The sequence below is a fragment of the Nonomuraea sp. NPDC049269 genome (genome assembly GCF_043197155.1).
Classification (GTDB): domain Bacteria; phylum Actinomycetota; class Actinomycetes; order Streptosporangiales; family Streptosporangiaceae; genus Nonomuraea.
In genome coordinates this window covers 113,647-339,247 of sequence record NZ_JBICSO010000009.1, presented here as the reverse complement: position 1 = coordinate 339,247, position 225,601 = coordinate 113,647, and the positions used below count along the sequence as shown (strand labels likewise).

Genomic DNA, 225,601 nt, shown 5'->3' with positions numbered 1-225,601 from the left:
GCGCGCACGCTAGTGCGCGCCACCATGATGCGGGCCACCCTGCACCTGGTGACCGCGGCGGACTTCGCCGCGTTCCGTCCCCTCTTGCACCCCCTGCTCGCCGGCGCGGCGCGCCGCTTCCCCGAGCTCGACTTCGACGCCGTCGCGGCGGTGGCGGAGCGGCTGCTGGCCGAAGGGCCGCACACGTTCAACGAGCTGCGGCCGCGGCTGGAGAACGAGTTCCCCGGCGCCTACGATCGGGCGCTCGGCTACGCGGTTCGCATGCTCGTCCCGCTGATCATGGTGCCGACCGAGGACCCGTGGAGCTTCCCGCGCGAGTCCGCCTTCGCCCTGCCGGGCATCGAGCTCGCCGCCGAGCCGGACCTCGGGACGTTCGTCGAGCGGTACCTGGCCGCGTTCGGGCCGGCCTCCGCCGCCGACATGCAGACGTGGTCGGGGCTGACCGGGCTCAAGAGCGTGCTGAACGGCATGCGCGACCGGCTGGAGGTGCTGGTGGACGAGCACGGCAGGGAACTGTTCGACCTGCCCGAGGCACCCAGGCCGGAGGGGGACATGCCGGCGCCGGTCAGGTTCCTGCCCGACTTCGACAACCTGCTGCTCGGCCACGCCGACCGCACCCGCGTGCTGCCCGAGGCGTACCGCGGCCAGGTCGTCACCAAGAACCTGCGCGTCCGCGCCACCTACCTGGTCGACGGCTTCGTGGCCGGGACCTGGCAGATCAAGCGCACGGGCAGGAAGGCCAAGCTGCTCATCACACCTTTCACCCCGGTCTCACCCGAGGTGCTGGAGGAAGAGGGGATGGCCCTGCTGGCCTTCGCCGAGCCCGGCGCGGAGGCGCGCTCACTTGAAGTAATGAGCTGATTCTGGTTTGTTCGGGGCGGAGGTGTGAGCCATGCCGCAGCTGACCGCCCTGGATGCCCAATTCCTCCATTTCGAGACGGCCACGAACATCGCCAACATCGCCGGACTGGCCATCCTGGACGGCGACCTCAACCGCGCCGACCTCCAGGCCCTGCTGGAACGGCGGCTGCCGTACGTGCCCGCGTTGCGCCGCAAGCTGGCGCACGTGCCCCTCGGACTGGATCACCCCTACTGGGTGCAGGAGGACGACCTCGACCTCGACTATCACGTACGGGAGATCGGGCTGCCGCCGCCCGGTGACGACAGGCAACTGGCCGACCAGGTGTCCCGGCTGCACGCCCGCCGCCTGGACCGCCGCCGGCCCCTGTGGGAGATCTACCTGATCCACGGCCTGTCCGGTGGCCGCATGGGGCTCTACACCAAGATCCACCACGCGGCCGTGGACGGCATCGGCGGCGCCGACGTGCTGGCCGCGCTCCTCGACCTGGGCCCCGTACCCGCGCCGACGCCCGCGGTCGCGCCCGAGCGCGACTCGCCGCCGCCGGGATCGGCCGAGATGATCCTGCGCGGGCTCGCCAGGCTGGCGGGCAATCCGGCTCAGGCGGTACGGTTCGCCGCCCGGGCGATGCCGCACCTGGACGAGATCCCCGTCGTGTCGTCGCTTCCGGGCAGCCGGATGTTGTCCGGGCTGGCCCGCAAGGTCGCCGGCTCCGGGCAGGCCCCCGAGCTGCCGTCGCTGCCCGCGCCCAAGACGCCGTTCAGCGGGCCGGTCTCCGAGCACCGGCGCTTCGCGTTCGTCTCGCTGCCGCTGGAGGAGATCAAGCAGGTGCGCAAGGCGTTCGGGGTGACGGTGAACGACGTGGTGATGGCCGTGTGCGCGGGCGCGCTGCGCCGGTGGCTGGCCGCGCACGGCGGCGTCCCGCGCCAGCCGCTGGTGGCCGGGGTGCCGTTCTCGCTGCGGGAGCCGGGGGCGGGGGGCAACCAGGTGACGTTCATGACGGCGCCGCTGGCCGTCCACCTCGACGACCCCGTCGCGCGGCTGCAGCAGGTGCGGCTGGCCATGCAGCGGATCAAGGACAGGTTCTCGCTGGCGCCCGCGCGATGGCTGCGCGAGCTGAGCGAGTCGATGCCCGCCGCCCTCATGGGGCTGGCCTCCAGATCGGCGTTCGGCCTGGTCGGACAGACGGTCCCGCCCATCAACGTGGCCATCTCGAACGTACCGGGCCCGCAGTTCCCCCTGTACGTGTGCGGGGCGCGGCTGCTCACCCACTACCCGGTCTCGGTGATCACCGACGTGAGCGGCGGGGTGAACATCACCGCCTTCTCCTACGACGGCTCGCTGGACATCGGGGTGATCACCGACAGGGAGATGGTGCCCGACGCCTGGGAGCTCGCCGACGATCTACGCGCGGCACTCGACGAACTGCTCAACGCGGAAAGGGAGTTGCCGCAATAGCTCGATGGTCTTCCCGGCCTTCCTGATCGGCGGAACTGTCGGTGGCATGTGGGAGCTTGGGTGCCGAGGAGGGGAGCATCGCATGGCAGCGTGCCTTTGCCGACGGCTGAGCCGGGCCGAGCATGGCCGGGCAGCGGGTAGCTTGGATATCGATGACGGGATCGAGCAGGCCGGACACGCGTCTCGTCGCCTTTTCCACAACGGCGGCGAGCACGGTCCCGCGTTGCCCCGCACCACCACCGCCAACCTCTTACGCCGGACAGGTGCTGAATCCCCCGCGCGCGGGAAGTAACCGATGATGGCCGTCTTCGCCCCCCGGGCCGCGGTCGTTCAGCCGGACCCGCGCATCAGGAGCAGATGGGCAGCGTGGTCCGCGACGACCTGCCCGGTCTCCCGCTCCCTTACCCCCGAGGGACTTCCAGGTCCGACATCGATATTCGCCAGTCGAACGACCCGAGCGAGGAGAGTGTCTTGTCCCAGGCAGCAGAGGTTCTCGAGCTAGACGAAAACATCGCCGACGGCGCCGCCGTCGTCGGCGCTGACTCAGTCAAGGCGTACCTGAAGGAGATCGGCCGGGTGCCGCTGCTGACCGCCGAGCAGGAGATCGACCTCGCCAAGCGGATCGAGGCGGGCCTGTTCGCCACCGAGCGCCTCAGCACCGAGACCGACCTGCCCAGTCAGCTGCGCGCCGACCTCGAATGGATCGCCGACGACGGCACGCGGGCCAAAGAACGCATGCTGGAGGCCAACCTGCGCCTGGTGGTCTCGATCGCCAAGCGCTACACCGGCCGCGGCATGCTCTTTCTCGACCTGATCCAGGAGGGCAACCTGGGGCTGATCCGGACGATCGAGAAGTTCGACTACCGGCTCGGCTTCAAGTTCTCCACCTACGCCACGTGGTGGATCAAGCAGGCCATCACCCGGGCGATGGCCGACCAGGCGCGGACGATCCGCATCCCGGTCCACATGGTCGAGATGATCAACAAGGTGGCGCGGACGCAGCGGCGGCTGGCCGGCGAGCTCGGTCGCGAGCCCACGCCCGAGGAGATCGCCGCCGAGACCGAGCTGCCCATCGACCGGGTCGCCGAGGTGCAGGGCTACGGTCGCGAGCCGATCTCCCTGCACACGCCGCTCGGTGAGGAGGGCGACAGCGAGTTCGGCGACCTCATCGAGGACACCGAGGCCGTCTCCCCGGCCGACGCGGTCTCGTTCACCCTGCTCCAGCAGCAACTGCGGGCCCTGCTCGACGAGCTGTCCGAGCGGGAGGCGGGCGTCATCTCCATGCGCTACGGCCTCACCAACGGCAAGCCGATGACCCTCGACGAGATCGGCAGGATCTACGGGGTGACGCGCGAGCGGATCCGGCAGATCGAGGCCAAGACCATGTCCAAGCTCCGCCACCCGTCCAGGGCCCTGGCGCTGCGCGAATACCTCAGCTAGGACGGGCGGTCGGCCGGGTCCGATCGTGGGGTCACGATGAGCGGTCGGCCGCGTCCGGTCGGGGGGTCACGAGGCGGGTCGCGTCCGATCGGGGTTAGGCCGGGCGGTTGGCGCGTCCGGTCGGGGGTCGGGGCGGGCGGCCAGCCACGTTCGGTCGGGGGTCAGGAAGTGGTCCACGACCAGCCCGGCGTCGGCCAGAGCGGCGGTGAGCTGGTCGTCGCTCAGCGGACGCTCGACGATCGACTGCGTCCAGCGGCGGCCGTCGATCTCGTACCTCAGGGTGAGGTCCACCAGCTCCGGCCCCGACGGGGCGAACTCGGTGATCGTGGTGGTGAACCCGGACCGCGCGAAGGTCGTGCCCACCGACCAGGTGGCGCGCACGTCCAGCGGAATCCACTGGATCACCACCACGCCGTCGTCGCGCACATGTCGGCGGCAGCAGTCGAGGAAGCGCTGCCTGGTCGACTCCTCTGGCACGTGCACCAGCAGCGAGGCCAGCAGCACGGCGTCGAAGCGGCGGCCGAGCGCGAGGTCCTCGATCCGCGCGTGGACCCGCTCCGCGCCCTCGACCTTGGCCAGCATCTCGGCCGACTCGTCGACGGCCACGACGTCGTAGCCGAGCGCGGCGAGGGCGCGCGTCACCCGGCCCGCACCCGAGCCCAGTTCGAGAATCGACCCTCCGGCCGGCACCGCGCTCTGGATGATCTCCGGTTCGCCCGCGGCGGCGATCGCCGCGTAGAACTCCACCGGTGAGCCGTCGGAGGTGAACACCCCCGGTCCAGTGCCCGTGTTCATATAGGTCACTGTAGATCGAAAAGGCGGCGTGCCGGGGTAATTCACATTTCCGCTTCCCGCGGAATTCAAGTGAACCCGGTGACGCCGGGTGCAATTGACGAACAACTTCGGTTGGTTCATGCTGGTCGTTGTTGGCGGCCCCTGGGTCCCGGGGTTTCACGGTCGACCAGCCGATCCGTGACGAAGATGCCACGCCCACCTCATTCTGCGGCTACCTGCCGTGCTGTTCTCTTTACCATGCGCTTTGTCCGGAGGTGTAATGGAAATCGAGGGCACCATAAAGAAGATTCTGGCGACCGAATTGTTCGTGGAGACGCCGGCCGAGGAAATCAGCGACCACGAGAGCCTGCGCGACATCTACGGGCTCGATTCTCTGGGATTCACCGAACTACGGGTGCAATGTGAGGACATCTTCGACGTCCGCATCTCCGACGAGGACTTCGTACCCGAGAACTTCCGTACCATCGCCGCCCTGACCGCGCTCATCCGGCGGCTGCAGGGCGGCGGGACGTGAGCCACGCGGGACCGACCGCCGTGTCGCCGTCCCACGGCCTCGACGGAGATCTGCACCTGGACCACTACGGCGGCGGCAAGCTGCCGTTCGTCTCGCTCGGCGGCCGAGGTGTGCGGCTGCGGCTGGCCGAGCGCGGCGGCGCCGCGGGCGAGCCGTTCGAGGTCATCGACGCTTCCGGCGGCTACGCCAGCGCCTGCCTCGGGGCCGGTCACCCGGCCGTGCTGCGCGCCCTGACCCGCGCGGCGACGGATCTCGGGTACGCCACCGACGAGATCGAGTCCGCGGAGCGCACCCGCCTCCTCGCCGGGACGCTCGGCTCCGGCGGGCTGTGGTGCGACCATTTCACGCCGGGCGACTACCACGCGGCCGGCCGCAACTCCGGCTCCGAAGGCATGGAACTGGCCATGCGGCTGGTCCTGGAGTCCAGGTACGACCACCGCCGGCTGCGGCCCGACCCCGAGCGGGGCGGCCGCGATCTCGTCCTCGCCTTCCAGGGCGCGTGGCACGGCTGGACGGGCGCGCTCACGCCGCTGCTGAACCGGCGCCACTTCCGCGTCGGGCTTCCCCAGATCGCCGCAGGCGGTCCCTATGGGCTGGCGGTGGAGCACCTTCCGTTCGGTGCGCTGGAGCCGTTGCTGGAGTTCTTCGCCCGCGACGGCGGGCGCCTGCTGGCCGTCGTCGTCGAGCCGGTCCAGGGCGACGCGGGCCTGCTGGTCCCGCCGCCCGGCTACCTGCGGACACTGGCCGCGCTCGCCGCCGAGCACGGGGCGCTGCTGGTGGCCGACGAGGTCCTCACGTTCGCCAAGACCGGCCGGTTCTTCGCCATGGCGGACGAGCACGGTCCGATCCCCACGGACGTCACCGTCATCGGCAAGAGCCTGGGCATGGGCGTGCTGTCCACCTCGATGGTGATCGCCAGGCGGTCGCTGGCCGTGCGGCCGTCCGGGGCCGTGGCCACCTCCGACCTGCGCCCGCTGACCTGCGCGGTGATCCACGACGGGCTGCGGCTGATCGAGGAGGAGAAGCTGCTCGAACGGTCGGCCGAGCTCGGCGCCCAGTTGGCCGAGCTTCTCGGCAGGGAGGTGCTCGACCGGTTCCCCGGCACCTATCGCGGGCTGCGCGGCACGGGGCTGCTCCAAGGGCTGGAACTCACGGAGGACGCCGCTGACCGGCTGCGCGACCTGCGGTCGCACATCATCAGGGCGGGCTGCTACGTCGAGTTCATGGCCGGCGCGGGCCGTCGCTCCCACGGCCTGCCGTACGTCTTCCCCACCATGCGCGTGGCCCCGCCCCTCGTCACCAGCCCCGCTGACCTGGAGGAACTGGTCGCCGCGATCCAGCGGGGGACCGCGAGGTTCCTCGGGGACGGCCGGTGAGCGGGCCGCGGCCGCTGCGCCGCCGTGTCGAGCACGTGGACACCGACGCCGCGGGGGTGGTCCACTTCACCCGCTACGCCTCCCTCATCGAGACCGCGCTCCTGGAGGACCTGGAGGCGATGGGCGTCGGCACCCGGCTGATGAGCGAGCACCAGCTGCAGCCGGCCGTGACCGAGCTGCGCATGCGGTACGGGGCGGCCGCCCGTTTCCCCGACCGGATCGAGGTACGCGCCGGCATCGACCACGTGGGCGGCGCTTCCTGGCGGGTCTCCGGCACCGTGTGCCGCCTGCCCGATCACGCGGACACCGGGCCTGATCATGCGGGCGTCGGGCGTGATGACGCGGACGTCTGGCGCGATCGCGCGGACGTCTGGCCCGATCGTACGGACGCCGGGGTTGATCGTGCGGGCGCCCGGGCGGGGATGCTGCTCGCCACGGGGACGCTCGTGATGTGCCTGGTCAACGCGGCCGACGGCACGCCGGCCCCGCTGCCCGCCGCCTTGCGTGCCGCGCTGCGCGCCCAGCTGAGCGAAGGGAGGACCGATGGCCGAGACCGGTGAGTCGACCCTGGGGTTCACAGAGATCAAGCAGTGGCTGCGGCACCGGCATCCCATGATCTACATCGACCGGGTGCTCGACTACGTGCCGGGAGAGTACCTGCGCAGCATGCTGTCGGTGTCCGGCACCATGGACGCCATCGCCGGGCACTTCCCCGAGCGGGCCATCTTCCCCGGTAGCCATCTGGTCCAGGCCATCGCCCAGTCGGGCATCATCCTCTACCAGATGAGCACGTCGAAGCTGGCCGACGACGAGATCACGCTCATCGGCTCGGCGCACAGCCGGTTCCATCGCATCGTGGTGGTCGGCGACCAGGTGATCTTCGACGTGCGCAGTGACCGGATCATCGGCAACACCTTCCACTTCTCCTGCCGGGCGACGGTGGAGGGCGAACGGGCGGCGGCCTTCCGCGGCTCCCTCATCCGGGTCCCGGTCGAGCAGCTCGGGCGGCGGCTGTGGTGAACGTCTGGGTCACCGGGATGGCCTGGTCCACGGCGCTGGGCGACGGCCTGGCCGGCGTGTGGCAGCGGCTGCTCGACGGGGACGACGGGTTCCGGGAGGTGCCGTCGGAGCATCGCCTGCGCAACCTGCTCGCCGCGACCCTGCCCGACCCGCCGCCGGAGCTGAAACCGTCGGTACGACAGCGGGCCCTGGCGGAGGGCGTCCTGTCCCGCGCCCTCACCGACGCCGGGCTCACCCCCGGACAGGCGCGCGGGTCCTGGGGAGATGGCGGGCCGTCCGGGCTCGCTCTTGGTGGGGCGTCCGACTCGCTGGACGGACTCACCCCTGGCGGGGCGCCCGACCCGTCGGCCCAGTCGTCCGGGGTCGCGCCTGGCGCCGGGGTGGAGCCGTACCCCGTGCTGGGTACCAGCTTTGGGGCGCAGTTGGACGATGAGGACGCGGATCTGTACCAGTGGGCGGCAGACGTCGCTGCCGGTGCGGGGCTGCGGTTGCCGCCCGTCGCCGTCAGCACGGCGTGTTCGTCCGGGTCCGACGCGCTCGCGGTCGGTGCCGAGGTGATTCGGTCGGGAGTCGCCGAGGTGAGTGTGTGCGGCGCGGCCGATGTGGTCACCCCGGCCAAACGGCTGGCGCACACCGTGCTGGGGACGATGTCGCCCACCAGGCTGCGCGCGTTCGACCGCCGGGCCGACGGCACGCTCCTGGGCGAGGCCGCGGGGTTCGTCGTGCTCGAACGCGAGGAGTCGGCCCGCGCCCGCGGGGCCGAACCGTACGCGGTGCTGGCCGGAACGGGGGCGGCCAACGACGGGGCGGGCATGACGGCGCCCGACCCGGCCGGGACCGGCGTCGACCTCGCGGTACGACGCTGCCTGGCCGCCTCCGGGCTCGGCCTGGACGACATCGCCGTGATCAACGCCCACGGCTCCGGTACGCCCGTCAACGACGCCGCCGAGTCGGGCGCCCTGAGCAGGCTGTTCGGCGGGTGCGGTGCGCCGCCCGTGGTGTTCGCCACCAAGGGCGCGCTGGGGCACACCCTCGGCGCCACCGGGGTGCTGGAGGCCATCGCCGTCGTGCTGGCACTGCACTCCGGCACGGTGCCGCCGGTCGTGGGCCTGGAGGACGTGCCGGCGGGCTTTCCCCTTCCCGTCCCCGCTGGCCGGCCGGGCGGACTGCGGCCGGGGGCGGGGCTCAGCCTGACGCTCGGCTTCGGTGGGTTCATCACGAGCCTGGCCTTCACTCCGGGAGTGCGGCATGTACGGTGAGCGCGCCGGTCTGACCACCCTGGCCCGCGGGCTCCGCGAGACCGGCGACCTGGCCGCGGAGGGACGCCGGACCGCCTCCTTCTACGCCGACCCGGCGGCCTGGCTCGTGGTGTCCGCAGTGGAGGCGGCGCTGGCCGAGGCGCCGGAGGCGGTACGACGGGAGCCGGCCGAGATCGGCGCGCTGGCCGTCAGCGACCACGGCAGCCGCCACACCATGCGCTCGGTCGCCGACTCGGCCGCCCGCGGCCGCGTCTCCCCGCTCCGCTTCGCCGGCGCGAACCCCGGCTCGCTCGCCGGCCTGCTCTGCATCACCCTCGGCTTCCGCGGCCCCAGCCTGCTGGTGTGCATGCCACCGGAGCGCGCGGCGCCCGTCGTGGCGCTGATCGCGGCCGGCTGGCTGGCGACCGGCCAGTGCCGGTACGTCGCCGTCGCCGAGCACACCGTGAACGGCGCCCACCACACCGCCGTCGGCCGAATCCTGGGCGCGCGCCCCGGCCACCACACCGCCGTCGGCCTGGACTTGATAGCCGGCCACGCCACCGCCCCCGACCAGGACCTAATACCCGGCCACCACATCACCACCGGCTGGACGCCAGGCCCGTCACCCGGCCATGACGCTGCCACCGGCTGGACGCCAGGCCCGTCACCCGGCCATGACGCTGTCACCGGCTGGACGCCAGGCCCATTGCCCGGCCGCCACATCACCGGCCCGGTATCGGACCCCATACCCGGCCACCACGCCGCCGACGGCCGGACAGCGGGTCCGGAAGATGAGCGCTGAGGATCTCGGCCCGCCGTCCGACGAGGTGGAGAGCTATCTCCGTGAGCGGGCCGTCGACGTCGACGCGGAGCCCCGCCCGCCCGTGCCCGTCGCGGCCGCCGCCGATCTGTTCGCCGGGCTGGTCGATGGGCTGGGGAACGTGGTGGTGCTCGCCCTGCCGAGTGGGACGGCGCTGCTGCGGTACCTGTTCGGCGCGCTGCACGGCGGGGCGGTGCCCGTCGCCGTTCCACCCGCCATGCCCGCGAGCCGCCTCAGGGAGGTCGCCCGCCGGCTCGGCGCCCGGCTGCTGGTCACCCCGTACGGCAGGGTCGTCCCCGGTACGGCGGTCAGGCGTTTCGACCGCGCCGCCGTCGCGACGTTGCCCGGCCCCTGGCAGCACCACGGCCCCGGCCACGTGATCATCCTGACCTCCGGGACCTCCGGTATCTTCAGCGGCTGCCTGCATCGGGCCTCGTCCCTGTTCCGGAACGCCGCCAGGCACGCCGGGGCGGTCGGGCTGCGGGCCGACGACACGATGCTCATCACGCTGCCGCTGAACTTCTCCTACGCCCTGGTGGCCCAGGCGCTGGCGGGCCTGGTCACCGGCGCCCGTCTGGTGGTCACCGGCCCGCCGTTCAGCCCGCGGGGCTATGCCGACGCCGTGCGGCGCCACGGTGTGACGAGTTCCTCGCTGACGCCTTTCCTCCTGCGCGGCCTGGTGCCCGGCGAGCCGCCCAAGGGCCTGCGCATGCTCACCGTGGGCGGTGACGCCCTGCCGTCCAGGGAGGTGACCGCGCTGCTGCAGGGGCGGGATGACCTGGAGGTGTACATCACCTACGGCCTGACGGAGGCGGGGCCACGGGTCAGCACGCTGGCCGCGCACCTCGAACCCGTCCACCGGCACGAATCGGTCGGCCGCCCGCTGCCCGGGGTCGGGGTGTCCCTGCGTGACGTGCGCGACGGCGTGGGAGAGCTGCTCGTGACCTCCGACACCGTGCTCGTGCGGCGGGTCGGCGCCACCGACGGCCGCGCCACGGAGGGCCGCGTCATGGACGGGCGCCCCACACCGGGGCAGATCGCCACCGGGGACCTCTTCCGCATCGACGCGGACGGCTATCTCCACTTCGCCGGACGCATGGGGGACTCCTGCGTCGTGGACGGGGTCAAGGTGTCGCTGCCGTCGGTACGCCGCCTGGCCGAGGCGCTTCCCGGCGTCGTGGCCGCGGCCACCCGCCCGTGTCCCGGTGGCCGGGGCGCGTACTCCGGCGATGACGGGCGCGGAACGTACGGTGACGGGCGCGGGACGTACGCCGGCGACGACGAGCACGAGGAGCACGAGGAGCATGTCGAGCACGAGGAGCATGTCGAGCACGATGGGCAGCGGTTCGTCCTGGAGCTGTACATGCGCGACGTCACCGACGACGCGGTCCGGCGCGTCCGGGCCGAGCTGCACCGCTTCCTGCTCCGCGCCGAACGTCCCTGCCGGATCCGCGGTATCCCCGCCCAGGAGAGCGCCTACAAGTGAGACAGCTCCTCGTCGATGTAGCCGGCCAGTTCACGCACGGTGGGATGCTCGAAGACGGCCCGGACGGGGATCTCCACCCCGAACTCCTCGATCACCGCCGCCGCGATGCGGACGGCCATGAGGGAGTGCCCCTTCAGCTCGAAGAAGTCGTCGTCGGCGCCCAGTTCCTGGCGGTCGAGCACTTCGCGCCAGATCGCGGCAAGTCGCCGCTCGGTCCCGGTCTTGAACGCTCCCCGGGCGCCGGTACCCGACGTGAGCGTGTTCGGATCCGGCAGCCCGTTCCGGTCGATCTTCCCGGTCGCGGTGAGGGGCAGCTTGTCGAGCAGGACGTACGCGGCGGGCACCATGTAGGCGGGCAGAACGCCCGCCAGGCGGCGGTGCAGGACCCGCACATCCACCTTCGCCGCCGCGACCGGCTCCAGGTAGGCGGCGGGATGCACGGTGCCGTGCTCGTCGGTGAAGACGCCGACGGCGGCCTGCGCCACTCCCGGCTCGGACCGTAGCACCGCCTCGATCTCGGCCAGTTCGACGCGGGCGCCCCGGATCTTGACCTGGTGGTCGCGGCGCCCCAGGAACACCAGCGCGCCGTCGGGCCGCCTGCGCGCCAGGTCCCCGGTCCGGTACGTACGCAGGCCGGATTCGTCCTTCTCCGAGAAGACCGCGGCGGTCTCCGTGGGCCGGCCCAGGTAGCCGCGGGCCAGGAACCGGGTCCTGATCCAGACCTCGCCCTCGTCGTCCGACGCGCTCTCACCCCCGCGCAGCAAGGTCTCTATCCCCGGGATGTCCCGGCCGATGGGGATGTCCCCGGCGCAGCCCGGCTCGACCAGGTGGAACGTCGCGACGGTCGTCTCCGCCGGGCCGTACATGTTGTAGACCGCCGCCCGCGGGAAGTGGGCGCGTACCTGGTCCACGGTCGTGCTGTGCAGGGGCTCGCCGTAGAGGCTGACCGCCCGCATGCCCGGGTCGGGCGGCTCGCCCGCGCTCTCCCGGGCCAGCAGCAGTCGGCGGATGAGCGTGGGCACGCAGAACACGTGCGTCACCTCCCGGCCGTCCAGCCACGGGAGGAGCTCGGCGCCGTCGGGCTTCACCGTGGGCGGCGGGATGACGATCGCGGCACCGGAGTCCAGGGCGCTGAGGATCTCCAGGTAGGCGGCGTCGTAGCTGAGGCGGGCCAGCTGCAGCATGTGCGATCCGCGGCGCAGGCCGGTCTCCGAGGCGAGCCAGCGCGCGAAGTGCAGGAGGTTCCCGCTGCGCTGGACGATGCCCTTGGGCCTGCCGGTGGAGCCCGAGGTGTAGACCAGGCAGCTCGTGTCCCGCGGCACCGTCTCCGTGCGCGGCCCGGACGGCGCGGCCGAGACCACCGTCGCCTCGTCGCCCTGGACGGTCACCACCGCGGGGCAACCCGCCGACCTGGCCGCCTGCTCCACGCCGTTCGGCGTCGCCACCACACCCGTCGGTCCGCAGTCCTCCAGGATCGCGCGGTGCCGCGCGGCGGGCTGGTCCTCGTCGAGCCAGACGAAGGCCGTACCGGCGGTGAACGCGGCCAGCATCGCGGCGATGCCGACCGCGCCGTCGGGCAGCGCCATCGCCACCACGTCCCCCGCGCGCAGTCCCGCCGCCGCCAGCGCCTCACGGTAGCGTTCCGCCCGCGTGGCCAGGTCCCGGTAGGTCAGGACGCCCTCGGCGGACACGACGGCCGGGCTGTCGGGGGCCTGGGCGGCGTGCTCTGCGACCCGCCGGCCGATCTCCGAGTCGAACATCCTTCTCCCTCGGTCGTGAACCCCGCGGTGGCGACGCGGGTGATCTCCTGAACGACGAAAGCCTCTCCATGCCGTACGACGAAGTGGCCGGTGGGCACCGACGCGACCGAGCAGGGCCCGCTCGTCCAGCGGCTCCAGCCGGCGACGTCGTCCGGCGACAGCGCCGGGTCCTCGGCGCCGACCAGGACGCGGACGGGACAGGTGAGCCGCGGCTCCACGGAGGCGGCGTACCCCTGCAAAAGCCGTAGATCTGCCCGTAGGTCGCGGAGCACGAGCGCCCTTACGGCCGGATCGTCCAGCGCCGCGCCCATCGTTCCGTCGCTGTCACGTAGATGGGACAGCAGCGCTCGGTCCGCGCCGTCCGCCGCGTAGATGCCGAGCGTCTCCGCCCAGCGATGCGGGGGCGCCGACGAGATGAACAGGCATGCCGTGGGGGGCGTACCCGGCGCCGCTCTGGCCGCCTCGAAGGCGATCAGGGCGCCCAGGCTCTGACCCACCACCATGTACGGCGGTGCCAGGTCCGCGAGCACGCGGGCGATCCGCCCGGCGAACGTGGCGAGATCAGGTGCGGGCTCGGCTCGCCGGTCACCGGGGCGGGGCATCCGCAGGGCCAGCACCTCGATGTCGTCGGGCAGCGCGCGGGCGAGGGAGGCGTACGACAGCGCGTCACCGCCGGCGTGCGGGAAGCAGACCGCGCGCAGTGCCGCCCCGGGCCTGCGGCGCGGAGTCCAGAAGCAGGACTCCGCCGCTGACATGCTCACGAAGCCTCTCCCGGCGGCTCGGCGCCCACGAAGAAGATCATCGGCTCGTCCAGACCCGACGCGTCGCGGTCCGGCTGGTCCGGCTCCGGGCGATCCGGCTCTGGCTGGTCCGGCTCTGGCCGGTCCGGCTCTGGCCGGTCAGGGTCCGGGCGGTCAGGGGCCGACACGTTCGAGCTCGGCGCGCTCGGCGCCGGCCGGTTCGGGCCCGGCTGGTCGGGGTCGTGCAGGTCCGATGCGGTCAGGACCAGCGCGTGCGGGAACGGTGCCTCGGGGGAGGGCTCGTCGTTCCAGACGAAGGAGCCGGGCACCAGGAAGCCCGGCAGGCGGCGGCGGAGCCGGGCGCGTAGTTCGCCCCGGGTCGGGCGGGACTCGCCGGGCACGGCGGTGAGCCGGGCCGTCAGCTCGTCGCCGTCGTCTGCCGAGACCTCGGCCGCCGCGATCGACGGGTCGTCCAGCAGGGCCTGCTCGATCGGCTCGGCCGGCACCCGGCAGCCGCGGACCACGAGTTCGGCGTCCGTACGGCCCAGCACGTCGAGCGTGCCGCCGGCCCGCACGCGCCCGAGCAGCCGCGTGGGCGTCCCGTCGAGCCAGACCTCGCCCGGCACCCCGTACGGCACCGAGACCCCCCGCTCGTCGCGGACCGACACCCGCACCCGCGCCTCACCGCCGCCGAGCAGCGCGTACGCCTCCGACACGGGCCGATCGGGGTCGCCGCACAGGGCGCGCAGCAGCCGCACGTAGTCGCCGGCCAGCCCCGCGACCGTCTCCTCGTCGAACAGGTCGGCGTTGAAGCAGACCTCCATGACCATGTCGTCGTCGGCCTGGTCCAGCAGGTGGACCTCCAGGTCGAAGCGGGTGGCGGGCTGCGTGACGTCCCTGCCCCAGAGCCGGGCGCCGACGTCGCCCCAGCGCGTCTCGCTCCCGTACGCCCGCGTGACCAGCATCTGGAAGATCACCTGGACCAGCGGGGTGTAGGAGGGGTCCCGCCGCAGGGCCAGCTGGTCGACCAGGACGTCGAAGGGCAGCAGGTCGTTGTCGTAGGCGTCGAACAGCTCCTCGCGGGCCGCGCCGAGCACCGCGGCGAAGCTCGGATCGCCGGACAGGTCCATGCGGACCGGCAGCGTACCGACGAAGAAGCCCACCGTCCCGGCGAACTCCGGCCGCGAACGGCCCGCCACCACCACGCCGATCACCAGATCGTCCGTGCGGGCGTAACGGGCGAGCAGCACGGCGAAGGCGGCGTAGGCGACGGTGTACGGCGTGACACGGTGCGCCGCGGCGAAGGACCTCAGCGTGGCGATCACCTCCACCGGCATGGGCCTGACCAGCTGCCCGCCGCGGAAGTCCTGGATCCTCGGGCGCTGCCGGTCGGCGGGCAGCGTGACGAGTTCGGGCGCACCCGCCAGCCGTCGCCGCCAGTACGCGAGCACCCGCTCGGCCGAGGGGGAGCCGGCCAGCTCCCACTGCCACCTGGCGTAGTCGAGATAGTCGGCCGACTGCTCCACGAGGGGGCGGCCCTCATAGAGCCGGCCGAGCTCCTCGTCGAGGATCGGCACCGACCAGCCGTCGATCACGATGTGATGGACGCACAGCAGGAGTACGTGCAGCTCGGGCGTGACGCGCAGCAGGTGGGCCCGGATCAGGTCGTCCCGCGCGAGGTCGAACGGCTGCGACGACCACAGCCGGGCGAACTCCGTCGCCGCGGACTCCCAGCCGGACTCTCCCGCGAGATCGGTGATGGGCAGCTCGACCTCGAAAGGGCAGCCGCTCACCGTCGCGCGGGCGACCCCGCCGTCGGCGGGGAACCTCATGCGTAACGCGACGTGCCGGTCGGCCAGCGCGCCGAGGGCCCGGCGCAGCGCCGCCACGTCCAACCGTCCGCGCAGCTCGTAGCCCCGGAAGACGTTGTACTGCGGCGAATCCGGCGCGAGCTGCTGGAGAAACCACAACCGCTGCTGCGCAGGCGACGGCATCGGCTCGTGCTCTTCCGGCATCGTCTCATCACCCGTAAGAGAGGCGAAGTGGCTGGTGAACCGGAGATCTCTGCAAGGAGGCTCTATCAGCCCTCCGAGCTTGTCAAGCGGCCGGTCGGCGCAGGCCCTCCAGACAGACCTGGATGATCGGCTCGGCCAGCTCCGTCGCGGGCAGGCCGGGATCCACCAGGCACTGCAGCAGGCAGCCCTCGAGGGCGCCCACGATGACGGTCGCGTGGTGCTCGCTCACGCCCGCGCGCAGCGCGCCTTCCTTGTCGGCCTGGCGCAGGAGCTCGGAGACCGCTGCCCGCATGTCGCCGTAGACGGCCGCCATGTCCACCGGCGACTTCTCCGCCTCCCGGGACGCCGCCCACAGGTCGACCATGATCCGGGCCGGTTCGCGCCGCGCGGCCAGTACGTCGAGCACGGCGTGCACCAGCCCGGCCAGCCGTTCCAGCGCCGGGCCGGAGCCGTTGACCGCCCGGTCGTAAATGTCGGCCGATATGGCTCTGTAGGCTTCGAACGCGGCTTCCAGCAGCGCGTCCCTGCTGTCGTAGTAGAGATAGACGCTGCCCTTGGCGATGCCCACCTCGGCGGCGATGTCGTCGATACGGGTGGCGGCGAACCCCTTGCGGGCGAACAGCTTCACCGCCGCGGTGAGGATCTCTTTGCGTCGCGCGGCCTTGTCGACCTTCCGGGGGGACATGTGATCATTATGACTGACCAGTCAGTCAATGGCAAAACCGGGATGCGGGCCGTACGGGCCGCTGGCTAGGCTGCTGACAGTGAGAGACGTACGGCTGCTGCCCAAAGCCCACCTGCACGTTCACCTGGAGAGCACGGTCCGGCCCGAGACCTCGCGCGAGTTCGGCGGCCCCGGAGGCCGGGGCGGGCCGTTCGCCACGTTCCGCGAGTTCGCCGACCATCGGGCGCTGACGCGCGAGCGGCTGCGCACGGCCGAGCACTTCCGGCGGGTGGCGCTGGAGTTCTGCGAGGACGAGGCGGCTCAGGGCACCCGCTACGCGGAGGTGTCGTTCACCGCGGCCTCGCACGGCGAGCGGCTCGGCGCGCCGGAGATGCCGCTGGAGGCGGTGCTCGACGGGCTGGCCGAGGGGTCGCGCCGCTACGGGATCGAGTGCCGGGTGCTGCTCGACCACTCGCGGCGGCGTTCCGTCGAACGGTTCTGGCGGACGCTGAAGCTCGCCACCCGTTACGAGGCGGTCATCGGCATCGGGCTGGCGGGTGACGAGAGCCACCCGGTGGCGCCGTTCGTGGAGGTGCTCGACGCGGCCAGGGACGCCGGGGTGCGTCTGGTGCACCATGCGGGGGAGTTCGGCGGGCCGGAGAGTATCCGGGAGGTGCTCGTGGCCGGGCACGCCGAGCGGATCGGGCACGGCGTCCGCGTTCTGGAGGACGACGCGCTGGTTGCCGAGCTGGGTGAGCGCGGGGTTCCGCTGGAGGTCTGCCCGACGTCGAACGTCCTGCTCGGTGTCGTGCCCAGCCTGGCCGAGCATCCGCTGCGGCGGCTGCGCGAGGCGGGGCTGGTGGTCACGCTCAACACCGACGGCGAGACCGACCTCGCGGAGGAGTACACGCGGGCGCGGGAGGTCTTCGGGTACGACGACGCGGAGCTGGCCGGGTTCGCCCGGGCCTCGATCGACGCGTCGTTCGCCGCGGAGGAGCTCAAGGCGCGGTTGCGGGCAGGGGTGGACGCCTGGTTGGCGGACACGGATCGCTAACTTGTTTCACGAAATGTGGCGGTGCGCTGACCGTCGGGGGTGCGGTCAGCGCTCGCGGTCCCCGATCAGTCCCCTTCTCTGTCCTTGGTGACCGTGCCGTCGATCGCGTCAACGGTCATGTTCTGCTTCTTCCCGTCGGAAGTGACCACGTCCACCTCCCAGACGATCTTGTCCTGGTGGCTGTCCAGGTTCAGTTCGGTGATGCGGCCGCCCGGCACGGCCGTGGCGATCTTGCCAGCGGCCTGCTGGTAGTCGAGCTTGGCGGCCTTGATCCGGTCGAGGTACTCGGTCTTGTCGGCGGAGTCGTCATCCTCCGCCGACGGGCCGCTGACGACCTTCGCGGTGCCGGCCCCGATGTCCATCTGGTGTTCGGTGCCTTTGGCGTCGACCACCCGCACCTCCCAGAGGCCGCCGTTCTCCTCGGCCTCCATCGAGACGAGCGTCGAACCGGGCACGGCCTTCAACGCGGCCTGCGCCACCTCCTCCAGCTTCTTCACCCCCGAGTGCTTCTGCGAGCCGGCCTCCGCGTCGTACGGGGACGCGGTGGCGGCGACGTACGGCGTGGGAGTATCGGCGCCCTGCTCGGACATCTGACGGGCGTCGGCCCCGCAGGCGGCCGCCGCGAGCAGCGCCGCACCCGCCAGACCGCCCCCGATGATCTTTTTGTTCATGTGGCGACACTTATCATTTCCGCAGGTCGAACGGTGCGAACGACATGAGCGACACCTGCCAGGACACAGAACGGCAGAAGCGGGATTCGGGAAACAGCGCCTAAACCCGCATTAACGCGGACGTATGTCAAAGGAATGCGTTTCACCTCCCGAAGAGTTGTTTGTCCAGCACGCCGTACGCGTGCTGGACAACTGCGGGACGGCTAGACCAGGGGATACGGCTTACCGAGTCACCCGACGAAGGGAATCGACATGGAACGACAGTCCCGCAGGAAGCTCGTGGGCGGTCTGGGCCTTGCGTCGGCAGTCATGTTCGCAACGGCTGTCATCGCCTCCGTACCCGGCTTGTCGTACGCTTCGACCGCGAGCACCTCGTCGAGCAGCAAGACCTCCACGATCCTCGCCCCAAACCGATGCCACCTCAGGACAGAGGCCAATCCGAACAGCGTGTGGGTGCCCCCGAACTACGAAAGCTGCTACGACTGCCTTTCAAGAGCGTCCTACCTGCACTCGCAAACCGGCATCGACTACTACTGCACCTACAACCCAAGCAACGGCAAGACCGACCTGCATTACGACCGGTAAGGCCGGACCGGCATTACCGGGCGTAAGTCGCGTTGGAGCCGCCCGTCTTCCTTCGGGGGCCGGGACGGGCGGTTTATCGCGTAATCAACTCCCGATGGCTATAGTCGATTCCGGTTGTCAAGCGGCGATCTTCGCAGTTCGACAACCGGCGATCGTACGGCCATGGGGGCGGGTTCATGGGACGACCGGAACGGCCGCTCGACCCTGACGCGGGCCCGTTACAGCGGTTCGCGCATGAGCTGAGGCAGTTACGCGCCGGGGCCCCTCGGCTCAGCTACCGCGAATTGTCCAGGCGCGCGCACTACTCGGTGACCGCACTGTCCGAGGCGGCAGGTGGGGGGATCTTTCCCACGCTGGCGGTCACCTTGGCCTATGTCGAGGCCTGCGGCGGCGACACCGAGACCTGGGAGAAACTCTGGCGAGAGGTCGCCGCGGAGCTGGCCGCCGCCGACGCCGGCGCGGAGGCCCAGATGGACCAGAACGCGCCCTACCTCGGCCTGGTCACCTTCGATCCTGACGACGCGGACCGGTTCTTCGGCCGGCGCGAGCTGGTGAACGAACTCTCCGCGCGATTACGCGACACATCCCTGCTCGCGGTGTTCGGCGCCTCAGGAAGCGGCAAGTCCTCCCTGCTTCGAGCCGGCCTGCTTCCGGCGTTGAGGAACAGCGCCGCCTCGGAAGGCCGGGACCGGCCGACGCTCCTTCTCACGCCAGGCGCGCACCCCTTGGACGAACTCGCGGTGGGCCTGGCCAACCTCAGCGGAATCTCCGCCCCCTCCCTGTACGCCGACCTGGTGGCCACCCCTTCGAACGTCCGGCTGGCGATCGGTCAGATCCTGGCGGGCAGGCCGAAGAGCGCGCGCATCGTGATCGTCGTCGACCAGTTCGAGGAGGTCTTCAGCCTCTGCGACGACCAGAGGGAGAGATCCCTCTTCCTGGACTCGCTGATCGCCGCGGCGGAGGAGACCAACGATCGAGCCCGCGTCGTACTGGGAATCCGCGCGGACTTCTACGCCCGGTGCGCCGAACACCCACCGCTGGTGGCCATGCTGCGCGATCGGCACCTGCTGATCGGTCCTATGGAGGACGACGACCTCCGACAAGTGATCATCGGCCCGGCGCTCCGGGCAGAGCTCAAGGTCGAGCGGGCGCTCGTCGAGACCATCCTCAGCGACGCGAGAGGTGAGCCCGGCGCGCTGCCACTGATCTCCCACGCCCTGCTGGAGACGTGGAAGCGCCGCAAAGGCGGCACGTTGACGCTCGCGGGGTACCGGGAAGCAGGAGGTATCCAGGGCGCCATCGCGCAGACCGCCGAGCAGATCTACGACGGGCTCGACGCAGGTGAGCGAGGTCTGGCCAGGAACGCGTTCCTCCGCCTGACGGCGCTGGGGCAGGGAACCGAGGACACGCGCAGGCGCGTCCCGCCGGCGGAGCTGCTGGCGGGGCCGGACGGGGCGGCGATGGAGGCCGTCCTGTCCCGGCTGACGGCGGCGCGGCTGCTCACCGTCGACGAGGACAGCGTCCAGGTGGCTCACGAGGCGGTGATCCGTTCCTGGCCGAGGCTGCGGGGCTGGCTCGCCGAAGACCGGGAACTCGTCCGGCTCCAGCGGCGGCTCACCGACGCCGCCACCGAGTGGGAGCAGCACGGGCGCGAGGATGAGCTGCTGTACCGGGGAACGCGACTGGCGGCCTGGGAGGACCGCGCGCTCGACCGGCTCAACGACCTGGAACACGCGTTCCTGGCGGCCGGCCGGGCACGCGCGCGCCGGGAGCGGGCGGCGGCGGGCCGTCGTGTGCGCGCGGCTCTGATCAGCCTGGTGGTGGTGGCGACCGTGGTCGGAGTGCTGGCCGTGATGGCGCTGGTGAACGCGGACCGGGCGGAGGAGGAGCGAGATCTCGCGTACTCTCGCCAGTTGGCGGCGGACGCGCGTGGCCAGCTCCAGCTGGACCCGCAGCTCGGGCTGCTGCTCGCCCGGCGGGCATACGCGGTCAGCCCGACGGAGGAGGCCACGGCCGTACTCCGGCAGGCCACCGTCGACTCGCGGATCCGGCTCATCGTTCCCATCGCCGCGGGCAAGGTCTGCGGCGTCGCATTCAGCCCGGACGGGCGACAGCTGGCCGCCGGCAGCGGGGACGGCACCGTACGGGTCTGGCGGGTGTCCGCGCAAGGGCTGCCCACCGGCGATCCGGTGGTGCTGCACGGCCATGCCGGTGAGGCGTGGAACCCCGTGTTCAGCCCGGACGGACGCTACCTGGCGACCGGCGGCATCGACGGAACGGTCAGCGTGTCCGACTGGGCCGGCGGCGGCGATCCGCTGGTGCTGCGCGGCCACCGTGGTCCGGTGTGGGGTGTCTCGTTCAACCCCGACGGGCAACGTCTGGCAAGTGCCGGGGACGACGGCACGGTGCGGATCTGGAAAGCACCGGATGGCGGCAGGTGGACCGGCGGTTCGTCCGCGGGAGGCGATGCTCCCAAGGTGCTGCGCGGCCACGATGGGCGGGCTCTGCAGGTCGTGTTCAGCCCGGACGGGCGGAGACTTGCCAGCAGCGGCGGCGACGGCACCGTCCGGATCTGGGACCCGGCCGGTAAGGCGAAAACGGTCGTGCTGCGCGGCCACGAGAATTCCGTCGAAGGACTGCAGTACAGCCCGGACGGGCGGAACCTGGTCAGCGGCAGTACCGATGGCACCGTGCGGGTGTGGGACGTGACCGGACAGAACGCACCAGCAGTGCTGCGCGGGCACGACGGCACGGTGGAGGGTACGGCGGTCAGTCGCGACAGCCGGAGGATCGCCAGCGTGGGCAACGACGGCACGGTCCGGATCTGGAACATGGCCAGCAACATCGACCCGCTCGTTCTGCGCGGCCATCGTGGTACGACGTGGAGCGCGTCGTTCAGCCCGGACGGGCGTACGCTGGCGAGCGCGAGCGATGACGGGACGATGCGGCTGTGGGACGTGGCCTACACCGGCGACGCGATGATCCTGCGAGGTCATACCGGGGGGACCGTGTACGACGCCGCGTTCGGCCCGGACGGGCGACGCGTCGCCAGTGCCGGTGTCGACGGCACGATCCGCGTCCAGAACATCGACGGCAGCGGTGACGCGCTGGTGCTGCGTGGCCACAAGGCGGACGTCCTCGGGGTCGCCTTCAGCCCGGACGGGCGGCGACTGGCGAGCACAGGTGCTGACAGCACGGTACGGATCTGGCACGCCGACGGGAGCGGCCAGGCTGTCGTGCTGCGCGGCCACAGCGGACATGTGTGGAACGCCGCCTTCAGCCCGGACGGCACGCGGGTGGTCAGCGGAGGTGACGACGGCACTGTACGGGTCTGGCACACTGACGGGACCGGAGCGCCGGTTGTCATGGACAGCCCTCAGAGCCAGGTCCGGTATGTCGGGTTCAGCCCCGACGGGCGGCGAGTGGCGAGCGCGGGCGTGGACGGCACGATCCTGATCCAGAACGCCGACGGGACCGGTCAACCTGTCATGCTGCGCGGCCACCAAGGCCTGGTGTGGTGCCTCGCCTTCAGCCCGGACGGGCGGCGGCTGGTCAGCGGGGGCAACGACGGCACGATCCGCATCTGGAACACCGACGGGACCGGAGACCCGATCGTCCTGCGCGGCCATCAGGGCGTGGTGTGGAGCGTCGGCTTCAGCCCGGACGGGCGGCAGGTCATCAGCAGTGGCAATGACCACACCGTGCGGATCTGGATGCCGGCCGAGGGGGGCGAGCCCGTGGTCTTCAGCGGCTCCGGCACTACGGTCAATTCCGTGAAGTTCAGCCCGGACGGGTGGCGGCTGCTCTCGACCTACGACGACGCCACGGTACGGATCTGGCGCTGCGAGGTATGCGGCTCCATGCACCAGGTCCAGGCACTCGCCGCCAAGCGCACCATCCGCGAACTGACCCCCGAAGAACGCAAGATCTACCTCGAACCATCCCCTTGACCTTCACTCCGCTGGGCGGCGATCTGGTCACCGACGTACAGCAGAGCATGGATGACCGCGGGGATCTGGTCGGCGATGAGCTCGACCATCGCGTTGGGGGTATCGCTTCTGCCGTCATAGATACGGCGCGCGGCGGCGAGCGTGTCGAGCGCTTCCTGCTTGTGATCCACGGGTCCGGCGCTGTCGCTCATGATCACTGCTCTCTGTCGCAGGAGAGTTGTCATGATCAGCCTATCAAGACGATCTATGGACATAACCTGCATGATGGCCATCTCTTAATGATCATGCATGCCACACGTCGGGCGATCAGAGCGACCCCGGCGCAGGAGCAAGGTCAAGCCGGAGGGTCGGAGGCCGTAGCGCAGGCGATGATCGTGGAGGTCAGATCACGCAGCGGGGTCAGCAGGCGTGGATAGTCCGCCGCGTTGAGCGCGTACAGGCGTTGTGCGCCGTTGCGGCGTACGGTGAGCAGCCCCGCGTCACGCAGGATCTTCAGATGGTGCGACACGGCGGGCTGGGACAGGCCCAGGTGGTCGGCGATGTCGCCGACGCTGCGCGAAGCGCCGGATTCGAGCAGGAACACGATGATCTCCTGTCTGCGTTCGTCGCCCAGTGCGGTGAACAGCGGCCGGGTCGTGGCGAACAGGGCCAGGACGTCCTGCGCGGCGACATGGCCGGTCATGCCGTCACCTCGGCACGCAGCTCCGTGAGGTGGGTGACGGGCAGGCCACGGGCCGCCCCTTCGGCGATCCAGTCGTCGAGCATCAGGCGCGTCTGCGCGCTCACCTTCGTGAAGTGCGCCTCAATATAGAGCGGCAGGTCGAAGGGTACGAGCAGCGGCAGCGCGCGTAGGGCCAAGGACGCGGCCCAGGCCGGGATCGCGAGCGGGGCCCGCCTTCCGTGCGATGCCGCGGCGATCGCGACGGCCTCCCGGCTCGCGTGTGCCGCGAGCGTGTACCGGGTGGCCGCGATCGACCAGCCCGCGTTCTCCAGCGCGGCGATGTAAGGCATCATCCGGGCGGCGGTGAGGTCACTCGCCCCCGCCCGCCGGGTGCGTCTGGCGCGCGCGCCGCCCGCCCGGAGCGCGGCGATCACCTGCCGGGCGCGCGGTTCCGACCCGAAGACGCCGAGCGCTGCCCCGGGCGGCGCCCAGTAGGCGATGCCGGGCTCGCACGTCTGCCCGGGCAACGGCGCCTGGTAGGCGAGAAGGGTCGGCACCACCTGGACGAGCTGCTCCGCCGGCCAGGTCCGGGTGAGGACCGCGTGGTCCTGCGGCGCTTGGCTGATGGTGACCACGGTCGCGCCGCCGGTCGCGGCGCGCAGGTCTCCCGTCCAGGCGCCGGGCAGCGCGGTGGAGTCCACGCACAACCACACCATGTCCCACTCTCCGGCCACCGGCTCGGTGACCACCTGCTGCGGCGTCAGTCGCTGCTCGACGGGCCGTCCTGGCCGGCGCAGCTTGTACAGCAGCGCGCCGTCCCCGTCCGCCCAGTGCTCCCTGCCGGGCCTGACCAGGTAGCTGACCTGGGCGCCGCCGGCCGCCAGCCACATCCCGAAGACCTGCCCCAGTGCTCCCGCACCCACCACCAGCACCTTCACCTGAACTCCATCCTTGAGAATATTTAAATATTTCGATGGATAGAGTATCTCGAGATACGGCCATAAGCACACAAGAGGAGGGGTGTGCGGGAGAGTGCCGCGACACGGCGCGTGCCAGGGAGAGGCTTCGCCGTTGAACAGGCGCAGGTCGCGACGCGCCTGTGGGCGTTGCCCGCCACAGGCGCGTCGTGCGACATCATCGGGAGGATTCGCTCCCGGGTCTTGCCGGCTACTTCACCTTGACGACGACGGTGCCGGCCAGCTTGTCGTGCAGGCACTGGTGCAGCGGCTTGTCCCAGAACTGCCAGAGCACGTTCACGAGGTAGGCGAGGTAGGCGACGAATCCGATGACGGGGATGAAGCTGAGCGCCAGCGGCCCCCAGAGCACACCCGCGCGGGTCATGACGGCGTTGGAGGACAGCGGTTCGGCGGCGTGGTTCGAGGGTGCCGACACCACACGGAGGCCCATCACCTTCTTCCCGACCGTCTGCCCGCCGCTGCGGAGCATGAAGAACTCGTAAGCGAAATAGATCGCCGCGCCCAGGACCGCGTTCAGCAGAGCGGCCAGGAAGACGCCGCTGCCGTCGCCGCTGACGAGAATGGGCGTCAGGATCATGCTGAGAATGGCGGTGACGATTCCCAGAATGACCCCGTCGATGACGCGGGCGACCAGGCGCTGCCACCACTCTGCGAGCGGGAGGGCGCCCGGGGGCTGGGCGGATCCCTGCGGCGCTCCATAGGGAGACGATCCGGCCGGCGTCGAGTGATGGCCCGGGCCGTCCTGGTGATAGGGCGACGTGCCGCTGTTGGTCATGTCATTTCACCTCGGAATGAATGTGTGGTAAATGGGCGGCCGCAGCTGCCTGCGACGATCGAACACAGCCGACAACGGAGGGAGTCGTTTTTCGCCGCCTCCGAATGGGGGTGCATCCTCGCCGCTCAGGAATCTGTGGACTCCGGCCGGCGAGTGCCCCGGGACTCACGGGCGCAGGTACGGCCTCCGTCGAGCGGGCACGCTGGGGCGGCGCCACTCACGGCCACCGCGTGCACACGCTTTCCCGCCCAGGCTTCGGGCGCCTACTGTTCCACGGGACCGAGTCCGCATGCATCAGCAAAACTACCTAGTGCGGATACGTAGGTGTCACGCGTGGGCCGGCCGTACGGGCTGCCGTCCGACTCGTGCGGCCGACCTGCCGAAGTCGTTCGGATATCGGCCTGCGCGGCTATGTCGCAAGGTGCCGAAGTGGCGCCCTGCTGCCATGGCAATGAGCGACGAAATCAGCGTTGATATTGGGGAACTCTGCGAAAGTGGTGACGGCTCGACCGGTGCTTCACTTTGCAGTGTCGTTCATTTTCATTGACAACGCGTGATAAGTGACATCATGACAGCATCGTGAGCCGAGCATGCGGCACATCGTGCTCGATACAGGGGGCCGACGGCGGCGTGACCAGCCGATAGGCATGCCGGGTGGGGTGCGTGGCTGCTGGGGAAGTTCTGCCCATCTGGTGCCTTCCCGCAGTGATCAGGCTCCCCACAGGATCGCCTGCCGCCGGGTGCCTGCGGGAGGAAGGATACGGTTGGGTCTATCCGGAAATGTCGCTGACCCAATCTATGCTTGGGCTCGAATCGAGTCGGCGTATGTATTCCGGTTCCGGGAGCTGACCGCCGGCATGGGTTGACGCAGTCGAGGCCGGGCTTGACTCCCCGGTTGTGGGTCTCGACGGACGCGGCCGGGAGGGGCATACGTGTTCGCAGGGCCATCGCACGAGCAACTGGTGGGACGAGACTCGGAGATCGCGCGGCTCGAGGACGTGGTGAGGGCTCTGACCGCGGGCCGCGGCACGGTGGTCGAGATCGCCGGGGACCCCGGGATAGGCAAGACGAGCCTGCTGGGCGTTCTGGAGGCGCTGGCCGGTCGGGCGGGGATTCGGGTGTTACGCGCTCATGCCGTACGCGGTGCGCGGGTCCACCGGCAGGCACCCGGCCGCCGCGTGCCGTACCAAGTGTTCCGCGACGCTTGGGGCGACCGGCCGAGCATGGAAGCCGTGGTCGAAGATCGGGCTTCCGGGGCCGCGGGCGCTCCCATGCATCCCCGCTTCCGGGTGGGCCGTGCTGTCCGTACTCTGCTCGCGGACTGGGCAGCGGATCATGGCGGCGTGCTGATCTTGGACGATCTTCAATGGTGCGACGAGGATTCGGCGGACCTGGCCGCCCAACTGGTCCGCACCCCTGTGCCAGGCCCACTCGTCCTCGCCGTGGCGCACCGGCCCCGGCAGACCCGGCCGCTGCTGCTGGAGGCGCTGGACCATGGTGCGCAGACCAGGACGGTGGTCCGTCTCGAACCCGGACCGCTGGTTCCCGACGCGGTGGCCTCCGTGCTGGAACGGCTGCACAAAGCCGGCGACGCTCCCGCTGCGCCGACTTCGGATCAGGGCTCCGTCGGCGTGCGCTCGTACCAGCACCTCGAGGCTCGCAGGTACGCCGAGCACCTGCACGAGGCCTGCGGCGGCAACCCCCGTAACCTGCGCATCCTCGCGGCCGCCGGGTGGCATCCCGACAGCTGGCCGGATCGCGCGGGGGCCGACCGGGACGCGCTGCTCCGCGAGTCGGCGACGCTGATCGCCGAACTGGATGAGCTCACTCCCGACGCGTCCATGACGCTCGGCGCGGCCGCCGTGCTCGGCGACCCGTTCCGCCCTGAGGATGCCGCCGCGGTCTCCGGGCTCGGCCTGGACCGGACCCTCGACGTGCTCGCTGAGCTCACCCGCGGTGACCTGGTGCGTCCGCTCGCTTCTGGCGGGCGGTTCGCCTTCCGTCACGGCGTGCTCGGGCACGTCGTCCGGCAACGCGCCGTCCCTTCGTTCCTCCTGCCCGCCCACCGCAGAGCGCTCGGCCTGCTTTCCGCGAGAGGGGCGTCGGCCGCCGCCCGAGCCAGGCACGCGGAGCATCTGACGGGCACTGACGGCGTGCCTGCCCTCCAGGTGCTCGCCGAGGGCGCGGCCGAGGTCGTCGGCGAGACCCCGGCCACCGCGGCTCGCTGGCTGCGCCTGGTATTGGATTCCTCCCCGCGTGGCGACCGGCTGACTCCGCACCGCGCCACCCTGATGCTCTCGTGCTGCCAGGCCCTCACCGCCGCCGGCCGGTTGGAAGAGGCCCGCGCCCTTGCCCACGAGGTGCTGCGTGACCAGTCGCATCTGCCCGCTGACGTCCGCCGGTCGGCGCACGCGGCCTGCTCCGACGCCGAGCGCCTGCTGGGCCGGTACGAGGAGGCGGAGGCCATGGCCCACGCGGCGCTCGAAGGGCTGTCGCGGCCGCTGCCCGATCCGCTTCCCGCCGGCATCGCCGAGCTGACGTTCAAGTACGGGCTGGTGCACCTGCTGCGTAACACCTACCGTCAGGCGCGCTCGCTGGTCCGCGAGGTCGCCGGCGCGGCGGCGGAAAGCGGGGACCTCACACAGCTGGGCGTGCGGGTGCTCGCCGCGTTCGGTGACACCTACCTCGCCGAGATGGACACCGCGATCCCCGAAGTCGCGGCGTGCGCCAGGCTCGTCGACGGATTACCCGACGCGGCGGCCATGCGCATTCCAGAGGTGCTCGCCATGGTGGGCTGTGCGGAGATGTACCTGCAACGCTTCGGGGATGCCTACCGGCACCTGCGCAGGGGGCTGAGAGTCACGAGCGGCGGTGCGCAACGGCACATCGCGACGCACCACCTTCTCGGGCTGGCGGTCCTGGACCAGTGGACGGGCCGGCTGGACCGAGCGGTGGAGTGGGCGCTGGAGGCCGAACGGGTGGCCCGCGCCATAGGCGCTGACGATGCCGCGGGGTTCGCGATGACGACGCGTGCCACGTCGCTGATGTGGGCGCGCAGCCGCCGGGACACCGCTGAGATCGTCGCGCTCGCTGAGGAGGGCTACCGCACCACGTCCCCAGGCCAGGGCTGGTGGGGAGGTGCGGCGGCGGGGCAGCTCGCCCAGATCCGGCTGATGAGCGGGGACGCGCGGGGCTGCGTCCGGATCCTGCTGGATGAAGGAGGCGGCGCGGGGTTGCCGCTGGCCCAGCCGCAGTCCCGCGCTGAGCTGCTGGCACTGCTCTCCACGGCGGCGCTGCGGTGTGGAGACCGCGACACCGCCGACCGTTCCGCCGACGACGCGGAGACGGCGGCGGCCCAGCTGGGCCTGTCGGTCCAGCGGGCGAGCGCGTGGCTGGCCAGAGCCGTGCTTCACCAGACCGATGGCGAACACGACGCGGCGGTGAGGCTGTTCGAGGATGCGGCGGACGGTTTCCGGCAGGCCGGCATGCCGGTGCGGCACGCCTGGACGCTGGTGTCGGGAGCCCCCTCAGCCGCGGTGGCCATGGGCCAGGAAGTGGCGCTGAGCTGGCTGAACTCCGCCGTGTCCGGGTCCAGGAGTTGCGGGGCGGTCAGGGTGCGCGAGGAGGCGCTACGCGTGCGGGGCGAGATGGCGGCCGCCGTGCCCGGCCCAGGAGTGGTCGTCGCCCGGTCACGCCTGCTGGGCCTGCTCACCGAACGGGAACGGGAGATCGCGGAGCTCGCGGCCGAGGGGAAGCGTTCTCGTGAGATCGCGGACCAGCTCTACCTGAGCACCAGGACGGTGGAGGCTCATCTTGCGAGGATCTACCGCAAGCTGGAGGTCTCCTCTCGAGCCGCTCTCGGGGCCGTCCTCCTGCGCATGTCCGACGTCACGGACAGGTGACCTCGCCCGCGGCTCATCGCAGCCGGGAGGCTCCAGTCGTACGCATGCGTGGGTGTATTTCGTGATCCATCACCTTGGTTACGGGCGGGCGCCGCGCGCAGCTGGATCGCGCGGGCCGTGCCGTGAGCCAGACGGGTTACGGATTGCCGATCCACGGCTCCGGGGCCAACGGCCCTGGCAGGTCATCGAAGTCGACGGCTTCGTGCGCCGGTGGCGCCACGATCTTCACCTTCGTGCCCCAGCCGGTGTAGCGGGTGTCCACGAGGGAGTGCACGGTGCGCCTGACCAGCTTGTGGTCCTCGTTGGGGATGAGGGTGTCCTTCTCGCGATGCTCAGTGATGAGGCGGACTGGCAACTGGTCCCGGTTGACGAAGAGCCGGAAAGAGACCTTGTCCACCTCGTAGACGCCGGATTCGCCGTACAGATCCTTGGCGGTCAGGGTGCCCCGGTATTCACCCGGTTTCGCGATGGTGGCCTTGGCCAGCGCGTTCTTGAGTACGGCCGGGTTGAAGACGTCGACGAGCTGATCGCCCCGCTGACCCACGCTGCCCCACGAGCTGTTGTCCTTGCCGAAACGGATCCACTTGGCCCCGGCCGGCATCTCCCCCCATCCGAAGCCGGACACGTACGTGAAGCGGCCCACCTTGATCGCTCGGGTGGGAGCCGTGTTCACCGGCAAGGTCATGCCGGGCTGGGGCTTCCACCTCGTGGTGAGGTCGTGGTTCGCCGTCCCGGACTTGACGAAGCCGATCGTGCCGGTGGTTCTGGCCACGGCGGCGCCTTTGGTTCCGCTGATGGTGCTCCTGGTCGTCTCGGAGACCAGTACGCCACGCCCGGCCACGAACTGCTTCTTCATGCTCTTGACCGGGTCAGGGGCGGTGGCGGCCTGGGCGTGGCCGCCTCCGGTGGATAAGACGGCGGTTGCTGCCAAGGCGGTGGCGACTGCGAGACGCTTCACGAGATCCTCCCGTTGAAAACCGATGGGTGCGACAGGGAATCCTGCCGTCGAGGCGTCACGGGATGATCACGTCCACGCTGTCAAGGGCGCGCAGATGGATCGCGAGGAGCGTCAGCCACCCCCAGCCGACGGCGAAGCGCAGGGCGACGACGAAGCACGCGGCGCCCAGGTCGAACGTCGGCCAGCGGCGTGCAGAGCCGGCGCTGGCCAAGCGAGAAAACAAGCATCAGCAGGCCGGTGATGACGAAGTTGGCGATCTGCGTCCACCCGGACGGGCCCAGAGTCAGTGAACTGACCGGATGCCGAAGTGGATCGTAGCTGTGTCCTCGGGGCGCGCATCACTTGTCGTCGTCCGGGAGCGTGTCCAGGACGCGTACCATCAGCTCGGCCTGGTCGACGCCGGCCAGGCCCAGCGCGCGCGGTACGGTGCCGACCTGAGCCCGCACGATCCCCAGCAGCAGGTGCGCCGGCCGCAGGTCCTTCTTGCGGGAGACGGACGCGAAGCCCCGTTCGAGCGCGAGCTTGGCCGAGGCGCCCATCTGAGTGGGCCGTTCGGCGGCACTGCTCGGCCGCGGCAGGTCGAAGGCGGCGAGAGACACCCCCGCCGCGGCCAGGCTGTGCTCGAACTCCTTGTCCAGCGCGTCGCGGATCGCCTGGTGATCGAGCCCGACCGAGGCCAGGGTCTGATGGGTGCCGGTCTCCCGCTCGGCGGCGATCGCCAGCAGGAGATGGTGCGCCTCGACGCTCGCCGAGCCGTCCTGCTGGGCTTCGAGTCCGGCCTGGTCGATAATCGTGTTGATGTAGTGGTCGATGGCGGCCATCGTCAGCGTCTCCTCAGCGTGACGCCGGCGGCGATGAGCCGCTTGGCGTGCTTCTTGTGAACGGCTTGGCGCGTCACGCCGAGCGCCTCGGCGACCTGCGGCCAGCTCCAGCCAGCGCGCATCGCCTGCTCGACGGCGTCGTCCTCCAGTTGATCGGCCAGGCGCCGCAACGCCGCCACGGCCGCCAGCCGATCGGCGGGTTCTTGGGAAACGGGGATCTCAGCAGCGGGCACGCTAGCAACCTTAGTTGACTAATCCCGCGTGGGTCAACGTCAGGCGTGGCCGCCCACGGTGATCGGGCCGAGTGTCAGCCGCGGCTCGCCCTCCAGGATCTGTCCGGCCAGCGCCACCTGCTCGTCGAGTTCGCGTAGCTGGGCGGAGGTGAGCTCGCGCAGCGTCTCCACCGTGACGGCCAGCCGGCGGCCGGACCGCCGCTGGTGCCAGACTCCCGCCACCTGCCCGTCCACGAGCAGCACCGGGAAGTTGCCCGCCTGGCCGCCGTTCAGCGCCCGCGCGGCGGCCGCGCCCGGGTACAGCAGTTCGCGCGGCCGACCGGCCACGACATAGGCATCGAAGTACGGCAGCAGGTGTACGCCCCTCGGCGGCTCGTCCGGCACCTCGGTGTCACCGGCCGCCACCCAGGCCGGGACGCCCTCGAACAGCACCTGCTCCGGCTCGGCCGCCGCGAAGGCCGCGGCCGCCCACGTGAGCGGCGCGCCGATCCACTTGGCGAACTGCTCGGACGTGGCGGGACCGTACGCCCGCAGATAGGCGTCCACCAGCTCGGCGCACCCCTCAGCCGGGCGGAAACCCTCCGGTGGGGCGGTATAGGTGACCTTGCGCCCCCTCGCCGGGCCGAACACGAACGCGCCCCGGTGCGCCGCCGTCGCCATGGCCTGCCGCCAGCGTGGCCACATCGTCTGGAAGGCCGGCATGACGAGGTCTCCCGCCCACGGTCCCGTGGCGGCGACGACCGCGTCGCTCAGCTCGTCGATCGTCAGGGCGGCTCCGGTCAGCACCTCGCGGATCGCCTCCACGACCTGGTCGGTCTGGGCGGGTGTCAGGCGGATGCCCTGGGCGTGAACGGCGTACGAGGACGGCAGCGACGACAGGGTGCCGATCCACATCGGCAGGTCGCGGGCGGGCAACAGGTGGACGGTGCCGCGCGGGCCGTGCGTCTTGACCAGGCTGCGCTCGCCCCACAGCGCCTCCCGGACACCGGTACGGGTGACGCCGTCAAGGCGGAGGCCGACCGACAGCTCGGCCGCCGACATCACCTGAGCATGGGCGCCGCACATGGCGGCGACGACGTCCGCCGGGGTGGCGTCCTTGGCGGGGGCGGTCAGGCCCTGCCGCTCCAAACGCCTGGCGCTGACCTGGGACCACGACATTTCCATCATGAGACTCACCGTAGGCGGCAATGCGGAAGGATTCGTTCCGCGTTAGACGTGGTGGGCGCGGACGATGAGATCGGCGGCCTCGGCGGCGATGGCGTGCCGCCGTTCCGGCGACAAGGGCAGCATGCCGTACGCCGTGTCGACGCGCGCCTCGGTGATCACCAGCTGCGAGAACTGGCGGGCCGCCCTGACCGGATCCGGCACCCGCAGCCTGCCGTCACCGTCGCACTCGCGCAGGTAGTCCGCCACGCCGCCGTCCAGTGACGACGAGCTCGCCCGCCAGGTGCGCTGGAGCTCCGGATGGTGGCCCACCTCCGCGATGGTCAACCGGTGCAGCGCCGCCACCCGCGGCGACAGCGCGATGTTCAGCGTCCGCTCACCGAGTGCCGTCAGGTCCTCGCGCGGATCGCCGGTGAAAACGACGGCCGCCCCCGCGGTTCCCCCGCGACCCGCCGGACCGCCCTTCGCCGACGCCTCCCGACCGCCCGCCGACCTGGCCTCCTGGATCGCGGCGAGGAAGAGCTGCTCCTTGTCGCCGAAATGGCCGTAGACGGTCTGTTTGCCGACTCCCGCCTGCGCGGCGATCGTGTCGACGCTCGCGCGGGCGTAGCCCAGGTCGGTGAAGACCTGGATGGCGGCGTCGAGGATGGCCCGGCGCTTGGCCGGTGAGCGTCGCGGGCCGTGGTCGGCCATGGTCTGTACCCACTCTCTCCGAATAGGGACTAGTCTACGAGACTAGACCGTCTAGTCTAGTTTGGAGGGCGTATGAACGCCGATGTCGTGGTGGTCGGGGCCGGACCGGTGGGTTTGCTGCTCGCCGCCGAATTACGGCTGGCCGGGGCGACGCCGCTGGTCCTGGACCGGCTCGCCCAGCCGACGAGCGAGCAGAAGGCGCGCGGGATCGGACCGCTGGCCGCGGAGGCGCTGCGCCGCCGCGGGCTGGGGGAGGCCCTGGCGAAGTTCCACGAACAGGGGCTCGCCGACAAAGCACGCGACCACGGGAGCGAGAAGGGGCACTTCGCCCAGATCCACAAGATCGACCCCGACCTCCAGGAGGAACCCGAGCGGACCGGAGCGCTGATCTGGCAGCCGGACCTGGAACGGATCCTCGCCGAGCACCTGGCCTCGCTCGACGTCCCGATCCGGCGCGAACACGAGGTGACGGCCCTGGCCCAGGACGACTCCGGCGCCACCGTGACCGTAGGAACCCCGGCGGGGGAGCGGCACATCTCCGCCGCGTACGTGGCCGGCTGCGACGGCGGCCGATCGACGGTGCGGAAGCTGGCCGGGTTCGACTTCCCAGGCACCGCTCCCACGAGTGTCGTCCGGCGGCTGAGGGGCGACATCTCCGGGATGGAGCGGCTGCCCGAGCCCGGCTGGCTGCCGACGGGGATGCTGATGTGCGCTCCCGGCATGGTGGCGACGGTCGAGTTCGACGACTTCCCCGAGGACCGCGCCGCGCCGCTGACCGGGGAGGAGATGCGGGACAGCCTGTACAGGATGACGGGCGTCGAGGTCGAGGTGGCGGCGGTCCACGACACGCTGCGCTTCACCGACGTCGCCCACCAGGCGGCCGTCTACCGGCTCGGCCGGGTCCTGCTCGCGGGCGACGCCGCCCACGTCCACTCTCCCAACGGCGGCCAGGGACTGAACCTGGGGCTGATGGACGCCGTCAACCTGGGCTGGAAGCTCGCGGCCACGGTCGCCGGGCGCGCGCCGGAGGGCCTGCTCGACACCTACACCGCCGAACGCCACCCCGTGGGCGCCGCCGTCCTGCACAACACCCGCGCCCAGTCGGCGCTGCTTCGACCCGGCGCGCACGCGGCGGCCATGCGCGACATCGTGTCGGACCTGCTCGACCTGCCGGAGGCCAACCGCTACTTCGGGCGGCTGCTGAACGGGCTCGGCACCCGCTACGACCTCCCCTACCCCGCCACCCACCCCCTGGCCGGCCGCCCCTGCCCCGACCTGCGGCTCACGCTGTCTTCCGGCGAGACACGGACCCTCGCGGACCTCGCCGCGTCCGGCCGGCCGCTGCTCGTCCACGCCCCCTCACAGCCCGAGGTGGCGGAGGCGGCGGCGGCCTGGCAGGGCTCGCTGGACGTCGCCGAGGCGACCGTCGAGGACCGCGACGGCCTGTCGGCCGCCTTCATCCGCCCCGACGGCACGGTCGCCTGGGCATCCGCCCCGGGCCCGGCCGACACCACCACCCTGACGGCGGCTCTCCACACGTGGCTGTCACCCGCGTGACGCCTTAAGGACACGGTCCCCGAGGCGCCCCGGCCGCGCGGGTGGCGTCTTGGGATCGGCCGTCTGTACGGCGTCCCGCACGGGCCGCGGGCGCGCTGGGACAATCGGGCGATGATCAGCTCTCGTCAGCTCGAATATTTCCAGGCCGTGGCCCGGGAGCTCCATTTCACCCGGGCCGCGGAGGCGTTGCGCATCGCCCAGCCGGCGCTGTCGCAGCAGATACGCAAGCTCGAACGCCAACTCGGCCTGACCCTGTTCGAACGGAACCGGCACCGCGTAGAGCTCACCCCGGCCGGCCGCGCGCTGCTGGAGCACGCCGACCGCGTCCTGTCGGACCTGGCGGCGGTGGAGGAGGAGATGCTCGGCTGGGCCGAAGGGACCCGCGGCCGGATCCGGCTGGGCACCGCCCGAGGGCTGGCCACCCAGGTCGCGCGGGTACTTGCGGCCTTCTCCGCCGCCTACCCGGCGGTCACGGTGGAGCTGAAGGAGCAGACCACCCAGGACATGCTCGACGACCTGGACGCGGGCCGCCTCGACGCCGCGACCCTGGCCACCCGGCCCGGCTCCGGTGACACGCGGCTGGCCTGGCACCCACTCGGCGCCGAGCCGCTGGTGCTCATCACCGGCCCAGCCACGCCCTTCGCCGGGCGGGACCGCCTGCCGGTGGCGGAGCTGGACGGGGCCGACCTGGTGCTTTACCCGCCTGGGTCGACGGTGCGCGAGATCGTCCTGTCCGCGCTGGTGGCGGCGGGTGCCAAGGCGCGGGTCAGGTTCGAGACCCGCGACTACCGCACGGCCCGCGCGCTGGCGAGTGTCGGGCTCGCCGCCGCCGTGCTGCCGCGTTCGGTGGCCGAGGAGCCCGGGATGCCGGTGGCCATCGTCCGGCTCGACCCCGAACCGTCCTGGACGCCGTCACTGGCCTGGTCCGCGGCCCGAGGTCCGGCCGCGGCGCTGGCGGCGTTCATCGCCTTCGTGGCCGAGCACCCCGAGCTCGCCGCGCTTGGTGGTGATATATCCGATGTATAACCATAAGGCGGATCATGTCTTGGACATATAGCCGCAGCTCCCGCAGGCTTTGATCACAAGAAGCGCTGAGAAGGAGTGTCGGCATGAACGGTCGCAGGGAGTTCCAAGGATTGATGGGGTCCGACCCCGAGGAGACGCTGGGGGAGGTGCGGCTGAGGTCGCCGCACATGTACGACGCCCTGGTCGAGGGGGCGTTCGGCGGTACGCTCGCCCGCCCCGAGCTGGGCCGCGCCGCCCGTGAGACGGCGACCGTCGCGATCCTGGCCGCCATCGGCGGGGCGGAGGCGCAGCTCGCCACCCACGCCCGCGCCGCCCTGCACAACGGCATCGCGCCCGACGAACTGCGCGCCCTGGCCCAGCATGTGTCCCTGTACGCGGGCTTCCCCCGGGCGCTGAACGCCCTCACCGTCATCGACGAGGTCCTGGCCGAAGCCGCGGTGCCGCGCCCGGCCGCGCTGCGCGAGGTGCGGCCGGCCGATCACCGGACGGTGGTCGCCCAGCGTGGCGAGAGCGGACCGCCCGTGGTGCTGCTCCACGGGCTCGGCCTGGACTGGCGGATGTGGGAGCCGGTCATGACCCGGCTGTCGGCGGGACGCCGTGTGTACGCCTACGACATCAGGGGTCACGGGGCGGCGGCCGGGTCGCCGTCGCCGTTCACGATGGCGGACACGGTCCGGGACCTCATCGGCGTGCTCGACGCACTCGGGCTCGAAAGCGCGCACGTCGTCGGCCTGTCCTACGGCGGCGGGATCGCGCAGGCCGCCGCGATCGCCCACCCGGAGCGGTTCGCCTCGCTGTCGCTGCTGGCCACCACCGACTTCCCGTTCGGCGCGTTCGAGGACAGGGCGCGGTCGGCCGAGGCCGACGGCATGCGGGCCCAGATCGTGCCGTCGCTCACCCGGTGGTTCACCCCCGCAGCGCTCGCCACCGACGGATGGGGAGTCCGGTACGCCCGGGAGCGCGTGCTGCGCGGCGACCCGGTCGACTGGGCCGCCGCGTGGCGCTCCTTCAAGGGGCTGGACGTGCAGGGCGGGCTCGCGAGGTTCGAGGCGCCCGTCCTGGTGCTCGCGGGGGAGCTCGACGCCTCCACGACGCCGGAGATCATGACCGCGCTCGCCGGGCGCATCCCGGGCGCCGTCTACCAGGAACTGCCCGGCACCCCGCACATGCAGACCCTGGAGCGTCCCGAGCTGGTCGCCGACGCCCTGGACACTTTCCTGCCGCTCGCGGACCGAGCAGCTCACCTTTCTTGACAGTAACTTTTTTCGGTGCGATCGTTTTATCCATGTACGAAGTCGCGGTGATCGAAGACCCGGCGGCGGCCGAGGCGTCGCTCGACCCGATGCGGTCGAAGCTGCTGGCCGAGCTGGTCGAGCCCGGCTCGGCCACGTCGCTGGCGGCCAGGGTCGGCCTGGCCCGGCAGAAGGTCAACTACCATCTGCGCACGCTGGAGCGGCACGGGCTGGTCGAGCTCGTGGAGGAGCGCAAGAAGGGCAACGTCACCGAGCGGGTGATGCAGGCCACGGCCGCGTCCTTCGTGATCTCCCCGATCGCGCTGGCCGCGGTGCAGCCCGACCCGGGCAGGTCGCCCGACCGGCTGTCGGCCCGCTGGCTGCTCGCCGTCGCCGCCCAGCTCGTCCGCGACGTCGGGGCGCTGATCACCGGCGCCACCGAGGCCCGCAAGCGGGTGGCGACGTTCGCGATCGACGGCGAGGTGCGGTTCGCCTCGGCGGCCGACCGCGCGGCCTTCGCCGAGGAGCTGACCGACGCCGTGACCGCGCTGGTGAGCAAGTACCACGACGAGACGGCGGAGGGGGGTCGCGACCACCGGCTGGTCGTCGCGGTGCACCCTTCGCTGAAGGAGCGCTGAGGTGGGACAGTCCTTCGAGCTTCCCCAGGAGGCCACGGTCGGGGCGAGTCCCGAGGAGGTGTGGGCGGCCATCGCGACCGGCCCGGGCATCGACTCGTGGTTCATGGGCCGTAACGAGGTGGCCGACGGCGTGGTACGCACCGTCTTCGGCCAGTACACCCCCGAATCCACCGTGACCACCTCAGAGCCGCCCGCCCGGTTCGCGCACGCCAGCCCGACGGCCGAGGACGGCCGGTTCGTCGCCTACGAGTTCCTCGTCGAGGGCCGCGACCAGGGCAGCACCACGCTGCGCATGGTGACCAGCGGCTTCCTGCCCGGTGACGACTGGGAGACCGAGTTCGAGGCCATGTCCCTGGGCCTGGCGATGTTCTTCGCCACCCTGGTCGCCTACCTGACGCACTTCAGCGGCCGGACCGCGACGCCCGTCACGGAGTTCGGGCCGCACGTCGCCGACTGGCCGCGCGCCTGGGCGGTCCTTCACCGCGAGCTCGGCCTCCCGGACCACCCCAAGCCTGGCGATCCCGTACGGTTCACGCCCGCCGGGCTCGCCCCGATCGACGGCGTCGTCTACTTCGCCAACGCCCAGACGCTGGGCGTACGGACCCCGGACGCCATCTACCGCTTCCTGCAGGGCATCGGCGGCTCGATGGTCGCCGCGCACCACCTCTACACCGGCACCGACGATCAGGGACCGGCCTGGCACGCCTGGCTCGACCGCGTCTTCGCGGCTGGGTGATCGGCCGGGACGGCCGGCAGGGGTCCAGCCGTCCCGGCCGCGCGGCGCACCATCCGTTCCGGTCGCCGGACTTCCGGCGACCGGAGTGGATGCCGCTGCCGGCACCGCGTACACCGTCACGATCAGGCTCGGCACGAACCGCCGCCAACGAGTCGTGCCGCCGCTCCTTCCCGTGCCGGTGCACGGCCCGCCAGGTATTCGCCCGGCAACCGCCGCTGGATTTCCCTAATGCGCGGCAATGTGGTCGGCGATCGCGGCCGCCAGGGTCCGCTCGCAGGTGGCGGCGTCGTCGGCGGCCCAGCACACGTAGCCGTCGGGGCGCAGAAGCAGAGCCGCCGCGCCCAGGTCGGTCGCACACTTGGCCCGTACGAGATCCACCCGGGCGGGCAGCCGGAGCTCGGCCGGGACGATCCCGGCCAGGTCGAGCAGGACCGCGTGCCCGGCCCCGAACAGCGCCGACAGCCGGACCGGCTCCGTGCCGACGAGCAGGTCGGCGTCCGGCACCCGCTGCCCGGCCAGCGGATGTTCGCCCCCGAGGTCGTAGCCCAGCGACAGGCCGGACATCAGGCCCGCCATGTGGCGGTTGGCGTCCGGCAGCCGCAGCAGATCGGTGAAGATGTCGCGCAGCGCGAGCACATCCTGGCTCGGCCGCGGCATGCCCAGCAACCGCTGCGCGGACGTGTGGTGCAGGACCCCGGCCGCCACCGGATGCCGTTCGGCCTGGTAGCGGTCCAGGAGGCCCTCGGGCGCCCGGCCCTGGACGGTCGCGGCCAGCCGCCAGCCGAGGTTGATCGCGTCCTGCACGCCGATGTTGAGGCCCTGACCGCCGAACGGCGGGTGGATGTGCGCGGCATCGCCCGCGAACAGCACGCGGCCCGCCCGGTAGTCCGCCAGTTGCCGGGTCGCGTCGGTGAAGCGCGAGGAGTTGTCCACCGCGCGCAGCACGATCTCCTCGCCGTAGACGGCCCGCAGCGCGGTGATGATCTCCTCCTCCGTGACCGGCGCGTCGCGGTCGGTCCCCTGGTCCTCGCTGCCGAACGTGAGCCGGTAGCGCTCGCCCCCGATCGGAATCAGCATGGCCCAGTAGCCGCCGCCCTCGCGGACCAACTCGCTCATGTGGCCTATCGTCTGGGGGACCGACGCCGACGTGGCGGACAGCCGGACGTCGGCCAGCACCGCCACGAACGTCCCGTCCCCGCCGGGGAACGGCAGCCCGAGCAGCTTGCGAACGGTGCTGCGGCCACCGTCGCAGCCGACCAGATAGTCGGCCCGGAACCGCTGCCCGCCGGCGCTCACCGTCACTCCGCCGTCGTCCTGCTCGACCGCCGTGACCGCGGCGTCGCGCAGGACCCGCGCGCCGTGGGCGGTCGCGGCCTCCTCCAGGACCTCCTCGATCTCCCACTGCGGGATCGCGATCGGGTACGGATGCCGCGTACGCCACGGCTCGCAGTCCAGCGGCACCGGCAGGAACGCGAAATGGCCGCCCCCCGGCGCGCGTTCCATGGCCCGGCTTCGCAGCGGCTCCAGCAGGCCACGCAGCTCCAGCAGCTCGGCCGTACGGGGCTGGATCGCGCCGCCCTTCGTCTGCTCGATGCGCTCGGGCAGCCGCTCCAGCACCAGCGTGCCGACCCCGGCCAGCGCCAGCTCGTACGCCAGCGTCAGGCCGGTCGGCCCGGCACCCGCGATGATCACCTCGGTGTCCCTCAAGGCCCCTCCTCTTTCCGTCGCCTGAGTGCGAATGTATACCCAGTGCAGAAAAAGTCCAAGTGCAGATTTCTGGTAAGGTGGCGAACGTGACCAGCGAGCCCGGGCTGCGCGAGCGCAAGAAGCAGCGGACGCACACGGCGATCTCCGAGGCGGCGATCGACCTGTTCCTGCGGCATGGGTTCGACCAGGTGTCGGTGGCCCAGGTCGCGGAGGCGGCCGAGGTGTCCAGGCGCACGTTGTTCGCCTACTTCCCGGCCAAGGAAGACCTCGTGGTGCACCGGTTCGCCGATCATGAGGCGGAGGCCGGCCAGGTGGTCCGGGCCCGGCCGGCGGGCATGGGGCCGCTGGAGGCCCTGCGGGTGCACTACCTCGACGGGCTGGCCAGGCGTGACCCGATCACCGGTCTCAATGACCTGCCGCCGATCGTGGCGCTCTACCGGATGGTCCTGGAGACGCCGGCGCTGGTGGCCCGGATGTACCGGTTCCAGGCGGGGGCCGAGCGGGCGCTCGCCGATGCGCTGCGTGAGACGGCGGCTGTCGATGAGTCCGCCGCGCGCCTGGCGGCCGTTCAGATCGTGGCGGTCCTCTGGGCGTTGATGCTGGACAACGCCAGGCTGCTGGCGGCCGGCGAAGGCGCGGACGAGCGCTACGCGGGCGCGGTGAGCGAGGCCGAGCAGGCGTTCGCCCTGCTGGCCAACGGCTTGGGCCGGTTGGGCGCACCGCGCGGAACCTGAGCCGACAGCGGTTCGCAGGGCTTGAGCCGTCAGCTGTCAGCCGTTCGCGAGACCCGAGCCGTCAGCCGATCGCAGCCGCGTGGGTGGCTGCCGTCCGAAGACGGCAGCCACCGTTGTCGGGCTACGCCGGGAGGGCGTTCTCCAGGAGCGGTCGGTGGCGCAGCATCCAGGCCGCCGCCCGTGCCTGCCAGGCCAGGGCCCACAGCGGGCCCGGGTCCCTGGTCTCGGGCGTGATCCGCGACCTGATCGCCACGGACGCGCAGTCACGGATGGCGAACTCGATCATCCGCGTGACGAAGCCGTCGCGTTCGGCGGCGGTCAGCCCGTAGCCGTCGAGGAAGCGGCGCAACTGACCCGCGCGTGCCTCCGCGCCGGGCAGGCTCTGCCGTTCGGCGACGTCGTCGTCGTGCAACTGGGCGTTCCACCACGCGGCACCCGCCACGTCGTCCAGCCGATCGATCGGACCGGCGCTGGTCCAGTCGATGTAGGCGACCGGCAGGCCGTCGCGGGCCACGGTGTGCCACGGTCCCGTGTCGCGATGGCTGATGATCGCATCGGACGCGGAACTCTCGAACGGCCACGGCTGCCACACCGCGTCCGGCGGCGGCCGGAATCCGGCCGTCGCGTCGTGGAGCGCGCGCAGCAGGCGGCCCGCCTGCCACACACCCTCGTCGGACCAGGCGTGCGGGTGGACGAAGTCGCCGTCGATGTAGGTGACGGCGTCACGTCCCTCCTCGTCGTAACCGTCGCCGACCAGGCGCGGGCTCCCGGTGAAGCCCACGTTCTCCAGATGCAGCAGCAACGCGTGGACGCTGTCCGTCCACGGCCCGGCCGGGCGCAGCACGACGTCGCCGTGCCGGACCACCGGCGTGGGATTGCCCTCGGCCCCCAGCAGGGGTTCGAAGGATGATGGGGAAGTCACTCTTGCTCCTCGTGATCGTGATGGAAGATCACTCCAACGCGAGGAGCCCGGTACGCGTCAGGCGACCTCTCGCGTCGGAGTGTGAACCGAGACCTCGCCGAGGGCCTTGGTGGCCATGTGCCACACCTCCTGATAAATCGCGGGAAACCGTCCCGGCCGACGCTGCCACAGCGGGGGAGGCCGATCAACGCGTTTTCCGCCGGTACGGTGTGCGGCGGAGGCGTTGTGGACCGGTGGGACGCTCGCCCGGTTCGCCGACGCGGGCGCCAGGACCGCCTGCATCTGGCTCGAGGTGACGCCGGTGGCGACGCGGAGGTCAGCTTGCTGGGGTGACGCCCGCGCGGTCGATGGCCGCCTCGATCCCGTCGAGCACGACGGTGAGCCCGGCGGCGAAGGCCGGTCTGGCCTTGACCTCCAGGTAGGTCGCTGCCTGGTCAGGCTGCGGGCCCGCGCCGGACGGCGGGGCAGGGTCGTCGGTCTCGATCCAGGCCACCATCGGGAATCGTTCGGCGAAGCCGGGGGCGACCTCTTCTAGCAGGGCCGATCGGGCGTACCACCACTCCTCGTCGGACACCCCGGTTGCCGCCGGCGCCTGTCGTGACTCCGCGACCGTCCTGGCCGCACCCCGGATGAAGTCGGTGAGCAGCGAGACGATGCCCCGGAGCCGGCCGCCGCGCAACCCGGTGGCGCGGAGCAGGCCCACCAGCGTCTCCAGCATCACGAACTCGTTGGGCCCCAGCACCGGCCGGGCCTGCGACACCTGCAACACCCACGGGTGGCGGACGTAGAACGCCCAGACGTCCCCGGCCCACGACGTCACGGCCGCCCGCCAGCCGCCTGCCAGGTCGTAGCCGGTGGGCAGCTCGGCCAGGGCATGGTCGTACATCAGGTCGATCAGTTCGCTCTTGCTGGGCACGTACGTGTAGAGGGCCATCGCCGTGCGGCCGAGGCGTTCGCCCACCGCGCGCATGGACAGGGCGGCCATGCCCTGCTCGTCGGCGACCGCGATCGCGGCGTCCACGATCATGTCCACGCTCAGCCCCGGTTTGGGGCCGGGACCGGTACGTGGCTCCTCCGGCGCCGTCGCGCGCCACAGCAGGCCCATCGAGCGGCGCGCGTCTCCCTGGCCGGCGAAGACCACCACCTGACGACTCCTCACGGACGCGGTAATTCCTTACGCCATAAGGCTATCAGCGTTGATCACCGGAGCGCGGAACGGTGCGTGGGTGGCCGCTGGGGCAGGCTGATCAGGCGCAGGCCGGCTGACACGAGTGTCCAGCCGAGCGCCGTCACACCGGCCGCCCACCGGGGCGGCAGCTCGCGCCGGCAGTCCCGGTGCAGGCGCCACCTGGTCACCTCGGCCCGTAATTCGGCGGCTCTGTGTCGTTCGGTGTAGAGATGCATGTCGGGGTGCATGTGCCGACCTCCTGGAAGTCTCAGGCGCGGAACGGGAATCCGAAGAACTGCAGGGCCACGTGCTCGCGGCCTTCGGTGTCGCCCGCCTCCTGGGCGGCCCTGCCGTGCGCCCACCAACGCTCGATGACCGCGTCGATCTCCTGGCCGAGCAGTCGCAGCTCCTCGGTGGTGAGCGTGGTCATGTATTCGGAGCTGAACGCGGCGGTGCGCCACGCCGCCGACCAGGCGGGCTGTTCGTCGAGGTAGCGCTCGTACAGCTCGCCCTGAACCTGGTACGCCACGCGGGCCAGGGCGGTGCGGGCGGCGACGGTCTCCGGGGGGTCCGCCGGGTCCTGGGTTCTGGCGCTGAGGTGCTGGGAGACGACCTGCCACCAGCGCTCCCTGCCGTCGCCGCTCTGCGGCTCGGCCTCCTCGATGAGGCCGAGCGCGGCCAGCTTGCGCAGGTGATAGCTGATCAGGGAGACGGCCTCATCGGCCTGGTCGGCCAACTGGGAGGCGGTCGCCGTGCCGGCCACGGCGAGGGCTCGGTAGAGCTTCAGTCGCAGTGGGTGCGTGAACGCCTTGAGCTCGTCGAGATCGCTGATGCGGCGGGTCTCATGCTGGGCCATGACCCCACCATAGAAGCGAAAGAAAATTTGCGCAAATAAAGTTGCGCATCTCGGCCGGTGTACGAGATCGCACCCGGGGGAGGGGGATTTCTCCCCGGGATGGCGGCGGGAAGGATAGGCAACACTAAGCTGTGAAGCCGAATGCCGCTCCAGACCCTTGTGGCCTCCACGTCTTCAGACGAGGAGAGGACCGGGATGGACGACCGACGAGCCCGCCGCGCCTTCGTCGAGCTCGCGGACACGCTGCAGAACGCCCTGGACAGCCGCGTCCTCATCGAGCAGGCGAAGGGCATGCTGGCCGCGCGCCTGGGCGTCGGTATCGAGGACGCCTTCGGCGTGCTGCGCGAGCACGCCCGCGCCCGCAACCGCAAGCTCCTGGACATCGCCCAGGAGGTGACCGACGGGATCCTGTGGATCGCGCCGCATGGTTAGTACGCGCGGTCCAAATAGGATCGACCCCATGAACGGCGAGCCGGAGGAGCAGGCCCCCGACCAGTCGCGGGACGCTATCGACGTGATCGTGGAGCAGTGGCGCCGCGAGCGGCCCGACCTGGATCTGTCGGCCATGGAGGTGTTCGGCCGGATCGCCATGGTGTCGCGGGTCGCGGAGGCGGCGGTCGAGCAGGTGTTCGCGCGGCACGGGCTGCGTCAGGGGGAGTTCGACGTGCTGTCCGCGCTGCGCAGGCGCGGGTCCCCGTACACGCTGATCCCGTCGGAGCTGTCGGCGACGCTGATGATGTCGCGGGCCGGCATGACCAACCGCCTCGACCGGCTGGAGGCGGCGGGGCTGGTCGAGCGGAGTCTCGACCCGGCCGACCGCCGCAGCTTCCGCATCGCGCTCACCGAGGAGGGGCGGCGGGTCATCGACGCCGCGCTCACCGAGCACGCCGCCAACCTGACCCGGCTGGCCGCCGGCCTGTCGCCGGACGACGCGGCCGTGCTCGCGCGCGTCCTGCGCGGCCTGCTGACCACACCCGGCTGACGCGCCCGCCGGCAGGTCACAGGCTCGACAGGAGCCGCTCCAGCCCCCAGCGGAACTGGTCCGTCGAGATGTAGGCGGCGATGGCGTCGGCCGCGGCGTGCGTGCGCGGGACGAGCGCCGGGTCGACGGCGAAGACGGCCCGGCGGGCGGCGATCCGCTCGTCCTCCGGTGGCACGGGGCCGGTGCCTTCCAGCTCCGCGGCCTCCAACGCGATGGCGCCCAGCACGTACACCATGACCGTGTAGCTCGCCCGCGGGTCGGGCAGGGCGGCGAGCAGGCTCTCGCCCACCCGCGCCGCGACCGGCCCGCTGAAGGCCGCGCCGAGGATCGACGGCATCGCCGCGGGGTGGCGCATGAGCACCTGGCGCAGGTTCAGCGCGAAGGCCGTGATCCGCTCGTGCGGCTCGCGGTCCTCGTCTTCCAGCACGCCGACATCGGCCTCGCCGAGCAGCCGATCGGCGCTGTGTTGCTCGGCAGGCGGCTGCCGGACGGCCCCGCCGCCGCCCTGTCCGTGCACGCCGGGGTGCTCGCGGGGGTGGTGCAGGTGCTGGGGCTGCTGCGCTGGCCCTTCGCCGTCCCCGCGCTGGCGGACGCCGCTGATCCCCGGGCCGCCGAGACCATCTTCGCCGCGCTCCACGGCTACCTGGGCACCGGTGTGGGAGAGAAGCTCGGATACCTGCTCACCGCCGCGTGGACCCTGCTGGTGCTGATCGCGCTGCCTCGCGTGCCGCTCTGGTTCGGGGCGCTCGGCGCTCTCTCCGCGCTGTTCGTGGCGGCCGGGGTGGTGGGTGCCGACCTGGTGAACTTCGCGGGGTACGTCGCTTGGAGCGTGTGGGCGGTGTGCCTGGCCGTACGAGAAGGAGGGCGGCGTGACTCCGTGAGGGCATTGACATAAAAACCCTATTTTCCTACTGTTTGTGTAGGCATTTAGGAGGAGGCGCGATGCCCGATTTCGCCGACGCACCGGCCCACACGAACCCCTTCGACCAGTGACGCGCAAGCAGATCCACCTCGCGGCCCACTTCCCCGGCGTGAACAACACCACGGTCTGGGCCGACCCCCGATCCGGCAGTCAGATCGACTTCGCCTCGTTCGTCCACCTGGCCAGGACGGCCGAGCGGGGCAAGTTCGACTTCTTCTTCCTGGCCGAGGGGCTGCGGCTGCGCGAGCTAAAAGGCCGCATCCACGACCTCGACGTGGTCGGCCGCCCCGAGGCGCTCACCTTGTTGAGCGCACTCGCCGCCGTCACCGAGCGCCTCGGTCTGGCGGGCACCGTCAACGCCACCTTCAACGAGCCGTACGAACTGGCCAGGCGCCTGTCCACGCTGGACCACCTCAGCGACGGCCGGGCGGCCTGGAACGTGGTGACCACCTCCGACGCCTTCACCGGCGAGAACTTCCGGCGCGGCGGCTACCTCGACCGCGCCGACCGTTACACGCGCGCCGCCGAGTTCGTCCGCCTCTCGCGGGAGCTCTGGGACTCCTGGCAGCCGGGCGCGCACCTCGCCGACAAGGACCAAGCCCAGTTCGTACGCCCCGGCGCCATCGGGACCGTCCACCACGAGGGCCCGCAGTTCACCGTCGAGGGACAGTTCACCCTGCCCCGCAGCCCCCAGGGGCATCCCGTCATCATCCAGGCGGGGGACTCCGACGAAGGCAGGGAGTTCGCCGCCGCCACGGCCGACGTCATCTTCAGCCGCCACGGCACGCTGGAGGACGGCCGGGCCTTCTACGCCGACGTCAAACGCCGCCTGGCCCGCTACCAGCGCGAGCCGGACCAGCTGAAGATCATGCCCGCCGCCACGTACGCGCTGGGCGACACCGAGGAGGAGGCCGCCGAGAACGCGGCCGCCATCCGCCGCCAGCAGGTCGGCCCGCAGACCGCGACCGCCTTCATCGAGCAGGTGTGGGGTCGTGACATGTCGGCCTACGACCCCGACGGGCCGCTGCCGGAGGTCGAGCCCGACCTGTCGGAAGGCGTCTCGCAGGGGCGGGTGCCGATCGGCGACCGGGTCGCGGTGGCCGCCAAATGGCGGGCGCTGGCCGAGGAGAAGAAGCTGACGATCCGCGAGCTGGTGATCGAGGTGACCGGACGGCAGACGTTCGTCGGGACGCCGGCCGGCGTGGCCCGGCAGATCGACGAGCACGTGCAGGCCGATGCGGCCGACGGGTTCATCCTGGTGCCGCATCTGACGCCCGGCGGGCTCGACGAGTTCGTGGACCGCGTGGTGCCGCTGCTGCAGGAACGCGGCGCCTTCCGTACCGACTACACCGGCACCACCCTGCGCGAGCACCTGGAGCTGTCATGACCCTGCACCTCGCCGTCGCGCTGGACGGCGCCGGCTGGCATCCGGCCGCCTGGCGGGAGCCGTCCGCGCGGCCGGAAACCATCTTCTCGGCCCGCTACTGGGCGGCGCTCGTGGCCGAGGCCGAGCGGGGGCTGCTCGACTTCGTCACGATCGAGGACTCGCTCGGCCTCCAGTCCACGCTGCCGGACGGGCCCGACTCGCGGGCGGACCAGGTGCGCGGGCGGTTCGACGCCGTGTTGCTGGCCGCCCGGCTCGCGCCCCTGACCAGCCGGATCGGGCTGGTGCCGACGGCCACGACCACGCACACCGAGCCGTTCCACGTAGCGATCGGTATCGCCGCGCTCGACCACATCAGCGGCGGGCGGGCCGGATGGCGACCGCAGATCTCGGCCAGAAGCACCGAGGCGGCACATTTCGGCCGCCGCCAGTTCCCACCCCTGGACAACGCGACCCTTCGGGAGGGCGCGGGCCCCCTGGAGGACGCAGGCTCTCGGGAGGGGGCGGGTCTTTCTGGTGGTGAGGGGAATCTGGGGTGGCCGTTCCAGATCGATGGTGAGCATGTGCGGGCGCTGTTCGAGGAGGCGGGTGACGCGGTCGAGGTCGTACGGCGGCTCTGGGACAGCTGGGAGGACGACGCGGAGATTCGCGACCTGTCCACCGGGCGGTTCATCGACCGGGACAAGCTTCACTACATCGACTTCGCCGGGCGGTTCTTCTCGGTGAAGGGGCCATCGATCACGCCCCGGTCGCCGCAGGGCCAGCCGGTGGTCACGGCGCTCGCCCATGCCCGGCTGCCGTACGAGTTCGCCGCGGGCGGCGCCGACGTCGTGTACGTCACGCCGCACTCCGCCGACCACGCGCGCGGCATCGTCGAGGAGGTCAGGGAGCTGTCGGCGGAGCTGACCGTCTTCGCCGACCTGGTGGTGTTCCTGGGCGACGGCGCGGCCGAGCGGAAGGCCCGCCTCGACCGGCTCGACGGGGCCGAACTGCGCTCCGATGCGGCGATCTTCACCGGCACGCCGGAGGAGCTGGCCGAGCTGCTGCTCCAGTGGCGGCGGGCCGGGATCCAGGGGTTCCGGCTGCGCCCCGGCGCGCTGCCGTACGACCTGGAGGCGATCACCAGAGGGCTGACGGCGGAGCTGCGCGGGCGCGGGGTGTTCAGGCGATCGTACGAGGCCACGACGCTGCGCGGGCTGCTCGGCCTGCCGCGCCCGGCCAGCCGCTATGCGGAGGTGTCATGAAATTTCTGGCTATCACGTTGATCGTCCATAACGACGAGAGGTCGCACACCGAGCGGTTCCGCGAGGTCGTCGAGAACGCGGTCCTGGCCGAGGAGCTGGGCTTCGACGGGTTCGGGGTGGGGGAGCGGCACGAGCGGCCGTTCATCTCCTCCTCGCCGCCGGTGGTGCTGAGTCACATCGCGGCGAAGACGTCCAGGATCCGGCTGTTCACCGCGGTCACCACCCTGAGCCTGCTCGATCCCGTACGGGCCTATGAGGACTACGCCACGCTCGACCATCTCTCGGACGGCAGGCTGGAGCTGATCATCGGCAAGGGGAACGGCGCCGCGCAGGCGCAGCTCTTCCACGTCACCGCCGAGGACCAGTGGGACCGCAACCGCGAGGGGTACGAGCTGTTCCGCCGCCTCTGGCGGGAGGACAAGGTCACCTGGGAGGGCCGCTTCCGTCCCTCGCTGACCGAGGCCGAGACCTGGCCCCGGCCGCTCCAGCGGCCGATCAGGGTGTGGCACGGCAGCGCCACCAGCAAGGAGTCCGTGGACCTGGCCGCGCGCTACGGCGACCCGCTGTTCTCCGCGAACGTCACCAACCCCATCGAGCCGTACGCCGAGCTGATCGACTACTACCGGGAGCGGTGGGCCCACTACGGGCACGACCCGGCCGAGGCGCTGATCGGGGCCGGGACGGCGGGCTACTACGCGGCCCGCACCTCCCAGGAGGCGATCGAGACCTACCGGCCGATCTTCGACGCCCGGCTGGCGCTGTTCGCCAAGCTCGGGCTCAAGCCGGTGTTCAGCACGCTGGAGGACGCCATCGAACGCAGTTCGATCCTGGTCGGCAGCCCGCAGCAGATCATCGACAAGGTGTCGCGCTATCACAAGCGGTTCGGGCACGAGGTCATGCACCTGCACGCCGACGCCGACGGGCTCACGCCCAAGCAACACCGGGGCGCGCTGGAGCTGTTCCAGGCGGAGATCGCGCCCGTACTGCGCCGGGAGATCCCCAGCAGGCCGTTTCCGGAGAGGACGCCATGACGCTTTCCATCCTCGACCTCGCCCCCATATCCTCCGGCGGAACCGCGCGTGACGCGCTGCTCAACACGCTCGACCTGGCCCGGCGGGCCGAGTCGTTCGGCTATCACCGCTACTGGCTGGCCGAGCACCACTTCGCCCCCGGCGTGGCCAGCTCGGCCCCGGCCGTGCTCATCGGCCTGGTGGCGGCGGCCACCAGCCGGATCAGGGTCGGATCCGGAGCCGTGCAGCTCGGGCATCAGACGCCGCTGTCGGTGGTCGAGCAGTTCGGGCTGGTCGACGCCCTGTACCCGGGCCGGATAGACCTCGGCATCGGCCGCTCCGGTCAACGCCGCGCCGAACTCGCCGCCAAGGCCCCGCCACCGACGGCCGACGGGGAGGCGGGGCGGGTCGTCGGTGGGCTGCTCATACCGCCGCCGTTCGACTGGTCCAGGCTCGCCGCGCATCCGCACCTGGCCTTCCACGCCTCGCTGCTCCAGCAGCCCGGCGCCCGTACGCCCGATTTCGCCGAGCAGATCGACGACGTCATCGCGTTCCTGACCGGCACGCACGAGGCGCACGCCGTCCCCGGCGAGGGGGCGGAGGTGGAGCTGTGGATCCTCGGCAGCAGCGGCGGACAGAGCGCCCAGGTGGCGGGTGAACGCGGGCTGCCGTTCGCGGCGAACTACCACGTCAGCCCGTCCTCCGTGCTCGAAGCAGTAGAGGCCTACCGCCAGGCGTTCAAGCCGTCGAAGGCCCTGGCCGAGCCCTACGTGATCGTGTCGGCCGACGTCGTCGTGGCGGCGGACGACGCGACCGCGCGGGAGCTGGCCAAGCCGTACGGACTGTGGGTACGCAGCATCAGGACCGGCGAGGGCGCCAGGACGTACCCGACGCCCGGGGAAGCCGACGCGCACGTCTGGAGCGCCGGGGACCTGGCGCTGGTGAAGGACCGGATCGACACGCGGTTCGTCGGCACGCCCGACGCCGTCGCCGAGCGGCTGCACGTGCTGCGGAAGGTGACGGGCGCCGACGAACTGCTGGTCACGACCATCACGCACGACCACGCCGACCGCGTACGCTCCTACGAGCTGCTGGCCGGCGCCTGGGACGGCCGCTCATGAAGCGGATCCTCGTCGTCCTCGTGCTCACCCTGGCCGCCTGCGGCTCCCAGTCGTCCGCCCAGCAATCCCAGGCCGCCACCCTGACCTGGGCGATCGAGACGCAGCCCATCACCCTGAACCCGCAGCAGTGGGCGCAGAACAAGGTCAGGCTGCTCGTGTTCAACCAGTTCGACGCGCTGCTCTCCCGTGGCCGCGACGGCACCTTCGAGCCGTGGCTGGCGAAGTCGTGGAAGGTGTCGGACGACGGGCTGACCTACACCTTCGAGCTGCGCGACGACGTGACCTTCCACGACGGCACGAAGTTCGACGCCGCGGCGGTCAAGGCCAACCTGGATCAGTTCCTGGTGCCGGGCTACAACGCGGCCGTGGCGGCGATCCAGCTCGCGGCCTTCGACAAGGCCGAGGTGGTGTCGCCCACCACGGTGAAGGTCACGCTCAAGAAGCCCGACGGGCTGTTCCTCGACTTCCTGGCCTCCCCGTACAGCGGGCAGGTCTCGCCCAAGTCGCTGAAGAGCGCCAAGAACCTCAAGTTCGGCGGCCTCGACCTGGTCGGCACCGGGCCGTTCATCCTCGACCGGTACGTCCAGGGCCAGGAGATCCACTACCACCGCAACCCCGCCTACAAGTGGGCGCCGCCGAGCGCCGGGCACCAGGGGCCCGCGTACCTCTCGGAGCTCACCTACCGCTTCCTGCCCGAGGCCGCGGTCCGCGTCGGCGCGCTCACCTCCGGCCAGGTACAGGTCATCGAGGGCGTCCCCGCGACCGAGGTGAACCTGATCAAGAAGGACCACGCCTTCCAGACCGCGCTCAACTCCGGCACCTCCTTCTCCTACTACTTCAACACCTCGCACGCCCCCTTCGACGACCAGCGCGTACGGCAGGCCTTCCGCGAGGCCGTGAACGTCGACGCCGTCCTCGCCTCCGTCTACCAGGGCACCGCCACCAGGGCGTGGAGCGTCGTCGGCAAGGCGAGCCCGTTCTACGACCCGTCCCTTGAGCACACGTTCGGCGGCGATCCGGCCAAGGCCAACGCGCTGCTCGACGAGGCCGGCTGGACGCGGCGCGACAGCGAGGGCTTCAGGGTCAAGGACGGCGAACGGCTCACCGTACGCAGCGTCTCCTCGGCGCCGTTCGTCAGGGACCGCCGCGACATCCTCGCCCAGGCCATCCAGGCCCAGGTCAAGCAGAGCGCGGGCATCGACTTCCAGGTGAAGATCGTGGACCAGGGCACCGCGCAGAAGGCCCTGGACGAGAACCAGTACGAGATCTTCGAGAACTCCCGCGGCGACTCCGACGTCGGCGCCGCGCTCAACCTCATCCTGCCGAGCAAGGGGGCCATCAACCGCAGCCATTTCTCCGACCCGCGGGTGGACAAGTGGCTGGCCCAGGCGTCCGCCACCGCCGACCAGGCGCGACGCAAGGAGCTCTACACCCGGGTGCAGCGGGCCGTGGTGACGGAGAAGGCCATCGTGTTCCCGATCTATGTGCCCGCCGACCAGCTGGCCGCCCAGAAGACCGTGCGCGGCCTCGGCTTCGACCCCGGCTCGGGAACGCCGCGCAACGCCTACGACGTCCAGGCCGGCACATGATCAAACGCTTGGGCACCGGGCTGGCCGTGCTCTGGGCCGCCGCCACCTCGTCGTACGTCGCGCTGCTGCTCGCACCGGGCGACACCATCGACATCCTGATCGGCAACGGCGTCGACACGCCGGAGATCCGAGCCAAGATCGTCGCCGAATGGGGGCTCGACCGTCCCGAGGTGGTCCAGTACCTGTCCTATCTGTGGCGGCTGCTGCACGGCGATCTCGGCCGCTCCTACCAGCTCCAGCGCGGCGTCGGCGAGATCCTCGCCACCCAGGTGGGTCCGACGCTCCAGCTCACGCTCGCCGCCGCGGCGACCGGGGTGACGCTCGCCGTGATCATCGCGCTCGCCACCGCGGGGCGGGGCCGCTGGCTGCGCGGCACGGCCTCGGCCGCCGAGCTGGTGTCGGTCTCGGTGCCGCCGTTCCTCATCGGGATCGTGCTGCTGTCGGTGTTCTCGTTCACGTTCGGCTGGTTCCCGGTGTCCGGCGCGTCGGGGCCGCAGGCGCTCGTGCTGCCCGCGCTCGCCCTGGGCCTGCCGATCGCGGGCGTGCTCGGGCAGGTGCTGCGCGGTGGGCTGGAACGCGCGCTGGAGCAGCCGTTCGCGGTCACGGCCAGAGCGCGCGGGCTGACCGAGCGGGCCCTGGTCGCCAGGCACGCGCTCCGGCACGCGCTGATTCCGGCCGTGACGCTGGCCGGGTGGTTCACCGGCACGCTGCTCGGCGGGACGGTGATCACCGAGGCGCTGTTCGGCCGGCCGGGGCTCGGTCAGGTGGCGATGCAGGCGGTCACGGGCCGGGACATGCCGGTGGTGATGGCCGTGGTGCTGCTGTCGGCGGTCGTCTACGTGGCCATCAGTACGCTGCTCGACCTGGCCTATCGAGCCATCGATCCCAGGATCGGGGGCTGACCGTGCCGGCGCGCATCCTCGTACCCGTCGTGTTCCTGATCCTGCTGGCGCTGGCCGTCGCCGTACCCGGCCTGCTCACCGGCGTGGACCCGCTGTCGGCCGACCCGCTGCGCGCGCTGACCCCGCCCGGCGGCGCGCACTGGTTCGGCAGCGACCACCTCGGCAGGGACGTGCTGTCCAGGGTGGTGTACGGCGCCCGGCACTCGCTCAGCATCGGCGTCTCGGCCACCGCCGTGGCCGTGACCTCGGGCATCCTGCTCGGCCTGGCCGCCGGGCTGTCGCCGAAGTGGCTGGACGAGGCGCTGGCGCGGTCGTTCGACGTGCTGTCGACCCTGCCGGAGCTGCTGCTGGCGCTGCTCGTCATCGCGATCACCGGCCCCGGCACCATGAACGTGATCTTCGCGATCGCCGTCGCCCAGATCCCCAACTACGCGCGGGTGATCCGGGCCCAGACCTTCGTGGTCCGCCACGCCGGGTACGTCGAGCAGGCCGTGACCTTCGGCCGATCCCGGGCGGTCATCACCGCCCAGCATGTACTGCCCAACGTGCTGGGCCCGATCCCGGTGCTGGCCACCATCGGGCTCGGCCAGGCCGTCATCGGCGCGTCGGGGCTCAGCTTCCTCGGTATGGGGCCGCAGCCTCCGGCCGCCGAGTGGGGCGCCATGCTCGCCGAGGCACGCAATTATCTGCGGGTCGCCTGGTGGGAGGCGCTGTTCCCGGGTGTCGCGATCACCTTGACCGTCATCTGCCTGACCGTGATCGGGCGGCGCCTGCAACACCGCTTCGAGGGGAGGACGCCGTGACCACGTACCGAGAAGAGCGCACGGAAAGTGACGCCGTCGCCTCTGACGCCGCGCTGGTCTCCGTGGTGGACCTGAGAGTGAGTTTCGGCGGGACCGAGGTCGTGCGCGGCGTCTCGCTGTCGGTCGCGGCGGGGGAGTGCGTCGCGATCGTCGGCGAGTCCGGCTCCGGCAAGAGCGTCACCGCCCGGTCGCTGCTCGGCCTGGCCGGGCCGGGCTCCCGGGTCGAAGCCGGGTCGTTCGACCTGTCCGGCAGGGACGTTCGCGGCTTCCGCCCGGCCGACTGGCGGCGGATGCGCGGCCGGTTCGCCGGGCTGGTGCTGCAGGACGCGCTGGTCTCGCTCGATCCGCTGCGTACCGTGGCCGCCGAGATCGGCGAGGTGCTGGCCGTACACCAGGTCGTGCCCCGTGCGCGGCGGCCGGAACGGGTGCTGGAGCTGCTCGACGCGGTCGGCGTCCCCGACCCGGCCGCCCGCGCCCGCCAGCACCCGCACCAGCTGTCCGGCGGGCTGCGGCAGCGGGTGCTGATCGCCTCGGCCATCGCCGCCGAGCCCAGGCTGATCATCGCGGACGAGCCCACCACCGCGCTCGACGTCACCGTGCAGGCCCAGATCCTGCGGCTGCTCGCCGAGCGCAAGGCCGCGGGGACGGCGCTGCTGCTGATCAGCCACGACCTCGCCGTGGTCGCGTCGATCGCCGACCGCATCCTGGTCATGAAGGACGGCCGCGTCGTCGAGGAGGGGCCCGCCCGGAGCGTGCTGGCTTCGCCCGCGCACGCTTACACGCGCTCGCTGCTCGCCGCCGTCCCCTCCGCCGCCTCCAGGGGCACCCGCCTGTCGGACGGCACGCCACTCCCGCGCCGCGCCCTGAACTCGTCTCCGCTCCCGGTCCTGAACTCGTCGGAGCCGCTTCCGCACCGTGCCTCGACGTCGTCCGCGCAGGTGCTCGCCGCCACTGCCCTGTCCATGTCGTACGGTCCGCGCCGCGTCGTGGACGACGTCTCCTTCACCCTGCACGAGGGCGAGACGCTCGGCATCGTCGGCGAGTCCGGCTCGGGCAAGACCACGGTCGCCAGGCTCGTCCTCGGCCTGCTCGAACCCGAGACCGGACAAGTGCGCCTGCACCAGCGGCAGTGGAGCGGGCTGCCCGAACGCGAGCGCCGGCCGATGCGCCGGCGCGTCCAGCTCATCTCGCAGAACCCGCTCGACTCCTTCGACCCCCGCCACACCGTCGGCCGCCTGGTCGCCGAGCCGCTCGCCCTGCCTCGCCGGGAACGCCGGGCGCGGGCACTGGACCTGCTGGAGCGTGTCGGCCTGCCCGCCGCGTACGCCACCCGCCACCCCAGAGAGCTGTCCGGCGGCCAGCGCCAGCGGGTCGCCATCGCCAGAGCCCTCGGCCCCCGCCCCGGCGTGCTCGTCTGCGACGAGCCCGTCTCGGCGCTCGACGTCTCGATCCAGGCCCAGGTGCTCGACCTGCTCGCCGAGATCCAGGCCGAGTACGGGACCGCCATGCTGTTCATCTCCCACGACCTGGGCGTCGTCCACCATGTCAGCGACCGGGTGCTCGTCATGAAGGACGGCCGGGTGGTGGAGGAAGGCGAGGTCGAGCAGGTGTTCCAGCAGCCCCGCCATCCGTACACCCGCGCCTTGGTGGACGCGGTCCCCCGCCTCGAGTAGCCGCGCTTCCGCACGCACCGCTTCGTCACCGACACCGCGAGCGATCGCCGTTCCCGCTCCTCAGAAGGACCTCAGCCGAAGTACGGCGGAAGGTGGAGTGTGCTGTAGTGCGGAACGTGTCCGTGATTGAGGACACTTTGGGGCATGCGAGAGCTATTGCGGGGGACCCGATACCTCCTGGGCGGCCTGCCGTCCGCCATTGCCACGTTGTTCGCGCCACCGCTCCTGGCGATGGTGGCGCTGTCGTCCGGCATCGCCGGGCTCGGGCTCTTCGCGTTCCCCCGGGCGACGGTCGTGCTGCGACGCTGGGCCGAATGGCACCGCCGCCGCGCCGCCGCGTACCTCGGCGTCACGGTGATCCCGCGAGACCTGGTGCTCGGCAAGGGGCTGCGCGCCCAGTGGCGGCAGGTGCTCGACGATCCCGAGGTCAGGCGCGACGCCCGCTGGACGCTGCGCCAGATCGCCACCGGTATCCCGGCCGGGCTGGCCGCGCTGGCTCTCGTCGGCACCCCGGTGTTCAGCGTGGTGGCGGCTCCGCTGTGGTGGCTCTTCCCCGCCGACGAGCCGCTGCGGTTGCTGGCCGGGATCCCGGTCACCGGGTGGGGGAGCGCGCTGGGGCTGGCCGCCGTGTCGGTCGCGGGCTTCGGGGCGCTGTCCTGGTGGGCGGTGCCGCGGCTGGCGGGGTTCCACGCGCGCGGGTGCGTGGCCGCGCTGGAGCCCACGGCCGAGGAACTGCTGACGGAACGCGTCGGCGAGCTGACCGAGAGCCGGGCAGGCGTACTCGACGCCCACGGCGCGGAGCTGCGCCGCATCGAGCGGGATCTGCACGACGGCACGCAGGCCCGGCTGGTCGCGATCGCCATGCGGCTGGGCGTGGCCAGGGAGTCGCTGCCCGACGACGCCGGAGCCCTCGCCAAGCTGCTCCAGGAGGCGCACGAAGGAGCTGAGGAGGCCATGACCGAGCTGCGCGAGGTGATCAGGACGATGTACCCGCCGATCCTGGCCGACCGCGGACTCGACGGGGCGCTGGCCGCACTGACGGCCCGGGCGGGCGTCCCGGCCGAGGTCGAGCTCCAGGACCTGAGCGCCGGGGCGTCCCGGGCCGGCGAGCTGGGCAAGCTGCCCGCCTCCGTGGAGGCCGCCGCCTACTTCATCGTGGCCGAGACGCTCACCAACGCCGCCAAGCACAGCGGCGCCACCCGGGTCCTGGTCCGGCTGACCCGCGACGGCGGCCGGCTGCTGGTCGAGGTGACCGACGACGGGATCGGCGGCGTGAACGAGGCGCTCGGCACCGGCGTCATCGGCATCCGCCGCCGGGTCGCCGCGCTCGACGGCACCGTGCTCGTCTTCAGCCCGGCCGGCGGCCCCACCGCCATCACCGTGGAGCTGCCGTGCGCGTCGTGATCGCCGAGGACAACGTCCTGCTCTCCGCCGGGCTGGAACTGTTGCTGGGCAGCAAGGGGATCGAGGTCGCCGCCATCGTCACCGACGAGCCGGGCCTGGTGGCGGCCGTGGACGAGCACCGGCCCGACGCCGTCATCGCCGATGTGCGGCTGCCCCCGTCGTTCCGCGACGAGGGCATCCGCGCCGCGCTGGAGGTCCGGCGCGCGCACCCCGGCCTGCCGGTGCTGGTCCTGTCGCAGTACGTGGAGAAGGTGTACGCCAGGGAGCTGCTCTCCGACGGTCGTGGCGGTGTCGGCTATCTGCTGAAGGACCGGGTGAGCCGGGTCAGCGAGTTCGTCGGCGACCTGCGCCGGGTCGCCGACGGCGGCACGGTCATGGACCCGGAGGTCATCGCCCAGCTCATGGCGGGGGGCGGCGGGAGCGGGATCGACGCACTCACCAACCGCGAACGCGAAGTGCTCACCCTCATGGCCCAGGGACTCGGCAACACCGAGATCGGCAAGCGGCTGTTCGTCACCGACAACGCCGTGCACAAGCACATCGGCAACATCTTCGCCAAACTCGGCCTGCCGCCGGCCGACGGCGGACACCGCCGGGTCCTGGCCGTACTCGCCTATCTGAACAGTTCGTGAGGTCAGTCCTGCTGGATCACCGACAGCCAGTTGCCCGCCGGGTCCTTGAACCAGGCGATCAGCGGGCCGCTCACACGGTTGACGCCCTTGTCGTCCGTGCCCTCAAGCCGCTCGAAGACGACCCCGCGCGCCACCAGCTCGTCCACCGCCTGGTCGATGTCGCTGACGGGGAAGTTCAATATCGTGAACGTCGCCGGCGTGTGGTTCTGCTTCGGGTAGACGATCGTGTCGCGGTCGCCCGCGATGTGCAGCGTGAGGATCCCGTGGTCCTCGGAGACGCGCAGGCCGAGCGTCTCGCCGTAGAACCGCTTGGCGGCCGGGATGTCGTCGGTGGAGAAGCCGCTGAAGGCTCTGGTGTTCTCGAACATGATGGTTTCCTTCCGTCATCGGGGACGTGGAAACCGCCGCCAGAGCTCAGCCGTCGAGGTGGCGCAGGATCGCCAGCACCCGTCTGCTGTAGGTGGGGGTCGCGGGCAGGCCGAGTTTGTCGAAGATGGCGTTGACGTGCTTCTCTACCGTGCTCAGGGAGATGTGGAGGTTCGTGGCGATCGCGGCGTTGGTGTAGCCCTGGGCGAGTTGCCGTAGGACCTGCGACTCGCGTTCGGTGAGCGTACGCAGCGGGTCCACGTGGGTGGTGCGGGCGAGGAGCTGCTTGACCACTTCCGGGTCGATGACGGTCCCGCCCTCGCGGATCCGCTCCAGCGACCCCAGGAAGTCCGCCACCTCCGACACCCGGTCCTTCAGCAGGTAGCCCATGCCCTCGGTGGCCCCGGAGAGCAGTTTGGCGGCGTACGTCTTCTCCACGTACTGCGACAGGACCAGCACGCCCACCGCGGGCCAGCGTTCGCGGATCTCCAGCGCCGCGCGGAGCCCCTCGTTGGAGTGGGTGGGCGGCATCCGGACGTCCACCACCGCGATCTCCGGCTGGTGTTCGGCCACCGCCGCGATCAGGGACTCCGCGTCGCCGGTCGCGGCCACGACCTCGTGCCCGGCGTCCTCCAGCAGCCTGATCAGACCCTCACGGAGCAGCACGGCGTCGTCGGCGAGAATCAGCCGCACGTCCCCTCCTCCGGCCACGGCACATCGCGGGTCTCGGTCAGCCGCACTGTCCCTCCTTCGGGAGGGTCGCGCAGATCCTGGTGCCGCCGCCGGGCGGGCTGTCGACCTCGAACCGGCCGTCGAGCGCCAGCACCCGCCGGGCCAGCCCCGACAGCCCGCCGCCCGCCGGGTCGGCGCCGCCCTGTCCGTCGTCGGAGACCACCAGGCGGACCGCCCGCTCGTCCTCGCTCAGCACGACCAGGATGTCGCTCGCCCGCGCGTGCTTGACCGCGTTGGTGATCGCCTCCCTGGCCACGAAGTAGAGCGCGGTCTCCACCTCGGAGACGGGCCGCCCGGCCAGCCCGTATTCGACGCTCACCGGCACGGAGGACCGTTCGGCGACACCGGCCAGCGCCGTGCGCAGGCCCAGCTCGTCGAGCGCCGTCGGGTAGATCCGCCAGGCCACGCTACGCAGCTCGTCGAGCAGTTGCCGCGACTCGGCGTAGGCCTGGTCCAGCAGCTTGGCGGCCCCGGCGGGGCTGTGCCGGGCCCGCCCGAGCAGCATGGCCAGCGCCACGCCGCGCTGCTGCACGCCGTCGTGCAGGTCGCGCTCGATCCTGCGCCGCTCGTCGTCGACCACCCGCACGATGCCGTAGCGGGTGACGGTCAGCTCGGCGATGCGCCGCCGCATCAGCTCCTGTGGACCGGGGCCGAGGAAGCGTACGGCCAGCCGCCGTTCGGTCGCCACCAGCAGGCGGCACCAGAACGCGCCCAGGGCCAGCATCAGCACCCCGCAGGCCAGGCCGACCGCCCAGCTGTGCATCGACAGCCTGATGCCGGGCAGGTCCAGCGCCACCGGGGCGTACTCGCCGGAGAACACCACCCACAGGCTGCCGCCCAGGAACAGCAGGGCGAGGAACAGCAGCGCCAGCGCGAGGTAGCCCCCGAACACCCCGACCAGCGCACGCAGCGCCAGGTAGCCGTGACCGGAGGCGGACCCGTCAGTCTCCTGCCCGAACCAGGCGGCCAGCCGGGCCCGTTCCAGCTCCACCATCCGCGGCGCCCACCTGCTCCGGTACGGCCAGGCGAAGGCCAGCAGGGCGAGGGCCGCCGCGCCGGTGACCAGCCCGGCCAGCACGCCGGTGAGCTGCCTGAAAACAATGCCTGCCACGGTCGCGAAGTCTAGGCGCCGTGGCGGCGCGGCACATCGTTCACCTGGTCATGCCGAGGTCCGGACCGTTCGATGGGCGGCGAACGACTGGCGGTCTCCCGACCATGCCGACCGGGGTACGGCCGCCTCCAGCCGGTCGAGGTCGGCGGGGGACAGGACGATCTCGGCACTGCCGGCGTTCTCCGCCAGCCGGGCGGCGCGCCGGGTCCCGGGGATCGGGACGACGTCGTCGCCCTGGGCCAGCAGCCAGGCGAGCGCGAGCTGAGCCGGGGTCACCTCGCGCTCGGCGGCCAGCCGCCGCACCTCGGTGGCGAGCGCCTGGTTGCGCTCCAGGCTCTCGTCCTGGAATCGCGGATCTCCGAGACGGAAGTCGCCCGCTCCGAGGGCGTCCGTGGTGACGGTGCCGGCCAGGAAGCCGCGGCCGAGCGGACTGTAGGGCACCAGCCCGATGCCCAGCCGGCGGGCCGTGGGCAGCACATCGTCCTCGATGTCACGCCACCACAGCGACCATTCGTACTGCGCCGCGCTGATCGGATGGGTGGCGGCCGCCCGCTCGAGCTCGTCGGGGCTCGCCTCCGACAGCCCGAGGTGGCGGACCTTGCCTTCGGCGACCAGCTCCGCCATGGCGCCGACGGTCTCCTCGATCGGCACCTGCGGGTCGACGCGGTGCTGGTAGTACAGGTCGATGTGGCCGACGCCCAGCCGGGCCAGTGACGCCTCGCAGTAGGCGCGGACGTTCTCGGGCCGGCCGTCGACCCGTCGTCCGCCGTCGTCGCCGCGGATGATGCCGAACTTGGTGGCCAGGACCACCTCGTCCCGGCGCCCGGCCAGCGCCCGGCCGAGCAACTGCTCGTTGTGGCCACGGCCGTAGCTCATGGCGGTGTCCCAGAAGGTGACGCCGATGTCGATGGCCCGGTGCAGGGCGGCGATCGACTCGGCGTCGTCGGCCGGCCCGTAGCCCTGTGACATGCCCATGCAGCCGAGGCCGACTGCCGAGACGGTGAGACCTTCCGGCCCGAGGGTTCGTACGTTCATGGTCCTTCACCGTAACCACGACTTATTCTGGTATCCACAGCAGGCTTTTCCTAGCAATGGAAGTACCAGGATGTCGCGATCCGAGAGCTCGGCGATCCGGGCGAGAGAGCTGGGAGACCTGCTCCGCTCTCGCCGCGAGCGCCTTCAGCCCGCTGACGTCGGCCTGCCCGCGGGGATCCGCCGGCGAACCCGCGGACTGCGCCGGGAGGAGGTGGCCCAGCTCGCGGCCATTTCCTCGACGTACTACGCCTACCTGGAGCAGGGCCGCGAGGTGCGTCCGTCGCGCCAGGTGCTCGACGCGCTCGCGGCGGCGCTGCGCCTCGACCCCGCCGAACGCGGCCATGTCCACGAGCTCATCCACGGCGCCCCGCCCGCCGAGACACCCGCCGTCGCCGAATCGCTCTCACCTGTCGTCGTCTCACTCGTCGAACGGCTCGACCCGTGCCCGACCTACGTCACCGGCCGATGCTTCGACGTCCTGGCCGCCAACCGGGCCGCCCGGGCGTTGTGGACCGACTGGCCGGCCCGGCCACCGGAGGCTCGCAACATGCTCTGGTGGATGTTCACCGATCCCGGCGCCCGGCAGGTCATGGTCGACTGGCCGGGCGAGGCCTCCGCGCTGCTCGGCCGCTTCCGCACGGCCGCGGCCCGGCACCCCGGCGACCCCGCCTTCGGCGCGCTGCTCGACCGCCTGCGCGCGGCGAGCCCCGAGGTGCGGGAGTGGTGGCCGCAGCACAAGGTCGTACCTCTGGCCTCCGGCACCAAGCGGCTACGCCATCCGGTCCTCGGCGAGCTCGAGTTGCACCACGTCGTCCTCCAGCTCGCCGACGAACCCGAGCACAAACTCGTCACCTTCACCCCCACCGACCGGGACCAGGCCCGGATCTCCGAGCTGCTGCAGTAGAGCGGCTATCGGCGGTTCGCGAGGGGCGTCAGCTGGTGGATGTCGTGGCGGGTCCGTAGTGCCGCGATCGCCTCCTGATCCGGTGGCCGGCCGGTGGCTATCAGGTCGGCGAGTTCGCGCAGGTAGTGCTCGTGGCCGGACGGGGAGACGAGGAAGAGCATCCGCGCGGGCTCGGGTCCGGGATTGAAGAAGGCGTGCGGGCAGCCGGCGGGCACGAACATGACGCTCCCCGGACCGCCCTTGAACACCGGCGTGCCGGTGTCCGACTCCCACGTCCGCCAGTCGTCGTCAGTCTTCTCGCGGGGATGGAAGGCGAGCAGTTCGAGCTCCCCTTCGAGGACGTAGAACACCTCCTCGACGTTATGGTGCAGATGCGCCCCGACGTCGAATCCCGGTGCGACGTCGGCCTCGAACACCGACCAGCTCGCCGATCGCTCCGCACCCACCTTGAGTGTTATACCGGCGGTCTGGATCCGGGATCCGGCGCCGGGCGGGAGCAGCAGTCCGTCGGTCATGGCTTCCATCCAGTCGTGTCCAGCCAGGTCTCCAGCGTCATCAGGTCCGGGTGGGCGGCTCGCAGCGCCGGGAAGTCGGGTTCGTCGTCGTCGCGTTCGCCGAGCCAGGCGAACATCTTGGCCACCTGCTCGTCGAAGGCCCGGATCTGCTCGATGGGCACCTGATGGAAGCGGGCGGGCAGGCCACAGGCCCGGCCGAAGGCCTCGGCGATCGCCTCGGCGGAGAGGCAGTCTCCGGCGATCTCGAGGGTCCGGCCGATGAACGCGCCGGGCTGGTCGAACGCGACCGCGGCGAACGCCCCGATGTCCCGCGTCGCGATCAGCCGTACCCGTGTCTCCGGGCGTACGGCGAGGTTGACCACCAGCTCGTCGCCGTCCACGACCGGGCGGGTGAGGGAGGTGAAGTTCTCCATGAACATGACGGGCCGCAGGACGGTGGCCGCCAGCCCGAGCAGGCCGATGCGTTCCTCGATGCGGGCCTTGCTGTCGTAGTACGGGATGTCGCTCACCAGGCCCGCGCCGCTGATCGAGCTGTAGACGAGGTGCTCGACGCCGGACTCCTTGGCGATCTCGGCCACCGCCGTGCCGCGCCGTTCCTCGGCCGCCACCCCTTCAGGGGTAACCTTGGCGCCGGTGAGCATGGTCAGCACCAGGAAGACGCCGTACACGCCGTCCATCGCCGCCCGGAGCGAGGCCGGGTCGTCCAGGTCGCCGGTGACGAGGGTGGCCCCCGCCGTCCGCAGCGATTCGGCGCCGGGCGAGCCGACATCCCGTACCAGGGCGCGAACCTCCCAGCCACGATCGAGTAACTGGCGCGCGGCCGCGCCCCCCTGCTGACCGGTGGCCCCGATCACCAGCACCTCTCGCTGTGTCATGTGCTCTCCTTCGCCCGGCGGTGACAATGATCAGGCTAGCCACGGAGAAGCGGTCGATCCTGGTACAGATGCTGCTAGCCTGCCGATCGGTTCACCGTCCACGGGAGCGCTGTGGGAAACGGCCACGACAGCGGACAGCCGGCGCGACGCGCCGAGCTGGGTGCCTTCCTGCGCGCGCGCCGGGCCCGGCTGCGGCCGGCCGACGTGGGGCTGCCGGAAGACGGCATACCGGGGCGACGCCGGACCGCCGGCCTCCGGCGCGAGGAGGTCGCCGACCTGTCCGGCGTCGGCGTCACCTGGTACACCTGGCTGGAGCAGGGCCGCAACATCTCCGCGTCGGCTCAGGTGATCGACGCGCTGGCCCGCGCGCTGCGCCTCGGCCCGGACCAGCACCGCCACCTCCGCGACCTCGCCGGCCTCGCCGCCCCGGACCGGGAAACCTCCACCGATGACGTACGTCCCCGACTGCGCCGCCTGGTCGACGCCGCGGTGCCGAACATCGCCTCGATCTATGACGGCCATTTCGACTACCTGGCATGGAACCGGCCGTACGCGCTGATCCGCCACGATCCGGATAGCTTTCCGCCTGACCGGCGCAACCTGGTGTGGATGATGTTCACCGACGAGGAGAACCGGGCCCGCATGACCCGATGGGAGCCGGCGGCGCGGGCCGTCCTCAGTCAGTTCCGGGCCATGGCCGGGCAGCGCCCGGACGACCCGCGGTTCGCGGACATCGTGGCCGGGCTGACCGCGGCGAGTCCGGAGTTCAGGGAGTGGTGGAAGGAGTATCCGATCCGCTCCTTCAGACCCGCGACGGTCGAACTCGATCACCCCGGGGCCGGGCGGGTCGAGCTGGAGATGTTCCAGCTCCGCCTGGTCGAGCGCCCTGACCTGGTGATGGTCGTACAGGTGCCGGTCAGCGACGCGATCCGCCGGCGGATCACCGCCCTGCTCGAAACCGCGTGACCAGCCCGGACTCCCGCGCGGGCTTACTGCTCCCAGTTCTCGTATACGAGCCCGTCGGTGGTTCGCACGAAAGCATGGGGCAGTTGAGCTCCTCCAGGCGAGGCATAGGTGGTGTTGGTGATGCCGACGCCCGCGTCGATGGTGTGGCCAGTCGGATTCCCGTGGTCCTCCCAGACCGCCTTGCTGCCGTCCCACCGGCAGGCCCATACGGAGTTGTTGCCGTCGGTCACGAAGACCAGCGCGTATTGGGAGTCGTTGTTGATGTCCGGGACGCTGATCGCACCCAGGCTGGCAAGGGCGTAATGGTCGCTCAGCGGGGCGCCCACCTCGAGCCAGGAGTCGTCCTGACAGACCCAGACGGTCGCTGCGGTCATGACGAAGCAGCAGGATTGTGAGAGCTGCCCGGGGCCGCGCTTGACGATCGCCGCACCGGCCGGTCCAGTGATCACCTCAGGGTACGGGGGGTAGCCAAGACCGGTCCACCGTGAGGACACCATGTCCGTGACGCCGAGCCACACCTGCCCGTCGCTGCCCCACATGTAGACCTGCAGGGTCTGCTCGCCGGTCCTCTCGTCCGTGACGGCGAGGACTCCCATCGAGCGGCCGATCGAGACGCCGGGCGGCGAACCCATGCTGTACCAGAGCCAGGACGACCCGTTCCACCAGTTCACCCACGCATTGCCGTCGCTGCCGAATACGACGGCGAAGGGCGCGGGACTCATCGTCGGCTTCAGCGCGATCGTCACCGCGCCGAGGCCTCGGAAAAGGTTGACGCTCGGTGGCTGCCCCTGGTCGGACCAGATCCACGTTGTACCGTTCCACCAGTTCACCCAGAGATGCTGGTCTCGTAGGACGAACGCGTAAGGTCGATTCCCCTGCGCGGTGTCGTCGAGGGCGATGACGCCGACCGGTCGGTCGACCTTTCCTCCTTGGTTAGCCCATTCCCAGGTGCCGTCTGGCTTTTGCCAGAGAATCCACAGATGACTGTCCTCCGCCCGTACGAAGACGAAGGGGCGGGTGGTCTGCGAGGCCGTCCTGTCCACGACCGCCACCGCACCGATCCCGTACGTCACCCCAGGGCCGGGCTTGCCGCGAGAGCCCCAGTGCCATGACGTCGGGATGGGCGCGCCGGCCCAGGACAGCGAGCCCAACGCCATGGCTCCGAGGCTGGTCCCCAGAAAGGCCCGGCGAGAGAGCTCCGGTATGACGACGTCCGCCGGGGATCGCCTGCCTCCGTCGCCGTCGTCGGATAACGCCGGCTGGTCGTCGGGTCGTTGTTCGCTTGATGACATGACTATTTCCTCTCGCTACTTGAGCGCAAATGTTGCGGTGATTTAATCGCCAGTGGCTCGATGAACGATTAGTAGCGAGTTGCAGCCCACACGGCGCTTTCCCCCGAATCTGGGAAGATATGACCGATCACATCGCTCCACGGTGGTCGTAGCGACAGCCGTGGTTGCGAAGGCTCCCGCCACTGGAGGAGTGATCACCATCCGGCATCTCGGCATCCTCGCCCACAGCACCGAAGGGGCGGCTCTGTGCTTCCTGGCCTACTGCCAGGAGGGTTTCCGGCAGGTGGGCCGGCACGAGCATCCCGACGTGACCCTCGACTACATCGCCTTCGGCTACAGCATGCCCGCCTGGGACGCGGGTGACCACGACTCGATCAGGGCCAGGCTGGCCGTCAGCGTCGAGCGCCTCGCCCGAGCCGGGGCCGACTTCTTCGCCTGCCCGGACAACACCGCCCACCTGGCGCTCGAACGGCCCGGCGAGGATCTCGCCCTGCCCGGCCTGCACATCGCCGAGGTGGTTGCCGACCAGGCGGTTCGCGACGGGCGTACGAAGGTCGCTGTGCTCGGTACGTCGTACACGATGGACAGCGGGCTTTATCCGAAGGCGCTCGCCGCGCGCGGGATCGCGGCCGAGGTGCCGGAGGCGGACGACCGGCGGATCATCAACGAGATCATCTTTGCTGAGCTGGTGAACGGCGTGTTCACCGAGGAGTCGCGGCAGGAGTACGTTCGTGTCATCGCGCGACTGGCGGACAGGGGGTGTGACGCCGTCGCGCTCGTCTGCACCGAGATCCCGCTCCTGGTGACACCCGCGGTGTCGCCGCTGCCGGCGCTCGACTCGACCCGCCTCATGGCCGTCGCCGCGTACGAGGTCGCCGCCGGCCACCGGCCCCTGCCCACCTGGCGCGGAGGGGGTAACTGAGGCCCAGGTCGTGTGGAGTGCTAGTACCTGACGCAGTCCTGCTTGGCCAGAACCAGGCTCATCCCGGAGACCTTGTTGTTGTTCGACACGTAGAACATGTAGAACGCCTTCTTGCCCGGCACGTCGGCGGTGGGGTACCCACCCGGACCGCGCCGCAGATTGGGGTAGGCGGCCTTCAGTTGCGTCCTGGTGGAGCCGAGACTGATGCCCTGAGGCGTCTTGAGGCCGGCGGGCGCGACGATCATGGCCACGCCGTGCTTCTTGGAGATGTACATCCCCACCCGGTATTCGCCGTACGGGCTCTCCTTGAGGTCCCAGCCCGTGCACCTGGCGGAGTCCCCGACTGATTTGCGGACGATTCGCCCGGTCGCCTTGGCCTTCGTGGCGGTCATGCCGAGCTTCAGGTTGCCGTACCCGTACGGCCCCAGTGTCGCCTTCTGGGCGGCGAACGCGGCGGGCGCGACGGCGACCGGCACGACACCTCCCGCCAGCGCCACCACAAGCGCTGAACGGCCGATCCGCAGGGCGGTCGTCTGCTTCATGGTGCTTCCTCCTTGATCTTTGACTTGATCACTTTAGTGATAGTTCGGACTGGTTGTGGAGGAATCGCGGGGTTGCGGGCAAGCGCTGCCGCCTTCAGGGCCACCGGCCCGCGATCGGCGCCATGCAGCCGACCTACCCCGTGCGGCCGCGGGCCTGGCGAGCGGCGGCCGGGACCGGTCGAAGAGCTGAACGCCGGACGTCGATCCGCCACCCCTAACAATCGGGATTGGTGGCGCTCGGACCAATATGTGGATTGCGTCATTCGACTCCCATCGGTCCGTTCAAAGGAAATGGCATGAGGTTGACAACTCGTGTATTCAGTACAACGCTCGCGCTGCTCATTGCCGGTAGCGGTACGGCGTTGGCACAGTCCGCGAAGACCCCTGTTGCCAAGGCGGCGCTGTCAGTGCGGCACTTCCATAACGTGCGCTTCCAGCGATGCCTGGATGCGGACACGAACACTGGCGGTAACGGCGGCAAGGCTCAGTTGTGGGACTGCGGCCCTTGGAACCAGCAGTGGTGGCGGTAACGGGGGTTGAGGAGCACCCACGCCCCTCACCGAACGGAAAGAATCGGCAGCCTCGACGAATTCCGCCTGGGGCGCGCAACCACACGAGAGCAGAGGAAGAATAATGTTTTGCAACGCGAAATTCATCGGCATCGTTTCCCTCGCGCTCATCGGCCTTTCTGTCGGCCCTGCCATGGCAGGCGCAAAATCGAGCACCGCCGAAGCGTGCCCGAGGTCCAGGCTGTGCTTCTATAGCGACACCGACTTCGGAGGGCGTTCGCTGTTTGTCACGTCGGCGCCGACCGGTATCTGTTGGAACACAAGTGGTGATGGATTTCCGTACAGATCGATAATCAACAATACGAATTACCGGCACCGGGCATGGAGAGGTGGTAGCTGCGACGGAGAAAGCTGGATCATCGGCCCACACGACAGTGCCGACGACCTTGGATTCGACGCCCTCAGCACATCGAGGGACTGAACCAGTGTGATGCGATGAAGACCGCACATCGTCGAACGCCCCTTCTCGCACGAAACGAGAAGGGGCGTTCGACGCTTGAAGACTTGGCGGGCTACTGCTCGATTTGCTTGGGAGCAGCGGCACGGGCGGCGCCCTTGATAAATGCCTTTGTCATGGTTTCGGATACCGTGTCCATCAGACCGCCGAGCGGATCGATCCGGACGCTGTCGGCGATGGCCTTGCCGATTTCCGTGTTCGCGCGCTGACGGGCCTCGAATGCTCTGTTGCTCATCGTGGTCTGGTGATCCAATACTGCGCCGTTGCCGATCGTGGTACGGCTGCTATAGCCGGTAGCGTCGTCCGAGTCGTGTTGCCGATTGCGCTTCTTCTTCCCCATCGAGCAACTCCCTTGCGCCGCGGATGGCCTTCGACAGATATCGCCTAAGCTTTCAGATCCGGAATGTCGCACGATGCCGTGGGCTGTTGATGGTCTGCCTTCCCGTACAAGATTGATCAGTTTTCCTTGTGCGGAAGCACGGCCTTTTGGGCCTGGCTTCGCGCTGATCCAGTTGGTCACGGCCACTTCGTGTGGCTGTCCCATTTGACGATCTTCTTGAGCTGGGCGGTGGGCGGCAGTCCGGTGGCACCGGTCAGGTCAGCGTGCTGGAAGTTGGCGTCCTTCAAGGTGGCGCCCTCCAGGTCGGCGCCCCTCAGGTTCGTGACGTAAAAGATGGTGCCGGTCAGGTTGGCGTCCGACATGTGGGCCTTGGACAGGTCGGCGAGATTGAAATTGGTGCGGGCGAGGTTCGCCTTCGTCAGGAAAGCTTCGGAGAGGTCGGCGAAGGGCATGAGGCTGTCGGACAGGTCTGCGTCGATGAGATTGGCTTCGGCGAGAACGGTGCCGAACATCCTGTTTCGGGGCAGGTAGGCGTCTTGCAGGGTGGCGCCGCCGAGCCGCGCATGGGACAAGTTGATCCAGCCATCCGTCACACGGACCGGCCGGACCCGGCCCAGTATGGTGAGTACGGTCTGGACATCTCTCGCTTGCCCGAACTGCTTGTTCGTCGACGTACGGCCGTTCCCCACGACATAGGAGGCGAGTATGTCGACGGTGGTCTGCTGGTAGGCGGGGACGTCCCTGCCGATGCCCTCCAGGGCGTAGGCACTGCCGATCCGCACGTCCACGCTCTTGTGGCCGAGTTGTTCGACGGCCTTGGCGAATCGGTCGGTGACCTGGCCCTTCTGCGCGACCTCGAGGCCCTTCCTGGCGATCAGCAGTTCCTCGCGGGAGGCGTCGATCGATTTCGCGGTCTGAGCCAGTCCCTGCGCGGTCAGCAGCAGTCCGCCCAGCACGCCGACGGTCGTGCCGACCTGCAGCAGGGTGGCGACGAACTGGCGTCGGCTGTCCCGGGCCGCGCTGTGCAGCTCAGCGCGTTCCTCGGCCGGAAGAGTGTCGAATTCCGCCCGGGATAGGGGAGCGGTCGCCCGTTCATCGCGTCTCCAACGGAACCACGTCATGAACAGATGGTCTGATCAGCCGCGCCTGTTGGCGAGAGTAAGTCCCTACTCAAATGCCGCCTCTCCAGGTGCGACATCTATCGTGGGCGATTGTTGTGGCATCCCTCCATGCGTGCCCTGCGACGTTGTGGTGTGAGATCAGATCCGCGCACCTACAAGAGTGGAGGAGGCGACATGCCGAAGTTCAACCTGGGGAACGGGTTCCCCACCGGCGACATCGCCCGAATCGCCGTCTTCGCGGCGCTGATCGCCGCGCTCGGCCTGCCGGGCACCCTGAACGTCTTCGGCAACGCCGTCCCGATCACGCTGCAGACGTTCGGCGTCATGCTGGCCGGCACGATCCTGGGGTCGTGGCGGGCCGCCGTGGCCGTAGCCGTCCTGCTCGTGCTGGTGGCGGCAGGCCTGCCGCTGCTGGCCGGCGGGCGTGGGGGGCTGGGCGTGTTCGTGGGGCCGTCGGCCGGATTCCTGCTCGGCTGGCTGCCCGGCGCGGCCGTGACCGGCTGGATCGTCGAACGCGGCGGCCATCACCCGGGCGTCGTACGGCTGGTGGTGGCCTGTGTGGTCGGTGGCATCGGGGTGATCTACCTGGTCGGCCTACCGGTGCAGGCGTTGGTCACCGGGATCTCGCTGGGCAAGGCGGCGCTGCTCAGTCTCACGTTCCTGCCCGGTGACCTGATCAAGGCGGTGCTGGCGTCGATTGTGACGAGGGGGACGCAACGGGCATACCCTGACGCCGTCCCGGCCGTACATCGCGAACGGCTCCGCGCCGGCAAGGAGGGCTGACCCGGTCATGCCGGTCGCCGTACAGGTATTGCGACATGCTTCCGACCACCCGCACCGCCTTGCGCTGTGCGGTCCGTCGGGCGAACTGAGTTACGCGGAGCTCGCCCGACGGATCCGCGGCACGGCGGCGCACCTGGCCGCGCTGGGGATGGGCCGCGGCGCACTGGTCGCGATCAGCCTGGCCGACCCGGCGGACCAGCTCACCGCCGCACTGGCGACGGACCTGGCGGGGGGTACGCCGCTGCTGTGCGACCCGGGGTGGGACGAGCGCGTACGGGCCGCGATCCCAGCAGACCTCCACCTCAACGGCCTCGACCACCTAGACCACTCCGACCACGCCGACCCCGACCACGCCGACCCCGACCACGCCGACCCCGATCACGCCGGTCGCCGCGACCACCCCGACCACCCCGACCACCCCGACCACCCCGACCACCCCGACCACCCCGACCACCCCGACCACCCCGACCACCCCGACCACCCCGACTACTCTGGTTACTTCGGTCATCTCGGCGGCCTCGATGGCCGCCCTTCCGGGGAGAGGAACGCTGCTTTTGGGGCGGACGGCCTTGCAATACCCGCTGCGGGAAGCGCACGGCCATCCGCCCCGGCGGCGTGGCCGCGGCCGGAGGCCGGGGATCGGGCCTGGGCGTGCTTCAGCTCCGGGAGCACCGGCCGGCCGCGGGCCGTGGTCCGCAGCCGGGCGTCCTGGACCGCGTCGTTCCCGCGGGTGAGCGAGCTCGCCGGGATCGGCCCCGGCGACGTCGTCCTGGTGCCCGGGCCCCTGAGTTCGTCCCTGTACGGCTTCGCGGCCGTGCACGCGCTGGCCGTCGGTGCCACGGCCCTGGTGCCGGGCCGCTGGTCACCCGGCTCCCTGGGCGCGCAGCTCGGCAGGGCGACCGTGGCCCACCTGGTGCCGCACTGCCTACCGACCGTACTGGACGCCCTGCCAGCGGGGGCCCCGCTGCGGACCGTCGTGATCGGCGGGGCGGCACTGCCCGCGGAGCTGCGGGAGCGGGCGGTGGGCGCCGGGGTACGAGTGGTGTCCTACTATGGCGCGACCGAGCTGTCCTTCGTGGCCATCGACGTGGACGGCGCGGGGCTGCGCCCTTTTCCGGGTACCGAACTCCAGGTCAGAACGCCCCCCGGCCAGTCGCTCGGCGAGGTGTGGGTGCGCTCGCCCTGGCTGGCCGAGGGCTACCTGGCGGGAGCGTCGGGCCCGCTGCGGGTAGACGCCGACGGGTGGATGAGCGTCGGCGACGTGGCGGAGCCGTACCTGCCGGGTGAGGTCCTGCGGCTGCGCGGCCGGGGAGACGGCGCGATCCAGACCGGCGGGGCCACGGTCGTACCGGAGGACGTCGAGGAGGTGCTCAGGAGCGTGCGCGGAGTGGGCGACGTCGTGGTGGTCGGCTCACCGCACCCGGACCTGGGCGCGGTGGTCACGGCCATCGTCGAGGTGGGCGCCGGGACGCCACCGTCGCGGGCCACGCTCGAGGCCGTGGCACGCGGCGGCCTGGCCGCCGCGCAACGGCCCCGCCGCTGGTACGCGATGGGCACCCTGCCCCGCACCTCGGCAGGCAAGCCGGCCCGCGGCCTCCTCACCGCCCGCTTGGCGGACGATGACGCCGCCCGCCGGGCCTACGGCGACCCTTACCTCTGGCGGCTTTCCTGATGCCGCGACTCCCAGCAGAGGCCGTACCGGTCATCGTGGCCGCACGCCGTACGGCGATCGGGACCGCCGGGCACGCCTTCAAGGAGGTGACGGCCGACAGGCTGGCCGCGCCGGTCATCGAGGTGGTGGCCCGTGACGTCGCCTGCCTCGGTGTGCCGATCGACGACGTGGTGCTCGGCAACTGCATGGGTCCCGGCGGGAATCTGGCGCGGATCTCGGCGTTGGGCGCGGGGCTGGGCGAGGCGGTTCCCGGTGTCACGGTGGATCGGCAGTGCGGCAGCGGGCTGGCGGCGATCCTGATGGCCGGTCAGGCCGTGACCAGCGAGGAGATGGAGCTGGTCATCGCCGGTGGAGCCGAGAGCGCCTCCACCGCGCCGTTGCGGGCGCACCGGGGGAGCCCCGACACACCGTACGACCGGGCGCCCTTCACCCCGGCAGGCCATCCGGACCCGGACATGGGAGCCGCCGCCGAGGCACTCGCCGCGGCGCGCGGCGTCGAGCGGGAACGCCAGGACGATTACGCGGGCGCGAGCAACGCCAAGGCGGTGGCCGCGCGGGAGGCGGGGCGGTTCGCGGCGGAGATCGTCGAGGTCGGCGGCCGGACGGAGGACCAGCGTCCCCGGCTGATGCGGCCGGCGTCGCTGTCGCGGTTGCCGGCGGCGTTCGTCCCGGGTGGGTCGGTGACGGCCGGGAACTCGTCCCCGATCAGTGACGGGGCGGCGGTGATCGCCCTCACCTCGGAACGACTGCGGGCCAGAGCCGGGCTGCCCGGCCTCCGGCTGCGGGGCGGAGCCGTCGTCGGCTGCGATCCCGCCCTGCCCGGCTGGGGTCCGGTGCCCGCGGTACGGCGGCTGCTCGGCCGTACGGGAGTACGCATGGAACAGATCGCGGCGGTGGAGATCGTGGAGGCGTTCGCGGCCCAGACGCTGGCCGTCACCGACGCGCTCGGGCTCGACCCGCTCGGCGCCGACAGAGAGCGGGTCTGCGCGGACGGCGGCGCGCTGGCGCTCGGTCATCCGTGGGGGGCGACCGGAGCCGTCGTGGTCACGCGGCTGTTCACGCGGCTCGTGCGGTCGGGCGCGCCGCCGGGGACGCTGGGGCTGGCGACGGCGGCGGTCGGCGGCGGCCTCGGAGTCGCCGCCCTGTTCGAGGTGGTATGAGCGGGATCGGAGTGGGATCTGTAGGTGTTGAGATGTATGGGTGGTGTGCGTGATCGAGCTGGACGACGTACGGGTCCGGCTCGGGCAGCGTGAGGTGCTGTGCGGTGTCACGGCCGCGCTGCCCGAGCGGCGGGTGGGCGTGATCGGCGCCAACGGATCGGGCAAGAGCACCCTGGCCCGGCTGCTGAACGGCCTGGTCCTGCCGAGCTCCGGCACCGTCACCGTCCTCGGTGACGACACCCGCCGCCACGCGGCCAGGATCAGGCGGCGGGTCGGGTTCCTGTTCACCGACCCCGACGCGCAGATCGTGATGCCGACCGTGGCCGAGGACGTCGCCTTCTCCCTGCGCCGGCGGAAGCTGCCACGCGAGGAGGTCGAGCGCAGGGTCGCCGACGTCCTGGAGAGGTACGGCCTGGCAGGCCACGCCGACCACCCCGCCCACCAGCTGTCCGGCGGCCAGAAACAGCTGCTCGCCCTCTGCTCGGTCCTGGTGCTCGAACCCGAGATCCTCGTCATGGACGAACCCACGACCCTGCTGGACCTACGCCACTCCCGGCTGGTCGCCGACGTGCTGCGCGACCTGCCGCAGCAGGTGGTCGTGGTCAGCCACGATCTCGCCCTGCTGGCGGACTTCGACCGCCTGCTGGTGCTGGACGAGGGCCGGATCGTGGCCGACGCCGCGCCGCGGGCGGCCATCGGCCACTACCGGAAGCTCATGTCGTGAACGGGCTCACCGGCGCCTACGTCCCAGGTGACTCGCCGCTGCACCGCCTTCCCGCAGGGGGCAAGCTCGCGGGTCTGGCCGCCTTGTGCACGGTGCTCGTCCTCCTGCGCGCGCCGGTGGCGATGGCGGTCGCCGCGCTGGTGGTGGGCGTGCTGTTCGCCGTCTCGGGGGTGGGCGCGGCGGCGGCCTGGGCGCAGGTACGGCCGGTCCGCTGGTTCGCGGTCGCGCTGTTCGTCATGCAGGTGGTGTTCGCGGATCTGCCGTCGGCGATCACTTCGGTGTCGCGGGTCGTCCTGGCCGTCGCTCTGGCCGGGCTGGTCACCTTGACGACGCGGACGGTCGCCATGATGGCCTTCCTCGAGCGCTGCCTGTCGCCGGCGCGGTGGGTGGGGCTGGACCCGTTCCGGCTGTCGTTGCTGCTGTCTCTCACGATCCGCAGCGTGCCGGTCATGTCCGACCTGGCCACCCGGGTACGGGAAGCCCAGCGCGCCAGGGGAGTGGAGTGGAGCATGCGCGCCTTCGCCGTACCACTGGTGGTGAGCGCGTTGCGACACGCGGACGCGCTCGGCGAGGCCCTCAGCGCCCGCGGCCTGGACGACTGACGGCGCTCACGTGTCGACCGGCAGGCGGCGGGCGGCCACGCCTGCCCAGCCCAGGCCGAGTGCGGTGATCAGGAGTACTCCCGCGGCCCCCGCTCCCGCCGCCACCAGGCCGGCCGCGCCCGGGATGAGGATCTGCCCGGTACGGTTGCCCACCAGCCGCAGTGACATCGCCCGCCCCCGAAGACCGGCGGGTGCCGACTCCGCGAGCCACGACATGGTCATCGGCTGCCCCACCCCCAGCCCGAACCCCATGACCAGCAGCACACAGGCCAGCAGCCACAGCGGCATGGGCAGCGGTGTGACCACCATGGCCAGGGCCGCCGCGACGGTGCTGACCACCAGGAGGCGCCGTCTGCCGAAGGCGCGCGAGAGGCGGCCCAGGAAGAACCGCGACCCCATGGACGCCACGCCACGGATCGCCAGCAGGGCGCCGACCACGCCTGAGGCGAGCCCTTGCTCGGTGCCCAGCGCCGGCAGGTAGACCAGCGTGATGTCGACCGCGGCCAGCACCACGCAGCTCGTCACGAGCGCGTGCGCGAGACCCGGCAGCCGCAGCAGCGACCGCACTCCGGTGCCGTCGCCCTTGACCTGCGCGGCGGCCCGTGGGCTGGCGGTCAGGAGCACCGACAGTACGACGAGTACGGCGGCGAGCCCGCAGGTCCACAGGTAGATCCGGCCGGTGTCGGGAATGGCCAGCGCGCCGCCGAACACGGTGATCAGGACCGGCCCTGCGGCCTGGCCCAGCGAGGCGGCGAACGTGTAGTGCCCGAAGGCCGTGTCGTACCGGCCGGGCACGGTCACGTTCGCCACCAGCGCCTGCTGGGCGATGACGCAGCCGAGATGTCCCGTGCCGAGCAGGACGCCGCCCGCGATCAGCCCGGGGATCGTGTGGCCGAACGCCAGGAACGCGGCACAGGCGGCCGTGAGCAGGATCGCCCCCGCCACGGCCATGCGCCGCTCGCCGTACCGGTCGGCGGCCTGACCGGCGGGGATGGCCAGGACGAGCGGCGCGACGGCGAAGCTGGCGCCCAGCACGCCCAGCCACGCCGCCGGTACGTGCAGCTCGATCGCCCCGTACGACATGGTCGGCCGCAGCACGAACGTGACCACCTGCGTCCCCATGGAGTGCGCCAGCAACAGAGCCGTCCGATGGCGCCGATGCCAGCCGTCAGACATCGATCCCGTCCACTTCAGATCCAGCCCGCTCGGCTCCAGCGCGGTCGAAATCGGCCTGGTCGAAATCAGCGCGGGCGGAGTCGGCTTGCGCGCGCAACCGCCGGGCGGCCTGCGCGCCCAGGCTGGTGTCGATGTGCTCGCGCATGACGGCCGCCGCGCCGTAGGCGTCTCCGGCGATCACGTACTCCAGCAGGGCCTCGTGCTCGCCCGCCTTGCGGTCGCGGGCGGCCTGGCCGCGTTCGACCTCCAGGGCCAGGCGGCGATAGCGGTCGGACTTGTCCCACAGGCCGTCGAGCGTGCCGATGAGCAGGTCGTTGTGCGAGGCGCCGTACAGGGCGGCGTGGAAGCGGCGATGGGCGACGAGCTGCTCGTACGCGGGATCGCCGGGCAGCGGGCTGAGCCCCTCGGCGGCCGCGCGCATGCCCGCGATGTCCGACCTGGTCCTGCGCTCGGCGGCCAGGGCGACGGCCAGGGGGTCGAGGGAGCGCCGCATCTCCAGCAGGTCGCGCGCCTCCTCCGCGGACAGTGGCGCCACTCGGGCGTCGCGATGGGCGTCCAGCGCCACCAGGCCCTCGCTCTTCAGCCGGCGCAGCGCCTCGCGGAGCGGCGTGGTGCTGATGCCGATGTCACGCGCCAGCGTGACCTGCGCGATCACGGAGCCGGGCGGCAGGACTCCGGACAGGATCAGCTCCTTGACCCGCAGGTACGCGTGGTCGGCCTTGGTGGTGGAGAGCTCGGCCGACGTCCCGTTCGTCACGGCTATAACGTACCGCACCACGATAAGGCACGAAATTTCGGGCTAAAGGGTCATAGGTTATAACGGGCCTCCCGACAGGCTCCTGGTGTGGGAGCATTTGGGCACCATGCGAGCCATGCTGCCGTTGCGATTAGCGCGCTCGGCCCTCTTCGCGGCCGTCTGCGTGACGCTGGCCGCCCTGGCTCACTGGTTCGCGGGCGGCACGCTGCCGAGCCCCGCCCGGCTCGCCCTCGGAGCCGCGGTCGTGACGGCCATCACGGCCGTGGCCGCCGGTCGGGAGCGCGAACCGGTCCTGATCGCCCTGCTGCTCGGCGCGGCGCAACTCCTCCTGCACGGCCTGTTCACCTGGCACGCCGCCCCCACCGCCATGCCGCCCGGTCATGGGCTGGCCTCTGACGTCGAGATGGAGCTCTGCCACCTCACCGCCACGCTGATGACCGGATGGTGGGTGGCCAGGGGCGAGACCGCGCTGTGGTCGGTGCTGCGGCGCCTGGCCGTACGCGTGGTGCTGCTCCTTGCGCCGTGCCCCATCCGCCCGCCCGCTCCGTCGGCGCCCGCTTACCGCGCGCCCGGCATTCCGTACGAAAGCGTTGTCCTGCGTCACGCGGTCGTCCGGCGTGGGCCCCCGCTCCCGGCTGCTCTCTGAAAACCTCACCCCGCAGCCACGTGGAGAACACCATGACGTCCACCCTCGCATGCCGTCGACCTCTGCCCGCCCGCACCTGAGCAGCCGTGTCCATTTCCCGAGGCGGGCCGTCGACGGCCCGCCGTTACGCCGTTGTCGCCGTGGCCGCCGGACTTCTGGTGCTGGTCGCGGCCCTGCTGTTCGGCGGAAGCCTGCCGGCGCAGGAGATCCCGGGCCTGCCCAAGGCGGGACCGATCACCGACTGGGGCCTGCCCCTGGCCCGGTTCGTCTATGACCTGTGCGCCTTCGCCACCGTGGGAACGCTGGTCGCCGCCGTGTTCCTGGCCCCGCGCGGCACGCCGGAGGCCGCCGCCTGCCTGCGGGCCGCCAGTCGGTGGGCGCTGGGCTGGGCTGTCGCCGCGGCCGCGATGTACCTGCTGACGATCTCGGAGGTCACCGGCCTGCCGCTCGCCGATCTGCTGGAGGACCCGTCGATCCTGACGTTCGGCACCACCGTCCCGCAGACCCAGGCGCTGTTCATCGTGGCCGCGGCGGCGGGGGTGGTGGCGATCGGCACCAGCTTCGGGCCTTCGACCTGGTGGAACGGCCTCCTGCTTGCGGTCGCCGCCTTCGCGGTGCTGCCGCCCGCCTACGTCGGTCACGCGGCCTCGGCCGGCGACCACGACATCGCGATCTCCGCCCTGATGGCGCACCTGGTGACGGTGGCCGTGTGGGTGGGCGGCCTGGTCGCCGTGCTGGTCCACTTCCGGCGGTCGGACCGGCTGGCGGAGGTGGTGCCCAGGTTCAGCACGCTGGCGCTGGCCTGCTTCGCCGCGGTGGCCGTGTCCGGTGTGGCCAGTGCCTGGGTACGGCTGGACGCCGTCGCCCAGCTCTGGCAGAGCCGTTACGGCCTGCTCATCCTGGCCAAGACGGCCGCGCTGGTGGCTTTGGGCGCCTTCGGCCGGCACCATCGCCGCCGCACGGTCGCGGGCCTGGCCGAACGTCCGGTGCGGCACACGTTCATCCGGCTGGCCACCGGTGAGGCGATCGTCATGGTGGCGGCCGTCGGGCTGGCCGTGGGTCTGTCGCGCACCCCGCCGCCGCCCTCGGAGGGCGGTGGCGGTCACGACCACCTCCTGCTGGAGTTCGACCTGCCGCCCTTCTCGATCGGCAACCTGGTCACCGAGGTCCGGCTGGACCCGCTGATCCTGCTCCTGCTGGCCCTCCCCGCGATCGGCTACCTCATCGGGTTGCGCCGCCTGGCCCGCGACGGGGTGCCGTGGCCGCCCGGCCGTACCGCCGCGTGGCTGGCCGGGCTCGCGGTGCTGGCGTTCGCCCTGCTCAGCGGCGTGGGCGGCTACGCCCGCGCGATGCTGTCCGCGCAGGCGCTGCAGTACGGCCTGGTCGCCCTCGTGGCGCCGCTGCTGCTGGCGCTCGGCGCGCCGCTGACGCTCGCCGCCCAGACCACCACCGACCGCTCGCAGTACGGCGACGTGACCCGCGCGATCCTGGACAGCTGCCTCGCCGCGCGCCTCACCCACCCCGTGACCGTCGCGGCGCTGCAGGTCGTGCCCGTGGCGCTGCTGTACGGGACCGGCTGGCTGGGGCAGTCGTTGTACAGCTACGCGGCGCACCTGCTCACCCTGGCCCTGCTGTTCTGCACCGGGATGGTGTGTTTCTGGGTGCTGACCGGGGTGGATCCGCTGCCGCGCCCGGTCACCTGGGTGACGCGGGCGCGGCTGTTCGCGGTGGTCGCCGTGGTGCCGCTCGCGCTCGGGCTGGTCCTGCTGTTCGGGCCGGGGGTGGGCCTGGACTGGTTCACGCTGGTGTCGCCGCCGGGGGTGTCGGACCTGTCCGCCGATCAGCGGGCCGCCGGGCTGACGGTGCTGATCGCCGCGATCCTGGTGCTCGGGGCGTCGGCGGTACGGCTGGCGTCATGGCGGCGGGCCGCTCAGCAGAGGAGGACCCTCGTCTGAACGACCACGGTCATGACGCATGTCCCTTCTCGGAGTGATGTGGCTTCTGTACGTCGACCGTGGTCAACCGCCGTTCGGCGCCGGTGATCTCGTACACCGGCCCGGTCAGCGTCACCGGCCGCTCGGCGACGACCTCGGTGACGGAGCGGCGGACGGTCACCGTCACCTCGCCGGGCTCGACGACGCGCCGGCCGTCGCGCCCGGTGAAGGCCAGCAGCCGCGTCGGCACCTCGAAGCCGACCGACGCGCGCTCACCGGGGTCGAGCTCGACGCGCGCGTACCCGACGAGCTGGGCGACGGGCCGGGTGACCGAGGCGACCACGTCCGACGCGTACACCTGCACGATCTCCGCGCCCGCCCGGTCACCCGCGTTGCGCACGACGACCGAGCAGCGGATCGACCCGTCCGCCGCCGGGGCGGTCCCGGCCACGGCCACGTCGTCGTAGGCGAAGCTCGTGTAGCTCAACCCGTGGCCGAAACCCAGCTCCGGAGCGGGGTCGACGTTGCTCACCGAGCTGGCCGCGCCGAGCCGGGGATGCAGATAGCTGTACGGTTGGCCGGCCACCGAGCCGGGCATGCTCATCGGCAGCCGGCCCGACGGGTTCACGGCGCCGCTGAGCACCCGGGCGATGGCCCCCGCGCCCTCCTCTCCGGGGAAGAACGCCTGCACCACGGCGGCGGCCTCGCGCAGGATGCCCGGTACGGCGTAGGCGCGGCCGGTCATCAGGACCACCACGACCGGTGTGCCCGTGGCGATGACCGCGTCGGCGAGCTCCTGCTGGGCCCCGGGCAGGTCGAGGGTGTCCACGTCGCAGCCCTCGCCGGAGGTGCCCCGGCCGAACAGGCCCGAGCGGTCGCCGAGCACGAGGATCACCACATCGGAGTCGGCCGCCAGACGCGCCGCGCCGGCGATGCCCGTGCGGTCGCCGTCATCGACACCCGTGCCGGGTTCGACCTGGAGCACCGCGTCCGGAAACTCCGTCCGCAGGGCGTCCAGCAGCGTGGGCGACTCGATGCCGGGCTCGACGCCGGGGAAGTGCGGCAGGACGTGATTGACGAAGGAATAGCAGCCGAACAGCGCGGTGACGCTGTCCGCGTTCGGGCCTATGACGGCGACGCGCCGGCCCGCGCGGTCACCGAGGGGGAGCAGGCCGTTGTTGGTCAGCAGCACGATGGACTCTTCCGCCAGCCGCCGCGCCAGCGCCCGGGACTCGGCGCCGTCCAGGTCGACGGGTCCCGAAGGGGCCGGCTCATAGTCGTCGTCGAGCAGCCCGAGCTCCGCCTTCTGCAGCAGGACGCGGCGCAGCGCCCGGTCGATCAGCGATTCGGCGATCCGCCCGCTCGACACGGCCTGCTTCAACGGCTCCAGATAGGCCACCCCGGTGGGCAGCTCGACATCGATGCCCGCCGTGAGCGCCTGCACGGCCGCGTCCTCGGCGTCGGACGCGACGGCGTGCAACGTGTGCAGGAAGGCGACCGCGAAGTAGTCCGCGACGACGGTGCCTTCGAAGCCCCACTCGTCGCGCAGAATCCTGGTGAGGTAGTGGGCGTCCGCGGCGACCGGAATCCCGTCGATCTCCGCGTAGGAGTTCATCACCGAGCCCGCCCCCGCGTCCCGGACCGCCACCTCGAAGGGGAACAGCAGCACGTCGGACACTTCACGCGGCCCCGCGTGGACCGGGGCCAGGTTCCGGCCGGCGCGGGAGTTCGAATAGCCGACGAAATGCTTCAACGTCGCGATGACGCCCGCGGACTGGAGTCCCCGCACGTACGCCGCCCCGATCGTCGCGACCTCGTACGGATCCTCGGAAACGCACTCCTCGATCCGGCCCCACCGCTGGTCGCGCATCACATCGAGCACGGGGGCCAGCCCCTGGTGAATGCCGAGCGCGGCCATGCTCGCCCCGATCTGCCGGCCCATCCGCTCGACCAGCTCGGCGTCGAACGAGGCGCCCCACGCCGGCGGGACCGGATAGGTCGTGGCCCGCCAGGCCGCCAGACCGGTGAGGCATTCCTCGTGCGCCAGCGCCGGCACGCCGAGGCGGGTGTGGTCGAGCAGCCATCGCTGCCGCGCGGCCAGCAGGGTGCTCGCCCACTCCGGATCGACAGGCCGGGTCCCGTAGTGGCGGGTGATCTGCCCGAGGCCGTGGCGGGCGAACTCCTCGAAGGCGACGTCCTCTCCCTGCATCGAATCCTGCAGCGGCGCGACGACCCCCTCTTCGCGATTGACGTTCAGCCACACGCCCACGAGCTGCGCGAGCTTCTCGTCGAGCGACATGTCGGCCAGCAGGTCACCGACGCGCCGCGCTCGGCGCTCATCGATCGTCATGCACGCACCCTCACTGTTGATAGTGCCGAGGTATTGCAGCAGAAAATTTTCGGCTGAATTTCGGATAAATTACCGTGACATTGCCGTGCGGTTACGCTAGGCTCCGGCCTGTAGGGGTGTCAACCGCCCCTCAACAGCCCAGGTCGGCCAGCAGCCATGGGCTGACAGATTTTCCGAAAGTGTCATCACGCCCACCGGGAGGTCCTGTGCCCCGACCCACCCTCTCCGACGTCGCGGTGGCGGCCGGAGTGTCGGTGCCGACGGTCTCGAAGGTGCTGAGCGGCAAGAAGCACGTCTCCGCCGCCACCCGCGACAAGGTCCTCGAAGCGGTCCGGGCCTCCGGATACGAAGCGCTCCGCCCGCTCAGCACACCCCGGGTCGGCCTCATCGACCTGCTCATCGACGGGCTCGGCTCGCCCTGGGCGGAGGTTCTCGTCAAGGGCGCGGAGCAGGCGGCCGCGCGCTGGGGGTTCTCGCTCGTCGTGACCTCGTCCGCGCGGCCCGACTTCGACCTGCGGCGCTGGATCGGGATCGTGCGGAAGCGGAGCACCGACGGCATCGTCTTCGTGCTTTCGCGCGCCAACCAGGAGGAGATCGCGGCGGTCGAGGAGCTGCTGCGGGTCCCGCTGGTCCTCCTCGACCCGGTCGGCCAGCGCGACCCCCGCCTCTCGACCGTCGGCGCCACGAACTGGTCGGGCGGGGTCATGGCGACGACCCATCTCCTCGAGCTGGGGCACGAGCGGATCGGCTTCATCGGCGGGCCGCTCGACACGCAGTGCAGCCTCGACCGCCACGAGGGCTACCTCGCCGCGCACCGCACCTTCGGCGTCGAGCCGAGGCCGGGCCTCACGCGTTTCGGTGACTTCCTCGTCTCCGGCGGCAAGACGTTCGGCGCCGAACTGCTCGACCACCCCGACGGCCCCACGGCCATCTTCGCGGGCTCCGACCTGCAGGCCGCCGGCGTCTACCAGGCCGCGGCCGAGCGCGGCATCCGGATCCCCGACGAGCTGTCCGTCGTCGGCTTCGACGACTCTCCTGTGTGCGAGATGATGTCCCCGCCGCTCACCACGGTCCGCCAGCCACTCGACGACATGGCCAACGAGGCGGTCCGGCTGATCACCGAAGAGCTGACTCACCGCAAGGGCTCGGCCGGCACCCGGATCGAGCTCGCCACATCCCTCATCGTCAGAGGCAGCACCGCGCGCCCCCACGGAGGAGAGCAATGACGGCACCCGCCTTTCCCGGAGGCACGTCGGTCACCCGCCTGTCGGTCTACTCCGGTACGTGCCAGGACGGCCTCGAAGGCGGCACCCCGCACATGCACACCGCTTCCACCGAGGCTTATGTGGTCATCGGCGGGCGTGGCGCGTTGCAGACGTTGGATGTGCACGGTTTCCGTGAGACGGAGTTGAGTACCGGTTCGACGGTGTGGTTCACGCCGGGGACGATTCATCGGGCGATCAACCGCGGCGGTCTGGAGGTGGTCGTGGTCATGCAGAACGCCGGTTTGCCCGAGGCCGGTGACGCGGTGATGACGTTCCCGCCGGAGATCGTGGGCGACGCGGCCCGCTACCGGGAGGCGGCCACCCTACCGGTCGGGGAAGAGGCGGAGGACGCTGTCCGGCGCCGTCGTGACCTGGCCGTGGAGGGCTTCCTGCGCCTGGCCAAGAGCCTTTCCGACGGCGACCCGGGACCTCTGCAGGCGTTCTATGACAGCGCGGTCGCGCTGGTGCGCCCCGCCGTCGCGGGCTGGCGCCGTACCTGGGAGGACACCGTCGCCCGAGAGACCCGCCGCACCGCCGAGGTGCTCGACGCGCTGGAGCGCGGCGACGGGACGCACCTCCAGGGCGCCACCCTCCTCGAAGCGCCACCCGAAGCCCGCTGGGGCATGTGCGGCCGACTCCGCACCCACGATGTCGCCCATCCACTGGTCCACTCGGGCCCTGAAGGCCCTGAAGCGCCCGGAGCCTGAAGCACCTGAAGCGCCTGAAGCGCTCGGTGCCCTCGAAGCGGCCGATGTGAGCGGGTCGAGCTTCTGACCCCCGGTCCGGCTGCGGCGGGTGGTCACCAGGTCGGCACCAGGCCGCCGTCCACGGTGAAGTCGGCGCCCGTGACGTTCGCCGTACGGTCGCTCGCCAGGAGCAGCACCAGGTCCGCGACCTCCTCCGGACGCGAGAACCGGCCGCTCACCGAGTCGTGCGCGGCCTTGGCGACGATGTCCCCGGCCGCCGATCCGGTGGCCCGGGCGACGGTCGCGGCGACGCCTTCTTCGCCGAACCACAGCGCCGTCTCGACCGGCCCCGGACTGACCGTGTTGACCCGAATGCCCCGGCCGCCGACCTCTTTGGACAGCGCCTTGGAGAAGTTGGACAGCGCGGCCTTCGCGGCGCTGTAGTCGATCACCGCCGGATCGGGCAGCGACGCGTTGACCGAGCTGATGTTCACGATCGACCCGCCGCCCCCGGCCAGCATCAGCGGGAGCGCGCTCCGCGTCGCCCGGACCGCCGGCATCAGGTTGAGGCTGATCGAGGCCAGCCACTGCTCGTCCGTGACGCTCAGGAATCCCGCCGTCCGCGCCGGCGCCCCGCCCACGTTGTTGACCAGGATGTCGAGCCGGTCACCGGCGACCTCGACGAGCTCGGCCGGCCCCGACGGCCCGGTGAGGTCACCCAGCAAGACGCGCACCCCCTGCGCGGCGGCCAGTTCGTCCAGCTCGGCGGACGACTTGCGAGCTCCGGCGATCACCCGCGCGCCCTCACCGGCCAGGGCGCGCACAACCGCCAGCCCGATGCCCCTGCTGGCGCCGGTGACGACGGCCACCTTGCCCTGTAGCCCGAGATCCATCGCGGTCCTGCCTCTCACTTTTGGGTGGCGATCGCTAACAGGACTCTAGGTGGGGAGCGACGTCGCGGTCTTGAGTCATGTGACTGAAGCTTCGCCCTGGAGCCCGCTTCGGCCAAGGCTGGAATCACGGAGCAGGGCGCGGCAACGCCCTAGACGACTTGGGACTTACTGGTCTTTGGTCGGTGGCGGGTCAGGACGTCGACGTGCTGGCGGAAAACGGCGGGAAGTGCTCGTCGGGCAGGGGCAGGCCGGGGGTGAGGCCGAGGGGATCGGTCAGCACGTGTGCCGGTTCGGTGGCGAAGACCGCGTCGGCGTCCATGTAGATGACCACGTGCGCGATGCGCGGGTCGTCGGTGAAGTTGGGCGTGGCGGTGTGCGCCAGGTACGAGTTGTGGAAGGTGCAGTCTCCCGCCTTCAACGGGACGGTCACCCGCTGCCGCCACCGCAGTTCGGGCGCCACCCGGAAGAGATCCTGCTCGTCCGACAGGTCCTGGGCGCGCAGGTCCTGGAGGTCCTGTGAGCCGGGCAGGAACGTCATGCAGCCCCGCTCGACGGGCACGTCGACCAGCGCGATCCAGGCCGACAGGGCGTGTCGCGAGCCGGAGTGCGGCCAGTACGGCTGGTCCTGGTGGAACTCGGTGGCCGCGCCGTTGTGCGGCTGCTTGATCAGCAGCTGGTCGTGCCAGAGCCGCAACGGCACGCCCGCCAGGCGGGTCGCGAGCGCGGCGAGCCCCGGGTGCAGGGTGAGCTCGCGGAGCGTCTCGTCCTGCTGCCAGAGCTGGAGCAGCTGGACGAAGATGGCACCCTCGCGGTTGTCCCGCACGGTCTCCTGCGCGGCCAGCGCCGCCTTGGCGTACCGCTCGGCCTCCGGCCGCGAGATCACCTGGGGTACGTGGATGAAACCGTCACGCCGGTAGGCGGCCACCTGAGCGTCGTCAAGCATGTCTTTCTCCCTTGTCGATGTGCCTCCACTCTCTCGGGGCGACCGGGGGGCGGGCTAGGACGGGGGTGCTCGTGCATAGCACAATCCTGATGTGCACCGAGTACGACGCGACGACGTCTTCACCCCCGACCGGCCCGCCGTGGTGGCCGAGCGGCACGAGCTGGCGGCCGACAACGGCGCGCACAGCCACGACTTCCTGGAGCTGGCCGTGGTCGTCGGCGGCACGGCCACGCACGTCTCCGTCACCGGGGAGCAGGAGTTGAGCCGCGGCTCGGTCGCGCTGCTGCGACCCGGCGACTGGCACGGCTACCGCGCGTGCCGCGACCTGGTGGTGCACAACGTGTACGTCGGTCCGGAGATGTTCCAGCGGGAGCTGGCCTGGCTGCGGGCCGAACCGCACATCGGCCGGCTGTTGCACACCTCGGGACACGTGTCGCGGCTGGACGATGGGGCGCTCGCGGTGGTGGAGGCCGCGCTTCCCGCGGCGGTTGGCGGGCACATCACGCAGGTCGGAGCGCTGCTGTGCCTGCTGGGCGGCGCCGCGGCCTCGCTCGGCGAACCCGCCGCCCGCGGCGCGGGGACGCACCCCGCCGTGCTGCTGGCCGTACAGGAGCTGGAAGGCGACCCGCGGCGGAGCTGGTCGGTGGACGACCTGGCGGCGCTCGCGCACGTCTCGTCCGCGCACCTGGCCAGGACGTTCACCGCCCAGCTCGGGATCTCCCCGATGGCCTACCTGAACCGGCTGCGCGCCGAACGCGCGGCGGCGTTGCTCATCGAGACGGACCTGCCGGTCGCGGCGATCGGCAGGCAGGTGGGGTGGAGCGACCCCAACTACGCCAGCCGCCGCTTCCGGCAGTCCTTCGCGATGAGCCCGTCCGACTACCGGGCCAGGTTCAGCGCACCAGCTCCAGCTCGATGACCAGTGCCGTAGCGGGCTTCAACGCCGGGGACGGCAGCCCGAGCCCGGCCAGGACCGACCCGCGCAGGCGTACCGGGGCGGCCGTCCACTCCGGCAGCGCGACACCTGAGGGCAGGCGGCCCGCCACCCGCACCTCGTAGACGGCCTCGGGGTCCAGGCCGGGCAGGCGCAGCGGGGCCGGGCCCGTGGCCACGCGGGAGGCGAGCTGGACGCAGGCGAACACCGCGTGCCCACCCCGGACGACACCGTGGAGCAGCACCGCCGGGTCGGGATGGTCGGCCCGGACCACGGTCCCGCCGTGCAGCGTCGGCCGCAGCCGCTTGTGCAGGGCGATCCACTCCGCCAGTTCCTCGCGTTCGGCGTCGCTCGCCGACGTCAGGTCCCACTCGACGCCCATGTGCCCGAACAGCGCGGTGGCGCAGCGGAACGACAGCGGCAGTGACCGGCCGGTGACGTGGTCGCGGGGCGCGCCGACGTGGCTGCCCATCAGCTCCGGCGGTACGAGCAGGCCGGTCCAGCGCTGGATGGCCTGCCGGTCGAGCGCGTCGTTGCTGTCGGAGGTCCAGACCCGGTCGGTGCGGGCCAGGATGCCGTAGTCGACGCGCGCGCCGCCGGACGAGCACGACTCGATCTCCAGCCCCGGATGGCGGCGGCGCAGCTCGTCGATCAGCCGGTAGGCCGCCAGGGTCTGCGCGTGTACGCCCGCCACGCCGTCGTGGACGGGCTCGGCGATGTCGCGGTTGTGGTCCCACTTGATGTAGTCCAGCGCGTACTCGCCCACCAGCGTGTCGAGCCGTTCCAGCAGGTAGTCGAAGACCTCCGGCCGGGCCAGGTCGAGCACGTGCTGGTTGCGCTGCGGCGGCGGGAGCCGGTCGGCGCGGCCGAGCACCCATTCGGGGTGCTCGCGGGCGAGGTCGGAGTCGAGATTGACCATCTCCGGCTCGAACCAGAGCCCGAACTGCATGCCGCGCTTGCGCACGTGCGCGGCCAGCGGGTGCAGCCCGTCGGGCCACACCTGCTCGTCGACGTACCAGTCACCGAGCCCGGCGTGGTCGTCGCGGCGGCCGCGGAACCAGCCGTCGTCGAGGACGAACCGCTCGATCCCCACCTCCGCGGCCCGGTCGACCAGCGCCAGCAGCCGGTCGAGGCCGTGGTCGAAGTAGGTGGCCTCCCAGTTGTTCAGGGTGACCGGGCGGGCCGGGCGCGGGCCACGCGCGCGCAGGTGGCCGTGCAGCCGCCCGCCGGCCTCGTCGAGCCCGGCGTCCGACCAGGTGAAATAGACCAGCGGGGTCTCGTACGTCTCGCCCTCGCCCAGGATGATCTCGCCGGGCGCGAGCAGCTCGCCCGCGGCCAGCAGCGTCACGCCCTCCTGCAGCCGTTCGACGTAGTGGACGTGGTCGCCGCTCCACCCGGCGTGCGCCGCCCACACCTCACCGTGCCGGAACCCGAACCCACCGGTCCCCGCCACCAGCAGGCCCGTGCCGTCGTGGCCGGTGCGCCCGCGCCTGTTCTCCCGCGACCAGACGCCGTAGGCCAGCGGCCTGCGCTGCGGCACCTTCTCCAGCGCCCACCGCCCGGTGAAGTCGAGCAGCTCATCCGCCCGCGCGGGCAGCGGCAACGCGCAGGTCAACCCGTCCACGCGGTACGGGTCGGCGGCGGTGTTGGTCAGCGCGTGCCGCATCGTGACCACGCCCTGGGCGTCCATGGCCAGCTCGCTCACCAGCCGGAGTCCGGCTCGCTCGTCGGATGCGGTCACGGTCACGCTGCCGCCCGAACCGGGCACGGACCGCGCCTCGACCGGGGTTTCAAGGCTCCACCTGACCGGCCAGTTCCCGGACGTACGGGCTCCGGCCAGGCCCGGCCTGCCGTACCAGCTGTCGCCCTGGACCGGCACCAGTGGCGGTGCGGGCGTCAGCGACGCCAGCGCGGGCAGGAGGTGCGGCTCGGCGACCACGCCGAGGTCGGCGCCGAAATGGCGCACTCGCGGCAGGCCGGAGCCCGTGACGTCAAGGACGAGACAGGCGCCTGCGGCGGAGAGAATCACGGGGGACACGTCGGGGGGCTCCTCACACTCGGACGGGCACCGGGCCCGCTTTCGTGTAAGAGGTTCGCACGGTGCGCTCGTCGACCGGCGAGCAGGTGCCGCCGTTGGGCGGCGATCCGCGCGAAGCGGCGTTGCTCATGTGGAGTCCTCTGGCGGTGGCGGGACGACCGTTGGCTCAGTTGCGGCGGTCGCGGGCCTCGGCGGTGGCCTTGAGGGCGGCCAGCCAGAAGTCGAGACCTGGCGCGAGGTACTTGATGGAGGTCTCCGGGTCTGCCTCGATCTGATCGCCGGTCCAGCTCTCCTCGGTGCGGACGATGACACCGCCCTTGACCTTGATGAAGTTCCAGACGTGGACGCCCTCGTCGATGCTCAGCCCCTTGCCGATCGCCGGTCCGCTCCAGCGGACGCACGTGCCCTGCTGGACGTCTTTGACGGTGGAGGTGATGACCAGGGTGGTGGCGGGGGTCGTGGGCGTCGCGCGTGCCGGGGTGGTCCACCGGAACCGCGAGTCCTTCCGCAGCGGTCCCTGGTCCAGCCGCTTCGCGCTGGTGACGGGTTCCTGCCAGGCCGGCCAGTCCTCCCGGCGGCCAGGCGTGGGAACAGATCGCCACAGCGGGGGTGGCCGCGCTCTCGCTCAACGCGATCGCCAAGCAGATGGGCATGAGCGGTCCCGCCCTGTACCGGTACTTCGCCGGCCGGGACGAGCTGATCACCGCACTCATCCGCGACGCCTACCGAAGCATCGCCGACACCGTCCGGGCGGCGTCCGACTCCGGTGCCGACCTGATCGGGTTGGCCCGCGTCATCCGGGAATGGGCCCGGAGCGACCCACAGCGGTACTTCCTCATCTATGGCACGCCCGTCCCCGGCTACCAGGCACCCGACGACACCACCAAGATCTCATTCGAGGTCATGACGGTGCTGCTCGAGGTCTGCGGCGCGGTGTCGGCGGACAAGCCGGCGACACCATTCGACGCCCACCTGGAGACTCACCGTGAGTGGGCCTCCGGCCACCCGGCGGACGCCGCGACGCTGCATCGCGCCCTGTCCTTCTGGACCCGCCTGCACGGCGTGCTCTCGCTCGAACTCGCCGGCCACTTCACCGGCATGAAGATCGACCCCGGCCTGCTGATCGACGACGAACTGAACGCCCTGCTCGTGCCATGATCACGCCGTCTTTACGCCACCGGTCCGGGTCAGGCGGGTTGACCGGCCATCGCGCGCGCCGCCATCCGCCGTTCGAACCACAGTGAGGTGAACGGCGGCACCGCGCACGCCAGGCCCAGCACCACCGCGCCTCGGCTCCAGCCCGCCTCTCGTGCCGAGAGCAGCACTCCGACCACGTACAGCACGAACAGCGCCCCGTGGATCGGCCCGAACACCTTGACCCCGAGTTCGCCGGTCGCGGCCACGTACTTGAAGAACATCCCGACCAGCAGCCCCGCCCACGAGCAAGCCTCGGCCACCGCCACGACCCGGAACCAGCGCAGCATGCTCCACCCTTCACCCGAATATCGCGCATACTCTACAGGCTGTAGAGGAAGGCCGGGTCACCTGCCAGGCCGGCTAGGTTCCCTTGTTCGTGGGCACGCATGACGAGCCCAGCGTGTCCAGCCGACTGGATTGCTTGACGCCCTGACGCGGCGAGCGCGTGGCGGTAGCCGTACTGGAAGGAGAAGGGGTGGCGCCTTCGGCGCGGACAGTCTGGTTCGAGCCGCGGGAGCGCGCGATGGCGGCCTTCGCTGTCTTGAGGATGAGCGGATAATTCGGGTACGCCGGGTTGTAGGCGGGCGGAACGAAGTTCAGCTTGGACACCCGGGCGGTCTTGACCTGCTGGGCGAGCGGGACCAGGTCCTGCAGCAGGCCACGCGGGACGTCGGTGCGGAAGGTCTCCTTGGCCGCCTTGGCCAGGGCGTTGAACTTCAGCAGCACGTTGCTCGGGTTGAGTTGGTTGAGCATGGCACTCATCACGCACTGCTGGCGGCGCATCCGGGTGCGGTTGTCGCCGCCCGCGCAGGTACTGCCCGGATGGTCGCGGGCCCGGCCGTACCAGAGAGCCTGGGTGCCGTTGAGGGTGCGGTTGCCGGCCTTGACCACGCCGCCGTCGGCGCGGCCCACGCCGTAGCAGATGTCCTGCTCGACGTTGATGGTGACGCCGCCGAGAGCGTCGATCAGGCGCGCCACGCCCCACATGTTGACCAGCATGTAGTAGTCGATCTTGATGCCGAGGATCTGGCCCAGCGCGTTCTTGGTCGCCTCCGGGGCGCGGTCGGGGGAGTGGCCCACGACCTCGGGGTGCATGTCGGCGTAGGCCCAGATGCCGTTGATCAGGTCGGCGGAGCCGCGGCCCTGGCCCGGTGGCAGCCAGAAGTTCTTCGGCGGCGGGAATCGCCTGGCCAGTGCGGAGCCCGGCGTGAACGGTGCGTTCTCCAACTCCCGCGGTAGCGCGAAGACCACTGAGTCGCCGGTGTGGACGTCGATACTGACCACGTTGATGCTGTCGGTGCGGATGCTCACCCCCTTGCGGGAGGCCGCGCCGTCGCCGCCCAGCAGCGCGATGTTGAGCCGATCACGTCCTCGCCACGGATCCTTGTGATCGATCGGCTGGGACGGTGAAGCCTTGAAGACGGAGCCGATCGCGTCGTCGGAGGTGTGGGCAGTGGTGGCGACCAGTCCGAACGGCAGTGCCACGGCTACCGCGAGCAGGCCCGCGACCGCGCCCGTAGCGAGTTGACCCCGGCTGCCGAGCTTGCTGGGACGCAGCACGATGTAGGAACTGATCACGACTGCGGCCCATGCGAGCCCGCCCACCACGCACAGGCTCATGATCACGGTCAGCCAGGTCGGGTCGAGGAGCAGGCCGGCCAGCGCCTTGACGTTGATCAGCGCGATCACGGCACCGATCAGCAGCACACCGAAGATCCCCATCATGATCAGACCGGTGCGCTTGCGTCCGGCGCGCACATGCGCGGCACCCGGCAGAACGATCGACGCGATTGTCCAGCCGATCACGGATGGAGCAGTCCACCTGCGCATTAAACCTCCCCGTTGGCAAGATCTGCCCCATTGCGCAAGCAATTTAGCAAATAAGACCATGCACTCCGGTCTGAATAGAAGTGTCCACAGGTCTGGGAGCGGCTTGAACGGCGTCAGAACGCGGTCGCGAGGGCTCCTACCTCTGGTTTTACCGGGCCGCTCGCGGCCGTTCGCCGGATTTCGAGTCGCCGGACCCGTTCGAAATGTGCTACCTCTCGGGGATGCCCGACGAAGGTGATCTTTACATCGGAGCGTCGGAGGACCACGGCGACGCCGTCACCGCGGTCGCGGTCTCCCCGGATGGACGGATCGGGGCGACCGGCGCGCGCTGCGGCGAGGTCCGGCTGTGGGATCTGCGCCATGGCCTGCTGACCGCCTATGTGGGCGGGCTGCAAGGCGGGCCTGTGGAGAGCGCCGTGTTCATCGGCGACGCCAAGCGGCCCACGTTGCTGACCACAGGCCCATCGGCCTCGCTATGGACGGTGACCGCCGAGGCCCTGGAATGGCGGCAACTCCCTTGGGACGGGGGGCGGCTCCTCACGTCCTCGGACCGGGAGGCGGTGCTCAGGCAGTGTGGAGACCTTCGCTGGCTGGGCGTCTTCGGCCCCCTCTCCGGCCGCATCACGTCGGATTCCCCGGCGGCGCTGGGACGCACCGGCTCCGGACTGATCGTCGTGAGCGGTGACAGAGGACTGATCGAGGCCTGGCGACGGCCTCCCAAGGACAAACCGTACGCCGACACCGAGGTCGTGTGGGCCTTCGGCGGCAAGGACGACGCGGCGGATCAGCGGCTGACGCGCTGTTGCGACCGGTGGCGGCTCGTGGTGTCCCCGCGGCGCGGCCGGGTGGTCGTTCTCGACGCGGAGACCGGGACGGTCGTGACCACGTTCGTCCCGCCCGCCCGGCCGACGGCGATCGTGGCGCATCCGGACCTGCCGCTGGTGGTGCTCGGCGGACGGGACGGTTCGCTGTCGTGGTGGGATGCCCGCTCGGGGCACTGCCTCGGGCGCGTTCAGGCGCATGGCGGCCGGGTCCGGGCGTTGGCGCTCGCCACCCGCACTGACCTGGTGATGTCGGTTTCCCAGGATGGAACAGCCGCGCTCTGGCGGCTGCACGGCCGTGAGCCCGTCGGCCGCTTCACGCCCCCCACGCCCTCCGGCCCCAGGGAGCTGACCCAGGTGGCCGGTACGCCGGACGGGCGATGCTGGCTGATCGGCGGGCGCGGCGGCCAGGTCCACGTTCTCCACTGGTCCGGCCATGCCGGGCTCGTGCAGAAACGCGTCGGCCGCCCCTCCTGGGCGATGGACGGCGGCGACGTGGCGACCCTGCTCGACGACATCCGCCACCACTGGGACGACGGCCCGGCAGGTCTGGCCGCAGTCCGTGAGCTGGCCTCGGGCGACCTCGACGAATCCTGGCACGGTACGGCGGTGGACGCGCTGGAGGACCTGATCGTCAACGGTGCGGACCCGGCGGCCCGGGAGGCCGCGGTGATCGCGCTGGCGGAGATCGACGAGGACAAGGCCACCACCGCCCTCTACCGGATGTTCGATCGTCACGACGGGCACGGTTCCGCCGGGCGGTTGCTGGCGTACTTCACCGGTGAGGACGAGCCCGCGACGGAGGAACTCGTCGCGAGCCTGCCCGGGATCGGCAACTTCCTCGGTGTGCTCACCTCGGCCGCCTTGGGCGAACGGGGCGCCGCCGCGGTCCCGGCGGTGCACGCGGCGCTGGGCGCGTTTCCCTTCCCGACTCGGGCGGACGCCGACAACTGGTGGTGTGACGAGTCGACCAAGTACCGGCTGATGTACGTCCTCAGGCAGGTCGGCGGGGCCGCGGCGCCCGCGACGCCGACCCTGCTGGCCGTGCTGGAGGACGACGAGATCTACCGGGACACCCGGCACCAGGCAGAGGTGGCCCTGCAGGGGATCGGCCTCCCGGAGACGGCGGACACGATCGCCGCCGAGGTCCGGCGGCGGGCCGTCCTCGTCGTCCACGACGAGGACGGCGAGGACGGCGAGACGGAAGGCTTCAGCCTCCTGCTCGAGGTGCTGCTGGGCATGCCGCCCGCGGCTCTGGCGGCCTCCCGCGAGGTCGCACCGGCGCTGGAGGCGGTGCGGCGCCGCATCGGCGACGGCATCAGGACGTACGAGCAAGACGGCGAGATTCGCGAGTACACCGTCCTTGAGATACGGCTCGCCGACTACATCGACGAGAAGATCGCCGAGCAGATCAAGAGGTGAGCAGCCCGCGGACGTGGGGAGATGACCGGACGCTGGTGCGCAACAGCCATGTTCAGGGGCTGATGAGGGCCAGGTCGAGGACGTGCCGGGCCGTGGCGTCCAGGAGCTCCGGCGTGGGCGGGTCGCCCAGGACGAGCGCCTGGTAGTAGAGCGGCCCGAGCAGCACGCTCAGCAGGGTGTCCACGGTCTGCTCGGCCACCGGCCGGCCGGTGTGGCGTTCGAGCACGGCGCGCAGCCCCACCAGGTCCTGCTCGCGCTGCTCGCGCAGGAACCCCTCGCGCAGCGCGAGCGCGGTGTCCGGGTCGGTCTGGGCATGGCCGAGCAGCGCCCGCAGGACCTGGCCCGCCGGCTCCTGAAAGAACCCCGCGATCCGGCGGAGCTGCGCTTCCAGCTCCTCCTCGGCGTCCCCCTCGCCGCCCGGCCAGGCCAGCGCGTCGCGGGCGTCGTCGGCGAGGGTGTCGAGGAGGATGTCGACCTTGGACTTCCACCAGCGGTAGACGGTCTGCTTGGCGACACCGGCCCGGGCGGCGATGCCCTCGATGGTCACCCCGTTGAACCCCCGCTCGACCAGGAGATCGTCGGCGGCGTTCAGCACCGCGAGCCGGATGCTCTCGCTACGCTTGGGGCCCGTCCGGCTCACCACGGCCGTCCGGCTCGCGGTGGGCTCGGCGTTTCGGTCGGCGGGGATGGTCATCGTCCTTTCAGGTGCGTTCTGGCAGCTCGATTCTGGCATGCCGGGTCTGTGGAACGAGATGGAACGCCCTTCGGGGAAAGACCGCTACTCACTTCGGGGGAGTGGATCCATGGAGGACGGCCCGCCGTACGGCTATCTCGTGCCGGAGTTGATCGCGGGACGCTGGCGGCGGCTGTTCGCCGGTATCTACGATGTCGTCCTCGTGGGCGTGCTCACCTGGCCTCTCCTGGCGCGGTCGGGAGTCTTCGAGCCGAAGGGCTTCGCCGACTACGTCGTCAACCTGGATTGGCGCCGGCTGATCGCCGGGGCGCTGGTGTGGTACGCCTACCACTGGCTGCTGACCGGCTACTGCAACGGACGGACCGTCGGCAAGAAGGCGTTCGCCATCCGCGTGGTGCGGCAGGACGGCGCCCGGCTCACCCCCGCCGTGGCGGCGGGTCGCGCGCTGATGTCCGGCTTCTTCGTCGCGGTGGGCGTGACCGTGATCGATCTCGTCTGGATCGTGTTCACCAGCCGCAAGCAGGCGCTGCACGACCTGGCCGCCAACACGGTGGTCATGATCGACTGATCAGCGGCCTGCCAGGAAGTCGAGAACCGCGGGGCCCGCTACCTGGCGGAACTCCTCGAAGTAGGCGTGTCTGGCGCCGGGGATGAGCCGGATCCCCGCCCCGGGGATGCGGCCCGCGAGCAGGGGCGCGTTGGCCGCCGGGTTGAAGACGTCATCGGTGCCGTGGACGATCAGCGTGGGCGCGGTGATGCCGGGCAGCGCGTCCCAGGCGTCGTGCCCGGCGCTGGCGGCCAGGTGCCGCCGCCGGGCGAAGGCGGGCATGCCGGGATCGCCCAGGGTGGTGTACGGGCCGGGGTGCGTGGCCAGCCAGGCCGGGGTGTACATCAGCTCCAGCAGCGCCTGCCGGGCCGCCTGCTTGTCGGGCTGGGCCAGTGACCTCTTCACCGTGTTGTCCCGTTCGAAGCCGTGCGCGCCGCCGGGCGAGGTGCACCCGAGGATCAGCGACCCCACCCGGTGCGGATGGTCGGCCGCCAGCCACTGGGCCACGCGGCCGCCCATCGACGTGCCGTACACGTGGGCCCGGTCGGCGCCCAGATGGTCGAGGACGGCCACGACGTCGGCCGCGAACCCCCGGGTGGTGTAGGGCACGTCCGGTTTGTCGCTGTCCCCGGTGCCGCGGTAGTCGAGGGTGACCGTGGTGTGGCGGCCTTCGAAGTCGTCCCTGACGCCGTCCCACCAGCGGTGGGAATTGGCCTGCCCGGCCAGCAGGACGAGGGGCTCGCCCTGGCCACGGGTCTGGTACGAGACGGCGACGCCGTCCCCGGCGACGGCTACCGGCATGATCGCGTGTCGAAGCGGCGGGCCAGGTCGAGCAGGAACGCGGCGCCGACGAGCAGCCCGACGGAAACGGTGATCACGCTCGGCCAGCCGCCCGTCTGCCACCGGTAGGCGGCCACCGAGCCGAAGACGGAGCTGCCGGCGTAGTAGGCCAGCAGGTAAAGTCCCGCGGCCTGGCCCACGCCGACGCCGACCCGGTGGGCGCGGTCGGAGACCCAGCCGCTGACCAGGGAGTGGGTGCCGAGGAAGGCGAAGGTCACCATGGCCAGTCCGATCACGATGGCGGGCAGTTGGGGCGCGGCGGTCAGCAGCGTACCGGTCAGCAGGAGGGCGACGCCGAGCAGGGCGGCCAGGCCGAGCCCGCGCCGCAGTGCCAGCCGCCCGGCGGCGAGCGGTCCTGGCACGCCCACCGGGTAGGCCAGGAACACCAGCGCGCCCGCGCCGCCCAGCAGATACGGCGCGGCCTCCAGACGGAAGGTCAGCGCGTTGCACAGCCCGACGAACGCCCCCATCGTCGCCGCCCCCACCAGGCACAACGCCACCAGGGCCGGGTCGCGCAGGGTGAGCACGGTGTTGCGCAGCACGCTGCGCAGCCGCGGGCTGGACCGGTCGAACCGCCGCGAGGGCGGCAGCAGGACCCACAGGCCGATCGCGCAGAGCAGGGTGACGACGCCCACGACGGCGCTGGCGCCGCTCCATCCCCACACCGCCTGGACCGGGCCGGGAAGCAGCCGGCCGGCCGCCCCGCCCAGGGCCGTGCCCGTGATGTAGGTGGCGTTGGCCCGCAGATGGGTGCCGGGCGGCGCCTCCTCGCGCAGGTAGGCCAGGGCCACCGCGGGCAGCCCGGCGAGCGCGATGCCCTGCAGCCCCCGCAGCACCAGCAGGGAGTGCCAGCTCGGCGCGAACGCGGTGGCGATGCCCAGGACCGCGGACGCGGTCAAGGACCACCGCATGATCACCACGCGGCCCACCAGGTCCGAGATCGGCCCGACGAACAGCAGCGCCACCGCCATCGTGATCGTCGCCAGCGACAGCACCGCCGTCGCCGCCGACGCCGAGACCCCGAAACGCTCGGCGACGCCGGGCAGCAGCGGCTGGACATAGTAGAGCGCCAGGAAGTTGGCCAGCCCGCCGAACATCAGCCCGTACCTGATCCGGAGGGAGGCGCGATCCCCTGACTCGAGAGGCGAGATCACCCGTCGATCGTGCCCGATCATTCCTGATGCGCAAAATGCAGAATTTGACGGAGCTGATGCGTGGAGAGCATCATCATGAGATGGAGCTGCAGACCCTGCGCTGGTTCCTGACGCTGTGCGACACGGAGAACATGCGCGACACCGCCGCGATGGAGGGCATCAACCAGTCCACGCTGTCGCGGGCGCTCGCCCGGCTGGAGGCCGACCTGGGCGTCGAGCTGTTCCACCGGCACGGGCGCCGGCTCGCGCTCAACCGGTTCGGCCTGCTGTTCCGCGAGCACGCCGCCCGCGCCGTGGACGAGCTGGGCGGCGCGCGCCGTCGCATCGACGCCCTGGCCAACCCGGACACCGGTCTGATCCGGCTGGGCTTCCTGCACTCGGTGGGCCGCTGGCTGGTGCCGGAGGTTCTGCGCGACCTGCGGGCCGTCGCGCCAGGCATCCGCTTCGAGCTGCACCAGGGCTTCGCCAGGGAGCTGTTCACCCGGCTGTCCCAGGGCGACATCGACGCCGCCCTGGTCACCCCGCCACCGGAGGGCAACACCGCGCGCTGGCACCCGCTACGCGAGCAGCGGCTCTGCCTCGCCCTGCCGGTCGAGCACCCGCTCGCCGCCGCGCCGGGGCTGACGCTCGCCGACGTACGCGACGAGCCGTTCGTCGCCTTCGCCCCGACCACGGACCTGCGCCGGGTCATCGACCGGCTGTGCGAGGAGGCGGGGTTCGAGCCGGTCATCGCCTTCGAGAGCGAGGAGATCGCCACCGTACGCGGCCTCATCGGCGCCGGGCTCGGCGTGGGCGTCCTGCCGCTCCCCGCCTCGCTGGAGCACGACGACCCCGCCTACCTCCCGCTCGTCCCGTCCCAGCACCGCCCGATCGGCCTGGCCTGGGACCCGCTGCCCACTCCCACGGCGGCCGCGGCCCTGTTCGTCGAGCACCTCGTCACGGGGGGAAGCGGGCGGCCTACTGCGCGGCGCTCTTGACGGCGAGTGGCTCGGCGGGCGCCTCGGCCCTGGCGGCCTCCATGCGTTCGCCGAGCTCCTGCAGCTCCTTGCGGCCCATCGCAGCGCGGACCTGCGGGAACCAGTCCTTCTCCTCCTCGATGTGGGCGTGCGTGACCAGCTCCTTGGTGAACTTGTCCACGATGCGGCGCTTCTCGGCGTAGGCCTTCTCCCCGGCCTGCTCGAACTTCTTGAACAGCCCTTCGACGGTCTTGTGGTCGTCCTTGAGCAACACGATGGCGTCCATGGAGCTTCTCCGTTCCCTCGTCCGGGAGTGCCGTCTGCCCGGCGTCGGTCGGCTAGCGCAGGCGCGTGCCCGTGACGACGTCGAGCTGGTCTACGTCAACGACAACTACGGCGATTTCACCAGAGATCGGCGGGAGATCGAGTCCCGGGCCCGCGAGGGCCGCCGCCCGGACCTGGTGGAGCCGCTCCTGCCGCCGCCGGAGTGCGCGTTCCTCCCCAAGGTCCGCCACAGCGCCTTCTACGGCACCGCGCTGGAGTACCTCCTGGCTCGGACCGAGGTCGACACCGTCGTGCTGGCCGGCCAGGTGACCGAGCAGTGCGTGCTCTACAGCGCGTTGGACGCCTACGTACGGCATTTCGCGCTGAGAGTGCCGCCCGACTGCGTGGCCGCCATCCACCACGACCTCGGCCAGGCGGCCCTGCGCATGATGGAGCGCAACATGTCCGCCCGCCTCGCCCCCTCGCCCGAATGCCTGGACCGCTGAGCCTCAGCCCTCCGGCGGTGGGGGATGGCGGAAGGCGGCCTGGACGCCGGCCTGGAAGCGGGTGTGGGCGCCCAGCCGGCTCATGAGATCGGCGATGCGCCGCTCGGCCGTACGGTAGCCGACGCCGAGCTGGCGGGCGATGGCCTCGTCGGTCAGCCCGGCCACCAGCAGCGCGATCAACCGCTCGTCGTCGTGCGCCGAGGGACGCGCTCGCGCGGGCGGTGCGGTGCCGGGCACGGGAGGCCGCAGGCGCAGCGGCAGCGCCCGCTGCCACAGCCCTTCGAACAGCCTGCTCAGCGCCTCCAGCAGCCCGGACGGGTGGACCACCAGCGCGGCGTCGGCGTCGGGGTCGTCCGGGTGGTGGCGCAGCAGCAACAGGGCGAACCGGTCGTCCATGAGGTAGAGCTTCATGGGCAGGCTGGGCAGCACCCGCGCCTGCTGGCCCGCCCCGACCATCGCCTCGATCTGCCGCAGCGCCCCGAGCCGGTCGACGAACTCCCGCTCGTAGATCATGCGGCTCGTGACGCCCCGGTCGAGCAGCTCGCGCTGCGCCGTCACGCTGCCCGGCGGGTCGAAGTACGGCGGCTTGGAGAAGCAGCGCATCTGGTGCCAGGCGGCCCGCTGGATCTGGGCGTGCCGCTGCTGGACCGCCCGCTGGCCGGTCACCACCTCGACGACCGCCGGCGGCGTCTCCCCGGTCGCCCGGCGGCGCTGGAAGGCCTGGTCGAGCTCGCCCGCGCGTTCGCGGGCCCGCAGCAGTTGCCGTTCGGCGGTGACCAGGAGCACGTCGAGGGCGGCCTCCGGGGCGACGGCGGCGTAGCGGGCCGGCCCGTCGGAGCGGGTGACCAGCCCCTTGGCCTCCAGCGAGGCGAGCAGGGCGGGCAGTTGATCGGCGCGCAGGCCGATCGCCGTGCCCAGCGACGCGATCCGGGCGGCGGTGGCCGGCGAGCCGTCGATGAGCAGCTCGTACACCGCCTCCTCGTCCGGGGTGAGACCGGCCGCGCCGAGCGCTCCCGCGTGGTTCCCGTCACTCCGGGTCATCGTGTACGCCCTTCTCGTCGGCCAGCCAGCCGCGCAGGACGGCCTGGTAACCGGCCTGGAAGCGGGTCTGGGCGTCCAGCTGGATCATCATCGCGTGCACGTGACGCCGTACCGTGCGGTCGCTCCAGCCGAGGTGGGCCGCGATGGCCTTGTCCGTCTGGCCGGCCACCAGCCGGGCCAGCAGGTCACGCTGCGCGTCGGTCGGGCTCCTGGTCTCCGGCAGGTGGGCGCGCCCGTGGCTGACGTGCAGCGGCACGGCGCGTTCCCAGTACATTTCGAACAGCGCCGCCAGCGCGTCGAGCAGCGTCGAGTCGTGCACGACCAGCGCCGACTCGACCATCTGCAGGTCGTGACGGAGCGGCACGAGGGCCATGGGGTAGTCGCTGAGCACCAGCTTCATCGGGACGTCGCCGACGCGCACCTGCTCGCCCGCGGCGATGTAGTCCACGATGGTCTTCAGCGTGCCGCGCATCTCGATGGCCCGCCTGTCGTAGACCACTCGGTAGTCGACGCCGCGGTTCAGCAGGTCGAACTCCTGCGTGTTGCCGCCCACGACGCCCGCGTACGGCGGCGCGTCGAACATCCGGATCTCGCGCCGGGTGCCGCGCTGGAGCTGTTCGAACCGGCGCAGCACCGCCTCCCGCCCGATCACCACCTCCACCAGCCCGGCCGACTCCTGGTCGGGTGTGGTGAGGTGATAGCGCGTGGACAGCTGGGCCACCCGCAGCCTGGCCTCGGCCAGCGCGCGGGTCCGCTCGCGGATCAGCGCGTCCAGCCCCATCTCCGGCGGTACGACGATGAAGCGGGGCGGATCCTCGGGCAGGCGGGCGATCAGCCCCAGTTCCTCCAGGCCGACGGCCAGTCCCGAGGTGCCGCCGAGCCGCTCCAGCTCTTCGAGGGTGACGGGGGAGTGTTCGACCAGAGCCTCGTAGAGGGCCTGCTCCGCCGCTGACAGGCCGAGGATGCTCAGCATCTCACCATGATCACCCACAACCCGGCGCCCTCGTCGTCCTTTTCCCGTCATTGGCGGGAATAGGACGACGAGTCATCTTTTCAGGATATTTCTTGACATGTCATGGTTCGGGAGAGTCGATCATGCCTGCTATCCCGCGAGGAGAACCATGACTCGTCAACGATGGCGAAGCCCGTCCATCGGGCTTTTAGCGATGGGGCTGGTGCTGTCGACCGGCATGGCCGTACAGCCATCGCCCTCGGCCACCCCCGCACCCGCCCTTTCCGGCCAGACCGCCGCCGCCGTCGAGTCGTCCGGAACACCGGCCGCGGACGCGGCGAAGATCACCCTGATCACCGGCGACGTGGTCGCCTACGACACCGCCCCCGACGGCAGCCCACGCCACCGGGTCACCCCCGCCCGGCGTCCCGACGGCGCCCCGGTGACCTTCATCGCCGTGCGCGATCGTAACTCCTACTACGTCTACCCCTCCGACGTGATGGGCCTGGTGTCCTCGGGCCGCCTGGACAAGGCCCTGTTCGACGTCGCCTACCTGTCGGCGAACGGCTATACCGACAAGGAGAGCGCCAGCCTGCCGCTGATCGTCCAGTACGGCCAGGCCAAGCAGGCGGCGAAGACACTGTCGCAGCAGGCCGACGCGCTGCCCGCCACCGCCGAGCCGCTCGGCCTGCCCAGCGTCGGCGGCGCCGCCGTGCGGGTGGACAAGAAGGCGGTCGGGCAGTTCTGGACCGCCGTCGACCGCCCGGCGACGGACAAGGGCGTCACGGCCTCGCTCGACCGAGGGCTGTCGGCCATCTGGCTCGACCGCAAGGTGAAGGCCGTACTCGACAAGAGCGTGCCGCAGATCGGCGCCCCGGAGGTGTGGGCCGCCGGCCTGAAGGGCGAGGGCGTCAAGGTCGCGGTCCTCGACACCGGCATCGACACCACCCACCCCGACGTCGCCGGCCGCATCACGGCGACCGCGAACTTCACCGAAGAGGCGGACGTACAGGACGGCCACGGGCACGGCACCCACGTCGCCTCCACGATCGCCGGCAACGGGGCCGCCTCCGACGGCAAGTACACCGGCGTCGCGCCTAAGGCGTCCCTGCTCGTCGGCAAGGTGCTCAACAAGGCCGGCAGCGGTGACTCGTCCGGCATCATCGCCGGCATGGAGTGGGCGGTCGCCCAGCAGGCCCGGGTGATCAGCATCAGCGCCGGCGCCTGCTGCTACGCCGGGCCCGACCCGCTGAGCGAGGCGGTCGACAACCTCAGCGCGCAGTCGACGTCGCTGTTCGTCATCGCGGCGGGCAACGACTACGACAACCGGAAGATCGCGACACCGGGCTCGGCCGCGTCGGCGCTCACCGTCGGCGCGGTCGACGGGTCGGAGAAGCTCGCCCCGTTCTCCAGCAAGGGCCCGGTGCTGCGCGACTACAGCCTCAAGCCCGACCTCGTCGCCCCCGGCGTGGACATCGTGGCCGCCAGGGCCGCAGGGACGTCGATGGGCTCGGTGGTGAACGACAAGTACACCGGCGCGTCCGGCACGTCCATGGCCACGCCGCACGTGTCCGGCGCCGCGGTGCTCCTGGCCCAGAAGCACCCGGACTGGACCGGCGCCCAACTGAAGGCGGCGCTCGTCAGCACCGCCCACGACGACGGCTTCGGCGCGTACGAGCAGGGCTCCGGGCGCGTGGACGTGGCGCGAGCCGTACGGCAGGCGGTCAGCGCGTCCGGCAACCTCGACTTCGGCGTCCTGGCCTACCCCCACAAGGACCCCGTCACCAAGACGATCACCTACACCAACGGCGGCGACCAGCCGGTGACGCTGACCCTGAAGTCCGGCGTCACGGCCCACAAGGGCGGCGACGCGCCCGCGCGCACGCTCACCCTGGACCACGACACGGTCACCGTCCCGGCGCACGGCACCGCGCCCGTCGCCGTCACCTTCGACCCGTCGGGCCCGGCCACCTGGTACGAGGGGTTCGTGCACGCCGCCGACGCGAGCGGCGCCGTGACGGTGAGCACCGCGGTGGGCGCGTTCGTGGAGCCGGCGAAGGTCACCGTGCGGACCAAGATGGTGCTCCCCGACGGCGCGACCGACGTGCAGCCGATCCCGTGGGCGATCCTGCGGACCGACGACCGCGACGACCTCGACTTCGTCTACTACCCCGACAGCGGCACCGAGTCCGAGACGCAGGTCTACGCCGGCACCTTCAGCGTGAACTCCGGCGTGAGCTGGCGCGGAACCGACGGCCAGTGGAACCTCGCCCTGCCGTCGCAGCCGGAGTTCACGGCCACCAAGGACACCACGATCACCCTCGACCTGCGCAAGGCCCGCCAGGTCACCCAGAGCACCCCGAAACCAACCGAGGTCTACGACTCCCAGTACTTCTACGAGCGCGAGGCGGCCAACGGCATCGGGGCCGTCCGGTTCGAGTCCACCCCCGCCTACGGGCTGCACAACTACTGGTTGCTGCCCACCCGCTCGGTCACCCAGGGCACCTTCGACGTCGCGGGACAGATCCTGCGCGGCGCCCCGGTGATCAGCATGAAGACCGACCGGCTCACCCTGCATCCCCGTTACCAGAACCTGGATCCGGTGGTTCCCAAGCTCGACGGCCGTAGCACGCTCACCCTGGTGTCCGGGGGTCGCGGCCAGGCCGCCGAACTCGCCGGCGCCGGCGTACGCGGCAAGCTCGTCCTGCTCGACCTGTCCGACCTGTGCCCGGGCAACGCCTGCACGGGCAACGCGCTCGACCGGGTCAAGGCCGCGGCCGACGCCGGCGCCGCCGGGGTGCTCGGCTACGGGGCGGTCAACCGGGCCTTCCTCGAACTGACGAAGTCCTGGCCGGTCTACCCGATCCCGACCATGAGCCTGACCGCCGACGAGGGCCGCGCCCTGGCCGCCCAGCTCGCCAAGCGGCCGGTGAGCGTCCAGGCCGAGGGCATCACCGCCACCCCGTACATCTACTCGCTGATGCTCCACGAGCGCGGCCGGGTCCCGGCCAAGGTCGACTACGAGCTCGGCAAGCGGAACCTCTACGAGATCGAGAACCGCCTGCACTCCGACCGGCCCGCCACCGCCTCCATGTTCTGGGGGGCGACCGTGGTGACCCACCCCGGCTGGCTGCTCGGTTCTCGGTTCGGCTACTCCTGGCCCGCGCGGACCGCCGTGACCGAGTACGTCGGGCCGGTCTCGCCGGACGTGTCGTGGACCCGCGAGACGCAGCTGGCCTACTCCGACGGAGGCAGCGAGAACGGCCGGACCTTCGGAATGTGGGCGACCGCCGTGGACGTCTACCCGTCGGCCGGCGAGAAGACCGAGGAGTGGGGCGCCCAGCCGCGCGTGCCCGGCACCCCGGTGTTCTCCGACCTGACCCGCGCCACCGGGACCACGACGTGCTTCCCCTGCCGCACCGGCGACATGTTCGTGGCCGCCCTGCCGATCCTGGGCCCGGGGCCGAACCACCAGGAGGCGTTCACCTGGAACGCGCGGTTCGACGAGACGCGCGGCGGCAAGGACGAGCTGCACCTCTACCGTGACGGCCAGGAGATCCCCATGGTCGAATCGGGGACCAGCGGCCCGATCCTGATCCAGATGCCGAGGTTCAACCTGCCGGAGGGCGAGTCCCGCTATCGCCTCACCGACAAATTCCACACTCCGCAGCCGGCGCAGCAGTACGCGACCGACGTGGCGACGGAGTGGACGTTCAAGTCGAAGCGCCCGACCGGTGGGATGCAGACGCTCAACGACGGCCTGTGCCTCGGCTGGTTCTTCGCCAGCACCCTCACCCCGTGCGAGCCGGTCCGCAGGCTCAACCTCCGCTACGACCTGGACCTCGACCTCGACAACAAGACCGCGGCGGCCAGACCGCACAAGATCACGGTCACCGGCTACCAGGGCTCCTACGACGTGCCCGACGCGCGCCTCGGCAGCCTGAAGCTCTCGGTCACCTACGACGACGGCGCCCACTGGAAGGCCGTCACCACCTCCAAGAAGAACGCCACCTCCTACACCGCGACCATCGCCCACCCCGCCCTGTCCGCCACCAACGGCACCGTGGGCATCCGCGCCCAGGGCGTGGACGCCGAGGGCAACACCATCGACCAGACGATCACCCGGGCCTACGGCCTCAAGTAGCCCCGCAAGCAGATCGGCACGCCGTCCTCGTGACGGCGTGCCGATCGTCGTTTCCGGACTACTGGGCCTGCTGGTCGTACAGGCCGTCCATCATCCGCAGGAGCGGCGCGGGGTATGAGCCCGTACCCGCGTCGCTCAGCTGCCCGCCCCACGAGGCCTGCCATGCGCCGGTCGAGGTGGTCCGCATGGCGGTGTGGCTCAGCGTCCCGCCGTCCGCGTTCTTGTCATAAAGGGCCCAATGGTGGGCAGTGCGCTTGTTGGTCGCCGAGTCCGCGCTGACCGTGTCGTCGTGGCTAGAGGCGAGGAAGGTGTAGTCCGTACCCATTTGGGAGAGTGGTTGTTTCCCCAGCCAGCTCAGGAAGCCGCTGCCCGGGCGCATGTCGCTGCACTGCTCGTGGGTGATGGCGCACGCGGTCACCAGGGCGCTGCCGATGCCCTGGTGCGGCGTCGCGAGTGTGACCATGTCCTCGATGTACAGGTAAGGAGGCCAGGCGATGGGCCACACGGTCGCCCCGATGTTGTTCTTGTCGACCGTCAGTCCGCTCAGGTCGGGCGGCGTCTTGCCCACGCCGTACCTGTTGACGCCCTCGATGGCCGCCTTCGCGACCAGGCCGCCCATGGAGTGCGTCACGACGTCGATGGCCACGTCATGGCTGGAGTACAGGTAGCAGACGGTCCACGCGAACTGGCGGCCGATCTCCTGGATGCGCGTGTCGGTGGTCCCCTGGAGCCTGAGGTCGCAGTTGGTGGCCTTGTTGTAGTAGCCGAAGGTGACGACGTCGCCCCAGCCGTTGGCGTTCAGGAGGTTCTCGGCGTCCTTCCAGGAGCTGGCGCAGTTGGTGTCGGCCTCGCGGTCGAACCCGTGGACCATGAGGGTGATCCGGTGCCCGTCGCTCCGCGCGGGCGCGGCGGCGGAGGCGGCCGGTGCGGTGGCGATCAGGGCGGCTGCGATCATGGCCCCGACCAGCGGCAGGGCTAAACCGGATCTGAGTGATCTGTGCATCCACGCTCTCCGTTTCCGTGAGGTCGGAAGCACGGTAAAGCGCGGACGATCACCTGCGAATCGGTCGGTGGACGGCACCGCCCCGGTCATGCCGGCTCGCGACTAAGTAGCCGCGATCACCTGCTTAGGTCGAGGCCGGTGAGCTGGGCGCGGGAGGCCACGCCGAGCTTGGGAAACGCTTTGTACAGATGATGTCCCACCGTACGCGGGCTGAGGAACAGCCGCGCGCCGATCTGCCGATTGGACAATCCCGCCGCCGCCAGCCGTACCACCTGGCGCTCTTGCGGCGTCAGCCGGTCGAGCAGGCCGCCGCTCCTGGACACGGCGGCCGCACCGGCCGCCTCCAGCTCGCCATGGGCGCGCCGGGCCCACGGCACCGCGCCGAGCGCGTCGAACCCCTCAAGGGCCGCGCGCAGCCGTAGCCGCGCGTCCGAACGCCGATGCGCGCGCCTGAGCCACTCGCCGTACAGCAGCTCGTTGCGCGCCTGCTGGAAGGGCTGATCAGCGGGTACGTCCACAGCCCGCGCGAAGTGCTCGCCCGCCTCGTCGCCCTGGGCCAGCAGCCCCCTGAGCCGGGCGGCGACGGCGGTCGCCCACGGGCGGTCCACGACCGTCGCCCACCCCTCGAACCCGGCCGCCGCCCGCACCGCCAGATCCTCCCGCCCGGCGCGGACCGCCGCCTCGACCAGATCGGGCGCCGCGTAGAGCGCGACCACGGGATGGCGCTGACCGGCCGTCTGGAGCTGGTCGAGAGCGGCCCCGGCCCGCCCCCAGCCCAACTGGGACAGCCCCAGCGCCCAGGCGGCGAGCGCCCGCGTGGCCTCGACGTCGCCGTCCGCCTTCGCCGCCAGCTCCTGGCAGCGCCCCTCCTCACCGCCGACCGCGGCCAGCCAGGCGAGCAGGCCGTGCACATGGCCGGCCCGATGGGCCTGATGGATGTCGGCGGCCACGCTCAGCGCCTCCGACGCGGCGGCCGACGCCTCGCGATGCCTGCCGCGCAGCAGCTGAGCCTGCGCGAGCAGCGCCAGCGCCTGGGGGAGCACACCGATCAGACCGTGCTCCCGACACCGCGCGACCAGCGCCCCGGCCAGCCGGTGTGCCGTCACCTCATCGCCCGAGACGACGCTCAGGGAGGTGGCGAGTTGCAGCAACTCGCCGAACTCGTCCGCCAGCGCGCCGACCGCCCGGATGGGCGAGACATCCGCCACAGCCTGCCCCGCCACGAGTCGCGCCACGACCGCCATCCCCGCGGCGAGCTCGGCCGTTGTGCGGGAGACGCCCTCCACCGGCCGTGCCACGACCGTCGTCGCCAGCGGCTGCAGCTCGGACGTCGTGCGGGCGGGGGAGTCATCTCCCACGGGTAGGTCCTCCCCTACCGCCATTCCCGCGAGGAGCGGTTCTTTGGGTAGCGGGAGCGCGGCGAGCCGGAGGTCGGCGTCGTGGGCGAGCTTCGGGTCGGCCGCGAAGGAGGCGTAGTGGATCGCCTCGGCCAGCATGCGGGCCGCCAGGGCGGGGTCGGCCGTCAGTACGTGGTCGGCGCCCTCGGTGAGGAGCCGGCCCGCCGCGCTCGGCGAGCCTTGCTCCACCTCCACGCAAGCACGTACCCGGGCAAGTCCGGCGTGCTCGGTCGGAGTCGTGGCGAACGGCGCCGCCCGGTCGGCCAGCCCGATGGCCCGCTTCAGCTGCCCCGCCTGAACCGCCAGCTCCGCCGCCGCGATCAGCCGGCGCGCCGTGTGGGCGGTGTCGGCGGTGAGGTCGGCGGCCCGCTCGTACGCCACGGACGCGGCGGCCGATCCTTGCCGGTCACGCGCCCGTACGGCCGCGCGCTCCAGATCTCCGGCAACCTCCTCATCCGGACCGGTAGCGGCGGCGGCCCGATGCCAGGCCCGCCGATCGGCCCGCGCCTGACCACCCAGAGACTCGACCGCATGACCCCCCAGAGACTCGACCGCCTGACCCCCCAGGGGCGGGGCCGTCCGATCGTGCAGGGGTGCGGGCGTTCGGGTTTTCAGGGGCGGGGCCGCCTGACCGCCCAGAGGCGGGGCCGTCCGGTCAGGTGGGGGTGCGGCGGCCCGGCCGGGCAGAGGTGTGGCCGGCCGGGCTTTCAGGGACCTGGCCACCTGGCCGGTCAGGGACCTGGCCGTCGGGTCGCCCAGGCACCCCGCCGTCTGGTCGCTCAGTGACTCCGCCAGTGCCAGGTGAGCGGCGACCCGGCGGAAGTACGGGGCGCCGCGGTAGGCCGCGCTCCTGATCAGCGGATGCCGGAACGACAGCCCGGCCGCCGAGAGCTGGATCAGCTCCTCGCGTTCGGCGAGCGCCAGGTCCGCGACCGTCGCGCCGAGACGAGCGGCGGCCCGCAGCACCAGATCGAGATCCCCGGTGTCATCGGCCGCCGCGACGAGCAGGGCCGCCCTGGCCGGCTCGGGAAACCGGTCGATATGGGCCTCGAACGTGTTCCGCACCCGCTGCGACAGCGGCCCCGACTCACCCGCGAACGGCAGCGGGCTCAACCGCCCCGCGCGCTGCTCGGGGGTCAGCACGGCGGCGAACTCGATCAGCGCCAGCGGATTGCCCGCCGCCTCGTCGAGGATCCGACGCCGCACCTGCGGCGCCAGATCAGCGGCCCGCTCGGCCAGAAACGCCTCGGCCGCCACCTCTTCCAACCGCCCCAGCCGCAGCTCGGCCACCCCGGTCGAGGCAAGCGCCTCCAGCCGCGGCCGGGTTACTCCGGGCGCGGCCACCGGTTCCATGCGCGACGATGCCACTCCGGGCGCGGCGAACGCTCCCATCCGCGGCGAAGTCTCTCCCAGCGTGGTCACCGTTCCGGGACCCGGCGCGGTCATCGGACCGGGCCTTGGGGTGGCCGCGCCGTCTCTGGACGCGAACAGCATGACCACCCCCTCGGCGTTCAGCCGCCTGGCCGCGAACAGCAGCGCGTCGGCGGAGGCGTCGTCGAGCCACTGCGCGTCGTCGATCAGGCAGAGGATCGGCCCGTCTCCGGCCAGGTCCGACAGCAGCGTGAGCGCGGCCAGCCCGACGAGGAACCGGTCGGCCACCCCGGCCGGCGCCGCCCCGATCGCGCCGCGTAACGCCGCCGCCTGGCCGGGCGGCATCCGCTCGACGTGCCCGAGCACCGGCCGCAGGAGCAGATGGAGGGCGGCGAACGGCAGCTCGCTCTCCGACTCCACACCCAGCGTGCGCAGCATCGGCCAACCGGCGGCCTGCTCAGCGGCGTAGTCGAGGAGCGCCGACTTGCCGATGCCGGTCTCGCCCTTGACGATGACCGCGCCACTGCGACCGGCCCGGGCGGCTTCGAGCAGCGCGTCGACCTCGGCCTGCTCGGCCCCGCGTCCGTACAACATCCGGCCTCCCGACGCTCATGTCAAGGAGTCAGTATGGAACCTCGACAAGGCCCGGGTAAGACGAACGCTTCTCGCAAAATCTCGACCGGCTCTACCTGAGGTGTCTCGTCAACGGGCCGGCCGGTGCCCGCTCGCGGCAACCGCTCGCTCGTGTCGCCGTCGCGCCGGAGATCGGCCGGGCGGCAGGCGGAGCAAGGCTACCGTGCAGCGGTCACGCGGTCGGTGGTGTTGGTGGCCGGTATCGATTCAGGAGTGGGTGAGGGTGACGCTGGCCGGGCGGTGATCGGTTGCCCGATGGTCCCGTGCGGATCCGTCGCCGGCGATCTGAGCGGCCCAGGCGTGATGTTCGACGAGACCGGATCCTGGCACCTTGGTCAGTGGTGAGACGCCATTCGTCAGGGCCGGCGAGAGGAGGACGTGGTCCAGCAGCACGCGCCGGTGCGCCTCGTCGGTGACGAAATCGTCGAACTCGGCGCTGTAGCGCTGGTCCTCAGGGACATCGGCCTGGGCGTGGCCGAAGAGTCGCTCGGGTCGGTACGGCGAGCCGACGAGGATGTCGGTGACGTTGTGCGCGAGGTACAGCTCCTCGAAGTAGTCCTGGCCGGGCCCGTCGTTCAGGTCTCCGAGCACGATGATCGCCGAGGCCGGATCGGCGTCCATGCGCTGCTCCGTGGCCCGGCGGATGCGCATCGCCTCGTTGGCGATCCGCCGCCGGTTCCGCAACGCGGCCCGGATGAACTCCGGCCGCCGCGCGGGGTCATGCCACATCTCGCTGCCCTGATTGATGAAGTTCGACTTCAGATGTGCGACCACCACCTGCAACTTGATACCGGCGACATCGATTGTGCAGCACAGCGGGTTCCTGGTGAACGCGTACTCGTCGAGAACCGCGTCACCGTCGACGTCGGCCAGCCACGGCTCGATGAACGGCGCCACCTCGTCCGAGGGGCTGAGGGCGCCCGCGACACGGTCGGGTTTGAACAACAGGGCCAGCTTCTGGCTCCCACCAGAATCGCCCTGCACGAAGTCATACGTGGCGGTGCCGTCGACGGTCAGATACTCCTCGATGAACAATGCCAGCTCTGCCGTGCGGCTCGGCGCCTCCACCAATGCGACGATGTCCGCGTTGATGGCGGAGATCAGTCCGGCCAGGCGGCCGGCGGCCTCCGCCGTTACTCCTTGCTCTCCATCGCGGGAGAATGTCGGCTTGAAGGCCGCTGGCTGAGCGTCGAGGGTGAACCAGTCGTTCATCCACTCGCCGTTGACCGTCGTGACCTTGAGTGTCGTCATGGCTCCGTCTCTCCTTTCATCGAACGCATGGTGGCCTTTGCAGGGACGTCCGTCCCGTTGCGGCGCCGCCGGGCGTCATACCGGGGTCGGCGAGGTGAGCGAGGCTCCGATCGCTTGGGCGACCTCCGGGTGAGCGAGGTACTCCTCGATGTCGTGGGTATGGCCTGCGGGGTTGGCGACCGGGGTTTCGACCAGTTCCCCCTGCCAGTGGTCACTCAGCGGGCAGCCGATGGAGACCGGATCGCTGGGGCACCAAGCGTTGAACCAGTGGGCCACCTGGTCTGGACGCTGGGGCCCGCCGGTGAGCAGGCGCTGATAGACGCTGTCCAGCCCGAGCGGGCTGCCGGCGGTGACGAGAAGTTCGACTTCGACACTCGGGTCGAGCCGGGTGAGCAGGTCCATGGCGACCACCGTGCCTAGGCTGTGGCTGACCAGGACCAACTGGCCGGTTTGCGGCATCGTCTGGAGCACGCAGTTCAGAACGGTATCCCGGATCCGCTGGTTGTCGAGGTAGGCGGCCACATCGGCGAAGATCGCGGCTATGAACAGCCGATCCAGGTTGGTGGTGTCGGCCAGCCAGCTCAATCCCTGGTGTACGGCATCGCTCAGCCCTTCCTCCCTGGCCGGCTGTTCAGCGGGCCGGCCTGTCCGGGCCGCCGCCTCGATGATCATCTGCTCGTACAGCCGACGCGTGGTACCGGATCCCGGTGCGGCCGCCTCGACGAGATCGCCGGCGATCTCCCGCGGCGAGTAGGGGATGCCTTCCCGGGTTTGCATGGCCTGGACGAGCTGGGGCCCGTAGAAGGGGAACCAGACGTCGGCTGGCGCGATTGTGGGCAGTTGTGCGCGGGTGAGTCCGCCGTTCAACGCGGCGGTCCAGTACCGGCGCAGACGCTCGGGGTCGTGTCCCTGCTGGCCGCGGCCGTGCAGGAAGACCAGGTGCCTGGATCCGCCGAACGCGGTCGGGTCGGCGGCCAGACCGACGCCGGCCGCGGCGGTCCGGACGTGCGTGGCAGCCACTCGTACGTCTGTCTCGACGGACAGCCCGTCAACCGAAGACGCGGGAGGCGGGACCAAGCCGATGACGACGGCCCGAGCGGCGGTGCCGTCCTGGAGCCCCGACTCTGACCCCATCTCGGCCAGCAACGTCAGGCGAGCGTCGTCGAGCGGCAGCCTGGCCAGATGCTTGAGTATGACGCTGATGCGCACGCCCTCGTTGGAGATCCAGTCAATGGCGTCGTCCCCGTCGCCCTCTTGCCAGATCTGCCCGTCGCGCCGCAGGATCCGTCCCTGGTCGTCGGTCCTGGGCACGCCACTGTGGTGGAGTGCCGTCACCTCCCACTGGTCGTTGAATACCGGGGAGCCGGAACTGCCGGGCTCGGTGTCGGTCTGGTACTGGATGAAGTCGTCCAACCGCGCCTCCAGCCGGTTTTCGCGGATGGAGATTTCTTTGAGCCGGCCGCCGGGATGCCCGATGATGTTCACCGGCTCTCCGATGACCAGCTTGCCCGTCTGAACACTGAGCCTGTTCCAGCCGAACGTCTCCCCTGAGGGTCGGCCATCGGAATCGGGGCTCACCAGGACCAGGGCGAAGTCGAGATCGTAGTCGGCGATGAAGAGAGTGTCCGGGGCGAGGGCGAACCGCTTGGACACGTCAGGGGCGTTGTCGATGGTGACCTGAGCGTCGAATTCCACGAAGGCCGACCGTGCCGCCGTGATGTCGGGGAACACGTGGTGATTGGTCAGCAGCAGCCTCGGTGAGACCAGGAAGCCGGTGCCGAGCGGGATCTCGCGGCCGTTCTCGCTGACCGAGATCCGTGCGACGGTCCGTGCGGCCCGCACGCCACGGGGCAGGAAGCTCCACGCCTGCAGGTCTTTGGCCACTCCGAGGACGCGCTCGTACATCCTTGGCCGATCCAGGCCGTCGGCACGGATGGCCTCCATCGCCGCCTCGACCGGCACCCCATTGCGCTGGATGAGGCGAGCGGCGCGGGCCGCGAGCATCTCTGGCGAGTCGGGGAACGCCTCCCCCCGCTTCTGCCTCCGCCAGGCGTCATAACGGTCGGACCCGCTCCAGCGGTAGTGCTCGGCGGCCGCCTTCGTCCGCTCCAGCTTATTTTCCCGGACTTTTGTTGATATATCCATAGCGACCCGCCACTCCAAGTTTCAACGATCCCACTAAAACGGGCATATCACAATAAATATGCGTGTTGCGCCGAGCTAGCGTCCAGGGAGCGATGGGCAAATTGACCGCCTGTATAGGTCGCTTGAACCTGACATGGAGACGGAAGGCCACATGTTGCCGTGGCTCGGCCGGGGAGGAGGCGTCACCACAAGTACGCCTTTGCTCCCGCGTGACCCGATGCGAAAGAGTCCGACCATGTCCCCTCATCGCGGAATCCGAGGTTAAGTTAAGCCCCTGCATGCGTAAATATGTCATTAAACGACTTATGTTCATTTTTATGGTATTTGTCGAGGTGGAGCGGCAATCAAGATGATGGTGGAGGGGGAGTCTCATGGGAAATGTCGTCGATTATGTGCCGGTCGAGTCGCTGGACAGGCCGAATCAGCATCTGACTCAGGCCGAACTCGACCGACTGGAGGAACTGTCGTCCGCGATGTCCGGCGATGGCGAGCAGTAGGCCATATCGGGATCCGGAATCTCAGCGGTGGGCATGGGGTTGCGCCCTGCCGCACGGCGCGGAGACGGTGGAGCGGGCGTTCTGCGAGGTGGAGCGGTCGGTGCCGTTGGGCGAGGCCGGAAGGCGCGTGGAGGCGGCGCTGGCCGCGCTGGGCCTGCGGGCGGAGCTCGCGGACGCGGGAGGAGGCCGCGATCCGACCGCCTGGTGGTGCGAGCTGCTCGGCGGCGCAGGGGAGGTTTCCCTGGTCGCGTGCGGGATGGGGAAGGGGCACCCAGAAGAGGCCCGCGTGGGCGCGCTGTTCGAGGCCGTCGAGCATTTCCTTACTGGCCCGGCGGGGTTCGACCCCATCGGCATGGAACCTGCCGCGCCGGCCGAGATCGCCGCTGGACCGCTGCGTGAGGACGTCTGCGCACTGCTGCTGGCCCGGATGCCCGGCCGGCGAATGGCCTGCCTGCGCTATCGAGCCCTCGGCGGGGGAGCGGAGGCGCTGGTACCGCTGTTCCTATTCGCGCCCTGGTACGTCGAGACCGGTGCCGCGCGCCTGCGCCGACTGGCCGGGGACGACTGCGACTACGCCCATCTGACGCGCTACAGCTGCAACAGCGGCTCGGCCGTCGGCGTCACCGCCGCCGAGGCACTGCTGCACGCCCTCAACGAGGCGATCGAGCGGGACGCCCTGTCCCTGCTCCTGGCGCGGGCCTTCCTGGGCGCGGGTGGTCTGCGGCTCCGGCTGATCGATCCGGACACGCTGCTGAACGGGCTCGCGCGGGCGTACGCGACGGCGGGAGAGCTGATCGGATCACCGGTGCATCTGCTAGACATCACCAGCGATGTCGGAGTGCCGACCATGCTGGCGTACACGGCCCCCACCGCCCTCCATCCGCACCGGCGCGGTGCCGGGACCTCGCTGAGCCCGGCCTACGCCGCCTGGCGCGCCCTCACTGAACTGATCCAGACCACCCTCGGCGAGAGCCTGTCGAGCGCCCCCACGCAGAACGAGCTGGCCGGGTTGGCGGGGCACCCGGCGCTGCACGCGTGCGGGCGGTTCGATCTCACCGGTCTCCTGCGCGAGGCGCGTGTGGTCCCCTTCCCGCAGGTCGTCGAAGCGGCCGCGACTCCCGGCGGCCAGTTGCGGAAGGTGGCCGCGATGCTGGCCGCGCGGGGTTATCCGGCCTACCACCGTACGGTGTGCGCCCTCCCCGGCGCGGTCACCGCCGTGCACGTGATCGTGCCGGCCCTGGAGCGGTTCATGCTGGTCACCAACGGCAACCTCGTCCTCCCCGGCCGCAGGGGGCAGGCCGCCGCGACCGGCGGAGCAGACGTCTTTCTCGCGCCTGAGGAAGTTTCCGAATCGATGCCGCTCGATTGACGGTGTCATCAATGGGGCGGCCGGTCTTTCCGTTTTATCGACCTTGCGTTTGGGGTTTTCGGGACTATTTTCATATGAAATATGCGCACAATGGATTTATGTCCGTACAATACTCGCGAAAGAATCGCAAAGCCAAGGCGTTGGTGAGGCTGGGCGTTTTGCTCCTGGCACTGTCCGCCATATTGATATTCGTGTCCCAGATTGTCCCGGGTGCGGGGATGCAAATCGGAACCGTCTCTGTCATGACGGCGGCGAGCGGCGCGCTGGCGCTGGGCGACACGTGGCTGCAGTGCCTGTCCCGGTGGCACAAGAGCGGTGCGCCCACGTCCGCGCCGACGTCCGCCGACATTGGCACCGCGCAGGATATCCTTGCCGGCCTGGTGGCTCAGCAGTGGCGCGACGAGGCGGTGCTGCGCTCGCTGGGCGATCCCGAGCCCATGCCGCTGGCCTGGCGCTCGACCGAACGCCTCGAGCTGGCCGACCATCCCGAGATCATCGCCAAGGGCGCCGTGGCGTTCCCCGGCCTGGACGTGCACATGGCGGACATAGCGCACAACTTCCGCGCCCTGCGCTGCCGCCGGTTGATCATTCTGGGCGGTCCTGGCACCGGGAAGACGACCCTGGCCGTGCAGCTGGTGCTCGAACTACTGCGTACGCGGCAACCAGAGGAGCCCATCCCGGTGCTGCTGTCGGCCGCGCGCTGGAACGACCGCGTGCATCCGCAACTTCAGGACTGGCTGGCCGCGAGCCTGGCGGAGGACTATCCCGCGCTGCGCGCCGAGGGCCTCGGCCCCGACATCCCGGAGACGCTCGTGGCCCGCGGCGAGGTGCTGCCCGTCATCGATGGGCTGGACGAGTTGCCGGAGGCCGCCCGCGCGGCCATGCTCACCGCGCTCAACCGCTCGATGTGCGAGACCGACCAGCTCATCCTCACCTGCCGCACGACGCAGTTCGCCGAGTCCGTTGAGGAGATCGGCGACGTCATCACAGCGGCGGCGGTTATCGAGCCGCAGCCCATGTCCCCCGCCGCGGCGACCGACTACCTGCGGGCGTGCCTTCCCCCCGTGCCTCACCCTGTCTGGCCCGAGGTCCTGGAAGCGCTGCGCACGGGTGCCGCCCCAGCCCTGTCCAAGGTCGCCTCGACCTCTCTGGGGCTCTGGTTGGTCCGTGTCACCTACATCGCACCCCGGGTGAATCCGACGCCGCTGCTGGAGCTCGGGCGCGGCAGTGCGGCCGAGCTGCACGACCATCTGTGCGATCAGCTCATCCCCGCCCTGGTGAGCACGCGCCCGCCCGCCCACGGCCCGGCCCTGCCCTTCCGTCCGCAGCACGCGTGGACCTCGGAGCAGGTCAGTCGTTGGCTCACGTACCTGTCCCGCCACCTCACACTCAGGGAGGACGACCCGCGCGACATGGCGTGGTGGCACCTGGCCCGTCACACGTCCAGCGGTCTGGTTCGGGTGTGGGCCGGCATCGTGATCGGAGTCGTGGTCGGGCTGGCCTTCATGCAGCTGACAAAACGCCCCGACGTAGGCGCGGGTATCGGCCTGCTGTCCGCGCTTCTAGTCATGATCAGGACCGGATCCTGGTTCACCGAGTCGCCGGGCCACGCCGACTTCCAGCTCCGCGGCAGGCTCTCCGAGGTCCTCCGCGTCCTCAGGAACGGGCTTCTCGTGGGAGTCCTGGGGGCTCTCGTCGGAGGCACAGGGGTTCTCATCGCCTCCTGGCTCAAGCACAACCGGATGCCAGGGCTGGAGGTCATCGGGATGGGCGCGCTTGATATCGGCCTGTTGTCCTTCATATGGTTCGTCGTCGTGCCCGGCCTGATCCGCTGGGTTGAGCGCCCCACTACCGCCGCGACCGCGAGATCCCCCCGCTCGACCTGGCAGGCCGACCGGAAACTGACCGTCGTCCGGATCATCAGCGGGCTCGTGGTCGGGCTCATGGCTGGGGCCATCGTGCTGAAGGCATACCTGCCCATGGCGATCGTGGGCGGGCTGGTGCTCGGACTGCTGGTCGGGCTCATGCTGGGCAGCCACCACGCCTGGCTGGCCTACAGCCTGACGGTGCCACGCTTGGCCACCAAGGGGATGCTGCCTCTGCGGGCCATGAATTTCCTGGACGACGCTCACCGCTTGGGCCTGCTGCGTGCAGAGGGGCCTTACTACCAGTTCCGGCACATCGAGCTGCAGCAGCATCTCGCGCGCGGGCAGCAGGTGACGCCCACGAAGGAGGAGCCGCGGCGGCCGTCACCGCTGACGTGACTCCACTGCAAGGTCACGGTAGGTATGCCAGCGGGGCGCGCCGACATCCTTGCTGCGGGCCATGTCATCGCCGTTGCCGCATTAAGCCCTTTTTTCGGGCATTGTTCAGGAGACTCCGTTCCGTGAATGAACAGGGCGCAATGGGCTCATTATGGGGTTATTTGCGACTTTATGAGCTTGGAGGAATTCGGGCGTGGGTACGAAAGGTGCAAAGCGTTCTAACGCGCCTAGGGGTGCGCTCGCTCGGATGAGGTGACGTACTCCTATTCGCCTATGGGAGGATTTCCATGTCCGAATACGGCGCTTCACAGCCGCCGACCCGTGACCTGTGCGGGACCATGCTCGTGCATCGCAGACTGCTCAACGAGAGCATGACCTACCGCGCCCGGCGCAATACGATCGAGAATCGGGCGCTGCAGTATGAGCGTGGACGGCGTCCTGTACGCACCAACGTGGTCACCTTGCCGGTCGTCGTCCACGTGGTCCACAACCCGGACGCGCCAGAGCAGAACATCGGCGACGAGCAGATCCACAGCCAGATCACCGTTCTCAACCAAGACTTCCGCGCGACCAACCCCGATGTGGGGAACGTGCCGCCGGTGTGGAAGCCGCTCGTGACAGATGCTCTGATCGAGTTCCAGCTCGCGATGCGGGATCCGAACGGCGATCCGACTGACGGGATCATCCGGGTCGAGACCGATCAGCCCAGCTTCACCTGGGACGACGCCGTGAAGGCCAGTGCCGGCGGAGGCGCCGATCCATGGCCAAGCGATCAATACCTCAACCTATGGGTCTGCCAGCTGCGGGGCGGCCTCCTCGGCTACGCGCAGTTCCCCGGCGGTCCGCCGCAGACCGACGGCGTGGTCATTCTCCACTCCGCCTTCGGGACCACGGGCACGGCGGCGCCTCCCTTTGATGGCGGGCGTACCGCGACGCACGAGATTGGCCACTGGCTGAACCTCTACCACATCTGGGGCGACGATGATGGCGGGTGCACCACCGACGACAAGGTGGCCGATACGCCCAACCAGGCGGGCTCAAACACGGGAGTCCCCACCTTCCCGCGCGTCACCTGCGGCAACGCGCCCGATGGTGACATGTTCATGAACTACATGGACTACACCGACGACGTGTCCATGTTCATGTTCACCAAAGGTCAGGGCACACGGATGAACGCCTGCCTGGAGGGGACGAGAGCCTCGTTCCTGGTCGCGCAGGAGGTGCGGGTGCCTGCCGCGGTGGGTCACAACGGGGCCCACCCCGCGCACAACGGAGAAGTGGAGCGGCTGCTTCACGACACCGAGCGGTTGACCAGGGAGATCCTGAACGACGTCCGCTCGGCGCTCGGCATGGTCACCGGCCGTTCAAGCGGATGACCGGTTACGACAAGCACCCGACGGAGGCCGACGAGTGAGCTGTACACCGCTGGACATCATCGGTGCCTGGCTCCACTCCCACGAGGAGGACACCGAGACCACGGCGGTGTACCGGCCCTATGACTACTCGTTCCCTCCCTCGCGGCGAGGGCGGCGAGGGCTGGAGTTCCGGGCGGACGGGACATTCGTCGAGCTTCGTCCCGGCCCGGACGATCGTCCACGGCCGATGGTCGGCCGCTGGCGATCTGAGGGGGATGACCGCATCCAGATCACTTTTCCCCAAGGGCACGTTACGCCGCTCGAGCTCACTATCGTCTCCTGTACAGACAGCGCGCTCACCATAGCCAAACGCCCTGTCACGGGGGAGGCGACATGAAGCCGGGCACAGGGCTGTTCTGAATCGAGGAGGACGGCGATTAACGGGCAACCAGAAACCTCGACAAGCCTTCGGTAAGACTCGGCCATGACCTGCTCCAGCGGGGCAGCGCTGATCAGGCAGAGGTCAGCGCTGCCGGGCACGGCATGCGCGGCCTTCGGCAGGTGGTCGAGGCGGTCGATCCGTATCAGGGGTTCCCTCATCGTTTCGGCCAGCACCGCAGGCGGCCATAGCGACATGTCCTCATGGCTTCCTTCCCCTGGGGTGAACGCCGCCGGTGGCCCGGTCGCCTGGCCGCTGCTCAGAACCGTGCAGTGGTCACGCGGTCGGCTGATCTCGGCCGGTCGACAGGCGGTACCGCGTGGGCGTGACCCCGTACGAGCGGGTGAACCAGCGGGTGAGATGGGCCTGGTCGGTGAATCCGGTCTCGCCGGCGACGCGGGCCGCGGGATGCCCCTGGCCGAGAAGGCGGCGGGCGGCGCGCAGTCGCAGTTGGCGCTGGTACTCGCTCGGCGTCACCCCGTAGGCGGCGCGGAAGGCCCGGTAGACCGCGTACCGGCTGGCATCGGTCCAGGCAGCGAGGTCGTCGGCGCTGATCGGCTCGGCGTAGCGGTCGTGGATGAGCTCGCGCGCCTTCGCCGCCAGCCGCGTGATGGCGGGCGAGTGGAGCGCGGCGGGCGGCGGGGGCGCTGTTCGTGCCGCCACGTGTACGAAGGCGGTGATCGCGGAGGAGAGGAGTTCGTCGCGCTCAAGCGGGGTTGCGCCCCGCAGCAGGGCGGTGTGCAGGTCGCGTAGGCGCGCCGCCAGGACAGGCGTGTCCAGGACCGGGGCCGCGAACAGCGGCAGCCCCGCCGGACGCCCGGTCACGTCCGCGAGCACGTCGGCGATCAGTTCATGGCCGATGTGCACGATCCGGTACATGAAGCCCAGCTCGTGGGCCGCGTGCCCGTCGTGGACCTCGTCGGGGTTGAAGACCATCACCATGCCGGCCGAGCTCGTGTGCCCGGCGCCGCGGCAGGTGAAGGTCTGCGCGCCGTGCTCGGTGACGCCGAAGGAGTAGGTCTCGTGGCTGTGCCGGTGGTAGCGATGGCGCAGGAAATGCGCGTACATGGCCTCGAGCGGCTTGTCGGGCGAACGCCAGTAACGGGTCCATTCGCCGGCCGCGCCGCTCAACTCCTCGTCACCTCCGTTCGGCTCCTCACTGAGTGCACGAGCGTACAAGACCGGCATACCGGCTTCGGCGCAGGCTGGTCACTGCCGCCGAGGGCGGTGGCATGTGACGGAGGTGACCTCATGGTGAGCACGGCAACGAGTGACCCTGTACGGACGAGGCCGTACCTGCTGCTGGGAACGACCATGTTGCTGTGGGGGAGTGGCTTCGGCAGCTCCAAGGTGATCGTCGATTACCTGCCGCACCCTGTGGTGGCGGCGTTGCGGTTCGGCGGTGGGGCCGTGGCTCTGCTGATCGCCCTGCGACTCTTCCGCCGGGGCGGCGAGGCCCGGCGGGCGTCCTGGCGGGACCGGGCGCGGGCGGCCGGCGCGGGTGTGCTCGGTGTCTTCGTGTACAACGTGCTGTTCTTCTGGGGGTTGTCGCTCGCGCCGGCGATCGACGGGAGCACCATCGTGCCGGTCATGAGCCCCGTGCTGACGACGACATTCCTGTTGCTGACGGGGAAGGAGAAGGCGTCCCCGGCGCGCGTGGCGGGTCTGGCCGTCGGCGCGGCCGGTGCGCTGATCTTCTTCGCGGGTTCGGGCGGGGCGGCGGGCGGTGGGCAGGGCCGGCTCGCCGGGGACCTGCTCTTCCTGCTCAGCGCCTGCTGCTGGGCGGCGTTCACGCTGGCGGGGCGCCGCGTGCTCGCGGGGATCGAACCGCTGGAGGCGACGACGTACGCGACGCTGAGCGGGGCGGTGCTGCTGGCGGTGTACAGCGTGCCATCGGCCGTCGACGTCGCCTGGCAGAACGTGCCCGCCCACGTCTGGCTGAACGTCGTTTTTGTCGCGCTCGGTCCGACCGCGGTGGCCAATCTGCTCTACTACCGGGGCATCCACGCCGTCGGCCCCGCCTCCGCGTCGATCATGATGTTCCTCGTGCCCGTGGTCGGGACCACCTGCTCGGCCCTGTTCCTGGGGGAGTCGTTCGGCACGGTGCAGGCGGTGGGAGCGGCGGTGCTCCTCGTCGGCGCCGTCCTCGCCGTCACTCAGGGCCGGCTCCCGTGGGCCGGTCGACGAGACGGATAACAGAGCGCGTGCGGGCGCGGCCCCGATCACGCCCGCACGCGCTCGGGCCGTCAGGCGACGACGAGGGACTCGGCCCTGAACTCCCGACCGGCGACGATCTCGGACACGAAGCCGTCGGGACCCACGGGCCGGTCACCGATCAGGGTGACCCGGTGGAGGGTGCGCTGGACGTCCAGGTGGTCGAGGTCGGACGGAGCGAGGTGGGCGGTGGCCCGGTTGTCCCAGAAGGCCAGACTGCCCGGCTGCCAGCGGAACCGGACGGTGTACTCGGGACGGGTGATCTGCTCGTACAGCAGGTCCAGCACGCGGCGGCTCTCCACGGCGGACAGGCCGACGATGTGATCGGTGAAGCCGGGGTTGACGAACAGCGCCCGTTCGCCGGTCTCGGGATGCACCCGCACCACGGGGTGGACGGAGACCAGCAGGTTGTCGTTGATCCGTTTGACGAGCTTGCCGTCGTTCTCGGCCGGTCGATATCCGGCCAGGAAGCGGTGCTCGGCGCGCAGGCCGTCCACGAACGCCCGCAGCGGCGCGGACAGGCCCTCGTACGCGGCGACCAGGTTGGTCCATTGGGTGTCGCCGCCGAACGCCGGCACGGTCTCGGCCCGCAGGATCGAGGCGGCCGGCGGGTTGACGGCGGCGGTGACGTCGGTGTGCCAGCCGGAGTTGTAGGAGTAGCGCCGCTTGCGGTTCAGCTCGCGGTAGTCGGGGCCGTATCGCTCCTCGTAGCGGCGCGGGTCGATGGTGAGGATCTGCGGGTGATCCTCCGGCGGGGTGTCCTCGTGCGGGTGGGCATGGGTCAGCTCGCCGAACTGGCGGGCGAAGGCGATCTGGCCGGCGTGGTCGAGGGTCTGGCCACGGAAGAAGACCACCTTGTGGGTGAACAGGGCCTGGCGGATCTCCTCGACGGTGGAGGGGTCCAGGGGATGGGCGAGGTCGATGCCGGTGATCTCGGCACCGATGTGCCCGGCCACGCGATTGACGGTCAGAATGCTGGTCGTGGGCATGCTGAAGCGCTCCTGAGATGGTGGAGTGTGAAAAGGGGAGACGGGGAGCGGGACCCGGAGGTCACCGCATGGCACAGAGCGCGCTCGCCTGCCGTCTGAGATCGACGTGGAGGCGAGCCACCAGAAGCTCGCTGCTCTTCACAGTCCAGATCCTGCGCTAAATTCCCCACAAAAGCAATAGGAAATTAGGGGATTCTTGGATCTCAGTCAAAGCCGGCCGCTCTCGATCGCCTCCTTCAACGCCACCTGGGTCTGCTGGTGGGAGGAGACGCCGTTCGTCACGGTGAAGTCGATGAGCAGGACGTTCGCCTCGAACGTGAGGTGCTCGGTCACCCGGGTGTGGCCGCCGCCCAGATCGGTGAAGACGATCACCTGGTGGGTGACGACGTTGGGCATGGTCCAGGTGTCGGTCTCGTAGAAATAGTCCGCGCCGTGGATGCGCTGCTGGGCGTGCGTGTTGACGGTGATGGGCACCCCGTCGGTGACCGGGACGTCCTCGACGGCCGTGAAGTTGACGTAGCGCAGGCCGTCCTGGACGTAGTCGGCGTGGGTGGCGACGCGCTTCAGGAAGGGATGCAGGCCGATGTGGTGGTTGATGTCGGAGTACGCCGCGAAGACGTGGTCGATGGGGGCGTCGATGTCGATCGAGAGGTCACGGGTGGCCGCGGTCCGGCCGTCCACAGGAAGGGGCCCGGTCAGGTGCTCGTAGAACCGGTAGGTGTCCCAGGCGAGCTGCCACTGGGCGGCCAGCACCGGGTCGGTGTCGGCGCGGGCGGGAGTGCCGGTCAGGACGAGGGTCGCGATGAGCAGCGGGGCGGTCAACAGGCGCAGAAGTCTCCTCACGAGTACCTTCTATCGCAAAGATCGCCGGTCAGCGACCGCCCGGCGCGAGGGGGCCCGAGATCCCGCCCAGCAGGGCGATCACCGAGAGGGTGACCAGCGACAGGACGCTGGAGACCAGGATGGTGTCGCGGGGCAGTTCGGTGGGCCGGCCGTACTCGGCGGCGTAGACGTAGGTGTTCTGCGCGGTGGGCAGCCCGGCGAACAGGACGGCCGCGAACAGCGCGTGGCCCTCGAGGTGCAGCAGGTAGCGCCCGGCCAGGAAGGCGATCAGCGGCTGGACCAGCAGCTTGAGCGTCACCACCGGGGCGACCCGGCGCCAGGCGACGGCCGAGCCGTTCAGCGACATGCCCAGCGCGAACAGCGCCAAGGGCACCGCCGCGCCGCCGAGCAGGTCCAGCGGTCGCATCACGGGTTCGGGCAGCCGCCAGCCGAGGGCGGACATGGCCAGGCCGAGTACCGAGGCCACCACGATCGGCATCCGCAGCGGGGCCAGCAGGGATGAGCGTTCGACGCCCAGGCCCAGGAAGATCAGTGGAGACATCACCAGCACCTGGAAGATCAGGACCGACACCACGAAGGTCGCGTCGTGCAGGACGTACAGGCCGATGGGGATGCCGAGGTTGCCCGCGTTGACGTAGGCCGACGACATCGCGCCGATCACCCGGTCGGGCAGCTTGCCCCGGAGCGTCACCAGCGCGAGCAGGCCGACCAGGACGGTGCTGATCGCGAAGGCGAGCAGCGGTCGCGGCTGGATCTGGCTCAGCGGCGTCCGGCTGAGCGTGGTGAACAGCACGGCGGGCATGGCGATGGTGAAGGTGAATCCCGTGAGCGCCTGCTGGAACTGCCCGCTCGCCACCCGGAAACGCCCGGTCAGCCAGCCGAGGGCGCCGATCATCCAGATGGGGGTGAACGCCGTCACTACCGTAAGCATCCGACACACCGTATCCATCGCCCAGAACGTGCGCCGAGGGCGGGTCGCCCCCTCAGCGGCGAGCTGTGTGTCCGGTGACGGCGGCCGGCACCGGACCGGAGACCTCGTCGAGGCGGGCCACCAGCTCCCCGGGCAGGGTCAGATGAAGGCCGGCCAGGTTCTGCTCGTACTGCTCCATGGTGCGGGGGCCGACGATCACGGTCGTCACATGGGGACGGCCGCGAACCCAGGCCAGCGCGACCGCGGCGGGGGTCGTGCCGAGCTCGGCGGCGATCTTGGTGACCTCCTCGGCGATGCCGAGGTTCCGTTCGGTGAGCTGGCCGGCGGCCCACTCGCGCGCCGCCGGCCGGCCGCTGGCCAGCAGGCGGCCCATCCGGGTGCCCGGCTCCGGAGCGGCGTCCCGCCGGTAGCGGCCGGCGAGGACACCGCCGCCCAGCGGGCCCCACACCAGGGTGCCGAGGCCATGGCGGGCGCAGACGGGCAGGATCTCGGCCTCGATGTCCCGGGCGAGCAGTGAGTACTGCGGTTGCAGGCTGATGAACGGCGTGCCGCCGCAGTGCTCGGCCGCCCACTGCGCCTCGACGATCTGACCGGCCGTGAAGTTGGAGCAGCCGAGGTAACGGACCTTGCCCGAACGTACGAAGCCGTCCAGCGTGGCCATTGTCTCCTCGATGGGCGTGTCGGCGTCCCACATGTGGCATTGGTACAGGTCGATGTAGTCGGTGCCGAGCCGGCGCAGGCTCGCTTCGAGAGCGCGGGTCAGATGAACCCGGGACAACCCACGGTCGTTGGGGCCCGGCCCCTGCGGCATGAACGCCTTGGTGGCGATCACCACCGAATCGCGCCTCCCGCGCACCGCCCGGCCGACGATCTCCTCGGCCTGGCCGTCGGCGTAGTTGGCGGCGGTGTCGATGACGTTGTGCCCGGTGTCCAGGAAGGCGTCGATGATCGGCCGCGCCTCGCTCTCCCCGACACCGAGTCCCCAGGCGGTGCCGAAGTTCACCGTCCCCAGGCAGGCTCGCGAGACCTTCAGCCCGGACCGGCCCATGGTCACGTAGTCCACAGTGTCTCCCCTGGTAGAATCCGGAATTGTGATTCCGCTTAGACGATACGGAATATCGATTCCGCTTGTCAACGTCCGGACGTCGTGATGGCCGACCCCAAACCGCTGCGCGCCGACGCCCGGCGCAACCGGGCGCGCGTCCTGGATTCGGCGGAGGCCGTGTTCGCCGCGGCGGGACTGTCCGCGTCCATGGAGGAGGTCGCCCGGCACGCCGGAGTCGGCGTCGGCACCATTTACCGGCATTTCCCGACCAAGGAAGCGCTGTTCGAGGCGATCGTCGTCAGTCGTTACGAGCGGCTGGCCGAGGAAGCGGACGCGCTGGCGTCCGCGGCGGACGCCGGTGCGGCCTTCTTCGGGTTGTTCACGCGGATGGTGGAGGAGGCGGCCACGAAGAAGGCGTTCGCCGACACGCTGGTCCGTGCCGGTGTCGATGTGAAAGCGGCCACTTCGGCGAGCGGGCGGAAGCTCGTACAGGCCTTCGGCGGGCTTCTGACCCGAGCGCAGGGCGCGGGTGCGGTACGTGACGATGCCGGCATCACTGAGGTGATGGCGATTCTGGCGGGTATGACGCTGGCCGCGGAGCGCGCCGGCTGGGATCGAGACCTGCGGGAGCGAGCCCTGGGCATCGTGTTCGACGGCCTCCGCTCCGCCCGGCCGCGCTGACGGTCCGCGCTGACGGTCCGCGCTGACGGTCCGTGGTGGCGGTCCGCAGGGTTGGCCGAAACGCACATCGCGCGGGCCGGCCATGATCGGCCGGCCCGCGCGATGTGTGGATCGGCCTACCAGCCGCCACCGTGGAGCTGGCCGCGCACCGCGCCGCCGGGGAACTCACCGGTGTGCAGGTTGACGTACCAGTTCTTCGGGTTGTGCTTGATCCCGCCGGCGACCTTGGCGGAGGTGCTCGCCGAGCCCGCGATGCCGTTGATCCCGGCGGGCAGGCCGTTGGCGGCACTGAAGAAGTCCACGACCACCGGGCCGTTCTTGCCCTTCTTGCCGCGGTGGATGTGCCCGTTCGTCGGCGCGGCGATCTTCTTCCACGCGGTGGCGAAGTGCACCTGGGTGCCCTTCACCCAGACGAGCCACGCGGCCCGCCCGTCCTTGTCGCCGACCTTCGTGCCGGGCGCCGGAACCTCCTGGCGACCGTCGGCCGACGCGGTGAGCGTGGAGTGCGAGCCGTTCGCCAGCACCGACTCGAGCGCCACCGGGCGGATCCGGTAAAGCTGGGCGCGAACGGCGCCGCCGGTGAACTCGCTGGTGTGCAGGTTGGCGTACCACTTCTTGGGGTTGCTGGTGATCCGGTTGAGCAGGCCGGAGTCGCTGACCTTGACGGTGCCCTTCACGGCGCTGAGGCTGCCGGGCAGCGCCTCGCCGAAGAACGGGATTTTGACGTCGCCGTTCTTGCCGGCTTTGCCCTGGTGGATGTGGAACGCGGTCGGGGCGGTGACGTTCTGCCAGCGGATGGCGTAATCGACCTGGTTGCCGTGGATATGGAATACGGCGATCGCGCTGCCGTTCTTGTCGCCGACTTTCTGACCCGCCGCGGGCACCTCGTTCTTGCCCAGCAGCGAGGCGGCCAGGTAGACGTCGGAGCTCGTGCTCGCCTGCGCGGCGGTGGGTGCCAGGGCGCCGGCGACCAGGATGGTACCGAGAACCAGGCCGGGGACGGTGAGGGTGCGCTTCGTCATGATGACCCTTTCAGATGCCTCGAGGGTGAGGCTCTTTTAGCTGTTGACGCACGGTTGTACGGGGTGCGGCAGCGGCTGGGTTCAACGAAGGAATGTGGAGAAATACGCATGGGAAAGATGGGCGAAAGGTCTTGATTTACTTTGTAAAGGCGCCTGCCGAATATGCGGATCTTGTTTATGCAAAGATCCGACCTCCTGTCGGACCGGCTTGTTTCAGGCCCGCGCGCATATGGCGTACTGCTGCCGCCAGGGCCGCGACCCCGTCGGTGATCTGGTTGTCGTTCAGGCTGGTGTAGCCAAGGATGAGGCCTTGGCGGCCCGGTGTGGTCAGCCGGTAGGGGGCGACGCCGGCGACGCGGACGCCTTGGGCGGCGGCCGCCGCCACTACGTCCTCCTCCTGGAGGTCGTCCGGGAGCCAGACGACGACGTGCAGGCCCGCCGCGATCCCGGTGGGTTCGAAGTCGGGCAGTTGCTGGGCCAGCCGGGTGAGGAGGAGGTCGCGGCGGCGCCGGTAGAGGGGGCGCATGCGGCGCAGATGACGGTCGAACTCGCCCCGCAGCAGGAAGTCGGCGAAGGCGAGCTGCTCGATGGCCGGTGAGCCGCGGTCGGCCAGGAGCTTGGCCTCGGCGACGGCGTCGGTCAGGTGCGGGGGTAACACGAGCCAGCCGAGGCGGAGGCCGGGGGCGAGGGTCTTGCTGGCCGAGCCGGCGTACATGACCACGTCGGGGGCGAGGCCCTGCATGGCGCCGATGGGGGCACGGTCGTAGCGGTACTCGGCGTCGTAGTCGTCCTCCAAGATGAGGGCGCCACGGTCGCGGGCCCACTGAACCGCCCGCATGCGGGCACGGGCGGGCAGGACGCCGCCGAGCGGCCACTGGTGCGACGGGGTGAGGACGGCCAGGTCGGCGTCGCCGCGTTCGAGGGCGTCCAGGTCGATGCCATGATCGGCGACCGGCAGGCCGAGAAGGTCGAGGTTGTGCGTGCGCGCGTGCTGCCGTATGTCGTCGTGGGCGGAGGGGTCCTCCACGGCGACGCGGCGCGCCCCGCGATGGGCCAGCACGCTGGTGATCAGCATGGCGGCCTGCGCGAAGCCGCTGGTGATGAGCACGTGCGCGGGGTCGGCGCAGGTGCCGCGGGAGCGGTTGAGGTAGTCGGCCAGGGCGGTGCGCAGTTCGGGCAGGCCGTATCCGTCGGCGTAGTTGAGCCGGTCGTGTGGGGCGTCGGTGAGGACCCGCCGCAGTGAGCGGAGCCAGGCGGCGCGGGGGAAGCTCGCCGGGTCCGCGCGGCCGTACCCGAAGTCGATGAGCGGGCCGGGGGACGGTGGCGGGTCGGGAGTGGGGGTGGTTTGCCCGGGTACGGCGGCCACGCGGGTGTAGGAGCCGGGCGTACTGGTGAGATAGCCCTCGGCGGTGAGCTGGTCGTAGGCCCCGACCACGACACCCCGCGAGACCCCGAGCTCGGTGGCCAGGCGGCGGGAGGCCGGCAGAGAGGCCCCGTGGCGCAGCCGGCCCGCGCGGATGGCGTCGCGCAGAGCCGCCTCGATCTGGCGGTGCAACGGGGTGGTGCCGGTCCGGTCGAGGTCCACCAGCAGGTCGTGTACCAGGCTCGAATTCACCGTACTCACCGTCGCAGGGTAACGGCCGCCCGCTTGTCCACTACGGTCATCCGGCGGCGAAGGCGCCGACCGAGACCGCGCACAGGAGCAGTCCCACGGCGTGCACCGGGCTGGTGCGCTCGCGCAGGACGACGGTGGCCAGCGCGACGGTGAAGGCCGGGTAGAGCGAGGTGATGACGGCCGAGACGGCGAGTGTCCCCTGGCCGGTGGCCAGGAAGTACATCAGCGTGGCGCCGACCCCCAGAACTCCCGTCCAGAGCGCGGCCCATGGCGGTTTCCGGTGGGTCGCGTTGTCGGCTCCGGACCGCCTGCCGGCCAGCGCGAACACCGCCAGAGCCGCGGCCAGGACGACGACGGCGCTGAGCTGACTCGCCGCCACCGGCCACAGGCCCGCTCCGTCGCCGGCCCGGTCGAGGCAGATGAACAGCGCGGCGAAGCCCAGCCCGGCGAGCAGCCCCGGGCCGACGCCACCGGAGCCGCGTCCGCCCGACTGCGTGGAGACCAGCCAGATCCCGGGGATGGCCAGGCCGAGGCCGAGGAGGGCGAGCGTCGTGAACTCGTGGCCGGACAGCAGGTCGACGGGAATGGGCAGGCCCGCCGCGCCGACGGCCGACAGCGGCCCGGCCACGTTCATCTGTCCCCGTGACAGGCCGCGATACAGGGCCAGCGTGCCGATCGCGCCGCCGATTCCGGCGGCCATCCCCCATGCGATCGCGCTCGGGGTGGGGTGAGTGCCGACGGCGAGTGCGGCGGTCAGACCGCCGACCGCGGCGGCGCATTGTCCGATGAGCCCGACCAGGCCGTAGTGGGCTCGGCGCGACAGGAGCCCGCCGAGGAAGTCAGAAGCGCCGTACAGGGCCGCGGCGGCCAGCGCGAGCAGGATTGCCATTGGCATGGCCGGTCACCGGCCCACGCGGTGGGCGCGGCGGGAGGCGTTGGGGCAGGTCGCCCCGCTGACCGGCGCCGGCCTGCGGGCCTGCGGGGATGGGCTGGTGGTCACGCTGGTCTGTCCCATGGTCCGTCACTCTTTCGCAGCAGTTTTATCGAGTCCCATGCTGCCGATGGATTGGATGTCTAGACAGTACCGATTTGTGACCGGTATTCAGGTCCGATTTTCGGCGCGCTGCCACGACCGGGACGTCCCGAGACGCACGAGCCCTTGACTGCTCAGCGCCGACATGGGCAGGGACCACGTCGGCGCTGGGCGGGGCGAGAGTCAGGCGGTCGCGGCGTCGCGGGCCGCGACCAGGTCGAGAGCGATGTCGGTGATCATGTCTTCCTGGCCGCCGACCATCTTGCGCCGTCCGACCTCCACCAGAACGGCCCGCGTGTCGAGGCCGTAACGGGCCGCGGCGGCCTCGGCGTGGCGCAGGAAGCTGGAGTACACCCCGGCGTAGCCGAGCGTGAGGGTCTCCCTGTCCACCCGCACGTCCCGATCCTGCAGCGGGCGGACCACGTCGTCGGCCGCGTCCATCAGCTCGAACAGATCGCACCCGTGTTTCCAGCCCATGAGGTCGGCGACCGCGACGAACGCCTCCAGCGGGCAGTTGCCGGCACCGGCGCCCTGCCCGGCCAGCGAGGCGTCGACGCGCCTGGCGCCGTTCTCGACGGCGACCACGGTGTTGGCGACGCCCAGCGCGAGGTTGTGGTGGGCGTGGATGCCCACCTCGGTGCGGTCGTCGAGCACGTCACGGTAGGCGCGGAACCGGTCGCGCACGCCGTCCATCGTCAGCCGGCCGCCGGAGTCGGTCACGTACACGCAGGCGGCGCCGTACGACTCCATCAGCTTCGCCTGCCGGGCGAGCTCGGCCGGTTCGGCCATGTGGGACATCATGAGGAAACCGGCGACGTCCATGCCCAGGTCGCGGGCGGCCGCGATGTGCTGGGCGGAGATGTCGGCCTCGGTGCAGTGGGTGGCGACGCGTACCGAGCGGATGCCGAGCGCGTGAGCCTGCTTCAGATCGTGCAGGGTGCCGATGCCCGGCAGCAGCAGCGTGGTCGGCACGGCATCGCGGACGACGTCGCAGACGGCCTCGATCCACTCCCAGTCGGTGTGCGCGCCGACGCCGTAGGTGATGCTGGAGCCGGACAGGCCGTCGCCGTGGGCGATCTCGATCGCGGCGACCCCGGCGGCGTCCAGGGCGGCGGCGATGGTGCGGGCCTGCTCCACGGTGTAGCGGTGGCGGACGGCGTGCATGCCGTCCCTGAGGGTCACGTCCTGGACGTACAGGTCAGCGGTCATCGGGAGATCACCTCCGTGAAGCGGTGCGCGGCGATACGTTCTGCCGTACGCAGCGCCGCCGAGGTCATGATGTCGAGGTTGCCGGCGTAAGCGGGCAGGTAGTGGGCGGCGCCCTCGACCTCGAGGAACACCGACACCTTCGCGGCCTCGCCGGACCGGCTGCCGGCCGGCAGCAGCGCGCGCAGCGGGTCGTCGGCGGCGACGCGGTCGAACTGCACCTTCTGCTTGAGACGGTAGCCCGGTACATAGGCCTGCACCCGGGCGACCATCTCCTCCACCGAGGCGGTCACCGCGGCGTCGTCGCACTCGCCGACCAGGCAGTGCACAGTGTCCCGCATGATCAGCGGCGGCTCGGCGGGGTTGAGGACGATGATCGCCTTGCCCCGGGCCGCGCCGCCGACCTTCTCGATGGCCGCGGCGGTGGTCTCGGTGAACTCGTCGATGTTGGCGCGGGTTCCGGGGCCGGCCGAGCGCGACGAGATCGAGGCCACGATCTCCCCGTAGTGCACCGGGGTCACGGCGGCGACGGCGGCGACGACGGGAATGGTGGCCTGGCCGCCGCAGGTGACCATGTTGACGTTGTCGGCGTCCAGGTGCGCGTCCAGGTTGACCGGGGGGACGACGTACGGGCCGATGGCGGCCGGCGTCAGGTCGATCACCGTACGACCGGCGGCGCGCAACACCTGGTCGTTGCGGCGATGGGCGCCCGCCGAGGTGGCGTCGAAGACGATGCGGACGTCGGCGAACTCGTCCAGGGCCAGCAGACCGTCCACACCCTCGTGGGTGGTGGCGACCTTCATGCGGCGCGCGCGAGCCAGGCCGTCGGAGTCCGGGTCGATGCCGACCATCGCCCCCATCTCCAGGGACCCGGACAGCCGCAGAATCTTGATCATCAGGTCGGTGCCGATGTTGCCCGAGCCGATGACCGCGACCTTGGTCCGCTCAGTGGCGGTGGTCATGCCTTCACTCCTTCCGAGGCCGCGAAGCCGACCCCGACCGTGCCGAGGCCCTCGATCCGTGCCACGAATTCGTCTCCCGGCGCGGCGACCGCCATCGGCCCGAGAGCACCGGTGAGGACGATGTCGCCGGCCCGCAGCGGGTCGCCCAGGCTGGCCAGCGTGGCGGCCAGCCACAGGGCGGCGTTGAGGGGGCCGCCCAGGCAGTCGGCGCCGGTCCCTTCCGAGACGGTCTGGCAGTTCTTGGTCATGCTCATCCGTACGCCGCGCAGGTCGACCCGGTCCAGCGGCACGGGGGTGCCGCCCAGGACGAACAGGCCGCTGGAGGCGTTGTCGGCGACGGTGTCGACGATGGTGATGTCCCAGTTCGCGATGCGGCTGTCGACGATCTCCAGCGCGGGCAGCGCGAACGCCGTGGCCCGCAGCAGGTCGGCGACGGTGGGGTCACGGTGCGGCAGGTCCTCGTTCAGGACCAGGGCCACCTCCGCTTCGACCTTCGGTTGCAGGAGCCGGCCGGCGGCGATCTGGCCGCTCTCAGCCACGGCCATGTCGGCGAACAGCACACCGAAGTCCGGCTGCCCCACCCCGAGCTGGCGCTGCACGGCGGGGGAGGTGAGGCCGATCTTGCGGCCGACCGGCCGTCGGCCCGCGGCCAGGCCGCGCTCGACGTTCAGCCGCTGCACGGCGTAGGCGGCCTCGATGTCCGCCTCCGGCAACAGGTCGCGGACCGGGGGGTGGGCCACACCGGTGAGGGCGGCCTCCGCCAGGAGGGTCGCCACCTTGGCCACGGCATCGGGCAGGCTCATGACTGCGGGTACCTCCAGAAAAGGTGGGGGAGCCGGGCACTTGGGGCGCCCGGGTGCCCCCAGATATAGGCGACCGGTCAGTGGGGCGGCAAAATATGTTCCGTGACACGGAACAGCGCTGCGGGAAATATGCTCGACAAGGCGGTATCGATCTTGGACTGCTACCGGCCGGACGGCGGGTCGTTCCGCTTGACAGAACTTTCCGCTCGTACGTCACTGCCCAAGACGACGGTGTTCCGGCTCTGCGCGGATCTGGTCCGCCTGGGCCTGCTGGAACGGGAGGCGGACACCTACCGGCTCGGCGGCAACCTGTTCGAACTGGGCTCACTGGTGCCGCGCCGCCATGATCTGCGCGAGGCGGCGCTGCCGTTCCTGCAGGATCTGTTCGAGGCCACCCGCGAGACCGTGCACCTGGGGGTCCGGGAGGGACATGAGGTGGTGTACGTCGAGCGGATCCATGGCCACGACGTCCTGCCGCTGCCCTCCCGCATCGGCGGCCGACTCCCTCTTACCTGTACCGGGGTCGGAAAGGCGCTGCTGGCCTTCTCGGATGCCGAGTTGACCGAGCAGGTGCTCGCTGGGCCGCTGGCCCGGCTCACCCCGCACTCGATCACCGACCCGGTGCGCTTGCGCACCGCCATCGAACAGGCCCAGGTGTCGGGCCTGGCCTACGAGGAGCAGGAGGCGGCGATGGGTGTCAGTTGCATCGCGGCGCCGGTTTTCGACGGACAGGTGGCGGTGGCGGCTCTGTCGGTGGCCGTGCCGCGCGCGCGGTTCCGTCCGGCTCAGCTCGCTCCCGCCGTACGCACCGCGGCCCTGGGTTTGTCGCGCCTGCTGCGCTCGGGGCGACTCAGTAGTTCTTGAGGGTGATGGCGTTCGCGGCGGCGTTGAGCGGCTTCAGGATCGGCCGCAGAGCCAGGTCCTTCCAGGGCAGGCGGCTGACCAGCCGCATCATGGTGGTCTGCATCCGGATCTGGCGGGTGCTGCCGGCCACCATCTGCTTGGCGTTGCTCTCGCCAAGGCTGAGGTTCACGTCGACATATCCCCGCATCTCCTCCTGATAGCGGGCGAACGCCACCCGGTGGTCGCCACCTGCGGCCTTCAACTCGCCGGCCAGCACGTACGCGCCGACGAGGGCGAGACTGGTGCCCTGCCCGGACAGCGGGGACGGGCTGTGCGCGGCGTCCCCGACCAGCGCCACCCGCCCGGCCGACCAGCGGTCCAGATGGACCTGGCTCGCGGAGTCGAAGTAGAAGTCGGGGGAGTGCGGCATGGCGGCCAGCAGGGTGGCGCTCTCCCAACCGGCGCCGGCGAAGGTCTCGGCGACCAGGCGCCGCTGTGCCGCGACGTCGCGACGGTCGGGCAGTACGGCGGGGCTGGGGAAGATGAACTGGGCCTTGGCGGCGGACTGGCGGGTGCTGTAGAGGTTCACGACCTTGCCCGGCGTCGCGTAGATCAGCTCCCAGCGGTCGAGGCCGAGGTGGTTGGGCACGGTGAACACGCACGCGTGCATGCCGAGCGGCCGCACGAACTTCGCCTCGTCGCCGAAGACCCGGGCCCGCAGGTTCGAGTGCAGCCCGTCGGCGCCGATCACGAGGTCGAACATCCGCGGCGCGGAGCGCTCGAAGGTGACCATCACGCCGTCGTCGCTCTGGGTGAGGCCGGTGATGGAGTCGCCGAACAGGTACTCGACGCCGTGCTTGGTCGCGTCGTACACGATGCGGGCCAGGTCACCGCGCAGCACCTCGTCGTCGCCGGGGGAGCGCAGGCCGATGAGGTCGGGGCCCAGGGTCGCGAGCGGCTTGCCGGCCTCGTTCACCCACGCCCCGCCACGCATCCGGGTGCTGTATCGGGTGATGTCCGGGGTGAGGCCCATCCGGTCGACGACGTCCATCGCGACGCCGCGCAGGTCGACCTTGTAGCCGCCTTCCCGCAGCGCCGGGGCCAGTTCCACGATGGTGGGGGTGAAGCCGTACCGGTGCAACCAGTACGCGAGGGCGGGACCGGCCACGCTGGCGCCAACGATGAGGACCGTCTTGTTCGCGAGATGCTGTGTCATGGCAGTAGCGTCGCCGGGCCCGCTTACCGAGGGCTCACCACGCGCTCACCGTCACTAACCGGCCAGCCCGAGCACCTCCTCGGCGGTCATCCCGCGACCTCGCCGCCGCGCCTCGACGTACCGATCGGACCCGAGCGCGCGTTCAGCCGCGGCGGCCACCACAGCCACCCCGGCCACCACAGCCATTCCGGCCGCCTCCGCTCCGGCCGCCTCCGCCCTGGCCACCTCGGCCATCGCAGCCGCTCTGGCTACCTCGGCCACCTCAGCAGCTCCGGCCACTTCGGCCACCTCCGTCGAGGAGGCCGCTTCGTGGTCGGCGGTCAGCTCCACCCCGCGCAGTGACGCCGCAGCGCCCACGAGTGTCGCGGCCCGCTCTGCGTCGCCGGTCAGCAGTGCGGCCCCGGCCAGACCGTCCACCGCGTCCGCGGCGGCCGGCAGGTTCCCGCCGCGTACAGCCGTCTCGAGCGCGGCCCGGTGGTGGGCGCGGGCCTGCGCGGCGTCCCGGTCCATGGTGGCCGTCCAGCCGAGCCCGGTGAGGATACGGGCCCGGATCCGCTGCCCGGTGATCGAGGCATCCCCGCAGTCGGCCAGCGCCGCCTCGTACAACTGCCGGGCCGTGCCCGATTCGCCGGATCGCCGCGCGAGGTCGGCGAGCCCCCGGCGGGCATCGGCGAGCAGATCCGGCGCGCCGACCGCGCGGGCGACTTCGGCGGCCCGCTCGTAGCCGGCTCGCGCAGCCGCGAGCCCGCCGCTCTCGGCCGCGAGCCCGCCGCTCTCGGCCGCGAGCCCGCCGCTCTCGGCCGCGAGCCCGCCGCTCTCGGCCGCGAGCCCGCCGCTCTCGGCCGGGAGCCCGCTGCCCTCGGCTGGGAGGCCGCTGCCCTCGGCCGGGAGCCGGCTGCCCTCGGCCGAGAGGTCGGCGCCCTCGGCCAGGAGGTCGGCGCGGCGTGTGAGCAAGTCAGCGGTGTCCTCCGTACGACCCAGCTCCTCGATGAGCATGATGGCCTCATCCATCCACGCCACCGAGCGTGCCCGCTCACCCCGCGAGGCCGCGATCCCGGCGAGTTTGTCCAGCGCGTTCGCGATCGCCCAGCGATCACCCGTCGACCGGAAACCGGCCAGCGCGGTCGTGAGCTCAGCCTCGGCCGCTGAGGTCTGCCCGCCGAGCAGCAACCGCAGGCCGTCGCCCATGTGCAGGAACGCCTGTGACCACGGGTCGGTGTCGAACAGCCGGTGCTGCCGCGCGGGGGCGACGTCGACCAGGCGTCCGGCCATCGCGAGCAGGAACACGACGTGGGGCCGCCGCAGCGGCCGATCGTACGCGGCGAGGCCGGCGGCGGCGCGGTCCAGGTGGTCGCGCAAGCCGGCGTCGCTGCCGTTGCCGGTCGCGGCGGCGGTCACCACGCAGCACGCGTACTCCTCGGCTACCTCGGTCCTCTCGGTCCTCTCGGTCCTCTCGGCCCATTTGGTTACCTCGGTTGCCTGGGCTACCTGGGCTACCTCGGCCACCTCGGCCGGGGAACCATCACCCAGCTCGCCGAGCAGCTGGGCGGCGAGCGGGGCGGCCTCGCCACGCAGGCCCCGCAGCCACCAGAACCAGGACAAGGCCGCGAGCAGCCGCGACGCAAGCGGCGGGTCGGCGGTGACGGCCCAGCCCAGTGCGGCCAGCAGGTTGCCGTGCTCCGCGCCCAGCCGGGCGAGCCAGTTCAGCTGGTCGGGCCCTCGCAGGTGGTGGTCGGCGGCTTCGGCCAGCGCGGTGAAGCACTCCGCGTGCGCCCGCAGGCATTCCGCCCGCTCCCCGGTCTCGGCGAGCCGCTCCGCGCAGTACTCGCGCACCGTCTCCAGCATCCGGTACCGGCCGTCGTGCGCCTCGACCAGCGACTTGTCCACCAGGCCGGCCAGCACACCGGCCACATCGTCGTACCCGACCGGCCCGGCCAGGCCGCAGACCTGCTCCGCGTCCGTCAGGGTGGCGCCGCCGGCGAACACGGTGAGCCGGCGTGCGAGCGCCTGTTCACGTGCGTCGAGCAGCCCCCAGCTCCAGTCGACCACCGCGCGCAGCGTCTGATGCCGGGGCGCCGCGGTGCGCTCGCCGCGGGACAGCAGCCGGAACCGGTCGGCCAGCCGCGCGTCCACCTCCTCCAGGGTGAACGAGCGCAGCCGGGCCGCCGCCAGCTCGATGGCCAGAGGCAGCCCGTCCAGGGCGGCGCAGATCCGCCGAACCGCGCCGATCGTGGCCGCGTCCACGACGAACCCGTGCCGTACCGCGGCGGCCCGGTCGGCGAACAGGCGCACCGCCGGACCGGCCAGCGCTTCGGCGAGCGTGGCGTCGGGTCCGGGCACGGCCAGCTGCCCGACCGGGAACAGGACCTCGCCGGTGATGCCGAGCGCCTCCCGGCTGGTGGCCAGGATCCGCAGCGCGGGGCAGGCGGCCAGAAGCCGGTGCGCGAGCCCGGCCGCGCCCGTGACGACGTGCTCGCAGTTGTCCAGAATCACCAGCACCGGCCGGTCGGCCAGTGCCGCGACGAGCCGATCCTCCGGCGGCCCCGACTCGCGGAGACCCAGCGCGGCGGCCACGGCCGGCGCCACCTGCGCCCCGTCGCTCAACGGGGCCAGGTCGACGAAGCACACCTCCCCGGACATTCGGCCGCTCGCCTCCACCGCCAGCCGGGTCTTGCCGGTGCCACCCGGACCGGTCAGCGTGACCAGCCGTGACCCGGCCGGCAGCGTCGCGAGCCGGCGGAGCTCCTCCGCCCGTCCGACGAAGCTGGTGAGCTGGGCCGGCACCCGCCGGAGCGCCGGGGTGGCCGCCGGCTCCGCGCGCAGGATGGACAGGTGCGCCTCGGCCAGCTCGGCGGACGGGTCGACGCCCAGCTCGTCGCCCAGGAATCGGCGGGCCTCCTCGAACACGGTGAGCGCTTCCGCCTGCCTGCCACCGGCGTAGAGGGCTCGCATCAGCAGCGCCCGTGCCCGTTCTCGTAACGGGTGCGCCTCGACCAGTTCCGCCAGTTCGGCGGCCACCGCGTGGTGCTCGCCCAGGGCCAGTGCGGCCTCGGCCCGGTCCTCCACCGCCGCCAGCCGTTCCTCCAGCAGCCGGGCGGCCGCCGCCTCCGCGAACGGCGCGTCCAAGACGTCCGCGAGCGCCGGTCCGCGCCAAAGGTCCAACGCCTCACCCAGCAACACCGCGGCAGCCGCCGGGTCCCCGCCGGCCAGCGCCTGCCTGCCCTGGCCGGCGAGCCGGGCGAACCGGTGCGCGTCCACCGTGTCGAGGCCGACCGCGAGCCGGTAGCCCGCCGATCCGAACTCCACCGCGGCTCCGTCCCGCAGCCCTCGCCGCAGCCGGGAGACCTGCGACTGCAGCGCGTGCGCTACGTCGGCGTGCGCGTCCTCGCCGTACAGTCCCGCGGCCAGCCGGCCGACGCTCACTGCCCGGCCGGCCTCCAGCAACAGCATCGCCAGCAGTGACCGCACCTGCGGCCCGCCCACCGCCACCGGGCCCCCATCGGGCAGACGTGCCTCAACTGGTCCCAACACCCCGAACCACATCAACAGCCCCCGGCTTCGCACATGCCGACAATTATGCCGACCAGCGGTTATGCCACGGGCCCTCTCGTGCACGTCGGTCCGGTCGTACGCGTGATCGGCAGTCGCATCTCACTCCACCTCGCGGGATCCCGTGCTAGCTTTTCTGCATCTTCCTAGTAGGGAAAGTGGGAATTATGAGCGCCGATCTCGCCGCCCTCGCCGCCACCCACCGGGCGTACACGCCGGAGGAGTGCGCCGAGCTCGCCCGTCAGGCCGCGGAGTCCGTCGACATCGGCGCGCTGCCGCGGAGCGGGCCCGGAGGTTATGTGTTGCTGTGGTCGGGCGAGCACTCCATCGCCTGGCTCAACACCTGGTGGGAGGCTCGCGACACCGGCTTCCACGACCACGACGGATCGGCGGTCGGCGTGTACGTCCTGGCGGGCAGGGTGTCCAACGAGGGCCTTCCGATCGAAGGCACGCGGCGGGTCGGGTTCTACGGAGCGGGGGAGTCGTTCTCCTTTCCCGGGACCGGCATCCACCGGATGGATCACGAGGCGGGCGCGATCACGATCCACGTCTACTCGCCGCCGCTGCGCGGCATCGGGCACTACGAGGTGGTGGACGGTTTCCTGCGGCGCACGCCCGGCTCCCCCGACGAGGCCTCGCCGCCGAGCCCGGGGCTGCGCGAGGCCCTCGGCGTCGGCTGATGCTTCTCCCGCGACGTCAGCACTGTCGAGGTTCTGGTCGACGCCGCCGCCGCGCAGCCGCGTGAAGTTCGCGCGGTCACGATGCGGCCGTGCTGCCGCCGTTCATGGCGTGAGGTTCGCGCGGTACCAGTCGAGGGTGGCGGCGATGGCGTCGGCATGCGGTGTCGCGACGAACGGGCCGAAGGCGCGGGTGAACTTCGAGGTGTCGGCCACGAAGGGCCGGTCGCGCTGGTACCAGGTCTCGCCCAGGGCGCGGACCGTGGGATTCACCAGCCCGAGGATGCGTTGCATGGGGCGGCCGAGAGCTGCCGATTTGCCGGGTCGGCCCAGCTCGGCGGAGACCAGGTCGAGGAACTGCTTGCCGGTCACGGGCGGTGCCGCCGGCAGGTGCCAGGCCTGGCCGTCGGCCCGCCCGTCGTTGCCGAGGATCACCAGCCCTTTGGCGATGTCGGGCAGGTAGCTGAGCGAGTGGGGCTGGTCGAGCGGACCCATCCAGCGGGCGACCTTCCCGTCGAGCGCGGCGGCGAACACTGTCGCACCGACGACGGTGTTGACGCCGCCTGGGCCGTAGTAGTCGGAGGCTCTGCCGATGGCGACGCGCAGGGAACCGGAGCGGTGTGCCTCCAGGAGCGCCTGGGCCATCTCGGCGCGGACGCGGCCCTTGGGATTGCGGGCGGCATACGGCATGTCCTCGGTCATGGGGCTGTCGACGGGGCCGTACATGTACAGGTTGTCAGCTAATACCAGTTTGGCCCCCGCGGCGGCCGCGCCCTGGCACACCGTGTCGGTCAGGTGGGGGAACTCCTGCACCCACCGGTCGTAGGCGGGGGCGGCGCAGTGGTAGACGACGTGGGCGCCGTCACAGGCGGCCTTGGCGCCGGCGGGTGTGGTGATGTCGCCTTGGTGGACCTCGACACCGGGCAGGGCCGGGACCCGGCCGCTGCGGTTGACCGCGCGGACGCGATGTCCCTGGGAGACGAGCTCGCGGACCACGGAGCTGCCCGCGGCGCCGCCGGCGCCGAGGACGACATGCAGGTCGGATACAGCGGGCACAGCGGCCTCCTCAAGTGGTTCTCCCCAGAGCCGGGTGATCGGCCGCGGGGAGCGAAGCGATTTCGTAATGGTGTTATGAAACAGCGTTACGCTATGATTGTCAAATGGCCCGACCACGCACCCGCGACTACGACGAGTTGCGCCGAGACCTCCTGGACGCAGCCGGGCGGCTGCTCGCTCAGGAAGGCCCGCAGGCGCTGAGCACCAGACGAGTGGCCCAGGAGGTCGGTACGTCCACCACGGCCGTGTACAACCTCTTCGGCGACAAGGCCGGCCTGCTGCGCGCGATGTTCCTGGAAGGGTTCGCCCGGCTCGCCCAGCAGTTCGCCACGGTGCCGCGCGATGGCGACCCAGAGGCCGATCTGATGGCCCTCGGATACGCCTATCGGGCCGCCGCCCTGGCCAACCCTCACCTGTACGAGCTGATGTTCGGACGGCCCATCGCGGACTTCCGGCCCGACGAGGCGGCCCTGGCGCAGATCCAGGGGACGTTCGACACCCTGATAGGCGCCGTCGCGCGGTGCATCGATACGGGGCGGTTCGCCCCATCGAACCCCTACGATGTCGCGGTCCACCTCAACGCCCTGGTGCACGGACTGGCGAGCCTGGAGCTAAAGGGCGCCCTGGCGGACCGCGATCAGGCCGACCGCCACTGGCGCATCGCCCTGGAGGCCACCTTCCGCGGCCACCGCGCCGGCATGCCGTGACGTCGGGGCGTTCACCAATACCGCGGAGAGTGGTGGTGGTGCCGCCCGACCACCCGCCCGAGCCACCCGTGACGGCACGATTACTGGGGGCGCCGTTCCATTTCACCGTTCCGCATGGAACGGGATGGCACGCCTTAGTGGTGACCGGCTGTCCTTCTATGACGGCCCAAGCATGGAGAACACATGTCTGTCGGTTCCACGGAAAAGCGAGGCCGGACCAGACTCCGCCTCCTGCAGGTGTTCGGCACCATCGCGGCGCTCCTGCTCGCCATGGGGGTCACGGCTCTGCCCGCCTCCGCCGCGGTGCAATCATGCTCCGGCCAGGTCGAATCCAATGTGTGCCTCACCATCACCGCACTCGGCAACGGTAGATATGCCGCCGAAATCGGCCTGGACTACCGCATCGGCCAAGACGACGCCCAGACGATCATCGACGCCATCGGTGACCCCGTCAGCGCCACAGTGCTCGACGACGACGGCGGGGTCTTGAGAACGCTGTTCGTCACGCCCATCTTCGTCCAGGGCGCTTCACCAGACGCTGGATACAGTGTCGGCGCCCGCGCCGAGGGTCCCGGAGGCCTGCTGAACGTTGACTCCGGCATCGACACGCTGCGCGGCCGGGTCACGATGTACGACCCGCGCACGGGGACGACTCGGACCTTCACCACACCGGTGGTGTCGATAACCATCGTCGCTTAGCGTAATCGAGAGGTGTTCAGTACGAGCCTCCGATGCAGGTCGGGGGCTCGTCGGCGTCGACGTGGTGACTCAGTGGTGGTAGGCGTGCACCACCGCATGGCCCTTGCCCCGGCCGATGATCCACTTGTTGATCGGAGTGGTGACCAGGAAGGCGACCAGCAGGGACAGTGCCAGGGCGCCCCAGAACAGCCCGGAGGCCAGTGTGGCGTTCATGGCGCCGGGGATGACGAGCATCACGCCGTTGTCCACGATCTCCATCACGATGATCGACACGGTGTCGGCGGCCAGTGCCAGCTTGATCGCGGTGCCCCAGTTCACCCCTGCTCGGCGGAGCGGTAGCAGGGTCAGCAGGTAGCCGAAGAAGAAGGCGAGCACCACGGCCACGGCGATCGACGGGGCCGTGCTCCAGCCAAGTGCGGTGGCGATCACCAGGCCGAGGATCTCGCCGATGGCGCACCCGGTCAGGCAGTGCAGGGTCGCCGACGCCGCCGTCGACCACGACACCTTGCCGGGTTGCGCGGCGTGCTCATGCGCCTCGTGCTGATGGTGCTGCTCGCTCATGAGGTACTCCCAAGGTCGTGATTTAACTGGCTTGCTTCGAAGTTATACCCCCCATGGGTATATGAGCAAGAGGGGGCGGGTGATGCCCGATTGCTACTATTGCTTATCGTAGATAGGGCTCAGAGGTTGAAGAAGGAGTGGCAGTGGTGGGCGAGGAACGCGCTCACGCCCGGGATGGCGGCCAAGATGGCAGGGCCCGCCAGCAGCAGCGTGACCGCGACCCGCCCGGCCAGGCGTTCCCGCCGGGCGAGTGGCGCCTCCGGGTTCAACATCCGGCGGACGCGGGTCAGGGCCGTCTGGCCGCCCGCGCCCAAGGCGAAGGCCGGAACCCGGCCGGTCGCGAGCCGGACCAGGGCCGCGGCGATGTGCACGCGTGGATGGCGACTGGCCGCGACGTCGTCGGCCAGCAGTTCGACCAGCCGGGCGATCTCGGTTTGCGCGCGGACGAACAGCGGGACACCGGGAAAGGCCCGCAGCAGGGCCTCGGTGCCGGCCAGGACCAGATGATGCCGCCCGCGCAGGTGGGCCTGCTCGTGCGCGAGCACGGCGGCGACGTGCTCGGGAGCCAGGGACCGCAGCGCGCCGGTGGTGATGACGGCCTTGCCGTTCCTGCCGGGCAGGCAGTACGCCAGGCATTCCTCGTAGTCGACCACGACCGCGCCCAGTTCGCCGTCGTGCCGTCCGAGCAGGGCGAGCGCCTCGGCGTGCCGCAGCCTTTCCCGGCGTGCGCCGAGCAGGACCGCCCCGCCGGTATAGAGCACCCGCGCCACGAGCAGCCCGGCGGCGGCGAGGCCCACGCGCGTGCTCGTGCTGCTCAGCGTCGCTCCGTCGCCGAGCAGGGCGGCGCAGGCCTCGAACAGTTCGGCGAGCTCATGCCCCACCACCGAGGCGGGCACGGCCACGGCGAACGCCGACAGCAGCGCCGAGATGACCACCGAGATGCTCGCCGCCTGCCACATCGCGATCGCCAGTCGCGGCGCACGGTCCGCCCAGGTGGCCCGCCTCAGGAAGCGCGGCAGAACCAGAGCGGCGAAAACGCAGTACAGCGCGAGGATCGCTGCCACGATCATGACCGGCGTCCCTTCGGCGGGTAGACCTGGAGTGCCGCATCCAGGGCGTTCGCCTCTTCGGGTGTGAGTCGTTCGATGAAGTGCACCAGCGTGGCCGCCCGGTTTCCGCTCCTGGACAGCGAGTCGCGCATCACCTCGGCGGTGTAGGCCTCCTTGGAGGACACCGTCTCGTAGACGTAGGCCCGGCCGACAGGTTCGCGCTTGAGCAGGCCCTTGGTGTGAAGCTTGTCCATCACGGTCATCACGGTCGTATAGGCGATGGTGCGTTCCTGCTGGAGATGTTCCAGGACGTCCCTGACCGAGGCGGGCGCGTTGGTGGCCCACATACGATCCATGATCGTGGACTCGAGCTCGCCCAGGCGGCGCACCATCTGACCATCTCCTCCGGCTGTCGTCCGCCTGATGCTACCGGCGCGCTTGCCGCCGCACCTACGACCCATCATAGTAAGCTGGCGGGACTCGGACAGTTTCCGGTTCACCCCAGGGGAGCCAGTGGGAGTTCTGCGGCAGGGCCTCGCGTTGCGGGTCGCGCGTGGCTCCCTGCTCGTCGTTCTCTCCTTGGGCGTGTGCTTGGCGGTGCTGACCTCTTTTCTGCTCCTGGTGCTGATGGTCGCCTGGGTTCGATCGAGGCGGGGAAGCACCGGCATCGACGGACCTCTCTCACCTGTCCGGCAGGTCGCCAGGCCGCCGCCGGAGCCCACCTCCCTGCGCCTGGCATGTCTCTCTGCTGCGCATATAGGCCGTTGACGCGCGGATGGGCCCCGAGGTCGTCCGCGAAGGCCGGCCGTTCTGACAACAGAGAGAACAAGCAACCATGCGTATCAACCGCAAGATCCCGCTCATCATCGCCACGGGCGCGCTCGCCCTGCTGACCGCGTGCGGGGGCAACGGCGAGTCCATGGCCGGACACGACGGTATGGGCAGCACCGAGCCCGCCGCCACCACGCCCAGCGCGCAACCGTCGCCCACCTTCAATGATGCGGATGTGATGTTCGCGCAGATGATGATCCCGCATCACGAACAGGCGGTCGAGATGGCCGACCTGGCGCTGATGCGCGCGAGCGACGCGGAGATCGAGGAGCTCGCGGCGAAGATCAAGTCCGCCCAGGATCCGGAGATCCAGACCATGAAGGGCTGGCTGACCGAGTGGGGCAAGCCGGTACCCTCCGGCGGTGTGGGGCATGACATGCCCGGCATCATGTCCGAGGAGGACATGAAGAAGCTCGAAGCGGCCAAGGGCAAGGCCTTCGACAAGCTGTTCGCCCAGCTGATGATCGCCCATCACAAGGGCGCGATCGAAATGGGACGTACCGAGCAGGCCGCCGGCTCCAACCCGAAGGCGAAGGAGCTCGCCAAGAGGATCGAAACCACCCAGCAGGCTGAGGTGGCGCAGCTGCAGAAGATCCTCGACCGACTCTGATCCAGGGAACTGCCCAGGCGTCACAAGCGCCTGGGCAGCAGGAACGGGGTCAATCGTCGATACGTCTGATCAGGGCAGTCGTCATGCAGTGAGTGCCCGCAGCCGGTCAGGACGTGGGCCTCGGCCGCGGGCAGCCGGTCGGTGAACCGATGGAGGAGATCGACGGGCAGAAAGCGGTCCTGATCGCCCCACAGGAGGAGCACCGGTGCCGTCACCAGGTGCAGGTCCCGCTCGGTGGCCGTCCATCGTACGGATCGCTCCACTTTCAGCATGGTCGCCCGGTTGTGCGGCGATCTCATCGCCGCGGCCGCCTCGCGCGCCAGGGCATCGGGAACGCGATCACGGTGGACGAAGGATTTACGCAGCAGGTGCCGTACCGACCACAGAGGCATGAGTCGTACGGCGAGTTCGCCGATGAGCGGCAGTCGCATGAGCCGGAACTCCCACACATCGCCGACGTCGAGCCCTCCGGGAGCCAGCAGCGCCAGGCGGCTGACTCTGGCCGGAAACAGCTCCGCGAAACGCAGGGCGAACCCGCCGCCCCAGGAGTGGCCGACGATGGCGACCTCTGGCAGGTCCAGGGCGTTCAGGAACGCCGCGATGGAGTGAGCGATCGCGTCCACGTCATGGCGGAACGTCGCGTCGAGAACCACCGTGCCTCCCTGGCCGGGAGGATCGAGGGCGTACACGGTGTGGTGCCCGGCGAGCACCTCGATCATCGCGTGGAACGAGAGCCGCCAGCCGCCGCTGCCGGGTAGCAGCAGCACGGGAGGGCCGGATCCGGTCCTGTGGTAGCGGAAGCGGGCGATGGAGGTGTCCACGTAGAGGTCGCTCATAGATCACATCAGCTTGTCCGGAGTGATGGGAAGATCGCGTAGCCGCTTGCCGGTGGCGTGGTAGACGGCGTTGGCGATCGCCGCGGCCACCCCGACGATGCCGAGTTCGCCGATCCCTTTGGCGCCGAGCGGGGTCTGCGGGTCTGGCCGGTCGACGAAGCGCACGTCGATGTCGGGGACGTCGGCGTGGGTCGGCACGTGGTATTCCGCCAGGCTCGGGTTGGCGATCCGGCCGGTGCCCTCGTCGAACAGGGTCTCCTCGGTCAGCGCCATGCCGATGCCCATGATGATCCCGCCCGCCATCTGGCTCGTGGCCTGTTTCGGGCTGACGACGCGGCCGCCGTCGAACGCGCCGACCCAGCGGACGACGCGCACCTCGCCGGTGTCCTCGTCCACCCGCACCTCGCAGAAGTGCGCCCCGTAGGTGTTGGTGGCGCGTTTGATCGTCTGGTACGGCAGCGCGGACGAGCCGGTCACCTCGAGCGACTCCCGGCCGGCATCGGCGAGGATCCGCTGGTACGTCATGCCACGGCCGTCCGGCAGGAACACTCCCTCGTCGCGCGTCTCCACCTCCTCGGGCCCGCGCCCGGCCAGCGGTGAGCCGGTGCCCTTGGTCAGCGCCAGCAACTCCCGAACCAGGTTGTCGCGGGCCGACCAGATGGCCGAGGCGATGGTGGTGGTGGCGGCCGAGGCGCCCGGGATGCGGGTCTTGGCCACGTTCGAGTCGCCGTGCAGGAAATGGATCTTGTCCATCGGCAGGCCCAGGCGCTGGGCGGCGTGCTGGGTCTGCGCGGTCGAGGTGCCGGCGCCCAGTTCGTTCGTGCTGCTGTGGATGGTGATGGTTCCGTCGGCGGCGAGCCGGAGTCTGACGGCCGCGACGAGTATGGCGTCGGGGTTGATCGCCGCCGCCATGCCGTACCCGATGAGGTGGTGCCCATCGCGCATGGCGCGCGTCGCGGGCGGGCGGGCGCGCCAGCCGAACGCCTCCGCGCCGATCGCGTACGCCTCGCGCAGGTGGCGGCTGGTGAAGCGGTTGCCGGAGACCGGGTCGCGGTCGGGCTCGTTGCGCAGGCGCAGGTCGAGCGGGTCCATGGCGAGCCGCCAGGCGAGCTCGTCCATCGCCGACTCCATCGCGAATGAGCCGGGCGCCACGCCGGGCCCGCGGAAGAACGCGTTCTGGATGCGGTCCACCCGCACCACCCGCTGGTGGGCGCCGATGTTGGGACAGGCGTACAGGTGGCGGGAGACGGCGATGGCGGCTTCGGCGAACTCGTCCGTCGTACAGGTGGACAGCGCGTCATGCGTGATCGCGGTGAGACGCCCTTGGGCGTCGGCGCCCAGAGCGATCCGGCTCCGGGTGGGCGCGCGCCCACCGGTCATGTGGAAGGTCTGTGCCCGGGACAGGACGAGCTTGACGGGACGACCGGCGAGTTTCGCGGCCGCCACCGCCAGCGACACGTGCGGCCAGGCCGTGGTCTTGCCGCCGAAGCCCCCGCCGATATAGGGCGCGAGCACGCGGACCCGCCCTTTCGGCAGCCCGAACTTCTTGGCGAGCATCTCCTTGACGCCATAGGGGTACTGCGTGGCGTCGTAGACGGTGAGGTCCTCGCCGTCCCAGTGCGCCAGCGTCGCGTGGGGTTCCATGGCGTTGTGGTGTTCGAGCGGCGTGGTGTAGACGTGCTCCACCTTGACCCGCGCGTTCGCCAGGCCCGCGCGGGGATCGCCGACGAGGGTCCTGGCCTCCTCCAGCACCGCGTGGGCCGGGGTGAAGGCCGCCTCGGGCGTCATCGACAACACGGCCGGTTCCGGCGCGTACCGTACGTCGACGAGCCTGGCCGCGTGCTCGGCCTGCTCGCGCGCCTCGGCCACGACGACCGCGACCGGCTGGCCGTTCCAGAAGATCTCATCGGTGTTGAGGATCGGCAGGCTCATGGCGGCCGCGGCGACCATTCCCTTGACCGTGGCGTACGCCGCGGTCGGCTTCATCCTCGGGGCGTTCTGGTGGGTCATCACCAGGACGACACCCGGGGCCGTGGCCGCTCTGGAGGAGTCGATGGCGATGATGCGGCCCTTGGGGATCGTGCTGCCGACCGCGACCGCGTGGGCGAGCCCGGGGAGGTCGTGCTCGGCGGTGTAGCGGATGGCGCCGGTGACCTTGGCGCGTCCGTCGACCCTGTCGACCATACGGCCGATCTCGCCTTTCTCCGTCGACAGCGGATCGTGCCGGCCGTCAGGAAGCAGTCTGGCGACCTTGCCCACGGCTCTCAGGCCGAGGCCGAATCCACGTGAGGTGAGGCTCATGACAGACCTGCCAGTTCGGTGAGCGTACGACGGATCAGGCGTTCGGCCAGCTCCACCTTGAAGCCGTTGTGCCGCCGGGGGCGCGCCTCGGCGACCGCCTCCTCGGCGGCCAGACGGAACGCCGGCGCCTCCGCCACCGCACCCGTCAGCAGCTTCTCGGCCGAGTACGCCCGCCACGGCTTGTGCGCCACCCCGCCCAGCGCGATGCGTACCGCCGCCGTCCTGCCCTCCTCGACCCGCAGGAGCACGGCGACGCTCACCAGCGCGAACGCGTAGCTGGCACGGTCGCGGACCTTCACATAGGCCGCCTGCCCCGGCCGGCCGGGCGGCAGGTCCACGCTCGTGATCAGCTCGCCGTCCCGCAACTCCGTCTCGACGTCGGGCGTGCGGCCAGGCAGCCGGTGGAAATCCGTGAGCGGTACGGCTCGTCGCACCCCGCCAGGTCCCTGCACGTTGACGACGGCGTCGAGGGCGGCCAGGGCGACGCACATGTCGGACGGGTGCACCGCGATGCAACTCTCGCTCGACCCCAGAACGGCATGCGTGCGGTTGAAGCCGTCGAGAGCGTCGCAGCCGGTGCCCGGCGCGCGTTTGTTGCAGGCCGCGGCGGCGTCGTAGAAGTATCCGCACCGGGTCCGCTGGAGCAGGTTCCCGCCAACGGTCGCCTTGTTGCGGAGCTGGGGCGAGGCGCCGTTCAGGATCGCCTTCGCGAGCAGCGGGTAGCCGCGACGGACCCGGTCGTCATGGGCCACCTGCGAGTTGCGCGCCAGCGCCCCCAGCCGCAGGCCGCCGCCGGGCAGGTCCTCGATGCCGGCGAGCGGCAGCCGGGTGATGTCCACGAGCCGCTCCGGGCGCTCCACCTCCTCCCGCATGAGGTCCATCAGGTTCGTCCCACCTGCGAGATACCTGGCAGACCCCGCTGCCTGGTCGATCGCGTCGGAGATGGTCGCGGCCCGGACATAGGAGAACTCCTTCATGACCGCGCCACCTCGCGGATGGCGGCCACGATGCCGTTGTAGGCGCCGCAGCGGCACAGGTTCCCCGCCATCCGCTCCCTGATCTCGGCGTCGGTGAGCGCCGCGGGGCCGCCGGGTTCGGCTGACACGGCGCTCGGCATTCCGGCACGGTGCTCCGCGAGCATGGCGACGGTCGAGCAGATCTGCCCCGACGTGCAGTATCCGCACTGAAATCCGTCATGGGCCAGGAAGGCGTCCTGCACCCGGCTGCCCACCTCGTGAGCGGCCATGGCCTCGATCGTGGTGATCTCCATGTCCTCGCACTGCACGGCCGGCGCCAGGCAGGAGTTGATCCGGTGACCGTCGGCCAGCACCGTGCAGGCACCGCAGGCGCCCTGGTCGCAACCCTTCTTCGTGCCCGTCAGGCCGAGGTGCTCGCGCAGGCAGTCGAGCAGGCTCACCCGGGGATCCAGATCCAGCTCGTACGACATGCCATTGACTCTCAACTGGACAGAAACGTCCATGACCGTCCTTACCTTGCGGATCAGTGGGCGTGTACGCCGGCGGGGAGCTGGGCCTTGCCCCTGGGCACGAGCGCTAGCGCGATGATCGCGGCCGCCCCCGCGCCGACGGCGCAGGCCGTGTAGGCGGCGGCGAATCCGGCCGTCGAAGCCTGCTCGATGCCGACGGCGGCGATCGTGGACAAGACCGCCGTGCCGATGGACCCGCCGACCTCGTGGAAGGTGTTGACCACACCGGATGCCAGCCCGGCCTCGTCGTGCGCGACGAACCCGAGCGCCGTGGTGGTGGCGGCCACGAACACCGGCACCACTCCGGCGGCGCCGATGGTCAGCCCGATCACGATGCCCGCCGTACCCTCCGACAGCGCCAGCACCACGGCACCGGCCCCGGCGAGGACGAGCCCGCCCACCGCGGTCACGCGTGCGCCGAGCTGCCCGATGAGGCGACCCGCCAGATGCCCGGCGACGGCGGTCGCCACCGCGACCGGCAGGAACAGGAACCCGGCGGTGAGCGCGGACTGCCCTTGTACGCGCTGCAGGTACAGCGAACCGAGGAAGACGAAGCCCAGCAGCAGGGCGGTGCCGACCAGCATGAGGAACGCGCCGGTGGCGACGGGGCGGCGGGCCAGAACGCGCACGTCCATCAGCGGCTCCTGGACAGCCCGCTCGACCAGTGCGAACGCGGCGTAACCGACCACGGCCCCGACCAGCGCGACCAGCGTGGCCATGCTTCCCCAGCCCGCTTCTCCGGCGTTGACCAGACCGTAGATGAGCGCCGCTGTCGCCCCCGTGACCAGCACGGCGCCAGGCAGGTCCACCCGCCGCCGCACCTGGGGCCGGTCGGCGGCGACCAGGCGGGGCAGCAAGGCCAGTACGGCCAGCCCGACAGGCACGTTGATGAAGAACACCCATCGCCAGCCCGGCCCCGCCGCCAGCACGCCGCCGAGAATCGCGCCGACGGCGAACCCCACACCGCCCAGAGCAGCCCAGATTCCCAGCGCCTTGTTCCGCTCGGCTCCGTGGAAGGTCCGCGTGAGCGTGGCCAGCGCCGAGGGGGACAGCAGAGCGGCGCCGACGCCCTGGGCGAGCCTGCCGCCGATCAGCATGGGGCCACCGGTGGCCAAGCCGGTCACCAGTGAGGCGAGGACGAAGACGATCAGCCCGGTCAGCAGGATGCGGCGGGCCCCGAAGGTGTCGCCGAGCCGCCCGCCCAGCAGCATGAGCCCACCGAAGCACAGCGTGTACGAGGTGACCGCCCAGGTGAGCGGGACACGGTCGAGATGCAGGTCGGCGCCGATGCTGGGCAGCGCCACATTGATCACGGTGACGTCCAGGATCAGCATGAACTGCGCCACGCACAGCAGGACCAGAGCCTTCCAGCGCTGCGGGTCCGTCGCCTCCGCCTGGTCCGGCGACAGAGCGAGATGATGGCCGTGAGCCACAAGATCTCCTTAAATTGAACAGCAATGTACGAGTTATCGTAGACGACTCTACGAGCAACTTGAACATGTGTGTTCAATTTAAGGTGTCTACGGCGAGGACGAGCTGCGCCCCGAGGCCGACAGGCCCTGGGACGCTCGCGTAATCAGCCGTGCAGGCCGTCGGGGTCGCAGTAGTCGACCCGGTTCGTCGGCTTGAAGTTGGACACGATGATCTCGCGTTTGAACGGGCCGCCCCGTGGCACGTCCTCGGCCGACACCTCGTACGTGAACTGCTGCATCGTCCGAAGCCGGGTGCCACCGATGACGACCGGGCGCCGGACCAGGTAGATGGCGGCCCACGGGCAGCAGTAGTAGCTGCCGTACGGATTGCCCCCTGCGTCGGTGGCGTAGGTGATGGCGCCACCGGTGAACGCGGCGTCGATCTCGGCCTGGATGCGCAGGGTGCGTGCCGGGTCGGGGTCGTACTCCCACATCTCCTTGATCGCCTGCCGGGCGCGGGGATCGGCCTGCCATACACCGCGCTTCTGCGGGTCGGTCAGGCACCAGGGGTCGAAATCGCGGGTGTTCACCGGCGGCACCGCGACGGGCGGCGCGGCCCGTCTCGCGTCCACCCCTTTGTAGCCGGCGATGAGTTGCGGCATCGCGGTCAGCTGGCCGAGGTGGTAGTAGATCTCCAGCGCCCGCTGCAGCCGCTGCTCGATCGCCTCGTGCATGCGCGAGTTCGGGTTGGTGTCCAGCAGCCCCTCGGCGTAGTCGGCGGCGGTCGCGGCCTCGGCGACGAGCTGCCTGAGCCGCCGCAACGCGTTCAGGTGCCGATCGGCGTCGGCGACCGTCTGCTCGAAGACGCCGAGGGCGACCTCGGCGTGCTGGCGGATCGAGCGGGACGCGGCGAGCATGCCATGCAGGTGCGGCAGCGGACATGGGCTGGCCTCGGCCCACTCCGGCAGGTCGGCCGGGAGGAGCAGTTCCTGCTCCACCAGGTAGCCGGGGTTGCCCGCCGCCTGCCGCGCCCGCGACACCCAGCCTTCCACCTGCGCGAAGCACGCCCCCACCTGCTGGGCGGTCACCGGCGGCACGAATCCGGAGGTGCGGGGGTCGGCCGCGTAGTCGGCGTCCAGCAGGTGCTCGCCGATGGCCTGGAGGACGAACGCGTTCCACACGCACAGCAGTTGCCCGGCCGCCCCCTGCGGGCCGTGCCACAGGTTCACCCCGTCCTGGGCCAGCCGGCGCCGGAGGCTTTCAGCCTGCTCCAGCTCGGTGTACACGATCCCGCCCGCCCGCCGGTACGCTTCGAGCTCGTCGGCCCGGACCTCTCCCTTGAGGGCGGCGGCCATCCGCGTCATCAACGTCCCCATGCGATCCCCTCACCCCGTACGCCGTCCGTCGTAGCGTAAGTCGGGATATGGGCGGCAATCTCTGACTAACCTCAACGTTTTGATCACGGGTCGACAGGCAGATCCTTCGGCTGTGGCACCGAGGTTCCCTTGTGCGAGGGGCCGTGTGAGTCGGCGCAGTGCGCGTCCGCCTCGCCGATGGTCAGCAGTTCGGGCGGGGCGTGGTCGACCTGCAGGGTGGTGTGTTCGATGGCGTAGGAGTCGTGCAGCAGCCGCTCGGCGGCCACTCGTACGGCGTGGCAGTCGGCGCCCGGCATGACCAGGATGTGCGCCGACAGGGCGGCGTAGCCGGAGGTGACCTCCCAGACGTGCAGGTCATGGACCTCGACGACGTGGTCCAGGGCGGCCGCCCGCTGGCCGATCTCGGCGGGGTTCATGCCCACGGGCGCGGCTTCCATGAACACCCGGCCGGCGTCGCGCACCAGCCCCCAGCCCGCCTTGAGCATCAGCCCCGCCACCACCAGGGCGGCGATCGCGTCGGCCTGCGCCCAGCCGGTCAGCCACACCACCGCGCCCGCGATCGTGGTGGCGATGAAGGCGAACAGGTCGTTGAGGATGTGCTGGTAGGCGCCCTCGACGTTCAGGCTGGAGCGGTTGGCGCGCGACAGCAGCCAGGTGGCCGCCAGGTTGACGGCGATCCCGGCCAGTCCGGTCACCACCACGTACAGGCCCTCCACCTGGGAGGGTTCAAGGATCCGGCGGACGCCTTCGTAGATGAAGTACGCACTCAACAGCAGCAGCGTGATGCCATTGACCTGGGCCGAGATGATCTCGGCCCGCTTCAGCCCGTAGGTGAAGCCACCCTGCGGGGGCCGGGCGGCGATGCGCATCGCGATCAGGGCGAAGACGATGGCCACCGCGTCGGTCAGCATGTGCCCGGCGTCGGAGATCAGCGCCAGTGACTGTGCCACCAGGCCGATGACGACCTCGACCGCCATGAAGCCGACGATCAGCGCCAGCGCGCCGCCCAGGTAACGGCGGTCGGCGTCCACGCTGACGGCGTGCCCGTGCCCGTGCCCGTGCCCATGCCCTTGTCCGCCGTGGTGATGGTCTTCCGCCATGATGTCCTCTCAATCTAATACATGAACAGATGCTCAGATGTGAGGGTCGCAGGACCGCTGTCGATCTGTCAATCGTTCTCCTACGCCTCTCGTTCGGGGTGGATCGCCTGCGTGTGGGCCGTGTGAGCCGCGGCCAGGTCCAGCAGCATGCGGACGTGCGCGTCGTCGAGCCGGTAGTAGGCCATCCGGCCGGCCCGCCGTACCGAGACCACGCGATGTGCTCGGAGCAGGCGCAGGGCGTGGGAGGTGGCGGACTCGCTCAGCCCGCTCACCACCGCCAGATCGCACACGCACAGTTCTCCCTCGAGCAGCGCCATGAGCAGCCGCAACCGGCCGGGATCGGAGAGCAGTCCGAAGACGTCGGCGGTGTCGGTCAGGTCGGTGTCGGCCGGCATGCGCGCGTTCACGGCCGCGACCCGCTCCGCGTCGACCACCCTGGTGCTGCAGCTGTCGACGTCCGTCACTTGATTAGCTGAAGATGCGTTCATGCGTCAACCATAGGTGCGATCCGGTGAGGTCGCGCAGTGCCAGGGCGAGCCGGTCGACGTCGTCCGCAGAGGTGAACAGGGCGGGAGTCACCCGGACGCAGTCGCCCGCGCTGACGCCGCCGCGGCGGACGGTGAAGATGCGGTGGCGGCTCATCAGATGGTCGGTGATGGCGACGTTGTCGGCCTCGCTGGTACGCCCGCTCACCCGGAACGCGGTGAGGGCGCCGTACATCGCAGGGTCCTCGGGCGTGAGGATCTCCATGCCGGGGACGTCACGCACCTGCTGGACCCACCGGTCGCGCAGGTAGCGCAGGCGTTCCTGCTTGCGCGCCGAGCCGAGAGCGTCGTGGAAGTCCAGGGCCGCGCCCACGGTGAGGATCGGGGCGACGTCCATGGTGCCGGAGTGGACCCGGGAGCGGATGTCCTGCGCGGGATAGGTCTCATCGGCGAAGACGCGGTCGATGTCGGCCAGGCGATCCTGACGGATGTAGAGGAATCCGGATCCCAAGGGCGCGCCCATCCACTTGTGCAGCGAGAAGGCGGCGAACTCGGCGCCGAGGTCGGCGATGGTGAAGTCCAGTTGTCCCCAGGAGTGGGCGGCATCGACGATGACGTCGACACCGTGGGCGCGGGCCAGCGCGGTGATCTGCTTGACCGGCAGCACCAGGCCGGTGCGGTTGTTCATGTGCGACAGCAGGAGCAGCTTGACTCCCGGCCGCTCGCGCAGTGCTTGGGCATAGGCGTCCAGCACCGCTTGCCGGGTCGCCGGTTCCGGGATGACGAGCCGCTCGACCCGCACGGCGCGGCGCTCGCGCAGCCAGTTCATCGCGTACTGGGCGCTGTGGTAGTCCAGGTCGGCGTACATGACCGCGTCGCCGGGGCGGAGCCCGCGGTAGCCGGCGATCAGATTCTGCAGGGCCTCCGTGCCGCCGCGGGTCAGCGCGATCTCCTCCATCGCGACGCCCAGCAGGGCGGCGATACGCCGGCGGACCTGGTCGGCCTGGCTCTTGTACGTGGTGCGCAGCAGGTAGGAGCTGACCTCGTTGAGGTGGTCGACGTTGCGGTGATAGGCCCGTCGTACGGGCTCGGGCATGATGCCGTAGTAGCCGTTCTCCAGGTTGACGAACTCCGTGCTCACCCGGAACTGCCGTGCGACCGCGGCCCAGAAGGGCTCATCGCGGGCCAGCAGCTCGGGCGCGATGCCCGACGGAACGATCAGCGGATCGGTGAGGGCGGGGCCGGCGGCCAGCGCGCCCAGCCCGGCCACCATCCTGCGTCGGGACAGGCTCATAGAAAGACTCCACGTAAGTCGGCAGGATGACCAAATGTATTTCGCTGAATGTGGCATGTCGCGAACAGGGAATCCCGCTTTACGGAAACCTTTGTCTTCGCTGGGCGCGTCCTGCCGCGCGCCGGGCATCATTGCCAGTGATGCTCGCGACACGATCAGTTCGTTCTCGCCGTCCGGCCCCATGGAGCGCCGGCCGGCTGTTCGCGAACGCCTTGGTCGTCCTCGTCATGATCATTGGTGTGGTGTTCGCTCATGGCGGCGGGTGCGCGGCCGTGATGCTGTCGGAAGCGGGCGCGCACGCTGAGCACGGCGTCCGGTTCACCCCGATCATGTCGGTGAGCTCGCCGGATGCGCGGTGTCTGCATCGCGAACTGCCGGTCGGCCATCATCACGGGACCGAAGAGGACTGCCCGGCCGGCGTGTCGGTGTCCTTCGACCTGCCGGCGGGCTCCTGCGCTTCCTCGGCGCGGCTCGCCGGGAGATCTCCGGCGACCTGGGGGGACAGGTCGCCACCGGCTTTGACCGCTTTCGCGGAATTCTGCGCCCTGCGCATATAGGACGTCGGCGTTTTCATTCGTCGTCGTCCATTTCCGTTGGCCCGGCGGTTATTCCGTCATGCCCGGACAGCATCATTCGCATCGGGGACCAACCACATGCCATCGCCATCAACTTCCGTACGCTTTCCGAGCGCGCCATCAGCCGGATATTCATCACTCTCCCTCGCGGTGGGGAACACCCCGCTGGCATTCATCGCCGATCCCCGCGTGTCAGGAGGCAGCGGGTTCTGGGCCAAGCTGGAGGGCTTCAACCCGGGCGGGATCAAGGACCGGCCCGCCCTGCACATGGTCCGCCAGGCACGCGCCAGAGGAGACCTCGAACCCGGCGCGACCATCATCGAGTCCACCAGCGGCACGCTCGGGCTGGGCCTGGCGCTGGCGGGCATCGTCTTCGGCCACCCGGTCGTGCTGGTGGGCGACCCGGGCATGGAGCCGCTCATGCGGCGGCTGCTCACCTCCTACGGCGTCCGCCTGGAGATCGTGGCCCGGCCACATGCCGTCGGTGGATGGCAGCAGGCCCGCCGGGAGCACGTACAGCGCCTGCTGGCGGAGATCCCCGGTTCCTACTGCCCCGACCAGTACAACAACCCCGACAACGTCGACGCCTACGCCGGGCTGGCACACGAGTTGCTGGCCCGGCTGCCCCACATCGACGTCCTGGTGTGCTCGGTCGGCACCGGAGGGCACAGCGCCGGCATCTTCAACGTGCTGCGCCGCCACTTCCCCGGCCTCAGGCTGGTCGGCGTCGACACGGTCGGGTCCAAGATCTTCGGCCAGCCCGGCAGGCCACGGCTGATGCGCGGGCTGGGCAGCAGCATCCACCCCCGCAACGTCGCCTACGACTCCTTCAGCGAGGTGCACTGGGTCAGCCCGGCCGAGGCGGTGTGGGCCTGCCGTACCCTCGCCGCCCGCCACTACATCTCCGGCGGATGGAGCACCGGCGCGGTCACACTGGTGGCCGGCTGGCTCGCCCGCGTCACCGCCGGCCAGACCATCGTCGCCGTCTTCCCCGACGGGCCGTGGCGGTACTGGGACACCATTTACGACGACGACTACTGCCACGCCAACGCCCTGCTCGGCACCGTCCCGAACGACGAACCGGACCTGCTGGAGACCCCCACCGACCGCGAGGTGCACCGGTGGACACGCTGCGCCAACATCAGCGACCCGCTGGGGAGCATGCGGTGATCGGCGCGCTGCGGCAGTTCCGCTCCTTCGACCGCCCGATCCAGCTCCTGCAGATCAACCAGGTCGGCATCAACCTCGGCTTCTACATGCTCATGCCCTACCTCGCCCAGCACCTGGCCACCGGCGCGGGGCTGGCGGCCTGGGCGATCGGGCTGATCCTGGGACTGCGGAACATGAGCCAGCAGGGCATGTTCCTGGTCGGCGGAAGCCTGTCGGACCGGCTCGGCTACAAACCGATGATCATGATGGGGTGCGCGCTGCGGACCGTCGGGTTCGCCCTGTTCGGGCTGACCACCTCGCTTCCGCTGCTGGGTCTGGCCGCAGTGCTGACCGGTTTCGCCGGGGCGCTGTTCAACCCGGCGGCGCGCGCCTACCTCGCCTGCGAGGCGGGGGAGCGCAAGGTCGAGGCGTTCGCCGTGTTCAACGTGTTCTACCAGGCCGGCATCCTGCTGGGCCCGCTCGTCGGCGTGGTCCTGTTGAGCGTCGGCTTCACCGCCGTGTGCCTGTCAGCGGCGGCGATCTTCGCGGCGCTGACGGTCCTGCAGGGGAGGTACCTGCCCAAGCGTCGCGTCATGGACAGAGATGAGCGCCAGCCCGTACTGCGTGACTGGAAACAGGCGTTCAGTGATCGCGCCTTCCTGTCCTTCGCCACGGCGATGATCGCCTCCTACGGGCTGTCCTACCAGATGTACCTCGGGCTGCCGCTGGAGGTGCAGCGCACCGGCGGCGGCGACCGGGGAGTGACGGCGCTGTACGCGCTGTCGGCCCTGCTCGGCATCGCCGGACAGGTGCGCCTGACCGCCTGGTGCGCCGCGCGCTGGACCCGGGGCCAGGCGATCGCCCGCGGGCTGGCGCTGACGGGGCTGGCCTTCGCGCCGATGGCGGTGGCGGTCCCCGCGCCGTGGTCCCTGCTGCCCGCGGTCGCCTGTGCGATCCTGCTCACCCTCGGCACGATGATCGCCTTTCCCTTCGAGATGGCGACCATCGCCGACATGGCGGGAGACCGGCTGATCGGCACCTACTACGGGGTGTACAACCTGCTGTCCGGCGCCGGCATCCTGACAGGCAACCTGCTGGCCGGCGCCCTGGTCGACGTGGCCCGCTCCTCCGGCTGGGCGAACCTGCCCTGGCTGCTCCTGGCCGCCGCCGGCCTGGCCTCGGCGGCGGCCGTCAGCCGCCTGGAGCGGCGCAACCGGCTGGCGGCCTTTTCCACGTGTCACTGACTGTCGTACTCGTCATGGCGGCGCCACCAGAAGCCGTTCTCGTTGCGGCCGAGCGGCGCGCGGTCGAGCCACTGGTACATGCCCCAGAGGCCGTCCAGCCCGCGCTCGTACGCCGAGTAGGTGTGATAGACGACGCCGTCCTCGAGCGCGAACGCGCTGACACCGGGCCCTTCTCGCCGGTACGTCACCCAGTCCGTTCCGACGATGCTCGATGCGAACTCGTCGAGCCCGGCACCCTCCTGACCGGCCGGCGGCCGGAAGTCGCTCTTGCGGAAGTTGTACTCGACGGCTCCCGACCGCCACTCCTCCTCGGTGTGCGCCGCCTGGAAGTCGTAGTTGAAGTCGCTGTCGTACGACGAGGCCCAGGGGAAGCTCCAGCCCATCCGCCGCTTGTACGCCTGCAGCTTGGCGAGCGGCGCCCGCGACACCGCGCAGAGTGTGACGTCGTGGTTGGCGAGGTGGACGACGGAGCCGTCGAAGCCGTCCGCGATCGCCGAGCAGGACGGACACCCCGCGGTGTAGTCGGGCCCGAACATGAAGTGGTAGACGAGCAGTTGCGAGCGTCCTCGGAAGAGCTCGGCGAGGGACGCCGCGCCCTCGTCGGTCTCGAAGTGGTACTTCTTGTCGACACGGACCCAGGGCAGCTCCTGGCGCCACCGCGCCAGCTCGTCGCCGCGCCGCGTCAGGGCCTTCTCGGCTTCGAGCAGCTCCAGGCGGGCCGCGAGCCATTCTTCACGTGTTCCGGTCTTGTGATCGGTCATTGTTCTCTCCTTTCGTGAGCCCAGGAACACACAGGGCTACATCGGGGGCATGCCCTCGGCGTTTTCCGGTACGCCCCGGTCGGTACCCCTTACGAATCCAGCCGGCGTCTGAGGGCGTCGAGGTTCGAGTCCCAGTCACGGGCCAGCGCGGCGAGAAACTGCTGCGCGACCTGGATGGGGGCCGACTGGAGCCGGTAGCGGACGCGGCGCCGCTCGCCGGGCTCGGCGATGACCAGCCCGGCCTCGGTGAGCAGGGCGAGGTGCTTGGCGATCGCCTGCCGGGTGATCGGCAGGTCGGCCGCCAGGTCCGTCGCCGTGGCCGGCCCGCGGGACGCGAGCGCGGCCAGGATGCTCCGCCTGCTGGGATCGGCCAGCGCGGCGAAGACCTCTTCCGCGACGGCCTCCGGGTCACGCGCGGGCATCGAGGTATTCGACCAGCTCGCCCAGCTCCTTCTGCCAGCCCTCGACGTTGCCGCCGTACGCGCCGGAGTAGAGGTCGTCGGGCAGTTGCGCGAAGCCGGTTTCGACCACGGTGAGCCGCGTCCCTTCACCTACCGGCTCAAGGGTGAACTCGACATAGGTACGGCGCGGATCGTCGGCCGGCAGGCCGTAGATGCCCCAGGTGTAGCCGAACACGTGTGGCGGCTCGAGGCGCTCGATACGCAGGTCGGCACGGTGGCCGCCCTCGAAGGTCAGCTGCGCGAGGCCGCCGACGCGCAGGTCGACGGTCGCCTTGTGGCCGAACCACGTGCCCAGTCCCTCAGCCGTCGTGATCGCTTCCCACACCGTCGCCGGCGGTTGGGCGACGCTGATGCTGCGCTCGATCCGATCGGGAAAACCCATGACGCACCTCCATCTATGGCAATCATTCGGTTGCTATAAACTTATGGCAACCATCTGGTTGCGTCAAGTCGGTCAGCGCGCCCGGGGCGTCACGCGGAGCCGGAAGGGCTGTTCCCCGCAACCCGTCGCTGCTTGACGGCGTCATGGAGAGTCGTAGCGGAGGATGACGCTGCCTTGGGGCGGTCTCCAGGCGTAACCGGCGGCCAGTGCCGTGCCGGCGGCCGGGATGGTGGTCACGTTCGACCATTGGAATCCGGTCGTGACCGGTGTGACGTTCTGCCGGGTCAGGCTCGCGCCGGTCACCCGCAGCGTGTCGATGGACACGGTGGTGTAGGCGTAGGGGTCCTGCCCTTCCGGCGTCGCGGTGATCGACTGGCGGGTGGAGGCCGCGTACACAGGCCCGTCGCCATCGCAGGACAGCGCCGTGACGACGTCGCCGGGCAGCCGGATCTGCCGCCAGGTGCCGGCCTGCTGGTGCAGGAGCACGGTTCCCGGCTGCGACCAGTCACCCTGCTGGAAGCCCACGGCGATCCAGACCTCGTTCCGCCGGGTGACGAGCACTTCGTTGAAGGTGGGCCGCACGGGGCCGTAGGCGGGGTCGGGCGCGGACGGCGGCGTGATGGCGGGCAGGTTCACCGGCTGCCACGTCTTGCCGTTCCAGTGCGTGATCGTGCCGGGGGCCAGCCCCCAGATGTCGGAGGCCGACCGTACGCTGATCTCCTTCAGGCCGGCCGGAGCGGACAGGCTCGTCCAGCGGCCGTGGTGGAAGTGTTTGAAGAACGTTCCCCTGGAGCGCTCGTCGTGGCCCACCACCCAGGTGTGGTCGGCGCCGGCGACGTCCAGATCGGTGATCGTGGTGCGGCCCCAGCCCATGAGCCGCCAGCGGCCGCCGTCCCAGCGGGACAGCACGGAGCGGTCGCCCTCGGCGGTGCCGGCGATCCACACGTTGGCCGGTGAGGAGGCCTCGATGCGGGAGAGCTCGCGGAGCGGGAATCCTTGGGGGCCGGACGGGGCCGAGCGCATCTCGGTCCAGACCTGGCCGTTCCACCTCATGATCAGGGGAGCGGTGAAGAACGAGCCGGTACGCGGATCCCGCTCCTTGGTGCCGCGCGCGCCCGCGGCCCATGCGTCGCTCGGTCCGGTGGCGGCGAGGTCGTTGACGACCGTGTCCGGGCCGGAGCGGTAGCCGATCCGCCAGCCGGCGTCGCGGACGGTCGTGGCCTGGACGGGGGATGTCAGGCCGATGCCCACCGCGAGTACGACGGCCATGGGGAAGCGATACACACCCGGATGATCGCCCGAGGACATGAACGGCCGCGTGGCGGTTGTGTGACATGTCAGGGAATGACGGGAAGGCGAGCGCCGCAGGCGGGGGTCAGCGGTCATCGATCCGGCGGCGCGACCAAGTCTTCGGCGACACGCGACGGACAGCACCGGACTCGCCCGTTCCCCCACGTAGATCCGCGCGTCGGCAACCGCTCCCGCCTGCCCGAACTCGAGATCATTAGAAAGGGTGCGTCCGACCTGGTCCGGATGGGGTGCCGGACCCATCCTCGCCGGGCTGTGCTTGGAGGGCGAAGCGCCGTGCACCCGGCTCGGCCGAAACCCTGGAGCGCATGCGATGGATCTCCTGCTCTCCCTCCTTCCTCTGGCCGTGGCCACCCTCAACCTGGCCACCGCCATCGTGGTCAACCGGCGTGACGGTCGCCGGCGCGTCATACTGCGAGGTGTAGGCGTCCGCCGCCGCCGACCGCGTTGCGGACAGAGCCGACCCGGCGGAGCTCGCGATGGCCTCTACACCTGACCCCACCACGGTCGAGACGTTGACCGAGTTCGCCCAAGCCCTTGATGAACTGCGAGCGAGCCGCTCTTACACCGAACTGGACAAGGCGGTGAGACCGGACAAGCTGCCGTCGAGCACTCTCAACAATCTGCTGTCCGGCGCGACGCTGCCGACGCAGGAGACGTTGGAGCGGTACCTGCGTGCGTGCGGGGTGCCGCGCGAGCAGCGTTCGGCCTGGTACGCCGCCAGGCAGCGAATAGCCTCGAGCGCTCCTCAGGGACTGCCGGACACCGTGCGCGTGGCCCATGCCGATCAGCGCCGACTTGGCGTGCACGCCGCGATCAAGGTAGATGGCGCGCCCGGTGACCTGCCCACTTACGTTGCCCGTGATGTGGACGCCGGCCAACGACCGACCGCAGGTATCGGGGTGCACGCTCCCTTCAGGAAGCAGTGGCGGAACTTCAGAAGGGGGCGGGCAACTCCTTTGATCCGCAGATCGTCGAGGCATTCGTGAGCGCCCTCCAAAACCATCAAGCAAGCTCGTAGGTCCACCCGGAGGAGAGGGAGGAGGACACCGCCGTCCGTATGGGGAAATATCGGCTTTCATGGTTCGGCTTGACTGTTGATCACAGGTGCACGAGATTGTTCGCGTCTTTTCGGACCATCCAAGGAACCCAATGAAGCGAACCATCGTCGGCTTCGCCGTGGTCGCGGGCCTGATGCAGCTCACCGCCACCCCGGCGCAGGCAGCACCCAGGGTCGACCCGGTCAAGGCGCTCAAGGCCGAGCTGACGCGCGGCAAGGCCGTCAACGTCGTGTCCACCGTGAAGGTGAACTACGGTCGCGGCCTGTCCATCAGTGTCGACATGGACGGCACGATCGGGTTCGGCCCCCAGGGCGAGATCGCCTCCGATCTGTCCCAGACCATGCGGTACAGCAAGAAACTGATGAGCATCTCGAAAGAGGACGACGCCGCCCTGTGGCAGACGCCCCTCAGAATGATCTCTTCGGCGTATGACGACTACGTATCAGGCCCCCTGGTGGATGACGCGCTGCCTCAGGGGACGAGGTGGGTGCGTTACCGGGATACTGATCTGCCGGCCAGCGACCTGGTGCTCGAGGTCCTGGAGCCCGCCACGCTCAAGGCCCTCCTGGCACACCGCACGTCCTGGCGGGACGGAGTGCTGAAAGGGACGATCAAGACCGACAGGCTGGCCAAGGTGTCCCCCTCCTTCGTCTCGCACTTCGGAAGTCGCTCGAAGAGCGGGCGCGTCGGCAAGGTCTCCTACACCATCCGGCTGGGCTCGACCGGCCTGGTGGAGCGGCTGTCGGCCATCGCCGTGCTGCCCTTCTACGACGGCTCCATCCGGATCGACTCGGACACCCGCTACTCCGCGTGGGGGCGCCAGGTCACCGTACTCCTGCCCCTGAACGGCGATGTGATCGACAGGAAAGAGCTCGGGGAGAAGCTGCCGGACGTGGTGCCCGGCATCTGGCGCTGACCGGACGGAAAGAGTCGCCCAGGCGGTGGGCCGCCTGGGCGAACTGGGGACGGCTTCGGTCAGGGGATGATGACGTGGAAGCCGGTGTCGCGGGCGCCGGCGGCGGTACCGGTGCCGACGAACACGTCGCGGGAGTCCCCGCAGGGGACGCTGCCGTCGGGGCGGACGAAGATACTGGAGTCCCAGGGCGCGCCCGTCCACTGGCTGGTGGCGACCGGGACGGTGTTCATGGCGTTGATGTCGGCGTCGAGCCGGATGCAGTACTGACCGACGGCGATCCTGCGGACGGCGGTGACGCCCTTGGAGCGGACGACGGAGCCGTTGGCGTTGACGACGGCGGCGGCGCGGACGCCCGGGCCGGAGGCGCCGCCGAGATCCGCCAGTGCCGGGAGGGCGAAGGCGCCGAGCGCGCCGGCGCAGGTGGTCAGGGTCACGGCCATGGCCATGGTGGTCTTCTTGACGCGAGGCATGCTGGCTCTCTTCCGAGTAAGGGACTGTACGGGACAGGCTTCTCATCGGGCCGGGCGATGAGCTGCCGGCCGTTCCAAAGCCAGCACTCACTGTAGTTTTTTCGCTACATAGAGTGACTGCGGCGACACGTAAAGATGAAGTCTTCTCACGCTGGACCGCGCCCGCCGGATCAGCGCGGCCTGGTGAGTGACCACAAGGATGCCGCCATGAGGAGAGCGGTCAGCCCGCCGCAGATCATCACGGTGGAGACCGTGAAGGCGTCGACGATGCCGCCGCCGACGAGCGCGCCGAGGGCGAAAGTCGCCTGGAACGAGGAGGTGAAGAGGATCGTGGCGCCTTCCGGCGTTCGGGGAGCGGAGTCGAGGAACCACGCTTGGGAACAGATGGGCACGCCGCCGTAGGCCAGACCCCACAGCACCAGCAGTACGACCGCGCCGACGGCTGTGGTGCCGGCCACGGGCAGCATCAGGGTGGTGAGCGCGATCAAGCAGCCGGTGACCACGAAGGCGCCGCGCAGGCTTATGGCGATGGCTTTGCCCGCCAGGAAGTTGCCGGCGATTCCGGCGACGCCGTACGCCAGGAGCGCCGCGCTGATGGCCGTGGGGGACAGGTGCGTGATGTGCTGGAGGAAGGGCGTGATGTAGGTGTAGGTGCCGAAGTGCGCAAGGACGATGAGGAAGGTGGCCAGCAAGGCGATCTTCGTGCCCCGTTCGCGTAGCAGGTCGAGCAGGACGCGGGGGCTGGTGACCTGGTGGGCGGGCAGCGGTGGCAGCAGCGCCAGCAGGGCGATCAGGACGAGGATCGCCAGCGCGGCCAGGGTGAGGAAGGCGGTTCGCCAGCCGGCGAGGTGGCCGATGAAGGTCCCGGCCGGCACACCGAGTACGGAGCCCAGCGGCACGGCGGAGAAGATCAGGGCGGTGGCGGTGCCGACTGACGGCGGCGGCACCAGGCGGGCGGCCAGTCCGGCCCCGATCGACCAGAAGCCGCCGATGGTGAGGCCGACGAGCGCTCTGGAGATCAGCATGATCCAGTAGGACCCGGCCACGGCCGCCAGTACGTCGGCGATGGCGAGTACCGCCATGAGGGCGCAGAGCATGGCCCGCCGGTCCATACGGGCGGTGGCCAGCGTGACGGCGGGCGCGGCGATCGCGGCGACGATGCCGGGCAGGGTCATGGTCAGCCCGGCGATGCCGTCGGACAGGCCGAAGTCGGCACCGATGGTGGTCAACAGGCCGATGGGCAGGATTTCACTGGTGACGATCGCGAAGATGCCCAGCGTGAGCGAGGCGACCGCCAGCCAGTCGATGAGTGGTGAGCGTGGCCGGATGGGCGTGATCGTGGACATGGTTCCCGTTCAGCCGGAGGCGTGGAGTAGGGCAACCAGCCAAGCAGTGACGGAGCAGCGGGCACCGGCGTGTTTCAGACCACACCATCGTCAGGCAGACCGGCGGGCGGGCCGCCAGCCGGGGCGGGGGACGCTCGCGCGCAGCAGCCGCGTGTACGGGTGCTCGGGCGCGTCGAGCACCCGGCCGGTCGGCCCGCGTTCGACGATCACGCCGTGCCGCATCACGACGACGTCGTCGGTGACCTGGCGGACCACGGCGAGGTCGTGGCTGATGAACAGGTAGGCCACACCGGTACGTTCACGTACGTCCGCCAGCACGTTGAGCACCTGCGCCTGGATGGAGACGTCGAGCGCGGCGACGGACTCGTCGAGAATGAGGATCCGCGGCTCGGCGGCGAGTGCCCGGGCGATGGCCACCCGCTGGCGCTGCCCGCCGGACAGCCGCGACGGGAGCGCCGCCAGCTGGCGTTCGTCGAGCCCGACGAGGTCGGCGAGCTCCGCCACCCTGGCGCGCCGCCGCCTTCGATCGAGCCGGGTGTGCAACCGCAGGACCTCCTCCACCGCGACGGCGGGACTCTGGCGGGGGTCGAGGCTGGAGTACGGATCCTGGAAGACGATCTGGACCTCGCCGCCGCGGTCCCGGCGTTCCCGCGCAGAGCGGGCCGGCTGGGAACGGTCGCGCCCGCAGGCGGTGACGCGCCCGGCCGTCGGCCGTTCGAGGCCCACGATCATGCGGGCCACGGTGGTCTTGCCGGATCCCGACTCGCCGACGATGGCCAGCGCGCCTGCCAGGGGGAGCGAGAAGCTCACATCCCGTACGGCGGTCGCGTCCCCGAAGTCCTTGCGGAGCCCCTCGACCTCGAGGATCGCGTCAGTCATGTGACACCGCCAGCTCCTCGGCTCGTACGCAGGCCACCTGGCCGCCATCCAGGGGGCGAAGGGCCGGTCGTTCGTCGTGGCAGCGTTGCCGTACGTGCGGGCACCGGGTGCTGAACGGGCAGCCGTCCGACGCCTCGAACGCCGACAGCGGCCGGCCCGGTGTGGTCACCAGGCGCTCGGCCCGCCGCTCCAGGGAGGGACGAGCGGCGGCCAGCGCCGCCGTGTAGGGGTGCAGCGCATGGTCGTGCAGCAGCGCCGACGCGCGGACCTCCATGACACGGCCCGCGTACATCACCGCCGTCCGGTCGCAGACGGCCGCCGCGAGTTCGAGGTCGTGGGTGATGAACAGCATGGCCAGCCCGCGTTCGCGGCGCAGTTCGTCGAGGATGGCCATCACCTCGGCCTGTGTGGTGACGTCGAGCGCGGTGGTGGGCTCGTCGGCCAGCAGCAGGCGCGGCTCGGTGAGGAGCGCGGCGGCGATCATGACGCGCTGCAGCAAGCCTCCGGAGAGCTCGTGCGGGTACTGCCGCAACCGTCGCGGGCCGTCCGCCACGCCCACCTCGTCGAGGACGCGGATCGCGCGGCCCTCGGCCTCCCGCCGGGAAACCCGCTGGTTGACGCGTAGCGCCTCGGTCAGGAAGTCGCCCACCGTACGTACCGGGTTGATGTGGGCGCGCGGGTCCTGGAAGACCATGGACACGCTGGAGCGAAGGTCGCGCAGCGTCTGCCCGCGCAGCGATCGGACGTCGTTCCCGCGGAAGCGGATCGTCCCCTCGACGAGCGCGCCCGGAGGGAGCAGTCGCACGATCGAGCGGGCGGTCATGGATTTTCCCGACCCCGATTCGCCGACCAGGCCGACCGCCTCCCCGGCGGCGATGCTCAGCGACACGTCGTTGAGAACCGTCCGCGGTTCGCCGTCGAGCGGCAGCCGCACCGTCAGGCCGCTGATGTCGATCAGGTCGCTCACGCGGCACCTCCTCGCCTGGGCCGCCACCAGCGCGACGGGCCGAACGTCCCGCCCTGCCCGGAGCCGTCGGACAGCCGTTCGCCGAGCACGTTGAACGCCACGACCAGGACGACGATGCAGCCGCCCGCCAGTAACGACTCGGCCGGGTACCCCTGGAGGACACCGGACTGCCCGCCGGCGACCATGACGCCCCAGTCGGCGTCGGGCGGCCGCACGCCGAGGCCGAAGTACGACACGATGGCCAGATCCACCATGGCGTAGCCGAAGAAGAGCGTGGCTTGGGCGGCGATGAGCGGTATGAGGTTGGGCACGAGGTGGCGCAGGCAGATCGCCACCGCCCCCAATCCCTGCACCTCCAGCGCCTGGACGTAGGCCTTGCGGCGCTCGGCCAGGGCCGCGCTGCGCAGCAGCCGGGCGATGTACGGGACGTAGGCCACGGACAGCGCGAGTACCGCCGCGCTCAGGCCCGGACCGAAGATGGCGGCGACGAGCATCGCGAGCAGGACTCCCGGGAAGGCGAACACCACGTCGAGGGCCGCCGACACGACGGAGTCCAGCCATCCTCCGATCCAGGCGGCCGCGATCGCGATGATCGTTCCTGCCGTCATGCTCAGTGCGACGACCCAGAGGGGGCCGAGCAGCGAGGTTCGCGAGCCGGTCAGCAGGCGGGCCAGAAGATCACGTCCCTGGCCGTCGTACCCGAGCGGGTGTCCCGCCCCGGGGGCGGCGTAGGCGCTGGCGAAGTCGCTGGCGTTCGGGTCGGCGGACGACAGCGCCGGTCCGAGTGCCGAGAGGGCGACCGCCGCGACGATCACGATGGCGGCCGTCGTGCCGAGCGGCCCGAACCTGCTCGGGCGGCTTCTCCCCAGGAGCGCGATGACCGCGGTCATGCTCGCCTCCCCAGCTTGATCCGGGGGTCGAGGACCGCTGCCATGACGTCGACCAGGGTGTTGACGAGGACGAACGACGTGACGAGTACGAGCGAGATGCCTTGCACGACGGCGAAGTCCTTGGACAGCGCGGCACTGACAAGGTACGAGCCCAGGCCGTTGAGGCTGAAGGCGCGTTCCACCACCGCCGCCAGCGCGATCATCGAGGCCACCGTCATGCCGGCCAGCGTGCTGATCGGGACGGCGGCGTTGCGCAGGGCATGGCGCCGTACCACGGCCCGGTAGGGAATGCCGCGGCTGACCGCCGTCTGCACATGCTCGCGGCCCAGCTCCGCGCGCACGGTGGTCCGGGTCACCCGGGCGACGGCCGCGGTGGAGGCCGCTGCCAGGGCGAAGGCCGGAAGCGTGAGGTGGCGGATACCGTCCCACAGCCCGGAGCCGTTGCCGAGCGCCGGCAGCCACCGCAGGTTCACGGCGAAGATCCCGATGAGCACGATCGCGGCGACGAAGGGCGGAACGGCCACCACCACCGCTGTCGACATCACCACGAGGGAATCCACGATCCCTGGCCGCAGCGCCGCCAGCAGCCCGAGCGACACGCCTGCGAGCAGCACGATCAGGGCCGCGTAGAGGATCAGGGCGATGGTCGTCCCGGAGCGGGAGCCGATGAGCTCCGACACGTCCTGCCGGAGAGCGATCGACATGCCCAGGTCGCCCCGGACGGCGTTGCCCAGCCAGGCGGCGTACTGCACGAGGAACGGCTCGTCCAGGTGATAGCGCTGCACGAGGAGCGCGACGCTCTCCGGCGGCAGCGAGCGGCCGCCCGAGAGGGTGGCCAGCGGATTGCCCGGTGCGACCGACAGCCCGGCGAACACCACGAAGCTCGACACGAGCAGTGTCGCCGCCAGCATGATCACCCGCCGCATGAGGTAAGCGGCCATGCGCCTAGCCCACCGCCCCGAGCTTGCCGGCCCACGGCGCGAACAGGTGCTGAGAGGACACCGTGGCGCCGGTGAGCTTGGCATTGAGCACGAGGACCGTGTCGGGGGCGACGATCGGTATCCACGGCAGGTCCGCGGTCACGATCTTCTGCGCCTGTACGGTGCTCTCGGCCCGCTGCCGGGTGTCCTCGGTGCCGCGGGCTCGTTCGAGCAGGTCGGCCACCGCCGGGTTGCGGTAGTGGCCGTAGTCCTGCGGGCCGCCCGGCAGAGACAGGGTCGCGTAGAGGGCTCCGGGATCGGCCCAGTTGGGGTAGTTGGTGGTGAAGAACCCGTCCACGTCGGCGCGGGCCTTCGCATCCAGGAAGAACCCGCTGTAGGCGTCGGTGGACACCGCCTTCAGCCGGGCCTTGAGGCCGATCTTCTCGGCCGCCGTCCTGAAGAGGTTGGCCTCGGTGGCGAGCTTGTTGAGCTCGTTGCTCATGCCGAACGTCACGGTCTTGCCGGTCGCGCCCGCCTCCTGGACGAGCCTGCGCGCGGTCTCCAGGTCGGTCTTGGGGTCGGGCAGGGCGTCCCAGGCGGACTGGAAGGTCTGCTGCTCGTACCCCCAGGTGCCGGGGGTGCCGAGGGCGCGAGCCGGCCGGGCGCTGTCCTTGTACAGGGTCTTGATGTACGCCTCGCGGTCGATGGCCAGCGACAGGGCGCGGCGGACGCGTACGTCGGAGAGCGTCCCCCTGCCCACGTCGGCGACGATCAGCGCGTCGATGAGGTACGACGGGCCGTGGTAGACCTTCACCGTCCCGCTAGCGCGGATCTGCTCCATCGTCGACAGCGGCAGTTCGAGGTAGGCGCCGTCCACTTCTCCGGTGAGCAGTGCCGCGGTCAGCGTGGCTTCGTCGGGGATGCCCTTGAAGTCGATCTGCCGCACCAGCGGGGACTCCGCGCGGTTCCAGTAGCCGTCGTTGCGTACGACGGACAGCACGTCGCCGGTGCGCCACTGGCCGAGTTCGAAGGAGCCGGTGCACATGGCACCGCCCTTCACCGTGCCGTAGTCCTTGCCCTTGGCCTCGACGTAGCTCTTCGAGACCACCATGCCCGGCATGTACGACAGGACGTTGCGCAGCCAGTAGTCCGCCCGCTTCAGCTTCAGGGTGACCTCCAGCGGGCCGGTGGCCTCGACCGAGGTCACGCGGTTCAGGACGGGCACCCAGTAGCCGCCGCCCTTGGGGTCGCGGTTGCGCTCGATGCTGAAGGCGACGTCTTCGGCGGTCATGGGGGAGCCGTCCCAGAACGTCACGCCTTTGCGGAGCGTCAGGACGGCGGTCTTCGGGTCGGGGAAGTCCAGCCGCGTCGCGAGGCCGGGCTCCACCGACCCGTCCGGCGCCTGGCGGAACAGCGACTCGCACAGGAGGCTCGTCACGGTGATCTCGGGATAGTCGCCCGCGGTGATCGGGTCGATCGAGGTGGTGCCCCGGTAGAGCGCCCAGGTGACCTTGTCGACCTGCCCGACCCCGGCGGGGGTCGTCGTGACGAGCTCCCGTTGGGGCGTGCTCCCCGGAGCCGCCGTGCCCGCGACGCCGCCGCCGTCCCGGTAGCAGCCCGAGGTGACCATCACCAGCGCCACCACTCCGGTGGCGATACTCCGCTTCCGCCAGCCTTGCATCTGAAACCGCCCATCGTGCCAAGGGTGTACCGCTGCCCCTCAGTTCTTAAGTAGTCGAACGATCGCTCAAATAACGGTCAGCGTCAAGGCATGTTTCTGGTTGGTGCTCTCAGAGCGCGATGGTCTTCAGGGGCTTGGTGGCCATCCGGCGTGGCCCTGCGGACCAGTAGCAGGACAACGGCGGCGGTGATCAGGGCGCTGGTTCCGCTGAGCAGGAAGATCTGGTCGAGGCCGGCGACGAAGGCGGATCGCACCGTGTGGCCGGCCGCGTCGTGGACCGTTGTGGCCAGGCCGTCCAGGACGGTGTCCGCCTGGCCACCGGTGACCGCGGCGGTCGCCGGGTCCAGGTCGGGGAAGTAGCCGCTGCCGGCCAGCACGGGCCGGACCGCGCCGGCCATCGCGGTGGTCATGATCGGGATGCCCAGCGCGAAGCCGAACTGGCGCAGGGTGTTCACCGCGGCACCGGCCATGCCGGCCTTGCCGGGCGGGACGGCGGCGGCAGCGGCCGCCGCCAGCGTCGGTGAGGAGATCCCGACCCCGGCCCCGGTCACGAGCAGTCCCGGCAGCAGCGCCGTCCACTCCGAGTCGCCGGTCACGAGCATGTCCAACAGCCCGCCGGCGCCGATGAGCAGCAACCCGATCCCGATGGGCCACTGAGGGGCGATGGTGTTCATGAATCGCCCGGCGAAACCGGACACCACGAACGCCATGGCGCCCAGAGGCGTCAGCACCAGTCCGGCCGCGACCGGGTCGAAGCGCAGCACCGACTGCGCCCAGATCGACACGAAGACGAGGTTGGCGAACGCGGACGCGCTGAGGATCAACGCGCCCAGCATGAGAGCGGCGAAAGACGGGGTACGGGCCAATGCCAGGTCCAGCATGGGATTGCGCCGGCGGCGCTCGACGAGCACGAACGCCACCAGCGCGGCGGCGGTCGCCGCGAAGAGCGCGACGGGGACCGGGGCCGTCCAGCCGTCGTCGCCGACCCGGATCAGCCCGAAGATCAACAGTGTCGCGGCCAGAGTGAAGGTGATGGCGCCGGGCACGTCGACGCGTCCGCCGACCGGGTTCTTCGACTCGGCCACATGACGCCGGGCGATCACCCATGCGAGCGCCGCGACGGGCAGGTTGACGAGGAAGATGGACCGCCACCCGATGTGCTGGGTGAGCAGCCCGCCCAGGATCGGCCCGGCGGCGGCCGAGATGCCGTTGACCGCTCCCCAGATGCCGAACGCCACGCTTCTGTCGCGGCCGCTGTAGGTTCCGGCGAGCAGCGCGATGTTGGTCGAGAGCATCGCGGCGGCGCCGAGCCCCTGAACGCCGCGGGCGACGACAAGGAGACCGCTGGTGGGCGCCAGGCCGCAGGCGAGCGACGCCCCGGCGAAGACGACCAGGCCGACGAGGTAGACCCGGCGCCTGCCGACGAGGTCGGAGGCGGAGCCGGCCGCCATGAGCAGGGCCGCCAGCACCAGAACGTACAGATCGACCGTCCACTGCAGGGCCGAAAGCGATGAGTGCAAGCTGGTCGTCATGGCCGGTACGGCCACGCTGACGATGGTGATGTCGACCAGCAACATGAGCGTGGCCAGACAGACGGTCAGGAGAGGAAACCATTTCCGCATCGATGGCTCCGAATGATGGAAGACGGCCCCGGAACGGTTTGCGTCGTTCGCGGGCTACGCGGACGAGACTTCCCGATACCGACTGCCACCGACGCGGAATCTGCGGCATGCGGCGTTTTCTGACAGGCGGCTACCATTCCGTGGTGGATCCACTCACTCTTGACGACCTCGACCGGCAGCTGGTGCACGCCCTGCAGATCGACGGCCGTGCCCCGTTCAGCCGGATCGCCGCCGTGCTGGGCGCGTCCGATCGGACCCTCGCCCGCCGTTATCGCCGGCTGCGTTCGGCGGGAGTGCTCCGTGTGGTCGGTCTGCCCCAGGTTCGGCCGTTGGGGCATGTCGACTGGTTCGTGCGCATCCGGTGCACGCCCGATGCCGTCACCACGGTCGCGGCGGCGCTGGCCCGCCGCGAGGACACCTCCTGGGTCACGCTCACCTCCGGCGCCACCGAGGTCACCTGCATCATCCGCGCCCACATCAGGTCCGATCAGGACAACGTGCTGTTGCCGAAGCTGCCCCGTACGGCACGGATCACCGCGGTCACCGCGCACTGCCTGCTGCGCGCGGTCGCCGGCACGAGCGGCTGGCCCGGCCGTACCAGCGCCCTGAACCCCCAGCAGATCGAGACCCTCAGCCCTCAGCCACCCACTCTGAACGGCCACATGGAGCTGACCGAGGCCGACCAGCGGCTCCTGCCCGTGCTGGCCGCGGACGGGCGCGCCGGCTACCCGGCGCTGGCCGCCGCCACCGGATGGTCCGAGTCCACCGTCCGCCGCCGCCTGGACGAACTGCGCCGCAACGACGTGCTCTACTTCGAGGTCGAGATCGACCCCATGCTGTTCGGGTACGCCACCGAGGCCGTGCTGTGGCTGACCGTCGCCCCCTCCGAGCTGACCGAGGTGGCCCAGGCGCTGGCCGGCCACCCCGAGATCGCCTTCGCGGCGGCCACCACCGGCGATCCCAACATGATCGCCTTCACGGTGTGCGCCGACCCCGATGCCCTGTACGACTACCTCGCCACCCGTATCGGCGCCTTGCCCGGAGTCCTGAAGGTGGAGACCGCGCTGATCGCCCGCCACATCAAACGCGCCGGCGCCCGCCTCCTGCCGATGTCCCGCTGATCGCCGGCCACTGCCCCGACCGCCGTCAGTGCTTCCGATCCCACTAATTGCCTGGTATTAGTTATTACATAGATATTGCAATAACTAATCAACCGCATGGGAGACAGCGATGGGCCAGTACGCCCTTCCGGACATGCCGTACGACTACGCGGCGCTGGAGCCGGCCATCACCGGGGAGATCCTGGAGCTGCACCACGCCAAGCACCACGCCGCCTACGTCAAGGGCGCCAACGACACCCTGGAGAAGCTGTCCGATGCCCGCGACAAGGGTGAGTTCGGCGGCCTCGTCGGGCTGGAGAAGACCTTCGCCTTCAACCTGTCCGGCCACGTACTGCACACGATCTTCTGGCAGAACCTGTCCCCGGACGGCGGTGACCGCCCCGACGGCGCCCTCGGCGAGGCGATCAACGAGCACTTCGGCTCCTTCGACGCCTTCGCCAAGCAGCTCACCACAGCCACCGCGACCGTGCAGGGGTCGGGCTGGGGCGTGCTGGCATGGGAGCCGCTGGGCCGCCGCCTGGTGATCGAGCAGATCTACGACCACCACGGCAACGTCGGCATGAACACCACCCCGCTGCTCGTCTTCGACGCCTGGGAGCACGCCTACTATCTGCAGTACCGCAATGTCAGGCCCGACTACGTCGAGAAGCTCTGGGGCCTGATCAACTGGAACGACGTCATCGCCCGCTTCGAAGCGGCCAAGGGCGTCTGACCCTCATGACCGCGGTGTCCGTCCACCAGCCCATGCTTGGTCCGCCGGGCCGGGCGGGCGCCGCCTGGCCCGAGATCCGCCTCTTTCAGGGCGGTGCACCGGTTCCTGGCGGCCGTGGCCGACGTCGGCGGCCAGGTCTTCACCCGCCCACACCTCGGGCGGCCACCAGCACGCCGCCACCGCCGCGATCAGTGCCGACCGGGTCGCCCAGGTGGCGGCGAGCAAGGGTCTGTCCGGCCCGCTGGAGATCGTCTGGCCGACGGAGGCCGGCAGTCCCTACCTGGTGAATCAGATCCTGCTCATGGGGGTGGCCGCCGGGCTCATCACGCTGATCGTGCTGGGCTCGACGTCCTTCTGGGACGGCGCTCCCAGGTCGTCAGGTCACGTTAGCGGCCACGCTTCTCGCAATAGTATTGCTATTGCAAGAAATGTGCAGCAAGCTGACGTGGTCCTAACGTTCGCGGCACGCGGAGCCCCTCGATGCCTCACCTGATGCCGGATGCCGGACCGCAGCGTGTCCTCGCGGTCTCCAACTTCGTCTACACCCTTGGCAGCGGCCTCTACCTGACCGCCGGGGTGCTGTATTTCACCGAGGGGGTCCACCTTCAGGCCGGCCAGGTGGGTCTGGGGCTCGGCATCGCCGGTCTCGTCTCGCTGGCCTTGGGCATCGCCGTAGGTCATCTCGCGGACAAGTACGGAGCACGCGGCGTGTACGCGGTCACGCTCGTCGTCCAGGCTCTGGCGACGGCCGGGTTCGTGCTGGCGGACAGCTTCTGGCCGTTCCTCCTTGCCGTGTGCACGGCCACGGGGGCGAAGGCGGCCGGGCTGGCGGCACGCAGTCCGCTCATCCGGCACTACGGTGGCGACCGGCCCCAGGAGTTCCGCGCGTATCTCCGCGCCGTCACCAACGTCGGTGTCTCCTTCGGTGCCCATGCTGGCCGGCTGGGCCGTCCAGGTCGACACTCTCATGGCGTACCGGTTGCTCGTGGTCGGCAATGCCGTCGCCTTCGCCGCTTCCGCGATCATCCTGGTCCGCCTGCCGCCGGTCCCGCCCGGACCCGTCGTCCGGGGGCCTCGCTGGATCGCCCTGCGGGATCGGCCCTACCTGCTGCTCACCGGGCTCGACGGCATCATGGCCGTCCAGTTCAAGGTGCTGACCGTGGCCATACCACTGTGGCTGGTGGGAGCCACCGCCGCACCGCGCTGGCTCGTGTCGGGGACCATGCTGATCAGCACCGTCATGGTGGTCGCGCTCCAGGTACGAGCCAGCCGCGGCATCGATTCCCCGGTGGCCGGCGGGGGCGCCTATCGCCGAGCGGGCGTGGCCTTCCTCATCTCCTGCTCGCTGGTCCCGTTGTCCGCCGGCCTGCCGGGATGGGCCGCGGCGGCGCTGCTCATCGCCGCCGTGGTGATCCATACGGTCGGCGAGCTGTGGCACTCCGCCGCGGGCTTCGAGGTGTCCTTCGCCCTCGCGCCGGCGCACGCCACCGGCCAGTACCTGGGCGTGTTCGGCCTGGGCGCCGGGCTGGCCGAGGGTCTCGGCCCCGCCCTGCTCATCGCGCTCTGCATCACATGGGGTGCCCCTGGCTGGTACGTCGTCGGCGGGCTGTTCGCCCTGACAGGCCTGGCGGCACCACTCGCCGTCCGCTGGGCGGAGCGACAGCGGCACAGCCGCCCTCCACATGCCACGACCGGGTCATTGAGCAGCCCCTGACGGCTGCCGGCCACGACCGCGATCGAGGGATCAGCTTGGAGACAGGAACACGACGACGTCCGTCTCGTTGCCCGGCAGGGGTTCGGGCTCCTGCCAGCCGATGCGGCGGTAGAAGGCGAGCGTGTCGTGCGCCTGGCTCCAGGCCAGCAGCCACGCCCGACCGCCGGGCGCGGTGGCGGTGAGGGCGGACAGCAGCCGCCGCCCTAGACCGGTGCCGCGGGCGTGTGACCGTACTCCCAGTTCGTCGACCTCGAAGGCGCCCACCAGCAGCTCGTTCACCCGGTCGGCGCCGAGCCGCCTGGTCACCTCCCCATAGGCGCGATCGGTGCGGAACGGGGCCTGGGTGATCCAGCCCGTGACGAAGCCATCTATCTCACCGTCGTCTGACATCGCCAGCATGGCCCGGAAACCGGGACGGTGCGCGTCCGACTCGAGCCGCTCCCGGAACGCCGCCCGGGTCGCCTCGGTCTCTCGGTGCTGCCAGGGCGGGGCGGTGAAGATCTCGACATATGCCTCGGTGAGCTCGTCGGCGACGACAAGGATGTCCAGCTCGAAGTGTCGCATGGCGAGCAAACTTATCCTCTGTCGCCAGGGCGGGTAAGGGGACCGACATGACGACCACGCCTCCGGTCAACCCCGAGACCGTCTTCACCTACGGCGCGCCTCAGCTGAAGTTCGGCAACGGCGCCGCCGACGAGATCGGCTTCGACCTCAGCCGGTACGACGGCGTCCGGCGCGTCCTGATCGTCACCGATCACGGCGTCGCCGCCACCGGCACCCCGCATCGGATCGCCGATCAGATCCGCGGCCACGGCCTCGACGCCCAGGTCTACGACCAGGTTCACATCGAACCGACCGACGCCAGCCTTGACGCCGCCATCGCGCACGCCCGCGCCGGCGGCCCCTGGGACGCGATCGTCGGCGTCGGCGGCGGGTCCAGCATCGACACCGCCAAGGCGATCAACTTGATGCTCACCAACCCCGGCGAGCTGATGGACTACGTCAACGCCCCGGTCGGGCTGGGCAGAGCCCCGGTCAATCCGCTCAAGCCGCTCATCGCCGTACCCACGACCACCGGAACCGGCGCGGAGAGCACCACCATCTGCGTGCTCGACGTGCTGTCACTCCAGGTCAAGACCGGCATCAGCCACGCCAGGCTGCGCCCCGCGCTCGCCGTCGTCGACCCCGACCTGACACTGACCCAGCCCGCGCAGGTGACCGCCTCAGCCGGCATGGACATTCTCTGTCACGCGGTCGAGAGTTACACCGCCCGCTGGTACACCGGCGGCGAGCGTAAACGCCCTGAGCAGCGCGTGCCCTACTGCGGCGCGAACCCGATCTCCGACATGTGGGCCGAGCAGGCCATGCGGCTGCTGTCCAGGTCGTTCCGGCGCGCCGTGCGTCACGGCGACGACGCGGCGGCCCGCGGCGAGATGGCGCTGGCCGCGACGTTCGCCGGGATGGGCTTCGGCAACGCCGGCGTGCACATCCCGCACGCCAATGCCTATCCCATCGCCGGACAGGTGCGCGACTTCCACCCGAAGGGGTATCCCGGGCACGAGCCGATGGTTCCGCACGGGATGTCGGTCGCGCTCACGGCGCCGGAGGCCTTCAGGTTCACCTTCCGGGCGGCGCCGGAACGGCACCTGCGCGCCGCACGGCTGCTCGCCCCGGACCGGCGGGAACCGGCCGAGGCGGCCGAGTTCCTGCCGTCCGTCCTCATCGACCTCATGCGCGACATCGGCCTCCCCAACGGGATTGGCGCCGTCGGGTACGGCACAGGCGACATTGACGCACTCGTCGAAGGGACGATGAGACAGCAACGCCTGCTCGCGACCGCTCCGCTGCCGGTGAGCGAGGATGACGTGGCGGGCATCTTCGCCCGCTCGATCGAACTATGGTGACCCGCGTCCTGGCACCATCGGGTTGTGGTTCACGCAGACATGATCATGTCGTCTCGTTCCTTCCTCGAATACCGGGCCATGTTCGCGCTCGACGATCGCGACCTGGACGGCGTCAGTCTCGACTGCGCCGGCGGCGCCTCCGGCTTCGTCGCCGAGGCCGGGGCGATGGGCGTCCGGGCTCTGGCGGCCGACCCGCTTTACGCGCATGGCGCCACCGTGCTCGCCGAGCGTCTGTCGGCCGACCTGGAGCAGGGCAACTCCATGATCAGCGCGAACGCCGACCGGTTCGTATGGGACTGGTACGGCTCGGCCGAACGCCGCCGGGAGATGCGGCTGCGCGCCAGGAGCGCCTTCATCACCGACATCCACCGGCGGCCCGGCGCGTACCTCGCCGCCGGCCTGCCACACCTCCCGCTGGCCGAGGGGAGTGTGGACCTGGTGCTCTGCTCACACTTGCTGTTCACCTGGGCCGACCGGCTGGATCAGGAATGGCACCGGGCGGCGATCATGGAGATGAGCCGGGTCAGCCGGCGTGAGGTGAGGATCTTCCCGCTGGTCCGCATGGGCGACGGCGAGCCGGTCCCGTTTCTCGACGCGCTTCGAGCGGAGTTGCGGGCCGACGGGCTCGCGTGCGCGGTCCGCGAGGTCCCGTACGAGTTCCAGCGCGGCGCCCGCCACATGCTGACCGTCGCCAAGGGCCGCTGACTCACGCGGAGGCGGCCTGGACGAGCGCCGGTGTGCGCCGGTGAACGCCGGTGAACAAGGTGGCGCTCTCACGAGCGCTGCCTGGACTCCGTGGCGGCCCAGGCGAAGATGCCCTTCGCCATGAGGGACAGCTCGCCGGCCGCCCTGGCGGAGAACACTTCCGCGCGTACGCGATGCACCCCCGTGTCGTCCGGAGCCGCCAGGGCGGCCATTTCCGCCAAATGCCCGGCCAGTCGCTCGTCGCCTTCGGAAAGGGCTTTGAGTGCCGCGTCCGCGAGGGCTCGGGCCCCACCCGCCAGTTCCGCGACCGATTTCGCCAGCACCGCCTCGGGGGCGGGCTTCAGCTGGGCCGGATTGCCGTCGTACCAGCCGCCGTAGAGGCGCCACAGATTGCGTACGACGAATTCCGGCTCGTCGTACCGTGCCCGCAGATAGGGCCGGTCGGCGAGCCGTTCCGGCGCTTTCACGGAGTGGACGATCTCGTCGAGTCGCGCACCCGCGTTGAGCAGTTCCAGGGTCTGCGTGATGAGCGACTCCAGCCATTCGGCCGTTTCCAGCAACGCCTGCCGGATGCGGTCGCGGCCGAAGATCGGGGCGCCGTGACCGGGAAGCATGATTTCGGCGTTCATGGCGGCCATCCGGTGCAACGCGTGCACCCATTCCCGGGGATAGCGCTGCGCCTTCTGCGGGTTGCCGCAGTTGGGCGTCACCCAGATGAACAGGTCTCCGGGCAACAGCAGCCGGTGTTCGCGTACGTAGCCGATGGTCCCGTCGTCGGTCTCGCCCTTGGCGTGCACGAGGTCGAAGGTGAGCCCACCGCGCCGCACGGTCAGCGCGTCCGTGTAGGTCACGTCCGGACGGCGGTAGTCGGTGGGCCAGCGGAGCCCGGCGGCCTGGAACTGCCGCTGGTTGATCACCGAGTTGTAGCCATTCGTCAGTACGTAACGCTCGAACCGCTCGACAACCGCCTGATGGGCGTAAATCGTGGCCGGCGGCCCCGATTCCTCGAACGGCCCCGTCCCGAAGACGTGATCGATGTGCCCGTGCGAGTAGAACGCGGTGGTCAGCGGGGCCCGCGTCCAGGCCCGGACGTCCTCGTGCAATTTCGCCGCCGAGAACGAGCCGCCGGTGTCGAACAGCACCAACTCGCCCTCGGTCTCGAACGCGGTCACGTTGCCGAACCCTGGCCACCAGCCAAGACCTTCGGTGATCGACTGCACGCCCTTGCCCTGCATGCCCGCGTCCACGACGCTGTCGTCCGATTCGCCGCGCCACACGCGGTCGGCGTACTCGATAATCATGGGGCCAACCCTGCTTCTAGAACCCGATTCTGGGCAAGGGTTCGCGGCGAGATTGTGCCCCTTGACGCGACCGCCGGCGGGGCGGCACCCCAACGGCCCGATCGGGTCAGACGGCGCACGTAAATGTGGCAAACGGTTCCCGATAATCCCCAATATTAGTTATTTCACTTCATCGCCGACTGCCGGGGTCATTTGTGATAACGGCTGAACGTTCTGATGTTCTCCGAGAGAATCGCCGTTATGATTCGTTGCCGAGATCGTCTGGAACGCGAGCTGACGGCACTGCTGGCGCACCATCCCAGCCCGACCGAGCTTGGTGCGGCGATTTCGCGCGCGATCACCCCTTGGGTCGCACACGACGGCTTCCGTGTGGCCGGAACGCATCCTGTCACCGGCCTTTGTTCCTTCGTATTCTTCCACCAATACCCGTGCGATCTGCTGTACCGGCAGGTGCACAACACCCATCTCGGCGACGACCCGTGCGGAGTCGCCGAGCTGGCCCGCAGACAGGTGCCGGCTGGCATGGTGTACGCCGCCGGCCGGGGGCCGGCGCGCTTCCCTCAGGCGCGGGAGATCCTGGTCCGCCACGGGGGGGGCATGGATGGCTCAGCTCTTCCCGGAGGACGTCCGGCCGCCAGAGCTGATCGCGTACGGGCTGTCGCAAGAACCCTCGCTCGTCGCCAGGGGACTCCACCGCGACCCGCAGACCGAGCGCTCGTTGATCTGCCTGCCATGCGCACCTCAAAGCGGTGTACCGCAAGACGAGCGCCGGCGGACGCGACGAACTCATCGCCGCGCTCACCGCCGGATGACACCGCACCACATTCCCATGGTTGCGCAAAGTATTCGTCTAGGTACTGTAGGTAGCGACAGTGCTGGCAGGCGTTCAGGAGGCAGCTGTGTCCCAGGAACTGGTCGAGGCGAACATCGCCGGCGTCTTCGCGGTCTTCGACAGCGACGGCGATGGCCACATCAGCGGGTCGGACTTCACATCGCGGGCCGGTCATCTCTGCGCCGCCCTGGCGCCAGAGGCCGGATCCCCCCACCACAACGCCCTTCAGTCCGCCTTCGCCGCCTGGTGGGAGCAGATCCGCGACGACATCGACAGCGACGGCGACGGCAGGGTGAGCCGGGAGGAGTTCGTCGCGGCGATGCTCTCGGGCGCGGGCCGCGACCCACGCTTCCTCGCGGTGACCGACCGGGCGACCGCCGCCGTCTTCGACGCCGCCGACAGCGACGGGGACGGCACCATCTCACGCGAGGAGTTCGCCCGCTTCTACCACGCTGTGGAGATCCCCGACGAAGCCATCTCGATCGCCTTCGACAAGCTCGACACCGACGGCGATGGCACGATCTCCCGCCAGGAGCTCATCGCGGGCACACAGGCGCTGCTGACCAGCTCGGATCCGGACGAGCCGGGGACCTGGCTGGTGGGTAAGACGCCGGCGCACTGATCGGCGCGACCTCCTGCCGGCTCGCCGGCCCTCGGCTACGGCGAGCCGCAGGAGGCCGCTACCTCAGGGAGGCAAGCCAGTCGCTGAGGATTTCGTTGACCTCCTCGCGGCGCTCCTGCTGGATCCAGTGGCCGCAGCCGTCGAGGATGTGCGAGGAGAGCAGGCCCGGCAGGGTGGCGGGATATGCCTTGATGGCGTCGGCCAGCCAAGTGGTGGAGGCGTCCAGCGCCCCGCCGATGAACAGGGACGGCTGGGTGATGGGGGAGCCGTCGAAACCGGCGAGGTCTTCCCAGTCCCGGTCCATGTTCCGATAGCGGTTGAGCGCCCCGCTCATGCCGGTCCGCTCGAACTCCGCGGCGTAGACATCGAGGTCGTCCTCACCGAGCCAGGCGGGCAGCCGATCGACGGGGAAACGGTCGCGCAGCGTCCCGCCCCGGGACACGAAGTGCGGATCGGGGGCGTCGGCGGCCGGCATGGTGTCGGCCGAGAAGGCGGCGTAGAAGCCGGCGAGCCAGCCGCGGACATCGGGTTCGATCTCGGCCTCGGCCCGCCCTGGCGCCTGGAAGTAGCTGACGTAGAACTCCTCCTCCCCGCCCATGCGCGCGAACACCTCGCTGGGCCGCGGCCCGCCGCGCGGGGCGTACGGCACGCTCAGCAGCCCGACCGCGCGGAAGACGTCGGGCCTGACCAGGGCGGAGCCGGCGGCGATGGTCGCGCCCCAGTCATGGCCCACGATCACCGCCGTCCGCTCGCCCAGGGCGCGCACCACCGCGACGTTGTCCTCGACCAGGTCGAGCATCCGGTACGCGGCCACCCCCTCAGGCTTGGCCGAGCGGCCATAGCCACGAACATCCACGGCGACGGCCCGGTAGCCGGCCGCGGCCAGCACCGGCAACTGGTGGCGCCAGGAGTACCAGGACTCAGGGAACCCATGTACCAGGAGCACCAGCGGCCCGGAGCCCTGCTCCACCAGGTGGATGCGGCCGGTGCCAGACAGGACCAGACGATGCGTCATCTCCGCGACCGGATCATGCTGCGACATCAATCCTCCAAAGCTTCGGGGGAGCCGCGGGCGTCGTGACCGGGTCGGCCCGCCGTCCGACGGCACCCACGCCAAGCATCCGGCGGCCGGTGAGAGCATCACGAATCGCGTTGCCGTATTGGCAAACCCGCTCGATACGTCACGCCGCGGCGGCCGCGGCGCGCTCGCGCTGGAAGACGCGCACGCCGGCCACCCCGAGGGGCAGGTACAGCGCGGCGAACGCGGTGCCGATCACATACGTCAGGTCGACCGGGATGAACATCATCGCGACGAAGGCGCCGAGATAGACCGCGGTCAGCCACCAGCCCACGACACCCGCCCGGGCGAGCCCGGCGCAGAGCGCGAGCAGGCCCAGGAAGGCGAACATCTCGGTCCCGCTCCACAGAGGCATGAACGCCGACCCGTCCACGGTGTCGGAGATCCGCACCGCGACGTCCATCGGGAGCTGCTGCCCGGTGACCATCCGCCACCAGTCGTCGCGCACCGCCCCGGACACGTTCAGCAGTCCCAGCGCGGTGGCCAGCACCCCGAACGCCACCGGCCACCGGCCCTTGCGGCCGCGGACCAGCCCGGGCACCGCCAGCGCGCCGAGCGCGCCGACGATCAGGCCGTAGTGCAGCAGGATCGCCGACAGCTCCGTCAGGAACGAGTCGCGGGCCAGCGAGGTGACGTAGTCGATCGTCGAGTTCGAGTCCTGGGGCGGGCACGCCATCATGCCGGCGAACATCAGCAGGGGGCTGCTGATCAGGGCGGTGCCGCCGGCGCGCCGCAGGAACCGGCTCGCCCGGTCGGCGCCTTCGGGGAGCACCTCCGAGGCGGCCGGGGCGGTGTGGGTAAGGGGGGTCATGTCGTACCTCCGTGTCGCTGGGGTGGAACGTTGCGGTGAGAACTCTTCCGCCGCGGCACCCGGTGGCGCGTCAGCCATCGCGCACCGTGATCGATCCCCGATCCGGCGGACGGCATCCGGGCCGGGTCCACCGAACGGCGGATGCCGCGGCCTGCGGCGGTCCGCCGTCCGGGGGAGTCGGCAGGCGGCGCGCCTGGTTACGATCGGTGGCCATGACGATGACCCGGCTGAGGGACGTCCGCCTCATCCCCCTGCTCGCCGGCCCGCTGATCGGCTTCCTGGCCGTGATGGAGACGCGGCTCGACGACTTCTTCGGTGCCAGCGCCACCGCCACCTGGATCTGGGGCGTTCTGCTGGGGGCCGGGGTGGTGGTCGCGGCCTGGTACCCGCTGGCCGGTACGGTCATCGCGGCCGCCTGCCTGCCGATCCCCGTGGTCGCGTTCGACGCGCCAGGAGTCGGTGGCGCGGCGATGATCGGGCTGATCGGGGTGGTGGCATGGGCCGGCTGGCGCGAGCCGCCCCGGCGTTCGGCCCTGGCGTTCTGCGCCGCGGCCGTGTCCTTCGCGAGCGCCCAGATGGTCGCCGGCCTGTCGCTGTGGGAGCTGTTCTTCATCCCGGCGATCCTGCTGCCCGGCCTGTGCATGGGGCTGCTCGCCCGCCGCAGCGGCGAGCGGGCGGCCAAGCTCGCCGAACTGGCCGCCGCTCTCGACGCGGAACGCGAGGCGAACGCCCAGGCCGCGGTCGCGCAGGAGCGTACGCGCATCGCACGGGAGGTGCACGACGCGGTCGCGCACTCGGTCAGCGTGATGACCCTGCAACTGGGCGGCCTGCGCCGGCTGCTCGACGGACGCCCGGCCGAGCAGGAGATCGTGGCCGGGCTGGAGCGGCTCGGACGGCAGACGGTGGAGGAGATGCGCGGTCTGGTCGGCATCCTGCGCGAGCACGTCGACGGCGAACGGCCGGCCCCCGCGCCGTCACTGGCCCGCGTCGGCGAGCTGATCTCGGATGTCCGCGCCGCCGGCCTGAAGGTGACCCTGGATTCCCCCGCCGAGCCGCCCCAGCTGCCGCCGGTCCTGGACCTCACCGCATACCGGGTGCTTCAGGAAGCTCTGACGAACGTGCTGCGGCACGCCGGAGAGGTGCCGACCGAGGTCACCATCGGATACACCGACCAGGCCCTCACCCTTGAGGTACGCAACGAGCCCGGACAAGCGGTGCGGCGAGTCCCCGGGCGCGGCGGCCACGGGCTGGTCGGCATGCGTGAACGGCTGGCGATGGTGCAGGGGAGCCTGCACGCCGCCGCCGAGCCGGACGGCGGGTTCGCGGTCCGCGCCCGGTTCCCCATTCCTCGCACATGGTAGGAAAAGCGGCATGACAATCTCGGTGGCGCTCGTCGACGACGAGGCGATGATCCGGGTGGGCCTGCGGCTGGTGCTCAGCAGCGAATCGGACATCGAGGTCGTCGGCGAGGCGTCCGACGGTGTCGAGGCCCTCGACCTGGTCGCGCGTACGCGGCCCGACGTCGTGCTGATCGACGTGCGGATGCCGAAGATGGACGGGCTGGAGGCGTCGCGGCGGCTCGTCCGCGACCACCCCGAGAGCAAGGTCGTCGTGCTGACCACCTTCGACGAGGACGCGCACGTCGCCGCCGCGATGCGCGCGGGCGTCAGCGGATTCCTGCTGAAGGTCGCCCCGCCCGAGCACCTGGTCGAGGCGGTCAGGACGGTGGCGGCCGGTGGCGGGCTGCTCGACCCGGCGGTGACCCTGCGGGTGATCGCCGCGTTCGCCGGCCAGCCGGATCCCGCCAGCGCCACCAGCCGGGCAGCCGAGCTGGACTCGCTCACCGGCCGGGAGACGGACGTGCTGAAGCTGCTGGCCCAGGGCCTGACGAACACCCAGATCGCCGCCCGGCTCTTCCTGGGAGAGGCGACGGTCAAGACCCACCTGTCCCGAGTCCTGATGAAGCTCGACCTGACCACGCGCGTTCAGGCGGTCGTCTTCGCCTATGAGAGCGGCCTCGTCCGCCCTGGAGAACAGGATCGCCACAGATAACCATTTGAACGAGTGAGTACTCGCTCATTATGCTCGCCCTGTGACAAAGAGGCGCAGGGTGCCGGCAATGGCGCCAGAAGACCGCCGGGCCGCGCTCATCGCCGCCACGGTTCCCCTGTTGCGTGAATACGGCACCGGCTTGAGCACCCGGCAGATCGCCGAGGCCGCGGGCGTGGCCGAGGGCACGATCTTCGGCGTCTTCCCCGACAAGGCCTCGCTGCTGCGGGCGGCGCTGATGAAGGCGTTCGACCCGCAGCCGGCGGTGGACGCGCTGGCGGCCATCGGCACGCGGACCGAGCTGCGCGCCCGGCTGCGCGAGGCCGTCGCGATGCTGCGGGCGGGCATGATCGCCAACGCCAAGCTCTCCGCCGCGCCCGGGGACCCGCTGGTCGACGACCCCGAGTTCCGCCAGCGGATGCTGGACAACCGGCGCCGGATCGGGTCGGCGCTCGCCGCCCTGGTCGCGCCCGACCGCGACCGGCTGCGCCGCTCTCCCGAGGGCGCGGCGCACCTGCTCCTCATGCTGATCGCGGTGAGCGTGTACCGCGGTTTCGGCCTGGACGGCGAGTTCGGCGACATGGACGACGAGGAGATCGTCTCCGTCCTGCTCGACGGGCTGCTCGTCCGGCCGTCCTCCACTCCTCCTACAGAAAGCCCTACGTGATGCTGCTCCGTCTTCTGCGGGTCCAGCTCAGGCCGTACGGGAAAGAGATCACGCTTGTCGTCCTCTTCCAGTTCGTGCAGACGCTGGCCACGCTCTATCTCCCCACCCTCAACGCCGACATCATCGACAACGGCGTCGTCAAGGGCGACACCGGATACATCGCCCGCATCGGGCTGGTGATGCTCGGTGTGACGCTGATCCAGATCACCTGCTCGATCGTGGCCGTGTACTACGGCGCCTGGACCTCGATGGCCCTGGGCCGGGATCTGCGGGCCGCGATCTTCCACCGGGTGCAGGACTTCTCCGCCCAGGAGGTCAACCGGTTCGGGCCGCCGTCCCTGATCACCCGGACCACCAACGACGTGCAGCAGATCCAGTTGCTCGTGCTGATGACGTTCACGATGATGGTGGCCGCGCCGATCATGTGCGTCGGCGGCATCGTGCTGGCGCTGCGCATCGACGTGGCGCTGTCGTCGCTGCTGCTCGTCGTGCTGCCCGTGATGATCGTCATCGTGGGCCTGATCGTGATGCGGATGCGGCCGCTGTTCCGCGCGATGCAGGAGCGCATCGACCGGATCAACCAGGTGCTGCGCGAGCAGATCACCGGCATCCGGGTCATCAGGGCCTTCGTCCGCGACCGGCACGAGCGCGAGCGCTTCGGCGTGGCCAACGAGCAGCTGACCGATGTGTCGCTGCGGGTCGGGCGGCTGATGGCGCTGATGTTCCCCTCGGTCATGCTGGTGGTGAACCTGTCCAGCGTCGCCGTGGTGTGGTTCGGCGGCCACCGCATCGCCGACGGGACCATGCAGGTGGGCGCGCTGACCGCGGTGATCTCCTACCTGATGCAGATCCTCATGTCGGTCATGATGGCGATGTTCATGTTCATGATGATCCCGCGCGCCGAGGTCTGCGCCGAGCGCATCGACGACGTGCTCGGCACCGAGCCGACCGTCCACCCGCCGGCCACTCCCATCATCCCGGAAAGACACATCGGCGAGCTTGAGTTGCGCTCGGTGGACTTCCGCTACCCGGGCGCGGAGGAGCCGGTGCTGTGCGACGTGAGCTTCGTGGCGCGGCCGGGCCGTACCACCGCGATCATCGGCAGTACGGGCAGCGGTAAGACGACGCTGCTCAACCTCATCCCCCGCCTGTTCGACGCGAGCGCCGGTGAGGTGCTGGTCGATGGCGTCAACGTGCGTGACCTCGATCCGGCCGCGCTCTCCCGGGCGGTCGGTCTGGTCCCGCAGTCGCCCTACCTCTTCTCCGGCACCGTCGCCTCCAACCTGAGGTACGGCAAGCCGGACGCGACCGACGAGGAGCTGTGGCAGGCCCTTGACGTGGCCCAGGCCCGAGAGTTCGTCGAGGCGATGCCCGGCGGCCTGGACGAGCCGATCTCCCAGGGCGGCACGAACGTCTCCGGCGGCCAGCGCCAGCGCCTGGCCATCGCCAGGACACTGGTGCACCGGCCCGAGATCTACCTGTTCGACGACTCCTTCTCCGCTCTCGACTACGCCACCGACGCCCGGCTGCGCGCCACGCTGGCCGAGAAGATCACCGACGCCACGATCGTCATCGTGGCCCAGCGGGTGAACACGATCCGCGACGCCGACCGCATCCTCGTACTCGACGAGGGCCGTGTGGTCGGCAGCGGTAACCACGCCGAGCTCATGACCAGCTGCCCGACCTATCGGGAGATCGTGCTGTCCCAGCTCACCGAACAGGAGGCAGCATGACTACCCAGGCACCCCCGCGCCGCCCACAGCCCAGTTTCGGCCCGGGACGGATGATGTCCGGGCCCGCCGAGAAGGCGCTCGACTTCGGCGGTTCGCTCCGCCGGCTGCTGCGGTTACTGCGTCCCGAGCGCGCGCTGCTGGGGATCGTCCTGGCCCTCGGCGCGACCAGCGTCGCGCTGAGCGTGACGGGTCCCAAGATCCTCGGCCACGCCACGGACCTGATCTTCTCCGGCATCATCGGGGCCCGGCTGCCCGCGGGGATCACCAAGGAGCAGGCCGTGGCGGGGCTGCGCGCCAAGGGCCAGGGCACGTTCGCCGACATGGTGTCGTCGATGAACGTCGTGCCCGGTCACGGCGTCGACTTCACCGCGCTGGCCATGGTGCTGGGCTGGGTGCTGGCGATCTACCTGCTGGCGTCGCTGCTCGGGATCGCGCAGTTCCGGCTGACCACGACCATCGTGCAGCGGGCGGCGTCCCGGCTGCGTGAGCGGATCGAGGCCAAGCTGGCGCGGCTGCCGCTGAGCTACTTCGACGGCCAGCCGCGCGGCGAGACCCTCAGCCGCGCCACCAACGACACCGACAACATCGCGCAGACGCTGCAGCAGACGATGAGCCAGCTCATCACGTCGGTGCTGACGGTCGTGGGGGTGCTGGTGGTGATGTTCTGGATCTCGCCGATCCTGGCGCTCATCGCGCTGGTCTCGGTGCCGCTGTCCGTCTACGTCACCACGATCATCGGCAAGAGGTCGCAGCCGCAGTTCATCAAGCAGTGGTCCTCGACGGGCAAGCTCAACGGCCACATCGAGGAGATGTACGGCGGGCACACGCTGGTCAAGGTGTTCGGCAGGCAGAAGGAGGCCGCCGAGATCTTCGCCGAGCACAACCAGGCCCTGTTCACCTCCAGCTTCCGCGCCCAGTTCATCTCCGGGATGATCCAGCCGGCGATGATGTTCATCGGCAACCTCAACTACGTGCTGGTCGCCGTGGTGGGCGGGCTCAAGGTGGCCTCGGGCTCGATCTCGCTGGGCGACGTGCAGGCCTTCATCCAGTACTCGCGGCAGTTCAGCCAGCCGCTGACCCAGGTGGCCGGCATGGCGAACCTGGTGCAGTCGGGTGTCGCCTCGGCCGAACGGGTCTTCGAGCTGCTGGAGGCTCCCGAGCAGTCCGAGGAGCCCGCCAAGCCCGCACGACCCGAGCAGGTCAGGGGCCGCGTGGCGTTCGAGAACGTGTCCTTCCGCTACACGCCGGACCGGCCGCTGATCGAGAACCTGTCGCTGACCGTGGAGCCCGGCCAGACCGTGGCCATCGTCGGCCCCACGGGAGCGGGCAAGACGACGCTGGTCAACCTCATCATGCGCTTCTACGAGGTGACCGGCGGCCGGATCACGCTCGACGGCGTCGACATCGCCGAGATGTCCAGGGAGGAGCTGCGCGCCAACATCGGCATGGTGCTGCAGGACACCTGGCTGTTCGCCGGCACGATCGCGGAGAACATCGGCTACGGCGCGGAAGGCGCAACGCCCGAACGGATCGAGGCCGCCGCGGAGGCCGCCCACGTGGACCGCATCGCGCACACGCTGCCCGACGGCTACGACACGGTGATCGACGAGGAGGGCGGCGCGACGGTCAGCGCGGGAGAGAAGCAGCTGATCACGATCGCTCGGGCGTTCCTGTCCGAGCCGGCGATCCTGATCCTGGACGAGGCGACCAGCTCGGTCGACACCCGGACCGAGGTGCTCATCCAGCGGGCGATGAGCTCGCTGCGCGAGGGGCGTACCAGCTTCGTGATCGCCCACCGGCTGTCCACGATCCGCGACGCCAACCTGATCCTGGTCATGGAGAACGGGCGGATCGTCGAGCAGGGCACGCACGAGTCGCTGCTGGCCGCGGACGGCGCCTACGCCCGACTGTACTCGGCCCAGTTCGCCCAGGCGGTCGCGGAGGTGGACTAGCTCCGCACATGAATCGGTGCCCGGTGAGATCTCACCGGGCACCGATGCTCTTCTATACGGTCACGATCAGCACACGATGAAGATGCTCTGCCAGCCGACAGGTGTCCGCTGCTCCGCGTTGCGGTTGGAAGGCAGCTCGAAGTGCATCACACCCTGCGCGTTGGGCTGGTTGTACATGCGCCCTGACTGGCCGTCGCCGTACCACTTGTAGGACCCGTGGAAGGGGATGTTGGACACCCCGCACGCGTCGAGGACGACGGACCTGCCGGTGAAGCCCCGGCCTTCGTAGGCGACGTACTGCGAGGCGTAGGCGGCACTGGCGGTGAGCGCGATGATTCCGGCGGTCAGGGCGGGGACGAGGAGAATTCTTTTCACAATGCTCCTTGAGTGCAAGTTCTGCTCGGCGAGCTGGGCTCACCGCAGGACGTCACCCATCATGTACGGAAAGTAATCACCACGACACTTACCGTGACGGCAGGCTGTGCTCGCCTCAGCGATACCACGCGGCGCGGAGGGCCTCGATCTCTTCGGGGGCGCTCTCCCGGGCGATGTACGGGATGTCGAGGATGTGGCGGCTGCCGGGCAGCTTGGCGCGGACCACAGCGGCGTCCTGGAGGACCTGCGCGTAGACGGAGGCTCCGTCCATGCAGAACACGTCGATGACCGCCACCCGCCCATCGAGGGCCTGCCGCAGGTTGCCGGGGTTCAGGTCGATGCCGTCCCACCAGGGCGTCCGGGCCCGAAACTCGGCGTCGACCGCGGCGGCGGCCTGCCGCACGTCGGCCAGGGCCACGTCGCCTTCGCCCGCGCGCCACTGGCGGGCGACCTCCTCGGCCCGCACCGTCTCGAGCGGTGCCAGGAATTCCAGCACGGCCAGCGTGCCGCCACCGTCCAGCGGGCTGTCGACGGCGACGCGCGGCAGGTAGGGGTTACCGCGCCGGCGGCGACACAGTTCGAGGAAGGCGGCGTAGGCCGGATCGAACGGACACACCCTGGCCGCCCAGAGCCCGTCGGGAGAGCGCAGACCGATCGCCCAGTCGCCGACGCCGCACGGCGTCCAGCCCGCCAGCACCAGCTCGGCGGTGGCCTCGCGGTGAGTCATCGAAGGCCACGGCACGTCGGGGAGCACGGGCGCAGCCTACGAGATCCGCCCGGCCGAACGCACCCGGGTTTTCGGCCCGGCCGCACCGGAACACCGCTACACGCACGACCGGTCAACCCGTCCGACCAGCCCTTTGACGACTCGGAACCGGACGCCGCCCTCCACGCCCTGGAGATCTTCAACGGCATCCGTCCTGTGCGGCAGCGCCGAAACATGGTCGCGGACCAGATCATGGAATCGGTACCGGCAGGGGGCGGACTCCCGCAGGAGATGGACGTCCAGCAGCTGGTCCAGCAGCCGTCTCGCCCGCACCACGGTCGTGTCCAGCGCGGCGGCGGCCTCGGCGGCGCCGAACTCGGTGCCGACGTGCGAACCCAGCAGCCGATACACACGTCGCTGCTCCTCGGAAAGCCGCTGATAGGACAGGTCCAGGGCGGCGCCGACGCTGTGCGGCCCGGCCGTCAACTCGGCCAGCCGATCATCCGTCAACCGGTGCAGCAGATGCCCGGCGCTCCAGGTGGAACGCGCCTGAAGCTGGACGGCGGCGATGCGGATGGCGAGCGGGAGCAGCCCGCACCGCTCCACGATCTCCACCAGGACGGTCGCCGGCGCATCCGCGACCCGCTCCTTCCCGGACGTGCGGGTGAACAGAGCGACCGCCTCCTCCGGCGGCAGGACATCCAGCGACAGGGTCCGGGTGTCGTCCAGGCCGATCAGCCGGTGCCGGCTGGTGACGATCAGCCCGCAGCCCGGGCCGGCCGGAAGCAGCGGGCGGACCTGGTCTTCGTCGGCGGCATTGTCCAGCACGATCAGGACTTTGCGATCGGCCAGCACGCTGCGATACAACGCGGCGCGGTCATCGAGGTGCTCGGGGATGTACTCGTCAACGACGCCGAGTGTGCGCAGGACGCGGGCGAGCGCGTCACCTGGATAGACGGGTGACATTCCCTCGGTATGGCCATGGAGGTCGACGAACAGCTGCCCGTCGGGAAAACGAGACGTAAGACGATGGGCGGCATGAACGGTCAGTGCCGTCTTACCGACTCCGGCCATGCCGTCAATGGCGACGGCCGTCATCGTGTTCGCATTTTCGTAGTAATCTGCCAATGCCATCAGTTCACGCCGTCGGCCCACGAATTCCGTCACGCCGGCCGGTAGTTGTCGCGGAATGGGTGGTGGGCCGGTCACTGCCGGATCGTCGCGTTCGGCGGAAGCCGACGGACCGCGAGCCACGGCGACCAGGGTCGCGCGCTCTTCACCGTCCAGCCCCAACGCCTCCGCCAGCAGCAGGATCGACCTGGTACGCGGCTGCTGGAGTCCGTCGTGTTCCAACCGGCGAACGGTCCGGACGTTCAGGCCGGCCCGTTCGGCCAGTTGCTCCTGGGTCAGCAACGCCCGCTTCCGCCACGTGCGCAGCAGCGTTCCCAAAGAGAAATCGGCGTCGGGACACCGTATGACTTCGGCCGGCCGGGAAGCGGCTCCGGGCTCATCAGGTTGGATAAGGTCGTCCTTACGTCTGCACGCCTTTGGAGGTCTGTGCCTGATACTCATGGCCGGTCGACACCCCCGCTCTTATCGCCGGACCAGACCGGTGAGATCCGCAGATACATCAAAAGCGCGTCCGGGCTGTTCAAGCCACTGGTCAGACGAAAGCGAACGGAATCGGACGGCCTGAGGGGGCCGGATCATCGCGTTTCAATGCGTTTGATCGGCCTCGGCGCGATTAGCGAGAATGAAGGCCATGGGTGAGGGTGACGAGGGTGGCGCGCGGATGCTGAGCAGCCATGGTGCCCTGCTGTCGCCGTCCGGCAATGGGGGCGAGGTGTGCCCTTACCAAGGTCTGGTGCCGTTCGAGAGCGAGAAGACCGAGTTCTTCTTCGGACGTGCGCGGGCGACCCGCAGCCTTCTTGACCGCCTGGGACCGCGCCTGGACGAGCACGGGTCCATCCTGCTGATCTCGGGTGCCTCGGGCGTGGGCAAGTCGTCGCTGTTACGGGCGGGGCTGATGCCCGCGCTGGCGAAGGGGATGTTGCCGGTCGCCGGATCGCGGCGTTGGCCGCGGCTGCTCGTCACGCCGACCTCAAGGCCGTTGCAGGCACTGGCCGAAGGGTGGGCGGAGGTGTTCGGCGGGCGTGTCGAGACGGTGTACGAGCACCTGCGGGACGATCCGCGGTGGACGCTGTCGGGGGCTCTCCCACCGGACGGCCGTCTCCTCCTGGTGGTCGATCAGTTCGAGGAACTGTTCGTCCTGGTGACCGACGAGCAGGAGCGCCAGGCGTTCGTACGGGTCCTGGACGCCCTGGCCGAAGGCCCGCGGGGCGCCGGAGTGATCATCGGGGTGCGCGCGGACTACTGGGACCGCTGCGCGGCCTACCCGCAGTTCGCCGAGGCCATCCAGGACGGTCAGGTCATCGTCGAGCCGATGGCGGAGTCGGATCTGCGGCTGGCCATCACCGGCCCCGCGGCCGCGGTGGACCTGGAGATCGAGCCCGGCCTGGTGGAGACCATCCTGGGGGAGTTACGCGCCGGCCAGGACGACGGCGACAGCTACGAGGCCGGAGCCCTGCCCCTGCTCTCGCAGGCGCTGCGCAACACCTGGGGGAGACGGGAGAAGGGCCGGCTGACCGTCCGGGGTTATGAGGAGTCCGGCCGGGTCCGCGACTCCGTGCGGCGTACAGCCGACGAGGTCCTGGAGCGACTGCCGGCCGAGGACCGCAAGGCCGCGCTCCGGATCTTCCGGCGCATGACCTTGATCACCGCGGGCGGGCGGGTGGCGCGGCGCAGGGCGACGCTGACCGAGATCCACGCCGCCGCGTCGGCGGACTCGGCGGAGCGGCGAGAGCGGGCGGAGGCGCTGCTGTCCGCGTTCGCCGACCAGCGCCTGCTCACCCTGTACGAGGACACCGTCGAGATCGCCCATGACGCGCTCCTGATCGCCTGGCCGACGCTCCGCCAATGGCTCGAACCCGACTTCACCGCACAAGCGGTGTACGACCAGCTCATCGACGACGCCGCCCAGTGGGCCGAGCACCACTGCGATCCCGCCTTCCTCTACCGGGGCGCCCGGCTGCTGGCGGTCCAGGACACCCGGCCCCGCTGGGACCGCGACCCCGACAGCTTCCCGCCGCCCGGCCCTACCGTGGAGCGCTTCATCACGGCATCGACGGGGGCGGCCCGGCGGGCCGGCCGCCGCCGACGCCTCGTCATGGCCGGCCTCGCGGCGCTGTCGGTGCTCGCCCTCATCGCGGCCGGCGCCGCCGTCAACGCGGCGAACGACGCCGTTCGGCAACGCACAACGGCGGTCTCGCGCCGGGTGGCGGCGGCGAGCGAGGTCACCGGTGACACCACCCTGGCCTCGATGCTGGCCATGGCGGCCTGGCGGATCGCGCACACCGACGAAGCCCGCAACCGCGTTCTGGTCGCGGCGACCCGCACCGGCCGGGGAACCCTCACCGGGCACACGAGAGGTGTCATGGCACTGGAATTCAGCCCCGACGGTTCGATCATCGCGACCGGAAGCGACGACGGCACCGCGCGGCTCTGGGACACGGCGACGCGGCGGCAGCTCGGCGCCCCGATCACCCGTCCGAAATACGAATGCTCAGACGTCGAGCTGGCCTTCAGCCCCGATGGCCGGACACTGGCCACGGCATGTCTCAGCACCATCCGGTTCTACGACGTGGCCACCCATCACGAGCTGGGCGCCCCGCTGAAGCACGAGGAGGTCGTGTCGGCGATCGCGTACAACCCGGACGGGAAGACCTTCGTGACCGGTGACTTCAGAGGCGTCGTCCGGCAGTGGGACGTGGCCACGCACCGTCCGCACGGGACTCCCATGGGCCGCCCCGACAACGGGCCGCAACTCTCCAGCATCATCCAAGAGGTGGCCTTCAGCCGGGACGGAAAGACCCTGGCCACCGCGGGCAACGTGACCGCACGGCTCTGGGACACCGCCACATCCCGCCAGATCGGCACCCCGTTCGCCCGGCACGCCAAAGGTGTGACCGGTGTCGCCATCAGCCCGGACGGTGCCACCCTCGCGACCGTGGGCTACGACAGAACCGCCCGGCTGTGGAACATAGCCACGCGAAAGCAGACGGGTGTGCTCAAGGAACGCTCTGCCCTTTTCAATGCGATCGCCTTCAGCCCGGACGGCACTCGGCTCGCCACCGCGGGATCCGGCGGTCGAACCGTCCTGTGGGACACGGCCAGCCGGCAACAGCTGGTCGCGCTCGCCGACAATCTCAGCGGTGTCGCGCGCGTGGCGTTCAGCCCGGACGGGAAGCTGCTCGCCGCGGCCAGCGACGACGGCGTGGTACGGCTGGCCGACCCGCAGGTCCACCTGCAGATCGGCACCCCGATGCCAGCACAGGGCGCCGTCGCGCTGAGCCCTGACGGACGGACCTTGGCCGCCGGTGCGGGGAGCGACGACAAGGACCCCGCGATCCAGCTGTGGGACGTGGCCACCCAGCGTCCCATCGGCCCCCCGCTGCGTCCCAAGGGCGCTCGCCGTTCCGTGGCCACGATCGGATTCACCCCCGACGGGCGGACGCTCCTGACGTCCCACTCAGACGGCCTGCGGCTCTGGGACCTCGCGAGCCGCCGCGAGCTCGTCCATGACGGAACGCTCACGGGCGTGACCAAGCTCAGCCCCGACGGCAGATTCGTCGCCGTACAGCAGGACAAGGCCATCGCGTTCTGGGACGTCGCGCGCCGCCGGGAGAGCGGGCCGCGCATTCGCGTCACCGACCACACCGACCTGCTCACGGCGATGGCGATCAGCCCCGACGGCGCGACCCTGGCGAGCACGGGCTACGACAACCGGGTGCGGCTCTTCGACGTGGCCACCCGCCGCCAGCTCCCGGGCCCGGCGGCAGCGGCCGACGGCGGATTCATCAACGACCTGGCCTTCAGCCCCGACGGCCGGCGGCTGGCCTTCACAGCCGGCGACTACTCCGTCCGGCTGTGGGACGTCGCGCGCCGCCGTCAGATCGGCATCGGCCTGATCGTCGAGGACGGCCCGGTCAACGCGCTCGAGTTCAGCCCGGACAGCCAGATCCTCGCCACCGGCGCCACCGGCGGCGATGTACAGCTCTGGGACCTGCGGACTTATCGACCGCTTGGTTCCCTGATGGTGGGCCACACCCGCGGCGTGACCGCGCTCGCCTACGGCCGGGACGGGAAGGCGGTCGCCACGGTGGCCAACGACGGGACCGCGCGGCTGTGGAACGTCGCCACACCCGCCAATCTGGAGGCCGCGGCCTGCGCCAACGCGGGCCGCTCCCTCACTCGCGACGAATGGGAGAACTACGTGCCGGAGGAGGACTACCAGCAGACGTGTCCGTGACCCTGGACCCCACCACGGAGGCAGCGAGCATGTTCCTGCGAGGTTTCCGGCGACGGACGGGCAAGCCCGTCCCGGAACTGGCCGCGTTGTTCCGCTCGATCGTCGCGGACGGCCGGCAGATCCACCCGATGGCGTCGGATTTCCTGGAACACTTCATGGACGGCGTCGGTGCCTCCAGGACGATGTCACTGCGCTGGCTCCGCTCGTTCAAAGTGATCAAGAAAGCCGAGCGCAAGAACCAGCGCCGTTTCGAACGGCAGCTCACGCGAGAGGCGGGGCTGCTGCGGGACGGCGACTCCACCTGGTTACACGATTACTGGGACGCGCGGGTCAACGCGTTCATCGGCACGGAGCTCTTCTACGTCAGCAGGATGAGCCTGCTGCGCTCGCAGGGCTCGTTCGTCCTGACCCGGACCGGACCGGAGGTGCGGGCGTCCGGTACGGTGCGCCATCACTGGTTCGATCCCTATGACTGGGACCGTGGCCGATGGGTCTACATTCCCCGGCACGGGTTCGTGCCCATCGCGGTCGGCCGGGAGCTGGTGGAGTCCGATGAGGCGCGCAATTTCCTGATGGAATCACGTCATGTCCAGACACTGGTAGGCACGTGCAGGGATGGCCGGTGGCCCCGGCACGGGAGGGCGGTGTTCGAGTGGTCGCTGGTGAGGACGACGCGCTGATGACCGCGGATCACCCCCGTCCACCCGATCCCACCGAGGCCGGCAGCGCCGCGGACTTCGTCCGGTCGCTGGTCCGGCTCAAACAGTGGGCTGGCGAGCCATCCTTGAGCAGGCTGCGGTCTCTCGGCGGCCAGACGGTGACCTCGGATGGCGTCACGATCGACGCGTTGCCCAAAAGCACGACCTCGCAGGTGCTACGGCAGACCGACAGGCTGCCGCGGTGGGATTTCGTGCAGGCCTTCGTCACCGCCTGCCTGCGTTACCGCGACTATCCGAGCGAGCTCATCCCCGCTGAGCTCGAACGCTGGCGGGTGGCCAGGGCCGCCTTGACCGAGCCGGTCGCTCATGCGGAGACCCCGGCGGAGACGGTCGCGGAGGGTGACACGGCGGGGATCGAGGCGGCTCCCGCCGACCGGGACCATGCCGTCGAACTCCTGGCGCGGCGTGTGGCCCGGGAGGAGGACCGGGCACGTAAAGGGCTGCTCGGCGGCTACAGCATCGCGCCGGTCTCGTTCGCCCCGTACGCGGACCCGATCGGCCACGCCGACGCCGCCGGAGAGGTGAAGGACGACCTGCACTCGATCGGGACGTTCTTCAGCGGGCTGCACCCGCAGCGCCTGCTGGTCGTGGGCGAGTCGGGAGCGGGCAAGACGGTGCTCGCCATCGAACTGGTTCTGCAACTGCTGGAGCCCCTCCTGACCACCGGCGGACGAGCCGGTCACCGGCAGCTGGTGCCGGTACGCCTGAACGCCGCACGATGGACCTTGGGCAGCCCGTTCGAACCCTGGCTGGCCGAACAGCTGGTGCGGGACTTCGGACTCGCGGCCAAGGACGCGGAGCGGCTGGTGCGGGACCGCCAGGTGCTGCCGGTGCTGGACGGGCTGGACGAACTGGACCCCGAGCCGTCAACGGGGCCGCCCCGCCGGGCGATCGGCCTGCTGGCCGCGCTCAACCGGTACAGCGACCTTTCCGGACGGCGACCGGGGGCGGTCGTCGTGACCTGCCGCGCTGACCGCTACACCGAGCTGTCCGAAGCCCGCGCCGGACTCGACAACGCCACCCGGATCCATCTGCGTGACCTGACCATCGAACAGATCAACGCGTACCTGCGCACCCGCTGGCCGGACGGCCATCCCTGCGACACGTACCGCGACGGCATCCACGCGGCACTGTCCGGACCATCGGGGACGGCCATCCGCACCGCCCTGGCCACGCCGTGGCGGCTGTTGCTGACCGTGACCGCCGTGGAGTCCGGCGCCGATCCGGCCGAGCTGCTCCGCGCCGGCCCGGACCCCGACCCGCGGGTGGCGGCGGCGCGGATCGCCCGGAGGCTGCTCGACGCGTACGTCCCGGCGGCGACCGGCCTGACCCCACGCACCGCCCACGGCACCCCGTACCGTCCCGAACAGGTGCGGTCCTGGCTGGAGAACCTGGCCTCGCACCTGCGGTGGCAGGCCGCCTACACCGCCGGGACGGATCGGCCGCCGCCAGGTCTGACGCCGATCGACATCGTCCCGCACCTGCTGTGGCCGATCGGTGGCCGGCGGCGGGTCCGGGCGTTGCACTGTCTGTTCTGCGTGATCTTCGCCGTCATCGCCATGCTGGCGTTCTGGGCGGGGTCGGGGGCCGAGCGCCCGGGTGACCCGCGCGACTGGCTCGACGCGGGGGAGGGGCTCACCTTGGCGCTCATGGCGGGCTGGGTGGGCATCGCCACCGGCCTGTCGCTGTCGCCGTGGCCGGCCGCCGCCGGTGGGCGGGCCAACGTTCCGCACCGGCGGCGCATGATCGGCGGTCTGCTCGGCGCTCTGGTGGGCAGCCCGGTCGGCGTGCTCTGCGGCCTGGCCGGGTACGTGCTGACCGGCGGCAAGGTCTTCGACCCCGGTTTCGCCGTCGCCGCGGGAGCGGCTGGGGGCGGGGTGTTCGGGGCGGTCCTCGGATTGACCGCCGCCGCACGGCGGGGAGCCGAGCGCATGTCCATATCCGAGGCGGTCCGCGCCGAGCCGGTCATCCTGCTGGGCTTCGGACTGTGCGGCGCCCTCACCGGACTGCCGCCGCTGCGCCTGGCCGACGCCGGCCCGCTCCCCCTGGCCGCGGAGATCATGGGGGCCTTCGCCTCGGCCTTCGCGCTCGGGGTAATCTTCAAGATCGCCACGGGTGGCTGGAGCAAGGACGCGGAGCTGGCCCACCCGCGAGAGGCCCTGCGCCGCAACCCGATGATCGGAGTGGCCTTCGGCCTCACCGGCGGTGTCGCCGCCTTCCTCGTGTTCGTTATGAACCGGGGAGTCGTCGAGTCGCTGGCGTGCGCGCTCATCGGCGGTGTGACCTTCGGCCTCGCCTTCGGCGCGATCGCCTGGTCCCGCACCATGATCGGCCTGATCGTCTCGGCCGCTCGTGGTGTGCTTCCGCTGCGGCTGTGGACCTTTCTCGACTGGGCCTGCGAGGCACGGTTGCTACGCGTCAGCGGCGCCACCTACCAGTTCCGGCACCGCGAACTCCAGGACTTCCTGACCCCGCAGGAGGACGACTGAGCTCTCAGCGCAGGTAAGAGGCGCCGTTGAGGTCGAGCACCGTGCCGCTGACGAACTCCGCCTCGGCCGAGGCGAGATAGCGCACCGCCGCCGCCACCTCCTCCGGCTGGGCGATCCGGCCGAACGGGCTCTGCGCCTCGACTCCGGGCCGGTTCTCCTCGGTCAGGAGGGTGGCCGCCATGTCCGTCTCGACGAACCCCGGCGCCACCGAGGAGACCGCGATGCGATGCGGGGCGAGCGCGATGGCCAGCGACTGGCCCATCGCGGTCAGGCCGGCCTTGGCGGCGGCGTATCCCGGCGCCTGCGGCTCACCCCGGTAGGCGCCGCGGGAGGCGACGTTGACGATGCGGCCGCCACGGCCACGCTCCACCATGTGCCGGGCCACGCACCAGGAGACGTTCGCGGCGCCGATCAGGTCCACCTCGACGGTCTCGCGCCAGATCCGCTGCCAGTCCGCGTAGTCCACGGTCAGCGGGTCGTGGAAGAGGTAGACGGCGGCGTTGTTCACGAGCACGTCGATGCCGTCGAGGGCGTCGATCGCCGCCGAGACGAACGCGGCGACGGCGTCCGGATCCGCTATGTCGCCCTGGACGACGGTGTGGCCGTCGCCGTCGAGCGCCGCTCTGGTCTTCTCCGCCTCGTCGGGGGAGTTGCGGTGGTGGACCGCGACCCGGTCGCCTCCGGCGGCGAAGATCTTGGCGACCTCGCGGCCGATTCCGCGCGACGATCCGGTCACGAGTACGCCTCGGCTGTTCACGCTTGACCTCTTTCACCCAATGCTGCTGTCTACCATGCAGATTAGGGGGGCATACGTCGCGCTCCTTCGCGGGGGTCCCGAAGATCGGCACAACGCCCCCGCTTCCTCGGAGGCGTTGTGCCGTAGAAGGCCGAGGGTCAGCAGGAGGCGAGCATGCTGCTCAGCGCCGTCTTTTCCGCGCTGTCGAGGCTCAGGCTGTAGTACCACTTGACCTGGATCCAGGATCGGGCGTAGCGGCAGCGCTCGGCGGTGCGTGGCGGCTGCCATTCGGCCGGGTCCTGGTCGCTCTTGGACTGGTTGACGTTGTCCGTCACGGCCCACAGCTCGGGGCCGCCCAGGTCGTTGGCGTACGTCTGGCGCTGCGCGGTCGTCCACGCCCATGCACCCGAGGCCCACGCTTCGGCCAGGGGGACCATGTGGTCGATGTCCACGTCGGAGGCGGCGGTCCAGGTCGCGCCGTCGTAGGGGCTGTACCAGCTGCCGGAGACGGCCGCGCAGGCGGAGTTGGTCACCACGTTGGTGCCGTCGCGCTTGAGGACCTCTTCGCGGGTGTTGCAGGTCCCGCTCTGGGTGATCCAGTGCGGGAACAGGTCGCGATCGTAGGTGCTGCTGTGGGATTCGGCGGCCACGGTCAGGGCCTCGAGCCGGGAGGCCGCAGTTGCGGCGGACGGGATGTTCGGCGGGATCGCCGCAGCCGGTTGAGTGGTGATGGATAGGGTCAGAACGGTCGCGCAGGTGATGCTGAAGGCAGCCGATAACGCACGCTTGAGGTGCATGGGGGGTGGCCCTTCTGCCGCCGTCCTCGGACGGGAGCAACTGCCTCGTCGGGGGCGAGGAGGGCGGGCACCTTGACGGTGACAGCGTCCGGTTGGTCCATAAATGGCCAGGTTTGCCGAGCGGCAAAGCGGGCGTTGGTCTATTCCTGACACTGGTCGTCATGGCGCCGCCGCCGGGCCGGTCAACGTTGGAGTACCGTTAACCGGCCTGTCGCTGGTGGCGGGGCGAGCTACCTGGAGCTGAACCGTTCCGACCGCGCTGCCGCGGCGGCCATGTTGACCGGGATCCGTCCGAAGATCAGCCCGTGGAACGGCGAGATCGCCCACCAGTACAGGTGGCCGAGCAGCCCGCGCGGATGGAAGATCGCCCGCTGCGTGTAGAACGTGCGGCCCTGCGCCACGCTGACACCCAGCTCCAGCCAGGCGAGGCCGGGCAGCCGCATCTCGGCGCGCAGGCGCAGCAGCTGGCCCGGCAGCAGCTCCTCCACCCGCCAGAAGTCGACCGAGTCGCCCACGCGCAGCCGGTCGGGGTCGCGTCGGCCGCGCCGCAGCCCCACGCCGCCGACGAGCCGGTCGAGCAGGCCGCGCAGGCGCCACGCGACAGGCAGGGAGTACCAGCCGTTCTCGCCGCCGATGGCCTCGATGACCCGCCACAGGGCCTCGGGACTCGCGTCCACCGGGGTGCCGCGGCGGTCGATGTAAAGGCTGCCACCGGCCCAGCCAGGGTCCGTCGGCAGCGGATCGCTGGGCGCGCCCGGGGTGGACGCCGAGGACCAGCGGGTGGCGACGTCGGCCTCCTTGATCTTCATGAGGGCCAGGGAGACGGCCTGGCGGAACCCGATCAGCCCCTCCTCCGGATCGGGTACGTAACGGGCGATGTCGTGCTCGTGGCAGATGGCCGCGTTCCGCACGGACTCGACCAGCGGACGCGCGATGCCCGCGGGCACCGGGGTGACCAGGCCGACCCAGAGGCTGGACAGCTTGGGGGTGAGCACCGGCACGGGGATGATCACTCGCGGAGGCAGGCTGGCCACGGACGCGTAGCCGTGCATCATGTCGGCATAGGTCAGCACGTCGGGGCCGCCGATGTCGAAGCCCCTGTTCACGCTGCAGGGGACGGCCGCCCACGCCACGAGATAGCGCAGCACGTCGTGTACGGCGATGGGCTGCGTGGAGCTGCGTACCCAGCGTGGGGTCGTCATGACCGGCAGCCGTTCGGTGAGATGGCGCAGCATCTCGAACGACGCGGAACCGGAACCGATGATCACTGCGGCGCGCAGCACCACCGCCGGTACGCCCGCCCGCAGGAAGATCTCGCCCACCTCGGCGCGCGAGCGCATGTGCGGGGAGAGCTTCTGGCCGGCGGTGAGATCGTCAGTGAGGTCGGAGGTGGGTCCGGCGGTGGGTCCGGCGGTGGGGTTGCCGGTGAGCCCGCCGAGGTAGACGATCCGCCGCACGCCCGCCCGCTCGGCCGCCGCCGCGAACGTGCGCGCGGCCAGACGATCCCGGTCGGCGAATCGGCCGGCGGTGCCCATGGCGTGGATCAGGTAGTAGGCGACCTCGACCCCTCGCAGAGCCTGGAACGTTCGCTCGGGATCGGTGGCATCCGCTTCGACGACCTCGCTCCGCCCGACCCAGGGCAGGTCGCGCAGCCTCGCCGCCGAGCGCACCATGCACCGGACGTCGTGACCGGCGGCCAGCAACTCGGGGACCAGCCGTCCCCCGATGTAACCGGTCGCCCCCGTGACCAGGCAGTGCGCCATCGACGCTCCCTCGCCGTCCGCAGCCCTCTGACCTGCTCCGTTCCCTGTCACTCCGTCCTCATGCCTTGAGGGCGGAGAGCGGCAGGGTGTCCATGGCTTGCGTCGGACTTCCGGTTTCTGCCTGAAAGTTTTCGCTGAAGTATTGCAAGCGTCCGAAACACGGATGTAACGTCACGCGGCAACAGGCCAAACCTCCTCATCCCCCCAGGAGTTCGACCATGGCCCACCTCGACCGACGCCGATTCCTCCAGCTCAGTGCCCTGGCCGCCGGTGGGGCCGCGATGTCCGCCTGCGGTGGTGGCGGCGCCGCCCCGGCGGCCGCTCCGGCGGGTCCGACCGGCACGGCCGCCAAGGGCAACGTCACCGTCTGGAGCTGGCAGGGCCCGGCCGCGATGATGAAAGAGCTCGTGCCCGGTTTCCAGAAGCAGTTCCCCGGCATCAAGGTCGATGTCCAGGACATCGGCAATCCGGCCATCTGGGACAAGATCACCGCCGGGATGGCCGCGGGCGGTCAGGGGCTCGGCGACGTCCTGCACATCGGCGTCGACTACCTGCCCGCCTACATCGAGAAGTTCCCCGGCGGCCTGGCCGACCTCGTGCCGCTCGGCGCCGACCGGCACAAGACGGAGTTCGCCCAGGGGATGTGGGAGACCGTCAGCCGCGACGGCAAGGTCTACGCGCTGCCGTGGGAGGCCAACTCGGCCGGTTTCTACTACCGGGCCGACCTGTTCGAGAAGGCCGGGATCGACGCGGAGGCCCTGAAGACCTGGGACGAGGTCATCGAGGCCGGGGTCGAGCTCAAGAAGAAAACCGGCGTCCAACTGCTCGGCATCGACAAGCCCGCCTCCCAGGCCGACTCCGCCAACTTCTTCCAGATGCTGCTCCAGCTCCAGGACACCTTCTACTTCGACATGCAGGGCAACGTCACGCTCGACTCGCCGCAGGCGGTCACCGCGATGACGATCATCAAGCGGCTCAACGACGCCGGCCTGCTCGCCGACATGTCGGGCGGCTGGAACACGATGATCAGCCAGCTCAAGAGCGGCAAGGTCGCGGTCCAGTCCATGCCCACCTGGTTCGGCGGTGTCGTCGAGGAGAGCGTGCCCGACCAGAAGGGCAAGTGGAAGGTCCGCCTCCCACCCGCCGTCACGGCGGGCGGCAAGGTGTCGGCGACGGTCAACTCCACGCACCTGGCCGTGGCGGGCACCAGCAAGGTCAGGGAGGCCGCGTACGCGTTCGCCGAGTTCGTGCTCACCCGGCCGGAGAGCCAGGTCGCGATCTATCGCGGGAAAGGCATCGCGCCCGCCCTCATGTCGGCGTACGACGACCCGATCTTCCACGAGACGTCCGCGTTCTTCAGCGGCCAGAAGAAGGGCGAGGTCTTCCTCGACGCGCTCAAGCGGCCCTCCTACGTGACCAACTACTCCGCCGACTACCCCCGCGCGCTCAAGGCCGTCACGGACGCCCAGACCAAGGTGCTGCTCAAGGGCGCCGACCCGGCCACCGTGCTCAAGGAGGCCGCCGACCTGATCGCCCAGCAGACCGGGCGCAAGGTGCTGCGGTGACCGCCGTCACCGAGCGGGTGGCCACTGTTCCGCCGGGCCGTCGCGTGCCCGTCCGTGGGTGGCAGGGGAGGAGGCTCGCGCCGTACCTGTTCGTGCTGCCCGCGCTGGCCCTGTTCGCCGCGTTCAAGCTGTACCCGATCGTGTGGTCGTTCTGGCTGAGCCTGTTCAGGACGGACGGCGCGCTGCAGACCTTCGCGGGAGCGGGGAACTACGAGCGGCTGGTCGCCGACCCGCTGTTCTGGACCGCGCTGCGCAACACCGCGGTCATCCTGCTCGTCCAGGTGCCGATCATGCTGGCGCTGGCGATCGGGCTGGCGGTGGCGCTCAACTCGCGGCTGCTGAGGTTCCGAGGGTTCATCAGGCTCGGGTTCTTCATGCCGATGGTCACCGGTCTGGTGGCGTACGGGCTGCTCTTCGCGGTGCTGCTGAACCCGCAGTTCGGCCTGGTCAACTGGGCGCTCGGACTGGTCGGCGTCGCTCCGATCCCGTGGCTGACCGACACGCTGTGGGCCCGCATCGCCATCGGCCTCGCGCTGACCTGGCACTACACGGGCTACAACGCGGTGATCTACCTGTCCAGGCTGCAGTCGCTGCCGCAGGACCACTACGACGCGGCCGCCGTGGACGGAGCCGGCGCCTGGCACCAGTTCCGGCACGTCACGCTGCCGGGACTGCGCCCGGTCATCCTGCTCACGCTCATCCTGTCCACGATCGGCACCCTCCAGCTCTTCGACGAGCCGTACGTCATGACCAACGGCGGCCCCGTCAACAGCACGCTGACCGTGGGGCTGTACCTGTACAACAACGGCTTCAAGTACTTCGACTTCGGCTACGCCTCGGCCATCGCCTACGCGCTCGCCGTGATCATCGGGCTGCTCGGCATGGCGCAGTTCCGCTTCCTGGGAGACCGGTCGTGACCCGCCGGCTGATGCTCACGTCGTCGCTGCTGATCACGGTCACCGTGGTCCTGGCACCGTTCTACTGGCTGGTCGTCGCCAGTACGCACAGCACCGCCGAGGTGTTCGGCAACCCGCCGCCGCTGCTGCCCGGCGGGCACGTGCTGGACAACCTGGCCACGCTGGAGTCGACCATCGGCTTCAGCAGGGTCGTGCTCAACTCCACGCTGATCGCCACCGTCTACACCCTGCTCGCGGGGCTGGTGTGCACCATGGCCGGGTACGGCTTCGCGAAATACCGCTTCCGCGGCAGGGAGCTGATGTTCGGGCTGCTCATGCTGGGCCTGGTCATCCCCAGCCAGGTGACGCTGGTGCCGCTGTTCAAGATGATGCTGGCGCTCGACTGGCTCAACACCTACCAGGCGATCATCCTGCCCAACCTGGCCCTGCCGTTCGGGATCTTCCTCATGCGGCAGTCGATGTCGGCGCTGCCCGACGAGCTGCTCTCGGCCGGGCGCGTCGACGGCTGCGGCGAGCTGCGGCTGTTCTGGCGGGTGGTGCTGCCGCCGATGCGGCCCGCGCTCGCGGCGCTCGGCATCTACCTCTTCCTCTACCAGTGGAACGACTTCGTCTGGCCGCTCATCGCGCTGCGCACGCGTGACGCCTACACGATCCCGCTGGCCATCGCGTCCATGCAGGGCGCCAACGAGACCGACTACGGCGCGATCCTCGCGGGCACCGCCGTCGCCGCGATCCCGATGGCGGTCCTGTTCCTGCTGCTGCAACGCCATTTCATCTCCGGACTTCTCGCGGGAGCTGTGAAAGAGTGAGCGTCACGACCGCCGGGCTCGCGCCCGCGCCCACCGAGCCCCTGCTCGACGACGTACGGCTGGCCGTCCTGACGCACACCCCGGGCGCCGTGGTTCGTCACGAGTGGTCGGCCGATGTGCTGGAGATCCACTCCGACGGCGACCTGGAGATCAGGCTGTCGGTCCCGCTCGGCGACGCGGCCGGCTTCTGGCACCCTGACGCCGGGTGGAGCCGCACGATCGTCGCCGACTGGGCGGGGCTCGCGCGGATCTCGCTGGTGAGCGGCGCCGTGGCCGGCTGCCTGTACGACAGCGGCGGCGCGTCCATGCTGACCTTCGCCGCACTGGACCCGGTGCCCGAGACCACCATGCGCTACGGGGTGTCGGAGGAGAACAAGACGTTCGTGGTCCACCTGCGCGTGCCCGCGGGACGCTCGCCGTACCGGATGGCCTTCGCCCGCACCTCGCCGACGGTCGCGACCGCCCTGCGCAAGGTGCGCGGCGCGCTGGGGGCGGGACCGGTCGCGGTGCCGGAGGGGGCGCGGGTGCCGGTCTACTCGACCTGGTACGGCTTCAACCAGGCGGTCGAGGCGTCGGCCGTGGAGGCGGAGGCGCGGCTGGCGGCCGAGCTGGGCTGCGGGACGATCATCCTGGACGACGGGTGGCAGGAGCTGGGCAACCGGCGCGGGTACCACGGCGTGGGTGATTGGCGCCCCGATCCAACGAAATTTCCGGACTTCGCGGGGCATGTGGGCCGGGTCCGTGAGCTGGGGCTGAACTACGTCGCCTGGGTGGCCCCGCTGCTGCTCGGCACGGAGGCCGAGTGCTTCCCCGCGCTCGCCGCGTACGCCCCCGAGACCGGGGGAGTGCCCGGCGCGCACGTGCTCGACCCGCGCATCCCCGAGGTACGCGAGCACGTCGTGCGGACCTGCGTCAGGCTCGTCCGGGAGTACGGGCTGGACGGGCTGAAGATCGACTTCCTGGACACGGCGATGACCTACGCGGGCACACCCTCGCCCGGCGACCTCGCCGACGTGGGCACCGCCATGCGGGCCCTGCTCGCCGAGCTGGTCGCGGAGGTCGAGGCGGTGCGGCCCGGCGCGCTGATCGAGCTCCGCCAGCCGTACGTGGGGCCGGGCATGACGCCGTTCGGCACCATGCTCCGCGCCAACGACTGCCCGGCCGACGCGGTGGCCAACCGGGTGCGGACCATCGACATCGGGCTCCTGGCCGGGGCCGGGGCCGTACACGCGGACATGCTCATGTGGGACCCCGCCGCCCCCGCGCGGGCCGCCGCCCGCCAGCTGATCGGCGCGCTGCACTCCGTGCCGCAGATCTCGGCGCGGCTGGGCGAGCTGAGCGGCGAGCACCGCCGGATGGTGGCGTTCTGGTTGCGGCGCTGGCGGGAGCTGCGGCCGGTGCTGCTGGACGGAGAGGTCGAGCCCGGCCGCCCGGACGAGCTCTACCCGGTCGTGCGCGCCTCGCTCGGCGACCGGTGCGTGATCAGCGTGACCGCCGACCGGGTGGTCACGGTCGATGCCGCCCGGCACGCCAAGATCACCGTGGTCAACGGCACCGCGTCGGATCGGCTCGTGCTGGAGGTCGGCGGCGGGACCTTCGACGTGGCCGCGATCTTCGCCGCGGACGGCTCCAGGGTGGACGACTCCGGCTCTAGGATCGAGCGGTCGGACCGGCGGCTGGGGCCGGGCCTGTGCGTGCTCGACGTCCCGCCCTCGGGACAGGCTGATCTGGAGGTGACGCGGTGAAGATCGGCATCACCGAGGTGGCGGCCATGGCCGAGGTGAGCGAGGCCACCGTCAGCCGGGTCGTCAACCGGCGCGCCGGGGTGTCGGCCAAGACCCGCGAGGCGGTCGAGCGGGCCATGGCCGAGCTGGGCTACGAGCGCTCCACCCGCGGCCAGCTCGTCGCGGTGATCACGCCGGGGCTGTCCAGCCCGTTCTTCACCGACGTGGCCGAGCTCATCGAGGCCGCGCTGGCACCGCACGGGCTCAAGGGAGTGATCTGCCCGGCTATGCCCGGCGGCATCCAGGAGCGCGAGTTCGTCTCCGCGCTGGCCGAGCACGGCGTGGCCGCGGTGGTGTTCCTGTCGGCCAGCAACACGCTCGACGACGCCGATCCCGAGACCTGCGACGTGCTGGCCGCGCGGCGGATCCCGTTCGTCGGGGTCAACGGCGGTTTCGACGGGCACGACATGCCGGTGCTGTCGACCGACGACCAGCTGTCGGCCGAGCTGGCCGTCGACCACCTCTGGTCGCTGGGCCACCGCAGGATCGGGCTGGCCTCGGGCCCCGCCGGCAACCGGCCGGCCGACCGGCGGGTGGCGGGGTTCCGGGCCGCGCTGGAGCGCCGGGGCGTCGAGGACACCGGCTCGCTGGTGGTCAGGCAGCACTACACGATCGAGGGCGGCCAGTCGGCGACGGCCGAGCTGCTCGGGCGGGGCGTGACGGCGGTCGTCGCGGCCAGCGACTTCATGGCGCTCGGGGCGATCAGGGCGGTGCGCAGGGAGGGGCTCCGGGTGCCCGCGGACGTGTCCGTCGTGGGGCACGACGGGTCGATGATCATGGAGTTCGTGGATCCGCCGCTGACCACCGTGCGCCAGCCGATCGACCGGCTGGCCAAGGAGGTGGCGCGGAGCGTCATCGCGCTGGTGGGCAACCGCGAGGTGCCCAAGGGTGAGCTGCTGTTCACCCCGGAGCTGGTGGTCCGGGGGTCCACCGCGCCGCCGCCTCGTTGATCAACTTTGATCACGGCTCGCGTACGCCGCGCATCTGGGAGGCTCGCTTCGAGGGCGGGCGTCCGTGGCTGGAGGTCAACGGCCACCGCGTCCCGGGCCTGCCCAAGGTGATCGACGGAGTCAGGTACACCGTCGCCCTGGTGCCGGTGCCCGGCGGCCACACCGCCACCGTCAAGGTCATGAGCTGACCCGTTCTCAGAGTGCCGGAGCCGTCGACCCCCGTACGATCAGCTCGGTGGCGAGTTCGACGTGGTGAGAATCGATCTTCTCCCCGGCCGCCAGTCGCAGCGCCGTACGCACGGCGACGCCGCCCATCTCGCGCAGCGGCTGGCGGACGGTGGTCAGCGGCGGTGAGGCCATCCGGGCGAGCTGGGTGTCGTCGAAGCCCACGATGCTGAGCTCCTCCGGGATGCGCAGGCCTCGCGCGCGGGCGGCCTCCATGATCCCGAGGGCCGTCTCGTCGCTGCCCCCGAAGATCGCCGTCGGCGTCTGGGCCAGGTCGAGCAGGGCCGCGCCGTTGACCACGCCGTCGTGGTAGCGGAAGTGCCCCGCCCGTACGTAGCCGGGGGGCACGGGCACCCCCGCCGCCTCCATGGCGGCGCGGTAGCCGTGCATCCGCGCCTGGTTGCAGGCCGCGGTCGCCGGCCCGCCGACGTAGGCGATGCGCCGGTGCCCCAGGGAGAGCAGGTGCTGGGTCGCGGCGAGGCCGCCGGCGAAGTTGGTGGAGCCGATGCTGGTCACGCGGGTGCGCGGCAGGTTCAGCGGGTCGATCAGGACCAGTGGCAGGCGGGCCCGGGACAGGGCGGCCAACTGCGGGGAGGTCAGTTCGCTGGTCACGGCGATCAGCGCCCGCCGCCCGGCGGAGATCAGGTCGCGCGCCCACGCGGCGGTACGGTCCTCACCCCGCCGGATGCTGAGGACGACCCCGACGCCGACCTCGGCCCCGGCTTCGACCGCGCCTTGGATGATCTCGGTGGAGTACGCGGTGAAGTCCGTGTCGAACTGCACTTCGATCGTGGCGCACGCGGTCGCCTCGACGCGGCGCGGTGCCGGGGCGACGTAGGCGTGCTGCTGCAGCAGCGACTGCACCAGCGAGCGGGTCGCCGGGGCGACGTCGCTGCGGCCGTTGAGCACCTTGGAGACGGTCGCGACGGACACGCCGGCCGAGGCCGCGACGGTGGCCAGCGTGGCCCGCCTAGGACTGTCCGGCATCTCGGCCCTCCTGTTCGCCCATGGCAGGGCTCACCTCCACGGGCGTGACGAGCCGCCGGCCCCGTCCGACGACCCGCAGCGGGCCGGTCAGCCGTACGACGGCGCGGCACGGCAGGTCGGCCGCGGACGTGCCGACGAGCACCTCGAGGTCCCCGGGCTCGACGATCCGCCGCAGGTCACGGCCGGTGAAGGCGGTCCGGTCCGCGTGCACGCGGAACCGCACCTCCGCGCTCGTACCGGCCTCCAACCGCACCCGCGCGAACCCGGCCAACTGCCGCACCGGCCGGGTGACCTGGGCGAGAACGTCATGCAGGTACAACTGGACGACCTCCTCACCCGCTCTGCCGCCGGTGTTCCGGACGCGGACCGACACGGTGAACTCGCCGTCGGTGGGCACCTCGGCGTCGCTGACGCGCAGGTCCCCGACCTCGAAGGAGGTGTAGGAGCTGCCGTATCCGAACGGGAACAGCGGCGTCGGGTCGAGGTTGCTGATGCCGTGGCTGTTCGCGCCCAGCGGCGGCTGCAGGTAGGTGCCCGGCTGCCCGCCCGGCCCGCGGGGGATCTGCACGGGCAGCTTGCCACCGGGCTGGACCCGGCCGGAGAGCACGCCGGCGATCGCCGCGGCGCCTTCCTCGCCGGGCATGAACGCCTGCACGAGCGCGGCGGCCCCGGCGTGCACCTCACCCAGCGCGTACGGACGGCCCGAGACGACGACCACGACGACCGGTGTCCCCGTGGCGGCGAGGCCGGCCAGCAGGTCCTCCTGCACCCCGGGCAGCCGGAGATCTTCGGCGTCGCAGCCCTCGCCCGAGGTCCCGTGCCCGAACAGGCCCGCCAGGTCGCCCACGACGGCGATGCACAGGTCCGCCTCGCGAGCCGCGGCCGTCGCGGCGGCGAAGCCCGAGCGGTCCTCGCCCCGCACGTCGCAGCCGCGTTCGTGGACGATCTCGGCCTGCGGCAGCTCGGTCCGCAGGGCGTCGAGCAGGCTGGGCGCGTCGACGCCGAGCCCGAGGCCCGGGTAGCGGGGCAGGACGTGGTTGGGGAAGGCGTAGCACCCCATGAAGGCACGCGGCTCGGCCGCGGAGGGTCCGACGACCGCGATGCGGCGCGGCTCCGTTCCGTCCAGGGGCAGCGTGGTGCCGCCGTCGAGCAGGATGATGGACCGCTCGGCCAGCTCGCGGGCCAGCGCCCGGTTGGCCGGGGAGTCCAGGTCCACGGCGGCCGCCGCGGACACCGAGCCTTCGGGCGTCCAGTCCTGGTCGAGCAGCCCCTGTTCCGCCTTCTGGGTGAGCAGGCGGCGCGCCGCCCGGTCCACCAGGGATTCCGGCAGCTCGTCCCGCCGCACCCGCTCGACCAGGTGCCCGCCGAAGCCGAGGGTGTCGGGGAGTTCGACGTCGATGCCCGCGGTGAGCGCCAGGACGCCGGCCTCGTCGGTGTCGGCGGCGACCTCGTGCATGGTCGCGAGGAACGGGACGGCCCAGTAGTCCGAGACGACGGTCCCGGTGAATCCCCACTCCTCGCGCAGCAGGTCGGTCAGCAGCCAGGTGTCGGCCGCGGCCGGGACGCCGTCCACGTCGGAGTAGGAGTTCATCACCGAACGCGCGCCGCCCAGAACGATGGCCGTCTCGAACGGAGGCAGGATCATGTCCATCAGCTCGCGGCGGCCCATCGGGACGGGACCGTGGTTGCGGGCCGCGCGCGAGGCCGAGTATCCGGCGAAGTGCTTGAGGGTGGCGATGATCCCGGAGCTCTCCAGGCCACGGACATAGGCGGAGCCGAGCATCGAGACGAGATAGGGATCCTCGCCCATCGTCTCCTCGACCCGGCCCCAGCGGTAGTCACGCACGACGTCCAGCACGGGGGACAGGCCCTGGTGCACGCCCACGGCCCGCATGTCCCGCCCGATGGCGGCGGCCATCCGCTGCACGAGCTCGGGGTCGAACGTCGCGCCCCACGCGATCGCCGCGGGATAGACGGTCGCGCCGTAGGTCGTGAACCCGGTGAGGCACTCCTCATGCACCAGCGCCGGAACGCCGAGCCGGGAGCGTTCGACGACCACGTGCTGGAGCCGGACGACCTCCGCGGCGCCGTCCGGCGCGGTCACCGGCGCGCTGCCGAAGACGCGGGTCAGGTGACCGAGCCCGTGACGGCTCGCCTCCTCAAGGGGGATGGTCCCGGACGCGGCGAACACGTCCTGCATGGGAGCCACATTGATGCTCGCCTCAGGGTCGGGATCAGGCTGGTCGGTGACGCGCATGTCGTTGCCGACCCACCGGCTGCCGAGCTGGCCGACCTTCTCCTCCAGGGTCATCTCCGCAAGGAGGGCCTCGACGCGCTCGGCCACCGGCAGGGTTCGGTCCTGCCACGGGCGCAGGATCCGGTCCGCCGCGGGGGTCCGATCTACAGCTGTCATCTGGCGCTCTCCTTAGTCCCGCAATTGTTTCGCAATGTTTCGACGCCGTCGAATGATCTTTACGCGTAGGGGTCGCAGGCGGATTACTGGGTCTTGACACGTCAACAGCCGAAATCTAGATTGACGGCCGCGCGGTCATTTCGCAAATGTTTCGAGAACCTACTTATGGGCGGGTTGGAGGAGAGGCATCCGGGGGTGCTGATCCACGACCGCCGGCCACCGCATCCGATGATCAACGAGCCGCGGCGCAGCCCCCGGCATTCGAGTACGGAGATCAGCGTGGAGTCCAGGAACACCTCTCGCCGCACCTTCCTCAGCCTCTCGATGGGCCTGCCCCTGGGCGCCGCGCTCGCCGCCTGCGGCAGCTCCGGCCCGACCCGCCCCGGTACCGCCAGCGGTGGTGGCGCCAAGGCCACTTATTGGTATCTCTCCACACAGCCGCAGGAAGGCATCCGCACCGCCGCCATGGAGCGGTTCAACAAGGCCAACCCCAACGGCCAGATCACCGGGACGACCTTCCAGAACGACGCCTTCAAGACGAAGATCAAGACGGCGATCGGGGCCGGCCAGGCGCCCACCATCATCTGGGGCTGGGGTGGCGGCGGCCTGCGCAGCTACGTACAGGCCGGCCAGGTCGAGGACCTCACGTCGTGGTTCGGGCAGAACGCCGCGGTCAAGGACCGGTTGTTCCCGTCCTCGTTCGGGGCCGCGACGGTGGACGGCAAGATCTACGCGATGCCGTGCGAGACCGTGCAGCCGATCGTCCTGTACTACAACAAGAAGCTCTTCGAGCAGATCGGCGCCCAGCCGCCCCAGTCATGGGGCGACATCATGGACCTGGTGCCCAAGTTCAACGCCAAGGGCATCGCGCCGTTCTCCCTCGGCGGGCAGTCCCGCTGGACGAACATGATGTGGCTGGAGTTCCTCTTCGACCGCATCGGCGGCTCCGAGGTGTTCCAGGCCGTGTTCGACGGTCAGAAGGACGCCTGGTCCAACCCGGCCGCCATCGACGCCCTGACCAAGATGCAGGCCCTGATCAAGGCCAACGGGTTCATCAAGGGCTTCTCCTCGATCACCGCTGACTCCAACGCCGACCAGGCGCTGCTGTACACCGGCAAGGCCGCGATGATGCTCCACGGCGGCTGGACGTACGGGAGCATGTCCGCCGACGGCGGCGACTTCGTCTCCGGTGGCAGCCTCGGCTACATGAACTTCCCGCCGGTCGACGGCGGCAAGGGCGATCCCAGCGACACGGTCGGCAACCCCGGCCAGTACATGTCGATCTCCTCCAAGGCGAGCCCGGAGCAGAAGGAGATCGCCAAGAAGTTCTTCGCCTCGGTGCTCTCGGACGAAGAGGTCAAGGCGTGGGTCGGCGTCGGTTCGGTGCCGATCGTCAAGGGCGCTGACAGTGCGTTCGGCTCCTCGAAGGACGCGGAGTGGCTGAAGTTCGTCTACGGCATCGCCAGCAATGCCAAGACGTTCGCCCAGTCCTGGGACCAGGCGCTCAGCCCCACGGCGGCTGAGGTGCTGCTCGACAACATCGCCAAGCTGTTCCAGCTGTCGATCTCGCCGCAGCAGTTCACGTCGAACATGAACGCGGTCATCGGCAAGTGACCGCGCTCCCGACCTCCCACGGGCGAGGGACGCCGCAGGCCGACACGCGAGGGGCCCGCAACGGGTCCCTCGCGTGGCTGACCGTTCCGGCTCTGGTGTTCTTCGTCGGCTTCGGGGTCGTCCCGCTGCTCGGGGTCCTCATGCTCAGCTTCACCACCTGGGACGGGATCGGCGACATCCACTTCTCGGGCTTCACCAGCTGGCAGGCCGTCCTCGCCGACCCCGGCCTGCCGCACGCGCTGTATGTGACGTTCCTGATCATGGCCCTGTCCTGGTTGGTGCAGACACCGGCGAGCATCCTGCTCGGGGTGTTCCTGGCCGGCGCCCAGCGCTACCGCGCGCTGCTGTCGGTGCTGTACTTCATCCCGCTCCTGCTCAGCTCGGCGGCCATCGCCATCACCTACAAGGCGCTGCTCGACCCCAACTTCGGGCTCGGCGCCGGACTGAAGATCGGGCTGCTCACCCAGGACTGGCTCGGCCGGCCCGTCCTCGCCGTCGGCGTCGTGGTCTTCGTGGTGTCCTGGCAGTTCATCCCGTTCCACTCGCTGATCTATCAGGGCGGCGTACGGCAGATCCCGCGGTCGATGTACGAGGCCGCCGAGCTGGACGGCGCGGGGCGGATCCGCAAGTTCTTCAGCATCACCTTGCCGCAGCTGAAGTACACGATGATCACGTCCTCGACCCTCGTGGTCGTCGGCTCGCTGACCTTCTTCGACCTGATCTTCGTGCTGACCGCGGGCGGTCCGGGCGACGCCACCCGGGTGCTCGCCCTGGACATGTACAAACGGGGATTCCAAGCCAACCTCATGGGCCCGGCCAGCGCGATCGCCCTCATCCTCGTCTTCGTGGGCCTCGCCCTCTCGCTGCTGCTCCGCCGGATCGGCGGCGGCAAGTCCGACACCAGCCAGTTGGAAGGGGCCTGACATGGGGACGACCCTGACCACACGCCCTGCGCGGACCAGTGCCCAGCAACCCCGGCACGAACGCCGCACGGTCGCCCGCCACTGGAACTGGCTGGGCGGCGTGACCGGGTGGCTCTGGCTGGTGATCGTGGTGGTGCCCATCTACTGGATCGTCATCACCAGCTTCAAGACACAGAGCAACTACTACGCGACCAACCCGCTGGCGCCGCCAGCGGAGCCGACCCTGGCCAGCTACCGGATGGTCATCGAGTCCGACTTCGTGCAGTACTTCGTCAACAGCCTCATCGTCACCATCGGCGCGGTGGTCCCCGCGGTGACCGTCTCCTTCATGGCGGCCTTCGCGATCGTGCGGGGCGGCTCCGGCCGGTATCTCCGGTCGGTGAACTCCTTGTTCCTCATGGGCCTGGCCATCCCCCTGCAGGCGACGGTCATCCCGATCTACCTGATCATCATCCGGCTGCACCTCTATGACACCCTGCTGGCGATGATCCTGCCGTCGATAGCCTTCGCGATCCCGCTGTCGGTGCTGGTCCTGTCCAACTTCATCCGCGACGTCCCCAAGGAGTTGTTCGAGTCGATGCGGCTGGACGGCGCCAGCGAGTGGGGGACACTCTGGCGCCTGGCGTTCCCCCTGTCCCGGCCGGCCGTGGTGACGGTGACGATCTACAACGCCCTGACGATCTGGAACAACTTCCTGCTGCCGCTGATCCTCACGCAGAGCCCGGACAAGCGGACCCTGCCGCTGGCTCTCTGGTCCTTCCAGGGCCAGTACAGCATCAACGTGCCGGCGGTGCTCGCCTCGGTCGTCCTCACCACCCTGCCGATCCTGACCCTGTACGTGGTGGGCCGCCGCCAGCTCCTCAGCGGCCTGATGGCCGGGTTCGGCAAGTGACCATCACTTTTTGTCCGGCGCGCGGCGCGTCCAGGAACTGCGCGATCCGCGCCGCGCCGGTGTGGGCGAGCCAGGTGCGGAAGTCCAGCAGCCCGGGGTGCAACCGGCGGGCGAGGGAGATGTCGGCGCGGTAGCCGCGTTCGTTGAGCCACTCGCAGGCGTACCCGACATCCTCGCCGGCCTGCCGGATCACCGTGAAGGCCCGCGCGGTGAACAGGCCGAGGTCGTCCACCGCCATTCGCTCACCACGTTCACCGGCAGTACCTCGCTGTCGTGCCGGCCCGCGCCGGTGCGGCCGCCGGGTCTCGGGTCGGCGCCCGGACCCGTCAGCCGTCGGCGAGCAGCCGCTTCGTCACCGCGCGGCCCTGCAGACCGGTCCCCCCCACCACCAGGCCCCCCGTTTCTGTGGCGTTACAATATGGAGGACCACCCCATTTGGCACCCCGGCTGGAGGAACCCGTGTCCTACCCCAGCACCGGACGGTCGCCCCGCGCTGACGCGCGCCGCAACCACGACCGGATCCTCGCCGCGGCCGGAGCCGCCATCGCCCAGTACGGGGCCGAGGCCTCCCTGGAGGAGATCGCCCGGCGCGCCGGGGTCGGCTCGGCCACCTTGCACCGGCACTTCCCTTCGCGTCAGGCGCTGTTGGAGGCCGTCTTCCGGGACCGGGTGGCCGAGCTCTGCGCGAAGTCGCGGGACCTGGCCGCCGACCTCGACCCCGGGCCCGCGCTGGTCGCCTGGCTCCGTGCCGTCGCCGCGCACGCCACCGCCAACCGGGGGCTGGCGGCGTCACTGATCCGCGGTGCCCACGAGGGCGACCCGGCCTGGGGCGCCACCTGTCACACCATGATCGTGAACGCCGGCGACGAACTCCTCGCGAGCGCGCGCCGGGCAGGCGCAGTACGCCCCGACATCGCCATCGCCGATCTGCTCAAACTCGTCAACGCCATCTCCCTGGCCGTCGAACAGGAACCCGACGGCACGGCCGAGGCGGACCGGCTGCTCGCCCTCGCCATCGATGGCGTGCACCTGCGGAAAGATGCGCGCCAGGATCTCATTCCGGATGCCGGACTGGAATTGCGGTAAACTTAAGTGACCGAGGACATCTCGTGCGTTGGCATTCAGGTCAGCGTCGCCCACGGCGATCGACCATTCGCGGGTTCATTCGAGGCCTGGGCAGGCCCGGCCACCATGACGCCAACGCGGGAGAACATCATGACCATCACTCACACCATCCCGCTTCCCAGGGCCGGCCGAAAATCGGCCGAGACCACGGTCCACCTGGCCGGCGAGATCGACATCTTCACCAGCAAGGCGCTGCGCCAGAGCCTGATGGCCGCCCTGCTGACGAGCACCAGCACGCTCATCATCGACCTGTCGGAGGTGTCGTTCTGCGACACCGTCGGCCTGGGCATCCTGGTCGGCATCCAGCACCGGGCCCGGGCGCAGGGCGTCACACTCGTCCTGGCCGGTCCACGCCCGCACATGATCAGCCTCCTGCACGTGTCCGGCCTGGACCGCAGCCTGCCGATCGCGCTGTGACCCGCTACGCGCAAGGGGCCACCGAAGTCGGTGGCCCCCGTTGTGTCAGTCGGCGAGGTAGCTGATCGACTGGACGTCGTACCCTCGGTTGACCGAGCCCTTCAAGTGCATCAGCATGGCGCCGCCATCGTAGGAATAGGCGCAGGAATAGCCCTTCGTCTCCTTCGTGCAGCCCTGGAAGTAGTACGTCACGCCCTTGGGGTCGTACTTGGTGCGGAAGAGCCTGGTGACCACCTTCTGGGTGGCGACCTCGAGGCCGAGGTTGCGGTCGCCCTTCTGCCACGCCGTGAGCAGGTGCTTGGCGACCACCGCCGGCTTGGTTATGAGGCGCGACTGGTAGACCGTGGTCACCTTCGACCCGGAGACGATCATGAGCAGGCCGTTGAGCCCGCCCGGCACCCGGACGCTGGTGTGGATGAACCGGCACGTGTTGCCCGCACAGCCCGCGAACTCGTCGGGTGCGCGGTAGACGTACGAGAAGATCGACTTGACCGCCGAAGGCGTGGCCACCTTCGCGGCCGCCGCGCGGTCGCGCCGCAGCCATGCGTGGAACAACGTGTTGGACACCTTCGCCGGAGTGGCCGCCGGGGCCGCCGTGTTCGCGTTCGCGCTCGCCGGAGAGGATGTGACCAGCAGCGCGGCGACCGCGGTCGCCGCGCCCGCACCGAATAACCATCGTCGTGACATACCGGGACGCTAACGACACCCGCTTGCACAGAGGTTGACGCGCGCTTGGTGGGAGAGCACGGCCATCATCCGCGGGTGGGTCGCGGAGCGAGCCAGTGGCGGGTGAGGTCGCGGATGGCTTCGCGCCATGGCTGGGGTTGGTCGCCGGAGGAGATCGCGTCGCCGGCACTGTGCAGGATGGCGAACAGGAAGGTGGCCGCGATCTCGGGGGATACGGGGCGGAAGACGCCCTCTGCCACGCCGCGGTCCAGCACCCTCGCGATGGCGGTGATGATATCGAGGCTGTCGTCGACGGGCGGGCTGACGGCCGTGTGAAAGATGGCCTGGTGCAGGCCGCCGGGCTGGGCGATGGAGTTGAGGGCGGCATCGCATTCGGCGTCGACGGTGGCCCACCAGTCGATCGGGTCGGTGGTTTCGGCGAGTTGCCGGAACCGGTCCACGTAGTTGCGCAGGACCCGGTCCCGGACGGCGACCAGCATCTCTTCCCAGGAGGAGAAGTAGACGTAGAAGGTCCCCTTGGCCGAACCCGCTTCAGCCGTCACGGCCTGGACCCAGTTGGTCACTTGCTGGCCGGACTCCAGGAGCCGGATGGCGGCGTCGATCAGCTCGCCGCGCCTGGCCTCGGGAGAAAGACGCCGACGACTCCTGGAAGTGACCACGGCGACAGGCTAACCGAACGTCAGCGGCAAGTCAGACCGCGCCTCTGTGGGAGATGCGGAGTTCGCTGACTCCGCGCAGGTTGAGGTGCTCGCGGTAGGGCGGCGGGTCGGCGATGAGCCGGGGATCCTGGACGCGTCGGGCGAATCCGGCCAGGGCCAGGCGGCCTTCCAGCCTGGCCAGCGGCGCGCCGAGGCAGAAGTGCGGGCCGAAACCGAAGGACAGGTGACGCGCCTGGGTGCGGTGCGGGTTGAAGCTGTCCGGGTCCGGATTCGCTTCCGGGTCCCGTTGGGCTGAGGCCAGCAGGAGGATGATCATGCTGAGCTTGGGGACGTCCACCTCTCCGATGCGCATGTCCTCGGCGGCGATTCGGGCGGTGAGCTGGACAGGCGGGTCATAGCGCAGAATTTCCTCGACGACCGCGGGTGCCAGGTTCGGATCGGCGCTGAGCGCGGTGAGGTGGCGGGGGTGCCGTAGGAGGGTCAGCACGCCGTTGGCGATGAGGTTGACCGTCGTTTCGTGGCCGGCCACCAGCAGCAGCACGATGGTGGAGACGAGTTCGTCGTGGCTGAGCGCGTCCGCGCCGTCCTTGGCCGCGAGGAGGTCGGAGATCAGGTCGTCCTGGCGTGGGCTCGTGCGCCTTTCGGCGATGAGCTCGTTGACGTACCTATGCATTTCGGTCATTCCAGGCACCCACTCCGGCGTCTCGCCGTCGCTGCCGGTGGCCGACAGGCCGTCCACCAGGCGGGTGAGCTGGGCGGACCACCGCTGGAACAGCGGCTCGTCCGCCACCGGGACGCCGAGCATGCGGCAGATCACCGCCACCGGCAGCGGGTAGGCGAAGTCGTGGAGCACGTCGAATGTGTCACGTTCTAACGCCCGGTCGAGGAGATCGTCTACCAACCGGGTGATGTACGGCTCCATCCGGGCGACGGTGCGGGCGGTGAACGCGCTGCTGGCCAGCCGCCGCAACCGCGTGTGGTCCGGCGGATCCTGGGAGAGGAACCAGGGCTGGTGCACCGAAGACGGCGCGTCGGGGGGATAGAGGAGGTCCGCCTGGTCGCCGCCGCGCCGCCAGCGCTCCGCGCTGAGTCGCGGGTCCCGGAGCAAGGTCTCGCACTCGTGGTATCCGGCCACCACCAAGGTCGTCATCTCCTCGATCCACACCGGGCCGCCGAGGTCGCGGAGATCGGCGTAGATCGGGTACGGGTCGGCTCTCGACGCCGGGTCGAGCAACTTGCCGATCAGCTGAGAGCCGGACATTTTCTTGTCGTGCGCCTCTGACATCTACGCTCCCTGGGTGCGTGGTTAATGACCTCAGGTCATTAGTAATTGACCTGAGGTCAATATGTCAAGGTGGCGCGGTCGCAGGAGTGGAAGGAGGGCGCTACGTACGATGGCGGTCGCCGCCGCGCTGGTGCTGGCGGCGGCGACCGCCATGATCATTCGCGCCGGCGATCCCGGCTGAGCGAGGAGCCCGCACGGCTCCCCGCTCAGGGCTACGGGGTCAGCGGACGGAGACGTCGTTGAAGACGTTGATGGCGCCGTCACCGTGGTTCGCCGACTTCGCGACGATGTCGGTGGGGGCGTTGTTGGCGAAGGCGCGGTGGCTGTAGGCGCCGATGATGTAGCCCCAGCCCCGGCTCAGCTGCAGGTCCTGCAGCCAGGGGCCGCCGCTGGCGCCGTGGTGCATGTCGCAGTTGATCTGGATCAGGTCGTCGAAGGTGCCGACGCGGCTGGTGTTGCCGAAGCAGTACCACAGGTCGTTGCCGGTGAAGTCGGTGCGCTGGTAGCCGTCCTGCGGGAAGCCGAAGGTGTTGACGCCGGTCCACGCCTGGCCCTGGTTGAACTTGTAGCCCTGCGAGCCCGTCCAGTCCTGCAGGTTGCCGTGGGCGGGTTGCGCGTTGAACGCGATGGCGGCGACGTCATAGTGCAGGTTGCCGCTGTTCTGCCAGCCGACGGTGGTGTTGGCGTACTTCCATGTCCACCGGCCCCACGGCTCAAGGTTGTTGTCGGCGTCGGGGACGAAGATGAAGTTGCTGAAGTAGTTGCCGGAGCCGCCGCCTCCGGCGTGGATGCAGTGGCCGGCCGTCCACACCGTGCCCCTGTTGCCGGCGTTGATGACGCTGCCGCTGCAGTAGCCGCCGGTGCCGTTGTTGCGCGTGTAGTAGATCTTGCCGATGGTGATGGCGGGCATGCTGTACTGCCGCCCCCAGCGTTCGGCGCGCTGGCCGGCCAGCAGGCCGGTCTTCGGGCTCGCCGGCGGGCTGAGCTTCCTCGTGGGCAGCGAGCCCTCGGAAGCCTTGCCCGGCAGGACGTTCTCGACCTGCTCCTGAGCCTGCTTGGCGTCCATCACCGGCACCGGTTCCGGTGTGGCCGCGCTCATGCGTTCCTTGGTCCAGAAGTCGAGCAGGCTCTGGGCGCGGGCCTTGTTCGCCACCCCCGTCGCCGGGGCGGATGGCTTCTCCGCCGCGGCGGACGCCTGTGTGGAGGCGGTCGCGCTCATCCCCGAGACGGCCAGCAACGTGGCTAAGACGATTGCGGCGTGCCTTGAGCGTGGCTGCATGATCTTCCTTTCTGAAAGCGAATTCGACGAACTTTTACATATTGAGTACGGATTCGCCGGTTGGGAAGAGTAATGTTCTTGATTTTTGCGGGCGAATTGGCCCTTTGCGCGCCACGTGATAGGGAAAGGCGATCGGCGGGGGTTATCGACGCATGTCAAGTGAATTTCTGCCGTCTTGGTATTACGGCTGAGCTCTATAGCGAGTGCTCGTCAGGTGTGCCTGAAAGGGGCATTTTCCTGGTTGGATAGGGTGCCCATCGGCGGGTTATGGGTCCGAGCGCGATGGGATAAGTCCGGCGCGATTATGCGCTCGGTGCCGTCTCGGGCGCTGCCATATGGGGGGATAAGAGCTAGCCTGTTATCCCGTAATTGACGTAGTCGCCCGGTCGGCCAGCGACCTCCGAGGGGCGTCAGGAGTGGACGGCGCGGATCTCTGTGACGGTGAACTCGTCGACGATGTGCTGGTTCTGCAGCAGGAACCCGACCATGCCCGCCACCGCCTCCGAACCCAGACCGGCCCGTATCTGTCCGCTCAGGAGGTAGACCAGGGGAGTCGACGGCTGGTCGAGCGCGAAGCGGCGGCCATGGCGGTGCACGTCGTGCAGGGCCCTGATCGGGATGGGCCGCGCCGAGGTGAACCAGACCGCGACCTCCCACAGCGGCAACGCCGGATCGGCTTCGGCCGAGAGCTCATAGCATGAGACGCATCCGTGCCCGGCGTGCTGCCCGTGCGGGCAGGTCCATTGGGCGATGTCGGCCCGGCTCTGATCGTGGCTGCTCAGGATCGCCGACTCGGTCACGCGACGGCGCGCCGATCGCGGCGGGTCTCCGAAAGGGGGAGAGTAGTCGTTGGCGATGATCGGGTCCCTTCACTGCCACATTCCGATCTATCGAGACTAGCTCCCGGGCGACCACATCACCCCACCGCACGGCGCCGCCACGCCCGCGGGCACGACCAGGTCGAAACCCTGCTCGCCGCCTGCCCGCGGGCGTGACCGGCCTTCACCGCGTCGGCGTCTCAGTCCGTCGAGAGGGGTCGCCGGCTCTCCAGGTCGGGCAGGAGCACCGTGCTCTCCTGCTCGCGCGGGTCGGTGCGGGCGAGGACCACTTCGGCGGGCTGACTGTCACTGAGGTTCACGGGCATGTGCGGGGTGCTGGCGGGGATGTAGATGAACTCCCCTTGGCGTGCTTCGAGGTAGTGCTGCAGGTCGTCGCCGTACCAGGCGCCGACGGCTCCCTTGATGACGTAGATGGCGGTCTCGTGATGGTCGTGCTTGTGGGCTCGGCCACTGCCGGAGGGAGGGATGGTCTGCAGGTGCATGCAGATGTTGCGCGCGCCCACGGTCTCGGCGGCGATGCCGGCGAAGAACTGGAGGTGCTGTTTGCCCTCGTACATCAGGGCGGAACGGATGACTCGGCAGTGGCCGTCCGGCTGCGGGGGGTGCTCCACGTCTGCTCCTCAGAGTCGGCCGAAGATCAGGTTGCCGGGCGCGTCCGGGTCGGTGCTGTGGTAGAAGTCGCGCTGCGCGGCGTGGATCTCGCTGATGTCGAGCTGCCCGCTGCCGTCGGTGTCGAGCCGGTCGAACACCTCGCGCCGCTCGTCGTCGGGCAGGGAGGAGATGCCGGGGATGGCGGCGAACTCCTGGAAGGAGATCTGGCCGTCGCCGTCGGTGTCGCAGACGGTGAGGACGGACTCCGCGATCCGACCGGCCGTCGCCGCGTAGCCGCTCGTGCGGAACTCCTCGCCGGTGAGGTAGGCGGTGAACTCCGCGCGCGTGAGCTGCCCGTCGCTGTCGCTGTCGGCGCTGTGGATCAGGGCGTTCCACATGCTCGCGTAGGCGGCCACCACGTCCCGGCCTTTGGCGGAGTCGATCGGCACGCCGAACGCCGCCAGGAATCTCGTGGCCGCGATCTGGAAGTCGTCCCTGGTGAGCACATTGTCGGCGTCGGCGTCGAACAAGGTGAATCTCTTGTCGAATTTCCGGGCGAGAACGTCGGGTACGGCGAAGGACACGGCTCTCCTCCATGGGGTGGGTGTATGGGCACCCGCACATTAACACTACTTAAAGTTATCAACAATTACCCTTTGTGATTGACCCAGCGCTCTCGCTCATCTCCAAGGGTTGAGTGGCATGATCATGGCGATGCGCCTTGGCGGGTCGGTTTCAAGGAGGTTGCCTTAATAAGGCAGGCGACTTAGGGTGAGTCGGGTCAAGTTCCCGAGCTGGAGGACACGATGACTGCTGAGGCGATCCCAGACTTTCCCTTCGATCGGGCCACGGCCCTGGAGCCTCCGTCGGAGCTGGCCGAGCTCCGTGAGCAGTGCCCGGTGGCGCACGTCCGGCTGCCCAGCGGGGACACCGCCGCCCTGGTGACCCGCTATGACGACGCCAGAGCGGTGATGGCGGACCCGCGTTTCAGCCGCAACCTTCGCAGAGAGGGCGCCGCCCGGCTGTCCACCACGAAGGACGGCGGGCTGTTCAGCCGGCGCCGGATGGGCAGCGAGGACATCAGCGAAGGGCAGGGGCACCTGCGATGGCGGCGGCTGCTCAGCCGCTCGTTCACGGTCCGCCGGATGGAGGTGTGGCGTCCCAGGATCCAGGCGATGACCGACGAACTGCTGGACTCCCTCGTGGCCAAGGGTTCCCCGGGGAACCTGTCGGCCGGGCTGGGCCTGCCGCTGCCGGTGCGCGTCATCTGCGCGCTGGTCGGAGCGCCCAGCGAGGATCAGGACAAGTTCGCCCACTGGTCGCGCACCATGCTGACCCTGACGCGTAACACCCAGGAAGAGGTCGACGAGGCGTACCAGGGCTTCAACGAGTACGTCTCAGACCTGGTCGACCGGAACCGGGCGAACCCGGGAGACGACCTGCTCAGCGAGCTGACGCAGATCTCCGACAGCGAGGACGGCCGCCTCAGCCATGCCGAGCTCATCGCCACCGTACGCGGGCTGCTGCTCGCCGGGCATGAGACGACCTCCAACATGATCGCGATCATGGCGGCGATGCTGCTCTCCGAGCGCGAGCGCTTCGAGGCGGTCATCGACGACCCCGAGCTGATCCCGGGCACGGTCGAGGAGGTTCTGCGTCTGGACAGCACGCTGTCCGCGATCGGCGGGGTGCCCCGGTTCATCACCGAGGGCGTGAACCTGAGCGGAGTGGAGGTGCCCGCGGGGACGACCGTGATCCCCAACACGCCCTCCGCCAACCGGGACCCGCGCAAGTTCCCCGAGCCCGAGCGGTTCGACCCGCGCCGGGAGAACAACCAGCACCTCACTTTCGGCGCCGGCCCGCACTTCTGCCTCGGCCAGCCCCTGGCCAGGATGGAACTCCAGGTCGTGCTGGGCACCCTGGCCCGGCGGCTGCCGAGCCTGCGGCTGCGGGACGCCCCCGAGGACCTTCAGCTCCGTACTGGAGGGATCTCCGGCGGGCTGCAGGACGTCTGGGTCACCTGGTGACCGGGATCATGAAGGTCAGCGTCGATCAGGACCTGTGCTGCGCCAGCGGGTTGTGCGTGATGAAGGCCGACCGGGTCTTCGACCAGCGCGAGGAGGACGGCGTCGTCATCGTGCTGGACGAGGCGCCACCGCTGGATCAACACGAGGCGGTCCGCGCCGCCGCCGCGGCGTGCCCCACCTTGGCCATCCAGTTGTCGGAGTGACGTCAGGGCGACTCCGGCGCGCTGACCGGGGCCAGCCACAGCCCGGTTATCGCGTCGATCAGCCCGGTCGCGGCGCCGTCCCATGTCGGGTGCGGCGTGGCCGTGCCCTCGTGCAGCGCGCGTTCCCGCTCGGCGCACATGTGCACCAGCAGATGGCGGATCATGTCGCTGCGTTCGCGTCGTACCTGCTCGGGCAGGGCGGGTACGAGCCGGGAGATCCCCTCGAGGGTCTGCCGCAGCGACGGCGAGGTGATCGTGTCGTCGGTGACGAGCTGGCGGAGGGCGGGGTCGGTGGTGATCTGGGCGGCGAACCGGGCGTACCAGGTCGGATTGCCCAGGTCGGCGAGGTGGCCGGTGACGGGGCGTACGAGGCAGGCGATCCACTCGTGCAGGCCGGACGCCTCGGTGAGCGTCGCGAGCATCTCGGCGCGGCGCCGCTCCATCGGCGCGGAGTGCCGGCGGACGATCGCGAGCACGACATCGGTCTTGGTGCCGATGTGGTATCCGACCGCGGAGTTGTTGGCCTGTCCCGCCGCCTCGCTGATCTGCCGGCTGGACACGGCCGCCACGCCGTGCTCGGCGAACAGCCGCTCGGCGGTCGTCAGGAGCAGCTCGCGGGTCTCGCCGCCGCGATCGGGCCTGGTCGTGGTCACCATCACCTTCCCACGGTAGTGGCAGCAACCTAGAGTGACCGCCTCGATTAAGTCAACTGCTTGACTCGATTGAGGCGGTCACCTTACGGTTATCCCGGCCGCCGCCTGATTCCGCAGATCACCGAGTGGACCGCGTACCCCATTCCGCAACGATCGAGACAGGACGTCGATGACGACGGTGGTCCCCGGGACCCAGAAACAGGCGCCGAGCAGTGGCCTGACAGTGGCCGTGCTGGCGTTCGCCGGCATCGTGGTCGCGCTCATGCAGACCCTGGTCATACCGCTGATCCCGCAGCTCCCCACGCTGCTGCACGCCTCCCCGTCGAACACTTCATGGGCCATCACCGCCACCCTGCTGGCCGGCGCCGTGGCCACTCCGGTGTTCGGGGGGCTGGGCGACATGTTCGGCAAGCGGCGCATCTTGGTGCTCTGCCTGGGGCTGCTGGTGGTCGGGTCGGTCGTCTGCGCGCTCAGCGACTCGCTGACCCCGATGATCGTGGGCCGGGCCCTGCAGGGCGCGGCGGCCGGTGTCATCCCGCTGGGCATCAGCATCATGCGTGACGAACTACCCGCCGAGAAGCTCGGTTCGGCGATCGGGCTGATGAGCTCCTCGCTGGGCGTGGGCGGCGCGCTGGGTCTGCCCAGTGCCGCGCTCCTCGCGGAGCACATCGGCTGGCATGTGCTGTTCTGGGTCTCGGCGGGGCTCGGTGCCGTGGTCGCCGTCCTGGTGGTGGCCGTGGTGCCGGAGTCGCCGCTTCGCTCTGGTGGCCGCTTCGACGTGCTCGGGGCGGTCGGGTTGTCGGCCGGACTGGTGTGCCTGCTGCTGCCGATCTCCAAGGGCGGCGACTGGGGGTGGACGAGCGGCACCGTTCTGGGGCTGTTCGCCGCCGCCGGGGTCATCCTGCTGCTGTGGGGCCGGTGGGAGCTGCGGTCCCCGCGACCGCTGGTGGACCTGCGGATCACCGTCGGCCGCCGGGTGCTGCTGACGAACCTCGCCTCCGTCATGGCCGGCTTCTCGATGTTCGCGATGTCGCTGGTGCTGCCGCAGGTGCTCGGGATGCCGAAGGCCACGGGATACGGCCTCGGTCAGTCGCTGCTGGTGATCGGCCTGTGCATGGCGCCGGGCGGGCTGGTGATGATGGCCACGTCGCCGTTCGCGGCGCGCCTGTCGGCCGCGCGGGGCCCGAAGGTGTCGCTGATGGCGGGCGCGTTGGTGATCGCCATCGGGTACGGCCTGGGCGTCGTGCTCATCGGCGCGGTCTGGGAGATCATCGTGTTCACCTGCGTCATCAGCGCTGGGGTCGGCATCGCGTACGCCGCGATGCCCGCGCTGATCATGTCGGCGGTGCCCGCGTCGGAGACCGGCGCCGCCAACGGGCTGAACGCCCTCATGCGGTCGATCGGCACCTCCACCTCCAGCGCGGTGATCTCGGTCGTGCTGGCCAACATGGTCACCCGCTTCGGCCCCGTCGAACTGCCGTCCCTCAACGGCTTCCGGGTCGCCATGCTCATCGGCTGCGGCGCCGCGCTGGCCGCGTTCCTGATCGCCGCGTTCATCCCTGGTCGGCGCGATGCGGGTAGCCTGGCCTCGGTGGCGGCTGATGCCGCCTCCAGCGCGCGGTGAACTAGAACGAGGTCAGGGAACGGTCATGAAGGTCAGTGCTGGATGACACTCTCCGAGACGGCCGCCACGATCTCTCCCCGCTCCGCACTCGCCAGGGACAAGCTGATGCACACCGCGGAGCGGCTCTACGCGGAGCACGGGTTCGCGAACGTGTCGATCAGGAGGATCGGCGAGGAGGCGGGCCAGCGCAACAAGTCGGTGGTGCAGTATCACTTCAGCACCCGCGACGAGCTCATCCACGCGATCCTGGCCCGCCACATGGCCGCCATCGAGAAGCACCGCATCTCGATGGTGGCCGCGCTCGGCGAGCCGGGCGCGTTGTCCCTCCGGGACTGGATCGCCTGCGTCGTCCAGCCGAGCATCGAACACCACATCGACCTGGGCACGCCGTCCTGGTACGGCCGTTTCCTGGCGCAGACCGTGGTGGAGCCCACTCTGCGCGAGTACACGATCCAGGCGCACCTGAAGATGCCCTCGTTCCGCCGCATCGAAGAGCTCGGTTACCCGTACGGGCCTGACAAGGATCGCGAGCTGGTCGTCCAGCAGGGCGCGATGATCCGGCAGCTCATCGTCCACATGAGCGCCGAACTGGAAGCCGAACTGGCCAACGGCCGAGCCGACCACGCGGCCGCGGAGCGGTCCTGGCGCCGGTTGGGGGACAACCTGATCACGGCCATCTACGGGCTCAGCTCCTCCTTGCTGGGAGAGCGCCGCTAGAGATCGCGGCTATCGGTGGTTCCAGCCGTCGCCTCGGCCGGCCATACGTCTGGTCAGCGCCACCCGGGAGCGCACGTCGAACTTGCTGAAAATGCGTGCGACATGGGTTTCCACCGTCTTCTGACTGACCTGGAGCCGCTCGGCCACCTCCCGGTTGGTCAACCCTTGGCTGACGAGTTCGGCCACCTGCCGCTCCCGCGCCGTCAGCGCTGTTTCCCGCGCCGTGTGCCGGGGGCCGCGCGCGGCGAGCTGCCGCTCCACCCGGGCCAGCTGACCGGCGAGCCAGTCGGCGCCCGACTCCCGGTAGGCGGCCTTGGCCCAGCCGATCTCGGCGCGGGACGACACCACGTCTCCCATGCGGCCGAAGATGGTGGCGAGAAGCTGGTGAGCCAGGCCGCGTTCGCCGACGGCGCCGCTCTCGGCGAACCGCTCGGTGGCGATCCGGGCGGCCACCGCGGCTCCGGCCAGGTCGTCGCGGCCGCACAACGCGCGGGCGCGGGCGTCGTACGCGATCCCGAGACGGTAGGCGGGACCGTCGGCGGCGGCGGCGATCGCGGCAGCCGACCGGTAGAGCGCGGTGCCGACGTCGCCCTCGGCCCCGGCCTGGATCGACTGCACGGCCAGCCGCTCCACCTCGGTGTCACGGGTGAGAACCGATGGCGGTGGCGCGTGACCAGGCTCGGCGCGGCCGGCGGCGAGGTGCACCCGGGCCGCCGACACGTGCGCCATCGCCTGCCACCAGGCCGAACCGGGAGCGGCCTCGGCGAGCTGGCCGGCCAGCTTCATGGCGGGACCGGTGCCGTGCCGCCACAGTACCGGCAGCAGCATGACACAGTGGGCCATCGCCAGCGTCTCGCTGCTCTGGATGTACTCCGACGCCGCGACGGCGTGCCTCGCGGTCTCGATGGCCTCCGCCAGGCGGCCG

Annotated in this window: 209 protein-coding genes and 2 pseudogenes (2 of these 211 running past the window's edge); 99 read left to right on the top strand and 112 right to left on the bottom strand. The window is 70.5% G+C overall.

Features of this window, described 5'->3' with window-relative positions; all coding sequences use genetic code 11:
• The 3 genes and pseudogenes from ACGFNP_RS44750 to ACGFNP_RS44740 all read left to right on the top strand — a co-directional run.
• Positions 1–861 carry the 3' portion of a winged helix DNA-binding domain-containing protein gene (locus ACGFNP_RS44750; protein ID WP_358324139.1) on the top strand. It extends 192 nt beyond the left edge of the window, so 861 of the gene's 1,053 nt are visible here — the last part of the coding sequence; its start codon lies beyond the left edge, outside the window; its stop codon occupies positions 859–861.
• A 31-nt stretch (positions 862–892) separates the two neighbouring features.
• Positions 893–2,317: a wax ester/triacylglycerol synthase family O-acyltransferase gene (locus ACGFNP_RS44745; protein ID WP_393329089.1), complete on the top strand. Its 1,425-nt coding sequence runs from the start codon at positions 893–895 to the stop codon at positions 2,315–2,317.
• A gap of 519 nt (positions 2,318–2,836) precedes the next feature.
• Positions 2,837–3,757 (top strand): annotated as a pseudogene (locus ACGFNP_RS44740) (RNA polymerase sigma factor); the annotation flags it as partial.
• Positions 3,758–3,823: 66 nt separating this feature from the next.
• Here ACGFNP_RS44740 and ACGFNP_RS44735 read toward each other — a convergent pair.
• Positions 3,824–4,552 carry a class I SAM-dependent methyltransferase gene (locus tag ACGFNP_RS44735; RefSeq protein WP_393329087.1) on the bottom strand — a complete coding sequence of 243 codons (729 nt, stop codon included), beginning with the start codon at positions 4,550–4,552 and terminating at the stop codon, positions 3,824–3,826.
• Between the two features lie 259 nt (positions 4,553–4,811).
• Between ACGFNP_RS44735 and ACGFNP_RS44730 the strand changes: the two genes are divergently transcribed.
• From ACGFNP_RS44730 to ACGFNP_RS44700, 7 genes are read left to right on the top strand one after another with little or no spacing between them, the layout of a single operon-like run.
• Positions 4,812–5,066, top strand: a complete 255-nt coding sequence (locus tag ACGFNP_RS44730; RefSeq protein WP_358324131.1) for an acyl carrier protein — start codon at positions 4,812–4,814, stop codon at positions 5,064–5,066.
• Positions 5,063–6,442 (top strand): aminotransferase class III-fold pyridoxal phosphate-dependent enzyme, encoded by a 1,380-nt coding sequence (locus tag ACGFNP_RS44725; RefSeq protein WP_393329086.1) that lies wholly within the window; start codon positions 5,063–5,065, stop codon positions 6,440–6,442. The genes ACGFNP_RS44730 and ACGFNP_RS44725 overlap by 4 nt, the downstream gene beginning before the upstream one ends.
• Positions 6,439–7,002, top strand: coding sequence for an acyl-CoA thioesterase (locus tag ACGFNP_RS44720; RefSeq protein WP_393329084.1), 564 nt, complete (start codon positions 6,439–6,441; stop codon positions 7,000–7,002). Before ACGFNP_RS44725 ends, ACGFNP_RS44720 begins: the two co-directional genes overlap by 4 nt.
• Positions 6,986–7,462, top strand: a complete 477-nt coding sequence (locus ACGFNP_RS44715) for a 3-hydroxyacyl-ACP dehydratase FabZ family protein (RefSeq protein WP_214636462.1) — start codon at positions 6,986–6,988, stop codon at positions 7,460–7,462. Before ACGFNP_RS44720 ends, ACGFNP_RS44715 begins: the two co-directional genes overlap by 17 nt.
• On the top strand, positions 7,459–8,721 hold the full coding sequence (locus tag ACGFNP_RS44710) for a beta-ketoacyl synthase N-terminal-like domain-containing protein (protein ID WP_393329082.1): 1,263 nt from the start codon (positions 7,459–7,461) through the stop codon (positions 8,719–8,721). The genes ACGFNP_RS44715 and ACGFNP_RS44710 overlap by 4 nt, the downstream gene beginning before the upstream one ends.
• Positions 8,711–9,502, top strand: a complete 792-nt coding sequence (locus tag ACGFNP_RS44705) for a hypothetical protein (RefSeq protein WP_393329080.1) — start codon at positions 8,711–8,713, stop codon at positions 9,500–9,502. Before ACGFNP_RS44710 ends, ACGFNP_RS44705 begins: the two co-directional genes overlap by 11 nt.
• Positions 9,492–11,006 (top strand): class I adenylate-forming enzyme family protein, encoded by a 1,515-nt coding sequence (locus ACGFNP_RS44700; protein ID WP_393329078.1) that lies wholly within the window; start codon positions 9,492–9,494, stop codon positions 11,004–11,006. The genes ACGFNP_RS44705 and ACGFNP_RS44700 overlap by 11 nt, the downstream gene beginning before the upstream one ends.
• Here the strand turns inward: ACGFNP_RS44700 and ACGFNP_RS44695 are convergent.
• The 4 genes from ACGFNP_RS44695 to ACGFNP_RS44680 all read right to left on the bottom strand — a co-directional run bounded on the left by ACGFNP_RS44695 (position 10,997) and on the right by ACGFNP_RS44680 (position 16,206).
• On the bottom strand, positions 10,997–12,766 hold the full coding sequence (locus ACGFNP_RS44695) for an amino acid adenylation domain-containing protein (protein WP_393329076.1): 1,770 nt from the start codon (positions 12,764–12,766) through the stop codon (positions 10,997–10,999). The two genes, ACGFNP_RS44700 and ACGFNP_RS44695, sit on opposite strands and share 10 nt — an antisense overlap.
• Positions 12,676–13,521 carry a thioesterase II family protein gene (locus ACGFNP_RS44690; protein WP_393329360.1) on the bottom strand — a complete coding sequence of 282 codons (846 nt, stop codon included), beginning with the start codon at positions 13,519–13,521 and terminating at the stop codon, positions 12,676–12,678. Before ACGFNP_RS44690 ends, ACGFNP_RS44695 begins: the two co-directional genes overlap by 91 nt.
• A 2-nt stretch (positions 13,522–13,523) precedes the next feature.
• The gene (locus tag ACGFNP_RS44685) at positions 13,524–15,521 is read right to left on the bottom strand and encodes a condensation domain-containing protein (RefSeq protein ID WP_393329075.1); all 1,998 of its coding nucleotides are present in this window, start codon (positions 15,519–15,521) and stop codon (positions 13,524–13,526) included.
• 82 nt (positions 15,522–15,603) lie between these two features.
• Positions 15,604–16,206, bottom strand: coding sequence for a TetR/AcrR family transcriptional regulator (locus ACGFNP_RS44680; protein ID WP_358324108.1), 603 nt, complete (start codon positions 16,204–16,206; stop codon positions 15,604–15,606).
• 79 nt (positions 16,207–16,285) lie between these two features.
• Here ACGFNP_RS44680 and add point away from each other — a divergent pair, with 79 nt between their 5' ends.
• On the top strand, positions 16,286–17,239 hold the full coding sequence (gene add / locus ACGFNP_RS44675; RefSeq protein WP_393329073.1) for an adenosine deaminase: 954 nt from the start codon (positions 16,286–16,288) through the stop codon (positions 17,237–17,239).
• A gap of 65 nt (positions 17,240–17,304) precedes the next feature.
• Here the strand turns inward: add and ACGFNP_RS44670 are convergent, their stop codons facing one another.
• Positions 17,305–17,910 carry a PepSY domain-containing protein gene (locus ACGFNP_RS44670; RefSeq protein WP_358324102.1) on the bottom strand — a complete coding sequence of 202 codons (606 nt, stop codon included), beginning with the start codon at positions 17,908–17,910 and terminating at the stop codon, positions 17,305–17,307.
• A gap of 252 nt (positions 17,911–18,162) precedes the next feature.
• Between ACGFNP_RS44670 and ACGFNP_RS44665 the strand changes: the two genes are divergently transcribed.
• Together ACGFNP_RS44665 and ACGFNP_RS44660 are read left to right on the top strand one after the other, a co-directional pair.
• Positions 18,163–18,495 carry a hypothetical protein gene (locus tag ACGFNP_RS44665; RefSeq protein ID WP_393329071.1) on the top strand — a complete coding sequence of 111 codons (333 nt, stop codon included), beginning with the start codon at positions 18,163–18,165 and terminating at the stop codon, positions 18,493–18,495.
• A gap of 176 nt (positions 18,496–18,671) precedes the next feature.
• Positions 18,672–22,445, top strand: coding sequence for a hypothetical protein (locus ACGFNP_RS44660; protein WP_393329069.1), 3,774 nt, complete (start codon positions 18,672–18,674; stop codon positions 22,443–22,445).
• On the opposite strand, the gene ACGFNP_RS44655 is transcribed toward ACGFNP_RS44660, so the two are convergent.
• The 4 genes from ACGFNP_RS44655 to ACGFNP_RS44640 all read right to left on the bottom strand — a co-directional run bounded on the left by ACGFNP_RS44655 (position 22,424) and on the right by ACGFNP_RS44640 (position 24,858).
• The gene (locus tag ACGFNP_RS44655) at positions 22,424–22,717 is read right to left on the bottom strand and encodes a hypothetical protein (protein ID WP_393329067.1); all 294 of its coding nucleotides are present in this window, start codon (positions 22,715–22,717) and stop codon (positions 22,424–22,426) included. The genes ACGFNP_RS44660 and ACGFNP_RS44655 overlap by 22 nt on opposite strands.
• A 62-nt stretch (positions 22,718–22,779) precedes the next feature.
• The gene (locus tag ACGFNP_RS44650; protein WP_358324091.1) at positions 22,780–23,127 is read right to left on the bottom strand and encodes a metalloregulator ArsR/SmtB family transcription factor; all 348 of its coding nucleotides are present in this window, start codon (positions 23,125–23,127) and stop codon (positions 22,780–22,782) included.
• Positions 23,124–24,044 carry a ketopantoate reductase family protein gene (locus ACGFNP_RS44645; protein ID WP_393329065.1) on the bottom strand — a complete coding sequence of 307 codons (921 nt, stop codon included), beginning with the start codon at positions 24,042–24,044 and terminating at the stop codon, positions 23,124–23,126. The genes ACGFNP_RS44650 and ACGFNP_RS44645 overlap by 4 nt, the downstream gene beginning before the upstream one ends.
• A 229-nt stretch (positions 24,045–24,273) precedes the next feature.
• On the bottom strand, positions 24,274–24,858 hold the full coding sequence (locus ACGFNP_RS44640; RefSeq protein WP_358324087.1) for an RDD family protein: 585 nt from the start codon (positions 24,856–24,858) through the stop codon (positions 24,274–24,276).
• A gap of 962 nt (positions 24,859–25,820) precedes the next feature.
• Here ACGFNP_RS44640 and ACGFNP_RS44635 point away from each other — a divergent pair.
• Positions 25,821–28,760, top strand: coding sequence for an AAA family ATPase (locus ACGFNP_RS44635; RefSeq protein WP_393329063.1), 2,940 nt, complete (start codon positions 25,821–25,823; stop codon positions 28,758–28,760).
• A gap of 136 nt (positions 28,761–28,896) precedes the next feature.
• Here the strand turns inward: ACGFNP_RS44635 and ACGFNP_RS44630 are convergent, their stop codons facing one another.
• From ACGFNP_RS44630 to ACGFNP_RS44605, 6 genes are all read right to left on the bottom strand, one after another.
• Positions 28,897–29,718, bottom strand: coding sequence for a hypothetical protein (locus tag ACGFNP_RS44630; protein ID WP_393329061.1), 822 nt, complete (start codon positions 29,716–29,718; stop codon positions 28,897–28,899).
• 80 nt (positions 29,719–29,798) lie between these two features.
• On the bottom strand, positions 29,799–29,999 hold the full coding sequence (locus ACGFNP_RS44625) for a hypothetical protein (protein ID WP_393329359.1): 201 nt from the start codon (positions 29,997–29,999) through the stop codon (positions 29,799–29,801).
• Between the two features lie 57 nt (positions 30,000–30,056).
• Positions 30,057–30,539: a Clp protease N-terminal domain-containing protein gene (locus ACGFNP_RS44620; RefSeq protein WP_358324075.1), complete on the bottom strand. Its 483-nt coding sequence runs from the start codon at positions 30,537–30,539 to the stop codon at positions 30,057–30,059.
• 2 nt (positions 30,540–30,541) lie between these two features.
• Positions 30,542–30,772 (bottom strand): hypothetical protein, encoded by a 231-nt coding sequence (locus ACGFNP_RS44615; RefSeq protein ID WP_358024478.1) that lies wholly within the window; start codon positions 30,770–30,772, stop codon positions 30,542–30,544.
• A gap of 39 nt (positions 30,773–30,811) precedes the next feature.
• Entirely contained in the window at positions 30,812–31,939 is a 1,128-nt protein-coding gene (locus ACGFNP_RS44610; protein ID WP_393329059.1) for a winged helix DNA-binding domain-containing protein, read from the bottom strand.
• 42 nt (positions 31,940–31,981) lie between these two features.
• Positions 31,982–32,629 (bottom strand): TetR/AcrR family transcriptional regulator, encoded by a 648-nt coding sequence (locus ACGFNP_RS44605; RefSeq protein WP_358324070.1) that lies wholly within the window; start codon positions 32,627–32,629, stop codon positions 31,982–31,984.
• Between the two features lie 72 nt (positions 32,630–32,701).
• Here ACGFNP_RS44605 and ACGFNP_RS44600 point away from each other — a divergent pair, with 72 nt between their 5' ends.
• From ACGFNP_RS44600 to ACGFNP_RS44580, 5 genes are all read left to right on the top strand, one after another.
• Positions 32,702–34,186: an FAD-dependent monooxygenase gene (locus tag ACGFNP_RS44600; RefSeq protein WP_393329057.1), complete on the top strand. Its 1,485-nt coding sequence runs from the start codon at positions 32,702–32,704 to the stop codon at positions 34,184–34,186.
• A gap of 111 nt (positions 34,187–34,297) precedes the next feature.
• Positions 34,298–35,212, top strand: coding sequence for a LysR family transcriptional regulator (locus ACGFNP_RS44595; RefSeq protein WP_393329055.1), 915 nt, complete (start codon positions 34,298–34,300; stop codon positions 35,210–35,212).
• Between the two features lie 83 nt (positions 35,213–35,295).
• Positions 35,296–36,465 carry an alpha/beta fold hydrolase gene (locus ACGFNP_RS44590; RefSeq protein WP_393329053.1) on the top strand — a complete coding sequence of 390 codons (1,170 nt, stop codon included), beginning with the start codon at positions 35,296–35,298 and terminating at the stop codon, positions 36,463–36,465.
• 32 nt (positions 36,466–36,497) lie between these two features.
• Positions 36,498–37,082, top strand: a complete 585-nt coding sequence (locus ACGFNP_RS44585; protein ID WP_358324059.1) for a helix-turn-helix domain-containing protein — start codon at positions 36,498–36,500, stop codon at positions 37,080–37,082.
• A 1-nt stretch (position 37,083) separates the two neighbouring features.
• Positions 37,084–37,818, top strand: coding sequence for an SRPBCC domain-containing protein (locus ACGFNP_RS44580; RefSeq protein WP_393329051.1), 735 nt, complete (start codon positions 37,084–37,086; stop codon positions 37,816–37,818).
• Positions 37,819–38,043: 225 nt separating this feature from the next.
• Here the strand turns inward: ACGFNP_RS44580 and ACGFNP_RS44575 are convergent, their stop codons facing one another.
• Entirely contained in the window at positions 38,044–39,525 is a 1,482-nt protein-coding gene (locus tag ACGFNP_RS44575; protein ID WP_393329049.1) for an FAD-dependent monooxygenase, read from the bottom strand.
• 86 nt (positions 39,526–39,611) lie between these two features.
• Here ACGFNP_RS44575 and ACGFNP_RS44570 point away from each other — a divergent pair, with 86 nt between their 5' ends.
• The gene (locus ACGFNP_RS44570) at positions 39,612–40,259 is read left to right on the top strand and encodes a TetR family transcriptional regulator (RefSeq protein ID WP_393329048.1); all 648 of its coding nucleotides are present in this window, start codon (positions 39,612–39,614) and stop codon (positions 40,257–40,259) included.
• 121 nt (positions 40,260–40,380) lie between these two features.
• Here the strand turns inward: ACGFNP_RS44570 and ACGFNP_RS44565 are convergent, their stop codons facing one another.
• The 4 genes from ACGFNP_RS44565 to ACGFNP_RS44550 form a co-directional block, all read right to left on the bottom strand.
• Entirely contained in the window at positions 40,381–41,181 is an 801-nt protein-coding gene (locus ACGFNP_RS44565; protein ID WP_393329046.1) for an aminoglycoside phosphotransferase family protein, read from the bottom strand.
• Between the two features lie 316 nt (positions 41,182–41,497).
• Entirely contained in the window at positions 41,498–42,325 is an 828-nt protein-coding gene (locus ACGFNP_RS44560) for a TetR/AcrR family transcriptional regulator (RefSeq protein WP_358324869.1), read from the bottom strand.
• A 56-nt stretch (positions 42,326–42,381) separates the two neighbouring features.
• A complete protein-coding gene (locus ACGFNP_RS44555) occupies positions 42,382–42,597 on the bottom strand; it encodes a hypothetical protein (RefSeq protein ID WP_358324043.1) in 216 nt (71 codons plus the stop codon).
• Between the two features lie 20 nt (positions 42,598–42,617).
• Entirely contained in the window at positions 42,618–43,205 is a 588-nt protein-coding gene (locus ACGFNP_RS44550) for a helix-turn-helix domain-containing protein (protein ID WP_393329044.1), read from the bottom strand.
• Positions 43,206–43,400: 195 nt separating this feature from the next.
• On the opposite strand from ACGFNP_RS44550, the gene ACGFNP_RS44545 reads away from it, so the two are divergent.
• Together ACGFNP_RS44545 and ACGFNP_RS44540 are read left to right on the top strand one after the other, a co-directional pair.
• On the top strand, positions 43,401–43,637 hold the full coding sequence (locus tag ACGFNP_RS44545) for an ANTAR domain-containing protein (protein ID WP_393329043.1): 237 nt from the start codon (positions 43,401–43,403) through the stop codon (positions 43,635–43,637).
• Between the two features lie 28 nt (positions 43,638–43,665).
• The gene (locus ACGFNP_RS44540) at positions 43,666–44,187 is read left to right on the top strand and encodes a MarR family transcriptional regulator (RefSeq protein ID WP_358324035.1); all 522 of its coding nucleotides are present in this window, start codon (positions 43,666–43,668) and stop codon (positions 44,185–44,187) included.
• Between the two features lie 16 nt (positions 44,188–44,203).
• Here ACGFNP_RS44540 and ACGFNP_RS44535 read toward each other — a convergent pair whose 3' ends face one another.
• Entirely contained in the window at positions 44,204–44,614 is a 411-nt protein-coding gene (locus tag ACGFNP_RS44535) for a TetR/AcrR family transcriptional regulator C-terminal domain-containing protein (RefSeq protein WP_393329041.1), read from the bottom strand.
• Between ACGFNP_RS44535 and ACGFNP_RS44530 the strand changes: the two genes are divergently transcribed.
• The 11 genes from ACGFNP_RS44530 to ACGFNP_RS44480 all read left to right on the top strand — a co-directional run bounded on the left by ACGFNP_RS44530 (position 44,585) and on the right by ACGFNP_RS44480 (position 56,871).
• Entirely contained in the window at positions 44,585–45,082 is a 498-nt protein-coding gene (locus ACGFNP_RS44530) for a DUF4386 family protein (RefSeq protein ID WP_393329040.1), read from the top strand. The genes ACGFNP_RS44535 and ACGFNP_RS44530 overlap by 30 nt on opposite strands.
• 94 nt (positions 45,083–45,176) lie before the next feature.
• A complete protein-coding gene (locus tag ACGFNP_RS44525; protein WP_393329039.1) occupies positions 45,177–46,496 on the top strand; it encodes an NtaA/DmoA family FMN-dependent monooxygenase in 1,320 nt (439 codons plus the stop codon).
• A complete protein-coding gene (locus ACGFNP_RS44520) occupies positions 46,493–47,737 on the top strand; it encodes an LLM class flavin-dependent oxidoreductase (protein ID WP_393329038.1) in 1,245 nt (414 codons plus the stop codon). The genes ACGFNP_RS44525 and ACGFNP_RS44520 overlap by 4 nt, the downstream gene beginning before the upstream one ends.
• Entirely contained in the window at positions 47,734–48,768 is a 1,035-nt protein-coding gene (locus ACGFNP_RS44515; protein WP_358324023.1) for an LLM class flavin-dependent oxidoreductase, read from the top strand. The genes ACGFNP_RS44520 and ACGFNP_RS44515 overlap by 4 nt, the downstream gene beginning before the upstream one ends.
• Positions 48,765–49,868, top strand: coding sequence for an MsnO8 family LLM class oxidoreductase (locus tag ACGFNP_RS44510; RefSeq protein ID WP_393329036.1), 1,104 nt, complete (start codon positions 48,765–48,767; stop codon positions 49,866–49,868). Before ACGFNP_RS44515 ends, ACGFNP_RS44510 begins: the two co-directional genes overlap by 4 nt.
• Positions 49,865–51,457 (top strand): ABC transporter substrate-binding protein, encoded by a 1,593-nt coding sequence (locus tag ACGFNP_RS44505; protein ID WP_393329034.1) that lies wholly within the window; start codon positions 49,865–49,867, stop codon positions 51,455–51,457. Before ACGFNP_RS44510 ends, ACGFNP_RS44505 begins: the two co-directional genes overlap by 4 nt.
• Complete coding sequence (locus ACGFNP_RS44500; RefSeq protein WP_393329032.1) at positions 51,454–52,359, top strand: ABC transporter permease; 906 nt, start codon at positions 51,454–51,456, stop codon at positions 52,357–52,359. Before ACGFNP_RS44505 ends, ACGFNP_RS44500 begins: the two co-directional genes overlap by 4 nt.
• Positions 52,360–52,361: 2 nt before the next feature.
• On the top strand, positions 52,362–53,162 hold the full coding sequence (locus ACGFNP_RS44495; RefSeq protein ID WP_393329030.1) for an ABC transporter permease: 801 nt from the start codon (positions 52,362–52,364) through the stop codon (positions 53,160–53,162).
• Positions 53,159–54,835, top strand: coding sequence for a dipeptide ABC transporter ATP-binding protein (locus ACGFNP_RS44490; protein ID WP_393329028.1), 1,677 nt, complete (start codon positions 53,159–53,161; stop codon positions 54,833–54,835). Before ACGFNP_RS44495 ends, ACGFNP_RS44490 begins: the two co-directional genes overlap by 4 nt.
• A gap of 144 nt (positions 54,836–54,979) precedes the next feature.
• Positions 54,980–56,239 (top strand): sensor histidine kinase, encoded by a 1,260-nt coding sequence (locus tag ACGFNP_RS44485; protein WP_393329026.1) that lies wholly within the window; start codon positions 54,980–54,982, stop codon positions 56,237–56,239.
• Positions 56,227–56,871 carry a response regulator transcription factor gene (locus tag ACGFNP_RS44480; RefSeq protein WP_358324004.1) on the top strand — a complete coding sequence of 215 codons (645 nt, stop codon included), beginning with the start codon at positions 56,227–56,229 and terminating at the stop codon, positions 56,869–56,871. Before ACGFNP_RS44485 ends, ACGFNP_RS44480 begins: the two co-directional genes overlap by 13 nt.
• A gap of 2 nt (positions 56,872–56,873) precedes the next feature.
• Here ACGFNP_RS44480 and ACGFNP_RS44475 read toward each other — a convergent pair whose 3' ends face one another.
• Genes ACGFNP_RS44475 through ACGFNP_RS44460 form a run of 4 tightly spaced genes read right to left on the bottom strand, consistent with a single transcriptional unit; the run spans position 56,874 to position 60,115 of the window.
• Positions 56,874–57,239, bottom strand: coding sequence for a VOC family protein (locus tag ACGFNP_RS44475; protein WP_393329024.1), 366 nt, complete (start codon positions 57,237–57,239; stop codon positions 56,874–56,876).
• Positions 57,240–57,285: 46 nt separating this feature from the next.
• The gene (locus tag ACGFNP_RS44470; RefSeq protein WP_358323998.1) at positions 57,286–57,930 is read right to left on the bottom strand and encodes a response regulator transcription factor; all 645 of its coding nucleotides are present in this window, start codon (positions 57,928–57,930) and stop codon (positions 57,286–57,288) included.
• Positions 57,931–57,967: 37 nt separating this feature from the next.
• Positions 57,968–59,080, bottom strand: coding sequence for a histidine kinase (locus ACGFNP_RS44465; protein ID WP_358323995.1), 1,113 nt, complete (start codon positions 59,078–59,080; stop codon positions 57,968–57,970).
• Positions 59,081–59,128: 48 nt separating this feature from the next.
• Positions 59,129–60,115, bottom strand: a complete 987-nt coding sequence (locus tag ACGFNP_RS44460; RefSeq protein WP_358323992.1) for an aldo/keto reductase — start codon at positions 60,113–60,115, stop codon at positions 59,129–59,131.
• 70 nt (positions 60,116–60,185) lie between these two features.
• Between ACGFNP_RS44460 and ACGFNP_RS44455 the strand changes: the two genes are divergently transcribed.
• Positions 60,186–61,019 (top strand): helix-turn-helix domain-containing protein, encoded by an 834-nt coding sequence (locus tag ACGFNP_RS44455; RefSeq protein WP_393329022.1) that lies wholly within the window; start codon positions 60,186–60,188, stop codon positions 61,017–61,019.
• A gap of 5 nt (positions 61,020–61,024) precedes the next feature.
• Here ACGFNP_RS44455 and ACGFNP_RS44450 read toward each other — a convergent pair whose 3' ends face one another.
• Together ACGFNP_RS44450 and ACGFNP_RS44445 are read right to left on the bottom strand one after the other, a co-directional pair.
• Positions 61,025–61,534, bottom strand: a complete 510-nt coding sequence (locus tag ACGFNP_RS44450; RefSeq protein WP_358323986.1) for a cupin domain-containing protein — start codon at positions 61,532–61,534, stop codon at positions 61,025–61,027.
• Positions 61,531–62,409, bottom strand: a complete 879-nt coding sequence (locus tag ACGFNP_RS44445; RefSeq protein ID WP_393329021.1) for an NmrA/HSCARG family protein — start codon at positions 62,407–62,409, stop codon at positions 61,531–61,533. Before ACGFNP_RS44445 ends, ACGFNP_RS44450 begins: the two co-directional genes overlap by 4 nt.
• Before the next feature lie 111 nt (positions 62,410–62,520).
• On the opposite strand from ACGFNP_RS44445, the gene ACGFNP_RS44440 reads away from it, so the two are divergent.
• On the top strand, positions 62,521–63,375 hold the full coding sequence (locus ACGFNP_RS44440) for a helix-turn-helix transcriptional regulator (RefSeq protein WP_358323979.1): 855 nt from the start codon (positions 62,521–62,523) through the stop codon (positions 63,373–63,375).
• A 23-nt stretch (positions 63,376–63,398) separates the two neighbouring features.
• On the opposite strand, the gene ACGFNP_RS44435 is transcribed toward ACGFNP_RS44440, so the two are convergent.
• Positions 63,399–64,427 carry a hypothetical protein gene (locus ACGFNP_RS44435; RefSeq protein WP_393329019.1) on the bottom strand — a complete coding sequence of 343 codons (1,029 nt, stop codon included), beginning with the start codon at positions 64,425–64,427 and terminating at the stop codon, positions 63,399–63,401.
• A 430-nt stretch (positions 64,428–64,857) separates the two neighbouring features.
• On the opposite strand from ACGFNP_RS44435, the gene ACGFNP_RS44430 reads away from it, so the two are divergent.
• Entirely contained in the window at positions 64,858–65,589 is a 732-nt protein-coding gene (locus tag ACGFNP_RS44430; RefSeq protein WP_393329017.1) for an aspartate/glutamate racemase family protein, read from the top strand.
• Between the two features lie 20 nt (positions 65,590–65,609).
• Here ACGFNP_RS44430 and ACGFNP_RS44425 read toward each other — a convergent pair whose 3' ends face one another.
• Entirely contained in the window at positions 65,610–66,131 is a 522-nt protein-coding gene (locus ACGFNP_RS44425; RefSeq protein WP_358323973.1) for a hypothetical protein, read from the bottom strand.
• Between the two features lie 633 nt (positions 66,132–66,764).
• Between ACGFNP_RS44425 and ACGFNP_RS44420 the strand changes: the two genes are divergently transcribed.
• Complete coding sequence (locus ACGFNP_RS44420; RefSeq protein ID WP_393329015.1) at positions 66,765–67,121, top strand: peptidase inhibitor family I36 protein; 357 nt, start codon at positions 66,765–66,767, stop codon at positions 67,119–67,121.
• 91 nt (positions 67,122–67,212) lie between these two features.
• Here ACGFNP_RS44420 and ACGFNP_RS44415 read toward each other — a convergent pair whose 3' ends face one another.
• Together ACGFNP_RS44415 and ACGFNP_RS44410 are read right to left on the bottom strand one after the other, a co-directional pair.
• Positions 67,213–67,497: a hypothetical protein gene (locus tag ACGFNP_RS44415; protein ID WP_393329013.1), complete on the bottom strand. Its 285-nt coding sequence runs from the start codon at positions 67,495–67,497 to the stop codon at positions 67,213–67,215.
• A 176-nt stretch (positions 67,498–67,673) separates the two neighbouring features.
• Positions 67,674–68,618 carry a pentapeptide repeat-containing protein gene (locus ACGFNP_RS44410; RefSeq protein ID WP_393329011.1) on the bottom strand — a complete coding sequence of 315 codons (945 nt, stop codon included), beginning with the start codon at positions 68,616–68,618 and terminating at the stop codon, positions 67,674–67,676.
• 174 nt (positions 68,619–68,792) lie between these two features.
• On the opposite strand from ACGFNP_RS44410, the gene ACGFNP_RS44405 reads away from it, so the two are divergent.
• Genes ACGFNP_RS44405 through ACGFNP_RS44385 form a run of 5 tightly spaced genes read left to right on the top strand, consistent with a single transcriptional unit; the run spans position 68,793 to position 73,559 of the window.
• Entirely contained in the window at positions 68,793–69,401 is a 609-nt protein-coding gene (locus ACGFNP_RS44405) for a biotin transporter BioY (protein ID WP_358323961.1), read from the top strand.
• 7 nt (positions 69,402–69,408) lie between these two features.
• On the top strand, positions 69,409–71,073 hold the full coding sequence (locus tag ACGFNP_RS44400) for a class I adenylate-forming enzyme family protein (protein WP_393329009.1): 1,665 nt from the start codon (positions 69,409–69,411) through the stop codon (positions 71,071–71,073).
• Positions 71,073–72,233, top strand: a complete 1,161-nt coding sequence (locus ACGFNP_RS44395; protein ID WP_393329007.1) for a thiolase family protein — start codon at positions 71,073–71,075, stop codon at positions 72,231–72,233. Before ACGFNP_RS44400 ends, ACGFNP_RS44395 begins: the two co-directional genes overlap by 1 nt.
• Before the next feature lie 49 nt (positions 72,234–72,282).
• Positions 72,283–72,957: an ABC transporter ATP-binding protein gene (locus tag ACGFNP_RS44390; RefSeq protein ID WP_358323954.1), complete on the top strand. Its 675-nt coding sequence runs from the start codon at positions 72,283–72,285 to the stop codon at positions 72,955–72,957.
• A complete protein-coding gene (locus ACGFNP_RS44385) occupies positions 72,954–73,559 on the top strand; it encodes an energy-coupling factor transporter transmembrane component T family protein (RefSeq protein ID WP_393329005.1) in 606 nt (201 codons plus the stop codon). Before ACGFNP_RS44390 ends, ACGFNP_RS44385 begins: the two co-directional genes overlap by 4 nt.
• Before the next feature lie 6 nt (positions 73,560–73,565).
• Here the strand turns inward: ACGFNP_RS44385 and ACGFNP_RS44380 are convergent, their stop codons facing one another.
• Together ACGFNP_RS44380 and ACGFNP_RS44375 are read right to left on the bottom strand one after the other, a co-directional pair.
• Complete coding sequence (locus ACGFNP_RS44380; RefSeq protein WP_393329004.1) at positions 73,566–74,735, bottom strand: MFS transporter; 1,170 nt, start codon at positions 74,733–74,735, stop codon at positions 73,566–73,568.
• Positions 74,728–75,492, bottom strand: a complete 765-nt coding sequence (locus ACGFNP_RS44375; protein ID WP_393329002.1) for a GntR family transcriptional regulator — start codon at positions 75,490–75,492, stop codon at positions 74,728–74,730. Before ACGFNP_RS44375 ends, ACGFNP_RS44380 begins: the two co-directional genes overlap by 8 nt.
• Positions 75,493–75,607: 115 nt before the next feature.
• On the opposite strand from ACGFNP_RS44375, the gene ACGFNP_RS44370 reads away from it, so the two are divergent.
• Both ACGFNP_RS44370 and ACGFNP_RS44365 read left to right on the top strand, forming a co-directional pair.
• Positions 75,608–76,138: an MFS transporter gene (locus tag ACGFNP_RS44370; protein WP_393329001.1), complete on the top strand. Its 531-nt coding sequence runs from the start codon at positions 75,608–75,610 to the stop codon at positions 76,136–76,138.
• A gap of 86 nt (positions 76,139–76,224) precedes the next feature.
• Complete coding sequence (locus tag ACGFNP_RS44365; RefSeq protein WP_393329000.1) at positions 76,225–78,093, top strand: bifunctional copper resistance protein CopD/cytochrome c oxidase assembly protein; 1,869 nt, start codon at positions 76,225–76,227, stop codon at positions 78,091–78,093.
• Positions 78,094–78,103: 10 nt separating this feature from the next.
• On the opposite strand, the gene ACGFNP_RS44360 is transcribed toward ACGFNP_RS44365, so the two are convergent.
• Positions 78,104–80,422 (bottom strand): glycoside hydrolase family 3 N-terminal domain-containing protein, encoded by a 2,319-nt coding sequence (locus ACGFNP_RS44360; protein WP_393328999.1) that lies wholly within the window; start codon positions 80,420–80,422, stop codon positions 78,104–78,106.
• 206 nt (positions 80,423–80,628) lie between these two features.
• On the opposite strand from ACGFNP_RS44360, the gene ACGFNP_RS44355 reads away from it, so the two are divergent.
• Both ACGFNP_RS44355 and ACGFNP_RS44350 read left to right on the top strand, forming a co-directional pair.
• Positions 80,629–81,648: a LacI family DNA-binding transcriptional regulator gene (locus tag ACGFNP_RS44355; protein WP_393328998.1), complete on the top strand. Its 1,020-nt coding sequence runs from the start codon at positions 80,629–80,631 to the stop codon at positions 81,646–81,648.
• On the top strand, positions 81,645–82,394 hold the full coding sequence (locus ACGFNP_RS44350; RefSeq protein ID WP_393328997.1) for a cupin domain-containing protein: 750 nt from the start codon (positions 81,645–81,647) through the stop codon (positions 82,392–82,394). Before ACGFNP_RS44355 ends, ACGFNP_RS44350 begins: the two co-directional genes overlap by 4 nt.
• Positions 82,395–82,486: 92 nt before the next feature.
• On the opposite strand, the gene ACGFNP_RS44345 is transcribed toward ACGFNP_RS44350, so the two are convergent.
• On the bottom strand, positions 82,487–83,266 hold the full coding sequence (locus ACGFNP_RS44345) for an SDR family oxidoreductase (protein WP_358323923.1): 780 nt from the start codon (positions 83,264–83,266) through the stop codon (positions 82,487–82,489).
• Positions 83,267–83,456: 190 nt separating this feature from the next.
• Positions 83,457–84,209 carry a phytanoyl-CoA dioxygenase family protein gene (locus tag ACGFNP_RS44340; protein WP_358323920.1) on the bottom strand — a complete coding sequence of 251 codons (753 nt, stop codon included), beginning with the start codon at positions 84,207–84,209 and terminating at the stop codon, positions 83,457–83,459.
• A 91-nt stretch (positions 84,210–84,300) separates the two neighbouring features.
• On the opposite strand from ACGFNP_RS44340, the gene ACGFNP_RS44335 reads away from it, so the two are divergent.
• Positions 84,301–85,128, top strand: coding sequence for an AraC family transcriptional regulator (locus tag ACGFNP_RS44335; RefSeq protein WP_358323917.1), 828 nt, complete (start codon positions 84,301–84,303; stop codon positions 85,126–85,128).
• Here the strand turns inward: ACGFNP_RS44335 and ACGFNP_RS44330 are convergent.
• A complete protein-coding gene (locus ACGFNP_RS44330) occupies positions 85,103–87,181 on the bottom strand; it encodes an alpha-galactosidase (protein ID WP_393328995.1) in 2,079 nt (692 codons plus the stop codon). The two genes, ACGFNP_RS44335 and ACGFNP_RS44330, sit on opposite strands and share 26 nt — an antisense overlap.
• Before the next feature lie 594 nt (positions 87,182–87,775).
• Here ACGFNP_RS44330 and ACGFNP_RS44325 point away from each other — a divergent pair.
• Entirely contained in the window at positions 87,776–88,339 is a 564-nt protein-coding gene (locus ACGFNP_RS44325; RefSeq protein ID WP_393329358.1) for a TetR/AcrR family transcriptional regulator, read from the top strand.
• 29 nt (positions 88,340–88,368) lie between these two features.
• Here the strand turns inward: ACGFNP_RS44325 and ACGFNP_RS44320 are convergent, their stop codons facing one another.
• Together ACGFNP_RS44320 and ACGFNP_RS44315 are read right to left on the bottom strand one after the other, a co-directional pair.
• A complete protein-coding gene (locus tag ACGFNP_RS44320) occupies positions 88,369–88,665 on the bottom strand; it encodes a DUF3817 domain-containing protein (protein WP_358323909.1) in 297 nt (98 codons plus the stop codon).
• Positions 88,666–88,738: 73 nt separating this feature from the next.
• On the bottom strand, positions 88,739–90,184 hold the full coding sequence (locus ACGFNP_RS44315) for an LCP family protein (protein WP_358323906.1): 1,446 nt from the start codon (positions 90,182–90,184) through the stop codon (positions 88,739–88,741).
• 245 nt (positions 90,185–90,429) lie between these two features.
• Here ACGFNP_RS44315 and ACGFNP_RS44310 point away from each other — a divergent pair, with 245 nt between their 5' ends.
• Positions 90,430–92,451 (top strand): hypothetical protein, encoded by a 2,022-nt coding sequence (locus ACGFNP_RS44310; RefSeq protein WP_393328992.1) that lies wholly within the window; start codon positions 90,430–90,432, stop codon positions 92,449–92,451.
• A gap of 52 nt (positions 92,452–92,503) precedes the next feature.
• Here ACGFNP_RS44310 and ACGFNP_RS44305 read toward each other — a convergent pair whose 3' ends face one another.
• Positions 92,504–93,145 carry a TetR/AcrR family transcriptional regulator gene (locus tag ACGFNP_RS44305; RefSeq protein WP_393328990.1) on the bottom strand — a complete coding sequence of 214 codons (642 nt, stop codon included), beginning with the start codon at positions 93,143–93,145 and terminating at the stop codon, positions 92,504–92,506.
• A gap of 109 nt (positions 93,146–93,254) precedes the next feature.
• Here ACGFNP_RS44305 and ACGFNP_RS44300 point away from each other — a divergent pair, with 109 nt between their 5' ends.
• A complete protein-coding gene (locus ACGFNP_RS44300) occupies positions 93,255–93,713 on the top strand; it encodes an RDD family protein (RefSeq protein ID WP_393328989.1) in 459 nt (152 codons plus the stop codon).
• Here ACGFNP_RS44300 and ACGFNP_RS44295 read toward each other — a convergent pair whose 3' ends face one another.
• Positions 93,714–94,493, bottom strand: coding sequence for an alpha/beta fold hydrolase (locus tag ACGFNP_RS44295; RefSeq protein WP_358323894.1), 780 nt, complete (start codon positions 94,491–94,493; stop codon positions 93,714–93,716).
• Positions 94,484–95,686 carry an MFS transporter gene (locus tag ACGFNP_RS44290; RefSeq protein ID WP_393328987.1) on the bottom strand — a complete coding sequence of 401 codons (1,203 nt, stop codon included), beginning with the start codon at positions 95,684–95,686 and terminating at the stop codon, positions 94,484–94,486. The genes ACGFNP_RS44295 and ACGFNP_RS44290 overlap by 10 nt, the downstream gene beginning before the upstream one ends.
• Positions 95,687–95,766: 80 nt before the next feature.
• Here ACGFNP_RS44290 and ACGFNP_RS44285 point away from each other — a divergent pair, with 80 nt between their 5' ends.
• The gene (locus ACGFNP_RS44285) at positions 95,767–96,663 is read left to right on the top strand and encodes a LysR family transcriptional regulator (RefSeq protein WP_393328985.1); all 897 of its coding nucleotides are present in this window, start codon (positions 95,767–95,769) and stop codon (positions 96,661–96,663) included.
• On the opposite strand, the gene ACGFNP_RS44280 is transcribed toward ACGFNP_RS44285, so the two are convergent.
• Positions 96,644–96,928 (bottom strand): hemerythrin domain-containing protein, encoded by a 285-nt coding sequence (locus ACGFNP_RS44280; protein ID WP_393328983.1) that lies wholly within the window; start codon positions 96,926–96,928, stop codon positions 96,644–96,646. The genes ACGFNP_RS44285 and ACGFNP_RS44280 overlap by 20 nt on opposite strands.
• On the opposite strand from ACGFNP_RS44280, the gene ACGFNP_RS44275 reads away from it, so the two are divergent.
• Positions 96,927–97,412, top strand: a complete 486-nt coding sequence (locus tag ACGFNP_RS44275; protein ID WP_393328981.1) for a cysteine hydrolase family protein — start codon at positions 96,927–96,929, stop codon at positions 97,410–97,412. The genes ACGFNP_RS44280 and ACGFNP_RS44275 overlap by 2 nt on opposite strands.
• Positions 97,413–97,415: 3 nt before the next feature.
• Here ACGFNP_RS44275 and ACGFNP_RS44270 read toward each other — a convergent pair whose 3' ends face one another.
• Positions 97,416–98,453: a hypothetical protein gene (locus ACGFNP_RS44270; protein ID WP_393328979.1), complete on the bottom strand. Its 1,038-nt coding sequence runs from the start codon at positions 98,451–98,453 to the stop codon at positions 97,416–97,418.
• Positions 98,440–99,426 (bottom strand): LuxR C-terminal-related transcriptional regulator, encoded by a 987-nt coding sequence (locus tag ACGFNP_RS44265; RefSeq protein WP_393328977.1) that lies wholly within the window; start codon positions 99,424–99,426, stop codon positions 98,440–98,442. The genes ACGFNP_RS44270 and ACGFNP_RS44265 overlap by 14 nt, the downstream gene beginning before the upstream one ends.
• 148 nt (positions 99,427–99,574) lie before the next feature.
• Here ACGFNP_RS44265 and ACGFNP_RS44260 point away from each other — a divergent pair, with 148 nt between their 5' ends.
• Complete coding sequence (locus tag ACGFNP_RS44260; protein WP_393328975.1) at positions 99,575–103,549, top strand: S8 family serine peptidase; 3,975 nt, start codon at positions 99,575–99,577, stop codon at positions 103,547–103,549.
• A 58-nt stretch (positions 103,550–103,607) separates the two neighbouring features.
• On the opposite strand, the gene ACGFNP_RS44255 is transcribed toward ACGFNP_RS44260, so the two are convergent.
• The 4 genes from ACGFNP_RS44255 to ACGFNP_RS44240 all read right to left on the bottom strand — a co-directional run bounded on the left by ACGFNP_RS44255 (position 103,608) and on the right by ACGFNP_RS44240 (position 111,349).
• Positions 103,608–104,552 (bottom strand): esterase/lipase family protein, encoded by a 945-nt coding sequence (locus ACGFNP_RS44255; protein ID WP_393328974.1) that lies wholly within the window; start codon positions 104,550–104,552, stop codon positions 103,608–103,610.
• A gap of 116 nt (positions 104,553–104,668) precedes the next feature.
• Positions 104,669–107,914, bottom strand: a complete 3,246-nt coding sequence (locus ACGFNP_RS44250) for an AAA family ATPase (protein ID WP_393328972.1) — start codon at positions 107,912–107,914, stop codon at positions 104,669–104,671.
• A gap of 246 nt (positions 107,915–108,160) precedes the next feature.
• Positions 108,161–109,204 carry an endonuclease/exonuclease/phosphatase family protein gene (locus ACGFNP_RS44245; protein ID WP_358323868.1) on the bottom strand — a complete coding sequence of 348 codons (1,044 nt, stop codon included), beginning with the start codon at positions 109,202–109,204 and terminating at the stop codon, positions 108,161–108,163.
• A gap of 75 nt (positions 109,205–109,279) precedes the next feature.
• Positions 109,280–111,349: a trypsin-like serine peptidase gene (locus tag ACGFNP_RS44240; protein WP_393328971.1), complete on the bottom strand. Its 2,070-nt coding sequence runs from the start codon at positions 111,347–111,349 to the stop codon at positions 109,280–109,282.
• 371 nt (positions 111,350–111,720) lie between these two features.
• Between ACGFNP_RS44240 and ACGFNP_RS44235 the strand changes: the two genes are divergently transcribed.
• The 4 genes from ACGFNP_RS44235 (at position 111,721) to ACGFNP_RS44220 (ending at position 116,855) form a co-directional block, all read left to right on the top strand.
• Entirely contained in the window at positions 111,721–111,846 is a 126-nt protein-coding gene (locus tag ACGFNP_RS44235) for a hypothetical protein (protein WP_358323862.1), read from the top strand.
• Complete coding sequence (locus ACGFNP_RS44230; RefSeq protein WP_393328969.1) at positions 111,833–113,215, top strand: YcaO-like family protein; 1,383 nt, start codon at positions 111,833–111,835, stop codon at positions 113,213–113,215. The genes ACGFNP_RS44235 and ACGFNP_RS44230 overlap by 14 nt, the downstream gene beginning before the upstream one ends.
• Before the next feature lie 242 nt (positions 113,216–113,457).
• Positions 113,458–115,479, top strand: coding sequence for an NACHT domain-containing protein (locus ACGFNP_RS44225; protein ID WP_393328968.1), 2,022 nt, complete (start codon positions 113,458–113,460; stop codon positions 115,477–115,479).
• A 287-nt stretch (positions 115,480–115,766) separates the two neighbouring features.
• The gene (locus ACGFNP_RS44220) at positions 115,767–116,855 is read left to right on the top strand and encodes a zinc metalloprotease (protein WP_393328966.1); all 1,089 of its coding nucleotides are present in this window, start codon (positions 115,767–115,769) and stop codon (positions 116,853–116,855) included.
• A gap of 694 nt (positions 116,856–117,549) precedes the next feature.
• On the opposite strand, the gene ACGFNP_RS44215 is transcribed toward ACGFNP_RS44220, so the two are convergent.
• Positions 117,550–118,452, bottom strand: a complete 903-nt coding sequence (locus tag ACGFNP_RS44215) for an AraC family transcriptional regulator (protein WP_393328964.1) — start codon at positions 118,450–118,452, stop codon at positions 117,550–117,552.
• Positions 118,453–118,524: 72 nt separating this feature from the next.
• On the opposite strand from ACGFNP_RS44215, the gene ACGFNP_RS44210 reads away from it, so the two are divergent.
• Positions 118,525–119,469 carry a DMT family transporter gene (locus ACGFNP_RS44210; RefSeq protein WP_358323851.1) on the top strand — a complete coding sequence of 315 codons (945 nt, stop codon included), beginning with the start codon at positions 118,525–118,527 and terminating at the stop codon, positions 119,467–119,469.
• Between the two features lie 50 nt (positions 119,470–119,519).
• On the opposite strand, the gene ACGFNP_RS44205 is transcribed toward ACGFNP_RS44210, so the two are convergent.
• The 5 genes from ACGFNP_RS44205 to ACGFNP_RS44185 form a co-directional block, all read right to left on the bottom strand.
• Positions 119,520–120,476 carry a TauD/TfdA family dioxygenase gene (locus ACGFNP_RS44205; protein WP_358323849.1) on the bottom strand — a complete coding sequence of 319 codons (957 nt, stop codon included), beginning with the start codon at positions 120,474–120,476 and terminating at the stop codon, positions 119,520–119,522.
• 61 nt (positions 120,477–120,537) lie between these two features.
• Positions 120,538–120,618, bottom strand: coding sequence for a putative leader peptide (locus tag ACGFNP_RS44200; protein WP_355451062.1), 81 nt, complete (start codon positions 120,616–120,618; stop codon positions 120,538–120,540).
• Between the two features lie 65 nt (positions 120,619–120,683).
• A complete protein-coding gene (locus ACGFNP_RS44195; protein ID WP_358323846.1) occupies positions 120,684–121,319 on the bottom strand; it encodes a hypothetical protein in 636 nt (211 codons plus the stop codon).
• 28 nt (positions 121,320–121,347) lie between these two features.
• Positions 121,348–122,250 (bottom strand): AEC family transporter, encoded by a 903-nt coding sequence (locus ACGFNP_RS44190; RefSeq protein ID WP_393328961.1) that lies wholly within the window; start codon positions 122,248–122,250, stop codon positions 121,348–121,350.
• 52 nt (positions 122,251–122,302) lie between these two features.
• Positions 122,303–123,313, bottom strand: coding sequence for an aldo/keto reductase (locus tag ACGFNP_RS44185; protein ID WP_393328959.1), 1,011 nt, complete (start codon positions 123,311–123,313; stop codon positions 122,303–122,305).
• Positions 123,314–123,400: 87 nt separating this feature from the next.
• Here ACGFNP_RS44185 and ACGFNP_RS44180 point away from each other — a divergent pair, with 87 nt between their 5' ends.
• The gene (locus tag ACGFNP_RS44180) at positions 123,401–123,976 is read left to right on the top strand and encodes a TetR/AcrR family transcriptional regulator (protein ID WP_393328958.1); all 576 of its coding nucleotides are present in this window, start codon (positions 123,401–123,403) and stop codon (positions 123,974–123,976) included.
• A gap of 116 nt (positions 123,977–124,092) precedes the next feature.
• Here ACGFNP_RS44180 and ACGFNP_RS44175 read toward each other — a convergent pair whose 3' ends face one another.
• The 6 genes from ACGFNP_RS44175 to mhpD all read right to left on the bottom strand — a co-directional run bounded on the left by ACGFNP_RS44175 (position 124,093) and on the right by mhpD (position 130,617).
• A complete protein-coding gene (locus ACGFNP_RS44175; RefSeq protein ID WP_358323834.1) occupies positions 124,093–124,998 on the bottom strand; it encodes a CHRD domain-containing protein in 906 nt (301 codons plus the stop codon).
• Positions 124,999–125,173: 175 nt separating this feature from the next.
• On the bottom strand, positions 125,174–126,622 hold the full coding sequence (locus ACGFNP_RS44170) for a PLP-dependent aminotransferase family protein (protein ID WP_393328956.1): 1,449 nt from the start codon (positions 126,620–126,622) through the stop codon (positions 125,174–125,176).
• Between the two features lie 37 nt (positions 126,623–126,659).
• Positions 126,660–127,508: an EamA family transporter gene (locus ACGFNP_RS44165; RefSeq protein WP_358323828.1), complete on the bottom strand. Its 849-nt coding sequence runs from the start codon at positions 127,506–127,508 to the stop codon at positions 126,660–126,662.
• Between the two features lie 321 nt (positions 127,509–127,829).
• Positions 127,830–128,855: a 4-hydroxy-2-oxovalerate aldolase gene (dmpG, locus tag ACGFNP_RS44160; protein ID WP_393328955.1), complete on the bottom strand. Its 1,026-nt coding sequence runs from the start codon at positions 128,853–128,855 to the stop codon at positions 127,830–127,832.
• Positions 128,852–129,814 carry an acetaldehyde dehydrogenase (acetylating) gene (locus ACGFNP_RS44155; protein ID WP_358323822.1) on the bottom strand — a complete coding sequence of 321 codons (963 nt, stop codon included), beginning with the start codon at positions 129,812–129,814 and terminating at the stop codon, positions 128,852–128,854. Before ACGFNP_RS44155 ends, dmpG begins: the two co-directional genes overlap by 4 nt.
• Positions 129,811–130,617: a 2-keto-4-pentenoate hydratase gene (gene mhpD / locus ACGFNP_RS44150; RefSeq protein WP_393328954.1), complete on the bottom strand. Its 807-nt coding sequence runs from the start codon at positions 130,615–130,617 to the stop codon at positions 129,811–129,813. Before mhpD ends, ACGFNP_RS44155 begins: the two co-directional genes overlap by 4 nt.
• Before the next feature lie 102 nt (positions 130,618–130,719).
• On the opposite strand from mhpD, the gene ACGFNP_RS44145 reads away from it, so the two are divergent.
• Entirely contained in the window at positions 130,720–131,481 is a 762-nt protein-coding gene (locus tag ACGFNP_RS44145) for an IclR family transcriptional regulator (protein ID WP_393328953.1), read from the top strand.
• Here the strand turns inward: ACGFNP_RS44145 and ACGFNP_RS44140 are convergent.
• Together ACGFNP_RS44140 and ACGFNP_RS44135 are read right to left on the bottom strand one after the other, a co-directional pair.
• Positions 131,468–132,676 carry an FAD-dependent monooxygenase gene (locus ACGFNP_RS44140; RefSeq protein ID WP_393328951.1) on the bottom strand — a complete coding sequence of 403 codons (1,209 nt, stop codon included), beginning with the start codon at positions 132,674–132,676 and terminating at the stop codon, positions 131,468–131,470. The two genes, ACGFNP_RS44145 and ACGFNP_RS44140, sit on opposite strands and share 14 nt — an antisense overlap.
• 54 nt (positions 132,677–132,730) lie before the next feature.
• Complete coding sequence (locus ACGFNP_RS44135) at positions 132,731–136,207, bottom strand: BTAD domain-containing putative transcriptional regulator (protein ID WP_393328949.1); 3,477 nt, start codon at positions 136,205–136,207, stop codon at positions 132,731–132,733.
• A 185-nt stretch (positions 136,208–136,392) separates the two neighbouring features.
• Here ACGFNP_RS44135 and ACGFNP_RS44130 point away from each other — a divergent pair, with 185 nt between their 5' ends.
• On the top strand, positions 136,393–136,905 hold the full coding sequence (locus ACGFNP_RS44130) for a hypothetical protein (RefSeq protein ID WP_358323808.1): 513 nt from the start codon (positions 136,393–136,395) through the stop codon (positions 136,903–136,905).
• 102 nt (positions 136,906–137,007) lie between these two features.
• Here the strand turns inward: ACGFNP_RS44130 and ACGFNP_RS44125 are convergent, their stop codons facing one another.
• Positions 137,008–137,958: an NAD-dependent epimerase/dehydratase family protein gene (locus ACGFNP_RS44125; protein WP_358323805.1), complete on the bottom strand. Its 951-nt coding sequence runs from the start codon at positions 137,956–137,958 to the stop codon at positions 137,008–137,010.
• 104 nt (positions 137,959–138,062) lie between these two features.
• Here ACGFNP_RS44125 and ACGFNP_RS44120 point away from each other — a divergent pair, with 104 nt between their 5' ends.
• Positions 138,063–138,665, top strand: coding sequence for a TetR/AcrR family transcriptional regulator (locus ACGFNP_RS44120; RefSeq protein WP_358323801.1), 603 nt, complete (start codon positions 138,063–138,065; stop codon positions 138,663–138,665).
• A gap of 237 nt (positions 138,666–138,902) precedes the next feature.
• A complete protein-coding gene (locus ACGFNP_RS44115; protein WP_393328947.1) occupies positions 138,903–139,364 on the top strand; it encodes a hypothetical protein in 462 nt (153 codons plus the stop codon).
• Positions 139,365–139,433: 69 nt separating this feature from the next.
• Here the strand turns inward: ACGFNP_RS44115 and ACGFNP_RS44110 are convergent, their stop codons facing one another.
• The 3 genes from ACGFNP_RS44110 to ACGFNP_RS44100 all read right to left on the bottom strand — a co-directional run bounded on the left by ACGFNP_RS44110 (position 139,434) and on the right by ACGFNP_RS44100 (position 141,366).
• The gene (locus tag ACGFNP_RS44110; protein ID WP_393328946.1) at positions 139,434–139,925 is read right to left on the bottom strand and encodes a DUF4396 domain-containing protein; all 492 of its coding nucleotides are present in this window, start codon (positions 139,923–139,925) and stop codon (positions 139,434–139,436) included.
• A 119-nt stretch (positions 139,926–140,044) separates the two neighbouring features.
• Positions 140,045–140,995, bottom strand: coding sequence for a M56 family metallopeptidase (locus ACGFNP_RS44105; RefSeq protein ID WP_393328945.1), 951 nt, complete (start codon positions 140,993–140,995; stop codon positions 140,045–140,047).
• Positions 140,992–141,366 (bottom strand): BlaI/MecI/CopY family transcriptional regulator, encoded by a 375-nt coding sequence (locus tag ACGFNP_RS44100; protein ID WP_358323790.1) that lies wholly within the window; start codon positions 141,364–141,366, stop codon positions 140,992–140,994. Before ACGFNP_RS44100 ends, ACGFNP_RS44105 begins: the two co-directional genes overlap by 4 nt.
• A 443-nt stretch (positions 141,367–141,809) precedes the next feature.
• Here ACGFNP_RS44100 and ACGFNP_RS44095 point away from each other — a divergent pair, with 443 nt between their 5' ends.
• Positions 141,810–142,415 carry a DUF305 domain-containing protein gene (locus tag ACGFNP_RS44095; RefSeq protein WP_393328943.1) on the top strand — a complete coding sequence of 202 codons (606 nt, stop codon included), beginning with the start codon at positions 141,810–141,812 and terminating at the stop codon, positions 142,413–142,415.
• 20 nt (positions 142,416–142,435) lie between these two features.
• Here ACGFNP_RS44095 and ACGFNP_RS44090 read toward each other — a convergent pair whose 3' ends face one another.
• The 9 genes from ACGFNP_RS44090 to ACGFNP_RS44050 form a co-directional block, all read right to left on the bottom strand.
• Positions 142,436–143,251 (bottom strand): alpha/beta fold hydrolase, encoded by an 816-nt coding sequence (locus ACGFNP_RS44090; protein ID WP_393328941.1) that lies wholly within the window; start codon positions 143,249–143,251, stop codon positions 142,436–142,438.
• 3 nt (positions 143,252–143,254) lie between these two features.
• The gene (locus tag ACGFNP_RS44085; protein ID WP_393328939.1) at positions 143,255–145,552 is read right to left on the bottom strand and encodes a xanthine dehydrogenase family protein molybdopterin-binding subunit; all 2,298 of its coding nucleotides are present in this window, start codon (positions 145,550–145,552) and stop codon (positions 143,255–143,257) included.
• A complete protein-coding gene (locus ACGFNP_RS44080; protein ID WP_358323778.1) occupies positions 145,549–146,529 on the bottom strand; it encodes a xanthine dehydrogenase family protein subunit M in 981 nt (326 codons plus the stop codon). The genes ACGFNP_RS44085 and ACGFNP_RS44080 overlap by 4 nt, the downstream gene beginning before the upstream one ends.
• Positions 146,526–146,999, bottom strand: coding sequence for a 2Fe-2S iron-sulfur cluster-binding protein (locus ACGFNP_RS44075; RefSeq protein ID WP_358323775.1), 474 nt, complete (start codon positions 146,997–146,999; stop codon positions 146,526–146,528). The genes ACGFNP_RS44080 and ACGFNP_RS44075 overlap by 4 nt, the downstream gene beginning before the upstream one ends.
• Positions 147,000–147,052: 53 nt before the next feature.
• Positions 147,053–148,471, bottom strand: a complete 1,419-nt coding sequence (locus ACGFNP_RS44070; RefSeq protein WP_393328937.1) for a DHA2 family efflux MFS transporter permease subunit — start codon at positions 148,469–148,471, stop codon at positions 147,053–147,055.
• Positions 148,472–148,614: 143 nt separating this feature from the next.
• Positions 148,615–149,826 carry a hypothetical protein gene (locus ACGFNP_RS44065; RefSeq protein WP_393328935.1) on the bottom strand — a complete coding sequence of 404 codons (1,212 nt, stop codon included), beginning with the start codon at positions 149,824–149,826 and terminating at the stop codon, positions 148,615–148,617.
• Positions 149,827–149,909: 83 nt separating this feature from the next.
• The gene (locus ACGFNP_RS44060; protein ID WP_393328933.1) at positions 149,910–150,926 is read right to left on the bottom strand and encodes a cation diffusion facilitator family transporter; all 1,017 of its coding nucleotides are present in this window, start codon (positions 150,924–150,926) and stop codon (positions 149,910–149,912) included.
• A gap of 80 nt (positions 150,927–151,006) precedes the next feature.
• Complete coding sequence (locus tag ACGFNP_RS44055) at positions 151,007–151,390, bottom strand: metalloregulator ArsR/SmtB family transcription factor (RefSeq protein WP_358323763.1); 384 nt, start codon at positions 151,388–151,390, stop codon at positions 151,007–151,009.
• Positions 151,391–151,394: 4 nt separating this feature from the next.
• Complete coding sequence (locus ACGFNP_RS44050; protein ID WP_393328932.1) at positions 151,395–152,705, bottom strand: aminotransferase class V-fold PLP-dependent enzyme; 1,311 nt, start codon at positions 152,703–152,705, stop codon at positions 151,395–151,397.
• A gap of 212 nt (positions 152,706–152,917) precedes the next feature.
• Between ACGFNP_RS44050 and ACGFNP_RS44045 the strand changes: the two genes are divergently transcribed.
• The 3 genes from ACGFNP_RS44045 (at position 152,918) to ACGFNP_RS44035 (ending at position 155,673) form a co-directional block, all read left to right on the top strand.
• On the top strand, positions 152,918–153,262 hold the full coding sequence (locus ACGFNP_RS44045) for a hypothetical protein (RefSeq protein ID WP_393328930.1): 345 nt from the start codon (positions 152,918–152,920) through the stop codon (positions 153,260–153,262).
• Between the two features lie 168 nt (positions 153,263–153,430).
• On the top strand, positions 153,431–154,450 hold the full coding sequence (locus ACGFNP_RS44040) for a PLP-dependent cysteine synthase family protein (protein WP_393328928.1): 1,020 nt from the start codon (positions 153,431–153,433) through the stop codon (positions 154,448–154,450).
• Positions 154,402–155,673: an MDR family MFS transporter gene (locus tag ACGFNP_RS44035; protein WP_393328927.1), complete on the top strand. Its 1,272-nt coding sequence runs from the start codon at positions 154,402–154,404 to the stop codon at positions 155,671–155,673. Before ACGFNP_RS44040 ends, ACGFNP_RS44035 begins: the two co-directional genes overlap by 49 nt.
• Here the strand turns inward: ACGFNP_RS44035 and ACGFNP_RS44030 are convergent.
• The 4 genes from ACGFNP_RS44030 to ACGFNP_RS44015 form a co-directional block, all read right to left on the bottom strand.
• Complete coding sequence (locus ACGFNP_RS44030) at positions 155,667–156,434, bottom strand: thioredoxin family protein (RefSeq protein WP_358323749.1); 768 nt, start codon at positions 156,432–156,434, stop codon at positions 155,667–155,669. The two genes, ACGFNP_RS44035 and ACGFNP_RS44030, sit on opposite strands and share 7 nt — an antisense overlap.
• Before the next feature lie 89 nt (positions 156,435–156,523).
• Entirely contained in the window at positions 156,524–156,856 is a 333-nt protein-coding gene (locus tag ACGFNP_RS44025; protein ID WP_358323746.1) for a metalloregulator ArsR/SmtB family transcription factor, read from the bottom strand.
• Positions 156,843–157,277, bottom strand: coding sequence for an SRPBCC domain-containing protein (locus tag ACGFNP_RS44020; RefSeq protein WP_393328924.1), 435 nt, complete (start codon positions 157,275–157,277; stop codon positions 156,843–156,845). Before ACGFNP_RS44020 ends, ACGFNP_RS44025 begins: the two co-directional genes overlap by 14 nt.
• A gap of 141 nt (positions 157,278–157,418) precedes the next feature.
• Positions 157,419–158,546, bottom strand: coding sequence for a hypothetical protein (locus ACGFNP_RS44015; RefSeq protein WP_393328922.1), 1,128 nt, complete (start codon positions 158,544–158,546; stop codon positions 157,419–157,421).
• Between the two features lie 554 nt (positions 158,547–159,100).
• On the opposite strand from ACGFNP_RS44015, the gene ACGFNP_RS44010 reads away from it, so the two are divergent.
• Together ACGFNP_RS44010 and ACGFNP_RS44005 are read left to right on the top strand one after the other, a co-directional pair.
• The gene (locus ACGFNP_RS44010; protein WP_358323737.1) at positions 159,101–159,574 is read left to right on the top strand and encodes a helix-turn-helix transcriptional regulator; all 474 of its coding nucleotides are present in this window, start codon (positions 159,101–159,103) and stop codon (positions 159,572–159,574) included.
• Positions 159,575–159,737: 163 nt separating this feature from the next.
• Positions 159,738–160,562 carry a hypothetical protein gene (locus tag ACGFNP_RS44005; protein ID WP_393328920.1) on the top strand — a complete coding sequence of 275 codons (825 nt, stop codon included), beginning with the start codon at positions 159,738–159,740 and terminating at the stop codon, positions 160,560–160,562.
• A gap of 59 nt (positions 160,563–160,621) precedes the next feature.
• Here ACGFNP_RS44005 and ACGFNP_RS44000 read toward each other — a convergent pair whose 3' ends face one another.
• The 8 genes from ACGFNP_RS44000 to ACGFNP_RS43965 all read right to left on the bottom strand — a co-directional run bounded on the left by ACGFNP_RS44000 (position 160,622) and on the right by ACGFNP_RS43965 (position 169,337).
• Positions 160,622–161,032, bottom strand: coding sequence for a hypothetical protein (locus ACGFNP_RS44000; RefSeq protein WP_219528248.1), 411 nt, complete (start codon positions 161,030–161,032; stop codon positions 160,622–160,624).
• A gap of 170 nt (positions 161,033–161,202) precedes the next feature.
• Positions 161,203–162,378 carry an MFS transporter gene (locus ACGFNP_RS43995; RefSeq protein WP_393328918.1) on the bottom strand — a complete coding sequence of 392 codons (1,176 nt, stop codon included), beginning with the start codon at positions 162,376–162,378 and terminating at the stop codon, positions 161,203–161,205.
• A gap of 90 nt (positions 162,379–162,468) precedes the next feature.
• Positions 162,469–163,257 (bottom strand): ABC transporter ATP-binding protein, encoded by a 789-nt coding sequence (locus ACGFNP_RS43990; RefSeq protein ID WP_393328916.1) that lies wholly within the window; start codon positions 163,255–163,257, stop codon positions 162,469–162,471.
• Entirely contained in the window at positions 163,250–164,224 is a 975-nt protein-coding gene (locus ACGFNP_RS43985; protein ID WP_393328914.1) for an ABC transporter ATP-binding protein, read from the bottom strand. The genes ACGFNP_RS43990 and ACGFNP_RS43985 overlap by 8 nt, the downstream gene beginning before the upstream one ends.
• Entirely contained in the window at positions 164,221–165,114 is an 894-nt protein-coding gene (locus ACGFNP_RS43980; protein WP_393328912.1) for an ABC transporter permease, read from the bottom strand. The genes ACGFNP_RS43985 and ACGFNP_RS43980 overlap by 4 nt, the downstream gene beginning before the upstream one ends.
• Positions 165,111–166,055: an ABC transporter permease gene (locus ACGFNP_RS43975; RefSeq protein WP_358323720.1), complete on the bottom strand. Its 945-nt coding sequence runs from the start codon at positions 166,053–166,055 to the stop codon at positions 165,111–165,113. Before ACGFNP_RS43975 ends, ACGFNP_RS43980 begins: the two co-directional genes overlap by 4 nt.
• Before the next feature lie 4 nt (positions 166,056–166,059).
• A complete protein-coding gene (locus ACGFNP_RS43970) occupies positions 166,060–167,715 on the bottom strand; it encodes an ABC transporter substrate-binding protein (protein ID WP_393328910.1) in 1,656 nt (551 codons plus the stop codon).
• An 83-nt stretch (positions 167,716–167,798) separates the two neighbouring features.
• Positions 167,799–169,337, bottom strand: coding sequence for an MFS transporter (locus tag ACGFNP_RS43965; protein ID WP_393328907.1), 1,539 nt, complete (start codon positions 169,335–169,337; stop codon positions 167,799–167,801).
• A gap of 143 nt (positions 169,338–169,480) precedes the next feature.
• On the opposite strand from ACGFNP_RS43965, the gene ACGFNP_RS43960 reads away from it, so the two are divergent.
• The 4 genes and pseudogenes from ACGFNP_RS43960 (at position 169,481) to ACGFNP_RS43945 (ending at position 172,884) form a co-directional block, all read left to right on the top strand.
• Positions 169,481–170,458: an Lrp/AsnC family transcriptional regulator gene (locus ACGFNP_RS43960; protein ID WP_393328906.1), complete on the top strand. Its 978-nt coding sequence runs from the start codon at positions 169,481–169,483 to the stop codon at positions 170,456–170,458.
• A gap of 109 nt (positions 170,459–170,567) precedes the next feature.
• On the top strand, positions 170,568–171,170 hold the full coding sequence (locus ACGFNP_RS43955) for a superoxide dismutase (protein WP_358323708.1): 603 nt from the start codon (positions 170,568–170,570) through the stop codon (positions 171,168–171,170).
• Positions 171,171–171,650: 480 nt separating this feature from the next.
• Positions 171,651–172,040, top strand: a pseudogene (locus tag ACGFNP_RS43950) (MFS transporter); the annotation flags it as partial.
• Positions 172,041–172,083: 43 nt separating this feature from the next.
• Positions 172,084–172,884: a hypothetical protein gene (locus tag ACGFNP_RS43945; RefSeq protein ID WP_393328904.1), complete on the top strand. Its 801-nt coding sequence runs from the start codon at positions 172,084–172,086 to the stop codon at positions 172,882–172,884.
• Between the two features lie 30 nt (positions 172,885–172,914).
• On the opposite strand, the gene ACGFNP_RS43940 is transcribed toward ACGFNP_RS43945, so the two are convergent.
• Complete coding sequence (locus tag ACGFNP_RS43940) at positions 172,915–173,448, bottom strand: GNAT family N-acetyltransferase (RefSeq protein ID WP_358323701.1); 534 nt, start codon at positions 173,446–173,448, stop codon at positions 172,915–172,917.
• Between the two features lie 47 nt (positions 173,449–173,495).
• On the opposite strand from ACGFNP_RS43940, the gene ACGFNP_RS43935 reads away from it, so the two are divergent.
• Positions 173,496–174,788, top strand: a complete 1,293-nt coding sequence (locus ACGFNP_RS43935) for a hydroxyacid-oxoacid transhydrogenase (RefSeq protein WP_393328903.1) — start codon at positions 173,496–173,498, stop codon at positions 174,786–174,788.
• Positions 174,789–174,812: 24 nt separating this feature from the next.
• The gene (locus ACGFNP_RS43930; protein WP_393328901.1) at positions 174,813–175,493 is read left to right on the top strand and encodes a methyltransferase; all 681 of its coding nucleotides are present in this window, start codon (positions 174,813–174,815) and stop codon (positions 175,491–175,493) included.
• A 68-nt stretch (positions 175,494–175,561) separates the two neighbouring features.
• Here the strand turns inward: ACGFNP_RS43930 and ACGFNP_RS43925 are convergent, their stop codons facing one another.
• Positions 175,562–176,794 carry an alkyl sulfatase dimerization domain-containing protein gene (locus ACGFNP_RS43925; RefSeq protein WP_393328899.1) on the bottom strand — a complete coding sequence of 411 codons (1,233 nt, stop codon included), beginning with the start codon at positions 176,792–176,794 and terminating at the stop codon, positions 175,562–175,564.
• Between the two features lie 159 nt (positions 176,795–176,953).
• A complete protein-coding gene (locus ACGFNP_RS43920; RefSeq protein WP_393328897.1) occupies positions 176,954–177,382 on the bottom strand; it encodes a hypothetical protein in 429 nt (142 codons plus the stop codon).
• Positions 177,383–177,693: 311 nt separating this feature from the next.
• Between ACGFNP_RS43920 and ACGFNP_RS43915 the strand changes: the two genes are divergently transcribed.
• Positions 177,694–178,248 carry an EF-hand domain-containing protein gene (locus ACGFNP_RS43915; RefSeq protein ID WP_358323689.1) on the top strand — a complete coding sequence of 185 codons (555 nt, stop codon included), beginning with the start codon at positions 177,694–177,696 and terminating at the stop codon, positions 178,246–178,248.
• Positions 178,249–178,306: 58 nt separating this feature from the next.
• Here ACGFNP_RS43915 and ACGFNP_RS43910 read toward each other — a convergent pair whose 3' ends face one another.
• On the bottom strand, positions 178,307–179,290 hold the full coding sequence (locus ACGFNP_RS43910) for an alpha/beta fold hydrolase (protein ID WP_393328895.1): 984 nt from the start codon (positions 179,288–179,290) through the stop codon (positions 178,307–178,309).
• 139 nt (positions 179,291–179,429) lie between these two features.
• On the bottom strand, positions 179,430–180,137 hold the full coding sequence (locus ACGFNP_RS43905; RefSeq protein ID WP_358323684.1) for a hypothetical protein: 708 nt from the start codon (positions 180,135–180,137) through the stop codon (positions 179,430–179,432).
• Between the two features lie 212 nt (positions 180,138–180,349).
• Between ACGFNP_RS43905 and ACGFNP_RS43900 the strand changes: the two genes are divergently transcribed.
• The 5 genes from ACGFNP_RS43900 (at position 180,350) to ACGFNP_RS43880 (ending at position 186,538) form a co-directional block, all read left to right on the top strand.
• Positions 180,350–181,498 carry a sensor histidine kinase gene (locus tag ACGFNP_RS43900; protein ID WP_393328893.1) on the top strand — a complete coding sequence of 383 codons (1,149 nt, stop codon included), beginning with the start codon at positions 180,350–180,352 and terminating at the stop codon, positions 181,496–181,498.
• Between the two features lie 10 nt (positions 181,499–181,508).
• The gene (locus tag ACGFNP_RS43895; RefSeq protein ID WP_393328892.1) at positions 181,509–182,189 is read left to right on the top strand and encodes a response regulator; all 681 of its coding nucleotides are present in this window, start codon (positions 181,509–181,511) and stop codon (positions 182,187–182,189) included.
• A gap of 67 nt (positions 182,190–182,256) precedes the next feature.
• Positions 182,257–182,853, top strand: a complete 597-nt coding sequence (locus ACGFNP_RS43890) for a helix-turn-helix domain-containing protein (protein WP_358323675.1) — start codon at positions 182,257–182,259, stop codon at positions 182,851–182,853.
• Positions 182,853–184,586 (top strand): ABC transporter ATP-binding protein, encoded by a 1,734-nt coding sequence (locus ACGFNP_RS43885; protein WP_393328890.1) that lies wholly within the window; start codon positions 182,853–182,855, stop codon positions 184,584–184,586. Before ACGFNP_RS43890 ends, ACGFNP_RS43885 begins: the two co-directional genes overlap by 1 nt.
• Complete coding sequence (locus ACGFNP_RS43880; RefSeq protein ID WP_393328888.1) at positions 184,583–186,538, top strand: ABC transporter ATP-binding protein; 1,956 nt, start codon at positions 184,583–184,585, stop codon at positions 186,536–186,538. Before ACGFNP_RS43885 ends, ACGFNP_RS43880 begins: the two co-directional genes overlap by 4 nt.
• A 66-nt stretch (positions 186,539–186,604) precedes the next feature.
• Here ACGFNP_RS43880 and ACGFNP_RS43875 read toward each other — a convergent pair whose 3' ends face one another.
• The 3 genes from ACGFNP_RS43875 to ACGFNP_RS43865 form a co-directional block, all read right to left on the bottom strand.
• On the bottom strand, positions 186,605–186,913 hold the full coding sequence (locus tag ACGFNP_RS43875; protein WP_358323667.1) for a MiAMP1 family antimicrobial peptide: 309 nt from the start codon (positions 186,911–186,913) through the stop codon (positions 186,605–186,607).
• A gap of 115 nt (positions 186,914–187,028) precedes the next feature.
• A complete protein-coding gene (locus ACGFNP_RS43870) occupies positions 187,029–187,640 on the bottom strand; it encodes a hypothetical protein (RefSeq protein ID WP_393328886.1) in 612 nt (203 codons plus the stop codon).
• Positions 187,641–187,736: 96 nt separating this feature from the next.
• Complete coding sequence (locus ACGFNP_RS43865) at positions 187,737–189,068, bottom strand: ATP-binding protein (protein WP_393328884.1); 1,332 nt, start codon at positions 189,066–189,068, stop codon at positions 187,737–187,739.
• Between the two features lie 313 nt (positions 189,069–189,381).
• On the opposite strand from ACGFNP_RS43865, the gene ACGFNP_RS43860 reads away from it, so the two are divergent.
• The 3 genes from ACGFNP_RS43860 to ACGFNP_RS43850 are packed head-to-tail and all read left to right on the top strand — an operon-like array spanning position 189,382 to position 196,195.
• Entirely contained in the window at positions 189,382–192,987 is a 3,606-nt protein-coding gene (locus tag ACGFNP_RS43860; RefSeq protein ID WP_393328882.1) for an NACHT and WD repeat domain-containing protein, read from the top strand.
• Positions 192,978–193,667, top strand: a complete 690-nt coding sequence (locus tag ACGFNP_RS43855) for a hypothetical protein (protein WP_358323657.1) — start codon at positions 192,978–192,980, stop codon at positions 193,665–193,667. Before ACGFNP_RS43860 ends, ACGFNP_RS43855 begins: the two co-directional genes overlap by 10 nt.
• Positions 193,640–196,195 carry an NACHT domain-containing protein gene (locus ACGFNP_RS43850; RefSeq protein ID WP_393328881.1) on the top strand — a complete coding sequence of 852 codons (2,556 nt, stop codon included), beginning with the start codon at positions 193,640–193,642 and terminating at the stop codon, positions 196,193–196,195. Before ACGFNP_RS43855 ends, ACGFNP_RS43850 begins: the two co-directional genes overlap by 28 nt.
• Positions 196,196–196,199: 4 nt before the next feature.
• On the opposite strand, the gene ACGFNP_RS43845 is transcribed toward ACGFNP_RS43850, so the two are convergent.
• The 3 genes from ACGFNP_RS43845 to ACGFNP_RS43835 form a co-directional block, all read right to left on the bottom strand.
• Positions 196,200–196,952, bottom strand: a complete 753-nt coding sequence (locus ACGFNP_RS43845; protein ID WP_393328879.1) for an SDR family NAD(P)-dependent oxidoreductase — start codon at positions 196,950–196,952, stop codon at positions 196,200–196,202.
• Positions 196,953–197,089: 137 nt separating this feature from the next.
• Entirely contained in the window at positions 197,090–197,728 is a 639-nt protein-coding gene (locus ACGFNP_RS43840) for an HNH endonuclease family protein (RefSeq protein ID WP_393328877.1), read from the bottom strand.
• 230 nt (positions 197,729–197,958) lie between these two features.
• On the bottom strand, positions 197,959–199,491 hold the full coding sequence (locus ACGFNP_RS43835) for an SDR family oxidoreductase (RefSeq protein ID WP_393328875.1): 1,533 nt from the start codon (positions 199,489–199,491) through the stop codon (positions 197,959–197,961).
• A 218-nt stretch (positions 199,492–199,709) separates the two neighbouring features.
• Between ACGFNP_RS43835 and ACGFNP_RS43830 the strand changes: the two genes are divergently transcribed.
• The 6 genes from ACGFNP_RS43830 to ACGFNP_RS43805 are packed head-to-tail and all read left to right on the top strand — an operon-like array spanning position 199,710 to position 205,704.
• A complete protein-coding gene (locus tag ACGFNP_RS43830; RefSeq protein ID WP_393328873.1) occupies positions 199,710–201,056 on the top strand; it encodes an ABC transporter substrate-binding protein in 1,347 nt (448 codons plus the stop codon).
• On the top strand, positions 201,053–201,973 hold the full coding sequence (locus tag ACGFNP_RS43825; RefSeq protein WP_393328871.1) for a carbohydrate ABC transporter permease: 921 nt from the start codon (positions 201,053–201,055) through the stop codon (positions 201,971–201,973). The genes ACGFNP_RS43830 and ACGFNP_RS43825 overlap by 4 nt, the downstream gene beginning before the upstream one ends.
• Positions 201,970–202,782 (top strand): carbohydrate ABC transporter permease, encoded by an 813-nt coding sequence (locus tag ACGFNP_RS43820; RefSeq protein ID WP_393328869.1) that lies wholly within the window; start codon positions 201,970–201,972, stop codon positions 202,780–202,782. Before ACGFNP_RS43825 ends, ACGFNP_RS43820 begins: the two co-directional genes overlap by 4 nt.
• The gene (locus ACGFNP_RS43815) at positions 202,779–204,527 is read left to right on the top strand and encodes a glycoside hydrolase family 36 protein (protein WP_393328867.1); all 1,749 of its coding nucleotides are present in this window, start codon (positions 202,779–202,781) and stop codon (positions 204,525–204,527) included. Before ACGFNP_RS43820 ends, ACGFNP_RS43815 begins: the two co-directional genes overlap by 4 nt.
• A complete protein-coding gene (locus ACGFNP_RS43810; protein ID WP_393328865.1) occupies positions 204,524–205,516 on the top strand; it encodes a LacI family DNA-binding transcriptional regulator in 993 nt (330 codons plus the stop codon). Before ACGFNP_RS43815 ends, ACGFNP_RS43810 begins: the two co-directional genes overlap by 4 nt.
• On the top strand, positions 205,513–205,704 hold the full coding sequence (locus ACGFNP_RS43805; protein ID WP_393328863.1) for a hypothetical protein: 192 nt from the start codon (positions 205,513–205,515) through the stop codon (positions 205,702–205,704). Before ACGFNP_RS43810 ends, ACGFNP_RS43805 begins: the two co-directional genes overlap by 4 nt.
• Positions 205,705–205,711: 7 nt before the next feature.
• Here the strand turns inward: ACGFNP_RS43805 and ACGFNP_RS43800 are convergent, their stop codons facing one another.
• Positions 205,712–206,728: a substrate-binding domain-containing protein gene (locus ACGFNP_RS43800; protein ID WP_358322116.1), complete on the bottom strand. Its 1,017-nt coding sequence runs from the start codon at positions 206,726–206,728 to the stop codon at positions 205,712–205,714.
• Complete coding sequence (locus ACGFNP_RS43795) at positions 206,712–209,141, bottom strand: glycoside hydrolase family 3 N-terminal domain-containing protein (RefSeq protein WP_393328861.1); 2,430 nt, start codon at positions 209,139–209,141, stop codon at positions 206,712–206,714. Before ACGFNP_RS43795 ends, ACGFNP_RS43800 begins: the two co-directional genes overlap by 17 nt.
• Before the next feature lie 195 nt (positions 209,142–209,336).
• On the opposite strand from ACGFNP_RS43795, the gene ACGFNP_RS43790 reads away from it, so the two are divergent.
• From ACGFNP_RS43790 to ACGFNP_RS43780, 3 genes are read left to right on the top strand one after another with little or no spacing between them, the layout of a single operon-like run.
• On the top strand, positions 209,337–210,755 hold the full coding sequence (locus ACGFNP_RS43790; RefSeq protein ID WP_358322110.1) for an extracellular solute-binding protein: 1,419 nt from the start codon (positions 209,337–209,339) through the stop codon (positions 210,753–210,755).
• A complete protein-coding gene (locus ACGFNP_RS43785) occupies positions 210,752–211,678 on the top strand; it encodes a sugar ABC transporter permease (protein WP_358322107.1) in 927 nt (308 codons plus the stop codon). The genes ACGFNP_RS43790 and ACGFNP_RS43785 overlap by 4 nt, the downstream gene beginning before the upstream one ends.
• Position 211,679: 1 nt before the next feature.
• Positions 211,680–212,570 carry a carbohydrate ABC transporter permease gene (locus ACGFNP_RS43780; RefSeq protein WP_358322104.1) on the top strand — a complete coding sequence of 297 codons (891 nt, stop codon included), beginning with the start codon at positions 211,680–211,682 and terminating at the stop codon, positions 212,568–212,570.
• Here the strand turns inward: ACGFNP_RS43780 and ACGFNP_RS43775 are convergent.
• Positions 212,539–212,808, bottom strand: a complete 270-nt coding sequence (locus ACGFNP_RS43775) for a hypothetical protein (RefSeq protein WP_393328859.1) — start codon at positions 212,806–212,808, stop codon at positions 212,539–212,541. The genes ACGFNP_RS43780 and ACGFNP_RS43775 overlap by 32 nt on opposite strands.
• Positions 212,809–213,029: 221 nt before the next feature.
• Between ACGFNP_RS43775 and ACGFNP_RS43770 the strand changes: the two genes are divergently transcribed.
• Positions 213,030–213,656 (top strand): TetR/AcrR family transcriptional regulator, encoded by a 627-nt coding sequence (locus ACGFNP_RS43770; protein ID WP_393328857.1) that lies wholly within the window; start codon positions 213,030–213,032, stop codon positions 213,654–213,656.
• 129 nt (positions 213,657–213,785) lie between these two features.
• On the top strand, positions 213,786–214,112 hold the full coding sequence (locus tag ACGFNP_RS43765; RefSeq protein WP_393328855.1) for an STAS domain-containing protein: 327 nt from the start codon (positions 213,786–213,788) through the stop codon (positions 214,110–214,112).
• A 45-nt stretch (positions 214,113–214,157) separates the two neighbouring features.
• Here ACGFNP_RS43765 and ACGFNP_RS43760 read toward each other — a convergent pair whose 3' ends face one another.
• The 7 genes from ACGFNP_RS43760 to ACGFNP_RS43730 form a co-directional block, all read right to left on the bottom strand.
• Positions 214,158–214,799, bottom strand: a complete 642-nt coding sequence (locus tag ACGFNP_RS43760; protein ID WP_358322092.1) for a hypothetical protein — start codon at positions 214,797–214,799, stop codon at positions 214,158–214,160.
• Positions 214,800–214,864: 65 nt separating this feature from the next.
• Positions 214,865–215,458, bottom strand: a complete 594-nt coding sequence (locus tag ACGFNP_RS43755) for a TetR/AcrR family transcriptional regulator (RefSeq protein ID WP_393328853.1) — start codon at positions 215,456–215,458, stop codon at positions 214,865–214,867.
• Between the two features lie 31 nt (positions 215,459–215,489).
• Positions 215,490–216,743, bottom strand: coding sequence for a cytochrome P450 (locus tag ACGFNP_RS43750; protein WP_358322086.1), 1,254 nt, complete (start codon positions 216,741–216,743; stop codon positions 215,490–215,492).
• Positions 216,744–216,963: 220 nt separating this feature from the next.
• Complete coding sequence (locus ACGFNP_RS43745; protein WP_358322083.1) at positions 216,964–218,022, bottom strand: hypothetical protein; 1,059 nt, start codon at positions 218,020–218,022, stop codon at positions 216,964–216,966.
• A gap of 410 nt (positions 218,023–218,432) precedes the next feature.
• Positions 218,433–218,822: a hypothetical protein gene (locus ACGFNP_RS43740; RefSeq protein WP_393328851.1), complete on the bottom strand. Its 390-nt coding sequence runs from the start codon at positions 218,820–218,822 to the stop codon at positions 218,433–218,435.
• A 218-nt stretch (positions 218,823–219,040) separates the two neighbouring features.
• Complete coding sequence (locus ACGFNP_RS43735; RefSeq protein ID WP_358322077.1) at positions 219,041–219,472, bottom strand: cupin domain-containing protein; 432 nt, start codon at positions 219,470–219,472, stop codon at positions 219,041–219,043.
• Between the two features lie 9 nt (positions 219,473–219,481).
• Positions 219,482–220,036: an EF-hand domain-containing protein gene (locus tag ACGFNP_RS43730; protein WP_358322074.1), complete on the bottom strand. Its 555-nt coding sequence runs from the start codon at positions 220,034–220,036 to the stop codon at positions 219,482–219,484.
• A gap of 222 nt (positions 220,037–220,258) precedes the next feature.
• On the opposite strand from ACGFNP_RS43730, the gene ACGFNP_RS43725 reads away from it, so the two are divergent.
• Entirely contained in the window at positions 220,259–221,479 is a 1,221-nt protein-coding gene (locus ACGFNP_RS43725) for a cytochrome P450 (RefSeq protein ID WP_358322071.1), read from the top strand.
• Positions 221,476–221,682 carry a ferredoxin gene (locus ACGFNP_RS43720; RefSeq protein ID WP_358322068.1) on the top strand — a complete coding sequence of 69 codons (207 nt, stop codon included), beginning with the start codon at positions 221,476–221,478 and terminating at the stop codon, positions 221,680–221,682. Before ACGFNP_RS43725 ends, ACGFNP_RS43720 begins: the two co-directional genes overlap by 4 nt.
• Positions 221,683–221,684: 2 nt before the next feature.
• Here ACGFNP_RS43720 and ACGFNP_RS43715 read toward each other — a convergent pair whose 3' ends face one another.
• A complete protein-coding gene (locus ACGFNP_RS43715; protein ID WP_358322216.1) occupies positions 221,685–222,338 on the bottom strand; it encodes a TetR/AcrR family transcriptional regulator in 654 nt (217 codons plus the stop codon).
• A gap of 166 nt (positions 222,339–222,504) precedes the next feature.
• On the opposite strand from ACGFNP_RS43715, the gene ACGFNP_RS43710 reads away from it, so the two are divergent.
• Together ACGFNP_RS43710 and ACGFNP_RS43705 are read left to right on the top strand one after the other, a co-directional pair.
• Positions 222,505–223,959 carry an MFS transporter gene (locus ACGFNP_RS43710; protein WP_393328848.1) on the top strand — a complete coding sequence of 485 codons (1,455 nt, stop codon included), beginning with the start codon at positions 222,505–222,507 and terminating at the stop codon, positions 223,957–223,959.
• Between the two features lie 42 nt (positions 223,960–224,001).
• Entirely contained in the window at positions 224,002–224,676 is a 675-nt protein-coding gene (locus ACGFNP_RS43705) for a helix-turn-helix domain-containing protein (RefSeq protein ID WP_358322063.1), read from the top strand.
• A gap of 9 nt (positions 224,677–224,685) precedes the next feature.
• On the opposite strand, the gene ACGFNP_RS43700 is transcribed toward ACGFNP_RS43705, so the two are convergent.
• Positions 224,686–225,601 carry the end of a helix-turn-helix transcriptional regulator gene (locus ACGFNP_RS43700; RefSeq protein ID WP_393328846.1) on the bottom strand. 1,961 nt of this gene lie beyond the right edge of the window, so 916 of the gene's 2,877 nt are visible here — the last part of the coding sequence; the start codon falls outside the window, past its right edge; it ends in the stop codon at positions 224,686–224,688.

Excerpts from the sequence above, each read along its gene's own strand:
- ACGFNP_RS44745 (WP_393329089.1), top strand. The coding sequence starts at position 893 with ATGCCGCAGCTGACCGCCCTGGATGCCCAATTCCTCCATTTCGAGACG.
- ACGFNP_RS44735 (WP_393329087.1), bottom strand. The coding sequence starts at position 4,552 with ATGAACACGGGCACTGGACCGGGGGTGTTCACCTCCGACGGCTCACCG.
- ACGFNP_RS44730 (WP_358324131.1), top strand. The coding sequence starts at position 4,812 with ATGGAAATCGAGGGCACCATAAAGAAGATTCTGGCGACCGAATTGTTC.
- ACGFNP_RS44715 (WP_214636462.1), top strand. The coding sequence starts at position 6,986 with ATGGCCGAGACCGGTGAGTCGACCCTGGGGTTCACAGAGATCAAGCAG.
- ACGFNP_RS44705 (WP_393329080.1), top strand. The coding sequence starts at position 8,711 with ATGTACGGTGAGCGCGCCGGTCTGACCACCCTGGCCCGCGGGCTCCGC.
- ACGFNP_RS44700 (WP_393329078.1), top strand. The coding sequence starts at position 9,492 with ATGAGCGCTGAGGATCTCGGCCCGCCGTCCGACGAGGTGGAGAGCTAT.
- ACGFNP_RS44695 (WP_393329076.1), bottom strand. The coding sequence starts at position 12,766 with ATGTTCGACTCGGAGATCGGCCGGCGGGTCGCAGAGCACGCCGCCCAG.
- ACGFNP_RS44690 (WP_393329360.1), bottom strand. The coding sequence starts at position 13,521 with ATGTCAGCGGCGGAGTCCTGCTTCTGGACTCCGCGCCGCAGGCCCGGG.
- ACGFNP_RS44685 (WP_393329075.1), bottom strand. The coding sequence starts at position 15,521 with ATGCCGGAAGAGCACGAGCCGATGCCGTCGCCTGCGCAGCAGCGGTTG.
- ACGFNP_RS44680 (WP_358324108.1), bottom strand. The coding sequence starts at position 16,206 with ATGTCCCCCCGGAAGGTCGACAAGGCCGCGCGACGCAAAGAGATCCTC.
- ACGFNP_RS44670 (WP_358324102.1), bottom strand. The coding sequence starts at position 17,910 with ATGAACAAAAAGATCATCGGGGGCGGTCTGGCGGGTGCGGCGCTGCTC.
- ACGFNP_RS44665 (WP_393329071.1), top strand. The coding sequence starts at position 18,163 with ATGGAACGACAGTCCCGCAGGAAGCTCGTGGGCGGTCTGGGCCTTGCG.
- ACGFNP_RS44660 (WP_393329069.1), top strand. The coding sequence starts at position 18,672 with ATGGGACGACCGGAACGGCCGCTCGACCCTGACGCGGGCCCGTTACAG.
- ACGFNP_RS44655 (WP_393329067.1), bottom strand. The coding sequence starts at position 22,717 with ATGGCCATCATGCAGGTTATGTCCATAGATCGTCTTGATAGGCTGATC.
- ACGFNP_RS44650 (WP_358324091.1), bottom strand. The coding sequence starts at position 23,127 with ATGACCGGCCATGTCGCCGCGCAGGACGTCCTGGCCCTGTTCGCCACG.
- ACGFNP_RS44640 (WP_358324087.1), bottom strand. The coding sequence starts at position 24,858 with ATGACCAACAGCGGCACGTCGCCCTATCACCAGGACGGCCCGGGCCAT.
- ACGFNP_RS44620 (WP_358324075.1), bottom strand. The coding sequence starts at position 30,539 with ATGGCCGCCATCGACCACTACATCAACACGATTATCGACCAGGCCGGA.
- ACGFNP_RS44610 (WP_393329059.1), bottom strand. The coding sequence starts at position 31,939 with ATGATGGAAATGTCGTGGTCCCAGGTCAGCGCCAGGCGTTTGGAGCGG.
- ACGFNP_RS44605 (WP_358324070.1), bottom strand. The coding sequence starts at position 32,629 with ATGGCCGACCACGGCCCGCGACGCTCACCGGCCAAGCGCCGGGCCATC.
- ACGFNP_RS44600 (WP_393329057.1), top strand. The coding sequence starts at position 32,702 with ATGAACGCCGATGTCGTGGTGGTCGGGGCCGGACCGGTGGGTTTGCTG.
- ACGFNP_RS44595 (WP_393329055.1), top strand. The coding sequence starts at position 34,298 with ATGATCAGCTCTCGTCAGCTCGAATATTTCCAGGCCGTGGCCCGGGAG.
- ACGFNP_RS44590 (WP_393329053.1), top strand. The coding sequence starts at position 35,296 with ATGAACGGTCGCAGGGAGTTCCAAGGATTGATGGGGTCCGACCCCGAG.
- ACGFNP_RS44585 (WP_358324059.1), top strand. The coding sequence starts at position 36,498 with ATGTACGAAGTCGCGGTGATCGAAGACCCGGCGGCGGCCGAGGCGTCG.
- ACGFNP_RS44555 (WP_358324043.1), bottom strand. The coding sequence starts at position 42,597 with ATGCACCCCGACATGCATCTCTACACCGAACGACACAGAGCCGCCGAA.
- ACGFNP_RS44550 (WP_393329044.1), bottom strand. The coding sequence starts at position 43,205 with ATGGCCCAGCATGAGACCCGCCGCATCAGCGATCTCGACGAGCTCAAG.
- ACGFNP_RS44545 (WP_393329043.1), top strand. The coding sequence starts at position 43,401 with ATGGACGACCGACGAGCCCGCCGCGCCTTCGTCGAGCTCGCGGACACG.
- ACGFNP_RS44540 (WP_358324035.1), top strand. The coding sequence starts at position 43,666 with ATGAACGGCGAGCCGGAGGAGCAGGCCCCCGACCAGTCGCGGGACGCT.
- ACGFNP_RS44520 (WP_393329038.1), top strand. The coding sequence starts at position 46,493 with ATGACCCTGCACCTCGCCGTCGCGCTGGACGGCGCCGGCTGGCATCCG.
- ACGFNP_RS44515 (WP_358324023.1), top strand. The coding sequence starts at position 47,734 with ATGAAATTTCTGGCTATCACGTTGATCGTCCATAACGACGAGAGGTCG.
- ACGFNP_RS44510 (WP_393329036.1), top strand. The coding sequence starts at position 48,765 with ATGACGCTTTCCATCCTCGACCTCGCCCCCATATCCTCCGGCGGAACC.
- ACGFNP_RS44505 (WP_393329034.1), top strand. The coding sequence starts at position 49,865 with ATGAAGCGGATCCTCGTCGTCCTCGTGCTCACCCTGGCCGCCTGCGGC.
- ACGFNP_RS44500 (WP_393329032.1), top strand. The coding sequence starts at position 51,454 with ATGATCAAACGCTTGGGCACCGGGCTGGCCGTGCTCTGGGCCGCCGCC.
- ACGFNP_RS44485 (WP_393329026.1), top strand. The coding sequence starts at position 54,980 with ATGCGAGAGCTATTGCGGGGGACCCGATACCTCCTGGGCGGCCTGCCG.
- ACGFNP_RS44475 (WP_393329024.1), bottom strand. The coding sequence starts at position 57,239 with ATGTTCGAGAACACCAGAGCCTTCAGCGGCTTCTCCACCGACGACATC.
- ACGFNP_RS44460 (WP_358323992.1), bottom strand. The coding sequence starts at position 60,115 with ATGAACGTACGAACCCTCGGGCCGGAAGGTCTCACCGTCTCGGCAGTC.
- ACGFNP_RS44455 (WP_393329022.1), top strand. The coding sequence starts at position 60,186 with ATGTCGCGATCCGAGAGCTCGGCGATCCGGGCGAGAGAGCTGGGAGAC.
- ACGFNP_RS44450 (WP_358323986.1), bottom strand. The coding sequence starts at position 61,534 with ATGACCGACGGACTGCTGCTCCCGCCCGGCGCCGGATCCCGGATCCAG.
- ACGFNP_RS44445 (WP_393329021.1), bottom strand. The coding sequence starts at position 62,409 with ATGACACAGCGAGAGGTGCTGGTGATCGGGGCCACCGGTCAGCAGGGG.
- ACGFNP_RS44425 (WP_358323973.1), bottom strand. The coding sequence starts at position 66,131 with ATGAAGCAGACGACCGCCCTGCGGATCGGCCGTTCAGCGCTTGTGGTG.
- ACGFNP_RS44420 (WP_393329015.1), top strand. The coding sequence starts at position 66,765 with ATGTTTTGCAACGCGAAATTCATCGGCATCGTTTCCCTCGCGCTCATC.
- ACGFNP_RS44415 (WP_393329013.1), bottom strand. The coding sequence starts at position 67,497 with ATGGGGAAGAAGAAGCGCAATCGGCAACACGACTCGGACGACGCTACC.
- ACGFNP_RS44410 (WP_393329011.1), bottom strand. The coding sequence starts at position 68,618 with ATGACGTGGTTCCGTTGGAGACGCGATGAACGGGCGACCGCTCCCCTA.
- ACGFNP_RS44405 (WP_358323961.1), top strand. The coding sequence starts at position 68,793 with ATGCCGAAGTTCAACCTGGGGAACGGGTTCCCCACCGGCGACATCGCC.
- ACGFNP_RS44400 (WP_393329009.1), top strand. The coding sequence starts at position 69,409 with ATGCCGGTCGCCGTACAGGTATTGCGACATGCTTCCGACCACCCGCAC.
- ACGFNP_RS44395 (WP_393329007.1), top strand. The coding sequence starts at position 71,073 with ATGCCGCGACTCCCAGCAGAGGCCGTACCGGTCATCGTGGCCGCACGC.
- ACGFNP_RS44380 (WP_393329004.1), bottom strand. The coding sequence starts at position 74,735 with ATGTCTGACGGCTGGCATCGGCGCCATCGGACGGCTCTGTTGCTGGCG.
- ACGFNP_RS44370 (WP_393329001.1), top strand. The coding sequence starts at position 75,608 with ATGCTGCCGTTGCGATTAGCGCGCTCGGCCCTCTTCGCGGCCGTCTGC.
- ACGFNP_RS44360 (WP_393328999.1), bottom strand. The coding sequence starts at position 80,422 with ATGACGATCGATGAGCGCCGAGCGCGGCGCGTCGGTGACCTGCTGGCC.
- ACGFNP_RS44350 (WP_393328997.1), top strand. The coding sequence starts at position 81,645 with ATGACGGCACCCGCCTTTCCCGGAGGCACGTCGGTCACCCGCCTGTCG.
- ACGFNP_RS44345 (WP_358323923.1), bottom strand. The coding sequence starts at position 83,266 with ATGGATCTCGGGCTACAGGGCAAGGTGGCCGTCGTCACCGGCGCCAGC.
- ACGFNP_RS44340 (WP_358323920.1), bottom strand. The coding sequence starts at position 84,209 with ATGCTTGACGACGCTCAGGTGGCCGCCTACCGGCGTGACGGTTTCATC.
- ACGFNP_RS44320 (WP_358323909.1), bottom strand. The coding sequence starts at position 88,665 with ATGCTGCGCTGGTTCCGGGTCGTGGCGGTGGCCGAGGCTTGCTCGTGG.
- ACGFNP_RS44310 (WP_393328992.1), top strand. The coding sequence starts at position 90,430 with ATGCCCGACGAAGGTGATCTTTACATCGGAGCGTCGGAGGACCACGGC.
- ACGFNP_RS44305 (WP_393328990.1), bottom strand. The coding sequence starts at position 93,145 with ATGACCATCCCCGCCGACCGAAACGCCGAGCCCACCGCGAGCCGGACG.
- ACGFNP_RS44300 (WP_393328989.1), top strand. The coding sequence starts at position 93,255 with ATGGAGGACGGCCCGCCGTACGGCTATCTCGTGCCGGAGTTGATCGCG.
- ACGFNP_RS44295 (WP_358323894.1), bottom strand. The coding sequence starts at position 94,493 with ATGCCGGTAGCCGTCGCCGGGGACGGCGTCGCCGTCTCGTACCAGACC.
- ACGFNP_RS44285 (WP_393328985.1), top strand. The coding sequence starts at position 95,767 with ATGGAGCTGCAGACCCTGCGCTGGTTCCTGACGCTGTGCGACACGGAG.
- ACGFNP_RS44275 (WP_393328981.1), top strand. The coding sequence starts at position 96,927 with ATGGAGCTTCTCCGTTCCCTCGTCCGGGAGTGCCGTCTGCCCGGCGTC.
- ACGFNP_RS44280 (WP_393328983.1), bottom strand. The coding sequence starts at position 96,928 with ATGGACGCCATCGTGTTGCTCAAGGACGACCACAAGACCGTCGAAGGG.
- ACGFNP_RS44270 (WP_393328979.1), bottom strand. The coding sequence starts at position 98,453 with ATGACCCGGAGTGACGGGAACCACGCGGGAGCGCTCGGCGCGGCCGGT.
- ACGFNP_RS44265 (WP_393328977.1), bottom strand. The coding sequence starts at position 99,426 with ATGCTGAGCATCCTCGGCCTGTCAGCGGCGGAGCAGGCCCTCTACGAG.
- ACGFNP_RS44260 (WP_393328975.1), top strand. The coding sequence starts at position 99,575 with ATGACTCGTCAACGATGGCGAAGCCCGTCCATCGGGCTTTTAGCGATG.
- ACGFNP_RS44255 (WP_393328974.1), bottom strand. The coding sequence starts at position 104,552 with ATGCACAGATCACTCAGATCCGGTTTAGCCCTGCCGCTGGTCGGGGCC.
- ACGFNP_RS44250 (WP_393328972.1), bottom strand. The coding sequence starts at position 107,914 with ATGTTGTACGGACGCGGGGCCGAGCAGGCCGAGGTCGACGCGCTGCTC.
- ACGFNP_RS44245 (WP_358323868.1), bottom strand. The coding sequence starts at position 109,204 with ATGACGACACTCAAGGTCACGACGGTCAACGGCGAGTGGATGAACGAC.
- ACGFNP_RS44240 (WP_393328971.1), bottom strand. The coding sequence starts at position 111,349 with ATGGATATATCAACAAAAGTCCGGGAAAATAAGCTGGAGCGGACGAAG.
- ACGFNP_RS44235 (WP_358323862.1), top strand. The coding sequence starts at position 111,721 with ATGGGAAATGTCGTCGATTATGTGCCGGTCGAGTCGCTGGACAGGCCG.
- ACGFNP_RS44230 (WP_393328969.1), top strand. The coding sequence starts at position 111,833 with ATGGCGAGCAGTAGGCCATATCGGGATCCGGAATCTCAGCGGTGGGCA.
- ACGFNP_RS44225 (WP_393328968.1), top strand. The coding sequence starts at position 113,458 with ATGACGGCGGCGAGCGGCGCGCTGGCGCTGGGCGACACGTGGCTGCAG.
- ACGFNP_RS44220 (WP_393328966.1), top strand. The coding sequence starts at position 115,767 with ATGTCCGAATACGGCGCTTCACAGCCGCCGACCCGTGACCTGTGCGGG.
- ACGFNP_RS44210 (WP_358323851.1), top strand. The coding sequence starts at position 118,525 with ATGGTGAGCACGGCAACGAGTGACCCTGTACGGACGAGGCCGTACCTG.
- ACGFNP_RS44205 (WP_358323849.1), bottom strand. The coding sequence starts at position 120,476 with ATGCCCACGACCAGCATTCTGACCGTCAATCGCGTGGCCGGGCACATC.
- ACGFNP_RS44190 (WP_393328961.1), bottom strand. The coding sequence starts at position 122,250 with ATGCTTACGGTAGTGACGGCGTTCACCCCCATCTGGATGATCGGCGCC.
- ACGFNP_RS44180 (WP_393328958.1), top strand. The coding sequence starts at position 123,401 with ATGGCCGACCCCAAACCGCTGCGCGCCGACGCCCGGCGCAACCGGGCG.
- ACGFNP_RS44175 (WP_358323834.1), bottom strand. The coding sequence starts at position 124,998 with ATGACGAAGCGCACCCTCACCGTCCCCGGCCTGGTTCTCGGTACCATC.
- ACGFNP_RS44165 (WP_358323828.1), bottom strand. The coding sequence starts at position 127,508 with ATGCCAATGGCAATCCTGCTCGCGCTGGCCGCCGCGGCCCTGTACGGC.
- dmpG (WP_393328955.1), bottom strand. The coding sequence starts at position 128,855 with ATGACCGCTGACCTGTACGTCCAGGACGTGACCCTCAGGGACGGCATG.
- ACGFNP_RS44155 (WP_358323822.1), bottom strand. The coding sequence starts at position 129,814 with ATGACCACCGCCACTGAGCGGACCAAGGTCGCGGTCATCGGCTCGGGC.
- mhpD (WP_393328954.1), bottom strand. The coding sequence starts at position 130,617 with ATGAGCCTGCCCGATGCCGTGGCCAAGGTGGCGACCCTCCTGGCGGAG.
- ACGFNP_RS44140 (WP_393328951.1), bottom strand. The coding sequence starts at position 132,676 with ATGACACAGCATCTCGCGAACAAGACGGTCCTCATCGTTGGCGCCAGC.
- ACGFNP_RS44130 (WP_358323808.1), top strand. The coding sequence starts at position 136,393 with ATGAGCGCCGATCTCGCCGCCCTCGCCGCCACCCACCGGGCGTACACG.
- ACGFNP_RS44120 (WP_358323801.1), top strand. The coding sequence starts at position 138,063 with ATGGCCCGACCACGCACCCGCGACTACGACGAGTTGCGCCGAGACCTC.
- ACGFNP_RS44110 (WP_393328946.1), bottom strand. The coding sequence starts at position 139,925 with ATGAGCGAGCAGCACCATCAGCACGAGGCGCATGAGCACGCCGCGCAA.
- ACGFNP_RS44105 (WP_393328945.1), bottom strand. The coding sequence starts at position 140,995 with ATGATCGTGGCAGCGATCCTCGCGCTGTACTGCGTTTTCGCCGCTCTG.
- ACGFNP_RS44100 (WP_358323790.1), bottom strand. The coding sequence starts at position 141,366 with ATGGTGCGCCGCCTGGGCGAGCTCGAGTCCACGATCATGGATCGTATG.
- ACGFNP_RS44095 (WP_393328943.1), top strand. The coding sequence starts at position 141,810 with ATGCGTATCAACCGCAAGATCCCGCTCATCATCGCCACGGGCGCGCTC.
- ACGFNP_RS44090 (WP_393328941.1), bottom strand. The coding sequence starts at position 143,251 with ATGAGCGACCTCTACGTGGACACCTCCATCGCCCGCTTCCGCTACCAC.
- ACGFNP_RS44085 (WP_393328939.1), bottom strand. The coding sequence starts at position 145,552 with ATGAGCCTCACCTCACGTGGATTCGGCCTCGGCCTGAGAGCCGTGGGC.
- ACGFNP_RS44080 (WP_358323778.1), bottom strand. The coding sequence starts at position 146,529 with ATGAAGGAGTTCTCCTATGTCCGGGCCGCGACCATCTCCGACGCGATC.
- ACGFNP_RS44075 (WP_358323775.1), bottom strand. The coding sequence starts at position 146,999 with ATGTCGTACGAGCTGGATCTGGATCCCCGGGTGAGCCTGCTCGACTGC.
- ACGFNP_RS44065 (WP_393328935.1), bottom strand. The coding sequence starts at position 149,826 with ATGGGGACGTTGATGACGCGGATGGCCGCCGCCCTCAAGGGAGAGGTC.
- ACGFNP_RS44060 (WP_393328933.1), bottom strand. The coding sequence starts at position 150,926 with ATGGCGGAAGACCATCACCACGGCGGACAAGGGCATGGGCACGGGCAC.
- ACGFNP_RS44050 (WP_393328932.1), bottom strand. The coding sequence starts at position 152,705 with ATGAGCCTGTCCCGACGCAGGATGGTGGCCGGGCTGGGCGCGCTGGCC.
- ACGFNP_RS44030 (WP_358323749.1), bottom strand. The coding sequence starts at position 156,434 with ATGACCGATCACAAGACCGGAACACGTGAAGAATGGCTCGCGGCCCGC.
- ACGFNP_RS44025 (WP_358323746.1), bottom strand. The coding sequence starts at position 156,856 with ATGCCCGCGCGTGACCCGGAGGCCGTCGCGGAAGAGGTCTTCGCCGCG.
- ACGFNP_RS44020 (WP_393328924.1), bottom strand. The coding sequence starts at position 157,277 with ATGGGTTTTCCCGATCGGATCGAGCGCAGCATCAGCGTCGCCCAACCG.
- ACGFNP_RS44015 (WP_393328922.1), bottom strand. The coding sequence starts at position 158,546 with ATGGCCGTCGTACTCGCGGTGGGCATCGGCCTGACATCCCCCGTCCAG.
- ACGFNP_RS44005 (WP_393328920.1), top strand. The coding sequence starts at position 159,738 with ATGAAGCGAACCATCGTCGGCTTCGCCGTGGTCGCGGGCCTGATGCAG.
- ACGFNP_RS44000 (WP_219528248.1), bottom strand. The coding sequence starts at position 161,032 with ATGCCTCGCGTCAAGAAGACCACCATGGCCATGGCCGTGACCCTGACC.
- ACGFNP_RS43995 (WP_393328918.1), bottom strand. The coding sequence starts at position 162,378 with ATGTCCACGATCACGCCCATCCGGCCACGCTCACCACTCATCGACTGG.
- ACGFNP_RS43990 (WP_393328916.1), bottom strand. The coding sequence starts at position 163,257 with ATGACTGACGCGATCCTCGAGGTCGAGGGGCTCCGCAAGGACTTCGGG.
- ACGFNP_RS43980 (WP_393328912.1), bottom strand. The coding sequence starts at position 165,114 with ATGACCGCGGTCATCGCGCTCCTGGGGAGAAGCCGCCCGAGCAGGTTC.
- ACGFNP_RS43975 (WP_358323720.1), bottom strand. The coding sequence starts at position 166,055 with ATGGCCGCTTACCTCATGCGGCGGGTGATCATGCTGGCGGCGACACTG.
- ACGFNP_RS43970 (WP_393328910.1), bottom strand. The coding sequence starts at position 167,715 with ATGCAAGGCTGGCGGAAGCGGAGTATCGCCACCGGAGTGGTGGCGCTG.
- ACGFNP_RS43965 (WP_393328907.1), bottom strand. The coding sequence starts at position 169,337 with ATGCGGAAATGGTTTCCTCTCCTGACCGTCTGTCTGGCCACGCTCATG.
- ACGFNP_RS43955 (WP_358323708.1), top strand. The coding sequence starts at position 170,568 with ATGGGCCAGTACGCCCTTCCGGACATGCCGTACGACTACGCGGCGCTG.
- ACGFNP_RS43940 (WP_358323701.1), bottom strand. The coding sequence starts at position 173,448 with ATGCGACACTTCGAGCTGGACATCCTTGTCGTCGCCGACGAGCTCACC.
- ACGFNP_RS43935 (WP_393328903.1), top strand. The coding sequence starts at position 173,496 with ATGACGACCACGCCTCCGGTCAACCCCGAGACCGTCTTCACCTACGGC.
- ACGFNP_RS43925 (WP_393328899.1), bottom strand. The coding sequence starts at position 176,794 with ATGATTATCGAGTACGCCGACCGCGTGTGGCGCGGCGAATCGGACGAC.
- ACGFNP_RS43910 (WP_393328895.1), bottom strand. The coding sequence starts at position 179,290 with ATGTCGCAGCATGATCCGGTCGCGGAGATGACGCATCGTCTGGTCCTG.
- ACGFNP_RS43905 (WP_358323684.1), bottom strand. The coding sequence starts at position 180,137 with ATGACCCCCCTTACCCACACCGCCCCGGCCGCCTCGGAGGTGCTCCCC.
- ACGFNP_RS43900 (WP_393328893.1), top strand. The coding sequence starts at position 180,350 with ATGACGATGACCCGGCTGAGGGACGTCCGCCTCATCCCCCTGCTCGCC.
- ACGFNP_RS43895 (WP_393328892.1), top strand. The coding sequence starts at position 181,509 with ATGACAATCTCGGTGGCGCTCGTCGACGACGAGGCGATGATCCGGGTG.
- ACGFNP_RS43890 (WP_358323675.1), top strand. The coding sequence starts at position 182,257 with ATGGCGCCAGAAGACCGCCGGGCCGCGCTCATCGCCGCCACGGTTCCC.
- ACGFNP_RS43885 (WP_393328890.1), top strand. The coding sequence starts at position 182,853 with ATGCTGCTCCGTCTTCTGCGGGTCCAGCTCAGGCCGTACGGGAAAGAG.
- ACGFNP_RS43880 (WP_393328888.1), top strand. The coding sequence starts at position 184,583 with ATGACTACCCAGGCACCCCCGCGCCGCCCACAGCCCAGTTTCGGCCCG.
- ACGFNP_RS43870 (WP_393328886.1), bottom strand. The coding sequence starts at position 187,640 with ATGACTCACCGCGAGGCCACCGCCGAGCTGGTGCTGGCGGGCTGGACG.
- ACGFNP_RS43860 (WP_393328882.1), top strand. The coding sequence starts at position 189,382 with ATGGGTGAGGGTGACGAGGGTGGCGCGCGGATGCTGAGCAGCCATGGT.
- ACGFNP_RS43840 (WP_393328877.1), bottom strand. The coding sequence starts at position 197,728 with ATGCACCTCAAGCGTGCGTTATCGGCTGCCTTCAGCATCACCTGCGCG.
- ACGFNP_RS43835 (WP_393328875.1), bottom strand. The coding sequence starts at position 199,491 with ATGGCGCACTGCCTGGTCACGGGGGCGACCGGTTACATCGGGGGACGG.
- ACGFNP_RS43830 (WP_393328873.1), top strand. The coding sequence starts at position 199,710 with ATGGCCCACCTCGACCGACGCCGATTCCTCCAGCTCAGTGCCCTGGCC.
- ACGFNP_RS43800 (WP_358322116.1), bottom strand. The coding sequence starts at position 206,728 with ATGCCGGACAGTCCTAGGCGGGCCACGCTGGCCACCGTCGCGGCCTCG.
- ACGFNP_RS43795 (WP_393328861.1), bottom strand. The coding sequence starts at position 209,141 with ATGACAGCTGTAGATCGGACCCCCGCGGCGGACCGGATCCTGCGCCCG.
- ACGFNP_RS43780 (WP_358322104.1), top strand. The coding sequence starts at position 211,680 with ATGGGGACGACCCTGACCACACGCCCTGCGCGGACCAGTGCCCAGCAA.
- ACGFNP_RS43775 (WP_393328859.1), bottom strand. The coding sequence starts at position 212,808 with ATGGCGGTGGACGACCTCGGCCTGTTCACCGCGCGGGCCTTCACGGTG.
- ACGFNP_RS43765 (WP_393328855.1), top strand. The coding sequence starts at position 213,786 with ATGACCATCACTCACACCATCCCGCTTCCCAGGGCCGGCCGAAAATCG.
- ACGFNP_RS43760 (WP_358322092.1), bottom strand. The coding sequence starts at position 214,799 with ATGTCACGACGATGGTTATTCGGTGCGGGCGCGGCGACCGCGGTCGCC.
- ACGFNP_RS43750 (WP_358322086.1), bottom strand. The coding sequence starts at position 216,743 with ATGTCAGAGGCGCACGACAAGAAAATGTCCGGCTCTCAGCTGATCGGC.
- ACGFNP_RS43745 (WP_358322083.1), bottom strand. The coding sequence starts at position 218,022 with ATGCAGCCACGCTCAAGGCACGCCGCAATCGTCTTAGCCACGTTGCTG.
- ACGFNP_RS43725 (WP_358322071.1), top strand. The coding sequence starts at position 220,259 with ATGACTGCTGAGGCGATCCCAGACTTTCCCTTCGATCGGGCCACGGCC.
- ACGFNP_RS43715 (WP_358322216.1), bottom strand. The coding sequence starts at position 222,338 with ATGGTGACCACGACCAGGCCCGATCGCGGCGGCGAGACCCGCGAGCTG.
- ACGFNP_RS43710 (WP_393328848.1), top strand. The coding sequence starts at position 222,505 with ATGACGACGGTGGTCCCCGGGACCCAGAAACAGGCGCCGAGCAGTGGC.
- ACGFNP_RS43705 (WP_358322063.1), top strand. The coding sequence starts at position 224,002 with ATGACACTCTCCGAGACGGCCGCCACGATCTCTCCCCGCTCCGCACTC.